This window comes from Cellulosimicrobium cellulans (assembly GCF_016907755.1).
Lineage (GTDB): Bacteria > Actinomycetota > Actinomycetes > Actinomycetales > Cellulomonadaceae > Cellulosimicrobium > Cellulosimicrobium cellulans_D.
Genome location: NZ_JAFBCN010000001.1, coordinates 4,249,394 through 4,480,079, shown reverse-complemented (window position 1 = coordinate 4,480,079; position 230,686 = coordinate 4,249,394). Strand labels below are relative to the sequence as shown.

Below are 230,686 nucleotides of genomic sequence, written 5' to 3'. Positions count from 1 at the left end.
CCGGGCCTCGAACGCGACGGTGTCGCGCGCGCCGAGCACGTAGCCCGCGGCCACGCCGTCGACCTCGACGACGAACGCGAGCGACGGCTCGAGGGCGAGGTACGCCCCGAGGTAGACCTCGCCGAGCAGCCGCGGGTCGGTGTACAGCGCGGTCGCGTCCGCGCCGGACGCGCCGGTCCGCAGGCAGATCTCGTAGAGGCGGTCGACCTCGTCGGGGTCGGTGGTCCGGGCGGGCCGGAGGGGCAGGGTGCTCATGGGTACCGTTCGGCGGTCGTGAGGGCTCGGCGGGCGCCGGGCGAGGGACGTGCTCAGCCCTCCGCGGGCGGCACGGGCAGCGGCTGCGGGGTGATCTCCTCGATCGCGACGCACCCGGCGCGGCTCTCGAGCGGCACGTCGCCGGACAGGCCGACGAGCTCGGGGTCCACGACGTCCTCGAAGTCGGCGCCCACGTAGAGGTCGACGGTGGCGTCCTCGCGCGCGTCGAGCACGAGGCCGGGGTTGTCGTAGTGCGCGGCGAGCGTGTAGGCCTGCGCGAGGCCGGCGGCCCCGAAGTGGATCTGCGTCTGCGCCACCACGTCCGACTTCCCGTCGCCGTCGAGGTCCGGCGCGTTGCCCGTGGAGATCACGGCGAAGCCGCGCGACGTGAGGAGGTCCTGGTTCAGCCGCCCGAGGGGGGCGTCCTTGCCGGACGCGTTGTAGACGTTGACCTGGATGTCGCCGGTCGCGACCGGGAGGGTGCCGTCAGGAAGGCAGGGGACCTTGACGTCAGCGAGGTCGTCGACCGCCTCGGGCGACGACAGCGGCCGGTCGAACGGGGCGTCGATCGCCCCCGTGTAGACGGCCAGCGCACCGAGCCCGACGACGGCGAGCGCGGCGATGAGGAGCCCGAACACGACGGCCTGGCGCTCGTGCATGCGTCGGCGACGCTCGGTGCGCGCGGTGTCGGGGCGGGTGGTCACGCCAGAAACCTACCGGACCTCGCGCTCATCGCACGGTCAGGACGCGGGCGTGCAGGATGGCGCGCTGCTGGAGCGCGGCGCGCACCGCGCGGTGCAGTCCGTCCTCGAGGTAGAGGACGCCCTCGTACTCGACGACGTGCGCGAAGAGGTCGCCGAAGAAGGTGGAGTCCTCGGCGAGGAGCGCGTCGAGGTCGAGCGTGCGCTTGGTGGTGACGAGCTCGTCGAGGCGCACCTGACGCGGGGGCACCTCGGCCCAGTCCCGGGCGGTCACCCGGCCGTGGTCCGGGTAGGGGCGCCCGTCGCCGACGGCCTTGAAGATCATGCGGCACATCCTAGAGGCCCGACGGCGGTCCTCGCCCAGGTCGTCGGGGTGTCGGTCACGCGGTCGTCACGATCTCCCCACGAGGAGCACCCGCGTCCTTCGCGTCAGCGGGGGTGCTGCCCGGCCCGGACCGGCCGCCGGCGTCCCAGCCGGCGTCCCAGGTGGAGCTGGACGAACAGCGTCACGATCCCGGCGACGAGCAGCCCGGCGACGTTCACGAGGAGCTGGACGCCTGCGCCGAGAGCCTCGTCCCAGGCCCCGACGGCGAGCGTCAGGCCGATCGCCCCGACGGCGGGCACGGTCGTGATGGAGATGAAGACGCCGACGAGGGCCGCCGACTTGGCGGTGGTGAGCGAGAGCACACCCGCGACGCCCGCGAGAAGGGCGATGACGAAGGACCACGCGTCGGGCGACACGATGAACTCGGTCTGCGGCCCGGTCGTCGCCTGCTCGAAGGTGATGAGGCCGGCCGCGTAGGCGAGGCTCCACACGACCCACGCGACCGCGGCGCAGCCCGCGAACCCGCCGAGGAGCGTCGCCAGCGCCGACCCGGCGATCCCGCGCCGCCGCCGGACGACCGCGTAGCAGATCGCCGCGATGGGGGCGAACTCCGGGCCGACGACCATGGCCCCGATGATGAGGATGGGCTGGTCCAGCAGCCGCCCGATCCCCGCGATGAGGGTCGCGAGCAGCAGGAACACGAAGAACGTGGCGGAGGGGCGGGAGTCCTCGCGCGACGTGTCCGCGAGCTGCGCCCACAGGACGCCGTCGGCGGGGTGGCCCGGGGCCGCCTTCTCGGCTGCGACCGCCGCGTCCGACACGACCGTCACCGGTTCCGTGACGACGATGGCCCCGTCGGCCGGGACGCCCGCGTGCCGGAGCGTCCGCATGACGTTGTTCGCGTTCTCCCGCGCCATCTCGAACCAGAGGACGTCGCCCCGGCCGTCGAGCGCCGCGCCGGGCACGACCGCGAGGTCGCACACGGTCGGGTCGGCGTCGAGGACGGGACGCAGACGCTCGGCGAGGTCGTGCCCCGCGGTGACCCGCACAGTCAGCATGGCGCCATCGTGCCAGCCGGGCGCGACCCGTCGGGACGACGCCCCGTCAAGGTTCCGGCAGAGGGCGTCAAGGTTCCGTCAGAGCACCGTCCGGGGGCCTCCCGCCGGGCGTAGAACGGCAGTGCGCCCGGGTTCCGGACGCCGGCACGACGCCCCGCCGCGGGCGCTCGCCGACCCTCGTCGAGAAGGCGTTCCCACCATGGCCGACCTGGCCTTCCTCCTCCTCACCGTCGCGTTCTTCGCGACGGTCGCGCTCGTCGCGCGTCGTCACGGCTCCTCGGGAGGTACCCGGTGATGGTCCTCGACTGGATCGCGCTCGGCGCCGTCGTCGCCGTGCTGGGCTACCTCTTCGTCGCGCTGCTCCGCAGCGACCGGGCCCGGTGAGCGCCGTGCCGACGACGGTCGACGCCGCGGTCGTGTGGACGGCCGTCGGCCAGGTCGCGCTCCTCGTCGGGGCGCTCGCGGCGGTGCACGCGCCGCTCGGCGCCTACATGGCGCGCGTCTACACCTCGCCGCGCCACCTGCGCGTGGAGCGCGCGGGCTACCGGCTGGCACGCGTGGACCCCGAGGCGGAGCAGCGGTGGAGCACGTACCTCTTCTCGCTGCTGGGCTTCTCGCTCGCCTCGGTCCTGCTCCTCTACGCCCTGGGCCGCCTCCAGGACCACCTGCCGATGAACCTCGGGTTCACCGGGCTGGACCCGGCGGGCGCGTGGAACACGGCGGTCTCGTTCGTGACGAACACGAACTGGCAGTGGTACTCGGGCGAGGCCGCCGCGGGGCACCTCCTCCAGATGGCCGGTCTGGCTGTGCAGAACTTCGTCTCGGCGGCCGTCGGGATGTCCGTGGCGATCGCGCTCGTGCGCGGGTTCGCCCGCTCGGGGACCGACGCGCGGATCGGCAACTTCTGGACCGACCTCACCCGGTCCGTGGTCCGGATCCTGCTGCCGATCGCGTTCGTCGCGGCGGTCGTGCTCGTGGCGAACGGCGTCATCCAGAACCTGAGCCCGCACACCGCGGTCGAGACGCTAGCGGGCGGCACGCAGCACGTCCTCGGGGGGCCGGTCGCCTCCCAGGAGGCCATCAAGGAGCTCGGGACCAACGGCGGCGGGTTCTTCAACGCGAACTCGGCGCACCCCCTGGAGAACCCGAACCCGTTCACGAACGTCTTCGAGATCTTTCTCATCCTGCTGATCCCGTTCACGCTCCCGCGCACGTTCGGCCTCATGGTCGGCGACCGGCGCCAGGGCTGGGCGGTCCTCGGTGCGATGGCCGGGCTGTTCGCCGTCGCGCTGACGCTGACGACGTGGGCCGAGCTGGCGGGCCCGGGGGCCGCGCCGCAGGCGGCCGGTGCCGCGCTGGAGGGCAAGGAGACCCGGTTCGGCCTCGCTGCGAGCGCCCTGTTCGCGACGGCGACGACCGGCACCTCGACCGGTGCGGTCAACGCGATGCACGACTCGCTCACCGCACCGGGGGGCGGCGTGGTGCTCTTCAACATGCTCCTGGGCGAGATCGCCCCGGGCGGCGTCGGTGCGGGGCTGTACGGGATGCTCGTCCTCGCCGTCGTCGCGGTGTTCGTCGCGGGCCTCATGGTGGGCCGCACGCCCGAGTACCTGGGCAAGAAGATCGGTCGCCAGGAGATCACTCTCGTCGCGCTGTACGTCCTGACGACCCCGGCGGTCGTGCTCGTCGGCACGGCGCTGTCGGTGGTCCTGCCGGACGGGCTCGCGGGCCAGCAGGAGGGCGGCCCGCACGGGCTGACCGAGGTGCTGTACGCCTTCGCGTCCGCCGGGAACAACAACGGCTCGGCGTTCGCCGGGCTGTCGGCGGGGACGCCGTACTACAACACGCTGCTCGGGCTCGCGATGCTCGTCGGCCGCTTCGTCCCCATCGCGCTCGTCCTCGCCCTCGCGGGGCGCCTCGCCTCCCAGCGGTCCGTCCCGCCGTCCGCCGGCACGCTGCCGACCCACCAGCCGCTGTTCGTCGGCCTGCTCGGCACGGTCGCGCTGGTCGTCGTCGGCCTCACCTTCGTCCCCGTCCTGTCCCTCGGTCCTGTCGTGGAGTCCCTGTCATGAGCACGCCGCTCGCTTCCGTCCCTCAGCTGCCCGGCACGCCGACGTCCCCCGTGGGCGCGGCCGACGGCGGCCCGCACCACGACGACCGTCCGGACGGCGGGCGTCGTGCCCCGCGCGCGCTGTCTCTCGCGCAGGTCGGCGCGGCGCTGCCCGCCGCGGTGCGCAAGCTCGACCCACGGGTGCTGTACCGCTCGCCGGTGCTGTTCGTCGTGGAGGTCGGCGCCGTCGCGACGACGGTGCTCGCCGCCCTGGAGCCGGACCTCTTCTCGATCCTGGTCGCGGCGTGGCTGTGGGCCACGGTCCTGTTCGCCACGCTCGCCGAGTCGGTCGCGGAGTCGCGGGGCAAGGCGCAGGCGTCGAGCCTGCGCGCGACGCAGCGCAGCACGACGGCGCGCCGCGTGGACGCCCCGACCGACACGCTCACGGCGGGGTCGAGCCTGCACCTGCTGCCGACGGTCGACGTGCCGTCGTCGAGCCTGCGGGTGGGCGACGTCGTCGTGGTCGTCGCGGGGGAGACCATCCCGGGCGACGGTGACGTGATCGAGGGCGTCGCGTCGGTCGACGAGTCGGCGATCACGGGCGAGTCCGCCCCGGTGATCCGCGAGTCGGGCGGCGACCGCTCGGCCGTGACGGGCGGGACGGTCGTCCTGTCCGACCGCATCGTCGTGCGGATCACGGCGCCGGCCGGGCAGACGTTCGTCGACCGGATGATCGCGCTCGTCGAGGGCAGCGAGCGCCAGCGCACCCCCAACGAGATCGCGCTGAACGTGCTGCTCACGTCGCTGACGATCGTGTTCGTCCTCGCCGTCGCGACGCTCCAGCCGTTCGCCGTGTACTCGGGGGCGCGGCAGTCGCTCGTGGTGCTGGTCGCGCTCCTCGTGTGCCTCATCCCGACGACGATCGGCGCGCTGCTGTCCGCGATCGGCATCGCGGGCATGGACCGCCTGGTCCGGCGCAACGTGCTCGCGATGTCCGGGCGCGCGGTCGAGGCGGCCGGCGACGTCGACGTGCTGCTCCTCGACAAGACGGGCACGATCACGCACGGCAACCGGTTCGCGACCGAGGTGCTGCCCGTCGGCCACGTGAGCGCGGCCGAGCTCGCCGACGCCGCGCGCCTGGCGTCCCTGTCCGACGAGACGCCGGAGGGTCGCAGCATCGTCGACCTCGTGACGTCGATGGACGGGCGTCCCGCGGCGGACCTGGTCCGGGAGACCACGGGCGCGGAGTTCATCCCGTTCACCGCCCAGACCCGGATGTCGGGCGTGGACCTGCCGTCGCCCGACGGCGGCGTGCGGCGCGTGCGCAAGGGCGCGGGCTCCGCGGTCCAGCGCTGGGTGCACTCCACGGGCGGGAGCGTGACGGGTCCGGACACGGACGAGCTCGCGGCCCACGTGGAGACGGTCAGCGGGCAGGGCGGCACGCCGCTCGTGGTCGCCGAGCAGGTGGGCGACGGCCCGGCGCGCGTGCTCGGCGTCGTCCGGCTCAAGGACGTCGTCAAGGACGGGCTGCGCGAGCGGTTCGACCAGCTCCGCGCGATGGGGATCCGCAGCGTCATGGTCACGGGCGACAACGCGATCACGGCGCGGGCCATCGCGGCCGAGGCGGGCGTGGACGACGTGCTCGCCGAGGCCACGCCCGAGGACAAGCTGGCGCTCATCCGGCGCGAGCAGGAGGGCGGACGCCTCGTCGCGATGGCCGGCGACGGCACGAACGACGCGCCCGCGCTCGCCCAGTCCGACGTCGGCGTCGCGATGAACACGGGGACGACCGCCGCGAAGGAGGCGGGGAACATGGTCGACCTCGACTCGAACCCGACGAAGCTCCTGGAGATCGTCGAGATCGGCAAGCAGCTCCTCATCACGCGCGGTGCGCTGACCACGTTCTCCGTCGCGAACGACGTCGCCAAGTACTTCGCGATCCTGCCCGCGATGTTCCTGGGCGCGTTCCCCGCGCTCGAGGTGCTCAACGTCATGCACCTGTCCAGCCCCCAGTCCGCGATCCTCTCCGCGGTGATCTTCAACGCGCTGATCATCGTGGTCCTCGTCCCGCTGGCGCTGCGCGGGGTGCGGTACCGCCCGGCGTCGGCGTCGGCGCTGCTCCGGCGCAACCTGCTGGTCTACGGGCTCGGCGGCCTCGTGGCGCCGTTCGTCGGGATCAAGCTCGTCGACCTCCTCGTCTCCCTCCTCCCGGGCTTCTGATCCCGGTGCCGAAAGGAACTCCCGTGCCCAGCTCCTCGCAGGTCCCGTCCGACGTCCGCCCGTCGACCGCCGGCGGCACCGTCTCCTTCGTCCGGCAGTCGTGGGCGGGTTTGCGCGTCCTGCTCCTGATGACCGTCCTGCTCGGCGGGCTGTATCCCCTCGCGGTGACGGGCGTCGGCCAGGCCGCCTTCGGGTGGCAGGCGAACGGCTCGCTCGTCCGCGCGGACGGCACCCGGGCCTCGTCGGTCGACGACACGGGGGCCGACGGAGCCCCGGTCGTCGGGTCCGTCCTCGTCGGACAGGCGTTCGGCGAGCCGGGGACGGCGCCCGAGTGGTTCCACGGTCGCCCGTCGGCGGCCGGCGACGGCTACGACACCCTCGCCTCTGCGGGGTCGAACCTGGGGCCGAACAACCCCGACCTGGTCGCCGCGATCGAGGCGCGCCGGGCGGCCGTCGCCGCGGAGGACGGCGTCGACCCGGCGAGCGTCCCGCCCGACGCCGTGACGGCGTCGGCCTCGGGCCTCGACCCGCACGTGTCGCCCGCGTACGCGTACCAGCAGGTCGACCGCGTCGCGGCGGCGCGCGGGGTCGACCCCGCGGCGGTGCGCGCGCTGGTCGACGACGCCGCGGCCGGGCGCGTGGCCGGCGTGCTGGGCGACCCGCGCGTGAACGTGCTCGCCCTCAACCTCGCGCTCGAGGGCCTGGCGCCGGCCGGGGCCGGCGGCACGGACGCGTCCTGACGTGCGACGTGATGGACTGCGCACATGAGTGCCGACACGCCTGACGGGCGGCGCCGGGGGAGGCTGACGGTCTACCTCGGCGCCGCGCCGGGCGTCGGCAAGACGTTCGCCATGCTCGACGAGGCGGTGCGCCGCCGGTCCCGCGGGACCGACGTCGTGGTGGGCCTCGTCGAGACGCACGGGCGCCCGGCCACGGCGGCGAAGATCGGCGACCTCGAGGTGGTGCCGCGCCGCGCCGTCGGGCACCGGGGCGTCGAGCTCACCGAGCTCGACGTCGACGCCGTGGTCGCGCGCGACCCGGACGTCGCGCTCGTGGACGAGCTCGCGCACACGAACGCGCCCGGCTCGCGCCACGCCAAGCGGTGGCAGGACGTGCACGACCTGCTGGCGGCCGGGATCGACGTCGTGACGACGGTGAACGTGCAGCACCTGGAGTCGCTCACCGAGGACGTCGAGGCGATCACGGGCGTCCGCCAGCGCGAGACCGTCCCCGACCACGTGGTGCGCGAGGCCGACCAGATCCAGCTCGTCGACCTCTCGCCCCAGGCGCTGCGGCGGCGGCTCGCGCACGGGAACGTGTACCGGGCCGAGCAGATCGACGCGTCCCTGTCCTCCTACTTCCGCGAGGGCAACCTCACGGCGCTGCGCGAGCTCGCGCTCCTGTGGCTCGCGGACCGCGTGGACGACGCCCTCACCCGGTACCGCGCGGACCACGCGATCTCCGGCACGTGGCCGGCGCGCGAGCGCGTCGTCGTGGCCGTGACCGGCGGGCCCGAGAGCGCGACGCTGCTGCGCCGCGGCGCCCGCATCGCCGAGCGGGCGGCGGGGTCGGAGCTGCTCGCCGTGCACGTGCTCGCGACCGACGGGCTGCCCACGGCCTCGCCCGCGGCGATCGCGGCCGACCGCGTGCTCGTCGAGTCCCTCGGCGGAACGTTCCACACGGTCGTCGGGGAGGACGTCGCCTCGGCCGTCGTCGACTTCGCGCACGGCGCCAACGCGACGATGGTGGTCGTCGGCGTCTCGCGGCGCTCGCGGTGGCGCGAGGCCTTCCTCGGCTCGACGAGCGCGGAGATCGCCCGGCTCTCGGGCTCGCTCGACGTGCACCTCGTCACCCACGAGCGGGCCCGCTCGGGGCGGGTCGCGCGGCGCGGGTGGAGCCCGCTGTCGACGCGGCGGCGCGTCGTGGGGTTCGCGCTCGCGGTCGCCGGCCCCGTCGGTCTCACGGCCCTGCTCGACGTCGCCCGGGACGCGGTCGGGCTGTCGACGCAGGTCATGCTCTTCCTCGCGCTGTCGGTCGGTGTGGCGCTCGTCGGCGGCATGTGGCCGGCGCTGGCCTGCGCCGTCGTGTCCTTCGTCTGCCTCAACTGGTTCTTCACGCCGCCCACCGGCCTGCTCACCGTCGCGGACCCGGAGAACCTGCTCGCGCTCCTCGTGTTCGTGCTCGTCGCGGCCGCCGTCGCGTCGGTGGTCGACCTCTCCGCGCGGCGCACCGTGCAGGCCTACCGGGCGCGGGCCGAGGCGTCGACGCTCGCGGCGCTCTCCCGCTCCGTGCTGTCCGGCGAGGACACGGCCGAGGCCGTCGTCGGTCGCCTGGCCCAGACCTTCCAGCTCCGCCGCGTCGCGCTCGAGGAGCGGGCGCGCACGGACGGGCGGGCGGGGGAGTGGTCGACCGTCGCGGTCGCGGACCGTGCCGTCGATGCCGCGGGACCGGGCACCGGGAGCCCGGCGGGCAGTGCCCGGCGCCGCCCCGGGGCCGGTGACGAGACCCGGACCGTGGTGAGCGTCGACGACGACCTCCGGCTCGTGCTCGACGGCCGTCCGCTGCCCGCCGGCGACCGCCAGGTGCTCGAGGCGTTCGGCGCGCAGGCGGGCATCGTGCTGGAGTACCGCCGGCTGCGCGAGGAGGCGGCCCGCGCCGCGGTCCTGGCCGAGGCGGACGCGACCCGCACGGCCCTGCTCGCCGCCGTCTCGCACGACCTGCGCACGCCGCTCGCCGCGATCCGGGCCGCGGTCGACGGGCTGCGCTCGCCCGAGGCCGTCCTGGAGCCGCAGGACCGGACCGCGCTCGTCGAGACCGCGGCCTCCGAGACCGAGCGGCTGGAGCAGCTCATCGACAACCTGCTCGACCTCTCGCGCCTGCAGACGGGCTCCGTCGCCCCGGTCCTGCGGGACGTGTCGCTCGAGGAGATCGTGCCGGTCGCCGTCGAGCCGCACGGCCCGCGCGTCGTGCTCGACGTGCCCGAGGACCTGCCGCTCGTCCGCACGGACCCCGGCCTCCTCGAGCGCGTCGTCGCGAACGTCGTCGCCAACGCCGTCCGGTTCGCGCCCCCGGACGAGCCGGTCCGCGTCCGGGCGTCCGCCTCGGGCGGCATCGTCGAGGTGCGGGTCGTCGACCTCGGGCCGGGCGTGCCCGACGAGGCCAAGGAGCGGATGTTCGAGTCCTTCCAGCGGCTCGGGGACGCCGGCGGGCACGGCGTCGGGCTCGGGCTCGCCGTCGCGCGCGGGTTCTCGCGCGCCGTCGGGGCGACCCTCGTCCCGGAGGACACCCCGGGCGGAGGCCTCACCATGGTCCTGACCGTCCCCGTCGCGCCGCCCCGCGAGCGGGCGGCGGACACCGAGCGGGAGGAGCGCGCGTGAGCGAGAAGCCGGCGACCCACCACGTGCTCGTCGTCGACGACGACCCCGGCCTGCTGCGCGCGATCGCCATCACGCTGCGCACGCACGGCTGGAAGGTCAGCACCGCCACGTCGGGCGGGGCCGGCATCGACCTCGCTGCGACGGACGCGCCCGACGTCATCCTGCTCGACCTCGGCCTGCCGGACCTCAGCGGGTTCGACGTCATCCGCGCCGTCCGGGCGTGGAGCACCGTGCCGATCGTCGTGCTCTCCGCCCGCCACCTCGGCGACGACAAGGTCGACGCGCTCGACGCCGGCGCCGACGACTACGTCACCAAGCCCTTCGCGATGCCCGAGCTCATGGCGCGGCTGCGCGCGGCCGTGCGGCGCTCGGCGGGCACCGCCCGGGACGGGGCCGCCGTGGTCGAGGCGGGCGACCTGCACATCGACCTCGCCCGCCGCCGCCTCCTGCGCCGCGGCGCCGAGGTGCGGCTCAGCCCCACCGAGTGGGCGCTCCTCGAGATCCTCGTCGCGCAGCGGGGCCGCGTCGTCGAGCGCGAGCACCTGCTGCGCGAGGTGTGGGGCCCGACCGCGACCCGCGACACCCACTACCTGCGGGTCTACCTCGCGCAGCTGCGGCGCAAGCTCGAGGACGACCCGGCGGCGCCGCGCCACCTCATCACGAGCCCGGGCATCGGCTACCGGTTCGAGGAGTGACCCGCGTCGTCCACGAGGCGCGCGAGCTCGCGGACGACGGCGCCCGGGAGCGCGGGCGGGAACAGCAGCGCCCGCTGCAGCTCGCCCGCGCGCCAGCCGTCGCACGCGAGCGCGGCGAGCACGAGCGACGACGGCGCGCCCTCCTCGCGCCACGCGCGCAGCACGAGCGCGTGCACCTCGTGCTGCCCCTCCGGGACGTCGTCGCGCGCGACCCCGCCCAGCGCGTACAGGCGCAGGAGCGCGGCGGCCTTGCGCGAGTCGTCCAGCGCCGCGACCGACGCCGCGACCGCCGCGCGCGACGGGTCGAGGCGCAGCGGCGACAGGTCGTCGAACCCGGACTGCAGGACCTCGAGCGCGACGTCGTCGACCAGCGTCTCCGCGTCGCCGAACATCGCCAGCAGCGTCGACTCGCTGCGGTCGCAGCGGCGCGCGACCGCGGCGAGCGTGACGTTCTCGACGCCCTCCTCGAGCGCGACCCGCAGGACGGCGTCCACGAGCGGACGCTCGTCGTCGCGGAACGGGTCCTCGTCGAGGTCCACGTCGTGGAAGACGACGGCGCTCGCCGGCGGCCGCACGTCCGCGTACCGGGAGACGTCGCCGACCAGCGCCTCCCACTCGGCCTCCGTGAGCGCGTACGCGTCCTGGTAGAGGCCGAGCCACGTCCCCTCGAGCGCGAGCGCCGCGACCCACGTGCGCGGATCGGGGACGCCCGGGGCGCCGTCCGGCCCTCGGCCCCGCTCCTGGGTGGGGATCGCGGCGACCCACTCGTGCAGGGTGGCCCTGGCCGAGCGCGTCGCGCTCTGGTCGGGCGTGGACATGTCCGTCACCTCCGTGGTCGGGCACAGTGGACCGAGCCTAGCCGGACGCCCCGACGCTGACGCGAGGTAGAGCCCTGGTCCGCCGAGGCAGAGGAGTGGTCAGGGGCACGAGTCGACCAGACCTCTCCCTCGCGGTACCGGGGTTCTCCCGCGGCGTCAGGGGCGGGGGACGTCGCGGCGGCGGAAGCCCACCAGGCCCAGCGCGACGAGCGCGACGGCGAGGAGCGTGAGCCAGACGAACGGCCACGGCTCGACGTCGGCCCCCGGGAGCTGGGGGACGTGCCAGAACGGCGAGACGCCGCTGGCCCAGGACGGCAGGTCGAGCAGGGCGCCGAACATCGTCACGACGAACGAGTACGCGAGGAGCGCCCAGGCGAGCGACGCGAGGCCGGGCCGCCACCCGAACGCGGCGACCGCGACGCCCGCGACGACCGCGATCGCCGGGAGGTACGCGAACGACGCGGCGAGGTAGTCCCCGAACCCGAAGGCGTCCTCGCCGACGCTCAGCGCGCCGAGCCACAGCCCGACCGCGCTGACGGCGAGCAGCACCGACGTCCCGAGCAGCGTCACGACGAGCTGGCCGCCGAGCCAGCGCACGCGCCCGACCCCGGTCGCGAGCACGGGTTCGAGGCGTCCCGCCGTCTCCTCGCCGCGGGCCCGCTGGGCCGACGCGACGGCGAACCCGCCCGCGCCGAGCCCGAGGAACAGCGCCATGACGGCGACGAACCCGCCGACGAGGTCGGTGGCGTCGCCCAGCATCTGTGCGATCTCGGGGTTGTCGGCGACCATGTCGCCCACGGAGTCGACGAACGTCCCGCACGCGAGCGCGGTGACGCCCACCCCGACGCCCCACGCGAGCACGGACGCGCGCTGCTGGCGCCACGCGAGGGCGAGCGGGCTCGCGAGCCACGCGGCGGCGTCGGGCCGCCCCGCGCGGGGCGGGACCAGGCCGGCACCGAGGTCGCGCCGCGCGGCGAGGGCCGCGCCCAGGGCGAGGAGCAGCACCACGAGGACGGCCGACAGGCCGAGCGGCCACCAGCGCAGGTCGACGAACGCCCGGATCTGCTGCGCCCAGCCGATGGGGGAGAGCCACGAGACCCAGCTCCCGTGCTCCTCCTGGACGTCGCCGACCGCGCGCAGCAGGAACGCGACGCCGAGCACGGCGAGCGCGAGACCGCTCGCGGCGCGCGCGTGCTCGGTCACCTGGCTCGTCACGACCGCGACGGCGGCGAACACGAGCCCCGTGACGCCCACCGCGGCGCCGAGCGCGAACGAGTCGACGGCCTCGAGCCCGGTCGCGACGAGGACGGCCCCCGTCGCGAGCGCGATGGCGGCGTTCGCGACGAGCGCGGCGACGAACGCGGCGGTCGCGGGGGCGTGGCGCCCGACGACCCCGGCCCGGACGAGCTCGGCCCGGCCCGTCTCCTCCTCGGCGCGCGTGTGCCGCACGACGAGGGAGATGCTCATGATCGCGACGGCGACCATGACGGTGAGCGCCATCTCGTTCGCGATCATCGCGCCGAGCGTGTAGTCCTCGATCCCGTACTGGGGACCGGACAGCATGATCCCCGCGGGGCTGGACACGAGCGCGGCGCGCGCCTGGCGGTCGGCCGCGGTGGGGTAGAGCGTGTCGAGCGCGACGGCCGCGTACCCGAAGAGGAGCGCGATCGACGCCGTCCACACGGGGATGCGGACGCGGTCGCGCCGCAGGACGAAGCGCAGCAGCGTGGCCCAGCCGGTGGCCGCGCGTCCGCGCCGGTGCGGCTCGGGCGCGACGGTGGCGCGTCGCCCCCGCGGTGGTGCCGCCGTGCGGGCGGTCCCGGGGGCGCTCACAGCGCGCCCGCCCCGTCGAGCACGGCGAGCTCGTCGCCGTAGTGGCGCAGGAACAGCTCCTCGAGCGACGGCGGGTTGACCGTCACGGACCGCAGCCCGAGGTCGGTGAGCGTGCGCAGGACGGCCTCGACGTGGTCGTTGTCGACGTCGAACCGTGCCCGCGTCCCGTCCGCGCCGGGCTCGACGACGAGGTCGTGCACGCCGTCGTGGGTGTCGAGCGCGGACGGGTCGCGCTCGGTCACGGCGGTGACCGACGAGCGCGTGAGGTGGCGGAGCTCGGCGAGCGTCCCCGACTGCACCGTGCGCCCGGAGCGGATGATCGTCACGGTGTCGCAGAGCTTCTCGACCTCGGCCAGGATGTGGCTGGAGAGCAGGACGGAGCGGCCCTCGGCCGTCACCTCGCGCACGCACTGCGTGAACACGGACTCCATGAGGGGGTCGAGGCCCGACGTCGGCTCGTCGAGGACGAGCAGCTCGACGTCGGACGCGAACGCCGCGACGAGCGCCACCTTCTGCCGGTTCCCCTTGGAGTAGGTGCGCGCCTTCTTGGACGGGTCGAGCTCGAAGCGGTCGAGGAGCAGCTTCTTGCGCTGCGGGTCGACGCTCCCGCGCAGGCGCGTGAGCAGGTCGATCGCCTCGCCGCCGGTGAGGTTGGGCCACAGGTTGACGTCGCCCGGCACGTAGGCGAGGCGTCGGTGGAGGTCGACGGCGTCGTGCCAGGGGTCGCCGCCGAGCAGCCGGGCGCTGCCGGAGTCGGGCCGCAGCAGCCCGAGCAGCACGCGGATGGTGGTCGACTTGCCCGCGCCGTTCGGGCCGAGGAACCCGGCGACCTCGCCCGCGCGGACGGTGAGGTCGAGGCCGTCGAGCGCCTGCACGTGGCCGAAGGCCTTGCGCAGGTCGTGCACCTCGACGGCGGGGGTCGTGCTCGTCATCGCGTCTCCTCCTGGTGGGTGGTGTGCTGCAGGTAGGCGTCGAGCAGGGTCGGCTCGACGAAGAGCCCTTCGGTGAAGACCTCGAGCGCGGGGAGCATCACGCGCTCGACGTACTCGCGCAGGTCGGCCTCGGGGTCGCGCGGCTCGGTCCGCTCGCGCAGCGCGCCGTCGACGAGCAGCGACCCGAGGGAGAGGGAGACGAGGTAGCGCGCGCGGGCCGCCTCGTCGCGGCTCGGGCGGATCACTCCGGAGGCGACGCCGGTCTCCATGTACTCGAGCGTCACCTGCGTGAGGTGCTCGACGAACGACCGCGCGAGGTCCCCGCCGGCCTGGAGGCTGCGCAGCGTGTACTCGAACACGGGCGCGTAGTCCTCGATCCCGGCGAGCTGCGCGAACAGGGCCATCGGGCCGGCCGCGGGGTCCTGCGGCGAGATGGCGTCGGTCTTGGCGGCGCGCACGGCGTCGAACACGTAGTCGTCGCACGCGCGGCGCAGCCCGTCCTTGGAGCCGAAGTGGTGCACGACGAGCGCGGCGCTCACGCCCGCGTCCGCCGCGATGGTCCGCAGCGGCGCGCCGAACCCGTCGCGCGCGAAGCGGGAGATGGCGGCGTCCCGGATGCGGGCACGGGTCGTGAGGTCGTCGGTGCCCGACGGCGCCGGGCGGCCGCGGTCGGGCGGCGGATGCTGGTCTGAACGCACGTTCAATAGACTAAACACTTGTTCAACGGGTGTCCACCCGCGAGGGAGCGCTCTGTCGCCGCGTGGCCCTTGACGCCGATGGCCCGGCCCGGTTGAGTGGAGGTCACGACGCGATGGGAGCGCTTCCATCCGTCGCCCCGCACCCCCGTGTCGATCGAAGGAGATCCGCATGAGACGTCGTGCCGTCCTGTCCACCGTCGCCGCCCTCGCGCTCGCGGCCCCGCTGCTCGGAGCGGGTGCCGCCGTCGCCGACCCCGCACCCACCCTCGCCGCGCCCCGGGCGACGGTCGCCCCCGCGGCGGACGACGCCGTCGGGCCGGAGACCCGCCTCTACGTGGACCCGTTCTCCACGACCCTGCAGGCCGCCGCCGCGCTCACCGGGCAGGCCCGTGCCGACGCCCAGCTCCTCGGGTCGTTCCCGTCGGCCTCGTGGTTCACCGGCGGCACGCCCGACGAGGTGCGCGACGACGTCGCGTCCGTCGTGCAGGCGGCCGCGGCCGACGGCGCGGTGCCGACCGTCGTCGTCTACAACCTGCCGTTCCGCGACTGCGCGCAGTACTCCGCGGGCGGCGCCGCGGACACGGTCGCCTACGCGGCCTGGGTGGACGCCGTCGCCGAGGGGATCGGCGACGACCCGGCGATCGTGATCCTCGAGCCGGACGGGCTCGGGATCATCCCCTGGTACACCGACATCAACGGGAACCCGGAGTGGTGCCGCCCCGCCGAGCTCGACCCGGAGACCGCCGCGGCGGACCGGTTCGTCCAGCTCAACCACGCCGTCGACGTGCTCACCGCGCTGCCCGGGACCTCCGTGTACCTCGACGGGACGCACAGCGGGTGGCTCGGGGTCGGCGACATCACCGACCGCCTGATCACGGCGGGCGTCGAGCGGGCCGACGGCGTGTTCGTCAACGCGTCGAACTACGTCGAGACCGAGCGCCTCGTGAAGTACGGGACGTGGATCAGCGACTGCGTGCACCTGTCGGTGAACAGCTGGTGGGAGCCCGCGTGGTGCGCGAGCCAGTACTACCCGGCGAACCCGGACGACGTCGAGACCTGGGGGCTCACCGACGCCGCGTACGAACAGGCCTACGCGGACACGGGCGTCGTGCGCGACCCGGTGGCGCAGAAGCACGTCGTCGTCGACACGAGCCGCAACGGCCAGGGGCCGTGGACCGCGCCGTCCGGCGCGTTCCCCGACCCGGAGGTGTGGTGCAACCCGCCCGACCGCGGCCTCGGCGAGCGGCCGACGACGGACACCGGCGACCCGTTCGTCGACGCGTACCTGTGGATCAAGGTCCCCGGAGAGTCCGACGGCAAGTGCTACCGCGGCACCGGCGGCCCGCTCGACCCCGCCCGCGGCATCGAGGACCCGGCCGCGGGGCAGTGGTTCGTCGAGCAGGCGGCCGAGCTCCTCGCGCTCGCCGCGCCCCCCGTCGAGCGCCCGACCTGCGAGGTCGCGTACACCGTCCACGGGACGTGGCAGGGCAAGAAGGGCAGCGGCTTCATCGCCCAGGTCGAGCTCCGCAACACCGGCACGGCGCCGCTCGACGGGTGGGAGCTGCGCTGGACCCCCGACGGCGACCAGCGGCTCACGGACGTGTGGGGCGCGCAGGCGGGGCGCGACGGCGCTGCCGTCACCGCGCGCAGCCTGTCGTGGAACGCGACCGTGCGGCCGGGGGCGACCGCGACGTTCGGCTTCGTCGCCTCGGGCTCGCCAGGTGCCGACCCGCAGCTCGTGACTCTCGGGGGGCGCCCGTGCGGCGTCGTCTGAGCCCTCCCACGGTGCACGGAGCGACCCGGGTCGCCGAGATCACCGGCACTGGGGACGAGAGACCCCTGCCGTTCCGGGCCAGACACCCGTAGGCTGGGGGTAGCCGTCGGCGGCACCGCCGGCGCCACGTCCCGGCGCGTCGGACCGTCGGGACGTCGAGAGGCCCGTCGCACTCGTGCGACGGGCCTTTTCGGTGCCCGCGTCCAGGGGCCGTGCGCCGGGGACGACGAAGGGCCCGCCGCGAGTGCGGCGGGCCCTTCGGTCTGCGGAGGATGGGGGATTCGAACCCCCGAGGGCTGTTAACCCAACACGCTTTCCAAGCGTGCGCCATAGGCCACTAGGCGAATCCTCCTGGTGCGACGGCCGACGCGTACGGGACGCACCGACGGCAGCGCAACGAGGATACCGGACCGCGGCGCCCGGGCCGAATCGCCCCGCGCCCGACCGGGTTTCGGGTGGGGCGCCGACCTGGGCTAGGGTGGGCCGCAGACCCCTCGTGCGGCATCATCTCGCCGAACTCCCCCAGGGCCGGAAGGCAGCAAGGGTAGGTGAGCTCTGGTGGGTGTGCGAGGGGTCCTTCATGTCTCCGGCCGGGACGGGTTCGCCGTCGCCGGGCCCGCGCGGGTGTGGCGCAGATCTCCCTGATCGAGAGCGAGGCGGGCGCCGCGACGGCAGCCCAGGCCCGTTTTCTACCGATTTATCACCTCGGATTCCCGGCATGCGACCATTTCGACGTCCACATGATGGACGATCTGGCCCGGGGATTGGCGCGCGGGGCGCCGTCGTGCTCATGATGTCGGCATGACCCGGAACCACGTCGCCACCACGACCCCGCGCGCAGCGTCCTGCGCCGGCACGTCGTGCTGTCGTGGCGTGCGCACCGGGCGAATGTGCGGCTGCTGACGCCGTCGTGACCCGCAGGGAGACCTGCGCCGCACCCGCCGCGTCGTCCTGACGACGCCGCCCCCGCTCGCCGCGTGGCTGATGGCCCGCCGGAAGCACCCCGAACCCCACCCCTCGCAGGGCCGTCCCTGCACCCCGGCCCCGCCGGTCGCCACCCGTGACCGTCGCCGCCGCCACCGGAAGGAACCCCCATGTCGTTCTCGACCACCCGCAAGCGTCTGACCTGGACCGCGATCGCCGCGACGGCCGCCCTCACCCTCACCGCCTGCGGCGGTGGCGACGACACCTCGGGCGGCGCCGCGAGCGGCGACGCCGCGGACCCGATCCGCGTCGGCGTCGTCGGGGCGTCCGACGACAAGTGGGCCGTGTTCCAGGAGCAGGCCGAGGCCGAGGGCATCGAGATCGAGCTCGTCGACCTCCAGGACTACACGCAGGCGAACCCGGCGCTGTCCCAGGGCGAGCTGGACGTGAACCAGTTCCAGCACCTGCAGTTCCTCGCGGGCTACAACGTGGACGCGGGCGACGACCTGCAGCCCATCGGCGCGACCGCCGTCTACCCGCTCGGCCTGTACTCGTCCAAGCACACGTCGCTCGAGGAGATCCCCGACGGCGGCCAGGTCGCCGTGCCGAACGACCCGACCAACCTCGCCCGTGCGCTCCTCGTGCTCCAGGAGGCCGGCCTGGTCGAGCTGAAGGACGGCGGGAGCTCCATCTCCACCGAGGCCGACGTGCTGCCCAGCTCCAAGGTGACGGTCACGCCGGTCGACGCCGCGCAGACCCCGATCCAGCTGCAGTCCGTCGACGCGTCGATCATCAACAACGACTTCGTCGAGGACGCGGGCCTGAAGCCCGAGGACGCCCTCTTCCAGGACGACCCCGACTCCGACGCCGCCAAGCCCTACATCAACGTGTGGGTCGCGCGGGCCGAGGACAAGGACGACGAGACGCTGCTCAAGCTCGCCGAGATCTCCCACTCGCCGGAGGTCGTCGAGGCCGAGAAGAAGGCCTCGGGCGGCACCGCCGTCATCAAGGAGAACTCGCCCGCCGAGCTCCAGGAGATCCTCGCCGGCATCGAGGACGACATCCGCAACTCCTGAGGCCGTCGCCGCGAGGGCGGGCGCGCACGTCGCGTCCGCCCTCGCGCGCCGTCGTGCCCGGGGGAGGACGATGGCAGGCGAGCGGCACACCCCGACACGCGGCCGCGGCGACGCACCTGGCGACCCCAGGCGGTCCCCGCCGGCCCCGGCCCGGAGGCACGGCCTCCGACGAGAGGAACCCGACGTGACCGACGTCCCCCGCGACGAGGGCGGTGACGAGCAGCCCGCGATCGAGCTGCGCCACGTGAGCAAGACGTTCGGCGAGGGCGACGGTGCCGTGCACGCGGTCGACGACGTCTCGCTGAGCATCCGCCGCGGCGAGATCTTCGGCGTCATCGGCTACTCCGGCGCCGGGAAGTCGACGCTCGTGCGGCTGGTCAACGCGCTGGAGACGGTGACGAGCGGCGAGGTCGTCGTCGACGGCCAGGTGATCACCGGGCTGCCCGAGCGCCGCGTGCGCGAGGTGCGCTCGCGCATCGGCATGGTCTTCCAGCAGTTCAACCTGCTGTCGTCGCGGACCGTCGCGGGGAACGTCGCCTACCCGCTCAAGGTGGCGGGCTGGCCGCGCGAGAAGCGCGCCGCGCGCGTCGCGGAGCTCCTCGCGTTCGTCGGCCTCGCGGACAAGGCGAAGGCGTACCCGCGCCAGCTCTCGGGCGGGCAGAAGCAGCGCGTCGGCATCGCCCGCGCGCTCGCCGCGCAGCCGACGATCCTCCTGGCCGACGAGGCGACGTCCGCGCTCGACCCCGAGACGACGCGCGAGGTGCTCGCGCTCCTGCGGCGCGTCAACGCCGAGCTCGGCATCACCATCGTCGTCATCACCCACGAGATGGAGGTCGTGCGCTCGACGTGCCACCGCGTCGCCGTGATGGAGCACGGCAAGGTCGTGGAGACGGGCGACGTGTACGACGTCTTCTCCGCACCCGGCGCGGACGCCGCCCAGCGGTTCGTCGGGACGGCGCTGCACGACCGCCCGTCGCGCGACACGCTCGCCCGGCTGCGCGAGCGGCACCCCGGCCGGCTCGTCACGGTCGGCGTGCGGGAGGGCGCGCACACCGGGTCAGACCTGTTCCGCCTGCTGCGCGAGCACGACGTCGACGGGTCCGTCGTCTACGGCGGCATCTCCGAGGTCGGTGAGCGCCCGTTCGGGTCGCTCACCGTCGAGCTCGACGCGCCCGAGGACCGCATCGCGCCGTTCCTCGTCGCGCTCGCCGAGCGCGCCGACGTCGTGGACCTGGGAACCGCGGCCCAGCCGCTCGACGACCCGCGCGTCGCGCGCCTCGACGCCGACCCGGGCGGCGCGGACGCGCCCGACGACGCCGACGCCGACCCGGGCGACCCCTACGGCACCGCCCGTGACACCCTCTTCCGCCACGGCAACCTCGGAGGCCAGTGATGAACAGCGACTGGTCGCGGCTGTGGCCGATCCTCGTCGAGTCCTTCGGCCAGACCCTCCAGATGGTGTCCGTCGCGCTGCTCACGGGCGGGCTCGCGGGCCTCGCGCTCGGCATCGCGCTCTACGTGACGCGCCGCGGCAACCTGCTCGACAACCGCTGGGTGTTCGGCGTGCTCAACGTGCTCGTCAACATCGTCCGGCCCATCCCGTTCATCATCTTCGTCACGCTGCTCGGACCGGTGACGCTCCAGGTGGTCGGGACGACGCTCGGCACCGAGGCGTTCATCTTCCCGCTGTCCGTGATGACGGCGTTCGGCACGAGCCGCATCGTCGAGCAGAACCTCGTGGGCATCGACCCGGGCGTCATCGAGGCGGCGCGGGCCATGGGCGCGTCGTCGTGGCGCATCATCACCACCGTCCTCGTGCCCGAGGCGCTCGCGCCGCTCATCCTGGGCTACACGTTCCTCTTCATCGCGGTCCTCGACATGTCGGCGATCGCGGGGATCATCGGCGGCGGAGGGCTCGGGAACTTCGCGATCGTCTACGGCTACCAGCGCTACAACTGGGGCGTCGTGGTCGTGACGGTGCTCATCATCATCGGGATCGTGCAGGTCGCGCAGCTCCTCGGCAACTGGCTCGCCCGCAAGGCGCTGCACCGCTGACCAGGCGGCCTCGTGCGTGTGGGTCGTGACGTCTACAGTTGCCGGGGTGAGCACCGCCCTGTACCGCCGCTACCGGCCCGAGACCTTCTCCGAGGTGATCGGTCAGGACCACGTGACCGCGCCGCTCATGCAGGCGCTGCGCAGCGGTCGGGTGAACCACGCCTACCTCTTCTCCGGCCCGCGCGGCTGCGGCAAGACGACGAGCGCGCGCATCCTCGCGCGCACGCTCAACTGCGCGCAGAACACCCCGGACAACCCGCTCGACACCCCGTGCGGCGTCTGCCCCTCCTGCGTCGAGCTCGCGCGCGGCGGCCCGGGCAGCCTCGACGTCGTCGAGATCGACGCGGCGTCGCACAACGGCGTCGACGACGCCCGCGAGCTGCGCGAGCGCGCCGCGTTCGCCCCGGCGCGCGACCGGTACAAGATCTTCATCCTCGACGAGGCGCACATGGTGACGCCGCAGGGCTTCAACGCGCTGCTCAAGCTCGTCGAGGAGCCCCCGGAGCACGTGAAGTTCGTCTTCGCGACGACGGAGCCGGACAAGGTCATCGGCACCATCCGCTCCCGCACGCACCACTACCCGTTCCGCCTCGTCCCGCCGGACGTGCTCGGGCCCTACCTCGAGGAGCTGTGCGCCGCGGAGGGCGTGACGATCGGCGGCGGCGTCGTCCCGCTCGTCACGCGCGCCGGGGGCGGCTCGGTCCGCGACTCGCTGTCCGTCATGGACCAGCTCATCGCGGGCGCCCAGGACGGCGCCGTGGAGTACGAGCGCGCGGTCGCGCTCCTGGGCTTCACGCACGCGACGCTGCTCGACGACGTCGTGGACGCGCTCGCCGCGCGCGACGGTGCGAGCATCTTCCGCGTCGTGGACCACGTCATCGCCACGGGGCACGAGCCCCGGCGCTTCGTCGAGGACGTCCTCGAACGCCTGCGCGACCTCATCGTCATCGCCGTCTCCGGCGACGAGGCGCAGGCCGTGCTGCGCGACCAGCCCGCCGACCAGCTCGCGCGCATGCGAGCCCAGGCGCAGAACCTCGGCGTCGCGGAGCTCTCGCGCGCGGCCGACCTCGTCAACGCGGCGCTCACCGAGATGACGGGCGCCACCTCGCCGCGACTGCACCTGGAGCTCCTCATGGCGCGGCTGCTCCTGCCCGGCGCCGACGACGGCGCGGCCGGGTTCGCGGCGCGCCTCGACCGGCTCGAGCGCGGCGGGCTGAGCGCGGTCGCCGTCGCGCCGGCGGCCGTCCCGTCGGGGGCGGGGACGCCCGCTGGTGTCGGCGCCCCGGTGCCCGACGGCGCGGGGCAGGCGCCTGCCTCGACCGGACCGGCGTCCGGTCTCACGGGTGCCGCCGCCGTCCGTGCCGCGCTGCGGCCCAACCGTTCCACCCCGCCCGCCCCCGCCGCACCGTCGTCGGGCGGGGCCCCCGAGGCCGACCGGGTCGCTGCGGCACCTGGCGCCACGTCGGCACCGGACCAGGGGTCCCCGTCCGTACCCGCACCGTCGCCCACGTCCGAGCCCGCGCGCGAGGACGCCGCACCACCGAGGGCGCCGTCGTCCGAGCAGCGCACGGACGGGCCGTCGCAGCCGGAGGCCACGGTCGAGGAGCCCGAGCCCGCACCGGCGAGCCCGGTCCGGAGGACCGGTCCGGTCGAGCCAGCCGCGCAGGACATGGCAGCGCAGGACGACACGGCACCGCAGAGGCGCGACGAAGGGGCACCGCCCGCAGCGCGCGCCGAGGCGCCCGGAGCCGTCCCCGCGGCGCCCCCGGTGTCGAGCGCTCCGCCCGGAGGGACGAGCCCGGCCCTCACGACCGAGGAGCTCCGGCGGCGCTGGCCCGAGGTGCTGGAGAACCTGCGGGCGAATCCCGTCACGTGGTCGCTGGTCGGCCCGAACGCGCAGGTCGCGGAGCTCGGCCAGGGCGTGCTCTTCCTCGCGTTCCCGTCGCCGGGCCTCGCACGCACCTTCTCGTCCTCGCGGCACATCCATGCGGTGCAGGACGTCGTGTATCAGACCCTCGGGCTCCAGGTGCGGGTCGAGGCGCGGCTCGACGAGGGCGGGGCGGCCGGCGCCGGGCGCCCCTCGGCACAGGACCCTGCGGCCCCCGCACCCGCGGGCCCCGGTCAGGGCCCGGCAGCGCCCGGCCTCGGCGGGACCAGTCGTGAGCCCGGCTCCGGAGGGGGCGGCGCGTCCGCGCCCCTCGCGACGGTCGGCGCGCCGGGCGGGACCGTGGCGTCCGGCACGGCTGCCTCCCCGACCGCGCTCGCGACGGGCGCGTCCGCACCGCGCGGGGCCGTCGCGTTGCAGGAGCGACCGGTCGAGACGGACGTCGCCGACGGCGACGCTGAGCACGGACCGGTGGTCGACGCCGCAGACGAGGCCTGGCTCGCCGGAGCCTCGTCGCCGTCGCCGTCGCCCGAGCCCCGGATCGACACGGCGGACGAGGCGTGGCTCGCGGGGGTGCCCGCCGAGCCACCGGCCGACCTCGACGACGGCCCCGAGCCCGAGCCGGTTCTCGACCGCGCACCGGGCACGCGCGCGGCGCCCGGTGCGCCGAGTCCGGCCGCCCAGGCACCGGTCTCGTCCGTGAGCCCTGCGCCGGCCACGCCCGCGCCGCCGCGTCAAGAGGCACCGGGCCGCACGGCGTCGGTCGCTCCGGTGGACGCGTCGGGAGCCCCGCTGCGCGGGGTCTCCGCTGCACGCGCAGCCATCGCGGCGGCCACGACGGCCCGCGTCGCCCGACCCGCCGAGGCGCCCGCCCGGCGGGACGTGCCGTCGACGGTCGACCCGATGGACGACCTGCCCTCCGCGGACGACCCCGACATCGTCTCGACCGGTCTGGTCGGGACGGCGCTCGTCGTGAGCCTGCTCGACGGCAAGATCATCGAGGAGATCCAGGACCAGGGCTGATCGCCACGGTGGGTGCCCGGCCGTGTGGCCGGGCCGGTCGTGTGGGCCGCGCCCCGTAGGCTGGGGGCGTGTACGAAGGCGCTGTCCAGGACCTGATCGACGAGCTCGGCCGACTTCCCGGCGTCGGGCCCAAGAGCGCGCAGCGCATCGCGTTCCACCTGCTCGCCGCGGACGCCTCGGACGTGCGCCGGCTCGCCGACGCGCTCACCGAGGTGAAGGCGCGCGTGCGCTTCTGCGAGACGTGCGGCAACGTCGCGGAGTCCGAGCAGTGCCGCATCTGCGTGGACCCGCGCCGGTCGCCGGAGGTGATCTGCGTCGTCGAGGAACCCAAGGACGTCGTCGCGATCGAGCGCACGCGCGAGTTCCGTGGGAAGTACCACGTGCTCGGCGGCGCCATCAACCCGATCGAGAACGTCGGGCCGGGCGACCTGCGGATCGCCGAGCTCATGACGCGCCTCGCCGACGGTCAGGTGACCGAGGTGATCCTCGCGACCGACCCGAACGTCGAGGGCGAGGCCACCGCCACGTACCTCGCGCGCATGCTGGGCCCGATGGGCCTGCGCGTGACCCGCCTCGCGTCCGGGCTGCCGGTCGGGGGAGACTTGGAGTACGCGGACGAGGTGACGCTCGGCCGGGCGTTCGAGGGCCGACGTCTCGTCGGCGGCTGACGAGAGGTGACGAGCATGGGGGAGATCGAGAGCGACCCCGCCCTGCGGGAGATCGCCGAGGGCATGGCCGCGCAGGCGCGCGCGTTCCTCACGACGGCGACGCAGGTCGCGTCCGGGGCCGCACCCGGGGCGGTGCTGCCCCTGCTGCTGCTCGCGCTGTCCGACGCGCTCGCCGCGGGCGCGCGCCTCGGGGCGATGGGCGACGTCGTCCCGGTCGAGCGCTTCGAGCCCGACGCCGGCCGCGACACCGACGTGGACCCGCTGCGGACCGCGCTCTCCCAGCTCTTCGACGGGTTCGACGACTATGCCGAGATCACCGACCCGCTCGTGGGCGCCGAGGTCGGGGCCGCGTCCCTCTCGGGAGACCTCGCGTGCGTCGCCGAGTGCCTCGCGAAGGGACTCCAGCACTACGACGGCGCCCGCGAGCTCGAGGGCCTGTGGTGGTGGCAGTTCTCCTACGTGTCGCTCTGGGGGGAGCGCGCCGCGAGCGCGCTGCGCGTGCTGCAGCTCGCGCTCGCGCACCTGCGCCTCGACGTCGAGGACGACGTCGCGGCCGAGGCGGAGTACGACGCCCTCCAGTCCTGAGGCGCACGGGCCGGCGCCGCGGGCCGGCCGGGCCGTCCGTCAGTCCGTCGCGCTCGTCGCGCCGTAGTGCGCCGCGAGGGCGGGGTAGTAGCTGTCCCACTCCACCGCGGCGGGGTCGCGCCCGGCGCGCGCGGCGGCCAGGCGGTCGAGGTAGTACTCCCACCCGGGCCCGATCGACCCGGCGTCCTCGTCCGGGCCCAGCGCCTGCCGGAACGCGAGGGCGGTGGTGCCGCCGTCGTCGGCCAGGTCGATCTCCAGGTGCCACGACGTCTCGCCGACGGCGGTCTCGACCACGAGCCGGTGCGGCGGGTCGCAGCGCAGGACCCGGCACTCGTCGCCCTCCGTCGCGCCCTCGGCGGTCATGACGAAGCGGACGCTGCCCGTGGTCGGGTCACCGTCCCACGTGCCGATCCAGGGCTCGAGCCCTGCCGGCTCGGTGAGGCTCGCCCAGACGTCCGCGACGGGTGCGGCGAAGGTCCGGCGCAGCACGATCCACCGGCCGTCGTCGTCGCGCACGACGGAACCGGTCGGCTGCACCTCGGGGTTCTCGGTCGTCTCGGTCATCACAGCAGCGTAGGCAGGTCCCCGGCCACGGGGAAGGCCGGTGCGCTCCGCGCGACGTCGTCCGCCGACGCCGGTCCGAGCATCCCGGCCCCGTCGTCGCCCAGGGCGAGCCGGGCGCTCGCCCGGAACCGTCGGACGGCGTCGACCCACGCCCGCGCGGGCCGCAGGCCGCACGCGCGCAGCGCCCCCGCATGGTCCACGACCAGGACGGTCGCCGCGCCCAGGGCCACCACGCCCCACGCGGCGCCGACGAGGGCGCGCACCGGACGCAGGGTGCCCGCGAAGCCCTCCCGGAGCCGGTCGATCTGGAAGCGGAGGTGGTGGACCTCGTCGGAGGCGATCCGACGGCCGACACCACGGAGCACCGGGTCGGGTGCTGCGCTCGCCAGGGCCGTGAAGTAGCCCATCGCGACGGACTCGGCCACGAGGAAGAGCGCGATCTCGGTCCGCAGGCCGAGCAGGCGCCGCAGGGCGGTGAACGCCGCGTCCGACCAGTGCGCGTCGAGCCTGGGCGCCCCGAGGTGCGCCAGCCCGCGGCGGAACAGCGCCGAGTGCCGCTGCTCCTCGACGACGAGGCGCTCGAGCGCGTCGACGTACACCGGGTCCCCGGCGCGCCGGGCCTTGGCGAGCAGCCGCGCGCCGTCGCCGTCCTCGCCGAGCTCGAAGCGCTGGAACGACCGGACGAACGCCGCGCGGACGTCCGGGGGGAGGGTGCACGGGGCGTCCCAGTCGATCGTGGCCTCCGTCGCGAGCTGGGTGGCCCGGTTCGAGACGTAGTGGTCGACCCAGACGGTGAACGCCGGGGGCGAGCCCTCTCCGGTGGCCGGGGTGGTGCCGGTACGCGCGTCGTCGCTCGTCATGGCCGGAAACGTAGACCCGTGCCGCGGCCCGCGGGACGACCTGCGCGGAACCTCCTGAACGCTCCACCGGATACCCACAGCCGGGACGCAGGACCGCCGCGACCGAGGCGCTGTGGTACCACTAGGGAGTGCTGCCCGCCTTCTCCCTCCCGGTCTCCGGCGGGCTCGAGATCGACGGCCTGACCGTCCTCCTGCTCGTGCTCGCCGCCCTCACGGCGGGGTGGATCGACGCCGTCGTCGGCGGAGGCGGTCTGGTCCAGCTGCCCGCGCTGCTCCTCGTGCCCGGCATCAGCCCGGTCCAGGCGCTCGCGACGAACAAGCTCGCGAGCATCATGGGCACGTCGGTGAGCGCCGCGACGTACTACCGGCGGGTCGGTCCCGACCTGCGGACGGCGGGGCCGATGGCGCTCGCGGCGCTGGTGGGCGCGATCGGCGGTGCCGCTCTCGCGTCGCGCATCCCCGCCGAGCTGTTCAAGCCGATCATCCTCGTGGTGCTCGTCGGGGTCGCGGCCTACACGATCGCGAAGCCGAAGCTGGGGCACACGACGAACCTGCGCTGGGAGGGCAACGGCCACCGCTGGGCCGCGGCCGGGATCGGCCTCGTCATCGGCACGTACGACGGCCTGCTCGGTCCGGGCACGGGGACGTTCTTCGTCATCGCGCTCGTGAGCATCCTCGGGTACGCGTTCCTGCCGGCGTCGGCGCTCGCGAAGATCGCGAACTTCGCGACGAACGCGGGCGCGCTGATCTTCTTCGTCCCCTACGGCGCGGTGCTGTGGGGGCTGGGCCTGCTCATGGGTGCGGCGAACCTGCTCGGGGCGTACGTCGGGGCGCGCATGGCGGTGGCCAAGGGCAGCGCGTTCGTCCGCGTCGTGTTCGTCGTCGTGGTCGGGGCGCTCATCCTCAAGCTCGGCTACGACGTCATCGCCGACCTGAGCACCTGACGGGGCCCTGACCAGCGCGGAAGCACATCTGGTGTCACGTGGTGTCGAAATGTTGTCACCAGGGGTTGCGATGACACCACGAGTGGTGCCATGATGGCGTCATGGACCTCACCCCGTACGTCGACGACCTCCAGACCCGCCTCGCCGCTGCCGCGGACGCCGCGGGGGACGACGGCCGTCTGCTCGCCGAGCGACTGACCGCGCCCCTCGACGCGGCCGTGCGGCTCGTCCTCCTGGACGCGCTCTCGGCCGCGGCCGGGGAGATCTCCGCAGAGCTCGCCCCCGGGTCGGTCGACGTACGGCTGCGGGGCGGTGCCCCGGAGTTCGTCGTCGCCGCACCCGCCGCCGCGGCCCCGCCCACCGCTCCTGGTGAGCCTGCGTACGGCGTCGCTCCGGCGTCCGCGGCGACACCCGCCGCGCCGCTCGTCGCCGGGTCGACAGACGTCGAGTCCGGCGCCACGACCCGCACGACCCTGCGCCTGCCCGACCACCTCAAGACGCAGGCCGAGACCGCCGCCGCCCGCGACGGCGTCTCCGTCAACACCTGGCTCGTCCGCGCGGTCGCCGCCGCGCTCGAGCAGTCCACCGGACGCCCGGCCGCGCAGGCCCGTCCGCAGCCGCGCGGCTCCGCCCGCGTCACCGGCTGGGTGCGCTGACCCTCTCCGGTCCGCCCGCCCGCCCCTCCCACCACCCGCTGACACCACACCGACACCACCGTTGGAGCTCCGTCATGCCCACTTTCCCCGCCTCCCAGCCCGTCCCGGTCGTCGTGGACGTGCCCTTCGCCAACCTGCACGTCGTCGCCGGAGACCGTGACGACGTCGTCGTCACGGTCCTGCCCACGGACCCCACGAAGTCGGGCAGCGTCCGCGCCGCCCAGGACGTCCGGGTCGACCGCGACGGGGACGCCGTCACGATCTTGTACCCCGGGTCGTGGAAGCAGTTCGTCCTGCCGTTCGCGGCCGGGACCGCCGACATCACCGTCGAGCTCCCCGCCGGCTCCGACCTGCGCGGCAAGGCGGGCACCCTCTACACCGAGGGCTCGCTCGGGGCCGTCGACATGACGCTCTCCGTCGCCGACGTCCGGCTCGAGGACGTCGAGCGGCTGGACCTCAAGGCCTCGGCAGGCTCGGTCGTCGTCGGTCGCGTCGCGGGCACCGCCGACGTCAAGGTCAGCGCGGGCTCCGTGCGGATCGGCGAGATCGCCGGCGACGGCACGATCAAGGCCAGCAACGGCACGACGACGGTCGGCGCCGTCACGGGCACGCTCGCCGTGCAGGGCGCGCACGGCGAGATCGCCGTGACCCGGGTGCTCGGCACCCTCACCGCGAAGTCCGCGCACGGCGGCATCCGGGTCGACCGCCTGGAGTCCGGCAGCGTCACCCTCAGCACGTCGTTCGGCTCGATCGACGTGGGCGTGCCGGAGGGCACGGCCGCGTTCCTCGACGCGAGCTCCGAGCACGGCAGCGTCCGCAACCACCTGACCCCGACCGAGGGGCCCGTCGAGGACGAGGCCACCGCGGAGATCCACGCCAGCACCGGCTTCGGCGACGTCGTCGTCCGCCGGCCCTGAACCACACCTGAGAGAGACGGAGACCTGGACATGTCTGTCGACCAGTCCCTCGCGCCCGCCGTGCGGGTACGAGGCATCGAGAAGTCGTTCGGCGACCTGCGCGTGCTGCGAGGGGTCGACCTGGACGTGACCCCCGGGAGCATCTTCGCGCTGCTGGGGTCCAACGGGGCGGGCAAGACGACGCTCGTGCGGATCCTGTCGACGCTCCTCAAGCCCGACGCGGGGAGCGCGAGCGTCCACGGGCACGACGTCGTCGACGAGCCGGGGCAGGTCCGGGAGTCGATCTCCCTGACCGGGCAGTTCGCCGCGGTCGACGAGGTCCTCACCGGGCGCGAGAACCTCGTGCTCGTCGCGCGCCTGCGTCACCTGAAGAACCCCGCCCAGGTCGCGGACGACCTCCTCGCCCGCTTCTCCCTGACCGACGCGGGCTCGCGCCGGGCGGGGACGTACTCGGGCGGCATGCGCCGTCGTCTCGACATCGCGATGAGCCTGATCGGCGACCCGCCGGTCATCTTCCTCGACGAGCCGACGACCGGCCTGGACCCCCAGGCCCGCATCGAGGTCTGGGCCACGGTGCGCCAGCTCGCCCAGGGCGGCACGACCGTCCTGCTCACGACGCAGTACCTCGACGAGGCCGAGCAGCTCGCGGACCGGATCGCGATCCTGCACCGCGGCACCATCATCCAGAACGGCACCCTGGCCGAGCTCAAGGCGCTCCTGCCGCCCGCGCAGGTCGAGTACGTCGAGAAGCAGCCGTCCCTGGAGGACGTGTTCCTCACCCTCGTCGGCGACACCGGCGAGCACCCCGCGACCCCGACGACCGCCGAGGGCACCCAGCCCGCCGGAGAGGAGCTCCGATGACCACGCACGCCCTGGCCGACACCCGTGTCCTGACCGGCCGCTCGCTGCGCCACATCCTGCGCAGCCCGGACACGATCATCACGACCGCCGTCACCCCGATCGCGCTCATGCTGCTGTTCGTCTACGTCCTCGGCGGCGCGATCGACACCGGCGCCGCCGGGTCGTACATCGACTACATGCTGCCCGGCATCCTGCTCATCACCGTCGCGTCGGGCGTCGCGTACACGTCGTACCGGCTGTTCCTCGACCTGCAGGGCGGTATCTTCGAGCGCTTCCAGTCGATGCCCGTCGCGCGGTCCAGCGTCTTGTGGGCGCACGTGCTCACGTCGCTCGTCGCGAACCTCGTCTCGGTGACGATCGTCGTCGGCGTCGCGCTCCTCATGGGGTTCCGTACCGGGGCGTCGGTGGGTGCGTGGCTCGCCGTGCTCGGCATCCTCGTCCTGTTCACGCTCGCGCTGACGTGGCTCGCGGTCGTCGCGGGTCTCTCGGCGAAGACGGTGGACGGCGCCTCGGCGTTCAGCTACCCCCTGATCTTCCTGCCGTTCATCAGCTCCGCGTTCGTCCCCACGGAGACCATGCCCGCCCCCGTCGCCTGGTTCGCCGAGAACCAGCCCGTCACCGCGATCGTGAACACGCTGCGCGCGCTGTTCGGTGGGCAGCCGGTCGGCTCCGACATCTGGGTCGCGCTCGCGTGGCTCGTCGGCATCCTGGTCGTCGCCTACGCGTGGGCCGTCGCGATCTACCGGCGCAAGCTGAGCTGACCCGGGGACGCGAACGGTCCCGGCACGGTGGAGGTGGGCCGTCCGCGCCAGGGGCGTGGCGCGGACGGCGTCCCGTGCCGGGACCGTCTGCCGGTGAGGGGCCGTGGTACGGCCCCTCACCTGTCTGTGCGGAGACGCTACGCGGAGCGCTCCGGCCGGCCGGCCGGGATCACGTCCGGGCCGCCGGTCGCCTGGTCGGCCTCGGTCACCGCGCCGATGTCGTCACCGTGCACCGGCGCACCCGGGATCTCGACGTGCGGGGAGTCGGGCGGGGGCGGGGTGACGCTCCCCGCGAGCAGGTCGGGGCGGTCGGCGACCGTCGTGATCCCGCTCGAGACCTTGTAGCCCTTCTTGCGCATGGCGCGCGCCCGCTCGCCGGCCGACCGCAGACGCGGGTTCACGTACTCGTCGATGCCGAAGTTGATGAGCGACAGCGCCATGCCGAGCAGCGCGATGCACAGTCCGGCGGGGACGTACCACCACCAGTAGTCGGGGAAGGCGCCGTTCTGCTGGGCCCAGAAGAGGATCGTGCCCCAGTTGAGGTTCGTGATGGGGATGACCCCGATGAAGGCGAGGGTCGTGAGGCCGAGGACCGCGGCGGTCACGGTGCCGACGAAGCTCGAGGCGATGATCGCGGTGAGGTTCGGCAGCATCTCGACGGCGATGATGCGGCGGATCGGCTCGCCGTTCGCCCGCGCCGCCTGGATGAAGTCCCGGTTCCGGAGCGACAGGGTCTGCGCCCGCAGGACGCGCGCGCCCCAGGCCCAGCCGGTGATCGCGAGCACCGTGGAGACGAGCAGGAGGCTCGGGTTCTCCTGCTGCGACGCCACGATGATCATGAGCGGCAGGCCGGGGAGCACGAGGAACACGTTCGTGAGGGCCGAGAGCGACTCGCTGCGCCAGCCCGCGATGTACCCGGCGGTCACCCCGATGATCACCGCGACCAGCGTCGCGATGATGCCGGAGACGAAGCCGACGACCAGCACGCCCCGCGTGCCGTAGATGATCTGGCTGAGGACGTCCTCGCCCATGTGCGTCGTGCCGAGCAGGTGCTGCGCGGACGGCGGCTGCTTGAGCGCGGTGAAGTCCTTCTCGAGCGGGCCGTAGGGCGCGAGGAGGTCGCCGAAGATCGCGACGAGCGTGAACACGCCGAGGATGATCAGACCGGTGAGCGACTTGCCGTTGCGGAACATCGCGAACGACGCCCCGGCGCGGCTCGCGAGGCCGCGGCCGGAGGAGCCGCCCGAGGCGGCCGGCGGGGTCGCGGGCGCGGTGGCCTCGCTCGTCGCGGTCGTGGTGGTGGACGTCATGGCTCAGGCCTCCGTCTGACGCGTGCGCGGGTCGAGGGCGGCGTAGGCGACGTCCGCCAGGATGTTCGCGACGAGGACCGAGAGCGTGATGACGAGGAAGAGTCCCTGCATCAGCGGGTAGTCCTTCGCGTTGGTGGCGTCGAGCAGCAGCTTGCCCACCCCGGGGTAGGAGAAGACGAGCTCCATGACGAGCGTGCCGCCGACGATGAAGCCGAGCGACAGCGCGAAGCTCGACAGCTGCGGCAGCACCGCGTTGCGCGACGCGTAGCGCGTGAGCACCTTGCGGGGCGGGAGGCCCTTGGCCTGCGCGACCGTCACGTAGTCCTCGTCGAGGACGGTGATCATCATGTTCCGCATCCCGAGGACCCAGCCGCCGAGCGACGCGACGACGATGGTCAGCGCGGGCAGCGTCCCGTGCTGGATCACGTCCCAGGCGAACTCCCACGACCACTCGGGCGACGCGCCCTTGCTGTACGCGTGGGACGCCGGGAACCAGCCGAGCATGCTCGAGAAGACCGCGATGGCGATGAGGCCCATCCAGAAGTACGGGACGGTCGAGAAGAACGTCGAGATGGGCACGATCGCGTCGGCCTTGCTCCCGCGGCGCCAGCCGATGACCGCGCCGAGGCCGCTGCCGAGGAAGAAGCTGAGGATCGTGGCGATGCCGACGAGCCCGAGCGTCCACGGCAGGGCGGCGGCGATCACGTCGCCGACGGGGGCGAGGCCCTTGGAGAACGACCGGCCGAGGTCGCCGCTGAGCATGAGGCCCCAGTAGTCGATGTACTGCTGGAAGAGCGACCGGCCGTCGTCGAGCCCGAAGAGGGTGCGCAGCGACTCGGCTGCCTCGGGGCTGATCTTCCCCTGGTTCTTCGCGAGGTACGCGGAGACCGGGTCGCCCTTCATCATGCGGGGCAGGAAGAAGTTGATCGTGATCGCCGCCCAGGCGGTGAACAGGTAGAAGGCGGTGCGTCGGGCGAAGAATCGCAACGGGATCAGCTCCTCGACGATGCGGGGCCGGTGCCGGAGAAGTGGACCTCCGGGTTGGGCGAGGCATCGCGTAGCGCGCGGGTGTAGGGGTGCTGGGGCTCGAGGATCACGTCGTCGGCCGGGCCGTGCTCCACGACCTTGCCGTGGTGCAGGACCATGATCTCGTCGCTGAAGTGGCGCGCGGTCGCCAGGTCGTGCGTGATGTAGAGGACCCCGAGGTTCGCCTCGCGCTGCAGCTCGGCGAGGAGGTTGAGGACGCCGAGGCGGATCGACACGTCGAGCATCGAGACCGGCTCGTCCGCGATGAGCAGCGACGGCCGCGACGCGAGGGCGCGCGCGATCGCGACCCGCTGGCGCTGTCCGCCGGACAGCTCGTGCGGGCGGCGTTCCACGACCCCGCCGTCCAGGTGGACGCGGTCGAGGAGGCGGTGCACCTCGGCGTCGACCTCGTCCTTCGGGACCACGTGGTCGAGGCGCAACGGGCGCTCGAGGTGGTGGCGGATCGTGTGGTACGGGTTGAGCGACGCGAACGGGTCCTGGAAGACCATGCGGACCTGCTGCCGGTAGCGGCGCAGGGCCCGTCCCCGGCGGGGGATGGGGGCGCCGTCGAGCAGGATCTCGCCGGACGTGGCGCGCTCGAGCTGCGTGAGGATCTTCGCGATCGTCGACTTGCCGCTGCCGCTCTGCCCGACGAGCGCGATGGTGCGCCCCGAGGTGAGCGTGAAGCTGACGTCGTCGAGCGCGAGCAGGTCGCCGGAGCCACGGACCCGGTACTTCTTGCTGACGTGGGAGAACTCGAGGGTGGTCATCAGGCCTGGCCTCCTGCGCTGGTCGTGACTGTGCTCGAGGCCGTGGCCGCCGCCTCCGACCGGCCCCGCACGAACCCGCCCCGCTCCCCGGTGAGGCTCGGGAACGAGCCGAGGAGCTTGCGGGTGTACTCGTGCTGGGCGTGGTGGTAGATGTTCGACGCGGTGTCGAGCTCGACGATCCGGCCCTGCCGCATGACGGCGATCCGGTCCGAGATCTCGAGGAGCAGCGGGAGGTCGTGCGTGATGAAGATGACCGAGAAGCCGAACTGCTTCCGCAGGTCCGAGATCTGCTGCAGGATCTCGCGCTGCACGAGGACGTCGAGCGCCGTCGTCGGCTCGTCCATGATCATGAGCTGCGGCTTGAGCGCGAGGGCCATCGCGATCATGACGCGCTGGCGCATGCCGCCGGAGAGCTCGTGGGGGTAGGAGCGCAGCCGGTCGCGTCCGACGCCGACGAGGTCGAGGAGCTGGGCGCTCTCCTCGGTCCGCTCGGCCTTGCTCATGCGGGGCCGGTGCGTCTCGAACACGTCGCCGAGCTGCTTGCCGATGTTGGCGACCGGGTTGAGCGCGTTCATCGCCCCCTGGAACACCATCGACGCCTTGTCCCACCGGAACCGGCGCATCGCGTCGTCGTCGAGCGCGTTGAGGTCGACGTCCTCGCCCGACTCGTCGTGGAAGATCGCCGACCCCGAGGGGATGACGGCCGGCGGCTTGAGCAGCCGCTGGATGCCGTACGCGAGCGACGTCTTGCCGCAGCCGGACTCGCCGGCGAGGCCGAGGATCTCCCCGCGGTGCAGCGTGAGGGAGACGTCGCTGACGGCCTCGACGGGCGGGTCGACGTCGTAGACCACGCTGAAGTTCGAGACGGTCAGCAGAGGTTCGGTGTTCACTCGTCCTACCTGTTTCTGTGCTGGGGGTTCGCGGTGCGTCGTGCTCTCGGGTGCGGGTCATACCGTCGCACCGCGGTGGGTGCGCCGGGAAGGTGTGGGGACCTTCCCGGCGCACCCTGCCGCACCCGGCCCGCGCGCCGTGGCGACGCGCGAGCCTAGGGCCTCACTCGGCCGGCTTGAGCTGGGTGAGGATGAGCACCGAGGTCGGCTGCGTCGGGTCCGCGTTGATGTACGGGTCGTCGTCGCTCGGCCAGCCCACGTAGTTGCGGGTGTTGAACTGCGAGATGAACGGACGCGTGCCGATCGGCATGACGGGGACCTCGTCCACGAAGATCTTCTGCGCCGCGGCGATCGCCGTCGCACGCTCCTCGTCCGACGTGGCGGCGAGGTACGCGTTGAGCGCCGCGGTGGCCTCCGGGCTGTCGAAGCGGCCGAAGTTGTAGTCCGCGGCCTCGCCGATCGGCTTGAGCCAACGAGCGTCCATCGTGTCGCTGTAGATGTCGTACGGCGTCGCGCCGGTCTCGGTCCAGTGCAGGATCGCGTCGAAGTCGCCGGTGCCCTTGGCGGCCCACCACGAGTCGGAGTCGGGCGTGTCGACCGACGCCTCGACGCCGATGGCCTTCACGGACTCGGAGATCAGGCTGATGCCGGTGACGTAGTCGTTCCAGCCCTGGGGGACGCTGAGCTGGAAGGTGACGGGCTCGCCGTCGGGGTCGATCAGGGCGTCGCCCTGGTAGGTGTAGCCCGCGTCGGTGAGCACCTTCTTGGCGCCCTCGACGTCGACCTCGTACTCCTCGCCCGCGAACTCGTCCGAGATGAACGGGTCACCGGCGGGGGTGGGCAGGCCGGTGACCGAGGTGAGCAGCGGGACGCCGCCCTCGCGGGCGATCTGCTGGTGCTGCTCGCGGTCGATGACCATGTTGACGGCCTGGCGGAACGCGACGTCGTCGAACGGCTTCTTGGTCGTGTTGACGAACATCGCGTCGATGCCCAGGCCGGCGGGGGCCCAGTACACGTTGTGCTCCGGGTCCTTGTCCACGAACGCCGACTGCACGTTCGGGAGGGCCGCCTGCGCCCAGTCCGCGTCGCCGTTGGCGAGCGCCGTCGTCAGGGCGCTGTTGTCGTTGTACGACACGTAGTACAGCGTCGGGACCGCGAGCTCGCCGCCCCAGTAGTCGTCGCGCGCGTCGAGCTGCACGCTCTCCGTGCTGAAGCTGGTCAGCGTGTACGGGCCGGTGCCGACGGGCTCGGGGTTCGTCTCCGTGGTCGGGTCGGCGACCTTCTCCCAGACGTGCTTCGGGACGACGAAGCGGTGCAGGACCTTGTCCTGCTTCACGTACATGGGGGTGTTGAAGGTGACGGTGACGACGTCGCCCTCGGTCGCGACGCTCTTGATGCCGAGCGCGGCGGTGTCGAGCGCGGGGTTGTCGACGAGGATCTGGTACGAGTACGCGATGTCGTCGGCGGTGAGGTCCTCGCCGTCGTTCCACTTCACGCCCTCGCGGGCCGTGAGCTGGACCGAGGTGTAGTCCTCCGACCACGTGATCTCGGACGCGAGCCAGGGGCGGACCTCGTCCGACGGGTTGACGACGTTGACGATGCCGACGGGCTCGTAGATCGCGTTGACGTAGCCGAGCTTGAGCGCGGACGAGTCGCCGATCCACGGGTTGTTCGACTCGGTCGCGATCGCGCCGTCCGGCTTCGCGATGGTGAGGGCGGCGCCCGCGCCGGAGCCGGTCGTCTCGTCGTCGTTGTTGCCGCCCGTCGACGAGCAGCCGGTCAGCACGAGTGCTGTCGCGATGCCGAGGGCGATCGCGGAGGCCTTCAACCTCATGAATCTCTCTCCTTCGAGGGAACATCGTCCCCGGCGCGGTGCCGGGGCGGTGGAGCGTGGTGCGTGAAACGAAAGGTGCGTGGGGCGCTGGGTCGCCCCGGCTGGACCGCGGTCCGGGCTACTCCTGTTCGGTGGTGCTGTCCTGCACCCGGACCGCGGTGTCCAGGCGGAGGTCGTGGACGGAACGCCCCGCCCGGAGCCGGTAGGTACCGGCCGGGAGGTGCCAGCGTCCGCTGTCGGTGTCCCACACCTCGAGCTGACGGCGGGGGACGGTCACGGTGACGTCGGCGGTGGCCCCCACGGCGACGTCGACGACGGCGAACCCGCCGAGCCAGCGGACCGGGCGGTCGCGCTCGGCGACCGGGGCCGACGCGGGCGCGACCGGGGGTTCGACGTAGACCTGGACGACCTCGCGGCCGTCGCGGGACCCGGTGTTGGTGACGCGGACCGTGAGGGTCACGTCGCCGTCGGGCGTGCGGGCGGGCAGGTGGTCCGGACCGGAGGACGCGTCGTACGACCACGTCGTCCAGCCCAGCCCGTGCCCGAAGGGCGCGGCAGGGACCGCGCCCGAGCGCTCCCACGCGCGGTAGCCGACGTGGACGCCGTCGGCGTACTCGACGACCCCCTGGTGGGGCACCGCGTGCGGGACGGGGACGTCGGCCTCGGCGGCCGGGAGGGTCCAGGGCAGGCGGCCGGCCGCCTCGACGGCGCCCGCGAGCACGTCCGCGATCGAGTGCCCGGCCTCCTGGCCGGGGAACCAGACCCACAGCACCGTGCGCGCGCGGTCGAGCCAGGGGAGCAGCACGGGCGCGCCCGCGTTCACGACGACGACCGCGTCCGGGTCGACGTCGAGGACCCGCTCGACGAGCTCGTCCTGGCGGCCGGGCAGCGCGAGCGAGCTGCGGTCCCAGCCCTCGGACTCGACCTCCTCGTTCGTCCCGACGACGACGACGGTCAGGTCGGCCGCGCGGGCGGCCTCGACGGCGTCGGCGATCTCCTGCTCGACGCTCGGCGCGGGGACGCGGTGGCGCAGCTCCGCGCGGACGAGGTTCCCGTAGCCCTGGGCGCGGGTGACGAGGAGCGACGCGGTGATCCGCACGCGACGCGGCGCGTCGACGTGCACGGTCGCGGGGGTGCCCGCCGGGTTGTTGATCGACGAGTCGAGGATGACCTCGACGCCGGAGCGGCGGTCGTCCTTCGCGACGACGACGCCGTCGATCTCGATCGTGTGGCCCGGGACCGTGCCGACCTCGAGCACGTGGTCGCCGGGCTCGTCGAGGAGGACGTCGACGTCGAGCACGACGGTGTCGACCTCGGCGGGCAGGTCGCGCAGGAACCCGTCCCAGCGGGGCAGGACGGACTTGCGGAGCGTCGCGCCCTCGGCGTCGAGCCAGGTCACCGCGACGGCGGCGCCGTCCGCGCTGCGTCCTTCCACGTCGAGGCGGGGGGCGAACCGGCGCGCGTCGCCGCCGCGGGCCACGGTGAGCGTGGCGTCGGGCCAGCGGGCGGCCAGGCCCTCGGCGGGGGTGACGACGTGCGCGGGGTTGACGGTCGAGCTGCCGCCGCCGAGCACGTGCGGGCGCACGGCGTTGGGGCCGACGAGCGCGATCGAGCGCGGGGCGGGTCGGTCCCAGACGGGGTTCCGGGCGTCCGAGCGCAGGACGACCGTGCCGGCGGCGGCGGTGCGGCGCACCAGGGCGCGCAGGTCGCCGTCGTGCGTGACCGGACGGGCGGGCTCGTCGAGCGCGCCGACGCGGCGTGCGAGCAGGAGGATGCGCGCGACCTTGTCGTCGATCTCGCTCTCGGGGACGCGGCCGTCCTCGACCGCGCGGACGAGGGCGTCCTCCCACGGGCCGCCCGGGCCGGGCATGACGACGTCGAGCCCGCCGTTCGCGGAGAGCTCGGTCGTGTGCGTCGCGACCCAGTCGGAGACCACGGCGCCGTCGAACCCGAGCTCGTCCTTGAGGACGTCGGTGAGCAGGTGCCGGTGCCCGGTCATGGGGCCGGACTCCACGCCGTCGTCCACCTGGTTGTAGGCCGCCATGACGGACCACGCGCCCGCCGCGACCGCGTCCTCGAACGGGGCGAGGTAGACCTCGCGCAGCACGCGGGGGTCGACGTGCGACACGTACGACGTGCGCTGGGTCTCGGAGTCGTTGGCGACGTAGTGCTTGACGCACGCCGCGACGCCCTGGTCCTGGAGGCCGCGCACGACGCCGGTGCCGATCTGGGCCGTGAGGTACGGGTCCTCGGAGTAGCACTCGAAGTGCCGGCCGCCGACGGGCGTGCGCTGGATGTTGACCTGGGGCGCGAGGACGACGTCGACGCCGTGCGTGCGCGCCTCGCGGGCGAACGCCTGACCGGTCTCGTGCGCGGCGGCCCGGTCCCAGGTCGCGCCGATCGCGCTGGGGGACGGGAAGAGGATCGAGGTCTCGCCCTCGACCTCGCTCGTGCCGCGGACCCCGACGGGCCCGTCGGACATGACGACGGGGCGCAGCCCGAGCTCGTCCAGGGCGTGCAGGCGCCACATGGACTGGCCGGTGAGGAGGCGGACCTTCGCGCGGAGGGTCAGCTCCTGCGCACGGGTGCGCAGGGTGTCGAGCTCCGCGGGGTCGCGCTCTCCTGCGAGGGACTGCGATGTCACGTACGTGCTCCTCGTCGTCGAGTCGTCTGTCGAGCGGAGAACTTACCGTGCAGTCAGTAAGTTGGCAAGAATCTGCGTTTCCGCAGGTCAGATCGATATCTGACCGTGACCTTTGCCGGGAGTGTGGCTCGGAGGCGCCGCCGCGTGCGTAGGATCACCCCCGGACGGCGACGGACCGAGGACGTGCTCGGTGCCGGAACGCCGACGTCGGCGCCGACGGTGGCGCACCGGGCACCACGACGAGGAAGTGACGAGGCGATGACCACGAGCAGGCGGCGCCCCCGCGTGCGGGAGGAGACCCTCCGGCGCCGCGAGGAGATCCTCAAGGCCGCCATGGCGACCTTCGGGAGCAAGGGCTACCACAACGGTCCCCTGGCGGAGATCGCGGAGCAGGTCGACATGACCCACGCCGGGATCCTGCACCACTTCGGGTCCAAGGACCATCTCCTCCTCGAGGTGCTGCGCTACCGCGACGAGAGCGACGTCGCCGGCCTCGACGGGCAGCACATCCCGGGCGGCATCGACATGTTCCGCCACCTGGTCCGCACGGCGTTCCTCAACGCGCAGCGCGCCGGGATCGTGCAGACGTACGCCGTCCTCTCCGCCGAGTCCGTGACCGACGACCACCCCGCGCGCGCCTTCTTCCAGGGCCGGTACCGCACGCTGCGCAGCGAGGCCGTCGAGGCGTTCGAGGCGTTGTGCGCGGAGCGGGGCGTCGCCGTCCCCGCGACCGTCCGGCACGCGTCGGCGTCGATCCTCGCCGTCATGGACGGCCTCCAGGTCCAGTGGCTCCTCGACCCCACGCAGGTCGACCTCGGCGAGGCGAGCGAGTTCGCCATCGAGGCGATCGTCACCGCGGTGCTCGACCCGCGCCCGTCCCCGCTCGGGTCTCTCCCGGTGGCCGCGGAGGAGGGCGGCGCCGCGAGTGTCGCCGACGCCGACGCCGATGCCGATGCCGATGCCGATGCCAAGGCCGCGGCCGCCCGGCCCGTGGAGGCCGCGACGGCCTGACGGCCGCAGGCCGGAGTCCTCGGGGCTGGTCCCGCGGCCTCGGACCTTCGGTCCCGGCGGGTCGCGACCACGGGCCCTGGTCGGGCGCGGGGGACGACGGCGAGGATCGAGGTCGTGCAGACCCTCGCCCAGGCGTTGACCACCCAGTCGGAGGCGGCCCGGAAGAAGGTCGGCTCGGCGAGACACCCGGCGCGCTACCTCGTCGCCGCGATGCTCGCCGGCGCGTACATCGGCGTCGGCGTCGTGCTCATGGTCGCGACGGCCGGGCCGTTCCTCGCGGCCGGGTCGCCGGGGGAGCGGCTGGTCGCCGGGGGCGTGTTCGCCGCGGCCCTGACCCTCGTGGTGTTCGCCGGGGCCGAGCTCGCGACCTCCGCGATGATGATCCTCGCCCAGGGCGTCGCCACGCGCGCCGTCCGGGTGCGCGACGCCGTCGTCACGCTCGGCCTGTGCCTCGTCGGCAACCTCGCCGGCTCGATGCTCTTCGCGTTCGCGGTCACGAAGGCCGGCGTCCTGCACTCCAACGCGGCCGCGGGGGAGATGGTCGCGTCCATGCTGCGCGCGAAGGCCCACGAGACCGGCGGCGAGCTCTTCTTCCGCGGCGTCCTGTGCAACCTCCTCGTGTGCGCCGCGATCTGGGCCTGCGGTCGCCTGCGCTCCGAAGCGGGCAAGGCGATCGTCCTGTTCTGGGCGATCCTCGCGTTCATCGCCTCCGGGTTCGAGCACGTCGTCGCCAACATGACGACCTTCTCGCTCGGCCTCCTCGGCGGCCTGGGTCCGACGACGTGGGCCGACTTCGCCCGCAACCTCACCTGGGTCGGCCTCGGCAACCTCGTCGGCGGCGCCCTCGTCGTCGGCCTCGCGTACGTCGTCGTCGCGGGCCCGGCGCGAGACGCCGGGCGGGGGGCGCCCTCGACGGCCGCGACCTCGAGGCCGGTCGTGCTTCCCGTACCGTCGATCCGGCGGGCGGCCTCGCCCCTCGACCGGAGCCACCGCGCGGGCTGACGCCGCGCCGCCCGGGCCCGCATCGCGGGACGGGCTTGGCCTGACCGCGGGACGCGTGCGTATCATCGATCGACCCACAAGCACCCGGCGGGCCGTTGAGAGAGACGGAGGCCGGCGACAGATGGAGCAGCACGTGGCACTTGTCGTGCAGAAGTACGGCGGTTCGTCGGTCTCGGACGCCGAGAGCATCAAGCGCGTGGCCAAGCGCATCGCGCAGACCAAGCGGGCCGGTCACGACGTCGTCGTCGTGGTCTCGGCGATGGGCGACACGACGGACGAGCTCATCGACCTCGCGCAGCAGGTCACCCCCCTCCCGCCGCAGCGTGAGATGGACATCCTCCTCACCGCGGGCGAGCGCATCTCGATGTCGCTGCTCGCGATGGCGATCAACAGCCTGGGCGTCAAGGCGAAGTCGTTCACGGGCCAGCAGGCCGGCGTGATCACCGACGCCGTGCACGGCAAGGCGCGCATCGTCGACGTCGTCCCGCACCGCATCCGGGAGACGATCGAGCGCGGCCAGGTCGCGATCGTCGCGGGCTTCCAGGGCGTCACGCAGTCGACGAACGACGTGACGACGCTGGGCCGCGGCGGGTCGGACACGACCGCCGTCGCGCTCGCGGCGGGCCTCGACGCCGACGTGTGCGAGATCTACACCGACGTGGACGGCATCTTCACGGCCGACCCGCGCATCGTCCCGAGCGCGCGCAAGATCGACCGCATCACGTACGAGGAGATGCTCGAGATGGCGGCGAGCGGGGCCAAGGTCCTCGCGCTGCGCTGCGTCGAGTACGGCCGCCGGTACGGCGTGCCGATCCACGTCCGCTCGTCGTTCAGCGGCAAGGAGGGCACGTTCGTCAGCGCGGACGCCTACTCCGCGCCCCGGCCCGCCGGCGCCGCTCCCGGCCCCGAAGACCTTCCCGAGGAGACCGTCATGGAAGACCCGATCATCTCCGGCGTCGCGCACGACCGCAGCGAGGCCAAGATCACCGTCGTCGGGGTGCCCGACGTGCCCGGGACGGCCGCGCGCATCTTCGAGGTCGTCGCCGGCTCGGGCGTGAACATCGACATGATCGTGCAGAACGTCTCGGCCGCCCGGACGGGGCTGACCGACATCTCGTTCTCGCTGCCCGAGGGCGACGGCCCGGCCGCGATGTCGGCGCTGTCCGCGCTCCAGGGCGAGATCGGGTTCGACTCGCTGCAGTTCGACGACCAGATCGGCAAGCTGTCGCTCGTCGGCGCGGGCATGAAGTCGCACCCGGGCGTCTCCGCGAAGCTCTTCGGCGCGCTGCGCGACGCGGGCATCAACATCGAGATGATCTCCACCTCGGAGATCCGCATCTCCGTCGTGACCCGCGAGGACTCGCTCGACGACGCGGTGCGCGCCGTGCACACCGCGTTCGAGCTCGACGCCGCCGACGGCGAGGCCGTCGTCTACGCCGGCACCGGCCGCTGAGAGGACTGGACATGACCACCGAGAACCGTCAGGGCCTGAACGTCGCCGTCGTCGGCGCGACCGGCCAGGTGGGCGCCGTCATGCGCCGCCTCCTCGAGGAGCGCGACCTCCCCGTCGCGAGCATCCGCTACTTCGCGTCGGCGCGCTCCGCCGGGTCGACGCTCCCGTGGCGCGGGACCGACGTCGTCGTGGAGGACGTCGCCGCGACCTCGACCGACGACCTGCGCGGGATCGACGTCGCCCTGTTCTCCGCGGGCGGCGCGACCTCGAAGGCGCAGGCGGAGCGCTTCGCCGAGGCGGGCGCCGTCGTCATCGACAACTCGTCCGCGTGGCGCATGGACCCGGACGTCCCGCTCGTCGTCTCCGAGGTCAACCCCGCGGCGCTGCGCGAGGCGCGCAAGGGCATCATCGCCAACCCGAACTGCACGACCATGGCCGCGATGCCCGTGCTCAAGCCGCTCGCGGACGAGGCCGGGCTGGAGCGCCTGATCGTCGCGACGTACCAGGCCGTGTCCGGCGCCGGCCTCGCCGGCGCGGAGGAGCTGCGCGCCCAGGCCGTCGCGGGCGCCGCCGCGGAGGGCACCGGGGCCGGGCTCGTCGGGCTCGTGCACGACGGCGGCGCGGTCGCCTTCCCGGAGCCCGCCGTCTTCCCGCGCAACGTCGCGTTCAACGTCGTCCCGCTCGCCGGGTCGATCGTCGACGACGGGCAGGAGGAGACGGACGAGGAGAAGAAGCTCCGCAACGAGTCGCGCAAGATCCTCGGCCTGCCGTCGCTGGCGGTCGCCGGGACCTGCGTGCGCGTCCCGGTGTTCACCGGTCACTCGCTCGCGATCCACGCGGAGTTCGGCGCCGCGATCACGCCCGACCGCGCGCGCGAGATCCTGGCGTCCGCGCCGGGCGTGGTGCTCGCGGACGTCCCGAACCCGCTCGAGGCGGCCGGCAAGGACCCCTCGTTCGTCGGCCGCGTCCGCACCGACCAGTCCGTCCCCGACGGCCGTGGCCTCGTCCTCTTCGTCTCGAACGACAACCTCCGCAAGGGCGCCGCGCTCAACGCGGTGCAGCTCGCCGAGCTCGTCGCGCAGGACCTCGACGCCGTCCGCGCCGCGTTCGCCGGAGAGTTGGCACAGAACCCGGTCCCCGCCCCGGAGCCGGCCTCCGCCTGACGCTGAGCCGGAACCCTGATCACCCGAGCCAGGGCACTGGTCAACCGAGGTAGAGCCCAGGTCACCCGACCTGGGCTCTACCTCGTTCAGGGACCTACGTGGTGCGGCTCAGCACCTGGGGCACGCGGGGTGCGAAGAAGCGGCGCTTGTACGCGTCCGGGTCGACGACGTCGAGGATGCCCAGCTCGACCAGCTGGCCGACGAGCTTGTTCGCTCTCCCGTACGAGACGCCGAGCTCGGCCTCGACCTTACGCACGGTGAAGGTCGGGTTGGCCACGGCGAGGTCGACGAGCGCGTGCGCTGAGTCGGCGCGCAGCGGCGACGCACGGATCGTGTCCTTCAGCTCCGCCTGGACGGCGACGAGCGCGACCATCTCGTGTCGGGTGGTGTCTGCAGCCTGCCGTAGCCCTTCGGCGAAGAACCGGAGGTAGGAGTCCCAGTCGTTGCGGGTGCTCACCCCGAGCAGGTGGTCGTAGTACCGGCCACGACGCGCCTCGAACCACGGGGAGACGGTGAGCGTCGGCTCTGCGAGGACGTTCGTGCTCTGCAGATGCAGGACGATCAGAAACCGTCCGACACGACCGTTGCCGTCACGGAAGGGGTGGAGCGTCTCGAACTGGTAGTGGGACATGCCGGCTGCCACCACAGGGTCGATCGCGCCGCGGTGGTCCGAGCGCATCCAGTCCACGAGATCGCGCACGCCGGCCTCGAGCTGGTGTCCACCGGGCGCGGGGACGAATCGTGCGGCTTCCACGGGGAATCGGACCGCGACGGCGTCCTCTCGTCGACCGATGACGACCTGCCCGTCGCGGAGTCGGCCGGACTGCGACTCGAACGGCGTATCGGCCATCAGGATTCCCTGGAGCTCGCTGAGCATGGTGACGGAGACGGGCCAACCGTCAGCGATGCGAGCGAACCCGGCGTTCGCCATGCGGACGTAGTTGAGGATCTCGACGAGCTGGGCGGAAGCGGGATCGTCGTCATCCGCGGTGAACACCTCGGCGAGGGGGGCGTACGTCCCTTCCAGCGCGGACGTGCTCTGCGCCTCACGGCGGAGGGTCGGCAGCCGGAGCAGCGTCGGGTTGGGGAGCTGGCGCCCCGTGTTGTCGAGCGCAGCCAGAGCTGCACGAGCCTCCGCGACGGCCAGGTACGTCGAGGGTGTGAGATCCGGCATCGTCGTCGACAGCGGTTCAGGGATGAACGCCTTGTGCTCCCACGAACCCAGCACCGGATCGCTGCCCCGGATCGTGACAAGCTCCCCCGGCGAGCGGTTCACGAACATGCTGAGATCCACAATGTCACTCTAGGGCTCGATGAGTGACATTGCGAGCACCTGTATGTTCCTTGTGGACAACAGGGGAGCGCGGACCGGGCCAAGAGGACCCCGGCCAACCCGCGTCTGTCGACGTTGCTCGACATCGCCAAGGCGCTCGACTGCGACGCCACCGACCTGGTCGCCGGTCTCAACCGCGACCGCACCGGACGTCGAGGCTGATCGCCTGGTGCTGCCTGGACCCAGGTGTCCGCACGGAACTGCGCCACGACGTGCGGACGCCGCCGGGGGTCTTCCCGCGGCGGCGTCGTACCGATCGGCCGGAGATCAGCCCTCGACCAGGCGTGCCATGTTCTCGCCGTCGGCGAGGCCGACGATGTTGCCGGCCGGGTCGGTGAACCAGGCCCCGTCGCCGCCCTCCATGAAGCCGCGCACGATGCCCTTGTCGTCCTGGTCGAACCCTTCGTAGCGCTCGAACGTCACGCCCTTCGCGGTGAGCTCGTCGACGACCTGGTCCACGTCGTCGACGGTGAGGTGCATGACCGTGAAGGCGGCCGGCCGATGGTCCTCCTTCGGGTACACGAACACGTCCGAACCGCCGCCGAGGTGCAGCACCAGACCACCCCCGTCGTCGAGTGCCGTGACGGGGAGCCCGAGGGTTCCTCCGTAGAAATCGCGCGCCGCGTCGAGGTCGTCCGCCGAGAAGCTGGAGAACCCGCGCCGAATGGTGACCATCGTCGTCTCACTCCTTCGTGACCGCCGGCGGCCGGAGGGCGTGACCCGCCGCGGACGCCGGATCCTCCCAGGGTCCCACCGCGCGCCCGCCGTGGGTACCGCCCAGAGCGGGTGATCACGGGGTTGCGAGATCGTCTGCATCTGTGGTTCATTAGTGGAGTAATGAACCACAGAACACGCGAGGCGGGAGAGGATGGGGCCCATGTTCGACGGACCGGAACCCATCTACCTCCAGATCGCGCAGATGGTCCGGGCGCAGGTGCTCGCAGGGGAGCTCGCGGAGGAGGAGCAGGTCATGTCGACCACGCAGTTCGCGACGACGTTCCGCATCAACCCGGCGACCGCGGCCAAGGCGTTCGCCGGCCTCGTCGACGAGGGCGTCCTCTACAAGCGGCGCGGCCTCGGCATGTTCGTCGCCCCCGGGGCGCGTGAGCGGCTGCTCGCCGACCACCGCGCCCGGTTCTTCGACGAGATCCTCGCCCCCGCGCTCGCGCAGGCCGACCTCCTCGACATCCCGACGGCCGAGATCGTGGACTACGTCCTCGGCCGGCCGCGTCCCGCCGGCACGTCCGGCGACCAGAGCACCGGCCCGACCACCGACCCCACCCCGAGGTGAGACCCGTGACCGCCCGGCCCGCCAGCCACCCCACCGACCAGACCCCGGTCGCCCGGAACCCGCCCTCACCTCCGGCGCCGTTCGCCGCCGAGGTGCGGGACGTCGTCGTCCGCTACTCCCGCGGGGACGAGGTCCCCGCGCTCGACGGCGCGACGCTCACGATCCGGCCCGGCGTCATCACCGGCCTGCTCGGCCGCAACGGCGCGGGCAAGACGACGCTCGCCGCCCTGCTCGCGGCGTTCCGTCGGCCCACGTCCGGGACGGTGCGCGTCGGACCGGCGGGCGAGCTCGAGGACCCGTTCGAGAACGTGTGGGCGACCATGCACACGCAGCTCGTCCGCGAGAGCGGCGACGTCTGGGAGACGGACAAGGCGAGCGACACGCTCGAGTACTACGCCGACCTGCGCCCGCACTGGGACGCAGACCTCGCCGCGCGGCTGCTGGACGAGCTCGAGGTCGACGTCCGCAAGAAGCCGACCGAGATGTCGCGCGGCAAGCGCTCCGCGCTCGGCGCGGTGATCGGCCTGGCGGCACGCGCGCCGCTGACGATCTTCGACGAGGTCTACCTCGGCATGGACGCACCGAGCCGGTACGCGTTCTACGACGCGCTCGTCGCCGACTACGCCGAGCACCCGCGCACGGTCCTGCTGTCGAGCCACCTCATCACCGAGGTGGAGCGGCTCTTCGAGGACGTGGTGATCATCGACCGCGGTCGCGTCCTGCTCGCCGAGAACGCCGACGACGTGCGCGCCCGGGGCGTCAGCCTCACCGGCCCCGCCGGGGTGGTCGAGCAGCACGCGGCCGGTCGCGAGGTGCTCGCGCGGCAGCGGCTCGGCGGCACCGCCCAGGTGACGCTCTTCGGCACGTTCGCCGACGACGAGCGGACCGCCGCGGCGGAGGCCGGGATCGAGGTCGGCGCCGTCCCCGTCCAGGACCTGTTCGTCCACCTCACCCGCACCGGGCGGGCCGGGAACGGCGCCGACGCCGAGACCGAGGAGGCACGATGACCGCCGCGACCCAGCGCACCGCCGAGCGCCGCGCCCTCGAGTCCGCCGCCCACCGGCGCGGCGTCAACGCCGTCGCCTGGTACTTCGTCGTCGGGACCTGGTACGTCGGGGTCTGGTTCTGGGCGATCGCGCTCGCCGTCGGGGCGCTCATCCTCTGGATCATGGACCGCAACGACGACGTGAGCATCGAGGCGGTCGGGGGCGTCGCCGGCTCGGCGAAGTTCTTCCTCTTCGTGATGGGCATCATCCTGCCCCTCATGACGATCGCCGTGCACGTCGCCTCGGGCGGCACGCGCCGCTCCTACACGCACGGGCTGTGGATCGGCGCCGCCGTGTCCGGCATGACGTTCGGCGTCGCGAGCGCGCTCGTGAAGTGGGGGGAGTGGACGCTGTTCCGGCGCGCGGGGTGGGCGACCGAGCCCGAGCTCGGGCAGCTCTACGGCGACGGCTCGCAGGTGGGCCTCGTGATCCTCGTCGAGGGCATCTTCTGCGTCGTGTACTACCTGGCCGGGATGGTGGTCGCCGCCGGCTTCTACGGGTTCGGGTTCCTGCGCGGGGTGCTCCTCGTCCTCGCGTCGCTCGTCCCCGTGGTGGTCGCCGAGATCTTCCTCCGCTCCGGCTTCTTCGGCCACGCGCTCGCGCGCGTCGTCGGTCTCGACGGCACCCCTGTCTGGCTCGCCGTCCTCGGCGGGGTCGTCGGGGTGGCGCTCGCCGCACTGCTCCTGCGCGTCGTCCTGCGGGGCGTCGCGATCCAGCCGGTCGAGTTCGCCGCGAGCGCGAGCGGCTGACCGGGCGCACCGCACACCCACCGCACCCACCGTTCACCGAGAGCCCTCCGGACGGCGCCCGCGCCGTGCGTGGGCCTCGCACACCCTCGTGGAGGTCAGCATGAGCCCCGCACCACCGCCCACCCGCGGCGCGACCGTCGCATCGCCCGCCCCGACCGTCGGCCCGCCGACGGGTCCGTCGCCCGTCGTCGAGGTCCGCAACCTGCGCAAGACCTATCCCGGGCCGTCGGGCTCCGAGGCCCGCAAGGTCGCCGTCGAGGACGTGAGCTTCAGCGTCGAGGCGGGCGAGATCTTCGGCATCCTCGGACCCAACGGGGCCGGGAAGACGACGACCGTCGAGTGCCTCGCCGGTCTGCGCGAGGCCGACGGCGGGACGGTCCGCGTGCTCGGCGTCGACCCGCAGACCGACCCCGCCGCGGTGCGCGACGCCGTCGGGGTCCAGCTCCAGGAGGCGGCCCTCAACGAGAAGATCACCGTCGAGGAGGCGATGCGCCTCTTCGCGTCGTTCTACGCGTCGCCCGCGGACGTGGAGGAGCTGCTCGATCTTCTCGACCTCGACGAGCACCGTCGCGTCGCGTTCGCGAAGCTCTCCGGCGGACAGAAGCAGCGTCTCTCGATCGCGCTCGCGCTCGTGGGCAACCCGCGCGTCGCGATCCTCGACGAGCTGACGACGGGCCTCGACCCCGCCGCGCGCCGCGCCACCTGGGAGCTCGTGGAGCGCGTGCGCGACCGCGGCGTGACGATCCTGCTCGTCACGCACTTCATGGACGAGGCCGAGCGGCTGTGCGACCGGCTCGTCATCATCGACCACGGTCGGATCGTCGCGCAGGGCACGCCCGCGGAGCTCGTCGACTCCGTCGACACGTCGCGCACGGTCCGCCTGCGCGTGCCCCCGGCCGACCACGACCTCGCGCTCCACACGCTCGCGGGCCTCGCGGACGTCGAGCGCGTCGAGGTGGTGCCGACGTCCGGCCGCGAGATCGAGGTGACGGGGACGCGGCGGGTCCTGCTCGCCGTCGTGCTCGCGCTCGCCGAGCAGGAGGTGGTGCCCGACGACGTCCGGACCGTCTCCCGGTCCCTCGAGGACGTGTTCGTGGCCGTGACCGGCCGCACCTACGACCCGGACGCACCCGTCGCCCGGCCGACCCGAGGGGAGTCCCGATGACCGCCACGACCTTGCCCACCGCCGTCGCGCCCGCCCGCCGGGGCAGCGGGTGGCGCGGGTTCGGCGTCCTGCTCGCGACGGAGTCACGGCTCTGGCTGCGCGACACGGGCACGGTGTTCTTCGCGCTCGTGTTCCCGACCGTCCTGCTGGTCGGCGTCGGCTTCGCGATCCCGGGGATGCGCACGCCCATCGAGGACGCGCCCGCGCCGTGGCTCGGGCTCGCGCCCGTCGCGCTCTACGTCCCGGTGGTCCTCGCCGCCGCGATCGCGACGCCCGCCCTCACCACGATGCCGGTCTACTTCGCGACGTTCCGCGAGAAGGGCCTGCTGCGGCGGCTGTCCACGACGCCCATGCGGCCGCAGGGGATCGTCGTCGCGCACCTCGTCACCAACCTCGTCGCGGTCGTCGTCGCGTCGGCGGTCGCGCTCGTCGTCGGGCAGCTCGTGTTCGGGCTCGTCGCGCCGCAGAACGCGGCGACGGTCGTGCTCGCGTTCGTCCTCGGCGTCGCGTCGATGTACTCGCTCGGCACGCTCATCGCGGCGCGCGTGCCCAAGGCGAGCACGGCGTCGGCGATCGGGACGCTGGTCTACTTCCCGCTGCTCTTCCTCTCGGGGCTGTGGACGCCCGGCCCGATCATGCCGGAGGCCGTGGCCCAGATCGGGAAGTTCACGCCGCTCGGAGCCGCGTCGCAGGCGATGACCGCGGGCTGGTTCGAGTCCGGGTTCCCGACCGTGCAGGTGGTCGTCATGGCCGCGTGGACGGCCGTCCTGCTGCCTCTCGGCATCCGGCTCTTCCGCTGGAGCTGAGGCTCAGATCGCCCGCGAGCCCAGCTCGCGGGCGATCTCGGCGAAGCCGCGGACCTCGGGGGTCTCGCGGTCCCGCAGCCAGACGAGCACCCACTCGGTGTCGGGGACGTCGACGATCGGTACGTACACGACGCCGGGGTGCGTGTAGTACCGCCGCACGTGCGCGTTGAGCGGGGTGACCGCCCCGCCCGAGGCGACCACGGTCAGCACCTCGTGGAACGTGCGCGCGACCGGACCGCGCAGCACCGGGCGGCCTGACGGCGTGCGGCGGGGCACCATCGCCTCCTCCCAGTACGTGGGGACGCCGGCGCCGAGCTCGAGCACGGCGTGGTCCCCGAGGACCTCGACCGACACCGCGTCCTCGCCCGCGAGCGGGTGCCCCGTCGCGACGGCGAGGACGCGGCCCTCCGTGAGCACGCGGGGGCCCACGACGACGTCGGGCTCCCGGACGGGGGACCACGTCACCTGCAGGTCGGCCTCGCCCTCGCGCAGCGCCCCGAAGGGGTCCGAGAAGTGGAACTCGCGGCGCTCGACCGAGCAGCCCGGGTGCCGTGCCGTGAACTCGTCGACCACCGGACGGAGCTCGTGGCCGACGATGCCCATCGCGGCGACGCGCAGCACGCCGGCGGGGCGCTCGCCGGTACGGCTGGCCGCCGCGATGCCCGACTGGATGAGCTCGTAGCCCTGCCGCAGGTCGTCGCGCAGCCGGGCACCGACGGGCGTCAGCTCGACGCGTCGGCTCGTGCGGTCGAACAGGGTGGTCCCCATCCGCCGCTCCTGCCGGCTGATCGCCTGGCTCACGCGCGCGGGCGAGACGTGGAGCCGTTCCGCGGTCCTCCCGAAGTGCAGCTCGTCGGCGAGCGTCAGGAAGATCTCGATGTCCCTCAGCTCCATGCGGCCACCTCTACGTCTGCCTCCGTCTCCGTGCACCGTTCACGCCGGGTGAACGATCCACCCAGCATGCGTCATTGATGACGAATCGGTGGAATCCGAGGCTGGAGCCATGAGACGACTCACCTACTTCGTGGCCCTGTCCATCGACGGCTTCCTGTCCGGCCCCGACGACGAGGTCGACTTCTACCCGTCCTCCGACGCGTACAGCGTGCGCATGATCGACACGTTCCCGGACGTGCTGCCCACGCACGGACGCCGCCAGCTCGGCGTCGACGACCAGCCCAACCGGACGTTCGACACCGTGGTCATGGGCCGGCGGACCTACGAGCCCGCGCTCGAGCTCGGGATCACGAGCCCGTACGCGCACCTGCGCCAGTACGTCGTCTCGACGTCGCAGCCCGCGCTCGACCCGGCCGTGACGATCGTGCGCGACGACCCGGTCGCGCTCGTGCGCGCGCTCAAGGCCGAGGACTCGCCGCTCGACATCTATCTCGCGGGCGGCGGCGTCCTCGCGGGCGCGCTCCTCGACGAGATCGACCGGCTCGTCGTCAAGCTCTACCCGGTCGTCGCGGGCGCCGGGCGGAACGCGTTCGGCGCGGTCGCGTTCCGACCCACGACCTACGACCTCACCGACGTCGCCACGTTCGAGGGCGGCAACGCCGTCCTCACCTACGACCGTGCCTGAGCGCGTCCCCGCGCGCGTGCTCCGGCGCCGCGCGTCGATCCTCACGGCGCGCGCGGTCGTGACCGTCCGGCTCCTGCGGCCGCACTGCCGCCGTCGTGCGCGCCGACGGCACGGGGCGGGCGACGGCGCCACCGCCCCCGTCGGCGGGCTCGACGACCTGGGCGCGCGGCCCGACGCGGACCCGCGCCCACCGCGGGCGTGGGCGCGCCCACCCACCTAGCCTGACGCGCATGAGGCCGTTCCTGCTGCTCGCGTCGCGCGCGGAGGACCCCGCCGCGGACGGCGAGCACGCGGCCGTGCTCCGGTACTCCGGGCTGGACGCGGGCGCGCTGCACCGCGTGCGGATGGAGTCCGGGCCGCTGCCGGCGATCGACCTCGACGCGTACTCGGGGGTGATCGTCGGCGGCAGCCCGTTCGACTCGTCGTCGCCCGAGGCGGACAAGTCGCCGACCCAGCGCCGGGTCGAGCGCGAGCTCGCGCCGCTCCTGGACGAGATCGTCGAGCGCGACCTCCCGTTCCTCGGCGCGTGCTACGGCGTCGGGACGCTCGGGCTGCACGAGGGCGCCGTCCTCGACGACACCTACGCCGAGCCCATCTCGCCCGTGACGATCCGGCTCACCGCCGAGGGCCGCGCCGACCCGCTGCTCGCCGACCTGCCCGACGCGTTCGAGGCGTACGTCGGGCACAAGGAGGCCGTGACCTGGCTGCCGTCGCACGCGGTGCTGCTCGCGACGTCGGAGGCGTGCCCGGTCCAGATGTTCCGGGTCAAGGAGAACCTCTACGCCACGCAGTTCCACCCCGAGCTGGACCTGGACGGGATCCTCACCCGCATCGGGGTGTACGGCGACTACGGGTACTTCGCGCCCGAGACCGCGGGTGAGGTCGAGGCGGCCGTGCGCCGCGGCGACGTCTGGGCTCCGCACCGGATCCTCGCGGCGTTCGTGCGCCGCTACGCGCGCGACTGACGAGCAGGCGGTCGTGCCTGGCGTGGGACGGGTCAGCGGGCGGCAGGCGCCGGCTGGGCCTCGGGAGCGGGCGTCGCGTCGGCCTCCGCGGCCTCGAGCGCCACGGTGCGGCGGTGCGCCCGGACCGACCAGGCGACGGCCGCGGCCCACACGACGGCGACGAGCCCGAGGACGACGCCCTGGACCGCACCGTTCGCGTCGACCCAGTCGGAGCGCAGCAGCGTCCGGACGTTGGTGAGGACGATGACGCCGCCCACCGCCGATCCCAGGATGCGGGGCGGGAGGAGCCGCACCAGCCAGGCTGCGATCGGTGCCGCGACCAGGCCGCCGAGCAGCAGCGCGCCGACCCACAGCAGGTCGATCCCCTGCGAGCCGAGCGAGAACAGGAAGCCGAGCGACGCGGCGACCGCGACGAGGAACTCGCTCGTGTCGATCGACCCGATGACCTTCCGCGGCTCGATCCGCCCCGACGCGAGCAGTGCCGGCGTCCCCACGGGCCCCCAGCCACCGCCGCCCGTCGCGTCGACGAAGCCCGCGACCAGCCCGAGCGGGGCGAGGAACCGCTTGCGCAGCGGGAGGCCCTGCCGGCCCTTCGGCAGCCCGACGAACGTGAACCGGGACAGCACGTACACGCCGAGCGCCAGGAGGAGCAGCGACATGACCGGCGCGGCGAGCTCGGTCGACAGGTTCGACAGGAACGTGGCACCCGCGAAGGCGCCGATCGCGCCCGGGACGCCGATCCGCACGACGACCTTCCAGTCCACGTTCCCGAACCGCCAGTGCGCCGCGCCCGACGCGAGCGTCGTGCCGATCTCGGCGAGGTGGATCGTCGCCGACGCCGCCGCGGGGTTCGTCCCGATCGCGAGCAGGAGCGTCGTCGACGTCACGCCGTACGCCATCCCGAGGCTGCCGTCGACGAGCTGCGCGCCGAGGCCCACGAGGGCCAGCAGGATGAGGGTCCGCACCGCGTCTCCTTGCTCGGGTGGCCGGGGCGGCCCCGACGTGTCCTGACAAGGTTGACCCGACGAGTCCAGTATGTGAAGCGTCGACCACATCGTGGGCCAGTGTTAACGGGCTCGTCCGCTGACAGGTAGGCCTGTCGCGAGCACAACTCGCACAGAGCCGTGCACGTGAGGACGAGATGCGAGAAACGGCCCCACGGGCGGGGCTCGGAGGGGCCACTTCTCGCATCTCGGCCAGTCCGAGCACACGGTCCGATCCCACCGCGGGCTCAGCAGGTCAGGGGTTCTCCCAGGCGTCGGCGCGAGCGGCGAGGGCGTGGACGTCGTCGGGGAGGTCGCGGCGGACGACGTCGTCGATCGTCACGCGGTCGAGGACGTCGCGGACGCTCGCGCGCAGAGCGACCCACACCTCGAGGAGCGCGGCCGCGGAGCCCTCGTACTCGAGGCTCGGCGGGCGCTCGTCGCGCACGGTGACGAGCGGCCCGTCGACGGCGCGGAAGACGTCGGCGAGGGTCACCTCGGACGCCGGGCGGGCGAGGCGGTGGCCGCCGGAGCGGCCGCGGACGCTCGCGACGATGCCGGCGCGGCGCAGGTCGCCGAGGATCCGTTCGAGGAAGCTCACGGGCAGGCCCTGGCCCGCCGCGAGGTCCTCCGCCCGCACGGGGTCGCCCTGCGGGGACGCCGCGAGCTCGGCGCACGCCCGCACCGCATAGTCAGCCTTCGCCGAGACACGCATGAGGACATTGTGCCGTGCACGGGGTCGCGGACCGCCGTGCCGGGCCCGGTCAGCGTGCGATCTCACCCGCGTGAGCCCTGCTCACCGGTTCGGGTTCCCCCTACGCTGTGACCCGTGGACGTGCGCGAACGCAACAACGTGCGGGTCATGGGACCGCAGGGCGGCCCCACCATGGTCTTCGCGCACGGCTTCGGTTGCGACCAGTCGATGTGGCGCTTCGTCGCGCCCGTGTTCGCGGCGGACCACCGTGTCGTGCTGTTCGACCACTCGGGCTGCGGGGCGTCCCACCCGTCGGCGTTCGACGCCGCGCGGCACTCCGAGCTGCGGGGCTACGTCGCGGACATGGTCGAGGTCGTGGAGGACGTCGCGGACGAGCCGGTGATCCTCGTGGGCCACTCGGTGAGCGCCGTGATCGCGCTCCTCGCGGCGGCGGACCGTCCGGACCTCGTCGACCGCCTGGTGCTCGTCGGGCCGAGCCCCCGGTACATCGACGAGGAGGGGTACCGCGGCGGCTTCTCGGCCGAGGAGATCGACGAGCTGCTCGAGACGATGGACGCGAACTATCTGGGCTGGACGCAGGCGATGGCGCCGGTGATCGTCGGGAACCCGGACCGCCCCGCGCTGGGGGACGAGCTGGCGGAGGTCTTCCGGCGCAACGACCCGGCGATCGCGCGGCAGTTCGCGCGCGTGACGTTCCTCGGCGACAACCGGGCGGACCTGGCGCGCGTGCGCACCCCGGCGCTCGTCGTGCAGAGCCGGGAGGACGTCATCGCCCCGCCCGAGGTGGGGCGGTACGTGCACGAGCACCTGCCGGGGAGCGAGCTGGTCGTCATCGACTCGGTGGGCCACTGCCCGAACCTGTCGCACCCGGCGCTCCTCGTCGGGGCGATGCGTGACTGGCTCGGTGGTCCCTGATGGTGATGTCGCGCGGGGAGCGGTGGGTGCTCGCTCCCGTGGCGCTCCTGCTCCTCGACACGGAGGGGCGGGTGCTGGACGCGAACGACGAGTTCCTGCGGCTGCTGGACGTGCCCGACGTGGAGGCGGTCGCCGGGCGTCGGCTCGCCGACCTGCTCACGGTGGGCGGCCGTATCTACTGGGAGACGCACCTGGGCCCGCGCCTGCACATCGAGGGCCGGGTCGACGAGGTCGCGGTGGAGCTGCGGACGCCGCGGGGACGCGAGCCGGTGCTCCTCACGGCGATCGAGCGGGAGGCTCGGGGCGAGCGGCTCGTCGAGGTGGCGATGCTCGGCGCGCGCGAGCGGTCCCGGTTCGAGCACGAGCTGGTGGGGGCGCGGCGCGCGGCGGAGGACGCGGAGCGGCGCGTGCGGCTGCTGCACGGGATCGCCGCCGACCTGGCGAGCGTCGCCGGTCTCGACGGTGTCGCGTGGGTCCTGCTCCGGGCCGCGGTGACGATGCTCGGTGCGGGCGACGCCGCCCTCTGGACGGCCCAGGAGGGCGGGCCGCTCCGGCGCTGGGGAGGTGCCGCCGGGGTGACCGCCCCGACGATCGACGAGCTGGCCGAGGCGGGCGTGCGCGCGGACGGGACCGTCGTCGTCCCCCTGCGTACCGCGGGGGCGCTGCTGGGCGTCCTCGCCCTGGAGCCGCGCCGGGCGGCGGGCTCGGACCCGGTCGACCTCGGCACGGCCGCCGCGGCCGGGCAGCTCGCGGCGCTCGCGCTGGCCCGGGCGACGACCCACGAGCAGAGCGTGTCCGTCGCGAGCGAGCTCCAGCGCGCGATGCTCTCGGACGGGATCGTCGCCGACCCGCACGTGGAGATCGCGGCGTGCTACCGCCCCGGTGTCCACGAGCTGCAGGTCGGGGGCGACTGGTACGACACGTTCCGCGTCGCCCCGGACGTCGTCGCGCTCTCGGTCGGGGACGTGGTGGGGCGCGGGCTCAAGGCCGCGACCGCGATGGGGCAGCTCCGGACGGCGGTCCGTGCGGCGTCGGACACCGGCCTGCCGCCGGAGGAGGTCGTGGAGCGGCTCGACCGCTTCGTCGACCGGACCGGGACGGGATTCATGGCGAGCCTCGTGTACGGGGAGCTCGAGCTGCTCGAGGGGGTCCTGCGCTACACGTGCGCCGGCCACCTGCCGCCGCTCCTGGTGCGCGCGGACGGGTCGGCGGGCTACCTGTGGGAGGCCCGGTCCACGCCGCTCGGCGTCCGGGGCACGACGCCGCGCGTCGCCGACACGGTCACGCTCGCCCCGGGCGACCTGCTGCTCCTCTTCACCGACGGCGTCGTCGAGCGCCGCGACCGGCCGCTCGCGCTCGCGCTCGACGAGCTCGCGGAGATCGTCACGAACGCGCTCGGGGCCGGGCTGGCCGGTGCGGAGCTGCTGGAGGCGGTCGTCGCGCGCGCCCCGGAGGACGACGACGCGTGCCTCCTCGCGGTGCGCTGGCTCGGCCCGGAGGGGTCGGGCGAGCCCGTCGCGGAGACCTCGCGCGTCGCGTCAGCGGACGAAGAAGGGGCCGGCTGACGGGTCCGCGAGCCGGCCCAGCGCGTGGCCGAGGCGCTCGACCGTGGAGCGCGCGAGGTCGTCGGGCAGGTCGTCGGGGTCGAACCACGCGACGGCGAGCGACTCGTCGTCCGCGACGTGGGCCGCCGCCGCGGCCGCGGGGGACACGGGCCGGCACAGGAACGCGAGGTCGAGGTACTGCGAGCGGTCGCCGTTGGGGTACTCGACCGGCTCGGTGACCGTCACCGCGACGAGCGCGTCCACGACGACCTCGACGCCCGTCTCCTCGCGCACCTCGCGCGCGAGCCCGACCGCGGGGTCCTCGCCGGGCTCGAGGATCCCGCTGATCACGGCCCACTGGCCGGTGTCGGCGCGCTGCCCGAGCAGCAGGCGGCCGTCGTCGTCCACCACGACGGCCGACACCCCCGGCATCCACAGGAGGTCGGTCCCGACGCGGGACCGCAGGGCGGCGACGAACTCAGGGATCGGCATGTCCCGAGCCTAGGCGGGCCCGTCGGCAGCGTCCGACCGGCACGTGAGACGCGCCGTCCGACCCGCGGAGTCCCTGTGCTACGGTCGCCTCGTGACTTCTCAGTGGTATTGGCGCTTTACGCAGGCTCCCGGTGGGGCCGTGCGGGCGTTCGCCTGACCACAGATCACCACCCGGAGCCAGCACAGGGCCTTGGACGCGGACCGCGTCCGGGCCCTTCGTCGTGAGACGGGCCGTTCCGGGACCACGGGCGGCAGCAGGCCGGTGAAGCGCCGCTGGGCACCGCTGGGCACTCCGACTCACGGCGGTCCCAGACCCCCGCCGCACAGACCAGGAGCCTCCCGTGACCAGCACGACCACCCAGCCCGAGACCGCGTCGTCCACCGCGTCGTCCGACCGCGCGACGAGTACCGTCGACCCCGTGGACAGCCCCGAGCTCCAGGCCCGCACGAGCGACCTGCGGGTCCGCGCGCTCGACGCGCTCCCCGCCCCGCGCACGATGCTCGCCGACCTGCCGCTCGGCGCGACGCGCAGCGACCTCGTGACGACGTCGCGCCGCGAGGTCCGCGACGTCCTCGCGGGCGACGACGACCGGCTCCTCGTCATCGTCGGCCCGTGCTCGGTGCACGACCCCGAGGCCGCGCTCGAGTACGCGGGTCGTCTGGCCGCCGTCGCGCACGAGCTCGCCGACGACCTCATGGTCGTCATGCGCGTGTACTTCGAGAAGCCGCGGACCACGGTGGGCTGGAAGGGCCTCATCAACGACCCGCACCTCGACGGGTCGCACGACGTGCACCACGGCCTGCGCCTCGCGCGCCAGGTGCTGCTCGGCGTCCTCGACGCCGGCGTCCCAGCCGCGTGCGAGTTCCTCGAGCCGACGAGCCCGCAGTACATCGCGGACGCCGTGTCGTGGGGCGCGATCGGCGCGCGCAACGCGGAGTCGCAGGTGCACCGCCAGCTCGCGTCGGGCCTGTCGATGCCCGTCGGGTTCAAGAACGCGACCGACGGCGACGTGCAGATCGCGGTCGACGGCTGCATCACGGCGGCGAGCGAGCACACGTTCTTCGGCATGGACTCGCTGGGGCGCGCCGCCGCGGTCGAGACGGCGGGCAACCCGGACTGCCACGTCATCCTGCGCGGCGGCCGCTCCGGCCCCAACTACGGGGCCGACGACGTCGCGGCGGCGCTCGCGGTCGCGCGCACCTCCGGCCGGGGCGGGGTCACGGAGCACGGGCTGGTCGTGGACGCCTCGCACGGCAACTCGGGCAAGAGCCACGTGCGCCAGGCGGAGGTCGTGCGCGAGGTCTCCGCTCGGCTCGCCGAGGGGGAGCAGGGGATCACGGGCCTCATGATGGAGAGCTTCCTCGTGGCGGGCGCGCAGAAGCCCGCGCCGAGCGGCCTCGTGTACGGGCAGTCGGTCACCGACGCGTGCATCGACTGGGACACGACGGCCGACCTGCTGCGCGAGCTGGCCGGCGCGGTGCGCACGCGCCGCGCGCTCTGACAGGACGGAGCCGCGCACCCATCCGCGGGGGCGTCGGCACCGAACCAGGGTCGTCCCGGACGGTCCGGGACGGTGGCGGCGGGAGGTCGGGTGCGGAGAGCGACGGTCGGTGGGCCGCAGCGCGTGAGCACGGCGCAGGTGCTGCAGACTGACCGGGTGCCCCCTCCCGTGTCGACGAACCCGGCGGTCGACGCCGCGCTGTCGGCGTGCGCGGGCGGCGACCCCGAGACGTTCGCGCCCGTCTACGACGCGCTCGCGCCGGTCGCGTACGGCACCTGCCTCGGTGTCCTCCGGGACCCGGACCACGCGGCGGAGGTCGTGCAGGAGGTGATGGTCGAGGTGTGGCAGACGGCGGAGCGGTACGACGCGGCGCGCGGCTCGGCGCGCACCTGGGTCGCGACCCTGGCGCGACGGCGGGCCGTGGACCGCGTGCGCGCCGAGCAGGCGCGCCGCGACCGCGACCAGCGCGACGTGGACGCCTCGACGGCCGCGGCGCCGCGGGACGTCGTGGTCGAGGACGTCGAACGACGTCTCGAGGGTGCGGCCGTGCGGCGGTGCCTGGACTCGCTCACGGCGACGCAGCGGGAGGCGGTCGTGCAGGCGTACTACGGCGGCCTCACCTACCGCGAGGTCGCGGAGCGGCTCGACGCCGCCCTCCCGACCGTGAAGTCCCGCATCCGCGACGGGCTCCTGCGGCTGCGCGACTGCCTGGGGGTGCGCCGTGGCTGACCCGACCACGCCCCGCGGCGGCGGCGCGGACGACCGGCCGGAGGTCCGCGACCTGCTGCCGGCCTACGCTCTCGACGCCCTCGACGACGCCGAGCGCCGCGCCGTCGAGCGCCTGCTCGCGGCCGACGCCGACGCGCGCCGCGAGCTCGACGAGTACCGCGACGTCGTGGCGGCGTTCGCGGTCGAGAGCGCCCCGCCGCCCGGGCTGCGCGACGCCGTGCTGGCCCGCGTGGCCGCGTCCGCCGGGTCGGACGCCGGTCCGGACGGGGCGCTGCGTGCCGCGACGGAGACGTCCGCCAAAGAGGGCACGGGGGACGGCGTCGTCGTCGACCTCGCGGCCGCGCGCCGCGCGCGCCGACGGCGCTGGACCGGGCTCGCGGCGGCGGTGGCCGCGGTGGTCGCGGTGGCCGTCCCGACGACGGTCGCGGTCCGTGCCACGCAGGAGCAGTCGCGCCTGCAGGCGCAGTCCGACGCGATCGCGGAGATGCTCGCCGACCCCGACGCGACGATCCTGCGCGGCGACGTCGCAGGCGGCGGCCAGGCGTCCGTGCTCGCGGCCGGCGACGACATGTACTTCCGAGCGTCCGACCTGCCTGATGCCGGCGACGACCGCGACTACCAGCTCTGGGTGGTCGAGGCCGACGGTGCGGTCGTGTCCGCCGGGGTGCTCGACGTGCACGACGGGCGCACCTCGCGGCTCGTCCAGGACGAGCCGGGCGTCGGCATGGCCGTGACGGTCGAGCCGGTGGGCGGCTCGGAGCAGCCGACGGCGGACCCGGTGGTCGCGCTCGTCGGCTGAGCGCCACGGTCGGGCGGGCGTCACGACGCGGGAGAAACCCGTGCGGATCCGGACCCATCCAGCAGGGGCGGCGCTCCGAACCCTCGGCATGACGCCCCGCACCGGCGGGGCGACGACCCGAGGGAGAGACCGATGAACGTTCGCACCCGCACGTCGTACGCCGTCGCCGGCATCGCCACGCTCGCCGTGCTCGGCCTGTCCGCGTGCAGCTCCGACTCGGACGCGGGGTCCGACTCGACGACGACCGGCTCCCAGGCCGAGGACACCATGACGGACGACCCGACGTCCGACGACGCCATGACCGAGGACTCGACCGAGGGCTCGGACGACATGGCGGCCGACCCCGCCGCGAACCTCGTGGGCCCCGGCTGCGCGGCGTACGCCGAGCAGGTCCCCGACGGCGCCGGGTCGATCACCGGGATGTCGACGGACCCCGTCGCCGTGGCGGCGTCGAACAACCCGCTGCTCACGACGCTCACCGCGGCCGTCTCGGGTGAGCTCAACCCGGACGTCAACCTCGTCGACACGCTCAACGGCGGCGAGTTCACCGTGTTCGCCCCCGTCGACGACGCGTTCGCGAAGATCGACGCCGCGACGCTCGAGTCGCTGAAGACGGACTCCGACACGCTGACGAAGATCCTCACGTACCACGTGGTGCCCGGCCAGCTCACGCCCGACCAGGTCGTCGGCGAGCACGAGACCGTCGAGGGCGGCACGGTCGAGGTCACCGGCTCGGGCGACGAGCTCATGGTGAACGACGCGGCCGTCGTCTGCGGCGGCGTGATGACGCAGAACGCGACCGTGTACCTCGTCGACTCCGTGCTCATGCCGACCATGTGACCCGTTCCGCGCCGAGAGGAGGCGCACCGGACTCCGCAGCCCCGTGCGGAGCGCGACGGCCCCGCCCCACGGTCGGGGCCGTCGTCGTGCGCCGGCGACCCTGCGCCCCGTGGGGGAGACCCATCCGCGGCGGCGACCGGTCCGAACCCCGGGCATGGAGACGCTCATCGTCATCGGTCTGCTCGGGGGCCTCATCACCGGCATCTCGCCGTGCATCCTGCCCATGCTGCCCGTCATCTTCTTCGCGGGCGGCGTGCAGGGCGCCCGGACGGGGGAGGCGCCGTCGGCCACCGCGGAGCCCGGGGCGGGCGGCGTCTCCCCGGGGCTGTTCGCGGGCGTCCCGGACGCGGTCCGCGTCGGCGGCCGCCCGGCCGCGGGGCCGCGCGGCCGGGGTGGCCCGGGCGGCGCGCAGGAGGCCGCCGGGCCGCGGGAGGTCACCGCGCGGCCGACGCGCGGCGGGACGCTCGCCCTCGACCTGTCGACGGGGGACGCGGGCGAGCCCGCCGGCGCGGCCGACAGCGGGACCGGTCGCCGCGCGTCCCGGAGCGCCGTGCGCCCGGCGGGCCGCTCGTGGCGCCCCTACCTCGTCATCGCGGGCCTGGTCCTCAGCTTCAGCGTCTTCACGCTGCTCGGCTCCGTCGTGCTCACCGCGCTCGGGCTCCCGCAGGACCTGCTGCGCTGGGCGGGCATCGTGCTCCTCGTCGCGATCGGCGTGGGGATGATCGTGCCGCGCGTCGAGGAGGTCCTGGAGCGGCCGTTCCGGCGGATCGCGGCGCTCGGGGCGCGGCGCGGGGCCGCCCGCCAGGACCGCGGGGCGTTCGTGCTCGGCCTCGGCCTCGGCGTGCTGTACGTGCCGTGCGCGGGTCCGGTCCTCGCGGCCATCACGGTGGCCGGTGCGACGGGGAACATCGGGCCGGGCACGGTCGCGCTCACCGTCTCGTTCGCCGTCGGCGCCGCGATCCCGCTGCTCGTGTTCGCCCTCGCAGGGCGGCGCGTCGCCGAGCGCGTCCGCGGTTTCCAGCGGCACACGCGCGGCATCCGCGTCACCGGCGGAATCGTCATGATCGCGCTCGCCGGGGCGCTGGCGCTGAACCTCCCGGCCGCACTCCAGCGGGCGCTGCCCGACTACACGGGGGCGCTCCAGCAGCGGGTCGACGAGAACGAGTCGGTGCGGGAGGCGCTCGACCTCGGCGGGCTCGTCACGGACGAGAACCGCGAGCTCTCGAACTGCTCGAACGGCGCGCCCGTGCTCGAGGACTGCGGCACCGCCCCGGAGCTGCGCGGCATCGACACGTGGCTCAACACCCCCGACGGCGAGGCGCTGACGCTCGAGGGGCTGCGGGGCAAGGTCGTGCTCGTCGACTTCTGGACCTACTCGTGCATCAACTGCCAGCGGGCGATCCCGCACGTCAACGCCTGGTACGACCGCTACCGCGACGTCGGCGACGGCTTCGAGGTCGTCGGGGTCCACACGCCCGAGTTCGCCTTCGAGCGCGAGACGCGCAACGTCGTCGCGGGGGCGCGGGACCTCGGCGTCACCTACCCCGTGGCCCAGGACAACTCCTACGCGACCTGGACCGCCTACCGGAACCGCTACTGGCCCGCGCAGTACCTCGTCGACGCCGACGGGACGGTGCGCCACATCCGGTTCGGGGAGGGCGGGTACGAGGACACCGAGCGCCTCGTCCGCGAGCTCCTCGAGGAAGCGAACCCGGGCGTCGCGCTGCCGGAACCGACGGCGGTCGGCGACGCCACGCCGCGGGACGAGACGACGCCGGAGACGTACTTCTCCATCAAGCGGGTGGTCAACTACGACGGCGAGCCGCGCTACGCGGCGGGGGAGCAGGAGTTCACGCTCGCCGAGGACCAGGCGCGCGACACGTTCTCGCTCGGCGGCACGTGGGACGTCGACTTCCAGGGCGCCACGGCGGTGTCCGACGACGCGCGCGTGCGCCTCGCCTACCGCGCGACCGACGTGTTCGCGGTGCTCGGCGGCGAGGGCACCGTGACGGCCCGCGTCTCGACGGACGGCCGGACCACGACCCGCGAGCTCGACGTGTCCGGGAACCCGACGCTCTACCCGGTCCTGGAGGGCGACGGTCCGTCCGAGGGCCGCGTCGACCTCGACGTCCCGCCCGGCGTCCAGGTGTTCACCGCGACGTTCGGGTGAGGCGCGTCAGCTCGCGAGCTCCCGCGCGGGCGCCCACGACCCGATCGTCGCCGTCCCGCCGCCGAGCAGGTCGAGCCCGTCCCCGACGCCGGGGATCCCCGCGAGCCCGACGACGGACTCGGGGTCGCCCGGGTGCGGGGCCACGAGCAGCGTCGTGACGAGCGGCGGGTCGTCGGCCGTCGACCCGCCGCGCCACGAGAGCGCGGCCCAGGCGGTGGCGCCGGGTGCGAGCGTGAGCGGGGCGAGGCCGTCGTCGTCCGGCTCGAGGAGGACGTCCGTCTCCGAGCCGTCGTCGGCGACGAAGCGGACCGCGGGCGCGCCGGCGAGGACGCACTCCGCGGCGCCGTCGTTGCGGGCCGTGACGGTGAGGAACCGGCGCCCCGCCGCGGCGTCGAACCCCAGGGCGCCGAGGGTGAGGTCGGTGGGCGCGCACGCGCCCCCGGGGCGAGGCCCGGCCGTCGGCGCGACCCCCGCGACGAACCCGGAGCGCGTCGCGGACGCGCCGCCGTCGGTCGAGCCGTGGACCTGGTACGCGAGCACCGGGCCGGGGTAGGCCGCGCCGTCGAGCACGCGCGCGACCACGGCCGCGTCGCCCGAGGTGATCACCGTGAGCAGGGGGTCCTGGGGGAACGTGTCGCGCACGGCGTCGTGCACGACCTGCGTCACGCCGGGCTCCGCCGCGACGTCGGCCAGGAGCGTGAGCAGGGCGTCGTCGGGGACGGTCAGCCCGTCGCCGTCGTAGGTGCCGACGCCCGAGCCGTCGACCCCGAGGCTCGTCAGCCCGCGGCCCTCGGCCCGCACGAGCGCGGCGACGGGGACGAGGTCGGTGGCCGAGCGGACGTCGAGGGAGGCGGAGCCCGGGGCGAGGTGCACGCGCCGCACGGAGTCGTGGGCGACGAGGCGCACGGCGTCGGCGACGGCGTCGGCCCCGAGGAGGTCGGGCCGCGGCTCCCCGGTGGCCGGGTCGACGCCGGGGACGGTGGCCGCTCCCGGGCCGTGCTCGACGGCGAGCGTCCCGCCGCCCGTGCCCGTGCCCTCGACCCGGAGCGACCACGCGCCGCCGCCGGGCACCGCGGCGACGATCGCGCTCGCGTCCCGGGCGGTGCGCTGCGCGACCTCGGGGGACGGGAGCGGCGTCACGAGCGTGATCTCGGCCGACGTGCCCGCCCGCCCGTTCGTCTGCACGTCCTCGACGCCCGGCAGGGCGAGCAGGAGCGCGGCCATGTCCTCCGTCCCCTGCTCAGGATCGCCCGGTCCGGACGACGTCGCCGTCGACCCGTCCGGGGGTAACGACGGGAGCGCGGCCGGGCCGTCCGCCACGGCGGCGTCGAGGATCGCGGGGGCGAGGAGCGCGGCGGCGACCGCGAGGCCCACGCCGGCGACCGACGCGACGACGGCGACCGTGCTCCGTGGGGCCCGGGACGCGCGGTCGGGCGGAGCCCCGTCGGTGCCGTCCGTCGTCGGTGCGGTGCGCTCGTCGTCCACGGCCGAGACGCTACCCACGAGGGCGCCCCGACGTGGCGGCGCCGACGCGGTCTGCGCGGGCTCGCCGCCGAGTCTTCACACCCGCCCCGGCGCCGAGGTGCGAGCGGCAGCGGGACGGGCGCAGGGTCCCTTCCGAATCGGTCTTTCAGCCCATCGGGGGACCTGCCGGGCGCCGCTCCATAGCAGGACTCCTGGATACCGGCAACATCTGGCATGATCCGGCCATGACAGTGAGGACGGCAGCGGAGCTGGCGGCGGTCGACGACCCCGCCTGGCCGACGCTCTCCCGCATGCTCGGGCGCGGCGGCGTGGAGGTCGTGCCGCCTCCCGCGTGGTCGCTCGAGGTCCTCTTCCGGCTCCAGGTCACGGTCCGCTCGACGCTGGGCGCGCTCGCGCTGCACACGGGCGGGGTGCTCGTCGACGGCGGGTGGCTGCGGATCATCGGTGGGGGCGGCGCGGGGCTGCCCGACCTCGCGACCGTCAACGGGCTCGACGAGCCCGGGGAGCACAGCGTCGCGCCGTCGGTCCTGGTCGTCGCGTACGACGTGCTCGGCGGCACGTTCGCGATCAACGGCGGCGGGCTCCCGGGCCAGCTCGGCAACGTCAACTACTTCGCGCCCGACTCGCTGACGTGGGTCGACCTCGGGTTCGGCCAGGCGGCGTTCCTCGAGTGGGCGGTGAGCGGCGGGACCACGGAGTTCTACGCGTCGGTCCGCTGGCCCGGCTGGTACGACGAGATCGGGGCGGTCCGGCTCGACGAGGGGCTGAGCCTCTACCCGCCGCTGTGGTCGGAGGAGGGGCGCGACGTCGCGCGGTCGTCGCGCACCCCCGTCCCGCTCGGCGAGCTCGTCGACTGGCACTTCGAGATGGCCGAGCGCATGACGCCGGTCGACGACTACGTCCGCGACGCGGACGAGCACCTCGACGGCTACGGCGGCTGGCCGGCGGAGGGCTACCGGCCGTAGGGCGTCAGGGCCACCAGGGCGCCGCGTCGTCGAGCAGCCCCGGCGGCACCGTGGCGAGCTTGTCCGGGTTCCGCACGATGTCGAGGGCCGCGATGCGCCCGTCGGACACCGTGAACGCCAGGACGGTGAGCACGCCCGAGCCGTCCACGAGCGCGAGCCCGGGGCTGCCGTTGACGTCGACGGCCCCGGCGCCGCGCGGCCGGTTGCGGAGGTAGGAGAGCAGGACCTCCCCGACGGTCTGCGCGCCCTGGACCGGGTGGCGCAGCGCGCGGACCTTGCCGCCGCCGTCGCCGCGGAGCGTCACGTCGGGATCGAGCAGGCCGAGCAGCGTCGGCAGGTCGTCACCCGCGCACGCCGCGACGAACGCCTCGACGACGCGCTCCTGCTCCGCGCGGGTCGTCCGGCCGCGTGGGCGTCCCGCCTCCACGTCCTTGCGGGCGCGCGACGCGAGCTGGCGCACCGCCGCGGGCGAGCGCCCGACGACGTCGCCCACCTCCTCGAACGGCAGCCCGAAGACGTCGTGCAGGACGAACGCGACGCGCTGCGCCGGGGACAGCCGCTCGAGCACGACGAGCAGCGCCATGCTCACCTCCTCGTCGAGCGTGGCGCGGTCGGCGGGATCGGCGGCGTCCCGCGCCGTCGCGGCGGACGACGCGACCGGGGACCGGGCGCCGGGCGCGGTGACGACGGGCTCGGGCAGCCACGTGCCGACGTAGCGCTCGCGCCGCACGCGCGCGCTGCCGAGCACGTCGAGCGCGAGGCGGCCGACCGTCGTCGTGAGCCACGCCGCGAGGTTGCGGATCGACGCCGGGTCCTGGGCGCGCAGGCGCAGCCACGCGTCCTGGACGCAGTCCTCGGCGTCCGACCACGACCCGGTGGTCGCGTAGGCGAGACGAAGGAGGCGCGGACGTTCGGCCTCGAAGGCGTGCGCGAGGTCGTCGGTGCTCACCGCGCGACCGCCGCGGCGTGCTGGGCGACGAGCCAGTCGCGGAAGGTCGTCGTGCCGCGGACGTCGGGGTGCGGGTCGGTGAGGCCGCCCGCGCGCAGCGCCCGCCCGAGCCCCCCGGGCAGCGGGACGCGGACCGGGAGCGCCCGCGAGCCGGTCGCCGCGCGCCAGGCGCGCGCCGCGGCCCGCAGGTCGAGCACCTCGGGCCCGGCGACGGTCGTGGTGCCGCGCAGCGGCTCGCGCTCCGCGGCGTCGGCGACCGCGGAGCCCGCGTCGCTCGCGGCGACGGGCTGGACCGGGGCGCGCAGGAGCGGCACGACGCCGCGCCGCGCGGCCCCGGCGAGCGTCCCGGCGACGAACTCGTGGAACTGCGTCACGGCGACGACGGTCCACGGGACGTCGCCGGCGGCGACCGCCCGCTCCTGCTCGACCTTCACGCCGTAGTAGGCCATCGGCACATCGTGGCATCCCACGATCGAGACGAGCACGTGGTGGCGCACCCCGGCGTCGTGCTCGGCCGCGAGGAGCCGCCGCGTCCCGTCGACGAGCGTGGCACGCGCGTCCGCCGTGGACGACGACGCGTTGCTCGCGTCCACGACGACGTCCACCTCGGCGAGCGCGGCCGAGAGCCCGGCTCCCGTCCGGAGGTCGACGGCGTACCGGTCCGCGTGCCTGCTCAGCACCCGCACCTCGTGCCCGCGCGCGGTCAGCGCCGCGACGACGTGCCGGCCGATCGTCCCTGTCCCACCTGTCACTGCGATCCTCATGCCCGTACGACGCCGCAGCGCCCCGGGTTGTGACATCTCGGCGGAGGACGCCGGGGAGCGCTAGTTGTATACAAGTGCGCAACGCGTGTGGCACGATGGCCGGGTGACGATGACGCCCGACCTGCGCGCCGCCGTCGGGCAGGCCACCACGGCCCCCGGCGACGCGGGCCTCGCGCGCCGCCAGTCCGGCGCCCGCGCGGTCTACGACCTCCTGCGCGGCCGCATCATCGACGGCACGCTCGCGCCCGACGCACGCCTCACCGAGCCCGTGCTGTCCGCCGAGCTCGGCGTCTCCCGGACCCCCGTGCGCGAGGCGCTGCGCCTGCTCCAGGCGGAGGCGCTCGTCGTCGAGCTGCCGACCGGGGGCGTGCGCGTCGCGCCGCTGGACGTCGCGGACGCGCGGCGCGTCTACGACGTGCGCGCGCGCCTCGAGGGCCTGCTCGCCCGGGACGCGTGCGAGCGCGCCACGCCCGACGACGTCGCGCGCCTCGTCCGGCTCGTGACCCTCATGGACGCCGTGCGGGACCACGAGGACGAGGTGCTGCGCGTCGGCGCCCAGTTCCACGGCGAGATCGAGGCGCTCGCCGACAACCGCTGGGGGTCGGCGCTCCTGCGCCAGATCCGCGGCCACGTCGACCGGTACCGCGCGCTCGCCGCGCGCCGCCGCGTCGGCACCACCGACCACGTCGACGAGCACCGCGCCGTCGCCGACGCCCTCGCGAGCCGCGACCCCGCCGCGGCCGAGGCGGCGATGCGCGCCCACATCGAGCGCAGCGCGGCCCTCGCCGAGCAGTCGCTGCGTGCCGTCGGGCCCACGGCCGACGCCCCCTGACCACCGCCCACCGCACGACGGAGACACCGATGCCGTACACCCACCACCTGCGCGTCTACCCCAGCGCGGAACCGCTCGACCGCACCGACCAGCTCGCGTGGAAGCTCGCCGAACTCGCGACCGACCCCGTCGAGGTCACGCCCGAGGTCGTCGACATGGTCGTCAACCGGGTCATCGACAACGCGGCCGTCGCCGCGGCCAGCCTCACGCGCGGCCCCGCGGTCGCGGCGCGCGGCCAGGCGCTCGCGCACCCGTACACCCCGGGGTCGACGGTGTTCGGCTGCGACCTCACGACCCGCACGAGCCCCGAGTGGGCGGCGTGGGCGAACGGCGTCGCGGTGCGCGAGCTCGACTTCCACGACACGTTCCTCGCCGCCGAGTACTCCCACCCGGGCGACAACATCCCGCCGATCCTCGCCGTCGCGCAGCACGCCGGGTCCGACGGCGCCGCGGTCGTGCGGGCGATCGCGACCGGGTACGAGATCCAGGTCGACCTCGTGCGCGCGATCAGCCTGCACCGGCACAAGATCGACCACGTCGCGCACCTCGGGCCGTCGGCCGCCGCGGGCATCGGCACGCTGCTGGGCCTCGACACCGAGACCGTGTTCCAGGCGATCGGGCAGGCCCTGCACACGACGACGGCCACCCGCCAGTCCCGCAAGGGCCAGATCTCCACGTGGAAGGCGCACGCCCCGGCGTTCGCGGGCAAGGTCGCGGTCGAGGCCGTCGACCGGGCGATGCGCGGCCAGACGTCGCCCGAGCCGATCTACGAGGGCGAGGACGGCGTCGTCGCGTGGCTGCTCGACGGCCCGGACGCGGCGTACGACGTCGTGCTCCCGGCCCCCGGGGAGCCCAAGACCGCGATCCTCGACACGTACACCAAGGAGCACTCCGCGGAGTACCAGTCGCAGGCGCTCATCGACCTCGCCCGCGCGCTCCACGACGAGCACCCGTGGCTCGCGGACCCGGACAACGTCGCGAGCATCGTCATCCACACGAGCCACCACACGCACTACGTCATCGGGTCCGGCGCGAACGACCCGCAGAAGTACGACCCGACCGCGTCGCGCGAGACGCTCGACCACTCGATCCCGTACATCTTCGCGGTCGCGCTGCAGGACGGCGGCTGGCACCACGTCGACTCGTACGCTCCCGAGCGGGCCGGTCGGCAGGACACCGTCGCGCTGTGGGCCAAGGTCACCACGGCCGAGGACCCGGAGTGGACGCGCCGCTACCACTCGACCGACCCGGCCGAGAAGGCGTTCGGCGGGCGCGTCGAGATCGAGCTGGCCGACGGCGGCCGCCTCGTCCGCGAGATCGCCGTCGCCGACGCGCACCCGCTCGGGGCGCGGCCGTTCGGCCGCGAGCAGTACGTGAAGAAGTTCCGGACCCTCGCCGCGGGAGTCCTCGAGGACGCGGAGATCGAGCGCTTCCTCGACCTCGCGCAGCGCCTCCCGTCGCTCACGCCGGCCGAGGTGCGCGAGCTGACGATCGTCGGGTGCCCCGGGTTGCTCGACTCCGTCCCCGTGCCGACCGGGCTGTTCGAGCTGGGGCACGACGACGCCGGCGAGACGCCTGCGGAGTTCGAGGGCGAGGGGTTCACCATGCACGAGGCGGACGAGCCTGCGACCGAGGGAGAGGCCCGCTGATGCTGTACAGCCAGGTGACGCCGTCGGACAAGCGGCGCGCGTTCCGCGCGGCGCTCGACACCGCGGCGACCACGGGGGAGCCGCTGCGGCTCCCGGGCGCGTTCAACCCGCTGTCCGCGCGCCTGATCCAGGACAAGGGCTTCGAGGGCGTGTACGTGTCGGGGGCCGTGCTGTCGGCCGACCTCGGCCTGCCCGACATCGGCCTCACGACCCTCACCGAGGTCGCGGGGCGCTCGCAGCAGATCGCACGTGTCACCGACCTGCCCGCGCTCGTCGACGCCGACACCGGGTTCGGCGAGCCGATGAACGTCGCGCGCACGGTCCAGGCGCTCGAGGACGCGGGCGTCGCCGGCGCGCACGTCGAGGACCAGGTCAACCCCAAGCGGTGCGGCCACCTCGACGGCAAGGAGGTCGTCGGGCTCGACGAAGCCGCCAAGCGCGTCCGCGCGGCGGCCGACGCGCGCCGTGACCCCGGCTTCCTGATCATGGCGCGCACCGACGTCCGCGGCACGATCCCCGGCGACGCCGGGCTGCGCGCCGCGATCGACCGCGCCAAGGCGCTCGTCGACGCGGGGGCCGACGCGATCTTCCCCGAGGCGATGAAGGACCTGTCGGAGTTCGAGGCCGTCGCGTCCGCCGTCGACGTGCCCGTGCTCGCCAACATGACCGAGTTCGGCAAGTCCGAGCTCTTCACGCGCCGCCAGCTCGGCGACGCCGGCGTCCGGCTGATCATCTACCCCGTCACGCTCCTGCGGGTCGCGATGGGCGCGACCGAGCGCGCGCTCGACGAGATCGCCGCGACCGGCACCCAGGCGGGCCAGGTCGCGGGCATGCAGACGCGCGCGCGCCTCTACGAGCTCCTCGACTACGCCGCCTACAACACGTTCGACGAGGGCATCTTCACGTACCGGCCCTGACGACCCGCCGGTGCCGCGGGCCCGTCGGCCGCGGCACCGGCATTCTCCCCGCGACCCGTGCTGCACGAAGGAGTGACCGCATGACCACCTCCCCGACCACCACCGAGGGGCCCGAGATCCGCAAGGGGCTCGCGGGCGTCGTCGTCGACGTCACCGCGATCTCCAAGGTCAACCCCGACACGAACTCGCTCCTCTACCGCGGCTACCCGGTGCAGGACCTCGCCGCGCGCCGCAGCTTCGAGGAGGTCGCCTACCTCCTGTGGCACGGCGATCTCCCGACGCCCGAGCAGCTCGCCGAGCAGACTGCCGTCGAACGCGCGCACCGGGCCCTGCCCGGCAACGTGCGCAACGCGATCCTCGAGCTCCCGACGACGTGCCACCCCATGGACGTCGTCCGCACCGCGATCTCGCAGCTCGGCGCGCACGACCCCGACGCCGAGGACTCCTCGCCCGAGGCCGAGCAGGCCAAGGCGGTCCGTCTGTGGGCCGTGCTGCCCGCCGCCGTCGCGCTCGACCAGCGCCGTCGTCGGGGCCAGCAGATCGTCGAGCCGCGCGACGACCTGTCCTACGCCGAGAACTTCCTGTGGATGACGTTCGGCGAGGAGCCCGAGCCCGCCGTCGTGCGGGCCTTCGAGGTGTCGATGGTCCTCTACGCCGAGCACTCGTTCAACGCATCCACGTTCACCGCGCGCGTCATCACGTCGACGTTGTCGGACCTGCACTCGGCGGTGACCGGCGCCGTCGGCGCGCTCAAGGGTCCGCTCCACGGCGGCGCGAACGAGGCCGTCATGGCGACGTTCGCCGAGATCGGGACCGCCGACCGCGCCGCGGCGTGGCTCGACGACGCCCTCGCGCACAAGCGCAAGATCATGGGCTTCGGGCACCGCGTCTACAAGCACGGCGACTCCCGGGTCCCGACCATGCGCGCGACCCTCGACGACCTCGTCGCGCACTACGGTCGCCAGGACCTCCTCGACCTCTACGTCGCGCTCGAGGCCGCGATGACCGAGCGCAAGAACATCCTCCCCAACCTCGACTACCCGGCAGGTCCCGCCTACCACCTCATGGGCTTCGACACCCCCATGTTCACGCCGCTGTTCGTCGCGTCCCGCGTGGTGGGCTGGACGGCGCACGTCATGGAGCAGCGCGCCGCCAACGCCCTCATCCGCCCGCTCAGCGACTACGTCGGCCCGCCGCAGCGCGACCTCCCCTGACGCCGGAAACCCTCCGCCGAACATGCGGTTGCCGCCCGGTCCGGGCACCTGACCGGCGGCAACCGCGTGCTCGCCGCACGAGGGGTCAGCCGACGAAGGACTCCAGCTCGGCGCGGTCGACGGCGTCGCGGTGGATGAGGGTCTTGACGTCGTCCATGCGGTCCCAGACGTTGACGGCCATGCCGGCCTCGACGCGGCCGTCCTTGACCCAGAACGCCACGAGCTCGCGGTCCGGGACGGAGCCGGAGACCACGACCTCGTCGTACGCGTCCGGGCCGGCGACGAAGCCGAGGTACTCCATGCCGACGTCGTACTGGTCGGAGAAGAAGTAGGGCAGCTCGGGGTAGGGGTCCGTCGCGCCGAGCATCGCGCGCGCGGCGTGCGGGCCCTGGTTGAGGGCCGTCGCCCAGTGCTCGACGCGCACCGCCCGCCCGTAGCGCGCGGACGGGACGCTCGCGATGTCGCCCGCGACGAAGACGTCGGGGTCGGTGGTCTGGAGCGTCGCGGAGGCGACGACGCCGCCCGTCGCGGAGTCGAGCGCCAGGCCCGCGTCGCGGGCGAGCGCGACGTTCGGGACCGCGCCGACGGCGACGAGCACGAGGTCGGCGTCGACGTGCGTCCCGTCGGCGAGGTCGACGCCCGTCGCGCGGCCGCCCGCGCCCGAGATGCCCGTGACCTGGGCGCGGCGGTGCAGGTGGACGCCGTGGTCGGTGTGGACCTGCCCGTACAGCTCGCCCATCTCCGGGCCGAGGACGCGCTCGAGCGGGTGGGTGCCGAGCCCGATCACCGTGACGTCCAGGCCGAGCGTGCGGGCGGACGCCGCGACCTCGAGCCCGATCCACCCGTCGCCGACGATCGCGAGCCGCCCCGCGCCGCCGTCGTGGGCGGTGCGCAGCGCGGCGGCGAGGGCGTCGCTGTCGTCGAGCGTGCGCAGCTCGTGGACGCCGTCCAGGTCGAGGCCGGGCAGCGGGATCCGCCGCGGCGCCGAGCCCGTGGCGAGCAGCAGCTTCTCGTACGGCAGGGTCCGGCCGTCGTCGAGGGACACGCTCCGGCCCGCGAGGTCGACGGCGGTCGCGTCGGTCTCGGTGAGCAGCTCGACGTCGTGCTCGGCGTACCAGTCCGCGGAGAGGGGGAACACCGACTCGCGTTCGGCCTCGCCGCGCAGGTAGTCCTTGGAGAGCGGCGGCCGCTCGTACGGGCGGTGCCGCTCGCGCGCGACGACGGTCAGCCCGCCGTCGTAGCCCTCGTCGCGCAGCGTCTCGACGGCCTTCGCCGCGGCGAGCCCTCCTCCGACGACGACGTGACGACCAGCGCTCATGACGACCTCCGCGGTTCGGGCGCCCGGGACGTGGGCGGACGGCCCCAGTCTCGCGCGAACCGGTGCGCGGTGCGAGGTGCGGCGGCAGGTGCCGGCACGTCCCTAGGCTCGGCGCGCGCCAGGTCGCGACGCCACGCCGCGGCGGCGTTCATGCGTTTCGCGTGACGACCCCTGGCGGAGTCCGCGGGCAGGCTGTCCGGGACAGCCCGTCGCGCACCGTGCGGCGGTACCCGCGCGGAGGAGGTGCCGTGAGCATCGTCGTCGGCGCGATCGTGACCGTCGCCGTCGTCGCCGTGGCCGTGGCGGCGATGCTGCTCGTCCGACGGCGGGCGCCGGCCGGGAGCCGGTTCAGCGACGGCGACCGGGCGTCCGGCGTCTTCGGGGTGGTCGCCACGGGCTTCTCCGTGCTCCTGGGATTCATCGTCTTCCTCGCGTTCGAGTCGTACGACGAGGCCAGGAGCGGTGCCGAGGCCGAGGCGCGGATCGTCGTGCAGCAGCTGGAGACCGCGCAGTTCTTCGCCCCCGACGACGCGGCGCGGCTGTCCGGAGAGCTCGTCTGCTACGCCCGGTACGTCGTCGCGGAGGAGTGGGGGCAGATGGCCGACGGCGAGCTCGGCGAGGCGGTGAACCCGTGGGGGGTCGCGCTCTACCAGACCGTGCGCGACGTCGTCCCCGCGTCGGACACCCAGCAGTCCGCCTACGACCGGTGGATGGACCAGACCGCCGCGCGCGAGGACGCCCGCCAGTCCCGCGTGCACGGCGCGGAGGGCCTGATCCCGCTGCCGCTGTGGCTCGTCCTCTTCGTCGTCTCCGCGACCGTCTTCGTCTTCCTGCTCTTCTTCGCCGACTCCGCGGAGCGGGCCGCGACGCAGGGCCTGCTCATGGGCAGCGTCACGCTCGTCATCACGCTCCTGCTGTGCCTGCTCGCCTTCTTCGACCACCCGCACGGGCACCAGGTCGGCAAGCTCCAGCCGACGGCGATGGAGCGCGCCCTCGAACTCCTGGTCGGGGAGGCGGAGGTCGCGGGGGTGGCGGTCGACCCGCCGTGCGACGCAGCCGGGGGGACATGACGAAGGCCCGGAATCATGAAGATTCCGGGCCTTCAGCCTGGTCGGGGTGACAGGATTTGAACCTGCGACCTCTTCGTCCCGAACGAAGCGCGCTACCAAGCTGCGCCACACCCCGGTTGCTCGTCCGCACGGTGGTCGACGAGGAGACCTCGTCTTCCGCGCGGGAAGCCTGCTCAGAATAGCCGACGAAGTGCCGTGCCACGAAACTCGATTCCCGTGACGCCCGCGACACCCGGCGGCGGCTCGCTCCGGACACCTGTGCGCGACGGGATCAGCGTGCCGTCAGCGTGAGCAGCGTCGCCTCGGGGCGGCACGCGAAGCGCACCTGCGCGTACGGCGAGGTGCCCGCTCCGGCGGAGACGTGGAGCCACGTCGAGTCCTCGCCGCCGGGTGCGTCGGGCCGCGCGCCAGGCCAGCCGTGCAGGCCCTTGGCCCGCCGGCGGTCGATGTCGCAGTTCGTCACGAGCGCGCCGAACCCGGGCACGCAGAGCTGCCCGCCGTGGGTGTGGCCCGCGAGGATCAGCTCCGCGGCGTCGTCGTGCATGGCGTCCAGCACACGCCGGTACGGCGCGTGCGTGACCCCGACGCGGAGCACCGGGCCGTCGCTCGACGACTCCGCCGAGCCCGGGCGAGGGGCGGCCGGCGCTGACGGAGCCGGGAAGACGTCCCGGTCGAGGTGGGGGTCGTCCACCCCGACGAGGTCGAGGCGGACGCCGCCGACCTCCAGGACGTCGCGACGGTTCGTGAGGTCCGCCCAGCCCGCGTCGCGCATCGCCGCGGCGAGCTCGCCCGCGGGCAGCAGACGCGCCTCGGACGCGAACGGCAGGCGCGCGTCCGGCAGGAGGTAGCGCGCGGGGTTCTTGGGGACGGGCGCGTAGTAGTCGTTCGACCCCATGACGAAGGCGCCGGGAGTCGAGAGCAGCGGCTCGAGCGCGTGCAGCAGCGGGTCGAGCGAGTCGACGTGCGCGAGGTTGTCGCCGGTGTCGACGACGAGGTCGGGCTCGAGCTCGGCGAGCGAGCGCACCCACTCGATCTTGCGCCGCTGGCTGGGGACCAGGTGGAGGTCCGAGACGTGGAGCACCCGCAGGTCGGGCGTGCCGGCGGGCAGCACGGGCACGGTCACCCGGCGGAGCGTGAAGAGCTTGGTCTCGACGTGCGCGTACGCGACGCCGGCGAGACCGACCGCTGCGAGCGCGCCGAGCCCGCGCACGGCCCGGCGTCGGCCGACGGCGCTCAGCCGTTCCCCCCGCCGCCGAGGTTGCCGAACCACTCGCCGAGGTCGACGTCGTCCCGGCCGGCCCCGTTCCCGCGGTCACCGCGGTCGCCACGTCCGCCACCGGCGTCGGCGTCCGGCTGGTCGCCACCCTGGTCGCCACCGCCGGGGCCGCCACCACCCTGGTCGCCGCCTCCGTCGCCACCCTCGGGGGTCGTCGGCGCCGTGGGGGGCGGTGCGGGGGCGTTGATCCGCTGCCAGTCCGGGTCGGCGAAGCCCGGGGCGGGCTGGCCGGCGAGGATCTGGTTCATGTAGTCGCGCCAGGTCGGGGCGGCCAGGCTCGAGCCGTACCAGTACGGGCGGGTCTTCCCGTTGATCGTGAAGCGCCCGTTCATCGGGACGTCGCTCTCGGCGTTGCCGATCCACACGGCGGTGACGACCTGCGGGGTGTACCCGATGAACCACGTGTGCGTGTTGTTGTTCGCCGTACCGGTCTTGCCGGCGGCCGGACGCCCGTCGGCGAGACCGTTGCCGCGCCCGGAGCCCTGGGTGAGCACCTGCTGCAGGGCGTAGGTCACCGTGTTCGCGACCGTCGGGTCGATGGCGTTGGGCTGGCAGTTCGCGGACGGCACCGGGAGCTCCTGGCCGTCGGAGTCGAGGACCTTGGTGATCGCGACGGGCGAGCAGTACGTGCCGCCGCTCGCGAAGGTCGCGTACGCCGCGGCCATCTGCAGCGGGGAGGAGTTCTGGGTGCCGAGGATCATCGACGCGTTGATGTTGATGTTGCCCTCGTCCTGGAGCATCGACGGCTGGAACCCGGCGGCCTTCGCGGTGGTCGCGATGCCGCACAGGTCGAGCTGGCTGGCCATCGTCGTGTACGCGGTGTTGACCGAGTTGAACGTCGCCTTGAGGACCGACATCGACCCGCTGCCGGGCCCGTCGGAGTTGGCGGGGGTCCACTTCTCGTTCCCGAGCCGCGTGCAGCTCGCGCGGAAGTCGCGGTTGATCGTCCACGTGCGCTTGTTGGCGCTCACCGTCTCGTAGAGCGAGTGCCCCTGGTTGAGCCACTCGGCGAGCACGAACGGCTTCCACGTCGAGCCGGGGGAGAACCCGTTGGACGACCCGTGGGCCTGGTCGACGCTGTAGTTGACCGCGGTCGTGTTCGGCGCGGGCTCCTGGGTGTTGTCGAACGCGCGGTTCTGCGCCATCGCGAGGATGTTCCCGGTCCCCGGCTCGACGGTGACGATCGCGTCCTCGACCTGGCTCGGGTCGTCCGCGGGCACCGCGGCCGACGCGTGCTGCTGCGCCGCCGCCTGCATGCCGGGGTCGAGCGTCGTGTAGATGTCCAGACCGCCGCGGTACAGGCGCGTCTGGCGCTCCTCCTTGGTCTCGCCGAACACCGGGTCGGACATGATGATCTTCGTGACGTAGTCGCAGAAGAACGCGGCGCCGTCCTGCGCCGCCTGGCAGCCCGCCTCGAGCGGCTGGACGGAGAGCGTCTCGGCGATCGGCCGGGCCCGGCCCGTGTCGTACTCCTCCCGGGTGATGTACCCCTGCTGGTACATCTGGTTGAGCACGATGTCGCGGCGGCTCTGGGCGTTCTCCGGCTCGGTGGTCGGGTCGTACGTCGACGGGGCCTTCGTGATCCCCGCGATCGTCGCGGCCTCGACGTAGTCGAGGTCGATCGCGCTCTTGTTGAAGTAGTGCCGCGCCGCCGTCTCCACGCCGTAGACCGAGCGTCCGAACTGCGCGATGTTGAGGTAGCCCTGGAGGATCTCCTCCTTGGTCATCTTCTTCTCGAGCGCGATGGCCAGCTTGGCCTCGCGCGCCTTGCGCCCGAGCGACTTCTCGTTGGCCTCGTAGAGCGCCATGGTGTCGTCCTCGCGGACGGCCTGCTCGATGAGCACGTTCTTCACGTACTGCTGCGTGAGCGTCGAGGCGCCCTGGGTGTCGCCGCCCGTGATGTTGTTGACGACCGCGCGCGGGAGACCCTCGACGTCGACCCCGCCGTGGTCCCAGAAGCGCTTGTCCTCGATCGCGATGACCGCGTTCTTCATGGGCTCCGAGACCTGGTCCAGCGGGACGACGATGCGGTTCTCGGTGTAGAACGTCGCGAGGCGCGTCGTGCCGTCCTTCGCGTAGATGCGCGACTGCTCCGACAGCGGGCCGGGCTCGAGGTCCGCCGGCAGCTCGTCGAAGACCTCGACCGCGGTGTCGGTCGCCGTGTTCGCACCGGCGGCCAGCGGGACGAGCAGCCCGGCGGCGAGGACGCCGCCGACGCCGGAGACCAGCACGAACGCCAGGAAGAGGGCGACGAGCTGGTACGCGTTGATCTGCCGGCCGCGAGGACGCACAGGGGAAGCCATGGTGACAACCCTACGGGAGCGTCCCTGGGAGGGCCCCGGGATCCCGGGGCTCGCGGGTGTGCGGGTTGTGTAAGCATCCCGCGGCGACGTCCTCGGCGGTGCCCGCGGGGGCCGACTACGCTCGCCCCATGGCAACCACGTGGGAGTACGCGACCATCCCCCTCATCATCCACAACACCAAGGCCGTCCTCGACCAGTGGGGCTCCGACGGCTGGGAGCTCGTCCAGGTCGTCACCGGCCCCGACGGCAACGGCCTCGTCGCCTACCTGAAGCGCCCGACCGGGGAGAAGTAGTGGCGGGCTTCCCCGCCGGGACGATCGCCGCGCGCCTGACGGAGCTCGGCCTCACCCTGCCCCCGGTGGCGGCGCCCGTCGCCGCCTACGTGCCCGCCGTGCGCTCGGGCCGGTACGTCCACACCTCGGGCCAGCTCCCGTTCGTGGACGGTGCGCTGCCCGCGACGGGCAAGGTCGGCGACGGCGAGGGGCTCGTCCCGCCCGCCGACGCCGCGGCCCTCGCCCGGCGGTGCGCGCTCAACGCGCTCGCGGCCGTGCACGACGTCGTCGGGAACCTCGACCAGGTCGCCCGCGTCGTGAAGGTGGTCGGGTTCGTCGCGAGCGACCCGTCGTTCACGGGCCAGCCCGGCGTGGTCAACGGTGCGAGCTCCCTGCTCGGGGAGGTCTTCGGCGAGGCGGGCGTCCACGCCCGCAGCGCCGTCGGCGTCGCGGTCCTGCCGCTCGACGCCCCGGTCGAGGTCGAGATCGTCGTGGAGCTCGCGGAGTAGCGCTCCGCCCGCACGGGAACGGGGTCGGCGGCCAGGTCCTCGCGGACCCGGTCGCCGACCCCGTTCTCGTCGGTGGCGGTCGGTCAGCGCGCGCGGCGCTCCAGGCGGTCCAGGTCGAGCAGGACGACGGCCCGGCCCTCGCGGCGCACCCAGCCACGCGTGGCGAAGTCGGCGAGCGCCTTGTTCACGGTCTCGCGCGACGCGCCGACGAGCTGCGCGAGCTCCTCCTGCGTGAGGTCGTGCGCGACGCGGACGCCCTCGTCCGTCTCCTCGCCGAAGCGGGTCGACAGGTCGAGCAGCGCCTTGGCGACGCGGCCGGGGACGTCCGAGAAGACGAGGTCGGCCAGGGTCTCGTTGGTGCGGCGCAGGCGACGAGCGAGGGCGTTGAGCAGGTGCTTGGCGACGCTCGGGTGCTTCTCGATCCACTCGACGAGCTGGTCGTGCCCGAGCTCGTAGATGACGGAGTCGGCGACGGAGCTCGCGGTGGCGGTGCGGGGGCCCGGGTCGAACAGGGAGAGCTCCCCGAACATCTCGCCGGGGCCGAGGATCGACAGGAGGTTCTCGCGGCCGTCGTTGGAGCGGCGCCCCAGCTTGATCTTGCCGCTCGCGATCACGTAGAGGCGGTCGCCCGGCTCGCCCTCGCGGAACAGCACGTCTCCGCGCGAGAGCTCGATCTGCTGCATCGACTCGAAGAGGGTGCGCGTCTCGTCCGCGTCCATCGTCGCGAACAGGGGGGCGGAGAGCACAACGTCGTCGTCCACGCGGGGTGTCCTATCGTCTCGTCCTCGGAAATGTTCCAGGACAAGTCTGCCCTACGGCCGCAACTCGGGTGTCGGGGGCGGCCGCTACCGTGGGTCCGTGACCACCACCGAGCCGGCCCGCGCGCGGGCGCCGAAGCCCGAGTCGCACCTCGCCCTCGTCCGGCGGGCGCGCCGGACCAACCGCGAGCTCGCGGTCACCTATCCGGACGCGCACTGCGAGCTGGACTTCACGACGCCGCTCGAGCTGCTCGTCGCCACGGTCCTGTCGGCGCAGACGACGGACAAGCGCGTGAACCTCACGACCCCGGCGCTGTTCGCGCGGTACCCGGACGCCGCCGCGTACGCCGGCGCGGACCGGGAGGAGCTCGAGGAGCTGCTGCGCCCCACCGGGTTCTTCCGAGCGAAGGCGCAGTCCGTCATCGGCATCGGCCAGGCGCTCGTCGAGCGGTACGACGGCGAGGTGCCCGGTCGCCTGGCGGACCTCGTGACCCTGCCGGGCGTGGGCCGCAAGACGGCGAACGTCGTCCTGGGCAACGCGTTCGGCGTGCCGGGGCTGACGGTCGACACCCACTTCGGACGGCTCGTGCGCCGCCTCGGCTGGACGACCGAGGAGGACCCGGTCAAGGTCGAGCAGGTCGTCGGCGGGCTCGTCGAGAAGTCGGAGTGGACGATGCTCTCGCACCGGCTGATCTTCCACGGCCGCCGGGTGTGCTTCGCGCGGAAGCCCGCGTGCGGCGCGTGCACGATCGCGCGGTGGTGCCCGTCCTTCGGCGTCGGCGAGGTCGACCCGGTCAAGGCGGCGAAGCTCGTCAAGACGAGCTGAGCCCCGGGGCTACGCCGCGCGCGGGAGCCAGTCCAGCAGGAGGTCCGTCACGACGTCGGGCGCCTCCTCGGGGAGGAAGTGGCCGGCCCCGTCCACGACCTCGAAGCGGAAGTCGCGGGCGAGCGCGGCGCCGTCGGCGTCCGCGAGCTCGCGGCGCACGAGGCCGTCCTTCTCGGCGTGGACCTGCAGCGCGGGGACGTCGACCGGACGGCGGAGCGCGGCGAGGAACCGACGGCCGTCGGGGCGAGGGGTGGAGCGCACGGCCCAGCGGAGGGACTCCATGGCGGTGTGCGCCGCGAACGGGATGCGCATGACGGTGCGGTACGTGTCGACGACGTCCGGCTCGAACGGCGTCGCGGCCCCGGCCGCGAGCACCTCGGCCACGAGGTCGCCGCGGACGAGCGCCCGCTCGGGCAGCGTGGGCACCTGGTAGAACGCGAGCTGCCGCAGCGCGGCGGGCGTGAGCAGGCGGCGGGCGGACGTGTGCAGCCGCGCGGGGTGCGGCGCGGAGAACGCGGCGACCCCGGCCGTGACGGCGGGCTGGAGCGCGGCCATCGCCCAGGCGAGGCTGCCGCCCGTGCCGTGGCCCACGACGACGGCGCGCCCGGAGCCGAGCGAGCGCACGACCCCGGCGATGTCGCGCGTGCGGGTCGGCGCGTCGTAGCCGATCGGCGGCTTGTCGGAGGCGCCGACGCCCCGGATGTCCATCGCGGCGACGCGGTAGCCCGCGGCGGCGAGCGGCTCGATCTGGTGGCGCCAGGCCCACCAGAACTGCGGGAAGGAGTGCAGCAGGACGACCAGCGGCGGGCCGGGGTCGCGCACGCCGCGGTCCTCGGGGCCCGCGAGCGCGACGTGGAACCGCGCGCCGTTGGCCGGGACGAACTCGTGCCGCCACGGTCCGTCGGGCAGGGCGGACGTGAAGTCGGAGGGGTCGGGCGTCACCCGGACGAACCTACCGGGGTCCCGGGTCCGCTGTCGGCCGACGACCCGGCCGCGGCCGTCCCGGCGTCGTCGGCGCCCTCGGCGGGACGGCGGTCCTTCGGCGGGTCGAACCGGTACCCGACGTTGCGCACCGTCCCGATGAGCTGCTCGTGCTCGGGGCCGAGCTTGGCGCGCAGGCGTCGGACGTGGACGTCGACGGTCCGCGTGCCGCCGTAGTAGTCGTAGCCCCAGACCTCTTGGAGCAGCTGGGCGCGCGTGAACACGCGGCCCGGGTGCTGCACGAGGTACTTGAGGAGCTCGAACTCCTTGTACGTGAGGTCGATGGGGCGGCCGCGCAGCCGTGCGGTGTAGCCGCTCGCGTCGATCGCGAGCTCGCCGGCCGCGATCTCCTGCGGGCCGTCCTCGGCCGGGCCGCGTGCGGACCGTTCGATGACGAGGCGCAGGCGTGCCTCCACCTCCGCCGGCCCGGCCGCCTCGAGGAGGAGGTCGTCCGCGCCCCACTCCGCCGTGACGACGGTCAGCCCGCCCTCGGTGAGGACGAGCACGAGCGGGACGGTGAGCCCGGTGGCGTGCAGGAGGCGGCACGTGGTGCGCGCCGCGACGAGGTCGCGGCGCGCGTCGAGCAGCACGACGTCGGAGTCCGGGGCGTCGACCAGCGCCGACGGCTCCATGGGCAGGACCCGGATGCGGTGCGAGAGCAGGCCGAGCGCGGGCAGGACCTCGACGGAACCGCCTGTCGCGGGGGTGAGGATGAGCAGGTCCGCCATCCGACACCTCCTTCCGGGTCGCGGGGCGCGGGCGGCGCCCCCGGGCGTCGACGCGTGGCGACCGGGCCGGGACGTACCTCTGCGGGGCTCGCCACGTCATCGGCCACGTTCTCGGTCCGTGGATGGTTACCGTATCGCGTGCCGGGCGCGGAGACGGCGAACGTCTCACGGGCGCGCGTGCCGGGGCCGGTAGGCGGTCCGGCGGGAGACTCTGCGACACTCTGAGGCGTGCTGCACGACCCGACGCCCTCCCGCGACCCCCGAACGGGGCGCTGACCGCGTGGACCTCTCGACCCGGGCCGTCGTCACGGCGTGCCTCGCCGCAGGCATCGCCGTGGCCGCGTTCTTCGGCCCGCTCCCGCTCGCCGCGGCGTCGGGGGCGCTGGCCCTGATCGTCGCGATCGGGTGGCCGCGCCTGCTCGACATCCCCGTCCACGGCGGGACGCGCGTCGTCATCGCGATCGCCGGGCTCGGCGCCGTGGGCGCGACCTACGCGACGCACGGCGAGCCGGCGCTGCGGCACCTGCCCGTGGTGCTCGCGCTCGCCGTGGTGCTCGCGTTCGTCGCCGAGCTCCTGCGGCGCGACGGGCGACCGCGCCTGGTCGAGTCGCTCATCGGGACCGTGAGCGGGATCGTCGTCGCGACGTCGTGCGCGGGCTGGATCGCGACGGGCCGCACGGACGCGGGCGAGTCCCTGGTCGTGACGTGCGCGGTGGCGCTGGCCGTCGCGTCGGCGGTCTCCGCGCTTCCGCTGGGCGGGTGGACCAACGCGGCGCTCACGCTCGGTCTCGCGATCGCCGCGGGCGGGGCCGTCGGGTACGTCATGCCCGACCTCGACCTGCTGAGCGGCGTCTGGTCCGGCGTCGTCGCGGGCCTGCTCGTCGCATCGCTCCACGCGCTCTTCGACCAGCTCCCGGAGCTGCGGGGCCGCCTCGGTGCGTTCTCCGCGACGGCGCTCCCGGTCGCGGTCGGCGGGACGCTGATCTTCGTCGTCGGCCGGGTGATCGTGGGATGACGCCGTCGGTGCTCCCCGGTGTCCTCCTCGGGGCGACGCTGCTCGCGACGCTCGCGCTCGGCGTGTGGTGGCAGCGGCGTCAGGGGGTCGTGCGGGCGGCGCGCACGACGTCGGCCCGAGCCTCTGCGGACCACGGCGCCGCGCCCTTCGACTGGCCCGCCCACGGTGTCGTGCTGGGCGCCCGCGGCACGTTCGTCCAGTTCTCGGCGGAGCTGTGCGCGCCGTGCCGGGCGACCGCGCGCGTCCTGGGCGAGGTGAGCGCGGCGCACGACGACGTGACGCATCGTGAGATGGACGTCGACGACCACCTCGACCTGGTGCGAGCATTCGGCATACTGCGCACGCCGACCGTCCTCGTGCTCGACGCGGAGGGTCGGGAGGTCGCCCGCGCGAGCGGGGGGATGAACCGCGCCCAGGCGCTCGGGGCGCTCGCCGTCGCGGACGCGGGAGCGGCCTCCGCGACCGCGCACGACGCCTGACCCACGCCGTCCCCGACGGCCGGACCGGAGGAGACCGCATGAGCGACCAGGCTGGCCGAGGCGACGCCACGACGGAGCGCGGGCCCGCGCCCGCCGGCATCGACCCGCGCGGCCCGCGCGCGGGGGCCGGCATCACGGCGCTGCTGCTCGCCGTCGTGATCCTCCTGTGGACGTCGCCCGCGGCGCTCGTGCTGCTCGCGGTCGTCGCGGCGAGCTTCCTGCTCGGGGCCCTGCGGGGTGCGCAGGGCACGTGGCAGGCCTGGGTCTACCGGGTGGCCATCCTTCCGCGCATCGGTCCGACGGCGGAGCGCGAGGACCCGAGACCGCCGCGGTTCGCGCAGGTGGTCGGCCTCGTCATCACCGGGGCCGGGGTCGTGCTGGGCCTGCTGGGCGTCGAGGCGGCCGTCCCGGCCGCGGCGGCGCTCGCGCTCGTGGCCGCCGTCCTCAACGCGGCGTTCGGCCTGTGCCTGGGCTGCGAGCTGTACCTGCTGCTGCGGCGGGTCGCGCCGGCGCGCTCCTGACCCGGACGGCGGGCGACCGCGTCAGTAGACGAGGGCCTGCGCGCCCTCGCGCAGCGCCTCCTCGACGAACACCGCCGCGCCCGCGATCCGCACGCCGGGGAGCACGTCGTCGGCCGTGATGCCGCGGCGCGCGGCGCACTGCGTGCACACGGTGAGGGTGCCGGCGGCGAGCACGGCGTCGAGCAGGTCGGGCAGCGGGGCCGCGTGCTCCAGCTCGAGCTCGGCCGCCCGCCCGGGCAGACCGAACCACGCGGCCTCGCCCGTGAGCCACACGCTCACCTCGACGCCCGCGGCGACCGCTGCGGCGGCGACGGTGAACGCCTGGTTGGCGGCCTCGGGCCGGTCGAGCCCGGACGTGGCCTTGACGACGAGCGAGCGCTGGCGGAGGGCCGCGCGGGGCGGCACGGTGTCGGTCACGCGGCCGAGCGTAGCCCCCTCCCGTCGGCGTCTCCCGGGTCGCACCACGGCGCCCTCGCCCGGCCGGTAGGATCGGGCGCATGAGTCCGCACACTCTCGAGCTGATCTTCCTCGGCCTGCTCATCGCGGCGACGGTCACCATCACGTGGTTCGCGGGGTACGTCGTCTACAAGCTCTACCGGGGCCAGCGCTGACGCTGCCGCGCGGGGCGAGCCCCGGCGCGGGCACGTCGCCCCGCCCGACTCCGAGAGGTGGTCGCTGATGCCGTTCGAGTTCCCCGAGGGGCTCGCGCCCGAGGTCTACCCGCTCGCCTGGCTCGTCGGGAGCTGGCGCGGCGAGGGGGTGGTCAAGTACCCGGGCATCGAGGAGACCCCGTTCGTCCACGACGTCGTGTTCGACCACGACGGCGGCCCGTACCTGCGCTACGAGTCGACGCTGCGCGTCCTCGAGGCCGAGGTCCCGGAGACCGTCCCCGACGAGGGGGCGTGGCCCGAGCGTGACGCCGCGACGCTGGACGTCGCGGCGGCCGACGCGCCCGTGTGGTCCACCGAGACGGGCTACTGGCGCGTGTCCACCGACCGCCCCGACGGGCTCGAGGACGACCGGCACCCGCTCGAGGTGCTGGTCGCCGACCCCGCGGGTCGCGTGTCCGTGTACCTCGGCGCGGTCGGCAACGGCCGTGTGGACCTGGCGAGCGACCTCATCGCGCGCACGTCCACGGCGTCGGAGGTCACGGCCTCGAAGCGGCTGTACGGGTTCGTCGAGGGCCAGCTCCTGTGGGTCTGGGAATTGGCGGCCTTCGGTGAGCCGTTGCAGTCGTACGCGTCCGCGAAGCTGACCCGGCGCCCGTCGGCCTGACCGCCCGGCCCTCGGGCGAGCACGCCAGCAGGCCCGGACGCGCCGACCAAGGAGGACCACCCGTGACCACCGGCTACACCAGCCCGCTCCTGTCCCGCCACGGTGCGGTGCCCGCGACCGGCCCCGACGAGGGCGTCGCGTGGCACTACGGCGACCCGACGGGGGAGCAGCGTGCCCTGCGCACGGGCGGCGCCGTCGTCGACCAGTCGCACCTGGGCGTCGTCACCGTCACGGGCCCGGACCGCCTGAGCTGGCTGCACTCCATCACGTCGCAGGACCTCACGGCGCTCGCCCCGCGGACCTCCACCGAGCTGCTCGTGCTCTCGCCGCAGGGCCACGTCGAGCACGCCGCGTCCGTCGTCGACGACGGCGAGACGACGTGGCTCGTCACCGAGCGCTCGCACGCCGCGGACCTCGCCGCGTGGCTCGACCGCATGAAGTTCATGCTCCGCGTCGAGATCGCCGACGCGACCGACGACTGGGCGGCGCTCGGCGAGCCCGTCGACGCCGAGGGCGCGGAGGGCGAGCCGGTCACGTGGCGCGACCCGTGGCCGCGCGTCATCGGCGGCGGCACGCGCTACGGCCCGCCCGCGGACGAGCACCCGGGGCGGGAGCGGCCGTGGCGGCTCGTGCTGGTGCCGCGGACGGAGCTGGCCGACGCCGTCGCGGCGCGCGAGGCGGCGGGCTGGCGGCTCGTGGGTACGTGGGCGAGCGAGGCCGCGCGCGTCGAGGCGTGGCGGCCGCGGCTCGCGACCGAGGTCGACCACCGGTCCATCCCGCACGAGACCGACTGGCTGCGCACCTCCGTCCACATGCACAAGGGCTGCTACCGGGGCCAGGAGACGATCGCGCGCGTGCACAACCTCGGGCGCCCCCCGCGCCGGGTCGTGATGCTGCACCTCGACGGCTCGGGGCACCTGCTGCCCGTGCCGGGCGCCGACGTCACGCTCGACGGGCGGTCCGTCGGCGCCGTGACGTCGGTCGCGCGCCACCACGAGCTCGGCCCGATCGCGCTCGCCGTCCTCAAGCGCAGCGTGCCCGAGGACGCCGAGCTCCTCGTCGACTGCGACGGCGGCGCGATCTCCGCGGCGCAGGAGGTCGTGGTGCCGGGCGAGGGCGTCTCGGTCGACCGCCCCGCCCCGCGCGGCCCCGTCGGCCGGGGGATCACGCCCCGCGGCGAGGGCGCGCCGACGAGCATGCTGTGACCGCGGGGCCGGCGTCGGGCCCCGGTGCGGTCGACGTCGCCCGCACCGCGTGGCGCCGGCTCCTCCTCCGGGCCCGGATCCGCCAGGGCGCCTCGCGCGTCCGCGTGGCGCTGTGGCCCATCCTCCAGGCGTCGGCCGCCGCCGGTCTCGCGTTCGGCATCGCTCGGTACGGGCTGGGCCACACGGCTCCCTTCTTCGCGCCGGTCTCCGCGTGGATCTGCCTCGGGTTCAGCCAGGACCGCCAGCTCCGCCGCGTCCTCGAGCTCGCGGTCGGGGTCGCGATCGGGGTCGGCCTCGGCGACCTCGTGGTCCACGCGATCGGGTCCGGGTGGTGGCAGGTCGCCGTAGTGCTCGCCGTCTCCGCGCTCGCGGCCCGCTTCATCGACCGCGGCGCGATGCTCACGACGCAGGCCGGGGTGCAGGCGATCGTCATCGTCGGGCTCCCGGCCGCGCAGGCGGGCGGCCCGCTCGGACGGTGGACGGACGCGCTCGTGGGCGGCGCCGTCGCGCTCGCGGTCGCCGCCCTCACCCCGGGCGACCCGCGCCGGCGTCCCCGGCTGCTGGGTGCCGAGGCGACGACGGAGCTCGCCGCCGTCCTCGACGTCCTCGCGCGCGGGCTGCGCGGGCGCGACCGCGCCGACCTCGAGGCGGCGCTCGTCAAGGGCCGCGCGTCCGAGGGCGCGCTCGAGGACTGGCAGTCGTCGGCGTCGTCGGCGCGCGAGCTCGCGCGCGTGAGCGCGGCCGGCCTGCGGCACCGGGACGAGCTCGGCGGGCTCGAGCGCCAGGCGGTCCTCGTGGACCGGGCGATGCGCAGCGTGCGCGTCCTGGCGCGGCGCGCGATGCCGGTCGCGGGCGGGCCGGACGAGCGTGCTCTCGACGACGTCGCGGACCTCGTCGCCCGGTTCGGCGCCGGGGTGCACGTGCTCGCCGAGGCGGTCGGCGCCGGTCGTGACCCGGCCGTGGCGCGCGAGGTCCTCCTCGAGGTCGCGCACAGCGCCGACCCGCACGCGCTCGGCGACGGCGACTGGCAGGTGCAGTCCCTCGTCATGCTCGTGCGGTCGCCCATCGTCGACCTCCTGGAGGCGGCCGGGGCGACGCCGCAGCAGGCGCGCGACGCCCTCCCCGAGCTCTGAGCGGGCGAACCCGGCCCCCTCGGGCGAACGGGACGTTCTTCACCCTGCACAGCGGCGCCCCGGGCCGGTACCGTCGGGGCATGGAGGTCCCCGTCAGCGCCCTGCGCGCCGAGCTCAAGTCGTGGATCGAGCGGGCCAGGGAGGGCGAGGAGGTCGTCATCACCGAGCGCGGCGTCCCCGTCGCCCGGCTGACGGGCGTCGCGACGGCGGACCTGGTCACCGAGCTCGTGCGCGACGGCGTGCTGGTCCCGCCGGCGGGCGAGCGCCCGGTCCACGCGGTCCCCGCGGACGCCGGCACGCGGACGGAGGGCGCGGACGGGGTGCGACCGTCCGACGGCGCCCGTGGCGGTCGCGGGGGCGGCGTCGCCGCGCTCGTGCGCCGGATCCGGCGCTGAGGCCCCGATGGCCCTGGTCTACTTCGACGCGAGCGCCCTCGTGAAGCTCTGCGTCCCCGAGGCGGGCTCCGCGCTGGCGAGCCGCCTGTGGAACCGGGCGGACGTCGTCGTGACGAGCCGCCTCGCCGACGTCGAGGTGCGGGCGGCCCTCGCCGCGGGCGCCCGCGGCGGCGTGCTCGACGGCCCGGGCCACGCGCGCGCCCTCGGCGCGTGGGACGAGCTGTACCCCGCGCTGCACGTGGTCGAGGTCTCCGGCGAGGTCGCCGACCGCGCGTCGGCGCTCGTCGCGGCCGGTGCGCTGCGCAGCAACGACGCGGTGCACGTGGCGAGCGCTCTCGCCGTCGCGCACGACGACACGATCGTGGCGGCCTGGGACCCGCACGTGGTGACCGCCGCGCGGTCGGTCGGGCTGCGGGTGGTGCCGTGGCCGCTCGCCAGACCGTAGGCTCGTGCCCGTGGGAATCATCGGGTCGCTCCAGTGGATCGTCTTCTTCGTGCTCATGCTCGTCGTGTTCGTGACGGAGCTCGTCGCGCTCGTCGACGCGATCCGACGTCCCGCGAGCGCGTTCACGGCCGAGGGCAAGCTGACCAAGCCGATCTGGCTCGCGATCCTCGGCGTCGCGGCAGCCCTCGGATTCGTCTCGCTGCCGCCGATGAGCGTCGGGGGCTTCTTCGGGGTCATCGGCGTGGTCGCGGCGATCGTCTACCTCGTGGACGTGCGTCCCCGGCTCCTGCCGTACGGCAACGGCCGCGGCAACGGGTCGTCCGGCCGCCCCGGCGGCTGGTGACGCGCCGGTGACCGGGCACGTCCGGGGCGGGATCGAGCGCGCCGCCGTCCCGCTCGCCGAGGTCGTCCGGGGTGACCTCGTGGAGTCGGTCCACGCCGGGCACCTCGTCCTGCTGGGCGATGACCGCGGGCCGGTCCTGGAGCGTGGCGACGCCGACGCCGTGATCTGGCCGCGGTCGAGCGTCAAGCCGTTCCAGGCCGTCGCGATGCTGCGGCACGGGCTCGTCCTCCCGCCGCGTCTCCTCGCGCTCGCCGCGGCGAGCCACAACGGGGAGCCGGAGCACCTCGCCGGGGTCCGGGAGATCCTCGAGGGCGTCGGGCTCGACGAGTCGGCGCTGCAGAACACGCCCGACATGCCGCTCCACCCGCCCGCCGCGTTCGCGTGGCAGCGCGAGGGCCACGGGCCGTCGTCGATCACGCAGAACTGCTCCGGCAAGCACGCGGCGATGCTCGCGACGTGCGTCGCCGCCGGCTGGGACACCGCCACCTACCTGGACGTCGACCACCCGCTGCAGGTCGCGGTCCGTGAGACCGTCGCCCAGGCGACCAGCGTGCCGGTCGAGCACGTGACCGTCGACGGGTGCGGGGCGCCGCTCTTCTCCACGACCGTGCGCGGCCTCGCGCGCGCGTTCGGGCGGCTCGCGGCCGCCCCGGAGCGCGACCCGCGCTCGCCGGAGGCGCACGTCGCCCGCGCGATGGCGGCGTTCCCGGAGATGGTCGGCGGGACGGGCCGGGACGCGACGCTCGCGATGCGCGCGGTGCCGGGCCTGGTCGCCAAGGACGGCGCGGACGGCGTCTACGGTGCCGGACTGCCCGACGGCAGCGCGCTCGCCTTCAAGGTGCTCGACGGCGGCTCCCGCCCGCGGCCCGCGGTGCTCGCCGCCGCGCTCCGGCGCCTCGGCGCGCTCGGCGTGGCAGGGGCCGACGACGCGGCGCTGACCGCGCTCGGCGACGTGCCCGTGCTCGGCGCGGGTCGCCCGGTGGGGTCGGTGCGCGCGGTGCTCGACACGGAGCGACACGCGTGAGGGCCGTCCTGCAGCGCGTCTCGCGCGCGAGCGTGAGCGTGGTGTCCGAGGACGGCACGACGGAGGTCGTGGGAGCGATCGACCGTCCGGGCGTGCTCGCGCTCGTCGGCGTGACCCACGACGACGGCGACACGCAGGTCGAGACGATCGCGCGCAAGATCGCAGAGCTCCGGATCCTCGCGGGGGAGCGCTCGGTGCAGGACGAGGGCGCTCCCGTGCTGGTCGTCAGCCAGTTCACGCTCTACGCCGACACGAAGAAGGGCCGCCGACCCTCGTGGAACGGCGCGGCGCCCGGTCCCGTCGCGGAGCCCTTGGTCGAGGCGGTCGTGGCGCGGCTGCGCGAGCGCGGGATCGAGGTCGCGACCGGGCGGTTCGGGGCGCACATGGCCGTGGAGCTCGTCAACGACGGCCCGGTCACGCTGATCCTCGAGGCCTGATGCACCTCCCGCAGAGCGTCGCGTGAGACAGAGCCGTGGTTGTTCGAGGTAGAGCCGTGGTTACCGTGTCGACGGCGTGTGGTCGGGTTGGGTGGTCGGGGTGGGTGGTGGTGCCGCGTCTACCATCCGCCGCTCGTTCCTCGCGGCTCCCGCCAGGCCCGCCACGACGCGGCACCACCACCCACCCCGCCCGGCGTCGTCTCGCCCTGGTCGGCGCTCACCTCGGGCGACTGCACGCGGTGTCGGTTCACCGAGCATGTTCCCACTGCCGCATTCGGTCGCCGCGTGGGACGGTCGCACCAGCTCCGCGCCGCGGACCCGACTTGCGGGCTTGAGGCCCGAGCCCGCGCCGCGGGCCCGACCCCGCGGGCTTGAGGCCCGAGCGTGCGCCGTGGACCCGACCCCGCGGGCTTGAGGCCCGAGCGTGCGCCGTGGACCCGACCCCGCGGGCTTGAGACGCGAGCGCGCGCCGCTGAGGTCAGCGGAGCCAGCCGCGGCGCTTGATGTAGGCGAGCGGGATGACGGCTGCCACGAGGGTGAGCAGGACCGTGAGCGTGAAGCCGTACGGGCGGTCGAGCTCGGGCATGTGCGTGAAGTTCATGCCGTAGAACGACGCGATGAGCGTCGGCGGCAGGAAGACGGCCGTGATGATCGTGAAGACCTTGACGATCTGGGCCTGCTTGACGTCGAGCGAGGTCATGATCGCCTGCTGCAGGTACCGCACCTTGTCGTGCTCGAAGCTCGCGTGCTGCTTCACCCCGTCGACGTCCGCGACCAGGGTCTCGACCAGTCCCGCGAGCACGGGGTCCGAGTCGGCGATCTCGCTGCGCAGGTGCCGCGCGGCGCGGGCGAGCGAGAGCTGGGACTCCTGGGCGCGCGAGACGATCTCCTCCGCGCGGTTCATGCGGGTGATGGTGTCCTGCATGTCGCTCACCCCGATCTCCCGGCCGCGGGAGTCGACGCCGCGCGTCGCCTCGTCGATCTCGTCGGACATGTCCTCGAGGAGGTCGCTCGCGTACGACACGACCCGGTCGGCCGCCTCGTTGAGCGCGTACAGCAGCGAGTACGCGACGCCGTAGGAGGAGGCGATGAGCCACGGGGTGCGCCGCATGCGTGCGATCGCCTTGTCGAAGACGCCGTAGTGGCGCTGCGGCTGGGCGGTCACGACGACGTCGGGGGAGAGGGCGAGCACGATCCGCTCGTAGACGACCCGGTCGCCGTCGCGCCGCGTGGCGGTCACGGGGAGGTAGACGTGGGCGTCCGTCTCCCAGACCCGACCCCCGGCGGCGGCGAAGTCGACGCCGTGCTCGGCAGCGCGGGCCGTCGCGTCGGGGTCGCCCACGCCGACCTGGACCCAGCGGGAGCGCAGGACGCGGGGGTCGAACCGGGGGGCGCCGGTGCCGTGCGCGCGGGCGTGCAGGTCCAGCCCGCCGCGCGCGGGCGCGGGGAGGGCGCGGTCGACGCGCGCCGCGGCGGCGAGGCTCGTGGGCTCGGGCAGCGTCGTCGTCATCAGACACCCCCGGCGGTGACGTGGGCGAGCAGCAGCGCGACGCAGATGAACACGTACAGGCCGACGGTGAAGGAGATCGACTGGCGTTCCAGGTTCGGTCGGCGGGCGCGGCGTCGGTCGTCGCGCGCGTCCCGCAGGGGGAGGCGTGCGGGGCGGGTCCGGGTCTCGGTGGCTGGCGAGCGCTGGGTCATGGTGGTCGTCCTTCTCGGCGGGCCGACGACCACGGGCGAGCGCCACCGGGTGGGTGGCGCGTGCGGGTGGGTCGGCGGGTGCGTCAGCGGGTGGTCCTGCGGCGCGCACGACGGCGCGCGCGGTGCGCACTGGCGACCTCCCCGCGCGGGGGCGACGGCCGGTCGAGGGAGTCCTCGAGGGTGCTCGCGGACTCAGGCGACGGGCTGCGGGCCACGGAGGGTGAGCGCGCAGTGCGCGGTTCTATGACTGCTGCCGTCCGGCATGGGGCTCACCTCGCTCTCGTGGCGGCGGCGCCGTGGGCGCCGCACCCGGGTCGGGGCGCACGAGAACCGTGGCCGCGACGGGGATCGAGGCCAGGCTAGCCCTCCCACCCAGGAGGGGCAAGCGCCGTCGGCCCAGGTGGCGGTCGTGTGACGACCGGGAAACGATGTGGTGATCCCTTGTTTACGGAGGGTTGTTAACATTTCATCCGGTCGACGGGCGAAGAAGCCCCCGGACGGAGGGTCCCGACATGTCAGAACAGCACGACTACCTGGTTCCCGAGCCGCACCGTCGCGCGGACACGCGGTCCGCGCGACGGCTCGAGCGGCTCTCCTCCCGCGCGCAGGAGATCGACCGCGCGCTCGCCGCCGTGAGCGAGGGCAAGGGCGGCCTCGTCTGGACGGCGGAGCGCGGCATGGGGGCGAGCGCGACGCTCGAGCTCGTGTGCGAGGCCGTCGCGACGTCCACCTTCGCGCGCCCGACGCTCACCCTGCGGTGTCGCCCGCCCGCGGGTGCTCCCGCGCCGGGCTCCGCGGTCGTGTCGCTGGTGTCGCAGGTGTCGCAGCTCGCAGGCGGCGTCGTCCCCGAGCGCCTCACGCGCGTCCTCGAGCCCGTCGACCCCGGCTTCGGGTACCTCCCCGAGGTCGCGGCGGTCGCGCTCGCCGAGCTCCTCCTGGAGTCGTTCGACGGCGCGACGGTCGTCCTCGTGGCCGACGACCTGCACCTCCAGGACGAGCTCAGCAGGGCGGTCCTCGCGAGCCTCGTCGCGCAGCGGCACGCGCCGGTCGTGCTCCTCGGGACGGCGACCGCGGGCGAGCTCGACCCGTCCTCGGGGCCGTTCGAGCTCCGCGCCGTCCCGCCCCTCGCGGCGGCAGACGCCCTGCACCTGCTGCTCGTCGAGCGTCGGCTCGCCGTCGCGCCGCACGTCGCGGCGCGCCTCGCGGGGCTCCTCGGCGGCAACGCCGCGGCGCTCACGCAGACGGCGGCGCTGCTCACGCCCGAGCAGCTCTCCGGGGGGTCGATCCTCCCGGACCCGTTGCCGGCCGTCCCCGCCGTGCGCTCCCTCTTCGCCGACCGTCTCGCCGCCCTCAGCGAGGGCGAGCGGCACGCGCTCCTCGTCGCGGCCGTGGCCGTCGTCGACCGGACCGAGCTGCTGCTGTCGGCGACCGGCCTCGCGATGGACGAGGTGCTCGACGGTCCGCTCGCCGAGCACCTCGCGCTCGTGGGTGGCCGCTTCGCGTTCGTCGACCCGCGCCTGCGGTCCCTGGTCCACGCGGACGCGCGGCTCGCCGAGCGCACGACGGCGCACGTCGCGCTCGCCGAGGCGCACCGCCGCGCCGGTGAGGACGACGTCTCGGTGTGGCACTCGGCGCTCGCGACGCTCGTCGGCGACCCGGCGCTCGTCCCGGGGCTGCTGCGGATCGCGCGGCGGCACCTGGACCGCGGGGACGTCGTCTGGGCGCACGAGGTCGCCCGGGAGGCGGCGAGCCAGGCCGCGACCGAGCACCGCGCCGAGGCGTTCGCGATCGCGGGTGTCGCCGCGCTGCGGTCGGGCCACGTGCAGGACGCGGCGGACTGGTTGCGCAAGGCGTCGCGCAGCGGCGACGACGCGCTGCGGGCGCGGACGCTCGGGCCGCTCGTCGCCGCGCTGACGCTCGCCGAGGGCCAGGTCCCCGACGACGTGCTCTCGCCCTACCTGCGCGGCGGGCAGCCCGACGACCTGGCGCCGGACGCGGTGGCGGGGGTCGTGTCGGGCGTGCTCAACGCGGCGCGGCTGCACGCGGAGCGGGGCGACGGCGTGAGCACGTCACAGCTCCTCGACACGGCGACGTTCCTCGCGTCCTGGTGCGACGACGACGAGACGGCGGCGGGGCTCGCGCTCGCACGGTCCTGGGCGGCGGTGTTCGGCGTGGGCGAGCGCGGCGTGGTCCCCGACGTCGACCTCGGGCCCGACCACGAGGCGTCGCTGCAGGTGAGCCGTGCGCTCGCCCTCGCCGCCGACGACCGGCTCGACGACGCGGCGCAGACGCTCGCGAGCGTCGTCGCGTCCCTCGCCCCGGTCCGCGACGGCGGCCGGTGGTTCGACGGCCCGGACGCCGCCCTCACACCGCTCGCGGAGGCGCACGTCCGGCTGGCGCAGTCGCTCGTGCACCTGTGGCGTGGCACCCTGACCCGGGCCGCGGACGAGCTCGCGGAGGCAGCGTTCCGGCTCCCGCTCGGGCTGCCGTTCGCCGGGCTCGGCGTGGCGGCGGCCCGTCGTCTCGACATGATGACCCGGGGCGTCGTGGGCCCGGTGGCGACGGCGCTCGAGGAGACGTGCGCGAGCCCGACGTCCCGCCCGGTGCGGCTCGGGCTCCTCGTGGACCGGGCGATGGGTGCCGCGTTCGCCCACCACGTCACCCAGGCGGCCACGCTGCTGGAGCTCGCGGCGGAGCGTGAGCGTCCCGACAGCGCACGCATGCTCCCGCTGCCGGGGCTGGACGACGTCGAGGCGTGGGTCGTCGCGGGACGCCACGACGCGGCGCAGCGCGCGCTGGCGCGACGGAAGGTGGACGCGAAGGAGCTGCCGCCGTCGCTGCGGTCGGCGACGCTCGTCCGGGCCGACGTGTCCCTGGCCGCGCCCGAGGACCTCACCGTGCCGCTCGAGCGGGCGACACGGGTGAACCGGACCACGGCCTCGCCGTACGAGCACGCGCGGACCGACCTCTGCGCCGCGCGCGCCCTCGTGCGCGCGGGCGAGCTGCAGCGCGCGCACGGCCTCTTCCTGTCCGCGATCGAGCTGTTCGACGACGCGGGGGCGGACGCCTGGACGACGATCGCGCGGGACGAGCACGCCGACGTCGTCCGGCTCCTCGGCGGGCCGGTGACCGACGACGCGCTCGGGTCCCCGATACCGGCGGGGGCGTCCGGGACGGTGGTGGGCGGGGCGCCCGCCGGGTCGTGGGCCGCCGCCGCGCGCGCCGCGGGACTGCACGCGCCGCTGCCCGGGGTGCTCGGTGGGCAGCGGCCGGGCGCCGACCCGACGTCGGTGCCCCGCCCCGTGCCGCCGGACGCGTGCCGGCTCGCGGTGCGCGAGAGCGACGTGTCGGACGAGGCGCTCGCCGAGCTCCGGGGGCGGTGGTCCGACGAGCTCACGGAGCGCGAGCTCGACGTCGCGCTGCTCGTCGTCCAGGGCGCGTCCAACCGGGAGGCGGCGGACCAGCTCTACCTGTCGGTCCGCACGGTGGAGGTGCATCTCGGCCGCGTGTTCCGCAAGCTCGGGGTGCGCTCGCGCGTCGAGCTCACCGTGCTCGCGCACCGCGTCGGGCGCTGAGGGGAATCCACGACTCCCGCAGCAGCGGTACGTATCGCGGGTCCTCGACCGAGGGCGATTCGATGGGTTTCGTCCGTTTCTGGGGGCGTCTGTCCTACGGGGTAACCCTTATGGCACGGGTAAGTTCGCACCATGAACAATGTGGGAAGCGCGGATAACGACACGATGCCCGCGTCATTACGTTCGAGGGGACCCGAGGGCGACGGAGACTCCGGAGGACGGCGACGTGGCCCACCGCACCAGCAACGAGGCAGGACCCATGGACGTGTCCCTCTTCACCAGACCACCCCGACCGGGGCGTCGTCGCGGCGCGCGCCTCGCGGCGCTCGCGACCGCAGCGGCGCTCGTCGGCGGGCTCCTCGCGGGAGTCGCGCCGGCCCAGGCTGCCGAGGTCGCACCCGCCGCCGTCTCCCACCCGGGCGACAGCGACGTGAACGGCTACCGCAACGTCGGCTACTTCACGCAGTGGGGCGTGTACGGCCGCAACTTCCAGCTCAAGAAGGTCCAGGACTCCGGCGCCGCCCAGGACCTCACGCACATCAACTACTCGTTCGGCAACATCCACTACCAGAACCTCACGTGCTTCATCGCGAACAAGGCGCAGGGCACGGGGCCCAACGGCTCCGACGGCGCCGGTGACGCGTGGGCCGACTTCGGCATGGGCTACACCGCGGCGAACTCCGTGGCCGGCGTGGCGGACACGTGGGACCAGCCGCTCGCCGGCTCGTTCAACCAGCTCAAGCAGCTCAAGGCGAAGAACCCGCAGCTCCGCGCCCTCATCTCCATCGGTGGCTGGACCTGGTCCAAGAACTTCTCGCGGGCTGCCGCGACGCAGGCGTCGCGCGAGAAGCTCGTGTCGTCGTGCATCGACATCTACATCAAGGGCAACCTCCCCGTGATCGACGGCCGCGGCGGGGCCGGCGCTGCCGCGGGCGTGTTCGACGGCATCGACATCGACTGGGAGTGGCCCGGCTCGAACAACGGCGAGGTGGGCAACTACGTCGACACCGTGAACGACCGCGCGAACTTCAAGCTGCTGCTCGCCGAGTTCCGCAAGCAGCTCGACGCGTACGGCGCGCAGACCGGCAAGCACTACCTGCTCTCGGCGTTCCTCCCGGCCAACCCCGACGACATCGCGGCGGGCGGCTGGAACGACCCGGCGATCTTCGACTCTCTCGACTACGGCAACGTCCAGGGCTACGACCTGCACGGCGCGTGGGACCCCGCGCTCGCCGGCCCCCAGGCCAACCTGTACGACGACCCTGCCGACCCGCGGGCGGCCAACCGCCAGTTCAGCGCCGACAAGGCGGTGCAGGAGTACCTGCGCGGCGGCGTCGACCCGAGCCAGCTCGGCCTCGGCATGGCCATGTACGGCCGCGGCTGGAAGGGCGTCACGTCCTCGGCCCCGTGGTCGGCGGCGACGGGAGCAGCCCCCGGCACCTGGGAGGCGGGCAACGAGGACTACGACAAGCTCCGCACACGGGGCCAGGACTACTACGACCCGGCGACGGTCTCGGCCTGGCGCTACGACGGTGACCAGTGGTGGGGCTACGACAACGCGCGGTCCGTCGCCGCCAAGGCGGAGTACATCGACCGCCTGAACCTCGGTGGCGGCATGTGGTGGGACCTCTCCGGCAACCACGACGGCACGCTGCTCGGCGGATTCACGGACAAGATCCGTGCGCTCCCGGCCGGTCCGGTCGACGGCGTGGCGGACCCGACCGACCCGACGGACCCGACCGACCCGACGGACCCGACCGACCCGACGGACCCGACGGACCCGACGGACCCGACGGACTGCCTGGCCGCGTGGTCGGCGAGCGCGGTGTACACGGGCGGCGCGACGGTGTCGTTCGAGGGGAAGAACTACCGCGCGAAGTGGTGGACCCAGGGTGACCGCCCGAGCGCGGGCGGCCCGTGGGAGGCGACCGGCACGTGCGGTGCGACCGACCCGACGGACCCGACCGACCCGACGGACCCGACCGACCCCACGGACCCGGGCACGTGCACGGCGCCCGCCTGGTCGTCGAGCGCGGTCTACACCGGTGGCGCGACGGTCTCCTACCAGGGCCAGAGCTTCCGCGCGAAGTGGTGGACGCAGAACAACGTCCCGGGCGCGGAGCAGTACGGCCCCTGGGAGTCGTTGGGCGCCTGCTGACACTCGGCCTTCGTCGGCCTTCGTCGGCCTTCGTCGACCCCCTGACGGCGCCGGTCGCCATGAGCGACCGGCGCCGCCGGGCGGGGCCCGTCCACGACGCGGTCGACGGCGGGCCGATGACGAGTCCCGTGCACCCGCCCCGTGCACCCGCCCCTCGCCGCGTCACCGACGCACCCGTCGCCGACCACCGTCGTGACGGGCCCCGCTCGGCACCCCCCAGCGCCTGACGGTCGCCCTCCCCCTGGGCGACCGCGCCCGACGCGACGCCGTCCGGCGTCGTGCGCACCAACCCAGCAGATCGAGGTACCCCCATGCGGTTGTCCCTGACCCCCCGGACGCGCGCCCCCCGCGCTCCCGGACGCCGGCCACAGGTCGTCGCGGCCGTCACGACGCTCGCCGTGCTGGCCACCGGCCTCGCCGGTGCCGCGGCCGCGCAGGCCGCGACCCCCGTCGTCGCCGCCGCGACCACGGCGTGCGCGGACCCCTGGTCCGCGACCCCGGCCTACGGGGGCGGCGCGACCGTCTCGTACGGCGGCCAGAACTACCGGGCGAAGTGGTGGACGCAGAACAACGTCCCGGGCACGGAGCAGTACGGGCCGTGGGAGTCGCTCGGAGCGTGCGGCGGCACCCCGACCGAGGAGCCCACGACCGACCCGACGACGGATCCGACCACGGACCCGACGACCGACCCGACGACCGACCCGACGACCGACCCGACGACCGACCCGACGACGGACCCGACGACGGACCCGACGACGGACCCCGCCGCGAACCCGGACGAGAAGTGCCGTCCTGACGGCATGGCGCAGACGCCGGGCGTCCGGACGCCCTACTGCGACGTGTACGACGAGAGCGGGCGCGAGAAGCTGCCCAACGGCCTGGACCGCCGCGTCATCGGCTACTTCTCGAGCTGGCGGACCGGCGCGAACGGCCAGCCGCGCTACCTCGCGAGCGATATCCCCTGGGACAAGCTCTCCCACATCAACTACGCGTTCGCGCACATCGACGGGAACGACAAGGTCTCGGTGAACGCCGGCGCGGCGGGCAACGCAGCGACGGACATGACGTGGCCGGGCGTCGCGGGCGCGGAGATGGACCCGACGCTCGACTACACGGGCCACTTCAACCTGCTGGCGAAGTACAAGAAAGCCCACCCGGGCGTCAAGGTCATCCCCGCCGTGGGCGGCTGGGCCGAGACGGGCGGCTACTTCGACGCGAGCGGCAACCGCGTCGCGTCGGGCGGCTTCTACACGATGACGGAGTCGCAGGCGCGCATCGACACCTTCGCGGACTCGGTCGTGGACTTCGTCCGCCAGTACGGGTTCGACGGCATCGACATCGACTACGAGTACCCGACGTCCAACAACCAGGCCGGCAACCCGGACGACTTCCAGATCTCCGACAAGCGCCGCGGGCAGCTCTTCCAGGGCTACGTGAACCTCATGAAGACTCTGCGCGAGAAGCTCGACGCGGCGGGCGCCCAGGACGGCGAGTACTACATGCTCACGACCGCGACGCCGTCGTCGGGGTGGCTGCTGCGCGGCATGGAGGTCTACCAGGTCACGCAGTACACGGACTACGTCAACATGATGACGTACGACCTGCACGGCGCCTGGAACGAGTACGTGGGCGGCAACGGCGCCCTGTTCGACGACGGCAAGGACCCCGAGCTCGCGGCCGGCGGCGTCTACAGCGCCTACAAGGGGATCGGCTACCTCAACGGCGACTGGGCCTCGCACTACTTCCGCGGCGCGATGCAGGCCGGCCGCATCAACCTGGGCGTGCCGTTCTACACGCGCGGCTTCCAGGGCGTCCAGGGCGGCACCTACGGCATGGGCGGCACCGCGAAGGCGCCGGCCGGGTTCCTCTGCCCGGCGGGCACCAACAACAAGTGCGGCTACGGCGCGGAGGGCATCGACAACCTCTGGTACGACAGCGACCCGCAGGGCAACGCGGTCCCCGCGGGCGTCAACCCGATGTGGCACGTGCTCAACCTCGAGAAGGGCGTCACCGGCGACTACGTCTCCGCGTACGGCGTCACCGACACGATCCAGGGCACGTACGAGCGCCACTTCGACCCGGTCACCAAGAACGAGTGGTGGTGGAACGCGCAGACGAAGACGTTCCTCTCGGGCGACTCGACCGACGCGATCGCCGCCAAGGCGGACTACGTCGCGGACACCGGCCTCGGCGGCCTGATGATCTGGGAGCTCGCGGGCGACTTCGGCTACGACCAGGCGAAGGGACAGTACGAGATCGGCAGCACGCTCGTCGACCTCATGCACAGCAAGCTCTCGGCCACGACGCCGTACGGCGCGTCGAAGGCGAACGCCGACAGGAAGATGCCGACGCAGGCGCTCGACGTCGACATCCGGTACACGGAGTTCGCGCTCGGTGACAACAACTACCCGATCTCGCCCAAGGTCGTCTTCACCAACAAGGGTGCGAAGGACATCCCGGCCGGCGCGACGATCTCGTTCCAGTACGGCACGACCGACCCGGGCGAGATGAGCGACTGGAGCGGCTTCAAGACCACGGTCACCGCGAAGGGGCACACGGGCGACAACGTCGGCGGCCTCGACGGCGACTTCCACACCGTGCAGTTCACGGTCCCGACCGGGGGCATCCCGGCGGGCGGCTCGATCACGAACCAGCTCAAGTGGTCGATGCCTGCGGCCCAGTTCTCCAACGTGATCGTCACGGTCGACGGCGTGGACTACGCCACGACGTACGACCACCCGCGCGGCGTGACCGTCGTCGACCTCCCGGGCTCCGGGGGCGGCGAGGGTCCGGGCGGACCCGGCACCGGGACGGGCGAGTGCACCGCGGCGGCCTGGGTCGCGGGGACGGCGTACAGCGGCGGCGCGGTCGTGAGCCACGGCGGCCACGTGTGGACGGCGCGGTACTGGACCCAGAACGACACCCCCGGCGCCTCGGCGTGGGGTCCGTGGGCCGACGGCGGCGCGTGCTGACGCACCACCGACGTCCCTGACGAGGCCCCGCCTCGGTGGCTCGCGGGTACGGGGAATCCCGTACCCGCGAGCCGCCACCGTGTGGGTCTCCCGCATCTCTACCGGCGTTCGCGCTCGCTAGCGTGACAAGACCGACGAGGTCTCCGCAGCTCCCCCCAGTGGGCTGCGGGGACCTCCGACCGTGAAAGGCGACCATCGTGCACGTGCACCATCGAACGACTCGTTTCTCCCTCTCCCTGGCGGTCGTCGCGCTCGGCGGCGTGCTCCTGGCCGGGTGCACGGGGGCCTCCGAGCCCGACGCGACCGCCGAAGGAGGCTCGGGCCCGGCCACGGCCGAGGACCACGGCGCGCACGGCGCGCACGCCGACGAGGGCAAGGTCCCGGTCGGCCCCCTGCAGCTCCCGGCCGCCGAGTACTGGTCCGTGCTCCAGCCCGCCGACGGCGTCACGCAGGTCCGCTCGGGCGGGTGCCCCGAGGACGCGGTCTGCCCGAGCTTCGAGATCCTCACCGGTGCGGGTCTCGACGGCGTCGACCCCGCCGCCGCCCACGTGCCCGACGGCGCCACCTGCCCGGGCAGCGACGGGCTCGCCGCCCGCGCGGTCGGGGAGGCCTCCGAGTCGGAGGTCGAGGTCGCCGGCACGCCCGCGACGCTCGCACGCTGGACGCTCTCGTGCGTCGACGGGTCCGGCGCCGAGGTGCGCACCGTCGAGCAGCTCCAGTGGTACGTCCCGGACGCTCCCGGCGGCGCGGTGCTCGTCGTCGACCGCTGGGCCTTCGAGGGCCTGGAGTCGCGCCTGGCGGCCGGCGGCTGGGCGGCCGCCTGACGACCTGACGGTCCGCCCGGACCGGGCGCCGCCCCCACGACCGGCCGACGCCACGAAGGCCTCGCACCCTGCCGGGTGCGAGGCCTTCGTCGTGCGTGGGGTGCCGGTCAGCCCTTGCGGGTCCGGCGCGTCAGGAGGACGATCGCCGCGCCGACCACGGCGAGTCCGGCCGCGATCGCGGCATACAGGCCGACCGTCGCGCCGGTCTCCGCGAGCGTCGGGTTCTGGCTCCCGGCGACGGGGTTGTCGACCGTCGTCACGCCGGGGAAGCAGTTGCTCGTGTCCTGCGGGTACGTCACCGGGACGGTCACCTCGGGGTTCACGGCGAACGTCAGGTCCACGGTGCCCGTGGCCCAGCCGTGGGTCGCGGTGTTGATCCACATGTTGTTCACGAGCTCCCAGCCCTCGTCGGCCGGCAGGTCGACGAAGCGCTCGGGATACGCACCGGGCCACAGGACCCGTCCGCTGAGGGGGAGGTCGGCCATGACCTCGTCCTCGCCGTCCGGGTTGTGCCACGTCAGCGTCGCCGTCGTGTTCGGCGTGCCGGTGACCGAGACCCCGTAGTCGAGGTAGGAGACTCCCTCGACGCAGACGGGCGTGAGCACGTCGACCTTGATCGTCGGCTCCGGGGTGCCGGGCGGGTTCGTCGCGCACTCCGGGGTCGACGGCGGGTAGGCCACGACGGTCTCGGCCGTCGGGTTGACCTCGAAGACCACCGTCACGCCCGCGCGGACCCAGTCGAACTCGTCGCCGACGACCCACTCGCCGTCCACGAGGCTCCAGCCGGGCCAGTCGACGGGGTTGCCCGCACCGTCGACCTCGGCACCGGGCCACAGGACGCGGCCCGAGAGCGGCAGGCCGGACTGGACGACGTCGTCGCCGTCGGGGTTGACCCACGTGATCGTGAGCGGGTTCGCCTCGTCGTTCTCGTAGTTCTCGGGGAGCTCGAAGACGTAGTCGAGATAGGGGACGTCGCCGTCGCAGACCGGCGAGGCCACGGTGATCTCCGGGACGTAGGTCTCGGGGTCGGTGGTGGCCGCGCTCGCGGACGTCGCGACGACGGGGACGGTCAGGAGCGCGGCGACCGCGGAGAGCGCTCCGACGAGCACCGCCCGCCCCGTGCTGCGCAGACCCTTCGAGGTACGCATGGCTTCTTCACCCGTCTCGGTTCAGGGATTGTGGTGTTCCGGTACACAGAGAGCCCCGGAGTGCGGTCCGTGATGCATCGTGCGTCAGGGACCGGTGGCACGGGTCGAGCGACAGGCGCCCAGAATAGCGAGGATCCGGTGCCCAACTGGACGGTCGTCCGGGTGAATTGTGGGCACCAGGACCATCGTTATCGCGCCGTGATCCTGGGCGGGTTCCGGTGAACGAACGGGCGCCTCTCGAGGGCGGTGCCGCCGGCGTCCGGCAGGACGCCGCGACGGTTCACCCGCACGCGGCGACCGGGACCACCTCGAGGCCGGGCGTCGACACCGTCGGGGTCGTCCACACGTCGATCGTGCCGTCGGTGCCGGGACCGTCCTGCGGGTCGGCCGGCGAGGTCACGGTGAAGGAGACCGCGGTGCTCTGGCCGGGGCCGAGCTCGACGGGGAGCGACGCCGCGCGCCGGCCACCCACCTCCGCGACGAGGGCTCCCGTCGGCGCCCCGCCCACGCGGACGGTGCCGACCTCGCCGCCGCGGGGCGGGTAGAGGACGACCACCGTGCGCACGTTCCCCGGAGTGACGCCCGAGATGCCGCCGCCCGTGACGTACCACGGCAGGCTCGACCCGGCGTCGGCCGGCGCGGTGGACGTCAGCGCGGCGCTGAAGGTGTCGACCCGCCCGCCGTCGGTGCACACGCTCCCGGTGAGCCGGACGTCCGTGTCGAGGTAGTAGCCCATCTTGCCGCCGGTGGCGTCGTTGAGGAACACGCCGACGGAGCTCGCCGCGCGGTCGGCGGTGTCGATGTCGCCCGCGACGACCGTGCCCGCCAGGCGGTCCTGCTCGTCGGGGTGCGCGGACCACAGGAGCACGCGGTGCTCGTCCGCGGCGCGCGCGAGGGCGTCGCGCGCGAGCCCCGGGTCGGCGCCCCCGGCGAGGAACGTCCCGAGGACGGAGGTCGCGACGGAGGCGAAGAAGGCGTCCGTCTCCGGCCCCGGCTCGAGCCGGGCGTAGGAGTCCGACAGGAGGGCCTGGACGACGTTGCCCGCGTCGAGCGTCACGGTGTCGTCGCCCGCGGGGACGTCGAGCGGCCCGGTGGCCTCGAGCAGGTACGACAGCGCGACGGGGTCCGTCGCGACCACCCCGTCGAGGGTCTCGCCCTGCGCCTGCTCCCACATGGCCGCCGTGAGCTCCGCGGTCGTGGGGAAGTCGGGCGTGAGCGGGGTGTCCTGCACGTACCGGCCCACGCGGTCGGTGAAGAGCTGCTCGACCCCGGGGTCCAGCGGGAGGACGGGCTCGGCGAACGGCGGGACGTCGGCCGTCGAGGCCTGGCGCTCGAGCGAGACGGCGCCGCCGTCGACCGTCAGGACCGCGAGCGCTCCCGGGATGCCGCCGCCCGCGCGCAGCTCGGCGCTGTTCAGCGCGACCACGAGGTACCGGCGCGGCCCGTCGGCGCCGAGCATGGCGGGGCCGAGCGTGGTGAGGCGGTCCGCGGTGCGCACGACCGGGCGCAGGTCGTCGGTCCGCGCGACGAGCGTCGCGTACGGCTCCGCGATCTCCTGGTGCAGCGCGTCGGGGTCGACGCGGGCGAGCCGGGCGTCGATGTCGTCGAACGCGTCGGCGGCCCGCGCCATGGCCGGGGCCGCCTCGGTGAGCGGGGCGAGGTCGACGCCGTCGCCCGTGAGCGTCAGGCTGTCGCCCTCGACGGCGCCGAGCGCCTGCGTGAGCGACGGCAGCACCACGGCCGCGAGGTCGTCGACGGTCGCGGCGGCGGCGGAGAACGCCCGGACGTCCTGCCCGTACACGGGGAGGTGCGCGGCCAGGGACCACAGCGGGCCGTCCGTGCTCGCGCGCGCCGTCGCGGTGTAGGGCTGGACCCGGTCCAGGGCGGCCTCCGCGGTCTCGACGTCGCCGGCGCGCAGGGCCTCCTCGGCCGCGGGGACCTCGTCGAGCGCGCGCGTCAGCGCGTCGCGCGCGGCGAGGGCGTCGCGGGCCAGCAGCGCCACGCACACCACGAGGAGCACGGCCAGCAGGATCAGGCCCCAGCCCAGCCAGGACGCCCAGTGCCGACGTCGCCGACCGCCCGTGTGGCGCGGCGGCAGGTCGGCCGGCTCCGTCGTCGTCATGTCCCACAGCGTAGGTGCTGGGCGGTGGCAGGATCGGTGCCGTCGCGGGTGAGGTTCGGGTGAAGGACGCGCCGTGCAAGGAACGGGCTCCCCGGGACACAGAGCGGTTGACAGCCCCGACCCGCCGACGAGGAGCCGCTGTGACGACCGACGAGGGCCACGACGTCGATACCGACGCCGCCGTCCACGACGAGGCCTGGTTCGCCGCGCTCTTCGCCGCGCACGCGACGCCGCTCTACCGCTACTTCCGCCGCCGGCTGCCGAGCGCCGCCGGCTCCGTGGGCCCGGACGCCGACGACCTCACGGCCGAGGTCCTCGCGACGGCCTGGCGGCGCCGCGCGGACGTGCCCGACGGCGCCGAGCTCCCGTGGCTGTACCGCACCGCGGGCTTCGTCCTCGCCAACCACCGGCGCAAGGCGCGGGCGCTCCCCGTCGCGGAGGTGCCGGAGCGCGGTGACGACGGCGCGGACGTCGAGCACGTCGTCGTGCAGGACGACGAGGTCCGGCGTGCGCTCGGCGCGCTGTCGGACCGCGACCGGCGCATCCTCCTCCTGCACGCCTGGGAGGGCCTGGGCGGCGACGACCTGGCGGCGGTCCTCGGCACGTCGCGCGGGGGCGCCGACGCCGCGCTCTCGCGGGCGCGGGCGCGGCTGCGCACCGCGTGGGCGGAGCAGGCGGCCCTCGCGCAAGAGTCGGGCGCCTGAGCACACATCCGGGGTAGACCCGACCGGCCGCGGCCCCCGCGGCGCGGCCCCCGCAGTACCTGGAGGGCGACATGACCACCCATACCCCCGACCAGCCCGACGACTCCGGCCTCGAGCGCCTCCGCGCCGCCGACCCGGCGGCGGGCGCCGCACCGGACACCGAAGCCCTGGAGGCTGCGGTCCGAGACCGCGTCCCCGAGGCGCTCGCCGCAGGGACGCCTGCCGGCACGCCTGACGACGCGCCCGACGGAGGCCCGCTCTCCGGGCCCGACGGCCCGACGGCGATCCTCGTCGACGAGCTCGCCGAACGTCGTGCGCGACGCCTTCGCAGGCGGGTCCCCCTCCAGGTCGCCGCGGCGGTGGCGGGCGTGCTCGTCGTCGGGGCGGGCGGCTACGCGCTCGGTGCCGGAGCGGTGGGGGCGTCGTCCGCGGGAGACTCGGCGGCGGAGTCCACCGCGCTCGCGCCGATCCAGCTCGGGGGCGCGACCGCCCAGGAGGAGTCCGGGGCCGCTGCCGACGGCGCTGCGTCCGGGCAGGCGTTCGGGTCCGACGCCCGTGCCTCGGCGGACATGGCCTACCCCGGCTTCTGGGGCGGGCGCACGGTGTTCCACCAGGACGGTCTCTCGACGCAGGGGACCAGCGCGGACGCGTGGGCGTACGACGCCGCGGGCGTGTTCTCGCAGGAGACCGCACAGCGCGTCGCGGACGCGCTCGGCGTCGACGGCGAGGTGCGCGAGGACTACGGCTCCTACGTCGTGGGGTCGACGGACTGGACAGGACCGACCGTCTCGCTGCAGCCCGACGGCCTCGCGAGCGTGAGCTACAACGACCCGACGAACGACCCGTGGGGCTGCGTGGTCGTGACGCCGATGCCGGCCGACGGCGGGGACGACGCGACGAGCCCGTCCGTCGAGCCGGGCACGTGCGAGGAGCCCGACCACGGTGCGCCGCCGAGCGGCGCGGACGCGGTCGAGCGGCTGCGCGACCTGCTCGGGACGCTCGGCCTCGACCCCGCGGGGTACGAGGTCGTCGCGGAGGAGCAGCCCGCCGACCAGGGCGCGCCGCGGGCGACCTCCGTGACCGCGTACGAGGTCGTCGAGGGGCAGCGCACCGGGACGCAGTGGAGCGCGACGTACTCCGGGGGCGGGCTCGCGTCGCTGTACGGGAGCCTCGCGCCGCGCGTCGCGATCGGGTCCTCCGACGTGGTGAGCCCCGCGGAGGCGGTGGACCGCCTGGGCGACCCGCGGTTCGGCGGGGGCGGCATGATCGCGTGGGCGCGCGACGGCGTGCAGGCCGTGCCGGAGATCGCGCCCGTCGAGCCCGAGGTGCCCACCGTGCCGCCCACGGTCGGTGCGGGCGCCCGGTTCGCGTGGCCCGTCACGGAGGTGACGATCACGGACGCGCGCCTCGGCCTCGCGGTGCAGTACCAGCCCGACGGCGCGGCGGTGCTCCTGCCCGCGTACGAGCTCTCCGACGCCGACGGCAACGTGTGGTCGGTCGTGGCCGTCGTGGACGACCAGCTCGACTTCGCACCGGCCGGCTGACCCTTCTCGCCGAGCACGACCTGGCGGTCGTCATCGTCCCCACGACGACCGCCAGGTCGTGTTCGGCGTGCGCTTTTGCATCGTGCAAGCGTCCGGCCTCGCGAAAGTGGGCACGCTTTTGATTGACCATCGACAAAAGTGTGACTAGGGTCGCAGCAGACCGGGCGCCCACCGGGTCGGAGAGCGTTCACACGCCCTCGTCCGGGCGTGCGGTCCGACGATGGCAGGGAGGCCATCGTCGTCGTGCTCGGCGGCGCTCCGGCGCCCGCCGACGGGAACGGGAGCAACGATGCACCACTTCGCTTCTGACGGCTCGTCAGACCGCCCGGCTCCGGACGCGCGCACGGGGCTCTGGCTCGTCGGCGCCCGCGGCTCCGTGGCGACCACCGCAGCCCTCGGCCTCGCCGCCATCGCGGACGGGCGTGCCGCGCCCACGGGGTGCGTCACGGTCTCCGAGCCCTTCGCCTCGGCACCGCTCCCGTCGTTCGGCGACCTCGTCGTCGGCGGCCACGACATCTCCGACGTCTCGATGGTCAAGCGCGCCGAGCTGCTCGTCGAGGCGGGCATGATCGCGCCGCGCCTGCTCACCGCCGCGCACGCCGCGCTGGAGCGGGCCGACGCCGAGGTCCGGCCCGGCTACTCCACCCACCCCGCCGAGGGGGCGCCGCGCGAGTCGCAGCAGGCCGCCGCGGAGCGCCTCGCCGCGGACATCGTCGACTTCCGCGAGCGCCACGGCCTCGCGCGCGTCGTCGTCGTCGACCTCGTGTCGACGGAGCCGCTGCCCGAGCCCGGCCCGGAGCTCTCCGACCGGGAGCTCCTGCTCGCCGCGCTCGCGGACCCGGAGCGCGCCGTGCTCCCGCCGAGCTCCGTGACCGCGTACGCCGCCCTGCTCGCGGGCGCGCCCTTCGCGGAGTTCACGCCGTCGGCGAGCATGCACCTGCCGGTGCTCCTCGAGCTCGCCGCCGAGCGCGGCGTCCCCGTCGCGGGCCAGGACGGCAAGACCGGCCAGACGTGGCTGCGCACGATCCTCGCGCCCGCCTTCGCGGCGCGCGGCCTGCGCGTCCTGTCCTGGGCCGGGGCCAACCTGCTCGGTGGCGGCGACGGCGCGACCCTGGCCGACCCGGAGGCCGTGCAGAGCAAGCTCGCGTCCAAGTCCCGCGGCCTGCAGGACCTCACGGGCAGCCAGGTGACCCCGCTGCACATCGACAACGTGCCGGACCTCGGCGACATCAAGGTCGCGTGGGACCACGTGCACGTCGAGGGCTTCCTCGGCTCGCGCCTCACGCTGCAGACCACGTGGTCGGCCTACGACTCGATGCTCGCCGCGCCGCTCGTGCTCGACCTCGCGCGCCTGCTCGCGCTCGCCGACGCCGCGGGGTACGGGGGACCGGTCGCCGAGCTCGGGTTCTTCTTCAAGGACCCGTGGGGGAGCGACGTGCACGACTTCGCGGCGCAGACCGTCGCCCTCGCGGACTGGGTCCGCGAGGCGGCGGCCCGCGTCGGTGCCGCACCGGCCGACCGGCCGTGACCGGCTCCCTCCACGACCACCTGGACCTCGTCCGCGCCCCCGCGGTCCTCTCGGTGGTCGGTGACACCCTCGCGGGCGCGGCCGCCGCCGGGCACGCGCTCACGCCGCGCCGCGCGCTGCTCCCGCTCGCGTCCGCGTGCCTGTACGCCGGCGGCATGGCGCTCAACGACTACGCGGACCGCCACCTCGACGCGGTCGAGCGCCCCGAGCGCCCGATCCCGTCCGGACGCGTCTCCGAGGCGCGTGCGCTCCAGGTCGCGGTGGGTCTCACGGCCGCGGGCGTCGGCCTCGCCGCCGCGGGCGGGGGACCGCGGGCGCTCGCGGTCGCCGTCCCGCTCGCCGCGAGCGTCTGGACGTACGACACCGTCGCCAAGGAGCACGCGGCAGGTCCCGTCGTCATGGCCGCGTGCCGGGGTCTCGACGTCCTGCTGGGTGCGGGCGTCGGGCACCTGCGTGCCGCGCTGCCCGCCGCGGCGGGGATGGCGGTGCACACCGCGGGCGTGACGTTCGTGTCGCGCGGCGAGGTGCACGGCACGACGTCGTCCCTCGCCGCCGGCGTGGCGGCGGCCACCGCGGTGGGCGGGGCGGTCGTCGGCGTGGGGGCGCTGCGCCGCGGTCGCGGGGCCGGACCGGGCCGTGCGACACGCGTGGCGACGGCGGTCGCCGGGGCCGTGGCAGCAGGCGCGTACCTCGCGACCGCGCTCCCGCGCCAGGTCGACGCCGCGATCACGCCGTCCGCGGGCAACGCGTTCGCGGCGACGAAGGCGGGGATCCGGGCGATGCTCCCGCTCCAGGCGGCCTGGGCGGCGCGGGGCGGCAGCCTCGCGTCCGTGGGCGTGCTCGCGGGCGTCGAGCTCGCCGGCCGGCTCCTGCGCCGGGTCGGGCGCGGCCCCGGGCGCACCGAGATGAGCGAGACGTGAGCGGGTACGACGACCCCGGGCAGGGCATGCCGTTCACGCTCGGGTACGGCACCAACGGCTTCACGGACCACCCGCTCGACGTCACGCTCGACGTGCTCGACCACGAGGGGTACGGCGCCGTCGCGCTCACGCTCGGGTTCCCGCACCTGGACCCGTTCGCGGACGGGTGGCGCGCGGAGGTCGACGCGCTGCGCGAGCGCCTCGCCGCGCTGCGCGGCGGGGCGGGGATGCGGGTCGTCGTCGAGACGGGCACGCGGTTCCTGCTCGACCCGTACCGCAAGCACCGGCCCACGCTCGTGGACGCCGAGGCGGAGGCCCGGCTGCGCTTCCTGCGCCGGGCGGTCGAGATCGCGGCCGTCCTCGACGCCGAGTGCGTGTCCTTCTTCTCCGGCGTCCTGCCCGACGGCGCGTCCCCGGCCGACGGGTGGGCGCTCCTGCGCGACCGCCTGCCCGCGCTCGTCGAGCACGCCCGCGGCCACGGCGTGCGGCTGTCGCTCGAGCCCGAGCCGGGGATGCTCGTCGAGACCGTCGGCGACGCGCTGCGGCTGCGCGACGAGCTCGGCGGCGACGCGGGTGACCTGGCCGACCTCGGCGTGACCGTCGACGTGGGCCACTGCCTCGTCGTGGAGCCCGACGGCGTCGTGGGCGCGCTGCGCGCCGCCGCGCCGTACCTCGCGAACGTGCAGCTCGACGACATGCCGCGCACGCACCACGAGCACAGACCGTTCGGCGAGGGCGAGATCGACCTGCCGCTCGTGCTCGCGACCCTCGCCGACGTCGGCTACACCGGCGTCGCCGCGGTCGAGCTGCCCCGCCACTCGTACGACGCCCCCGGCCTCGCGCACCGCAGCATGACAGCGCTGAAGGAAGCGTGGGACCGACGCTCCGCGGCGCCCGCGCCCGACCAGGAACGACCCGTCTCCGAACACCCCCAGGAGGTGCCATGACCGAGCCAGCCCCCGCCGCCCCCGCGGCCCCGGACGGCGCGACCACCGAGGGCGAGCGCTGGCTCGCCGAGGCGCGCGCCGGCGTCGCGCAGGACCCCGCGGCCGTGTCGCGCGCGTTCGCGCTCGCGGGCCGCAAGGTCGGCCGCGCGCCGGTGCGCCCGGACGCCGACCCCGCCGGCATCGTCCACGGGACGGTCGACGACGAGGCGCGCGCCGCGATCGTCGTCGCGCTCGCCGAGGCGCTCGGGCGCGGAGCCGACGGCGACGCCTCCCTCGCGGCTCGCCTCGCCGACCTCTACCAGCACGGCGACACCGCCGAGCGGCGCGGGGTGCTGCGCGGGCTCGACGCGCTCACCGCGCGCGGGGCGCTCGCGGACGACGCGGCGCCGTCGGTCGTCGCCGTCGGTCGCGACCTCGCCGCCGACGCGCTGCGCACCAACGACCAGAGCCTCGTCGCCGCGGCGGTCGGGCCGTTCGCGGCCGCGCACCTCGACCAGCACGCGTGGCGCCACGCCGTCCTCAAGCTCGTGTTCATGGGCGTGAGCCTCGACGCCGTCGCCGGTCTCGACGACCGCGCGGACGACGAGCTCGCCCGCATGGCGCGCGACTTCGCCGCCGAGCGCCACGCCGCGGGACGCGTCGTGCCCGACGACGTCGCCCGCCTCGCCCCTGACGTCACCACCGGGAGGACCGCCTGATGCGCATCTTCGACCCCCACATCCACATGACCAGCCGCACGACGGACGACTACGAGGCCCTGTACGCGGCGGGCGTGCGCGCGCTCGTGGAGCCGGCGTTCTGGCTCGGGCAGCCGCGCACGAACGTGGGGTCGTTCCTCGACTACTTCGACGCGCTCCTGGGCTGGGAGCGGTTCCGGGCCGCGCAGTTCGGCATCCGCCACCACGCGACGATCGCCCTCAACCCCAAGGAGGCGAACGACGCGCGCTGCCGCGAGGTGCTCGACGAGATCCCGCGCTACCTGCTCAAGGACGGCGTCGTGGCGGTCGGCGAGGTCGGGTACGACTCGATGACGCCCGAGGAGGACGAGGTGTTCTCCCGCCAGCTCCAGATGGCGCGCGACGTCGAGCTTCCGGTCCTCGTGCACACGCCGCACCGCGACAAGCTCGCGGGCACGCGCCGCACGCTCGACGTCGTGCGCGAGTCCGGGGTGCCGTCCGAGCACGTGCTCGTCGACCACCTCAACGAGACCAACGTCGCGCTCGTGCTCGACGCGGGGGCGTGGGCCGGGTTCTCGATCTACCCGGACACCAAGATGGACGAGGACCGCATGGTCGCGATCCTCCAGGAGCACGGCACCGAGCGCATGATCGTGAACTCCGCGGCGGACTGGGGCCGGTCCGACCCGCTCAAGACCCTCAAGACGGGGCGCGCGATGCTCGCCGCCGGGTTCACCGAGGACGACGTGGACAAGGTGCTGTGGCGCAACCCGGTCGAGTTCTACGGCCAGTCCGGCAACCTCGTGCTCGACCCGGTGCCGGGTTTCACGGCCGGTGAGCTCCCGACGCCCGGCGTCGAGTTCGAGGGCTCGTCCGTGCTGCGCGGCGCGCGGGCGTAGCGGGCCGTCTCGGAAGGGCACCACCATGCTGTTGTCGTACTGCACCAACGTCCACCCCGCCGAGGACCTCGACGGGGTCGTCGAGCAGCTCGTGACCTACGCGGGCCCCGTCCGCGCGGCCGCGGGGCTCGACGTTCTCGGGGTCGGGCTCTGGATGCCCGCGACGCTCGCGCACCGGCTCGCCGTGTCGCCGGCGGACCGCGCGTGGCTGCGCGCGGTCCTCGACGAGCAGGGCCTGCAGGTCCACACGCTCAACGCGTTCCCGTACGGCGGGTTCCACGCGGACGTCGTCAAGCTCGACGTGTACACGCCGACGTGGGCGCAGCCCGAGCGGCTCGCGTACACGCTCGAGTGCGCCGAGGTGCTGGCCGACCTCCTGCCCGACGACTCCGACACACTTGCCGGATCGATCTCGACCCTCCCGCTCGCGTGGCGCGAGCCGTGGTCGGACGCCGACGACGAGGCCGCCACCCGCGCGTTCGTCGCCCTGGGCGCGGGGTTGCGCGACCTGCGCGAGCGGACGGGGAAGGTCGTGCGCGTCGCGGTCGAGCCGGAGCCCGGCTGCGTGCTCGACACGGTGGACGACGTCGTGGCCTGGCTCGCGGCGCGCACCGGGTCCGGGGTCCCCGAGGAGGGCCGCATCGACCCCGAGCACGTGGGGGTGTGCCTCGACACGTGCCACCTCGCGGTGTCCTTCGCGGACCGCCGCGCGGGGACGGCGGCCACGGTGCGCCGCATCACGGACGCCGGGCTGCGCGTCGTCAAAGTGCAGGCGTCGGCCGCGCTCCACGTCGACGACCCGTCCGACCCGGCCGCGCGCGCCGCCGTCGGCGCGTTCGCCGAGAAGCGCTACATCCACCAGGTGCGCGAGCTCACGGCGGCGGGCGACGTCCTCGCCGCCGACGACCTGCCCGACGCCCTGGACGACGGGCCTGCGCCCGGGCCGGGGGACGCCGTCGGGCACGCGCTGCCGGGGGAGGGGCCGTGGCGCGTGCACTTCCACGTGCCGCTGCACCACGAGCCCGCCGCCCCGCTCGCCGCGACGACCGACGTCCTGCGCGACGCCGTCGAAGCGGTGCGGGCGGCCCCGCACGGCGACGAGGCCCACCTCGACGTCGAGACGTACACGTGGTCGGTGCTCCCGGAGGGAGCGGCCACGGCCTCGCTCGTCGCCGGCATCGCGGCCGAGCTCCGCTGGGCCACCACCCACCTCACCGCCGAGCACGAGGTTGCTCCCGGAAAGACGCCGATGACGACAGCGACCCCGGGCTCGACCGCGAGCAACCACATCATCAGGAGGACCGCATGAAGCCCGTGCTGCTGCTCGACGTCGTCGGGCTCACCTCGACCGCGCTCGCGCACATGCCGCGCCTGCGCCAGCTCGCCGAGAGCGGCTGGCAGTCCGAGCTCGCGACGGTCCTGCCCGCGGTGACCTGCAGCGTGCAGGCCACGATGACGACGGGGCTCAGCCCGTCGCAGCACGGGATCGTCGGGAACGGCTGGTACTTCCGCGAGCTCGGCGACGTGTACCTGTGGCGTCAGCACGCGCGCCTCGTCGAGGGCGAGAAGCTGTGGGAGGCCGCGCGCCGCGCCCGCCGCGAGTACTCGTCGGCGAACGTGTGCTGGTGGTACGCGATGGGCATGACGACGGACGTCACCGTCACGCCGCGGCCGATCTACCACGCCGACGGGCGCAAGTCCCCGGACGCGTACGTGCGCCCGGCGGCGCTGCACGACGACCTCGTCGGCCGGTTCGGCGAGTTCCCGCTGTTCACCTACTGGGGCCCGACGGCGGACATCTCGTCCTCGCGGTGGATCGTCGACGCGACGCGGCACGTGCTGCGCACGCACGCCCCGGACCTCACGATGGCGTACGTCCCGCACCTCGACTACGACCTCCAGCGGTTCGGGCCGACGTCCCCGCAGGCCGACGCCGCCGCGGCCGAGCTCGACGCGACCCTCGCCCCGCTGCTCGACGACGCCGCGAACCAGGGCGTGACCGTCCTCGTGGTCTCGGAGTACGGCATCGCGGACGCCGACACGCCCGTGCACCTCAACCGCATCCTGCGCCGCGAGGGCCTGCTCGAGGTCTACGTGCAGGACGGCAAGGAGCAGCTCGACCCGTGGGCGTCGCGCGCGTTCGCCGTCGCGGACCACCAGGTCGCGCACGTCTACCTGGGCGACCAGCACGACCTCGCGCTGCAGCGGCGCGTCGCCGACCTGCTGCGCGGCGTCCCGGGCGTCGACGAGGTGCTCGACCGCGAGGCGCAGGCCCGGTACGGGCTCGACCACGAGCGCTCCGGCGACCTCGTCGTCGTCGCGGAGCCGGGGGCCTGGTTCACGTACTACTTCTGGCTCGACGACGCGCGCGCGCCGGAGTACGCGCGCGGCGTCGACATCCACCGCAAGCCCGGCTACGACCCCGCCGAGCTGTTCTTCGACCCGGCGGACAAGCTGGCGAAGGCGAAGGCCGGCCTCAACCTCGTGAAGAAGAAGGTGGGCCTGCGCTACGCCATGAGCACCGTCCCCCTCGACGCGTCGTACGTGAAGGGCTCGCACGGCCGGCTGCCCGACTCCGCGGCCGACACCCCGCTCGTGCTGTGCTCCGACGCCGAGGTGCCGGCGTCGGTCGCGGGGATCGTGGAGAGCGGGTCGGGCCAGGTCCCGGCCGCCGCGATCAAGGGCCTGGTGCTCGAGCTCCAGGGCCTCGGCGTCCGGGTCTGACCACGGAGGAGCTCGGGTCCTACCGGGCGAGCCGCTCGTCGAGCCAGTCGAACATGCGCTGCTCGGTGAGGGCGCGGGCCAGGGGCTGGCAGTGCCCGCTCGCGCCCTCGCCGTCGCTGAACGTGACGACCGTGGCGCCCGGCACGATCGCGGCCAGGCGCTCCGACTGGCCCGGCCAGAACTGCTCGTCCTCGGGGCTCGTGACCAGCAGCGGCGTCGTGACCTGCCCGGCGACGTCCGTGGCGTCGTACCGGCGCACCTCGCGCAGCGTCGCCGCGTACCCGTCGACGCCGTACGGCCGCGCGCGGAAGCGCCACGTCCGCGCGGTGCCCTTCGAGAAGCGCATCCCCAGCTCCATGTCGCGGTCGAACGCGTGGTCGTCGCCCTTGTCGAGCAGCTTGAGCAGGCTCGTGGGCACCTCGCGCTCCCACGACGTCGCGACGTCCACCACCCCCGGGTCGACGACCGCGGCGGCCGGCCGGTGCTCGAACGCGAGCGCGCGCGTGACCCAGTAGCCGGCCTGGCTGATCCCGTAGACGGCGACCCGCTCGGGATCGACGTCGGGCCGTGCCACCACGGTGTCCAGGACGGGCGTGAGGACGGCCTCGAAGTCGGGGCGGAACGGGACGCCGTGCTCGAAGAGCACGGACTGCTGGCCGGGGCCGTCGAACACGAGCGCGTGGTACCCGCGGCGCAGAGCGCCCGACACGCACGCCGACCACAGCGACGTCAGCGAGCCGTCCGAGCCGTTCACGGCGACGACGACGGGTCGTGGCGCCGTGCCCGAGCCCCCGTCACCCGCGGCGCGGAAGAAGTACCCCGGGAGCTCGGTGCCCTCGTAGTCGATCGCCACCCGCTCGACGTCCAGGTCGACGAGGTCGACCCAGCGGTCCCACGCGGCCCGGTGCTTGCGGAACGTCGGCACGAGCGGGGACTCGTCCTCGAGCCCCGCGACCGCGTTCACCGCGACGGCGTAGTAGGCCGACGCGCGCAGGTACGCCGAGGCGGCGCTCACGGGGTGCCCGGCCACGGCGGACGACTCGCCCACGGCGGCCAGCCGGTCGCCCAGCGCGTCCCAGGCGCGGAACCACGCGCGGTGGTCCTTCCCCACGTCGGCGACGGCCGCGAGGACCTCGCCCACGTCGGCGGCGCCGGAGAACGCACCGCCGAGGGTCGTGCGGATCTCGTAGTCCCAGCCGGCGTCCTGGGAGAAGCGTCCGGCGAGCTCGCTCGTGCGCGTGCCGTGTCTGGGCATGGTGGCCCTGCCTTCGTGGGACGGTCCGGGAACGTCACCAGGTTAGGAGCGTCCCGCCCGGGGCGCGCGCGGGCGGGCGCCGGGACGAGGCTCCGGTCAGTCGTCGTCCTCGTCCGGGAGCGCGACGAGGAGGTCGAGGTGCAGGCCCAGCACCGTGCCGTCGGCCGCGACGGTCCGCACGAGCGGGTAGAAGCCGTCGCCCCAGCCCGAGTGCGAGAGCACGACGTTCTCGCCGTCCTGCGCGCCCGGGAGCAGGATGTTCGCCGACCCCTCGCGCAGGTGGTCGGGGGAGTCCGTGAGCGCGAACCAGCTCGTGTCCGTGCCGTCGTCGAACACCTCGTCGTACCAGTCGCCCTGCGGCATGAGCCGCGCGACGGCGTCGGCGTCCGCGAACGCGACGGTCCCGGCGTCGACGGGCACGCCGAACGCGGCGCCGGCCTCGGGCGGCCCGTCGGCGCCCTCGGGCACGACCGGCTCGACGGCCGCCACCTCGCCCTCGGCGAGCACGACGCTCAGGTACGCCTCGCGCAGGTGGGAGCCGTCCTGCTCGTCGGAGACGTCGGCGACGGTGACGCGCACGGGGTAGCGGCCCGGCTCGACGCGCACGACGAGACCCTCGCCGAGCAGCGTGAACGGGTCGGACGCCTCGAGCCGGCCGCTCGGCAGGACGAGCTCGCCCAGGTCGTGCACCGTGAGGCGCAGGCCGGGGCCTCCGGCAGGACCCGTCCCTGCGGCGGGGCCGGGGCGCAGGGCGAAGAACGTGTCAGGGGTGGGGAAGTCGCTCACGCCGCGAGCGTAGCCGCCGCCGTCGGCTCGGGCCCGCTCCGGCCCCTGACGCGGCGAGGGCCGCCACCCGGACGGGTGACGGCCCTCGCGCGGTGCGGTGAGCGGCTCAGGAGCAGCTCAGCGCCTCGTAGTCGGCGTCGTAGGTCGTCGTGACCTCCTCGCCGCCGACCTCGGCGGTGAGGGTCGCGGTGACGGAGCCGGCGTCGAACGACGCCGCGCGCGACGAGAACGACTGGTAGGCGTTCTTGCCGTCCTTGACGTTCGGGAACGTCTTCTCCCCGTACGGCGTGGTGACCACGACGTCGGCCGTCGCGCCCGACTCGTTGAGCACGCGGACCGCCACGTGCGCCTTGCCGCCGAGGCAGCGCGCCTCGGCCGTGACCGTCGCGTCGACAACGGCGGACGTCGAGACGTCCACGGTCTGCCAGCGCTTGGTCGGCGTCGCGTTGTGCAGGTGCAGCAGCAGGAGCTTGCCGCTGCCCGCCTCGACCGCCGACTCCGAGCGGTGCACCGGGATCGACGTGTCGTCCGCCCCGACGTACAGGAGCTGGTCGCCGCCGTCGAACCAGTAGGCCGGGTCGTACGGGTCGCCCGTGAACGTCTCGGTCGCGTCGACGAGCTGGTCGGCGGCCTGCGAGTAGGGCGAGTACGTGAGGACCTGGAAGGTCGGCACGTCGCCCTCCTCGATGCCGAGCGACCCGATGCCCACCGGGATCACGACGACGTTGTTGTCGAACACCGAGGTGTCGACGTTCCCCCACACGGAGTTGATCGGCTGGAGGTCGACGTTGGCGCCCGCCTTGTACTTCTTCCCGTCCGGCGCTGTCCAGTCCTTGAGCGTGAACGTGGCCGCGAGGGTCAGGTCCGTCTCGCTGTTGTACTTGATCGCCGCGACCTCGAAGTCGGCCGTGCCGTCGGAGTCGACGTCCACCTCGACCGCCGGGATCGAGACCGAGCCGAGGCTCGCCCACTGCCCGTCGACCGCGACGCCGATGCCGATGACGCCGTCCGCCGGGTCACCGCCGTCCGCGGCGACCTGCGGGGCGGTCGACGTGAAGCCGACCGCGCGCACGTCGGCCGCCGCGATAGCGGAGGCCGAGGCACCGACCGCCGCGTCCGCCTCGAGGCGCGGGCTCGTCGTCTTGAGCTCGAACGGTGCGACGACCGAGAACCAGCCGCCGGACGCCACGCCCCGGCCGTCGAGGTCGAGGTCGGCGGTGGTGGCCGTGCCCGGGAAGGCGACGGCCTGGCCCGACAGGTCGCTCACGAGCTTCGGCGACGCCTGGACGGGGACCCGCAGCGCGGCGGTGCCGTCCGTCGGGGTCAGGACGACGCGACCGCTGACCGACGACACGAAGTCGCGCGGCACGCCGAGCCCGGAGTCGGCGGACGACGTCGGGTCGAGCTCCTTGGCGAGCGTCGCGGGGTCCGCGGTGAGCGTCACGGTGACGACCGTGCGCTGCCCCGCGGGGACGGTGACCGACGCCGGGGCGACGGACACGGTCGCGCCGCCCGCGGTGCTCGACTGCGCGAAGCTCGTCGCGTACGTCTTCGGGGTGTCGCCCGTGTTCTGCACGGTCACGGTCTTGCGCACCGTCACGGTGTCCTGGCCGACCGGCACGACGCCGAACGCCACGGACACCTGGTCGGAGTCCTGCGAGGCGTAGGCCAGCGTCGTGTTCTCGACGGCGTCGACGGCGTCGACGCGGCCGGAGCCCACCCGCTCGGGACCGTAGGCGGTGCCCGTGCCCGACGGCCCGGTGAAGACGTCGTGCGTCGCGGTGTTCATGACGGACGCCTTGACCTCGGCCGGCGCCCAGCCCGGGTGGGCCTCCTTGACGAGCGCGGCGATGCCGGCGACGTGCGGGGTGGCCATCGAGGTGCCGGACTTGATGCTCGCGCCGTCCAGGTGACCGGACGCGACGGAGGCGATCCCCGTGCCGGGGGCCGCGACGTCGGGCTTGGCGATGCCGAGCGAGCCGTGCACGCCGCGCGACGACCCGCTGTTGAGCGTGTCGCCGATCTCCGGGATGGAGACGAACGACGACAGCGCGAACGACGGGCCGACGGTCATCGTGACCTCGCCGGCCTCGATCGCCGGGCGCAGCGCGTCGTGGCTCGGGCCGGTGAGCTGGGCGCCGGGGATGCCCGCGTTGCCCGCGATGCCGGCGACGAACGACGAGAGCTCGGAGGACAGCAGCACGCCGACCGCACCCGCGGCCTGCGCGTTGTTGAACCGCGCGGCGCTGCCGCACGCGCGCGTCGCGTCGTTGTCGTCCCAGTACAGGAACGCGATCTTGCCCGCGACGGCCGCCGCCTGCTCGGGCGTGAACGCCGCACAGCCGGTGAAGTCGCCCGCGACGAACGCGACCGGGGCGGTCACGTCGGCGCCGCCCGCGTAGTCCTGGGAGTTCTGGGCGGGGTACTCGCCCGCGAGCGCCGCGGGGGCGTCGACCCGCACCGCGTCGAACGTCTGGGTGTCGCCGACCGAGTTCGCCACCGTGAGGGCGGTGCGCGCGTTGCCGGGCGAGCCGCCGACGTCGGTCACGTCGCCCGCGTTGCCCGACGCGATGACGGACAGCGTGCCCAGGCGCGAGAGCTGGTCGATGAAGAGGTTCTCGGGGTCGTCCGCGGGCGAGCCGTCGGAGCCGAGGGAGAGGTTGACGATGTCGAGACGGTCGGACAGGTCGCCGTCGCCGTTCGGGTCGGCCGCCCACTCGAGCGCGTCGACGACGACGCCCGTCGAGCCGCCGAGGTCGCCGAACACCTTGAGCGCGTACAGGCCCGCCTCGGGCGCGGAGCCCGGACCGACCTGCCAGTCGGAGATGTCGGTGAGGGTGGAGTAGTCGCCGTCGAACGTCTCGCCGTCCGCGGTGACGCCGTACGCCGCCGTCGTGCCGGCCACGTGGGAACCGTGCCCGGAGCCGACCGAGTCGAGCGAGTCGATGGGGTTCTCGTCGGGCGTCGGCACGAGCGTCGTGCCGGGGACCGTGCCGCTCGCGTCGTAGTCGTAGCCCGCGAAGTCGTGCCCGCCGAGGAACTTCAGCTCGTCGAACGTGCCGTCGGGGACCGGGCCGGTGCCGCGGTCGCCGTACGCCTCGTCGAACGCCTCCTGCGTGCCGGGGCCGCCGAACGCCTTGTGCGTGTAGTCGAGCCCTGTGTCGATGATGCCGATGCGCACGCCCTCGCCGGTGAGGCCGGTGCTCTGCCACGTCTCGAGCGCCCGCGTGAACACGTCCGTGCCCTTGTTCGCCGGCTTCTTGGGGATGATCCGGTAGACCGTGACGACGGAGGCGTCGCGCGCGAGGTCGCGCACGCGGGCCGCGTCACCCGTGACGACGACGCCCGCGACGAGCGTGCTCGTGACCGACACCTGCTGCGGGTTCCGCGCGCCCGCGCTGCGGGCGGTCGCCTGCTGCGGGACGACGTCGTCCGCGAGCTGGGCGACCTCCTGCGCGTTGGCCTCGACCTCCTGGGGGCTCGCGCCCTGCGCGGCGAGGTCGACGGCCGACGGCGCGTCGAGCTCGACGAACGCCGTGACGGTGCCGCTCGCCTTCGCGAGGGACGGGGCGACCTTGTCGGTCGGGGCGAGGGACGCGCCCGACTGCACGCCGAGGGAGTCCCCGGGGTCGGGCGGCGGGTCCGCGACAGCAGGGGCTGCGGCCGCGGCGACGACGGCGAGGCTCGCGGCGGCGGCGGTCAGCGACACAGGTAGAGAACGGTGCTTCATCGACACTCATCTCCCCGGCAGGGCCGGTTCGGCGAAGGGTTCGTGGATGGGTCCTTCCCAGCGGTCTCGCCCGGGTGGGACGGAGGCCACCCGAGCACGGTAACCAACGAGTGCCTGACCTGCCCAGCGGCAGGTGCTGGTACGGCCCTCGAGCCGGAGACAACGGGGCCGGCACGCTCTACGATGCGGGCGGGGTCACAGGACGTGGCCGTCCTGTGGGAGTCCCCTTCCCGCGGCAGGTCCACGGGGTGCGAACCCGGGGGCGTGGCCCACGCAGAAGGAGAAACCATGACCAGATCCTCGCTCCGCGTCCTGTCCGCCGCGCTCGTCGCCGGACTCGCCCTCAGCGCCGCCGCGGCGACGCCCGCCCTCGCGTCGGAGCCGGACCTGCGGGTCGTGACCTGGGACCGTGGCACCGACCCCGCCGCGGACGCGCAGGTCTCGACCGGCGAGAGCTGTGCGGTCGAGGCGCAGCCTCTCCTGCCCGGCCAGGACCCCGACACGCTCCCGCCCGCGCCCGAGGTGTGCTTCGGCTCGCTCGAGGAGGCGCTCGAGTTCGTCTCGGGCGGCGACGTCGCCCCGTCCCGGCTCGCCGACGCGACGGCGGCGGAGGTGGAGGGCGTGGTCTCGGAGCTCAACGCGTCGGCGTCGTCGGCCTCGGCCGGGCAGCGCCTCGCCGGGACGGAGCGCGTGACCGCCGCCGCCGCCGCCAGCTCGCTCGTCCTGGGCGTGCTGTGGCGGGACGCCAACTACAAGGGCGCGTCGAAGGTGCTCTACGGCTCCGGCACCAACGGCTGCTACGGCGGCTCGACCTACGGCTTCCCGAACCTCGCGAACCTGCTCATGAACAACGTCGTCACGTCCGCCACGACCTACGCGGGCTGCTGGGTGACCCTGTACGACGCGTACAGCTACGCGGGGGCGAAGAAGAACTGCACACCGCACTGCGCGACGCTGGGCACGTTCGACAACAAGGCCTCCTCGGTCGTCTACCGTCCGGTCGGGCAGCTCGGCTGAGGCGTCACGCGGCCCCGCCGGGCACGTCGCTCGACCAGCGGCGGGCCCGGCCGGCCCCGAGCCGGGCCGGGCTCACCTCGCGCACGGTGACGCGACGTCCCACCAGGTGCCCGACGGCGTCCCCCGCGGCGCGCGCGGCCTGCGACCCGGCGTCGCCCGGGGCGTCCGGGACGACGTCGAGCACGACGTTCCCGTCGGCCGCCTGGTGGAGCTGCCACGCGGCCATGCCGTGGGCCTGGAGGTGCTGGGCGGCGTCGACCGACGGCACCCACGCGCCGTCGGGCCGCAGGTAGCGCACGGGCGACCGTCCCTCCAGGTCGTGCAGCTCGACCCGCGCGTCGCGCCGCACGATCCGCGCGCGGTCGCCGGTGCGGTAGCGCAGCAGCGGCAGGTACGGGTTCTCGTCGACCGTGACGACGACCTCGCCGAGGTCGCCGTCGGGGACGGGCGCGCCGTCGTCGTCGAGGGCCTCGACCCAGACGCGTCGGCCCGCGACGACGACGAACGGCCCCGCGTCGGTGCGGGCCGCGACCGCGCCCGTCTCGCGCAGCCCGTAGAGGTCGACGACGGGGACGTCCCACGTGGCGCGCAGGCGCGCGCGAGCGACGTCGGACAGGTGCGCGGCCCCGCTGACGAGCGCGACCGGGTGCAGCGCGAGGCCCTGCTCCTCCACGAGCCGGGCGAGCGCGAGGAGCGGCAGCGGCGAGCTCGACACCACCTGCGGGTCCTGCGCCGCGAGGAACGCCGCGCGGTCGCCGGGGTCCCTCCAGGCGCCGGGGTCGAGGTTGACGCGCGCCATGCTCGGGGCGGCGACTCCCGGTCCGCGGCGGAACCCGGTCATCGCCGACGCGTACGTGAACGCCTCGCGCTGGTCCACGAGGTTCATCAGGCCCAGGCGGCCGGGGGCGGGCTCCCAGGTCGCGCCGGCGCCTGCTGCCGAATCGGTGACGAGGTGCTGCAGGAGCACGAGGTCCGCCGCGACGGCCACGGGGTGCAGCGGCACGCGGACCGCCGCGCCCGTGCTGCCGGAGCTGGTGCCCTCGAGCACGCGCCCCAGCGGCACGTCCACCGGCACGAACGACGCCACGTCGTGCCGCAGGTCGTCGCGCGTGACGGGCCGGACCGCGGTGAGCGGCGACCCGGCCCGGCTCTCCCCGCGGTCGCGCGCCCGGCGGTACCGCGGCACGACGGCGTGCGCCCGGTCGACGAGGGCGCCCACCCACGCGGGCGGGGCGCCGGGCGCGTCCGCGATGCCGGAGGGCACGGCCGGTTCCTCGACGCGGGTGCCGGCACGGGTGTCCGCGCGGCCCGCGGCGAGGCGTGCCGCGACGTCGTCCAGCACGGGGAGGTCGTCGGGGCGCAGCCGGTCGCCCGTGACGTGGACCCAGGCGGGCGCGGCGGGGTGGTTCCGCACCGCGTCGAGCGCGGCGCGGCCGGCGTCGTCGAGCGTGGGCCAGCGCTCGGCGTCGGTGAGCGCGACCGCGGAGCCCGGGGCGTACTCGTCGAGCGTGAGGTCGAGGGCGTCGTCGGGTGTCGTCATGGAGTCCTCGTCAGGAGCTTCGCTAGTAGTTTGCGTACTGCGCCGCGGCTTCCTTGGCGCGCTTCTCCGCGAGCTCGCGCGCGAGCTGCTCGGCCCGCCGTGCCTCCTGCGCCATCTCGCGCGCGATCCGGCGCTGCTCCGCCGTGCTCACCGCCGCCCACCGGTCCTGGGCCACCTCGGGGGTCTCGCCCGCGGGCCGCAGCCCGAGCTCGCGGAGCACGGCGCGGGCCAGCTCCTCGCGCGCCGCCTGCGCGTGCAGCCACTCGTCCGGCGTCCGCAGCAGCGCGAGCGCGGGGACGGTCTGCTCGACGACCCGGACGAGCGCGCCCGGCGTCGCGGCGGCCCGGGACGCGGGCGCGGCGAGCAGGTGCTCGTCGCGCAGGAGCCAGCAGACCGTCCCGGCGAGCGCCGCGTACGGGGCGTGCGTGCACAGCGCCTCGACGGCGGCACGCTGCGGACCGCGCAGCACGCCGACCGCGCCGGACCCGGCGAGCAGGTCCGCGGTGTCGCCGACGAGCGCGGCGGCCGCGACCACGGGGTGGTCCAGCACGTCCGGGGGCGTGTCGGCCAGGCGGTGCACGACGTCGGCGAGCGCGGGGCCCTCGACCGTCGGGCGGGCGAGGTCATCGGTCACGGCGGGCTCCTTCCGGTCGGCTGCTCCCTGGCGTGCTCCTCGACGGTGTGCTCGCCGGGGCGCCGGTCGAGGCGCCCCACAGCTCGCGCGCGAAGGCGTGGGCGAACGCGACGAGGTCGTCCTGGGTCTGCACGGCGTGGACCCGGTAGCCCACCGCGTAGTCCCGCACCGTCTCGGCACCCTTCGCCGAGACGTCCAGCACGAGCGTGCCCCCGCCCCCGGCGGCCGCGACGGCGCGCGCCGCGGCGCCCTCGTGGGGCGCCACGAGCTCGGTGTCGGGGCGCGCGCCCCACCGGATCCGGACGACGTCGTCGAACATCGACACGACGCCGTCGTCGGAGATGACCGCGACGTGGCACGGGCGCGTGCGCGTCGGCGGGGCGCCGGTGGCCGGGTCGCCGAGGTGCGTGCGCTCCAGGAGCGGGACGGGGAACGACGTCGAGCCGCCGAAGTGCGCGACGACCGCGTCGAGCACGCGGTCCTCGTCGCGCACGAACCCGTCCGTGCCCGCGACCTGCCGCGGCCCGCTCCACGTCGTCGCCTGCACGCGCGCCCCGGCGCGCAGGGCCGAGAGCGCGAGCACGGCCCCGGCGAGCGCGATCGGCGCGACGCGGCGCGTCGGGTCGGGCGTCGAGCCGGACGAGTCGAGGTAGAGGTCGAGGTCGACGGGGACGCGGTCGGGCTCGTCGCCCGTGTCCTCGTCGACCGACCGGCGCACGGTCGTGAACCCGGGCACGACGACGGGGGAGCGCAGCAGCGTCCCCGTCCAGTCCACCTCGCCCAGCTCGTCGCCCACGTCCCACTGCTCGTGCGCGCCGAGCAGCGGCTCTGTGGCGCGCACGTGCTCGCGCACGGGGAACGGGACGAGCAGGGGCGCGGCGTGCTCGCGGTACCAGCGCCGGGCCGACGCCGCGGCGTCCGTCGTGAGCCCGAGCAGCCGGAGCGTCGCGTCGTAGTCCGCCGGCGCGAGGGCCTGACCGCTCGCGTCGTGGGCGCCCGCGCCGTCCGTCCCGGGCGCGTGCGGCGCGGCGTCCGTCACGGGATCGTCGGCCGCGCCCAGCCCGAGGTCCCCGACCACGCGCGGGTCGAGCGCGGGGTGGCGCACCGGCTCGACGGCGCGCGGGTCGGTCGCGAGCCCGCCGGGCACCGCCCCGGCCACCTCGTCCTGACCGCACACCACCTGGGGCAGCGTGGACCGCCGCCGCTGCAGGTGCCGCCGGCGGACCTCGCGGTCGCCGCGCCCGGGCCGGGCCTGGCGGCGGGGGTCCTGCGCGGTGGCCAGCGTCCCCGCCTCGGTCGCGAGCAGCGTGCGCAGCAGCGCGGCGAACCCCGCGGCGCCGCCGACGGGGTCGTCGGCGTAGGCGCGCACGAGGCGCGCCACGAGCGTCGCCTCGCGCTCGGCCACCGGGACGTCGGACGCGGTGAGGTCGCCGCGCGGCAGGCCCCAGAGGATCTCGTCCGCGCGCAGCACGGTCTGCATGACCACGCTCGTCCCCGGCCCGAGCGCGCGCCACAGCCCGGCGAGGTCGATCCCGGCGCGGCGCTGCAGCCGGTCGTTGACGAGCAGGTCGCTCCACAGGTTCGCGGTGAGCGGCGCGAGCTGGTCCTGGTCCACGAGCCCGGCGCGCGTGCGCGCGACGAGGAGCGCGCTCGTCGTGAGGTCGCCGGGGGAGAGCACGTGGTGCCCCACCTCGTGCGCGAGGACCGCGACCGCGTGGTCCTCGATCCCCAGCTCCACGACCTCGGCGAGGTTCACGTGCACGCTCACGCGCGTCGTCGAGAACCACGCGAACGACCCGACCCCCTCCGGGACCGTGGCGGGGCCGTGCAGCGTCGGGGCGCCGAGGCGCGTGAACCGCCCCCAGGCCGCGAGCGCCTCGGGCCACGCGGCCTGCCACCGCTGGCGCAGCGCCCCGAGGTCGGCGCGAGGCCGCTCGTCGGGCAGTGCCCCGACGGGTTCCGGCGTCGGCGCGCTCACCGGGGCCACCGCACGAGGAGGACGTCGTAGGAGCCCGTCCGGCTCAGCAGGGCGAGCCGGCCCGACGGCGTCTCGGCCACCGCGGCGCCGCTGACGTCCGTCAGGGCGACGTCGGGGGCCGGGTCGGCCGCGCGTCGGCCGGCGGGACCGTGGTCCGACCCGTGCAGGCTCTGGTCGTCGACGTCGGTCCCCGGCGGGGTGACCGTGCCGGTGGCGTGGTCACCCGCACCCGGGGCGCGCGCGACGAACGCGCCGTGGACGTCGGCGACGAGCGTCCACTCGACCGTCTCGTCGCCGACGGCGGCGGCGCCCACGGCGGTGTCCACCGCGGTCGGCGGGCCGTCGCCGGCGGAGAGCAGCACCCAGCGCAGGCCGGGGCGGCGCGCGTCGGCGCCGACGACGAGCGCGGGCGACAGCCACGGCCCGCCGAATCCGCGGAAGCCTCCGAAGCGCCCCAGGACCTCGGCGGGCCCGGGAGCGCCCGGCAGCCGGACCCACCGCGTCCCGGCGGGCTCGACGCCCTGGCCGACGGCGGGCCACCACCACGGGTCCGCGGCGTGGCGGTCGAGCACGGCCCGCAGGTCCGCGGCGTCGGCTCTCCCATCCGCCCCGGACCCGGGGAGCGACAGCGCGGCCCGCGCGACCTGCTCCGGGAGCGACCGCGCGGCGTCGAGCGCCGCGTCCCGGTAGCGCACGAGCCCGCTGCGCCACGCCGCGACGAGCACCGCGCCCCGGACCAGGTCCGCCGCGGAGGGTCCCGGGCCGACGCTCGCCGGGCTGCGGCCCCCCGCGGCGGCGGCGTCGACCACGCGCGCCGCCCACGCCGTCACGTCCCCGCGCGCACCCGGACCGCCCCCGACGGCCCGTGCGGCGTCGACGACCGCCGCGACCGTGACCGCAGGGGCGAGGGCGAGCCACGGCGCGAGCCGCGGGACGACGTCGAGGAGCGCGCGCCGCTCCGGTGCGCCGGGACGCCAGCGACGCGCGGCGGCGAGCCGCGCGAGCGCGTCGACGAGCGCGTCGCACGTCGCCGCGAACGCGTCGGCACCGAGCTGCCGGGCGAGCGGGTCCGCGGCCGCGGCCACCTCCCGCACCGCGTCGGCCAGGCCGTCGCGGTCCGCGCCGTGCGCGAGGGCCCGCGCGAGGACGGCGTCGTACCGCTCCCGTTCGGCGAGCGCGCGGGCGGCGAAGGGCGAAGGAGCCGCGGGGGCCGCGTCCCCGGCCGACGGCGACCGCACGCCGTCGGGCAGCGTCACGCGCCGCTCCAGCGCAGCCAGGTGAGGTAGTTCGTGTACCGCTGGTGGGCGTACTTGAGCGCGAGCGCGTCCTCGTACACGTGGCCGTGCAGCTTGGCGTGCTGCTCCCACGACGCGAGCACGTGCTCGATCCGGGCGAGCCGGCGCAGCACCTCCGCCTCGGGCAGCCCCTCGAACCCCGCCGCGACGTCCGCGAGGACCGCCCCCACGTCGTCCTGGTCGTCGAGGCCCGCGGCGTCGTACTGCCGGCACGCCGTGTCGAAGAGGTCGCGGATCCACGACACGCGGTCCGAGCGCAGGGGCTCGCGCTCGCGGTCGTCGAACGGGGCCGACTGCAGGTCCGGGAGCAGCTTGTCGTGCAGGACGAACGGGAGCACGGCGCGCAGGTCGGCGAGCTCCACCTCGGCGTCCCCGCGGAAGTACGCCATCGCCTTCGCGTACGCGACGAGCGACTGCAGGGCGCGCACCGACAGGCCGTTGAGCGTCTGCGCGCCCACGTCGCCCAGGCGGTCGCGGCCCGTGTCCGCCGTCGCCACGAGGTGCGGGTCGACGCCCGCGACGCGCGCCGTGTCCTTCGTCCGGTACTCGAACTGCCACCCCGCGCGCTCCAGCACCTCGAGCTGGCTCGCGAAGAACTCGAGGCGTCGGCGCACCGGCTCCGGGAACGGGACGGCGAGGATCGCGGCGTGCAGCGCGTCGTGCTCGGCGGCGTCGAACACGATCTCCGGGGGCACGTTCTCCTCCGGCCGCACGCGCCGCTCCGCCCGGGCCACGAGGTCGCCCAGGAAGCGGTTGTTGAACGGCAGCGCGTGCACGACGACGTCGATGCGGTCCCGCAGCGCGTCCACGACCTGGTACGTGCCGCCGCCCGCGTCGTCGTTCGCCGTGAGGTACCAGGCGGCGTCGCCCGTCTCGTACACCTGGTCGTAGACCTCGACGTACCCGTCCGCGAGCACGGTGAGCAGCGCCGACTGCGTGCGTGTCGGGATGCGGTTGTACTCGTCGACGATCTTCACGCGCATGCCCAGCCACGACCGCCACGCGACGTCCACGTCCGCGAGGCTGTCCGCCTGCACCAGGTCCTTGGGCAGCGGCGTGCCGAACAGGTCCGACACGGTGAGCTGCGGGTGCCCGTGCTGCATCGCGCGGCGCACGTCGCGCACGGGGTAGCCCGCCAGGACGCCCATGAGGACGGCGCTCGCGGTCTTCCCGCGCCCCGGGCCGCCGATCATGAGGCACCGCCCCCGCACGGCGAACGTCAGGAGCGGCAGCAGCACGAAGCTCGAGTACGACTGGTCGCTCGGCAGCGTGAGCAGCGCCTTCGAGTCGCCGAGCCGGAAGCTCGTCTCCCGCGCGCCGGGCGCCGCGAACTCGACGTCGTAGTGCGGGCTGATGATCGCGTGGTTGACGACCCAGAAGTACGCCTGGCGCAGCTTCTCGTCGAGCGGCAGCCCGCCCCGGGCCGCGCCGTCGTCGGAGCCGGCTCCGGTGACGGGCGTGCCGAACAGGTCGTCGACGCCCAGGGCGAACGGGTCGCGCCCGTCGGCCCGCCCCGCGGGCTGCGGCCGGGTCGGCGCGGAGGACACGTGCTCGAGATCGGTCACGGGCCGATCCTGCCACCGTCGTGCGCGGGTCGTGGGGACGTACGTGCCAGGTCCGCGGGGCTCGCCGGAGCGGGCCCGGGGATCAGAAGGCGTCGGTGCCGGCCTGGGGGAGCGGGTCGGCGACGTGGCGCGGGGTGGCGAGCAGCGGCCCGACGGCGGCCAGGGCCTGGGCGAGCCGGCTCGCCCGGTCGCCGCGCACCTCGAACCACGGGACGCCCGGGTGGGCGCCGTCCGGCGTCGGCAGCTCGGCGGGGCCGAGGTGCCGCACGACGTCGGCCGGGTCGTCGAGGCGCGGGCCGGTCGCGGCGAGGACCTCGCGGAACCGGTCCTGCATCGCGTGGCGCACGTGCTCGCCGTCGCGCAGGCCGTCCTGGACGAACGGGATCTCGTCGCCGGTCAGGACGTAGAGGTCGGGGCGCCGGGCGGCGGCGAGCGACTCGACGGTGGGGGAGCGGTGGCCCACGTAGCGCTCGTGCCACAGCGTCGTGGCGAGCACGTCGGTGTCGCACACGACGAGCGGGACGGGCGACACCGCGGCGGCGGCGTCCTCGCGCCGGGCCTGCTCGCGCGCGACGAGGTCGAACTCGGCGGTGTGCCACGGCGCGGCGAGGCCGCCGGGCCGGACCTCGGACCACTCGCGCCCGAACTCCAGCACGGGGTCGAGCCCGAGGTGGGCGGCGAGGTCGGTCGCGAGCGTCGTCGAGCCCGTGGACTCGGCACCGAGGACGACGACGCGCCGCACGTACCAGGAGCGGACCGGCGCGGGCAGCGCCCACCAGTGCGCCGCGGGGTCGGCGCGGACGGCGGACCCGGACACGGGCAGGTGGCGGCGGTCCGGGTCCACCTGGACCCACGTCGCGTCGAACCGCCGGGCGAGCTCGACGCCGTACCGGTCGGAGGTGAGCACCGCGTCGACCGGCGGGTCGTCGGGGTCGAGGAGGGAGCGCATGACCTTGACGTGCTCGTCCCACGCGTGCGGGTCGGCGTAGTCGACGGGAGCGTCGTCGAGCCCGTGCACCACGCGGGCGCCGGGCACCTCGGCGCGCAGCCACGCCGCCCGGGTCTCGGCGGGGATCGACTCGCTCGTCGAGGCGAGCACCTGGACGGTGACGCGCTCGCAGCGCGCGAGCGCGGAGCGGACCAGGTGCACGTGGCCCGCGTGCGGCGGGTAGAACTTGCCGATGACGAGGCCGTGGGCGAGCCGCGTCACCGGGCCGGCTCCGCGTCGTCGGGCACGGGGGCCGGGCCGACGGCTCGCGGGTCCGCCGTGCCCGCGGCCGCCTCGGCGCCGGGGTCGCGCCGGGCCGCCGACCACTCGCGCAGGCCCTGCACGCACAGCGCGACGAACCCGACGTAGAGCGCGGCGGTGAGCCACAGGCCCTGGCTCGCGTACAGCCCGACGAGCACGACGTCCGTGGCGATCCACACCCACCAGTTGCCGATCCACTTGCGCCCGAGCATCGTCTGCGCGAGCAGGCTCGACGACGTCGTCAGCGCGTCCCAGAACGGCACCGCGGAGTCGGTCCAGGTCGTGAGGACGGCGACGAGCGCGGCCGTCGTCGCCGTGGCGGCCACGAGCCCGACCACCCACGCCGCGCGCGGCGTGCGGTGCACGACGAGCCGTCCCCGGTCGGTGCCGCCGCGCAGCCACCAGTACCAGCCGAGCGCGCCGAGCACGAGGTACACGACCTGCAGGCCCGCGTTCGCGTACAGGCCTGCGCCCGTGAACAGCACGAGGAACACGACGTTGTTGGCCAGCCCGACGGGGAACGTCCACACGTTCTGCCGCACCGCGAGCCACACGCACGCGGCCCCCGTGACGAACCCCAGGATCTCCTCGACGCTCACGGGCGCACACTCTACGGGCGCGGCGGCGAGAGCCCGGGCGACGCTCGTGCGAGCGCACCGTGACTTCAGCGCCTGCGGTCGAGATCGGCGACTGCGACCGCTGATCTCGACCGCGACCGCCGATCTCGCGGCACTGTGACGTGCACCGCGCTCGGGGGCAGACGGGCCGTCGGGGCGTTACGGTCGGGACGAGCCCGGTCCCTCCCGGGCACCCCGATGTCGAAGGAGATCTCGCATGCCCACGCGTATCGCTCGTACCGCCTGGAACGGTGGACTGCAGGACGGTCAGGGCCAGGTCGAGCTGTCGAGCTCGAAGGTCGGCACGTACGACGTCTCGTTCCCGCGTCGCGCCGCGGACGACGCGGGCGGCGTCACGAGCCCCGAGGAGCTCATCGCCGCCGCCCACTCGTCGTGCTACGCCATGCAGTTCTCGGCCGTGCTCGCCGAGGCCGGCGCGACGCCCGTCTCGCTCGAGGTGACGGCCGAGGTCACGCTCGCGCCGGACCCCGCGGGCGGCTTCCAGATCCCGACGATCGCGCTCACGGTCCGGGGCGAGGTCGAGGGCATCGACGCGGCCGGGTTCCAGCAGGCGGCCGAGACGGCCAAGGCGACGTGCCCCGTGTCGAAGGCGCTCGCGGGCGTCCCGACGATCACGCTGGACGCGGCTCTCGAGAGCTGACGCGCGCACGATCGCGCCGAGCACGACGTGAGGGTCGTTGTCCGTGGGACAGCGACCCTCACGTCGTGCTCGGTGGAGTCCGGGTGCGGTCGACCGACGCCGCGGCGGGTCAGCGGGGCAGGAGCGGGGGCGACGACGTCCCGGCGCCCGCACGGACGCCGTCGACCAGCTCCGCCAGGGTGTCCTTCGCGCCGTGCGCGGGCGTCCAGCGCAGCAGCTCGTGCGCGAGCCGCGTGTCGAGGACCGGGACCCGCATCGTGAGGTCGAGCCAGTCTGCGCCGACCGGCACGAGGCGTGCTGCGCGGCCCAGGACGACCGCCGTCCGCACCGACCCGTAGGGCACCTGCTCCAGGTGGCCGTCGGCGACGACGTCCGCGACGTCCTGGGGCCCGAGCACCGTGGGGTGGGCGACGTTGAACGGCCCCGGGTGACGTCCCACGACGATCCAGGCGTAGGCCTCGGCGAGGTCGTCGGCGTGGACCACCTGGAACCGCAGGCCCTCGGGGACGCGGACGGACGCCAGCGGGCTCCGTCGCAGCGCGCGCGTGGCGAGGGGCCCGAGCAGGTCCCGGGCGATCTGGGACGCGGCGTCGCGCTGGAGGACGAGGGGTGACCGCACGCGCGAGACGACGATCCCGCCGGTGCGGTCGACGCCGTCGAGCAGGGCCTCGACGGCGGCCTTGTCCTCTGCGTGCGGCGCGCCGGAGGCACCCCGGACCGGCCAGCCCTCGGAGACGGGGGCGTCCCGCGCGTCGCCCGCGTAGGGGGCGGGGGAGTAGGCCGCGACCGAGGACGCGACGACGAGGTGGGCGACGCCGGCCTGCCGCGCGGCCGTGACGACGGCGCGCGCGCCCTCGACGTTCGCCCGGCGGCGTCCGTGGCCGCCCCGGTCCGCCCACGCGAGGTGGACGACGACGTCGGCCCCGGCGAACGCGGTGCCGAGCCGCTCGGCGGCGTCCGTCGCGGCGACGTCGGCGTAGCGCCACGTCGCGGTGTCGTGGGGGAACCGCACGGTGCTCGACCCGTCGGCGCGCGGCACGTGGCGCGCGACCGCGACGACGGACGTCACGACGGGCTCGACCGCGAGCCGGCGCAGCAGCGCGGTGCCGACGTTCCCGCTCGCCCCGACGACCACCACGCGCATGCGCTTCCTCCCGACCTCGTCCGTGCCGCCCTGTGTGCGTGTCTGGCGGGCGCTCTCCCGACGCTAGCCCGCCGGGGACGAGTTCGCCCGGGCGATGGCGAGGACGGCGCCGCGCGCGGGCTCGGGGAGCTCCGGCACGAGGACGACCGCGCTCGCGAGGACGAGCCGCTCGATCTCCGTGCGGGACAGCTCGCTCCCGCCGAGCCACGCCGCCGTGACGTTCTCGACGAGCGCGACCCAGCCCGCGGCGATCAGCCGGAGGCGCGGCGACGTGAGCGGCGCGCCGGACGTCGCGGAGACCGTAGAGGTCAGCCGGGCGACGAGGCCTTCCCGGACGCGTGCGAGAGCCTCCTGCGTCGCGTCGTCCTCGGCGAGCGCGCCGCGCCAGAGGTCCTGCCAGACGAGGCGCCGGGCCTCGACCGCGTCGAGGAACGACGCGACGGCGAGCGCCGGACGCTCTCCGAGGGGACGATCGTCCGGTGCGACGGTCGCCGCCTCGAGCCCCGCCACGGCCTCGAGCGCGACGGCCCGGCGCAGTCCCGCCGTGGACCCGAAGTAGTGGAAGACGAGCGCCTTGGACGCTCCCGACCGCGCGGCGACGACCGCAGGGGTGAGGGAGTCCAGGCCGTGCTCGTCGGCCTGCCGTGCGGCGGCGTCGAGCAGCTCGCGACGGCGGTCGGCGGGCTCACGCCGGCGGCGCGGGCCGTGCGGGGGGCTCGTGGCGTCGGCGAGAGCCGGGGGGTCGGCGGAGGGCGCGGGCGTGCGGGGCATGACCTCCGTTGTACGCCGTTGTTGACCGCGAGTCAACAAGAGGCGTAGCGTTGTTGACCGTGAGTCAACGGCGTCCTCGGGGAGGACCGGGGACCCACGAGAAGGAAGAGCCGGGATGCAGATCACGCTGACGGACGTCCGCGTCGACGGGCGGCGCGAGCCGATGCTCGAGCCGATGGACCTCGTCTGGTCCACGGGCGAGTGCGTGCTCGTCGCGGGCGAGCCCGGCCACGGGCACACCGCCCTCGCCCTCGTCGCCACGGGCCGGTTCGACCCCTCCGGGGGCGAGGTCCGGCTCCTGCCCGCGAGCACGCCGTCACGACGGTCCGGACGGGTCGCGCGCGGCGCCGCCGCCACCCTGCGCGACGTGACCGCCGTCGTCGACGTCCCCGGCATCAGCGAGCCCGACGACGCGCTCACCGTGTCCGACGTCGTCGCCGAGGGCCTCGCGCTCGCCGGACGACGGTCGCTGCCGTCGGACGTCACCCGCTGGCTCGCCGACCACTCGCTCACCACCGACCGCGCGCGGCGCCTCGACCAGGTCCCCGGGGTCGTGCGCACCGCGCTGCTCGCGGCGCTCGCGGCCGAGGACCCCGACGTCCGCTTCCTCGTGCTCACCCTCCCGGACCGTCACGGGGGCGAGCCGTCGGGCTGGTGGGAGGTCGCGCAGTCCCTCGCCGCCGCGGGCTACGGCGTGCTCGTGCAGTGCACGCGCGCCTCGGCCCGCGACCTCGGCGTCGACCTGCCCCCGGCCCGCGGCGCCTCGATCCACGAGCCGCCCGTCGTCGTCCTGCGGACCCGCCCCACCCCACCGCCCGCCTCCGACCCGGACCCGATCGAGCCTCCGGACGTCGCCGGACCCGGGGTCGCTCCCCAGGCTGGCGAAGATCTGAGGAACGATCCCGGGTTCGACGAGCGTGCCGACACCCAGCGCGACCCCGAGGAGGGCCGATGACCGCGATCCGTCTCGGGCTGTCCGAGCTGCGCCGCCTCGCCGCGGGCACGCTGCCGCGCCTCGCCATCCTGGCGATGGCGCTCATCCCCACCCTCTACGCCGGCCTGTACCTCTTCGCCAACCACGACCCGTACGACAAGCTCGACGAGATCCCCGCCGCGCTCGTCGTCCTCGACGAGGGCACCACGACGACGGACGCCCAGACCGGGACGACGACCGAGCGCCACTTCGGCCGCGACGTCGCCGACCAGCTCCTCGACGACGGCGGGTTCGGCTGGGTCGAGACGAGCCAGGTGGACGCCGAGTACGGCGTGCGGTCCGGGCGCTACGACGCCGCGCTCGTCATCGGCCCGACGTTCTCCGCCGACCTCGCGTCGGCGGGCGAGTTCGCACCCCAGCAGGCGAGCCTGACGCTCATCACGAACGACGCGAACAACTACCTCGCGCGCACCATCGCGGACCAGATCGTCGGCAAGGTGCGCGACTCGATCGCCGAGCAGGTGGGCACCGAGGCGGCGGACACGTTCCTGCGCGGCTTCGCGTCCATCCACACCAACCTCGCCGACGCCGTGGACGGCGCGGACCAGCTCCTCGACGGCGCGACGCAGCTCCGCGACGGCCTCGTCACCGCGGACGACGGCGCGCACACCCTCGCCGACGGCGCGGGCCGGGCCGCCGACGGCGCCGAGCGGCTCGACGCGAGCACCGGGACGCTCGCGGACGCCGTCGGGCAGCTCGACGACGGCGCCGAGTCCCTGGCCTCCGGGCTCGGGACGCTCCGGGGCGCGACGTCGTCGCTGCCCGACCAGACGCGCCAGCTCGCCGACGGCGCCGCGCAGGTCGCCGACGGGAACGCGCAGGTGGCGCAGTACGGGCAGCAGGCCGCCGACGCGGCGGGCCAGGTGCTGCCCGCGCTCGACACGGCCCGCGGCGACGTCGACGCCCGGCTCGACCAGCTCGTCGCCGACGGCGTCCTCGACCAGGCGACCGCCGACCAGGTGCGGTCGCAGGTCGCGCCGGTGCTCGACCAGCAGCGCGAGCAGGTTCAGGGCGCCGTCGACCAGGTGACGGCCGCGTCCGGGAAGCTCGACCAGCTCGCCGACGGCTCACGCCAGGTGTCCGACGGCGCGGCCCGCCTCGCCGCCGCGACGCCGCAGCTGACGGCGGGCATCGCGAGCGCCGCCGACGGCGCCGACCGCCTCGCCGACGGCACCGGGCAGCTTGCCGCCGCGACCCCGCAGCTCGTCGACGGCGTCTCCCGGCTCGCCGACGGGACGCGCCAGGTGTCCGACGGCGCGACCTCGCTCGCGGACGGCACGTCGCAGCTCCGCGACGGGTCCGGCGAGCTCGTCGACGGCGTCACCCAGCTCCGCGACGGGCTCGCCGAAGGGCTCGGCCAGGTGCCGGACCTCGACGAGCAGACGCGCCAGGACACCGCCGAGACCATCGGCAACCCGGTGTCCGTGAAGAACGAGGCGCTGTCGTCCGCCGGCACCTACGGGGGCGGCCTCGCGCCCTTCTTCCTGTCGCTCGCGACCTGGATCGGCGCCTACGTGCTCTTCCTGCTCGTGCGCCCGCTGTCCTCGCGGGCGCTCGCCGCGGGCCGTTCCGGCCTGGCCACCGCTCTGGGCGGGTGGCTCACCCCGGCCGCGATCGGCGTCGTGCAGGTCGCGGCGATGTTCACCGTGACCAAGTTCGCGCTCGACATCGACCCCGTGCACGGCGTCGGGACCGCGCTGTTCCTCGTGCTCGTGTCCGCCACGTTCGTCGCGATCCTCCAGGCGCTCAACGTCTGGCTCGGCGCGGCCGGGCAGTTCCTCGGGCTCGTGCTCATGCTCGTCCAGCTCGTCACGGCGGGCGGCACGTTCCCGTGGCAGACGATCCCCGAGCCGCTGCGCTCGATGCACCAGTTCCTGCCCATGACGTACGCCGTCGAGGGCCTGCGCCAGCTCCTGTACGGCGGCAACATGGCGACCGTCACGCGCGACGTCACCGTCCTCCTCGTCGTCCTGGTCGGCGCCCTCGCCGTCACGACCCTCGCGGCCCGCAAGCAGCGCGTCTGGACCATCAAGAAGCTCCAACCGGAGCTCGTCCTCTGACGCCGAGGTAGATCCCTGGTCGGCCGAGGTGAAGCCCTGGTCATGCCCGACGGCGTGTGGTCGCCCTGGGTGGTCGGGGTGGGTGGTGGTGCCGCGTCTACCATCCGCCGCTCGTTCCTCGCGGCTCCCGCCAGGCCCGCCACGACGCGGCACCACCACCCGCCCCGACCCGGCTTCGTCTCGCCGTGGTCTCTGCTCGCCTGGGCGAACTACCCGCGGCGTCGTTCGCTCACGTCGGGCGGCCGCGACCCGTCCGCGGTGGGCGACGGGCCGCCGTCGGGCATCAGGTGCCCATGCCGGCCGCAACCCCGGCCGTGACGGGTGACCACGCGCCGTCTGGCATGACCAGGGCGCTACGCGGCGGACCACGCCTCTACGTCGGCGGACCAGGGCCCATAGGTCGGAGGACCACGCCGCTACCTCGGTGGACCAGGGCCCTAGGTCGGCGGGCCAGGCCTCTACCTCGACCGACCGACGGCTCTGCCTCGGCAGATCGGCTGCCAGGGGTCGGACGGTTCCGGGTCTCCGGGCGCGAGGGTGCGACAATCGCGACGTGTCCGCTGAGATCGACGCCACCCCGACCCCCGCCCCGCAGCACGACGGGAACGGCTCGCGGCGGTCCGGCTCCCGGGCGACGACGTCGCCGGAGGCGGAGCGCGAGGCCGCTCTCCGCGAGGCCGAACGGGCGGCCGACGCCGCCCGCACGGCGCTCGCCGAGGCCCTGCGGACGGTCGTGCGCGGCGCGGTCGACTCCTCCACGCGGCGCCGGGCCGAGTACTCGACGGACGCGTCGAACTACCGCGTCGTGCCCGAGGCCGTGGTGTACCCGCAGGACGCGGACGACGTCGTCGCGGCGCTCGACGTGCTGCGCGAGCTCGAGGTGCCGGTCACGGCGCGCGGCGCCGGGACGTCGGTGGCGGGCAACTCGATCGGTCCGGGCGTGGTCCTCGACTTCACGCGGCACGTGAACCGTGTGCTCGACGTCGACCCGGAGGCCCGCACCGCGCGGATCGAGCCGGGCGTCGTCATGTCGGCGCTGCAGCAGGAGGCCGCGCCGCACGGGCTGCGGTTCGGCCCCGATCCGTCGACGCAGAACCGCGCGACGCTCGGCGGCATGATCGGCAACAACGCGTGCGGTCCCCACGCCGTCGCCTACGGGCGCACGGTCGACAACGTGATCGAGCTCGACGTCGTCGACGGCCGCGGCCGCCGCTTCACCGCGGGCAAGGGCGACCCGACGTTCGCCGACGTCCCGGGGCTCGCGGAGCTCGTCCGGGAGAACCTGGCGCTGATCCGCACGGAGTTCGGGCGGTTCGGGCGCCAGGTGTCGGGCTACTCGCTCGAGCACCTGCTGCCGGAGAACGGGTCGGACCTCGCGAAGGCGCTCGTCGGCACCGAGGGCACCCTCGTGACGATCCTCGAGGCGACGGTCCGCCTCGTCCCGGTGCCGTCCAAGCCGACGCTCGTCGTGCTCGGCTACCCGGACATGCCGTCCGCGGCCGACGACGTCCCGACCTTCCTGAACCTCAGCCCCCTCGCGGTCGAGGGCCTCGACGCGCGGCTCGTCGACGTCGTGCGCCGCGCCAAGGGCGCGCAGTCCGTCCCGCCGCTGCCGCCGGGCGCGGGCTGGCTCATGGTCGAGGTCGGGGGCGCGACCCCCGAGGAGGCGATGGCGAACGCGGAGGCGATCGTCGCGGCGTCGGGCAGCGAGGCCACGATGATCCTGCCCGCGGGACCCGACGCGACCAAGATGTGGCAGATCCGGGCCGACGGCGCCGGGCTCGCCGGGCGCACGCCCGCGGGCGAGCAGGCCTGGCCGGGCTGGGAGGACTCGGCGGTCCCGCCGGAGCGGCTGGGCGACTACCTGCGCGACCTCGACGCGCTCATGGCGCGCTACGGCGTCGACGGCCTGCCGTACGGGCACTTCGGCGACGGGTGCGTGCACCTGCGCATCGACATCCCGCTCGAGGCGTCGGGGTCGGTGCTGCGCACGTTCATGCTCGAGGCGGCCGAGCTCGTCGCGAAGTACGGCGGCTCGCTCTCGGGCGAGCACGGCGACGGGCGCGCGCGCTCGGAGCTGCTCCCGGTCATGTACAGCCCCGAGGCGATCGCGCTCATGGAGCGCTTCAAGGCGCTGTTCGACCCGCAGGACGTCATGAACCCGGGTGTCGTCGTGCGCCCGAGCGCGGTCGACGACGACCTGCGGCGCCCGCACGCGCACCCGCTGCTGTCGAAGGTCGGCGCGCCGGGCACGCCCGGGACGAGCACGGCAGCGCCCGCGAAGGTCACGAAGATCTCGCGCCGCGCCGGCTACCAGGGCTTCTCGTTCGCGCACGACCACGGCGACATGACGCAGGCCGTGCACCGCTGCGTCGGCGTCGGCAAGTGCCGCGCGGACAACACCGCCGCGGGCGGGTTCATGTGCCCGTCGTACCAGGCGACCAAGGACGAGAAGGACGTCACGCGCGCCCGCGCCCGCGTGCTCCAGGAGGCCGTGAACGGCACGCTCGTGGGCGGCCTCGCGGCGCCGGAGGTGCGCGACTCGCTCGACCTGTGCCTGTCCTGCAAGGCGTGCTCGAGCGACTGCCCCGCGGGCGTCGACATGGCGCAGTACAAGTCCGAGGTCCTCTACCGTACGTACCGCGGCAAGCTGCGACCCGTCGACCACTACTCGCTCGGCTGGCTGCCGGTCTGGGCGCGGCTCGCGACGGGGATGCCCCGCCTGGCCAACAAGCTGCTCGGGTTCCGGCCGCTGGCGAAGACGGTCCTCTGGGCGGGCGGCATGGACACGCGCCGCTCGATGACCACGTTCGCCGAGGTGCCCTTCCGCACGTGGTGGAAGCGCGGCGGCGCGACCCAGGGCGTCCCCGGGCTGCACATCGGCGAGCGGCCCGGCCACCCCGTGCGCGACGAGCGCCCCAAGGTCGTGCTGTGGACGGACTCGTTCAGCGACAACATGTCGCCGGGCGTGCCGCAGGCCGCCGTGAAGGTGCTCACCGCGGCGGGGTACGACGTCGTCGTGCCCGACGAGCAGGCGTGCTGCGGCCTCACGTGGATCAGCACGGGCCAGCTCGACGGCGCGCGCAAGCGCCTGGAGAACCTGCTGTCCGTGCTCGGCCCGTACGCCGTGAACGGCATCCCGATCATGGGGCTCGAGCCGTCGTGCACGGCCGTGCTGCGCTCCGACCTCGTGGACCTGTTCCCCGACGACCCGCGCGCCCAGGCCGTGTCCGCCGCGACGCGGACGCTCGCCGAGCTCCTCACGTCGGTCGACACCGCGCCCGGCCGCGAGTCCGGGTGGCGCGTGCCCGACCTGTCGGACGTGACCGCCGTCGTGCAGCCGCACTGCCACCAGCACTCGGTGATGGGCTTCGCCGCGGACGAGCGGCTGCTGCGCGACGCGGGCGCGACGATCAAGGTCCTCGCCGGCTGCTGCGGGCTCGCGGGCAACTTCGGCATGCAGAAGGGCCACTACGAGACGTCGGTCGCGGTCGCGGAGAACGCGCTGCTGCCCGCGCTGCGCGACGCCGCCCCGGGCGACGTCTACCTCGCGGACGGGTTCTCGTGCCGCACCCAGGCCGACGACCTCGCCGGCGTGCAGGGCAAGGCTCTCGTCGAGCTGCTCGCCGAGCGGCTCTGATCGTCGCGGGCGACCGGCGTGCCCGACGGCGCGCGGTCGCCCGGGTGGGCGGCCGTCAGCCGCGCGCGGGGTGCACGTCCGTGATCGCGTAGCACTCCTCGTCGTCGATCGCGCGCGGCATCGGGTCGAGCGTGAGCGACGTCGGGTAGCCCAGCTCGCCGTCGAACGCGACGTCGGTGACGTCGTCGTGGCGCTCGTCGACGAGGTCGAGGAACCCGTCGATCGTGCGGCCACCGCTCTCGACGTACGACTCCGGGGTCGTCTCCAGGTGCGCGAGGCTCGCCGAGACCGCGACCACCTCGCCGCCCACGACCTCGACGTCGAAGTCCCCGATGAGGTTCCGCTCGCCGCACGACGACGTGAGCGTGAACGCGTAGTCGTCGTACCCCGCCGCCGCCCACCGGTCCCGCGCGTCCGACAGCCCGGCGACCGGCGACGCCACGCCCGCGGGCGCGCACGCGGCCGCCCCCGTCGAGACGGCGAGCAGGCCGGCCAGGGCGAACACCGCCGTCGTCCGGGACGGGCGCGGGCGGCGGGGCGACGTCGTCTCCATGCCCTGCTCGTGTCCCGACCCGCCCCGGCCTTGCCCGTGCGCTGCACGTTCGTGCACCGAGGTGCGGTCGCTCGTGCCCGGCGTGAGCATGGCAGGGGAGCGCCACCGTGGGCGGCGCTCCTTTCCTGTCGTCGGCGGTGAGAGGGAGTGGCATGTACTACTCGAGCGGCAACTACGAGGCGTTCGCGCGGCCGCGCAGGCCCGAGCGGACGGACCGGATCGGGTCCGTCCATCTCGTGGGGGCGGGGCTCGCCTCGCTCTCGGCGGCGGGCTTCCTCGTCCGTGACGGGCAGGTCCCCGGGGAGAAGATCACCGTCTACGAGCGGCTCAAGCTCCCCGGTGGTGCGCTCGACGGCATCAAGGAGCCGCGGCGCGGGTTCGTCATCCGCGGCGGGCGCGAGCTCGAGGACCACATGGAGTGCCTGTGGGACCTGTTCCGCTCCGTGCCGTCGATCGAGACCGAGGGGGTCTCGGTCCTCGACGAGTTCTACTGGCTCAACAAGGACGACCCGAACTTCTCTCTCCAGCGCGTCACGGAGGACCGCGGCAAGGACGCGCGGTTCGACAACCTGTTCCGCCTCGACGAGAAGGCGCAGAAGGAGATCACCAAGATCTTCCTCGCGCGGCGCGAGGACATGGAGGGGAAGTCGATCGAGGAGGTGATGTCGAAGCACTTCCTCGACAGCCAGTTCTGGCTGTACTGGCGCACGATGTTCGCGTTCCAGGAGTGGCACAGCGCGCTCGAGTTCAAGCTGTACCTGCACCGGTTCATCCACCACGTCGGCGGCCTGCCCGACCTCTCGGCGCTGAAGTTCACCAAGTACAACCAGTACGAGTCGATGGTGCTGCCGCTGACGCGCTGGCTCATGGACCAGGGCGTGACGTTCCGGTTCCACGTCGAGGTCACCGACGTCGACTTCGAGCTCGCGCCGGACCGCAAGGTCGCGACGCGGCTGCACCTGCTCGACCACGGGGCAGGCCACGAGACCGGCGGGGGCGCTGTCGAGCAGACGGTCGACCTCGGCGAGGACGACCTCGTCATCGCGACCATCGGGTCGCTCACGGAGAACTCCGACAACGGCGACCAGCACACCCCCGCCCGCCTGGACACGGGACCGGCGCCCGCGTGGGACCTGTGGCGGCGCGTCGCCGCCAAGGACCCGGCGTTCGGGCGACCCGACGTGTTCAGCACCGACATCCCGCGCACCAAGTGGCAGTCCGCCACCGTCACGACGCTCGACCGGCGCATCCCGGAGTACATCGAGCGCATCTGCAAGCGCGACCCGTTCAGCGGCAAGGTCGTCACGGGCGGCATCGTCACCGCGCGCGACTCGTCCTGGCTCATGAGCTGGACCGTCAACCGGCAGCCGCACTTCAAGGCGCAGTCGCCGGACGAGATCGTCGTGTGGGTCTACGGGCTGTTCGTGGACACGCCCGGCGACTACGTGAAGAAGCCCCTCCAGGAGTGCACGGGCGAGGAGATCACGCAGGAGTGGCTCTACCACCTCGGTGTGCCCGAGGCCGACATCCCGACCCTCGCCGCCGAGGCCGCGAGCTGCGTGCCCGTGATGATGCCGTACGTCACGGCGTTCTTCATGCCCCGGCACGCGGGCGACCGGCCGCAGGTCGTGCCCGACGGCGCGAAGAACTTCGCGTTCATCGGCCAGTTCGCCGAGACGACGCGGGACACGATCTTCACCACCGAGTACTCCGTGCGCACCGGCATGGAGGCGGCCTACCAGCTCCTCGACCTGGAGCGCGGCGTCCCCGAGGTCTTCAACAGCACCTACGACGTCCGCAAGCTGCTCGCCGCGGTGAGCGCCCTGCGCGACGGCGAGGAGCTCGACATCCCCGGGCCGCGGATCCTGCGCGACCGCCTCCAGAAGAAGGTCGACGCCACCGAGATCGGCGAGCTGCTCGCCGAGTTCAGCCTCCTGTCCCACGACGAGTAGCGGCACGGACCGCGTCGGCGAGGCGGGCGACGGCCTCGCCGACGCGGGCGTCGGCGAGGTTGCCGTACCCGAGCACGAGGGTCGTGGACCGGTCGGCGGGGCGCACCTGGTAGCGGCGCAGGTCGACGACGGTGACCTCGCGCCGCGCGGCCTCGCGCACGACGTGCGCGGCGTCGGGCGCCGGGTCGTCGGGTGAGCCGGGCAGGGTGAGCAGCGCGTGCATCCCCGCCGCGATGCCGCGCACCGCGGCGCCGGGCAGCTCGCGCGAGAGCGCGTCGAGCACGGCGTCGCGACGGCGGCGGTACCGCCCCCGCGCGGCGCGCAGGTGCCGGTCGTACCCGCCTGAGGCGACGAGGCGGGCGAACGTGAGCTGGTCGACCGTGGACGGCGCCGCCGTCGTGCCGTGCGTCGTGGCGGCCGCGCGCATCACGGACTCGCGCCAGCGGGCGGGCACGACCATCCACCCGACGCCGAACGCCGGGCTCATCGTCTTGCTCACCGACCCCAGCAGGACCACGCGGTCGGGGTCGAGCTGCTGGAGCGCGGCGACGGGCCGGCGGTCGTACCGGAACTCGGCGTCGTAGTCGTCCTCGACCACGAGGCCGTCGACGGCGCGGGCCCACGCGAGCACGGCCTCGCGCCGCTCGGGTGCGAGCGCGGCGCCGGTGGGGAACTGGTGGGCGGGCGTCAGCAGCGCTGCGCGCGCCCCGGTCCGTCGCGACGCCGCGACGAGCGCGTCCACGTCCGCGCCCGCGTGGTCCACGGGGACGGGGACGGTGGTGAGACCGACGCGGCCGGCGACGTCGCGCAGCACCGACCAGCTCGGGTCCTCGACGAGCAGGTGCGTGTGGCCCGCCTCGACGAGCGCCGCGGCGACGCGCGCCATCCCGTCGGTCGCGCCGCGCGTGAGCACGACGGCGTCGTCCGGCCCGGCGACGACGCGTGCCCGGCGCAGGTGGTCGGCGACGACGGCCCGCGCGTGCGGGTGTCCGGCGGGCGCGGGCTGGCCGAGATCGTCGTTCGACGACGCGGCGAGGGCCTCGCGAGCGGCCCGCAGCCACGCGTCGCGCGGGACGTGCCGCAGGTCGGGCACGCCCGGCGCGAGGTCGAACCGGGCACGGCCGGGCAACGGCGGGACCTCGCCCACGCGGGCGATCGCCGGTCGTCCGCCCGACCGCGCTCCTCCGGGGCTCGTCGGCCGAGCACCGGCCGCGGCGGAGACGCGGGTCGCGGCGCCGGTCCGCGCCTCGAGGAAACCCTCGGCGACGAGCTGGCCGTAGGCCTCCGTGACGACCCACCGCGAGACCCCGAGCGACTCGGCGAGCTGACGGCTCGGCGGCAGCGCCGCCCCGACCGGGACGCGCCCGGTGTGCACGGCGTCGCGGATCGCGCGCTCGAGCCGCTCGACGCGCGAGCCCGGCCCTGTCCCCAGGTCGAGCAGGGCCTCCCAGGCGAGCTCCGCCGTCGTGCCCGGCCGTGGCTCGGAATTGGTCTGGTCTGTGGCCATGGAATCGGACCGTACACCCGTGCCGATCCCTCCGTAGCGTGGAGCACGTCATCAGGACCACGGGTCCACCACGGACCACCACGAGCTTCGGGAGACCACCATGCGGTACCGCACCATCGGCGACGGGCGCACCTCCTTCGACGTGTCGACCCTCTGCCTCGGCACGATGAACATGGGCACGCTCGTCGACGAGGACACGTCGTTCGCGATCCTCGACCGCTACCGCGAGGCGGGCGGCACGTTCCTCGACACGGCGAACAACTACAGCTTCTGGGCCGGCGGCCACGGCCGCGACAGCGAGGACCTCCTCGGCCGCTGGCTCGCGAGCCGCGGCGTGCGCGACGAGGTGCGCATCGCGACCAAGCTCGGCGCGGCGAAGAAGGACCCGGCCCTGCCGCTGCAGAACGTCGAGCCCACGAACTTCCAGGGCCTCGGCGCCGACGTCGTCGGGTACGAGGCGCACGAGAGCCTGCGCCACCTCGGCGTCGACCACGTGGACGTGCTGTACGGGCACGTCGACGACCACGGCACGGCGATCGCCGAGACCGTCGGCGCGTTCGGCAAGCTCCAGGCCGAGGGCGTCGTCGGCATCACGGGCATCTCGAACGTCGCGCTGTGGCGCGTCGTCGAGGCGCGCGAGGAGGCGCTGCGCCAGGGCGTCGCGCCCTACGGGCTCGTCCAGCAGAACTACACCTACGCCTACCCGACGCCCGAGGTCGGTCGGCACAACTGGGCGTCGTACGAGCTGCTCGACTACGCGGCGTCCACCGGCGTCGACGGCCGCCCACCGCTCGCCGTCACCGCCTACTCGCCGATCCTCCAAGGGGCGTACGTGCGCCGCGACAAGCCGCTGTGGGACGGGTTCGACCACCCGACCACGCGCGAGCGCATCCGCCTCCTCCACGAGGTCGCGGGCGAGCTCGGCGCGACGCCCAACCAGGTCGTGCTCGCATGGCTCCTCGGGGGCGAGCACCCGGTCGTCCCGATCATCGGGCCGAGCACGATCGAGCAGCTCGACGAGCTCCTCGGCGCGGCCGACCTCGAGCTCGACCCGGAGCTGCGCGCCCGCCTCGACGCCGCCTGAGCCCACGTGTCCCGCTCGGCCCGACGCCACGACGTCGGGCCGAGCGGGACACGGCGTCCCGGCGGGTAGGGTGCGGGGACCTGCTGCCGGACCGTGCCGAGGGGGCCACGTGGAGTTCCAGGACGTCGTCCGACGCCGCCGCATGGTGCGCCGGTTCACCGCCGAGCCGGTCGACCCCGACGCGGTAGACCGCCTCGTGCGCAACGCGGTCCGCGCCCCGAGCGCGGGGTTCGCGCAGGGGTGGTCGTTCCTCGTGCTCACCGAGCCCGACGACGTCGCGCGCTTCTGGTCCGCGACCTCGCCCGAGCAGCCCGAGCGGAGCATGAGCGCGTGGCTCGCGGGGATGCGCACCGCACCCGTGCTGGTCGTGGTCCTCACGTCGAAGGACGTCTACCTCGACCGGTACGCCGAGGACGACAAGGGCTGGGCCGACCGCGACGAGAACCGCTGGGCCGTGCCGTACTGGCACGTCGACGCGGGGATGGCCGCGCTGCTCATGCTGCAGACCGCCGTCGACGAGGGGCTCGGCGCGTGCTTCTTCGGCGTCGCGCCGGGCGAGGTCGCGCGGCTGCGCGCGGCGTTCGACATCCCCGACACGTACGCCCCGACCGGGGTCGTCGCCGTCGGGCACCCCGCCGACCGGGCGACCACGGGCTCGCCGCGACGTCGCGAGCGCAAGCCGCTCGACGACGTCGTGCACCGCGGCCGGTGGGGAGCCCGGCCGTGACGCGCGGGCCGCGTCGGGGCAGGGCGCTCGCGGCCGGGGTCGTGCTGGCCGTGGCCGTCGTGAGTGCGTGCACCGGGGGACCGGCGCCCGACCCGACCGACGTCGCGACCACGACGAGCTCGCCGGGCAGCGTCCCTGGTCCGGGCGCGAACGACGGTTCGGCCTCCGCCCCGGACGCTGGACCAGGATCCGGGACGTCTCCGGGCGAGCAGGACGAGGCGACCGGCTCGGACCCCGGCCCAGCCTCGGTCGGCGACGCCCCCGAGGTCATGAGCCTGTCGGGGGCACGGACTGCGGCGCCGCTCGTCGCGCGCGCGGGGTGGCAGGTGGTCGGGTCTGCCGGTGCGTGCGTGCTCTCGTGGCGCGGCGCGAGCGACGCCGCGGCTCCGGCCGCGGGCGCCCGCGAGGTGTCCGCGGCGCTGCTCGCGGAGATGGTCGACGCGGACGGCGGCGACGCGGCGGCCACGCGCGACGTCCTGCTCCCGCTCACCTCCGACGGCGTGGCGATCCAGGGCATGAACGCGGTGGTGCAGGACTGGGACGTCGACACCCCGCGAGGCCCGGTGCAGGTGCGGGGTGCTGCGCGCGTCGCGAGCGTGCCCACGTTCGACGGCGGCGCGTCGACCCAGTCCGTCGTGCTCGCGCTCGACTGCGCGGGCTCGCTCGACGACGGCGCGTGGCAGCAGCTCCTCGCCGACGTGCGCGTCGGCCTCGTCGGCCCCGTGGAAGAGCTCGGCGCCTGGCCCTCGTAGCCGGCGCGCCGGTCAGGCGTCGCGGTCGCGCAGCGCCGGGACGTGCAGCCCGACGACGGCCCGCGCGTCCGCGGGCAGCTCGCCCCAGTCCTCGACGGTGTCGAGGTCGACCGCGGTGCCGGGCCGCTGCACGACGACGGCCCGCAGCCCGAGCCGCTCGGCCTCGGCAACATGGGCGGCACGGCTCCCGACCCCGAACCGAAACCGAAACCGTGCCACCGGCCGAGCACGAGGTTCCTGTCGTTCTGGGCCGCTTTCCGACAGCAACCCCGTGCTCGACGGCGCGGAAGCCGGAGGGTCGAGGGCGAGGAGGTTCGTGCCCGCGCCCCGGCGGTCCGTCGCGACGACGACGGGCGCGTCCTCGGCGAGGAGCGCCGCCACGTCCGCGGGCGTGAGCGCGGGGAGGTCGGCGTGCGCCACGAGGAGCCGCACCGGGCCCTCGGTCGACGCGCCCTCGGCTGCGATCTCCCGGCCGACGTCGACCGCTGCGTTCAGGCCCGGCCGGTCCGCGGGCTGCAGGACGATGCGGAGCCGGTCCGCGTCGTCGGTCAGGAGGGGGAGCCCGTCGGTACCGGCGGCGTCCGCCGCGGCGGTGGACTCGTCCACCACGACGTCGCGCAGCGCGCGCCACGTGAACCGCGGGTCCGACGTCACCACGACCACGCGCTCCACGCCGTCGCTCGCGAGCAGCGTCCCCACGACGTGCCGCGCGAGCACGGCGATCAGCCGGCTGCGCGACGCGGGGTCCAGGACGTGCGCGAGCCGCGACTTCCCCGACGACCCGTCACGCAGCGGCACGACGGCGACCACGCGCCCCGGGCGGGCGGGCCCACCCGGGCGAGCGGCGCCGTCGGGCACCACGAGGTCACCCACGAGCGTCACCCGCCGACGCGAGGAGCGTGCGCGCGAGGCGCTCGCGACCCGCGGCGCCGCCCATGACGGTGTCCGTCACGACGACGTCCATCCCGAGCGCCCGCACGTCGTCGGCGAGGTGCGCGTCGTGGTCGTCGATCACCATGACGTCGACGAGCCCGACGTACAGGCGCGCGACGCCGAGCGCCGAGACCTCGTGCCCGAGCGTCGTGAGGATCTGCGCCGCAGGCCCCTTGATCGCCCGCCCGCCGACGATCGGGCTCACCGCGACGCGGCGCGCGGACGTCCCGCCGAGCGCGTCCCGCACCCCGGCGACGCCCAGCACCGGCTCGACCGACAGGAACGGGTTCGACGGCGCGACCACGACGACGTCGGCGCCGGTCACCGCGTCGAGCACGCCGGGCGCCGGGCGCGCCGCCTCGATGCCGTCGTAGACGAGTCCCAGCACGTCGTCCGCGTGCCGGCGCCCCACGAAGTACTCCTGGAACCCGAGGCGGCCCGCGGGCGTGTCGACGAGCGTCGCGACGCGGTCGTCGGTCACGGGCAGCACGCGCGCCCGGACGCCGAGCGCCGTCGTGAGCCGCGCGGTCACCTCGGTCAGGGACGCCCCCGCGCGCAGGCCGGCCGTCCGGACCACGTGCGTCGCGAGGTCGCGGTCCCCGAGCGTGAACCACGTGTCCTCGCCGAGCCGGCCCATCGCGTCCAGCGCCGCGTACGTCTCGCCGACGACGCCCCAGCCGCGCTCCTCGTCCGCGAGCCCGGCGAGCGTGTACGTCACGGTGTCCAGGTCGGGGGAGATCCACAGGCCGTGCAGCTCGACGTCGTCCGCCACGTTGACGACGACCGTGAGGTCGGCCCCGGCGAGGTCCAGGCCGTGCGCGAGGCGTGCCCCGCCGACCCCGCCCGCGAGCACGGTCACGCGGTCGGTGCGGTGTTCTGCTGTCACGACGACGAGCCTACGTCGGGGCGGTTCGTGGTCCGCCGCCGTGCCACCATGGGCCCATGGCCGTCTTCGCCTTCTCCGTCGCCCCGCTCGGTGCCGGCGAGTCCGTCGCGGACTCCGTCGCCGAGGCCGTCCGCATCGTCCGCGAGTCGGGCCTGCCCAACCGCACCACCGCGATGTTCACCGAGATCGAGGGCGACTGGCACGTCGTCATGCCGGTGATCCAGCGCGCCACCGAGGCCGTCGGCGCCGGCGGTCACCGGGTCTCGCTCGTCATCAAGGCCGACATCCGCCCGGGACGCACCGGGGAGCTCACCGGGAAGGTCGAGCGGGTCGAGGAGCGGCTCGCGGTCGAGTCGGAGGAGACCGGGCACGCCTGACCTGCGGGGTCGCGCGCGGGTGGTTCGACCGGTTCGAGGGACTTGACCGGCGACGTAGGCTATGGCGCAAACGCCCCCGCCCAGGTCGCGTCCCGCTGCAGCAGGAGATCCACCGATGCCCCTCTTCGAGGTGGACGCCGAGCGTCCCGTACTGGTCCAGCCGCCCCAGCCGGCAGGTGCCTTCGGGACGGACGCGCAGCGCGTCGTGGACGGCAACATCGAGGGGCTGCTGGGCGAGCAGATCTTCCCCGTCGCGCAGGGCACGTCCGACGACGAGCCCCACCTCCTCGCGCTCGACGCCGCCGGCCTCCCGGTCGTCATCGAGGTCACCGCGGAGCTCACGGAGGAGGCCCTCACCGCGGCGCTCAACCACGCCGGCCGGGCCGGGCGCCTCACGCGCGCCGAGCTCGCCGCCCGCTACACCGGCGGCGCCTCGCGGTTCCAGCAGGACGTCGCGGCGTTCTACGACAACGTCCCCCTCACGCGCTCGCAGGCGACCGCCCGCGCGACCGGTGCCCGGCTCATCGTCATCTGCTCGAGCGCCGCACCCGGCATCCAGGACGCGCTCGACTTCCTCCGTCAGCCCGGATCGCCGGTCGCGGTCCTGCGCCTCGGCGTCGTCCAGGGCGCCGACGGCCGCCGCTTCGTCGACGTGTCCCCGCTCGCGATGACGCGCGACAACTCCGCGCCGCCCGCGGCACCCGAGCCCCGCCGGGGCCGCGCCGTCGCCCCCGGATCCGACTTCGCGGACGGCGTCGCCGTGGGCCGAGCCCTGACCGGCAAGTTTCCCGTGGTGACGCGGCAGGCCGCGCAGTCCCGGGCCGAGCGTCGTCGTGCCGCCGAGCTCGAGCCGCGCGCCCTCCCCGGGATCGCGCCCACCGCGGCCGACGAGACCGGCCCGCTCGCCGCGCTGGTCCCGGTCACCGCACCGTCGGAGCCGTCGCGCGCCGAGCCGCCGGTCCTGGACTTCGTGCCCCTCGACGACCCGCTCACCGCACGGACCGTGCCCGAGCCCGCGTCCTCCGGCTGGGCCGACCGCCGACCCGTCGAGCCCGGCGACGAGACGCCGACCCCGCGCACGTCGATCCTTACCCGCGAGTCCATCCGCACCCGCGAGTCGATCCGGACGCGCGAGTCGTACCTCACCCACGAGTACGGCGAGCAGCGCAGCCCGTCGCGCGAGCAGCCGTACGACCCGCTGTCCTACCACCCGCCGGTCGACCTCGACCCGGCACCCACGCGCGCGTCCGCGAGCCGGGACGTCGTCCCGGTGCCGCCCCCGCCCCCCGTGGACGTGCCGCTCGGCCCCGACGACGACCCCGACCTCGTCGCGCTCGCCCGCGCGTTCGGCACGCCCCGCGAGCTCGTGTGGTCCCGGCCGCGCCGCGGCCAGCGCTTCGAGGCGGTGCTCCAGCCCGACGGCTTCATCGAGCTGTCCGACGGCGCCCGGTTCCGCCACCCGGACCTCGCCGCCGTCGCCGTGTCGGGCACCCACACCGCCGACGGGTGGAGCGTCTGGCGCCTCGGCGCCGAGGACGGCCCCACCCTCACCGACGCCTTCCGCGAGCACCACGCCTGAGTCGCGTCGTCGCTCGGGGCACGACGACCGGAGGCGCACGTGATCGGGTTCCTGCACACGGCAGACGTGCACGTCGCGACCTTCGGCGCGCTGGTGGACGAGGTCGCGCCGGGGCAGGGGCACGTGCACCGGGTGGACGTGCCGCTCCTGGACGACGCGCGGGCGGGTGCGCCGACGGGTGAGCGGGTCCGGGCACACGTCGACGCGCTCGTCGCGGCGGGGGCGTCGGTGGTGGTGTGCACGTGCTCGACGCTCGGGCCGGTCGCGGAGGAGGTCGGCGGGGCCGGGGTGCCCGTGCTGCGGGTGGACCGGCCGCTCGCCGAGGCGGCGGTGCGCGACGGCGGCCGGGTCGCTGTCGTCGTCGCGCTCGCCTCGACGCTCGGCCCGACGACGGAGCTCCTCGCCGACGCCGCCCGACGCTCGGGGGCGACCGTCGAGCTCGACCCGGTCGTCTGCGCGGACGCGTGGGCGGACTTCGAGGCCGGGGACCTCAGCGCGTACCGGCGCGGAGTCGCGGACGCGGCGCGGGACGCCGTCGGGCGGCGGGGCGCGGACGTCGTCGTGCTCGCGCAGGCCAGCATGGCGCCCGCGGCGGCGTTGCTCGCCGACCTTCGGGTCCCCGTCCTGACGAGCCCGGGCAGCGCGGTGGCCCGGGCCGTGGAACTGGCCCGGGCCTGACGCGAGGGTCGTGCTCAGTCGGTGGTGCGCACCATGGTGCGGATCCCGACGGCGAGGCCGACGGCGGCCGTCACGACGGCGGCGACCCAGCCCCACGCGACGGCGGAGGCGGTGAGGTCGCCGGCGAACAGCGCGCGCTCGGCGTCGACGACGTACCGGAGCGGGTTGACGTCGGACGCGACCTGCATCCAGCGGGGCCCGGTCTCGAGCGGCAGGAGCATGCCGGACAGGATCATGAGCGGGAAGATCAGGGTCTGCTGCACGACCCAGAACATCCAGTCCTGCTTGCGCACCGCGAGCGCGAGCGCGTAGCTGAGCGACCCGATCCCGACGCCGAACACGGCGAGCAGCGCGAGCCCGACGACGGCGCCGGCCGGGTGGAGCTCGAACCCGAACGGGAGCATGACGAGCACGACCACGACCGACTGCGCGACGATCGGGACCATCTCCTTGAGGGCGCGGCCCACGAGCAGCGAGGCCCGTGAGAGCGGGGCGACGAGCATGCGCTCGTGCGCGCCCGTCTGGAGCTCGACGAGCAGGTTCGCGCCGGTCGTGGTGGTCCCGAAGAGCGTGGTCATCACGAGGATGGACGGGACGAACCACTGCCAGACGTTGCCGCCCAGGACCTCCTGCCCGGTCGTCGTGCCGCCGAGCGACCCGACGAGCAGGGGACCGAACAGCGCGAGGAAGACGATCGGCTGGACGAGCCCGAACATCACGGAGAACGGGTCGTGCAGCACGGGCCGCAGCTCGCGGACGAGCACGATCCCGGTGTCGCGCGCGAAGGCGGCGAGCCCGCGGCGAGCGCGGGGACGGGCGGGAGCCGGGTGCGGGGCGACGGTGGTGGGGGCGATGTCGACGGTGCTCATGCTGCGGTCCTCTCGGTGGGGCGGGTGCCCTCGGCGGGGGCGTCGGTCGGGGTCGCGGCGCCGGCCTCGCGCAGGCTGCGCCCGGTGAGCGCGAGGAAGACGTCGTCGAGCGTGGGCCGGTGCACCTGCGCGGTCTCGACGGCGATGCCGTCCGCGTCGGCGGCGCGCAGCAGGCGGGGGAGGTAGGCGTCGCCGCGCTCGGCGCGCACCTCGAGCGTGGGCGCGGCGTCGTGCCCGACGGCGGGGGCGCCGTCGGGCGTGCGGGTCGCCTCGCGGAAGCCCTCGACGCGGCGGGCGAGCGCGACGAGCCGTGCTGCGTCGTCGTGCGCCGGACCCTGCGGGGGCGCCAGCGTGACGACGACGCGGTCCCCGGCGAGGTCGGCCTTGAGGTTCTCCGCGGTGTCGTCGGCGATGACCTGGCCGTGGTCGACGACGACAACGCGCTCGGCCATGGTGTCGGCCTCGTCGAGGTAGTGCGTCGTGAGGACGATCGTCATGGGCTCGCCCGTGGCCGCGAGCGAGTCCTCGCGCATGCGCAGCACGTGGTCCCACAGGTTCGCCCGGTTGTGCGGGTCGAGCCCGGTCGACGGCTCGTCGAGGAACAGCAGCGACGGCGCGTGCACGAGGCCCATCGCGACGTCGAGCCGGCGACGCTGCCCGCCGGAGAGGTCGGACACCTTGCGCGCGCCGTAGGACCCGAGCTCGAGGGAGTCGAGGAGCTCGTCGGCGCGGCGTCGCGCGGTGCGCCGGTCGAGGCCGTGGATGCGGCCCTGGCTGGTGAGCTCGTCGACGGCGCGCTGCGCGTGCCCGGCGCCGTTGCCCTGCCCGACGTAGCCGATGCGGTGCCGGACGGCGTCGGGCTCCGCGACGACGTCGTGCCCCGCGACCGTGGCGGTGCCCGACGTGGGGCGGATGAGCGTGGTGAGCATGCGGAGCGTGGTCGTCTTGCCGGCCCCGTTGGGGCCGAGGACGGCGACGAGCTCGCCGGGTGCGACGTCGAGGTCGATGCCGCGCACGGCGTGCACCGTGGCGCTCGCGTCGCGCCCGACGGGGAAGTCCTTGGTCAGTGCTCTGGTGCGGATCACGGTGGCTCCTCCTGGGTGTGCTTCGTGCGTCAGAACCCACGGTGTCAGGGGTAGAGGACAGGTCCAGTCCTCTACCCCGTGCGAGGCTGGGGACATGCTCGAGACCTCAGGACGACTGCTCCGGCTGCTCTCGCTGCTCCAGGCGCGCCGGGACTGGCCGGGGCCCGCGCTCGCCGAGCGGCTCGACGTGAGCCCGCGCACCGTGCGGCGCGACGTCGACCGGTTGCGCGAGCTGGGCTACCCGGTCCGCGCGACGAAGGGGCCTGACGGCGGGTACCGGCTCGACGCCGGAGCGGACGTCCCACCGCTCCTCTTCGACGACGAGCAGGCGGTCGCGGTCGCGATCGCCCTGCGCACGGGCTCGCTCCCGGGCGTGGAGGACGCCGCGGCGCGCGCGCTCGCGACGATCCGTCAGGTCATGCCCGCGCGCCTGCGCACGCGCATCGACGCCCTGGAGGTCACGGCGGTCCCGGGGCGGCGGGAGCGGTCGCTGCCGGCCGTGCGGCCCGACGTGCTCGTGGCCGTGGGGACCGCCGCCAGCGAACGGCGTGTGCTCCGGTTCGACTACGACGGCGGGACGGGCGAGGTGCTCCGGGCGCCGGGGAGCGGGGCCGGGGAGGGCTTCCGCGCGCCGCGTCGTGTGGAGCCGCACCACGTCGTCACGTGGGGCGGGCGGTGGTACCTCGTCGCGTGGGACCTCGACCGGGACGACTGGAGAACGTTCCGGATCGACCGGATGGCACCGCGCGAGGGTGTCGGAGCACGGTTCGAGCGTCGGGCGCTGCCCGCCCCGGACGTGGCGACCTTCATCGCCGAGAGGTTCACGCAGCCCGTGCTGCCCGTCCGGGGGACGGTCGAGCTCGAGCTGGACGCCGCCGTCGTGGCGGCATGGGCTGGATCGGGCGCACTCGTGGAGGCCGTCGGAGAGGGGCGGTGCCGTCTGACCGCGGGGTCCTGGTCGTGGGGCGGGCTCGCCGGGTGGTTCGGCATCTTCGACGCCCCGTTCACCGTCGTCGGACCGGATGACCTGCGGGCCGCGGTGGCGCGTCTCGCAGCGCGGGCGACGGCAGCGGCCGCGCCCGCTGCGGCAGACCGGCCGCCGCAGCGCAGGGCGCCGGGCGAGGGGATGCGCGCGCCGCGGAGGGACGCCGCGAAGGGGAGTGGTCCGGGTCACGACGGCGCGAGTTGACCTCCTGCCTCCGGACCCCGTAATGTTCTCGAGGTCGCCCGGCAGGGAGGAACAGACACCACGGCACAGCTCCTCGGAGCAGATGCGAAGTGGCTGGTCCCCCGGGTGAAACTCCCACCAGATTCTCGGAGCACAGTGCTGCGCCGCGAGTAAGGTGAGGGTGTCTGGATCAGGTACATTTCTGAACGGAAATCCGGTTTTCACCGGTCCGGGACGAACGGCCGGGTCTGGTAGGATTCAGAACGAAGGAAACGCCCCGCGCAAGGGCCTCGGGAACGAGGTCGGAGGCGGTGTGTGTCGGTTGTTTGAGAACTCAACAGTGTGCTTGTTAGTCAATGCCAATTATTTGTCCCTGTGGCATGGCTGATCGTTCCTGCCCGTCGGGTGGGGTGGTTGGTTGTGTCTGGGATTCCTTTGGTTGATTTCGGAAGATGATGTCATCTTTCGTGTTGATGCCAGTTTTGTGAACCCTGTTGGGGTTCGCTTCGTATGGATTGTTCACTGCTGGGTTTGCCTGGTGGTGGGCGTTGTTCATTTACGGAGAGTTTGATCCTGGCTCAGGACGAACGCTGGCGGCGTGCTTAACACATGCAAGTCGAACGATGAAGCCCAGCTTGCTGGGTGGATTAGTGGCGAACGGGTGAGTAACACGTGAGTAACCTGCCCTTGACTTCGGGATAACTCCGGGAAACCGGGGCTAATACCGGATATGAGCCGCCTTCGCATGGGGGTGGTTGGAAAGTTTTTCGGTCAGGGATGGGCTCGCGGCCTATCAGCTTGTTGGTGGGGTGATGGCCTACCAAGGCGACGACGGGTAGCCGGCCTGAGAGGGCGACCGGCCACACTGGGACTGAGACACGGCCCAGACTCCTACGGGAGGCAGCAGTGGGGAATATTGCACAATGGGCGCAAGCCTGATGCAGCGACGCCGCGTGAGGGATGAAGGCCTTCGGGTTGTAAACCTCTTTCAGCAGGGAAGAAGCGCAAGTGACGGTACCTGCAGAAGAAGCGCCGGCTAACTACGTGCCAGCAGCCGCGGTAATACGTAGGGCGCAAGCGTTGTCCGGAATTATTGGGCGTAAAGAGCTCGTAGGCGGTTTGTCGCGTCTGGTGTGAAAACTCGAGGCTCAACCTCGAGCTTGCATCGGGTACGGGCAGACTAGAGTGCGGTAGGGGAGACTGGAATTCCTGGTGTAGCGGTGGAATGCGCAGATATCAGGAGGAACACCGATGGCGAAGGCAGGTCTCTGGGCCGCAACTGACGCTGAGGAGCGAAAGCATGGGGAGCGAACAGGATTAGATACCCTGGTAGTCCATGCCGTAAACGTTGGGCACTAGGTGTGGGGCTCATTCCACGAGTTCCGTGCCGCAGCAAACGCATTAAGTGCCCCGCCTGGGGAGTACGGCCGCAAGGCTAAAACTCAAAGGAATTGACGGGGGCCCGCACAAGCGGCGGAGCATGCGGATTAATTCGATGCAACGCGAAGAACCTTACCAAGGCTTGACATGCACGGGAAGCCACCAGAGATGGTGGTCTCTTTGGACACTCGTGCACAGGTGGTGCATGGTTGTCGTCAGCTCGTGTCGTGAGATGTTGGGTTAAGTCCCGCAACGAGCGCAACCCTCGTCCCATGTTGCCAGCGGGTTATGCCGGGGACTCATGGGAGACTGCCGGGGTCAACTCGGAGGAAGGTGGGGATGACGTCAAATCATCATGCCCCTTATGTCTTGGGCTTCACGCATGCTACAATGGCCGGTACAAAGGGCTGCGATACCGTAAGGTGGAGCGAATCCCAAAAAGCCGGTCTCAGTTCGGATTGGGGTCTGCAACTCGACCCCATGAAGTCGGAGTCGCTAGTAATCGCAGATCAGCAACGCTGCGGTGAATACGTTCCCGGGCCTTGTACACACCGCCCGTCAAGTCACGAAAGTCGGTAACACCCGAAGCCCATGGCCCAACCGTTCGCGGGGGGAGTGGTCGAAGGTGGGACTGGCGATTGGGACTAAGTCGTAACAAGGTAGCCGTACCGGAAGGTGCGGCTGGATCACCTCCTTTCTAAGGAGCTACCAACCCTCGCCTGGCCGGCTTCGCTGGTGGGTGGGTGGTTCAGGTGCCACGCCATCGCCGTACGTGTGGTGGGTGGTTGCTCATGGGTGGAACATTGACGAAAGAGCGTCCTGGTCTTCGCTGGTGTCAGTACCCGCCGGCCCGCCAGGCTCTGGTCGTCCCTTCGGGGTGGTCGGGGTCGGGTGTGGTGGTGGTGGAACATCGCTGGTGAGGGGTGGGGGGCTTGTCGAGCACACTGTTGGGTCCTCAGGTCACCGGCCACCGGTTGGTGGGGTGCCTGGTACGGGCCGGTCCTCGGGCCACGAACCGCCAGTCTTGTTCCTCTGTGGAGGGGCCAGGGTGGTAGGCGGGTCGGGTGGGGGTCGGGGTCGTTGGTTGTTTGAGAACTGCACAGTGGACGCGAGCATCTTTGTAAAGATCAAGACACACTCGCTGCGCCTTTCGGGGTTGCGTGGGTGTGGTTCTTGGTTCTCTGCAGTTTTGTTGTTTTTGTTGAAGTTTTTAAGGGCACAGGGTGGATGCCTTGGCACTAGGAGCCGAAGAAGGACGTTGTAGCCTGCGATAAGCCTCGGGGAGCTGGCAAACGAGCTGTGATCCGAGGGTTTCCGAATGGGGGAACCCCGCACGAGTCATGTCGTGTGACCCGCACCTGAATATATAGGGTGTGTGGAGGGAACGTCGGGAAGTGAAACATCTCAGTACCGACAGGAAGAGATATTCCGTGAGTAGTGGCGAGCGAAAGCGGATGAGGCCAAACCGGGCGCGTGTTCAAGCTGTCAGGCGTTGCGTGTTCGGGGTTGTGGGACCCTTCTGGTGGATCTGACAGTCCGCCGGGGAGTCAGAAAGTCGTGTCATAGTCGAACCGCATTGAAAGGCGGACCATAGACGGTGCGAGTCCGGTAGACGAAATGGTGCGGCCTCCCGAAGGGGATCCCAAGTAGCACGGGGCCCGAGAAATCTCGTGTGAATCTGGCAAGACCACTTGCTAAGCCTAAATACTACCTAGTGACCGATAGCGGACCAGTACCGTGAGGGAAAGGTGAAAAGTACCCCGGGAGGGGAGTGAAATAGTACCTGAAACCGTGTGCCTACAATCCGTTGGAGCCTCCTTGGCTGGGGTGACAGCGTGCCTTTTGAAGAATGAGCCTGCGAGTTAGTGCTCAGTGGCGAGGTTAACCCGTGTGGGGAAGCCGTAGCGAAAGCGAGTCCGAATAGGGCGCCCATAGTCGCTGGGTCTAGACCCGAAGCGAAGTGATCTAGCCATGGGCAGGTTGAAGCGCGGGTAAGACCGCGTGGAGGACCGAACCCACCAGGGTTGAAAACCTGGGGGATGACCTGTGGTTAGGGGTGAAAGGCCAATCAAACTTCGTGATAGCTGGTTCTCCCCGAAATGCATTTAGGTGCAGCGTCACGTGTTTCTTGCCGGAGGTAGAGCTACTGGATGGCCGATGGGCCCTACAAGGTTACTGACGTCAGCCAAACTCCGAATGCCGGTAAGTGGAAGCGTGGCAGTGAGACTGCGGGGGATAAGCTCCGTAGTCGAGAGGGAAACAGCCCAGACCACCGGCTAAGGCCCCTAAGCGTGTGCTAAGTGGGAAAGGATGTGGAGTTGCACAGACAACCAGGAGGTTGGCTTAGAAGCAGCCACCCTTGAAAGAGTGCGTAATAGCTCACTGGTCAAGTGATTCCGCGCCGACAATGTAGCGGGGCTCAAGTACACCGCCGAAGCCGTGGCATCTGCGCTCAACTCAGGCCTTCGTGGTCCAGAGGCGCAGGTGGGTAGGGGAGCGTCGTGTGGGCAGTGAAGCCGCGGGGGAACCCAGTGGTGGAGCCCACACGAGTGAGAATGCAGGCATGAGTAGCGAAAGACGGGTGAGAAACCCGTCCGCCGAATGACCAAGGGTTCCAGGGCCAGGTTAATCCGCCCTGGGTAAGTCGGGACCTAAGGCGAGGCCGACAGGCGTAGTCGATGGACAAGGAGTTGATATTCTCCTACCGGCGAAGAACCGCCCATACCGAGCCCGGTGATGCTGACCGCCCAAACCTGTCCACCGGCCCTTCGGGGCCACCGGACAGGGGCGCGCGGGACCCAAACCGGTAGTAGGTAAGCGTATTAACAGGGGTGACGCAGGAAGGTAGCCCGGCGTGGCGATGGTAGACCACGTCCAAGGCTGTAGGCCGTCTGGTAGGCAAATCCGCCAGGCATACAGGCTGAGAGCTGACGGTGAGCGCACAAGCGCGAACTGGGTGATCCTATGCTGCCAAGAAAAGCCTCGGCGCGAGGTTCTAGCCGCCCGTACCCCAAACCGACTCAGGTGGTCAGGTAGAGAATACTAAGGCGATCGAGAGAATCGTGGTTAAGGAACTCGGCAAAATGCCCCCGTAACTTCGGGAGAAGGGGGGCCCGAAGCGTGAACACCCTCGCGGTGGGAGCGTGGACGGCCGCAGAGACCAGGGAGAAGCGACTGTTTACTAAAAACACAGGTCCGTGCGAAGTCGCAAGACGATGTATACGGACTGACGCCTGCCCGGTGCTGGAAGGTTAAGAGGACGGGTCAACCCTCGGGTGAAGCTCAGAATTTAAGCCCCAGTAAACGGCGGTGGTAACTATAACCATCCTAAGGTAGCGAAATTCCTTGTCGGGTAAGTTCCGACCTGCACGAATGGCGTAACGACTTCTCCGCTGTCTCAACCGCGAACTCGGCGAAATTGCACTACGAGTAAAGATGCTCGTTACGCGCAGCAGGACGGAAAGACCCCGGGACCTTTACTATAGCTTGGTATTGATGTTCGGTGCGGCTTGTGTAGGATAGGTGGGAGACTGTGAAGCCCGTACGCCAGTGCGGGTGGAGTCAACGTTGAAATACCACTCTGGCCGCTTCGGATGTCTAACCTCGGTCCGTGATCCGGACCAGGGACAGTGCCTGGTGGGTAGTTTAACTGGGGCGGTTGCCTCCTAAAATGTAACGGAGGCGCTCAAAGGTTCCCTCAGCCTGGTTGGCAATCAGGTGTCGAGTGCAAGTGCACAAGGGAGCTTGACTGTGAGACTGACAGGTCGAGCAGGGACGAAAGTCGGAACTAGTGATCCGGCGGTGGCTTGTGGAAGCGCCGTCGCTCAACGGATAAAAGGTACCCCGGGGATAACAGGCTGATCTTGCCCAAGAGTCCATATCGACGGCATGGTTTGGCACCTCGATGTCGGCTCGTCGCATCCTGGGGCTGGAGTAGGTCCCAAGGGTTGGGCTGTTCGCCCATTAAAGCGGTACGCGAGCTGGGTTTAGAACGTCGTGAGACAGTTCGGTCCCTATCCGCTGCGCGCGCAGGAAACTTGAGAAGGGCTGTCCCTAGTACGAGAGGACCGGGACGGACGAACCTCTGGTGTGCCAGTTGTTCCGCCAGGAGCACCGCTGGTTGGCTACGTTCGGAAGGGATAACCGCTGAAAGCATCTAAGCGGGAAGCCTGCTTCAAGATGAGGTTTCCATACCCTACGGGGTGAGAGGCACCCAGCAGAACACTGGGTCGATAGGCCGGACGTGGAAGCGGGGACGAAAGACCCGTGCAGCTGACCGGTACTAATCAGCCGACAACTTCAACACCAACACACTTTGCTACGCGTCCACTGTGCGGTTCCCGAACCACCAACACCACACCCCCTTCCGGGGTGCCCAGTGTTGAGGAGGTTCACAGAGTTACGGCGGTCACAGCGAAGGGGAAACGCCCGGTCCCATACCGAACCCGGAAGCTAAGCCCTTCAGCGCCGATGGTACTGCCCTGGAGACGGGGTGGGAGAGTAGGACGCCGCCGGACAACCCTTCACCGAAGGCCCACCCCACACGGGGTGGGCCTTCGGCATTTCCCCATACCCTCACCCAGACACCTCCTGACGCCGAGGTAGAGCCCTGGTCACGCGAGGGAGAGCCAGGGTTCTTGGGCTGGACGGCGCGTGGTCGTCGACGTCAGGCCCAGCCGTAGGCCGCCGACCAGCGCACGATCTCGGCGAAGAAGCGCGCCCGCGGCTCCGGCGCGGAGAGGGAGAGGTCATGCATCCCGCCAGGGATCCGGACGATGGTGACGACCCGTCCCAGGTGCGCGGCGCGGCGCGCGAGCGGCTCGACGTCGAGCACGATGTCGGCGGAGCGCATGTCCTCGGACCAGCGGGTGCTGAAGAGCGACCTCTCGGCGAGGAGCACGAGCACGGGGCTGTCGACGGCGAGGCCGGCCGCGACGCGGGCGTGGCCCGAGATGATGGCTCGGAGCCAGCCGGCGCGGACGGGGAACGACGGGACGGGTCGCCAGGCGTCGTCGATCACCCAGGAGCCGTCGTCACGGTCGCGTAGCGTCCGCGCGTAGTAACCCGGGTCCACGTTCGGCAGCGGCGCGCGGGGCTGGAAGCGGGCGAGCTGCCGGATCGCGGGTCCGGAGACGGTCCGCGCGACCGACGACCCCTGCAGCTCGAGCCACGGGCTGTTGAGCACCAGGCCGCGCACGACCCCCGGGTGCCGGTGCGCCCAGAGCGCGGCGACGAGGCCTCCGGTGGAGTGACCCATGAGCATGATCGCGACGTGCGCGCCGAGGTCCTCGCGGACGACGTCGAGCGCGGCTGCGATGTCCGGGTCGTAGTCGACGAGATGCTCGACGTACCCGGGTGTCTGGTGCGGCCGGAGGCTGCGCCCGTACTTGCGCAGGTCCAGGGCGTAGAACGCGGCGCCCAGCCCGTGCCAGGTCTCGGCGAGCTCGGTCTGGAAGAAGTAGTCGCTCCAGCCGTGGACGTACAGCACGGCTCGTGCTGGTCGGATCGGTTCCTCGGTGTCGGGGGCGTACCGCACGACGGTGACCACGACGTCGCCCTCGTCGTCGGGCTCCAGCTCGACCGTGCGCTGCTCGTACCCGGCCCCGAGGACGTCCGGTCGCCAGGCGGTCGCCGTCACGGCGTGAGCACCACCTTGCCGAAGTGGTCGCCGTCCGCGAGGCGCGCGAGTCCGTCGCGTGCCTGCGTCAGGGGCAGCACCTGGTCGACGACGGGCCGGACCTTGCTCCGGGCGAGGAACCGCAGCAGCGCGGCGAGGTCGTCGCGCGAGCCCATAGTGACGCCCTGGACGCGGATCTCGTGGAAGAAGACGCGCGAGAGCTCCGCGGGCGACGCGTCGCCGCTGGTCGCCCCGGCGACGACGACGGTCCCGCCCGGACGGACCGACCGCAGCGAGTGTCGCCAGGTCGCCTGGCCGACGGTCTCGACGACGACGTCGACCGGCGCGGGCAGCCGGGTGCCGTGCTCGAAGGTCGCGGCGGCCCCGAGCCGGGCTGCCGCGGCACGCTTGCCGGCGGAGCGGGAGGTCACCCACATCTCGAGCCCGGCGGCCGCGCCGAGGGCGACCGCCGCCGTCGCGACCCCACCGCCCGCGCCCTGGACGAGGACGCGGTCGCCGGGGGCGGCACCGCCGGCGGTGAAGAGCATCCGGTACGCGGTGAGCCAGGCCGTGGGCACGCACGCGGCCTCGACGAAGGTCAGCTCGGGCGGCTTGGGGACGAGGTTGTGGGTCGGGACGGCGACGCGCTCGGCGAGCGTGCCGGGGTAGCGCTCGGAGAGGAGCGACCGCCGTTCGGCCGGCCCGACGCCGTGCCCGTCCGCGCCGACCACCGCGTGCACGACGACCTCGGTGCCGTCCGGCGCGACGCCCGCGGCGTCCGTCCCGAGGATCATGGGGAGCCGGTCGGCAGGCAGCCCGACGCCGCGCAGCGACCAGAGGTCGTGGTGGTTGAGGGACGCGGCGCGCACGTCCACGGTCGTCCAGTGCTCGCGGGCTTCGGGTTCGGGGCGGTCCCCGACGACCAGCCCGGCGAGGGGGTCGTCGGGGTCGAGGTGGTCGGCGTAGGCGGCGAGCATGCCCCCAACCTACGGTCCGGCCCGCGCCGCAACCACGGGAGACTCGCGTGCCGCGCGTCACCCCGCCGGGAGAGCGGTCAGAGGATCGGCAGCATGCGACCGAGGTCCGGGACGGCCTCGGACGTGTGCACGGGCTCCAGGGCGCGCGCGAGATCGTCCACGTCGTAGGGGACGCGGCCGCACGCGAGACGCAGCCAGAGGCGGGCGTCGCGCACCTCGAGCGCCCAGCCACCGCGCGTGACGACGACGCGCAGCAGCTCGGCCGCGACGGCGTCGAGAGCGGCACGGTCCACGGGGTCGGCGTGGACTCCCGGGAACGTGCGGGCGAGGTCGTCGGCGTGCACCACGAGCTCGAGGACGCGCGAGCGCACCATGTCGAGGAGCGTGATCGGTCCGCGTCGCGCCTGCACGACGCGCTCGTCGGCGAGCTCGTCGAGGCGCGCGAGGCCCGCGGCGGCGAACTCCTCGACGTTCCCGAGGCGGTCGGCGGCGATCTGCTCGTCGAGGGCGCGCGTCGCGTGCTCGATCTCCTCCGCGCGCTCCGGGTACGTGCCGAGGTACTCCGCGAGCGTGAGGGGGACGGTTCCGGCCGGCACGGGTCCGCAGAGCGCGAGGGTCTCCATGACGCGGCCGAGGTGGGAGACCAGCTCGCCCACGGTCCACCCGTCGAGCACGCTGGGACGCCCGGCGTCACGGTCGAGCTCGTCACCGAGGTCGCGCAGCCACCGGTCGAGCCGGTCCCACTGGGCGCGCAGGTGCTGGGCTGCCTCGGTCACGTCGCTGTCCATCTCCTCATCGTGCCAGGACGGCGTGGGCACGCCCGCCACGGCACCATCCCGTGGACAGGTCTCAGTCGCGGACGCCGGCGCGTTCCCCGAGGAAGTCCGCGACGATCGGGCCGAGCTGGTCGAACTCGATGAGGAACCCGTCGTGCCCGAAGTCGCTCGTGAGCGTCCGCAGCGGCTCGGCCCCCGGGATCCCGGCCGCGATGCGCGCGCAGTCCGCGGGCAGGAAGAGCCGGTCCGTGTCGACCGCGACGACGAGCGCGTGCGCCGTGACCTGCGCGAGCGCCGCCTCGACGCCGCCGCGGTCCCGCCCCAGGTCGTGCGTGAGCATCGATTCCGTGAGCACGACGTACGAGTTGGCGTCGAAGCGCCGCGCGAGCTTGTCGCCGTGGTGGTCGAGGTACGACTGCACGGCGTAGCGCCCGTCGGTGAAGGGGTCCTCGCCCCCCTGCGGGAGGCGCCCGAACCGGTCGTCGAGCTCGCGCGCGGACCGGTACGTGGCGTGCGCGATCTGCCGGGCGATGCCGAGGCCGACGTGCGGGCCGTCGCCGTCCGCCGCGTCGTAGTAGTCGCCGCCCCGGAAGCCCGGGTCGGCCCGGACGGCCCCGAGCTGGGGGTGCGCCCACGCGATCTGGTCGCCAGTGGTCTGTGCGGTCGTGGCGATCGCGGCGAGGGAGACGACGTCGATCCCCGCCTCGGGGCCGAGGAGGGCCCACTCGAGGACGCGGTGCCCGCCCATCGAGGCGCCGACGACGAACGCCCACGACGCGATGCCGAGGGACCGCGCGAGCTCGATCTCGACCGCGACCTGGTCGCGGGTCGTGACGCGTGGGAAGCGGCTGCCCCAGGGGAGTCCGTCGGGTGCGGTGGACGCCGGGCCCGTGGTGCCCTGGCACCCGCCGAGCACGTTGGGCGCGACGACGAACCAGCGGTCGGTGTCGATCGGCGCGCCGGGGCCGACGAGCGACTCCCACCAGCCCGCGGTGACGTGGCCGTCGCCCGCCGGGCCGCTGACGTGGGAGTCGCCGGTCAGGGCGTGCAGGACGAGGACGGCGTTCGACCCGTCCGGTGCGAGCGTGCCCCACGTCTCGTACGCGACGCGCACGTCGGGCAGGCGGGCGCCGGACTCGAGGTCGAACGTGCCGACGTCGGCGAACCGCCGTCGGCCGGCCGGGTCGCCCTCGCGCCACGCGCCCGTCGCCGGGACCGGAGCCTTCACCCGGGCGCGCGACGGTGCGACGCCGCGCCCCGCCGCGGCGTCCGCGCGGGGGCCGCGGCGGGCGTCGGGGGCGGGGGAGAGGAGGTCGTCGTTCACAGGGCTCACCGTCGGCCACTGTACGGCCGGGGCGCGCAGGGCGCCCCGGCTGTCCAGATCCGTCATCGCTGTCCTCGTCGTGGTTCTGCCGTGCGAGCGGGCGTCGTCGCTCAGGCGCCCAGCGACGACTTGGCAGCCGTGAACCCGAGCTCGAGGTCGGCGAGGATGTCGTCGACGTGCTCGATGCCGACGGAGAGGCGGACGAGGCCGGGCGTGACGCCGGACTGCGCCTGCTCCTCGGGCGTGAGCTGGCTGTGCGTCGTCGACGCGGGGTGGATGACGAGCGAGCGGACGTCGCCGATGTTGGCGACGTTCGAGTGGAGCTGCAGCGCGGAGACGAACGCCTGCCCCGCCTCGCTGCCGCCGTCGAGCTCGAACGCGAGCACCGCACCCGCGCCGCGCGGCAGGTACTTCTGTGCCCGCTCGTGCCACGGGCTCGACGGCAGGCCCGCGTAGTGCACGGTGCGGACGTCGTCGCGGGCCTCGAGCCACTCCGCGACCTTCTGCGCGTTGGCGACGTGGCGCTCGACGCGCAGCGACAGCGTCTCGATGCCCTGCGCGATGAGGAACGCGTTGAACGGCGAGATCGCGGAGCCCAGGTCGCGCAGGAGCTGGACCCGCGCCTTGAGCACGTACGCGAGGTTCGCCCCGAGGATGCCGTCCACGCCGAGGTCGCGGGCGTAGACGAGGCCGTTGTACGACGGGTCGGGCGTGTTGTAGTTCGGGAAACGCTCGGGGTGGGCCGCGTAGTCGAACGTGCCGCCGTCGACGATCACGCCGCCGATCGCCGAGCCGTGCCCGCCCAGGTACTTCGTCGCGGAGTGCACGACGACGTCCGCCCCGTGCTCGAGCGGGCGCAGCAGGTAGGGGGTGGCGACCGTGTTGTCGACGATCAGCGGGACACCCACCTCGTGCGCGACCGCCGCGATGGACTCGATGTCGAGGACGTCGGCCTGCGGGTTGGGGATCGTCTCGCCGAAGAACAGCTTCGTGTTCGGGCGCACCGCGTCGCGCCAGGCCTGCGGGTCGTGCGGGTCGGAGACGAACGTCGTCTCGACGCCGAGCTTGGCGAGCGAGTACTGCAGCAGGTTGTAGGTGCCGCCGTAGAGGCTCGGGGAGGCGACGACGTGGTCGCCCGCCTCGGCGACGTTGAGGATCGCGAACGTCGTCGCGGCCTGCCCGGACGCGAGGAGGAGCGCGCCGACGCCGCCCTCGAGCGACGCGATGCGGTTCTCCACGACCTCCTGGGTCGGGTTGCCGATGCGCGTGTAGATGGGGCCGAGGTCCTTGAGCGCGAAGCGGTCGGCCGCGACCGACGCGTCGGGGAAGACGAACGACGTCGTCTGGTAGATCGGCAGCGCGCGGGCGCCGGTCGTCGGGTCGGCGGTCTGGCCGGCGTGGACCTGGCGCGTCTCGAAGGACCAGGCGGGGGCGTTCTCGGTGCTCATGGTGCTCTCCTGCGGGTGGTGGGGGTGGACGACGGCGCACGGCGCGCCGGGCGGGCGGGTGCCGTGGGGGACGAGAGGGCGGGAGGCCGGCCGTCGACCGCGGCGAGGGGCGCACACGGGACGGGATCGCCACGGCGAGGACGTCGTCGACGACGGCTCGCGGGCAGGCGAACGTGTGCGAGGGTCAGCGACACATTCGACGGGACATGCTCGTGAGGCTAGGCGCGTTCCGCGCCGCCCGACAGGGGCGTCTCGCGATGCGAGACCACATCCTGAGAAGACTGGCGGTGCTCCGATGGCGCATCGCGGACCTTCTGGGCAGACTCGTGCGGGTGCTGTCAACGGGACACGCCGAGCAAGCTGTCGAGGAGGTGCGATGGACGACGTGACGTCGGCGCCTGCTGGCCCGTCGCCGTTCCTCGGAGGAGCGCGGCGTCGGCCGGCCACCCGGCCCCGCCGACTCGCCTCCGCGACCGCGGCGGGCCTGCTCGCGCTCGTGCTCGGTGTCGGTCTCGCACCCTCCGCGTGGTCCGACCCGCCGTCGGACGACGACGTCCGCGCCGCGCGCGAGGCCGCGGACGGCGCGGCCCGGGACGTCGCGACGGTCGAGGGCGAGCTCGCGTCGCTGCGGGACCGGCAGTCCACCGCCGAGGCGGCAGTCGAGACCGCGGCGGAGGAGTACGCGGCCGCGCAGGACGCGCTCGCCGCGGCCGACGCGGAGGTCCGCGACGCGCAGGAGGCGCTCACGACCGCCCGGACGGGCGAGGCGGACGCCCGTGCCGCCGTGGGTGCGCTCTTCCGCGCGTCCCGGCAGGGCTCCACCGACCTCGACGCGCTCCGCGCGGTCCTGGACGCGGACGGCGTGGGCCAGGTCGTCGAGCGGGAGAACGCCGAGCGTGTCGCCGGCCGAACCGCCGGTCGCGCGGTCGACGCACACGCGACGGCGCGCGCCGTGGCCGACACCGCCCGCGCCCGGGCCGACGCGGCGCTCGCGCACCAGGGCGAGGTCGAGGACCGCGCGCGGGACGCGCTCGCCGCCGCCCAGGTCTCGTCCGACGCGCTCGCCGATGCCGTGCAGGAGTCCGCGACCCGCCGCGAGGCGCTCCTCGCCGAGCTCGCCCGCGCGCGGGCCACGAGCGTCGACGTCGAGCGTCAGCGCCAGGACGCCCTCGACGCCCAGGCCGCGAGCGAGCGCGAGACCGCCGCCCGGGCGCGCGTCGAGGCCCCGGCGACGGGGACGCCGTCGGGCACGCCCGCGGCGCCCCCGACGAGCAGCCCCGCACCCGCGAACCCGGCGCCCGACCCTGCACCCGCGCCGCCCCCGGCCCCGGATCCCGCACCTGCACCGAACCCGGCACCCGCACCGACGCCCGCGCCGCCCCCCGACCCGCCGCCGGTCGTCACGCCGCCCCCGGGGACCGGCGTCGGCAGCGCGGCGCAGGGCCAGGCCGCGGTCGCGTGGGCGCGCACCAAGATCGGCGCCCCGTACGTGTTCGGCGGCACCGGGCCGGGCTACGACTGCTCGGGCCTCACGTCGCGCGCCTGGGCCGCTGCGGGCGTCGACATCACGCGGACGTCGCGGTCGCAGTACCAGCGCGTGCAGAAGATCTCCTACGACCAGCTCCGGCCGGGTGACCTCGTCTTCTACGCGAACGACACCTCGAACCCGTCGACCATCCGCCACGTCGCGATGTACACCGGCAACGGCATGATGATCGAGGCTCGCCAGCCCGGCAGCCCCGTGCACGAGGTCGCGATGCGCTGGGCCGACGCCATGCCCTACGCGGGTCGTCCCTGACGAGGAACGATCGGATTGTCTGATCCCGGCGCGTTCCCCTAGATTTCCCTCACCTACACAGAACGGGGGCCTCGTGAGCGCTGCTGCTCGAGAACCTGACGACAGCGTCGCAACAAAGAGGACTTCCGTACGGAGACGCCGACTGGTCGCAGTCGGACTCGGAGTCGCACTCCTTGTCGCGGGGGTGCCCATGCCCGCGACGGCCGTCGCCGTTCCTGCGCTCGCCGAGGTCCTGGGGGTACCTCAGATCTCTGGCGGGAAGATCGTGGTGACGGGCGACCCGACGAAGCTCGAGCACGGGGAGCTCGACGTTCCACCGCTACCCGAAGGGCTCGACTACGTCGACGTCGATGCCGGAGGCCAGTTCGTCCTGGCGCTGCGCAGCGACGGGCAAGCCGTAGCGTGGGGACGCGACGAAGGCGTGCGGGACATCCCCGCGCTTCCGGAGGGGCTGCGCTACGTCGACGTCGCCGCGGGAGCGAACTGGTCTCTCTTCCTCCGATCGGACGGCAACCTCGTCGGTTCCGGGAAGTACCCTGCGGACGTCGAGATCCCGCCGCTGCCAGCCGGGGTCTGGTACACGCAGATCGACGCGCACGGAGTGGGCTCGGTTGCTCTTCGCAGCGATGGTGCCGTCGTCGCCTGGGGTGCGGCCGCGCGGGTCGACGTCCCGGCGCTTCCCGAGGGTGTTCGCTACGTGGACGCCAAGGCAGGCTACTTCCACAACGTCGCGCTGCGGTCCGACGGACGGGTCGTCGGTTGGGGCAGCGGGGCGTGCGGTGAGCTCGACCTGCCGGTCGCGCCGGTCGATGCGCCCTACGTCGAGCTGGCCGCCGGGTGGGACGCGACGGTCGCACTCCGCGCGGACGGCGAGCTCGTGGTCCGCGCGTGCTCGGATCTCATCTCTGCACCGCCGGCCGGCCCGACCGCTACGTCGTTGGCAGTGGGGCAGGATCGAGCCGTCGCCGTGCTCGAGGATGGCACCCTCGCACAGTGGGGCGCTCTAGCCCCCGCCGAGACGCCATCCGTGCTCCCACCGGCGGACCACTTTTACGTGGCAGCAGCCGTGCCCCCGCTCGACTGGGCGATCCCGTCGTTCATCGCCGGACTCGTCGCACCTCACCTCCCCGCGACGCGTGAGCGCGTCCCCAGCGTCCCTCTCAGTCAGGGCGAGGCAGGTGTCTACGTCTGGGGCGAGCAACCCGGTGGTGAGCTGCCGAGGCCGTTGCCGCCCGGCGTGCGCTACACCGACGTCAGCGTCAGCTCGCGCCAGGTCGTACTCGCTCGGTCGGACGGCGGCGCCACGGGCTACGGGGACGACAAGGCGGGCGGAAGCAGCATCAAACCGTGGCGAGGAGGCCGAGTCACCGAGATATCGGCAGGCGAGACGCACGCCGCCTACGTCACGGAGGCCGCCGGCCACGCCGCGACGACGTATCTCTCCGTCCAGAATGTCCGCGGCAACAACCCTCTGTCGATCGGCGACACCAAGGTCGAGGCCGGAGACGGCGTCTCGCTGCTGCTGTCGAGCGAGGGGGCGACGGACAAGGGAGCCGTATTCGTCCACGGCCCGTCGGCGTCCTCGTGGCTACCGCTCCCGGAGCAGCCGGACCGGGTGCCCACCGTCGACGTGTCGCTCGGCGCCCGGCACGCGCTCCTGGCGCGGGCCGACGGGACGGTGGCCGGGTGGGGAGACCCGGCGGACGGCGCCACTGCTGCGCAAGCGCCGCCGACGGGCCAGAAGTTCGTCCGGGTCGCCGCGGGCGACGGGTTCTCCCTCGCGCTGCTGTCGGACGGGACGATCGTGGGCTGGGGCAGGAACACCTACGGGCAGGCCACGCCCCCCGCGCCACCGTCGGGGGAGCGGTTCGTCGCCGTCGACGCCGGGCGCGACCACGCCGTCGCCCTCGTCTCCGACGGCTCGGTCGTCGCCTGGGGCCGTGACGACTCGGGCCAGGCCTCGCTCGAGGGCGTGCCAGCGGGCACTCCGTTCTCTGCGGTGTCCGCGGGCGGGGACACCACGGCCGCCGTCGTCGGGGAGCGCGCGGACGTCGAGCTGTCGGCTCCCTCGCGCTGGCCGGCGGGCGACGCGATCCCGCTGGCCGCGGACGTGCGCACGGGCGGTGCGGCTGCGGAGGGCGACGTGGCGTTCGTCGTCGACGGCCGGACCGTCGCCGTCGTGCCGCTGCGTGACGGGACCGCCGTCGTGCGAGCCTGGCCGGTGGCGCCCGAGGCGCAGGGACGCTCCGTGCAGGCCGTCTATCTCGGGGCGCCCGGGGTCGCGCCGCTCTCGGTGACAGCCGACGTCGCCGTCGGGGCGCGGTCGACGTCGCCGTCGACCACCGCGTCGAGCTCCTCGGTCGACCGCCTGCAGGGCAAGGATCGCTACGCGACGGCGGTCGCGGCGACGAGCGGGCTCGACCCGGACATCCCCGTGCTGTACCTCGCGTCCGGGGAGACGTTCGCCGACGCCCTCTCCGCCGCGCCGGCTGCCGCGGCGGGCGGCGGCGCGCTCTTGCTGACGCGTCGTGACGGGATCCCCGCCGAGGTCGAGGCGGAGATCCGGAGGCTTGCGCCGCGGCGGATCATGATCGTCGGCGGGACCGGGGCCGTGTCCGAGGCGGTCGAGACTCGGGCGAGGACGCTCGCGCCCGTCGTCTGGCGGTCCTCGGGACGGGACCGGTACCAGACGTCGCTACGGGTTGCCGAGCACGCGTTCGGGACGCAGGTCGGTGGTGTGGTCGTCGCGGACGGGAGGTCGTTCCCCGACGCGCTGGCGGCCGGGGCGGCGGCCGGAGCGGCGGGGGTCCCGGTGATCCTCGTCTCGGGGAACGCGACGACCCTCGACCCCCTGGTCGGGCAGGCGCTCCAGACGCACGGTGTCCGGGGAGTGACCGTCGTCGGCGGCTCGGGTGCCGTGAGCCCGTCGCTGGAGCGAGCCCTCCGCCAGGTTCCCGGAGTCGTCGGGACGGAGCGCCTGGGCGGACCGGATCGCTACTCGACGGCGGTGGCGATCAACGACGCGTACTTCGGCGGCTGGCACGACCAGCGTGTCTGGTCGCCCCCGGCCGCCAATCTCGCGACGGGCTCCGACTTCCCCGACGCCCTCGCCGGCGCGGCGGCGGCCGGTCTCCGGCGCGAGCCGCTGTACGTCGTGCCCTCCGCCTGCGTGCCGGGCAGGACGCTGGACGCCCTCCGCGACACCGAGGTGCCGCTCGTGCGCCTGCTCGGCGGGACGGGCGTGCTGTCGCCCGCCGTGGCCGCGCTGGAGCCGTGCGCGTGAGCGGCCGTCGGTCCGGCCCATGGCGGATGGGTGCGGTGCTCACCGTGACGGCGCTTCTCGTGTCGCTGCTCGCTGCGCCGTCGACGGGCACGACGCCGGTCCCCCCGGCGGTCGCGGCCCAGCAGCCCGCGACCGTCGCGGTCGACCGGCTGGCAGGTGCTGACCGCTACGAGACGGCTCTGCGCGTCTCGCAGCAGCACGCCCCGGGCGTGCCGGTCGTCTACGTGGCGAGCGGCCTGTCGTATGCCGACGCGCTCAGCGCGGCGCCGGCCGCGGCCTACCGAGGCGGCCCGCTGCTGCTGACACCTCCTGGGCAGGCGCCCGGCAGCGTCGTGGAGGAGGTGCGCCGGCTTCGCCCAGGACGGATCGTCATCGTGGGGGGGTACGGCGCCGTGACGCAGCGCGTCCAGCTGCAGCTCGACGGGATCGCGCCGATCGACCGGGTGTCCGGCCGGGATCGCTACGAGACGTCTCGAGCCGTCGTCTTCGACGCCTTCGGGGCGGCGATCTCCGATCCTGGCTACTCCCGCGTCGCGTTCCTCGCGACGGGGCGAGGGTTCGCGGACGCGCTCTCTGCCGCTGCGGTCGCAGGGGCGAACGGCGGGTTCGTGCTCCTCGTGGACGGTGAGGCGCCCCTGACCGACGCCGCAGAGGGCGTGCTCGTCGGCAACCACGTGACCAGGGTCGTCCTGGTGGGGGGCACCGGGGTGCTGAGCCAGGCGATCGAGGACGAGCTCTTGCTGAAGCGCTACGGGGCCGTTGGTAGGGTCGGGGGCAAGAACCGCTACGAGACCTCAGCCCTGCTCGGCACGTGGGGCTTTGCCGAGGCCCCGCGCGCCTTCGTCGCGACCGGCACGGAGTTCGCCGACGCGCTGAGCGGCGCGGTGCACGCCGGGGCCGCCGACGCGCCCCTCCTCGTCACGCCGCCTACGTGCCTGAGCGGTCCGGTCGTCGGGTCCCTACGGACGCTCGGCACGTCACGGCTCACACTGCTCGGCGGGAAGGGCGCGCTCGGGCCTCCCGTCGAGCGCCTCGAGCAGTGCGGGAGCGGGCGAGCGGTCCTCGATCCTCGTGCGGGTGCCGTCCCGTCGCCCCGGATCCCCACGATCGTGGAGCGCTACTCCCTCGGCGACCGCTACTCCGACGCCGTCGCGGTCTCCCGTAGGTACTTCCCCCACGGCGCCCGCGTCGTCCACGTGGTCGGAGAGCGACCGACCGCGGCCGCTCTCAGCGCGCCGGCGGCTGCCTCGGCGTACCCGGGCCCGCTCTTCGCCGTCCCGCGCGACTCCCTCCCCGCGGTCGTCCGGGACGAGATCGTGCGGCTCGGCGCGTCGCACGTCGTCGTCGTGGGCGGGACGGACGAGGTCTCCGACGCCGTGCTGAACGAGCTTCGAGCGCTCGTCTGGGGCGCGCGGCGTGTGTCAGGGCCGGACCCGGAGGCTGCGTCTCTCGCGGTGGCCAGCTCGGTGGGGCTCTCCGATCGGGTGGTCCTCGCGTCGGTCGACGCGCCGGGCGACGCTCTGGTGGCCTCTGCCCTCGCCGGGATCGAGGGCCGAGCCCGCTCTTGGTCGGTCCCGGTGATCCTGGTCGACGGGTCCGCACGGACCGCGCGCGGGGAGCTCGTCGATCGTCTGCGCACGGCCACCACGCGCTCGATCGTCGTCGTCGGCGACGAGGAGGCGATCGGGCAGGCCTTCCTCGACGACCTCACGGCGCGCACCAGTGCCACCGTCGAGCGCCGGATCACAGGTCGGGACGTCCACGAGACCTCGTTGACCGCGGTGGAGCCGCACCTGGGAGACATCATCGGGGTGCCGACCGCGTCGGCGGACGCGCTGCCCGCCCTGACCGCGGGCATGCATCTGGGCGCGAGCGTCGTCGTCCTGCCCTCCGACTGCGTCCCTCGTCGTCTGGCCTCCGCCTACGAGACGCTGGGCGACGGGGGCGTGCTCCGGTTGCACGGCGACGAGTCGCTCCTCGGGCCTGGGGTAGCGGCGCTCCTCCCCTGCCCGTGACCGACGACGACGGCCGCCCACCTCGTGCGAGGTGGGCGGCCGTCGTCGTGCTGGGTCCTGCGACCGGGCGTCAGTGGCCCGGCGTGTGGTACCCGGAGTCGATGGCGCGCTGCAGCGAGCGCTCGATCTCGGCCTCGGCGTCCGTGCGGCCGACCCAGTGGGCGCCCTCGACGGACTTGCCCGGCTCGAGGTCCTTGTAGACCTCGAAGAAGTGCTGGATCTCCAGGCGGTGGAAGTCGGAGACGTCGTCGATGTCCTGGCGCCACGCGGCGCGCTGGTCGCCCGTCGGGACGCACAGGACCTTGTCGTCGCCGCCGGCCTCGTCGCGCATGCGGAACATGCCGAGCGCACGGCAGCGGATCAGGCAGCCGGGGAACGTGGGCTCCTCGAGCAGGACGAGCGCGTCTAGCGGGTCGCCGTCCTCGCCGAGCGTCCCCTCGATGAACCCGTAGTCGTCGGGGTAACGCGTCGAGGTGAAGAGCATGCGGTCGAGGCGGATGCGACCGGTCGCGTGGTCCACCTCGTACTTGTTGCGCTGCCCCTTGGGGATCTCGATCGTGACGTCGAACTCCACTGCTTCCTCCAGTCGTACCGGCACCGCGACGCTCGGGCGGTGGCTGGGTCTGTGGACGACGGACCACGCCGTCGTGCGGGAACTAGTGTGACACGTGCGGTCCGCGCGGGAGGGTTTCCACAGGCCTCACGGTCGCCCGGGCTGAGTGATAATGCGCACGTGCCCGCACCCGACGTCCCGGTGGAGGCGCCGGTGCCCGCCGGTGCCGAGCAGGCGCGCGCGGACGCGGCGGACGGACGGATCCGGGGGAGACGCATGGGCTGGGGCGCGCGGGCGGGCGTGGCCGTCGGTGTCGTGCTCGTCCTCGCGGGCGGGTACGTCGTGGCGGACGCGTACGACGCCGTGCCCGGCGTGCTCACCACCGCGGCGCCGTACCCGGAGCCGAACCCGTTCCCCGACGCGCCGGGCGCCGTCGCGGCGCCCCCGCTCGAGGTCGGGCTGCCGCCCCTCGACGCCGCGGCCCCGGTCCCGGCCACGGCGAGCGTGCAGGACCTCGCGGACGCGCTCGCGGCCGACACGCGGCTCGGCCCGCGCGTCGGCGTCCTCGTGACCGACGCCGCCACGGGCGACGTGCTCGGGGCGAGCGGCGACACCGTGGGTCACGTCCCGGCGTCGACCCTCAAGACCCTCACCGCGGCGGCCGCCCTCACGTCGCCCGGCGCGCACGCGACCCTCCCGACCCGCGCCGTCCTCGAGGGTCAGGAGACCGTGTACCTCGTGGGCGGCGGCGACATGATGCTCGCCGCGGGCGCCGGGGACCCGACGGCGGTCAACGGCCGGGCGGGCCTCGGCGACCTCGCCGCGCAGGTCGCGGGCGAGCTCCGTCTGACGGGCCGCACGACGGTCGCGCTCCGCCTCGACGACACGCTCTTCACGGGCGCCGCCGTCGCGCCCACGGTCGACCCGGCGAGCGTGCGCAACGGCTACGTCGCGCCCGTCGCGGCGCTCGCCGTCGACATCGCGCGGCTCGCGGACGAGGAGTACGCGCCGCGCGCCGAGGACCCGGCGATGGCCGCCGCCGACGCGTTCGTCGCCGCGCTCGCCGAGCAGGGGGTCACGGTGGCGGGCGACGTGGTGCGCGCACCGGCACCCGTCGACGGCCGCACGGTCGGCGCGGTGGAGTCCGCGCCGCTGAGCGAGGTCGTCGCGTACCTGCTGCAGCACTCCGACAACACCATCACGGAGGTCGTGGGCCGCGTCGTCGCGATCGACGCGGGGCTGCCCGGCTCCGGAGCGGGCGCGACGCAGGCCGTCCGGTCGGCCGTCGAAGGGCTCGGGGTGGACCTCACGGGCGCGTCCCTCGCCGACCTCTCGGGCCTCGGCGACGGCTCGGTCGTCACGCCCGCGCAGCTCGACGAGGTCGTCGGCCTGCTCGCGGACCCGGCGCACCCCTCGCTGCGGCCCGGCGCGGTCGGGCTGCCGGTCGCGGGGCTGTCCGGGACGCTCGGCGAGCGCTACCTCGAGAACGCGGGCCGCGGCGTCGTGCGCGCCAAGACCGGCAGCCTCCCGAACGTCACCTCCCTCGCGGGCACGGTCGTCACGGCCGACGACCGCCTCCTCGTGTTCTCCCTCATGGCCGACGCCGTCCCCGTCGGCGGCACGTACGGCGCGCGCCTCATCTTCGACGACTTCGTCGCGTCGCTCGCGGAGTGCGGCTGCACCGCCTGAACGGTGTCGCTCACGGTTCGTCTGATGCTCCCGTGAGCCAGTCCTCGACCTCGAGACCGGGGACGCGGGAGAACTCGCGGACGTTGTTCGTCACCATGACGAGACCGAGCGACCGGGCGTGCCCGGCGAGGAGGGCGTCGTAGGGCCCGATGGGCGTGCCGCGGGCGGCGAGGAGGGCGCGGACGCGTCCGGCGTGCATCGCCGCGAGACCGTCGAAGGGGAGCACGTCCACGAGAGACAGCAGCTCGTCGACGGCCTGACGGTTGCGATGCGGGTCGCTAGACCTCTCGATGCCGTACTCGAGCTCCATCTCGCTCACCGTCGAGACCGCGACGCGCCCCTCCGCCTCCCGCAGCCTGGGGCGCGCCGACGAGCCGTTCCCGCGGAGCAGCGCCACGAGGACGTTGGTGTCCAGGAGGTAGAGCGTGCTCACAGCGCGTCGCGCTCCTCGGCGGTCCCCTGGTCACGGTCGGGGAGGAAGTGAGCGGTGGTGCGGAGACCGTGGTCGAACCACTCGTCCCACCCGGATCCTGCCGGGGTGATCACTCGGGACCTGCCGACGGCCCGGACCTCCACCTCCCGGACGTCGTCGGGCAGCGCGACCGCCTTGGGCAGACGGACCGCCTGCGTCCGGTTGCTGCGGAACACCGTCGTGCGAACCATCAGGCCCCTCCTCCGTGCGTATATCCCAGAAGTATATCCCTGCCCCTCACGCGACTCCCGGTCCCGGGATACGGTGAGACGGTGACACTCGTCGAGCAGGACGGCCGTTCGGGCAGCGACCCGTCACGCGGCGACGCGTCGATCGTCGACTGGTCGGCCGCCGCGCAGATCGCCGGGCGGCTCGCGCGCCCGGGCCCGCAGGCGTCGCGCGACGAGCTCGCCGACCTCGTCGAGGGGCTGCGCACCGCGGCGGAGGCCGCCGTGCCCCACGTGCTCGACGTGACGCGCATGAGTCCCGCCGCGGGCGGTCCGTCGACCGGGCCGACGACCGGACTGGGCACGGTGTACGTGGTGGACCGCGCGCGCTGGGCGCGCGCCAACACCGAGATCATGGCGTCGCTCACCGACGGCGTGGCCGACGCGCTCGTCGGCGAGCGCGGGCGCGTCCCGCAGGCGACGGCGCTCGTCGGGGCCGCCCAGGTCGGGTCCGTCCTCGCGGTCCTCTCCAGCCGCGTCCTGGGGCAGTTCGACCCGTACAGCGGGCTGGGCGGCACCGCGCCTGCGGCCGCGACCGGCGTCGTGCCCGACGGCGGTCCGGCGCCCGCGGCCACCGGCTCGCCCGGGCGGCTCGTGCTGGTGGCGCCGAACGTCCTGCAGGTCGAGCGCGCCCTGGACCTCAAGCCGGCCGACTTCCGCCTCTGGGTCTGCCTGCACGAGCAGACCCACGCGCTCCAGTTCGCCGCCGCGCCGTGGCTCGCGGACCACCTGCGCGCGCGGGCGAGCGCGCTGCTCACCGAGCTCTCCGCGTCGTCGCGCCGGCTCGCCGAGGCGCGGCTGCGCGAGAAGCTCGCCACCGTGGGGCGCGCGGTCCTCCACGCCGTGCGTGGCGAGGACGGGACCTTCGTCGACGGCCTCCTCACGCCCGAGGAGCAGGACCGCCTCGCCGACGTCACGGCCGTCATGGCCCTGCTGGAGGGGCACGCCGACGTGGCGATGGACGCCGTCGGGCCGCGCACCGTGCGCACGGTGCGCAGCATCCGTCGCAAGTTCGAGGCCCGGCGCGACGGCGAGGGGCGCTCCGGGTTCGACGTCGTGCTCCGTCGGGTGCTCGGCATGGACGCCAAGATCGCGCAGTACCGCGACGGCGCGGCGTTCGTGCGCGCGGTCGAGAAGGAGGTCGGGCGCGACGGGTTCAACGCCGTGTGGGCGGCGCCCGAGAACCTGCCGACCGCCCGCGAGATCGCCGACGCGCGCGCCTGGGTGCGCCGCGTCCACGGCTGAGCCGGTGGGCGGGCCGGCACCCGTCGTCGCCGCCGTCCGCCGGGGCGTGCGCGGCGCGCTCGAGGACCTGGACCCCGGGTCCCTCGTGCTCGTGGCGTGCTCGGGTGGCGCCGACTCGACGGCGCTCGCGGCCGCCACGGCGTTCGTCGCGCCCCGGCTCGGGCTGCGCGCGGGCGCCGTCGTCGTGGACCACGGTCTCCAGGCGGGCAGCGCGGGCGTCGCGGCGGACGCCGCGGAGCGCTGCCGCGGGCTGGGGCTCGACCCGGTCGAGGTGCGTCGCGTCGTCGTGCCGGCGTCGGGCGACGGCCCGGAGGCTTCGGCGCGCACGGCCCGGTACGCCGCGCTGGACGCGGTGGCGGTCGAGCACGGTGCGGCCGCGGTGCTCCTGGGGCACACGCTCGACGACCAGGCGGAGACGGTGCTGCTCGGGCTCGCCCGCGGGGCCGGTGCCCGCTCGCTCGCCGGGATGGCGCCCCGTCGCGGCTTCCACCGGCGCCCGTTCCTCGCGCTGCGGCGCGCGGACACCGAGGCCGTGTGCCGGACGCTCGGGCTCGCGTGGTGGGACGACCCCACGAACGGACCGGCGCCGTCGGGTGACGCCCCGGGGCCGCCCGGCGCTGCGGCGCTGCCCCTGCGCTCGCAGGTGCGCGCGCGCGTCGTGCCCGCGCTCGTCGACGTGCTCGGGCCCGGGGCGGTGCCGGCGCTCGCGCGGACCGCGGACCTGCTCCGCGACGACGCCGACCTGCTCGACGCGCTCGCCGCGGACACCCTCGCGACGGCCCTCGTGGAGTCCTCGGACGACGGCGGGCGTGGCCCGGTCGGCGGGCCCGCGGCGTCGGGTGCCGAGAGCGTGGTGCTCGACGCCGAGGTGCTCGCGTCCGTGCACCCGGCCCTGCGCCGTCGTGCCCTGCGGGCCGCGGCGCTGCGCGCGGGCTGCCCCGCGAGCGACCTGTTCGCCGTCCACGTCGACGCGCTCGACGCGCTCGTCACGGCGTGGCGGGGCCAGGGGCCCGTGCACCTGCCCGGCGACCTGAGGGCCGCGCGCGCGTGTGGCAGGCTTTCCCTGGGCCGCGAGACGACGCCCCGGCGAAGCATCCCCCCGCAGGCTCTCAGCACCCTCACCACCCTCACCACCCCCAGACCTCAGGAGTGACCCCCGTGGAAGCATCGGACGTCGCAGGCGACCTCGAGAACATCCTGCTCACCGAGGAGCAGCTCGGAGCGCGGCTCGACGAGATCGCGGCGCAGATCGACCGCGACTACGCGGGCAAGGACCTCCTGCTCGTCGGCGTCCTCAAGGGCGCCGTCATGGTCATGGCGGACCTCGCGCGGCGCCTGCACAGCCATGTCGAGATGGACTGGATGGCCGTCTCGTCGTACGGGTCGGGCACCAAGTCCTCGGGCGTCGTGCGCATCCTCAAGGACCTCGACGCGGACCTCACGGGCCGCAACGTGCTGATCGTCGAGGACATCATCGACTCGGGCCTCACGCTCTCGTGGCTCCTGTCGAACCTGCGCTCGCGCGGGCCGGCGTCGGTCGAGATCGCGGCGATGCTGCGCAAGCCCGACGCCGCGAAGACCGACGTCGACGTCCGGTACGTCGGGTTCGACATCCCGAACGAGTTCGTCGTCGGCTACGGCCTCGACTACGCGGAGAAGTACCGCAACCTGCCGTTCGTCGGGACGCTCGCGCCGCACGTGTACTCGAGCTGAGCGGGAGGCGGGCGCACCCCCGGTCACCGGGGGCGCGAGACCGCCCGCGCCCGGGCGGCGTGCCGCCCACGCCCAGGCGACGTGGGCCACGCCCTGGGCGAACAGAGGCGTGATCCCCAGCAGGCGTCAAGGTCCAGAGTGTAGTTTCGAGCCCGAACACTTGCGCGAGCGGAGGGATCCGGGGCGCACGCCCCGTCGCCGATGAACATCAAGAAGATTCTCAGTGGGCCGATCGTCTGGATCGTCCTGGGCCTCGTGATCCTGTGGATCGCGTTCGCGACGTTGTCGCGCCCGACCGTCCAGCGCATCGACACGTCCCAGGGCCTCGAGCTGCTCTCGGGCGACACGGTCGAGCAGGCCCTCATCGTGGACGGCGACCAGCGCGTACGCCTCACGCTGTCCAAGGACTACGTGGTCGACGAGGGCACGGACACCGAGGAGAACAAGGGCAAGAACGTCGAGTTCTACTACGTCCAGCCCCAGGGCGAGGCCGTGGTCGACGCGGTCGTCCAGGCGGAGCCGAAGGACGGGTACAACTCCGAGGTCGCGCAGCCGTCGTTCTGGTCCTCGCTGCTCGGGCTGCTCATCCCGTTCCTCATCATCGGCGTGCTGTTCTGGTTCCTGCTCTCGCGCATGCAGGGCGGCGGCTCGCGCGTCATGGGCTTCGGCAAGTCGCGCGCCAAGCTCGTCTCCAAGGACACCCCGCAGGTGACGTTCGCCGACGTCGCGGGCGCCGACGAGGCCGTCGAGGAGCTCCACGAGATCAAGGAGTTCCTCGCGGAGCCGGACAAGTTCCAGGCGGTCGGGGCCAAGATCCCCAAGGGCGTGCTGCTCTACGGCCCGCCCGGGACGGGCAAGACGCTGCTCGCGCGCGCCGTCGCCGGGGAGGCCGGCGTGCCGTTCTACTCGATCTCCGGTTCCGACTTCGTCGAGATGTTCGTCGGCGTCGGCGCGAGCCGCGTCCGCGACCTGTTCACCCAGGCCAAGGAGAACTCGCCCGCGATCATCTTCGTCGACGAGATCGACGCCGTCGGCCGCCACCGCGGCGCCGGCATGGGCGGCGGGCACGACGAGCGCGAGCAGACGCTCAACCAGCTCCTCGTCGAGATGGACGGCTTCGACGTCAAGACGAACGTCATCCTCATCGCGGCGACGAACCGCCCCGACATCCTCGACCCGGCGCTCCTGCGTCCGGGCCGCTTCGACCGCCAGGTCGCCGTCGAGGCGCCCGACCTCAAGGGCCGCGAGGCGATCCTGCGCGTGCACGCGCAGGGCAAGCCGATCGTCCCCGAGATCGACCTCTCCGCCGTCGCGCGCCGCACGCCGGGCTTCACGGGGGCCGACCTCGCGAACGTGCTCAACGAGGCCGCGCTCCTCACGGCGCGCAGCGGCGCGCAGCTCATCGACGACCGCGCGCTCGACGAGGCGATCGACCGCGTCGTGGCCGGCCCGCAGAAGCGCACCCGCGTCATGAACGTCAAGGAGCAGAAGATCACGGCGTACCACGAGGGCGGCCACGCCCTCGTCGCCGCGGCGATGCGCTACACGGACCCCGTCACCAAGGTGACGATCCTGCCGCGCGGCCGCGCGCTCGGGTACACGATGGTCATGCCGACCGAGGACAAGTACTCCACGACGCGCAACGAGCTGCTCGACCAGCTCGCGTACGCCATGGGCGGGCGCGTCGCCGAGGAGCTCGTCTTCCACGACCCGACGACGGGCGCCTCGAACGACATCGAGAAGGCCACGGCGATCGCCAAGAAGATGGTCACCGAGTACGGCATGAGCGAGCGCGTCGGCGCGATCAAGCTGGGCACCGGCTCGGGCGAGCCCTTCATGGGTCGCGACATGGGCCACACGCGCGACTACTCCGAGTCCGTCGCGGGCACCGTCGACCACGAGGTGCGCAAGCTCGTCGAGGCCGCGCACGACGAGGCGTGGGAGGTGCTCACGCAGTACCGCGACGTGCTCGACGCGCTCGTCCTCGAGCTCCTGGAGAAGGAGACGCTCAACCAGGCGGAGCTCGCTCGGGTCTTCGAGCCCGTCGTCAAGCGCGACGCGCGCGACGTGTGGCTCTCGAGCGAGCAGCGCTCCGTGTCGCAGCGTGGACCCGTCCTCACGGACGCCGAGAAGGCGGTGCAGAACGGCGCCCCGGTGATCCCGCAGGACGAGGCCGCCGCCGCGAACGACGAGCTGCCGCCCGAGCGCATCGGTGAGGTCCCCGCAGACAGCCCGCTCGACCGGGCGCTCGGTCGCGGCGAGGACGGCCTCGAGGTCAGCGACGTGCGCGAGCCGGGGCAGGGCTGATGGGCAGCCCCGCCGGCACGGACGGAGCTCAGGGCGCGATCACGCGCGCCCGCTCGGCGGAGGACCTGCGCGCCCCCGCGGACGTGCCGCCGTACGACCAGGAGCGTGCCGAGGCCGCCGTCCGCGAGCTGCTGCTCGCGGTGGGGGAGGACCCGGACCGCGAGGGGCTGCGCGAGACGCCGGCCCGCGTGGCGCGCGCCTACCGCGAGATCTTCGCGGGCCTGCGGCAGGAGGCGGCGGACGTCCTCACGACGACCTTCGACCTCGGCCACGAGGAGATGGTGCTCGTCAAGGACATCGAGGTGTACTCGACGTGCGAGCACCACCTGGTGCCGTTCCACGGCGTCGCGCACATCGGCTACATCCCCAACGTCGACGGGCGCATCACCGGCCTGTCGAAGCTCGCGCGCCTCGTCGAGGTCTACGCGCGCCGTCCGCAGGTCCAGGAGCGCCTCACGTCGCAGATCGCCGACGCGCTCGTGGAGCACCTCCAGCCGCGCGGAGCGATCGTCGTCGTCGAGTGCGAGCACCTGTGCATGTCGATGCGCGGCGTGCGCAAGCCGGGGTCGCGCACGGTGACGTCGGCGGTGCGCGGCCAGATGCGCGACGGCGCGACGCGCGCCGAGGCGATGAGCCTCATCCTGGGGCGCTAGTCCCGTGGACCGCTTCGTGGTCGCCGGGCTCGAGGACCTGGCCGACGTCGGCCGGACGCTCGTCATGGGCGTCGTCAACGTCACGCCGGACTCGTTCTCCGACGGCGGCGAGTGGTACGAGCCCGCCGCTGCGGTCGCGCACGGGCGCGAGCTGCTGGGCGAGGGCGCGGACGTCCTCGACGTTGGCGGCGAGTCGACCCGGCCCGGCGCGGGCCGCGTCCCGGTCGAGGCGGAGCTCGCCCGTGTGCTGCCCGTGATCTCCGCGCTCGCCGCGGAGGGCGCGGTCGTCAGCGTCGACACGACGCGCGCCGTGGTCGCCGAGCGGGCGGTCGCGGCGGGCGCCCGGATCGTCAACGACGTCTCGGGCGGGCTCGCGGACCCGGCGATGGCCGACGTCGTCGCGCGCACCGGGGTCGCGTACGTGTGCATGCACTGGCGCGGTCACGCCGACGTCATGGACGACCTCGAGGACTACGACGACGTCGTCACGGACGTGCGCGACGAGCTCGCGGCACGCGTCGAGACGCTCATGGCGGCCGGGGTGCGGCGCGACCAGGTCGTCCTCGACCCGGGCCTCGGGTTCTCGAAGGCCGGGTCGTCCAACTGGCCCCTGCTCGCCCGGCTCGGCGAGCTCGAGGAGCTGGGACTGCCGGTGCTCGTCGGCGCGTCCCGCAAGCGGTTCCTGGGGCACCTCCTCGCGCGGTCCGACGGGCAGCCCGTGCCGCCCCTGCTGCGCGACGACGCGACCGCCGCGATCACGACGCTGGCCGCCGCCGCGGGCGCGTGGTGCGTGCGGGTCCACGCCGTCCGCGCGTCGGCCGACGCCGTGCGGGTCGCCGCCGCCTGGTCCCGTGCCGGAGCGGCGGGGTCGGGCCGGCAGGACGGGAGCGTGGGCACGACCGACCGACCGAGGACCGGAAGCGACTCGACGGCGCGGCCCACGACCTAGCAGGATGGGCGACGGGCCCCGCGGCGCGGCCGGCCCGGCGCAGCACGACACACGCAACGAGACACGGTGCCGAGAGGTCCGTCCGCCCGACCGGCGGGCGGCGACGGAGCACCGGACGGGAGCACGACGTGACCACAGCGTTCGCAGGAGCGGTCCTCGACGCGGACGGACGGCCGTTCGACCGGATCCGGCTCACGGGCCTGAGCGCCACGGGGCACCACGGCGTCTTCGACCACGAGAAGGTGGAGGGCCAGCTCTTCCGCGCCGACGTCGTGCTCCACCTGGACACGCGCGCCGCGGCGAGCGGGGACGACCTGGCCCAGACCGTCAGCTACGCGGGCGTCGCCGAGGACGTCGTGGCCGTGCTCGCGGGCTCGCCCGCCGACCTCGTCGAGACGGTGGCCGAGCGCATCGCCGCGACGATCCTCACCCACGACGAGGTCGTCGCGGTCGACGTCGCCGTGCACAAGCCCCAGGCGCCGATCACCGTCCCGTTCGAGGACGTCGAGGTCGTCATCCGCCGCGACCGCGTCGTCGTGCCGGTCGTCGGGCCGCTCGCCCGGCGGTCCGAGCAGCACGGCCTGCGGGACGCGCCGCCCGTCGCGCCGATCCCCGTGGGCTCGGTCGCCCCGGCGCTCATCCACGGCGTCGGGGACTCCCCGGTCCCCGAGGAGCGCGTGGAGCTGGCCCCCGCGCCCGACGTCATGCCGCCGAGCATCCCCCCGGGCACGACGGCCGTCACCGCCGACGCCCTGCCGCCCGTGGACGAGAACCTGCACGAGCCTGCGTACGAGACCGCGCACGAGGCGGTGGGCGCCGGCCCGCTCCTCGACGACGCGTCCGACGCGACCCGCGAGGCTCCCGTGGTGGCCGAGCCGACCGCGCCGGTCCACGGCGATCCGGTGTCCGCCACGCCCGTCGTGCCCGCCCTCGAGGAGCCGACCTCCGCCGCCCCGCCCGCCGAGGAGCCGAGCCCGGCGCCGTACGACGCGCTGCTCGAGGCAGCGACGCCCGCGGCTCCGGAGGCGCCCGCACCGGAGGCGCCCGCACCGGAGGCGCTGCCGGGCGCGTCCGCCGCACCGGAGCCGACCCCGGCCGAGCCTCTCGCACCCGGGCACCCGGGCGCCGGCCCTGCCGCCGGTGCCGCGGCCGCGCCTCTGGCGGCGCGGGACCCGGAGCCCGGCCCTGCGCCGGAAACGGTGCCGCACGACGAGCCCGTGCCGTTCGCCGGGCCGACCGAGTCGTCCGTCGACGCCCCCGCGCCGGTCACGGCGCCGTCGCACGACGCCGGCGTCCCGGCCGCCCCGTCCGGGGAGCCTGCTGCACGGAGTGCCGAGGACGAGGCGACTCCCACGCCGCCGGCCGAGCACGACCGCATGGACGACGTGCCCGCCGGGTTCGTCGAGGTGGTGCTCGCTCTCGGCGCGAACCTCGGCGACGCCCAGCAGACGCTGCGCGACGCGATCACCGACCTCGACCGGATCTCCGGGCTCGAGATCACCGAGGTCTCGCCCCTCGCGCGGACGGCCGCGGTGGGCGGCCCCGACCAGCCCGACTTCCTCAACACGGTCCTGCTCGCGCGCACGCGTCTCTCGGCCCGCGACCTGCTGCACGCGTGCCAGTCCGTCGAGCACGCGCACGGCCGGGTGCGCGACGAGCGCTGGGGGCCGCGCACGCTCGACGTGGACCTCATCGTGTACGGCACGCTCACGGCCGTCGCCGACGACCTGGAGCTGCCGCACCCGCGCGCCCACGAGCGGGCGTTCGTGCTCGAGCCGTGGTCGCAGATCGACCCGGACGCCGTGCTGCCCGGCCTCGGCGGGGGGCCGGTCGCCGCGCTCGCGGCGACCGCACCCGACCGGGGCGGGATCCGGTGGCTCGCGCTCGACTGGCTGACCGACGCCGCGCCCGAGCCCACGGGCGCGGTCCCGGTCGCGGCCGAGGGCTCCGACGCGGCCCCCGCTCCCGCCCCCGCACCGGCAGAGCACGTGGTCGTCGACGACCCGTACCGGCAGCCGCCGACGGACGCAGCACCCGGGCCGCACGACGCACCGTCGACGTCGGGGCCGACTCCCGTCGGTGCGCAGGTGGTCCGGGACGACGTCCCCGCGCCGGTCGCGCCCCAGCATCCGCCCGTCCCGCAGCAGGCACCGCACCCGACGCTGCCCCAGCGACCCCCGGTCCCGCAGCAGCCGTCGCCCGCGCAGCCGGTCCCGCCCCAGGGCCTCCCGGCCTCCGGCGCGGAGCTCCCCGTCGCCCCGCCCCAGGCGGCGATCCCGCCGCAGGCGGTCGTGACTCCGCAGGCGTCCCCGGCGGAGCCCGGCCTGGCCCGGCCCGTCTTCGCCCCGGTGTCCGAGGGCCCGGCGCCCGCGTCCGAGGGGTCGCCCAGCGTCGTCCCGGACGGCGCGTTCGGGGTGCACGACGGCGCTGGTCTGCCGAGCGTCGCGCCCTTCCCCGGCCCCTCGCACCGCCCGTCGGTGCTGCCCGACCCGGAGCCGCCGGCGCAGGACGTCGTGGAGCCCGCGGAGCACGGCGCCCCGGCGTTCCCCGCCTTCGCACCGGTCCACCCGGCAGAGCGGCCGGTCGCGGCACCGCCGGTCGGCGCCCCGCCCGTCCCCGCGCCGACGGTCGGCAGGCCGCACGCGCAGGCACCCGCCGACCCGGCGACCGCGATCGAGGACGGCATCATCCGGTCGGTGCCGTTCGCCCCGGTGGCGGGGCCGGCGCAGGCAGCGTCCCAGCCCTCGGCCCTCCCGTCCACGCAGGCGTCGGCACCGGGGCCGCTCGCTGACGCCTCGCTGCACCCGACGACCGACCCGTGGCCTCCCTTCGGGCCGGTCTCGGGCGGCGCGCACGACGCCCAGCGCTGATGCGGCGCACCTCGGTCCGCACCCTCCTGCTCGTGGCGGTCGCCACGGCGGTCGTGGGCTGGTTCGTCGTGCGGCTCCTCCAGGGCCGCGGCACGCACCTGCCGGCGGTGCCGTGGCTCGTGGACGTGGCGGTCGTCGCGCTCGCCGCGGCGGTGTTCTGGGCAGGCTGGACCGTCCGCGCCTACCAGCGCGGCAAGCGACCCTCGCTCGACGCGATCCGCGCGGCCCGGACGTTCGTGCTCGCCAAGGCCGCCGCGCTCACGGGCGCCCTGCTCGCGGGCTGGTACGGCGCGCAGGTGCTCGTGGCCCTGCCCGACCTCTCGATCGAGGCGCAGCGGGACCGCGCGGTGGCGGCCGGGGTCGCGGTCGTGTGCGCGGTGCTGCTGGCCGTCGTCGGGCTCGTGGCCGAGCGGTTCTGCCAGCTCCCGCCCGACGACCGCGGCGAGGGTCGCGAGGGTTCGACGACGCGCGAGGACCCGGAGACGCCGGGCGCGAGCACGCCCGCCTGACGCTCCGCTCCGTGGCGTGGCCGCGCACCGCGACCCGGTGGCGCCGGGCAGCGTCCCGCCCCGTGCGTGACGCGCGACACGCGGCCCCGGGCGCACCGGGACGGGATGGGAGAATCGAGGCATGACCGACCCTGCACGGGACCTGGACGCCCGCGGCACCGGCCCCTTCGACCCGCCCGGCATCGAGTGGACGCGCGTCTCGCCGCGGCTGATCACCGCCCGCCTGCTGTCGGTGGGCATCACGCTCGCGGTACCGGCCGTCGCGGCGATCGTGCTGGCGATCCTCTTCCCGCACTGGTGGCAGTGGCTCGTGCTCGGGGTGCTCGTGCTCCTCGGGCTGTGGGCCCTCGTGCTCGTCCCGCGCCAGGTGCGCGCGATCGGGTACGCCGAGCGCGACGACGACCTGCTCATCCGGCACGGGATCATGTTCCGCACCCTCGTCGTCGTGCCCTACGGCCGCATGCAGTACGTCGACGTGCAGGCGGGTCCGCTCGCCCGCAAGCTCGGCATCGCGCAGGTGCAGCTCCACACGGCGTCGGCGTCCACCGACGCGACGATCGACGGTCTCGAGCCCGCCGAGGCGGAGCGCCTGCGCGACCGGCTCGCGTCGCGCGGCGAGGCGAGGCTGGCGGGCCTGTGAGCGAAGCACCGGCCACCGAGGACCTCGTGTGGCACCGGGTGCACCCGGTCACCCCGCTCGTGCGCGGCTGGACGGTCATCGCGGTGCTGCTCGTCGTCGTCGGGCAGCAGACGCTCAACGGGTTGCCCGAGGGTCAGAACCTCCTCGAGGGGAACCGCTGGTGGATGATCCTGCTCGGCATCCTCGCGGTGGGGCTCGTGGGACTGGGGTACTCGGCGCTCGCGTGGCGCATGACGAGCTACGCCGTCGACGACGAGTCGGTCCACCTGCGCACGGGCGTGCTGTTCCGGCAGCAGCGCAAGGCACGGCTGGACCGGTTGCAGGCGGTCGACGTCGTGCAGCCGCTGCTCGCGCGCTTCTTCGGCCTCGCGGAGCTCAAGCTCGAGGTCGCCGGGGGCGCGGACTCGGGCGTGAAGCTCGGCTTCCTCAAGGAGGTGGAGGCCAATCGGCTGCGCAACGACCTCCTGGCGCGCGCCGCCGGGCTGCGGGTCGCGCGGGAGCGCCCGGTCGGCGCCCCGCCGGCGGTCGGGGAGGGGAGCACGGCGGGTGCCGGCGCCACGTCCCCGGCGGCCGACCCGGGCGCCCTGTCGACGGTGCGGCCGATCGGCGGAGCGCCCGCCGGCGACGAGGTGCTGGTCGCCCCCGAGGCGCCCGAGCAGCCGGTCACCGCGGTCGGACCGGGGCGGCTCGTCGCCTCGCTCGTCCGGTCGGGCGCGACGGTCGGCCTCGTCCTCGGTGTCCTGGGGATCGCCGGGGTCGTCATCGGCACGCGCGAGATCGGGGTGCTGTTCAGCGCGCTGCCCGCGGTCCTCGGGTTCGGCGGCTTCCTCTTCTCCCGGTTCTCGGGCGAGTTCGGGTTCCGCTCGGCGATCTCGCCGGACGGCATCCGGCTGCGGCACGGCCTCCTGGAGACCCGCTCGCAGACCATCCCGCCCGGCCGCGTCCAGGCGGTGCGGCTGCGGCAGGGCCCGTTCTGGCGCGGGCCGGACTGGTGGCGCGTCGACGTCAACGTCGCGGGCTACGGGGTGAGCTCCGACGGGTCGGACACGACGAGCGTGCTCCTGCCCGTCGGGACGCGCGACGAGGCGCTCGCGGCGCTGTGGCTCGTGCTGCCCGACCTCGGCACGTCCGACCCGCGCGCCCTCCTCGACGAGGGCCTGTCCGGCCTCGACGCCGGCGAGCACTTCACGGTGACCCCGCGCCGCGCGCGCCTGCTCGACCTCGTGTCCTGGCGGCGCAACGGCTACACCGTGACCGACCGCGCGCTCGTGCTGCGCGGCGGGCGGGTGTTCCGCAGCCTCGTGGTCGTGCCGCACGAGCGGACGCAGTCGCTCGGGCTGGAGCAGGGCCCGCTCCAGCGCCGGTTCGACGTCGCGACGTTCGCGGTGCACTCGACGCCCGGCCCGGTCTCGCCGAAGGTCTGGCACCTCGACGCGGGCGACGCCGCGCGCCTCCTCGACACCCAGGCGGAGCGCGCCCGCGAAGCCCGCGCGCACGCGGGGCCGGAGCTGTGGATGCGCCGCGACGACGTGCCTCTGGCACTCGCCCCCGAGCCCACCCCGGGGTCCGCCGGCGAGCAGCCCGACCCCGTGCCCGCGGCAGATCCCGGGCGTGTGCCCGGCCGCGCGCCGGGTGAGGGACCCGTCGACCGCCGGGCCGAGGACGGGGAGCGATCATGAGCGCGGCGGGCTCGCGGCCCGGGCGCCTCGGCGTGGGCGTCGTCGGTGCGGGCCGCGTCGGCGCGGTGCTGGGCAGCGCGCTGCGCGCCACGGGGCACGCCGTCGTCGGCGCGAGCGGCGTGTCCGACGCGTCGCGCGACCGCATCGAGACGCTCCTGCCCGGCGTGCCGGTCCTGGAGGTCCCGCAGGTCGTGGAGCGCGCGGAGCTCGTGCTCCTCGCCGTGCCCGACGACGCGCTGGGCGACCTGGTCCGCGGCCTCGCCGACGTGGGGGCCTGGCAGCCGGGCCAGATCGTCGTGCACACGTCCGGTCGCTACGGCACCGCCGTGCTCGACCCGGCCCGCGCCGCGGGCGCGATCCCGCTCGCGCTGCACCCCGCCATGACCTTCACGGGCACGTCGCTCGACCTCGCACGGCTCGAGGGCACGACGTTCGCCGTCACCGCGCCGGGGCCGGTCCTGCCGATCGGGCAGGCGCTCGTCGTCGAGCTCGGCGGGGAGCCCGTCGTCGTGGCGGAGGAGTCCCGCGGGCTCTACCACGCGGCCCTCGCGCACGGCGCGAACCACCTCGTCGTGCTCGTGGCGCAGGCCGCGCAGGCGCTCGAGGCCGCGGGCGTCGACCAGCCAGGTCGTGCGCTCGCGCCGCTGCTCGCCGCCGCGCTCGACGGGGCGACCCGCGGCGCCGACGCGGGCGCCGAGTCGGGCACCGGCGCAGGAGCGGGCGCGCTCCTGGGCCTCACCGGGCCCGTGGTGCGCGGCGACGTCGGCACGGTCCGCGAGCACCTCGCGGCCCTCGACGCGCTCGCGGCGACGAGCGACGCGGCCGACGTGCCGCCGTCGTACCGGGCGCTGAGCCGCGCCGCGACCCACCGGGCGCTCGCGGGCGGACGCCTCGACGAGCGGACCGCGCGCGCGGTCCTCGACGCGCTCGACGAGGGCGCCGACGTCGGCCACGAGCGTCCCCGCGCCGAGCGCCCGGGACTCCCTGAGCACATCGCGTCCCACGACGAGCGCGACCAGCACGACGACGAAGGAACGGCATGACCACCACGCCCCGCCCGTCCGCCGCGGACGCCCCCGACGGCCGGACCGACGACGCGCGCGACGCCTCGCGCGTCCTGACGACGCGCGCCGACCTGCGCGCGGCGACCGACGCGTGGACCGTTGCCCACCCGGGGGAGCGCCGCGCCGTCGTCATGACGATGGGCGCGCTGCACGCCGGGCACCTCGAGCTCGTGCGCCGCGCTCGCGCGGAGGTCGGCCCGGGCGGGCAGGTCGTCGTCACGGACTTCGTCAACCCGCTGCAGTTCGGCCCGGGCGAGGACTACGAGCGCTACCCGCGCGACGTCGCGGCGGACGTCGCGCTCCTCGCGGCCGCCGGCGCCGACGTCGCCGTGGACCTCGTGTTCGCGCCCGCCGTCGAGGAGCTGTACCCGGACCTCGGGCCGGCGGCGGGAGGAACCGGGCCGATCGTCCGCGTCACCTCGGGCCGGATCGGCACCGTGCTGGAGGGCGCGTCGCGGCCCGGGCACTTCGACGGCGTCCTCACGGTCGTGCTCAAGCTGCTCCACCTCGTGCGTCCGGACGTCGCCGTGTTCGGCGCCAAGGACGCGCAGCAGCTCCTCGCCGTCCGGCGTCTGGTGGCGGACCTCGACCTGGACGTCGAGATCGTCGGCGTGCCCACGGTGCGGGAGGCGGACGGGCTCGCCCGGTCGTCGCGCAACGCGTACCTGTCGCCCGCCGAGCGGGACCGTGCGCTCGCGCTGAGCCGGGCGCTGCGCGCGGGCTCGGACACCGCCGCCTCCGGGGCGGGCGCCGCCGCGGTGCTCGCCGCCGCCCGGGGAATCCTCGACGGGGCGGACGGCGTTGAGGTCGATTACGTGGCGCTCGTCGATCCCGCTACCGTGGAGGACCTGGCGCCCGGCGCCGTCGGCCCCGGGCTCCTCCTGGTCGCGGCACGCGTGGGCACCACCCGTCTCATCGACAACGCGGCCGTCGAGATCGCGCCGCCCGCGACCCGGGCCGCCGACCCCGCCGGCCGTGCCCCCGCACCTGGAGGTACCGCGTGACCGCGCCGACCCCGCCGAGCCCGCACCGTCGTCCGGCGTCCCTGCAGCGCCCCATGATGATCGGCAAGATCCATCGCGCGACGGTGACGCAGGCCGATCTGCACTACGTCGGATCGATCACCGTGGACGCCGACCTGCTCGACGCCGCGGACCTCTACCCGGGCCAGCAGGTCGACGTCGTGGACGTCACCAACGGCGCACGGCTGACGACGTACGTCATCCCGGGCGAGCGCGGCGCCGGGCAGGTGTGCATCAACGGCGCCGCCGCGCACCTCGTGAAGCCGGGCGACGTCGTCATCCTCATCGCCTACGGCATGCTCGACGACGCCGACGCGCGCACCTACCTGCCGAACGTCGTCTTCGTGGACGAGCAGAACCGGATCGTCGAGCTGTCCGACGAGCCCGGCCTCGTCCCGGCGGGCCACGGCCTCGAGGCGAGCGGCCTGCCGTTCGCCCCGTTCCGCGGCGGGGGCGGAGCGGGTGCCGACGGCGACGCGTCCGTGGTGCGCCCCGCGTGAGCGGACGCGGCGTGTCCCCGGCGCCTGAGCTCGCCCGGACGCTCGCCCGCACCCTGGCCGCCCCGGCACCCGGCTGGACGACGACGGCGGACGTCGTCGTCGTCGGCTCCGGCATCGCGGGCCTCACGGCTGCGCTGGAGCTGCGCACGCGCGTGCCGCGCGTCCTGCTCGTGACCAAGGGCGAGCTGTCGTCGGGCTCGACGGTGTGGGCGCAGGGCGGCATCGCCGCGGCGCTCGACCCCGAGGACTCGCCCGAGGCGCACCTCGCGGACACGCTCGTCGCGGGCGGGGGCGTGTGCGACCCGGCGGCGGTCGAGGTGCTCGTCACCGAGGGCCCGGCGCGCGTGCGCGAGCTCGTGGCGCGCGGCGCGAACTTCGACCGGGCCGAGAACGGCGACATCGCCCTGACGCGCGAGGGCGGCCACCACGCGGACCGCATCGCGCACGCGGGCGGCGACGCGACCGGCGCCGAGATCTCGCGCGCGCTCGTCGCGCAGCTCGACGCGGTCCGTGCCGACCCGGGCATCGAGGTGATCGAGAACGCGCTCGTGCTCGACGTCCTCACGGGACCGGTCCCGGGCCAGGACCCGGGCAGCGCCCCGCGCGCCTGCGGGGTCACGCTCCACGTGCGCGGCGAGGGCACGCGGGACGGCGTCGGCGCGGTGCTCGCGCGCGCGGTCGTGCTCGCGACCGGGGGAGTGGGGCAGGTGTTCCGCTCCTCGACCAACCCGCCGCAGGCCACCGGAGACGGCATCGCCGCGGCGCTGCGCGCGGGCGCGACGCTCGGCGACCTCGAGTTCGTGCAGTTCCACCCCACGGTCCTGTGGCTCGGGCTCGGCGCCCGTGGCCAGCTCCCGCTCATCTCCGAGGCGGTGCGCGGCGAGGGCGCCATCCTGCTCGACACCGACGGCCACCGCTTCATGCCCGCGCAGCACCCCATGGCCGAGCTCGCGCCGCGCGACGTCGTCGCCCACGCGATCGTGCGGCAGATGGCCGCCACGGGCTCGGACCACGTGCTGCTCGACGCGCGCCACCTCGGCGCCGACTTCCTGCGCTCGCGCTTCCCCACGATCACGGAGCGCCTCGCGGAGAACGGCCTCGACTGGACCGAGGAGCCGGTCCCGGTGGCGCCCGCCCAGCACTACCACTCGGGCGGGGTCGTGACGGACCTGCACGGGAGGTCCACGCTCGACGGTCTCTACGCGATCGGCGAGGTCGCGTGCACGGGCGTGCACGGCGCCAACCGCCTCGCGTCCAACTCGCTGCTCGAGGGGCTCGTGTTCGCGCACCGCGCGGCGCGTCAGATCACCGAGCGCGTCGCGGCGGGCGAGCTCGAGCAGGTCGAGCCCGTCGGGCGCCCCGGGCCGTCGGCGCTCGTGGCGGCCGCGGCGCGCTCGCGCATCCAGTCGATCGCCTCGGCGGGTCCCGGGGTGATCCGCGACGGCGACGGTCTCGCCGCCGCCGCGGCTCGGCTCGCCGCGGTCCGCACGGACGCGCACGAGGCGAGCGACGTCGTCGCGCAGCCGCAGGCGGCCGAGTGGGAGACCACGAACGTCCACCAGGTCGCGACCGCCCTCACCGCGGCGGCGGCGCTGCGCACGGAGAGCCGCGGCGGCCACTTCCGCACCGACTTCCCGGACACGGACCCGGCATGGGAGCGCCGCGTCCTCGTCTCCCTCGACGCTGACGGGACGCTGCGCGTCCGCTGACCGGTCCGCCGCCGAACACGACGTTGCGGTCGTTATCCGCCGGATAACGACCGCAACCTCGTTCTCGACGGCGCGCAGGGTCGTGCTCGGCGTCGCGCGGGGCCGACTACCGTGGGGGCGTGAGCAGCCCCGCCGAGCCCGTGCCCGCCCCTCCGTCCGACGGCGGAGCGCCGCCCGTCCCGTCACGTGTCGAGCCGGGGCTCGACCCCGCGTGGATCGCCGAGACCGTCTCGCGGGCGCTCGACGAGGACCTGGGCGTCGCGCCAGGGCGCGACGTCACGACGCAGGCGACCGTGCCGCCGTCGGCCACCGGGACCGCGCACCTCGTGGCCCGCGCGGACGGGGTCGTGGCGGGGCTCGTCGTCGTCGAGGAGGTGACGCGGCAGGTCGCGGAGCGGTTCGGCCTCCCGCGCGTCGAGGTGACGTTCGTCGCGTCCGACGGCGAGGCCGTGGGTCGCGGACGCGTCCTCGCCGCGCTCACGGGGCCGGTCCAGGTCCTCCTCACGGCCGAGCGCACGCTGCTCAACCTCGCGAGCCGCGCCTCCGGCGTCGCGACGGCGACGCGCGCGTGGGCGCGCGAGCTCGCCGGCACGGGCGCGCAGGTGCTGGACACCCGCAAGACGACGCCCGGCCTGCGCGCGCTCGAGAAGTACGCCGTGCGCGCCGGGGGCGGGACGAACAAGCGCATGGGGCTCTACGACGTCGCGATGGTCAAGGACAACCACGTGGTGGCCGCCGGGTCGGTGAGCGCCGCGATCGACGCGATCCGCCGCACGTTCCCGGACGTGCTCGTCCAGGTCGAGGCGGACACGACCGCGCAGGCGCTCGAGGCCGTCTCGGCGGGCGCGGACTTCCTGCTGCTCGACAACATGCCGACCCCGGTCCTCGCCGAGACGGTCGCGGCCGTCCGGGCGCGCGAGGGGAGGGACGGCGTGCCGGCGAAGGTCGAGCTCGAGGCGACGGGCAACCTCACGCTGGACCGCGCGCGCGAGGTCGCGGGCACGGGCGTCGACTACCTCTCGGTCGGCGCGCTCACCCACTCGGCCCCGATCCTCGACCTCGCCCTCGACCTCCTGCCCACCCTCCCGCCGAGGTAGAGCCCTGGTAGCGCGAGGTAGAGCCCTGGTCATGACCGCGCCTCGACCTCGCGGCACCACGCCTCTACCTCGACGACGTGCGGGCGTCGGTAGAATCCTCGGGTGACCTCCCCCGCCGGAACCCCCTCTCCTGACGCGCGCGAGCCCGAGGAGCACGTCGACGACGTGCCGGAGCAGATGCAGGTCCGCCGCGAGAAGCGCGAGCGGATCCTCGCGCGCGGCGACCAGCCGTACCCCGTGTCCGTCCCGCGCACGACGACGATCGCCGACGTCCGGGCCGCGTACGCGCACCTGGAGACCGGCGAGGAGACGCAGGACGAGGTCGGCGTCGCCGGCCGCGTCGTGTTCCTGCGCAACACCGGGAAGCTGTGCTTCGCCACGCTCCAGGACGGCGAGGGCAACCGCCTGCAGGTCATGCTGAGCCAGGCCGTCGTGGGCGAGGAGTCGCTCGCGTCGTTCAAGGCGGACGTCGACCTGGGCGACCACCTCTTCGCGCACGGCCGCGTCATCAGCTCGCGCCGCGGCGAGCTGAGCGTGTTCGCCGACGCGTGGCAGATCGCCGCGAAGGCGCTGCGTCCCCTCCCGGTGCTCCACAAGGAGCTCTCGGAGGAGGCGCGCGTGCGCCAGCGCTACGTGGACCTCATCGCGCGCCCGGCCGCTCGGGACACGGTGCGCCTGCGCGCCGCCGTGGTGCGCTCGATCCGCGAGAACTTCTGGGAGCGCGGCTTCGTCGAGGTCGAGACGCCGATGCTGCAGACGCGTCCGGAAGGCGCGGCGGCGCGCCAGTTCGAGACGCACATGAATGCGTTCGACATCGACCTGTTCCTGCGCATCGCGCCCGAGCTGTTCCTCAAGCGCGCGGCGGTCGGTGGCGTCGAGAAGGTGTTCGAGATCAACCGCAACTTCCGCAACGAGGGCGTGGACTCCACGCACTCGCCGGAATTCGCGATGCTCGAGGCGTACGAGGCCTACGGCGACTACGACACGATGGCGGCGCTCACCCAGAACCTGGTGCAGCGGGCCGCGCAGGACGCGCTCGGGAAGACCCTGGTCACGCTCGCCGACGGCACGGAATACGACCTCGGCGGCGAATGGACGCAGCTCAAGATGTACGACTCGCTCTCGGACGCGCTGGGCGAGGCGATCACGCCCGAGACGCCGGTCGAGACGTTGCTGGCGTACGCGGACAAGTTCGAGCTCACCTTCGACCCGAAGAACGTCAACCACGGAAAGCTCGTCGAGGGCCTGTGGGAGCACCTGGTCGGCGACCACCTCGTCGCGCCGACGTTCGTGCGCGACTTCCCCGTCGAGACCTCCCCGCTCACGCGCGACCACCGGGCCGTGCGCGGCCAGGTCGAGAAGTGGGACCTCTACGTGCGCGGCGTGGAGCTCGCGACGGCGTACTCCGAGCTGGTGGACCCGGTGGTCCAGCGCCAGCGCTTCGAGGCGCAGGCGCTGCTCGCGGCCGCCGGCGACGAGGAGGCGATGCGCATCGACGAGGACTTCCTCACCGCGATGGAGTACGCGATGCCCCCGTCGGGCGGCATGGGCCTGGGCATCGACCGCCTGCTCATGGCGCTCACCGGCCTCGGCATCCGCGAGACCATCCTCTTCCCGCTCGTGAAGCCCGCGCAGCAGTAGCGCCCCAGAGAACGAGGACCGACACCATGGACATCTGGCCCACCGTCTCGGCACTGATCCCCTCGATCGGTGTCGGCGTGCTCTTCTACTTCGCGATGCGCGCCATCGTGCGCGCGGACCGCAACGAGCGCGCCGCGCTCGCGCGACTCGACGCGGAACAGGAATCGGCGGCCGACGGGAATGCCGCGCCCGCGCGCGACTCCTGAGCCCGCTCCCGTGCCCGATACGGTGCGTCAATTGCCGGGCGGAATGATGGACTCGCGTCCAGGAATGCGTTACGGCGCGCAGATCGTCGTGCAGCGGTCAACGGCGTGGGTAATTGACGCCCTCGTCTTCTCGGTGGCATCCTGACGAGGACAATCATTCCTGTGAAGCGTGAGGAAACCACAGTGGCCCAGAAAGTCCAGGTAATTCTCGTCGACGACCTCGACGGGGGCGCGGCCGACGAGACCGTCACGTTCGCACTCGACGGCGTCTCCTACGAGATCGACCTCAGCACCAAGAATGCGCAGGAGCTGCGCGACGCCTTCGCGTCGTGGGTCGGCAACGCGCGCAAGGTCTCGTCCCGCACGAGCACGGCCCGCCCCGCGCGCCGCAGCAGCCGGGCCTCCGGCTCGGCCCGCGCGACCGAGGTCCGCGAGTGGGCGCGTTCCAACGGCTACACGGTCAACGACCGTGGCCGGATCTCCCAGGAGATCCAGGCCGCGTACGACGCGGCGCACTGACGCGACGTCGCACCGAGCACCGGGGCGCCCTGCCGACCAGCACCGTCGGCAGGGCGCCCTCGTCGTCGCACCGGGCGGGCGGCAGCGTCCGCGTCGTGGGCCAGCCCGGTGTCTCCCCGGGGCCGGAGGCACCCGTCCGGAGAACTAGGCTCGGGTCATGACCTCCGCGACCCGCGCCCTCTGGATCGGCACCTACCCGCACCCGGCGAACGGCGGCGCGGAGGGCGTGTGGCGCGTCGGGCTCGACGTCGACGCCGTGGCGGGGACCGGGTCGTTCGTGGGCGGCGCGCTGGTCGCCGAGACACCGTCGCCGTCGTTCCTCGCCCTCGACGGTGACACGCTCTACGCGGTGGGGGAGACAGAGGTCGGCTCGGTGTCGGCGTTCGCCGTCGGGGCCGACGGCGGCCTCGCACCCCGGGGCAGGCCCGTCGCCACCGGCGGGGCGTACCCCTGCCACGTCGTCGTGAGCGGTGACGTGCTCGTCGCGAACTACGGTGACGGCGTCCTCACGGCCGTCGCGACCGCGGCGGACGGCTCGCTCGCCGCGGTGGCGGACGACCAGCCCGGCGCCGCCGTGCGTCACCAGGGGCACGCGGGCACGGGGCCGGTCGCCGACCGCCAGGAGGGGCCGCACGCCCACTTCGTCGCCCCGCTCGCCCACCTCGGCTCCGCCGACGACGGCAGCGGCGACGTGCTCGTCGTGGACCTGGGGACCGACGAGCTGCGCCGGCACGACCCCGCTGCCGCGGACGGATCGGCCCCGCGCGTCGTCGCGACCTTCCCTCCGGGGACCGGTCCGCGCCACCTCGCCGCGCTGCCGTCCGGGCACCTCGTCGTGGTCGGCGAGCTCGACCCGGCCCTGTTCGTCCTCGCCCCGGTCGGCGGCCCCGACGGCGCGCGCACCTACGACGTGGCCGCGCGCTACGACGTCACGCACGCCGCGGCCCCCGCGGGCGGCGGGAACTACCCCTCGCACGTGGCGGTCTCGGCGGACGGCACGCGCGTCCTCGCCGCGGTGCGCGGCGCCGACGTGCTCGCCGTGCACGCGGTGGAGCCGACCCCCGACGGCGGTGTCCCCGGCCTGCGCCACCTCGCCGACTCCCCGGTGGGCGGCGCCTGGCCGCGCCACTTCGCCGTCCTGGACGCTCCGGCCACCCCCGAGGAGACCCTGCACGACCTCGTCGTCGTCGCGAACCAGAACGACGACCCGTTGATCGAGCGGCCGGACGCCCCCGCGGGGGAGGAGCCGACGTCGAACCTCGCGCTCCTGCGCGTGCGCCGCTCGGACGGCGCCGCCCACGTGCTCGACGTGCTCGCGCTGCCCGCCCCGGCGTGCGTCGTGGAGGCCTGACCCGCCGTGACCGCGCTCGAGCTGCCCGAAGGCGTCTCCCCGGACCCGGCGACCCCGCTGCGGGTCGCGATGCTCTCGGTGCACACGTCGCCCCTCGACCAGCCGGGCACGGGCGACGCGGGCGGCATGAACGTGTACGTCACGGAGCTCGCGCACGCGCTCGCGCGTCGCGGCACGCAGGTCGAGATCTTCACGCGCGCCACGGCGTCGAGCCAGCCCCGCAAGGTCGAGGTGTCCGACGGCGTGACGGTGCGCCACGTCGTCGCCGGGCCCTTCGAGGGGCTCGACAAGAACGACCTGCCCGGCCAGCTCTGCGCCTTCACGGCGGGGGTGCTGCGCGCGGAGGCGCGGCACCACGAGGGCTGGTACGACGTCGTCCACACCCACTACTGGCTCTCCGGGCAGGTGGGCTGGCTCGCGGCCGACCGCTGGGACGTGCCGCTCGTGCACACCATGCACACGCTCGCGCGCGTGAAGAACGCCGCGCTCGCCCCGGGGGACGCGCCCGAGCCGCTGGGCCGGATCATCGGGGAGGAGCAGGTCGTCGCCGAGGCGGACGCGCTCGTCGCGAGCACGGACGCCGAGGCGGACGACCTCGTGCGCGACTACGCGGCCGACCCCGCGCGCGTGCACGTCGTGCCGCCGGGCGTCGACCTCGACCTGTTCTCCCCGGACCCCGGCGGCGCGTCGGCGGGCGACGGCGCCGCGCGGCGGGAGCGGCGCCGGACGCTGCGCGCCGGGCTGGGGCTGCCCACCGACGGCGGCCTCGTCCTCTTCGCGGGGCGGGTGCAGCCGCTCAAGGGTCCGGACGTGCTCGTCCGGGCGCTCGGCGTCCTCGCCGAGCGCGGGGAGCCGGTGCCGACGCTCGTCGTGCTGGGCGGCCCGAGCGGGCGCCCGACGGCGGTGCGCGAGCTCGAGGCGCTCGCCTACCAGGTCGGGGTGAGCGACCGGCTCGTCGTGCGCCCGCCGGTCCCGCGCGACGAGCTCGCGCGGTGGTACCGCGCGGCGGACGTCGTCGCCGTGCCGTCGCACAACGAGTCGTTCGGGCTCGTCGCGGCCGAGGCCGAGGCGAGCGGCACGCCCGTCGTCGCGGCCGCCGTCGGCGGGCTGCGGACGGTGGTCGAGGACCAGGTCTCCGGCGTCCTCGTGCCCGACCACGACCCGGAGACGTGGGCGCGCGTGCTCCGGGACCTGCTCGCCGACGACGCGCGCCTCGCCGCGCTCGGCGACGGCGCCCGGCGTGCGGGCGAACGGTTCGGCTGGGACACCGCCGCGCTGCGCATGCTCGACGTCTACGCGCAGGCGCGCAAGGTCCGCGCGGCGCGCTGACGCCCCGCGCGACCTCCGTCGCCGCTCAGGCGTCCGGCGCGGAGCGCTCCAGGACCAGGACGGGGATCTCGCGCGACGTCTTCTGCTGGTAGTCCGCGTACGGCGGGTAGGCGGCGACGGCGCGCTCCCACCAGAGCGCCTTCTCCTCGCCGTGGACCTCGCGCGCCACGTAGTCGTGGCGCTCGGCCTCGTCCTGGAGCTCGACCTGCGGGTGCGCGAGGACGTTGTGGTACCAGACCGGGTGCTGCGGCGCGCCGCCGAGCGACGCCACGACGGCGTACGCGCCGTCGTGCTCGACCCGCATGAGCGGCGTCTTGCGGACCTTCCCGCTGCGGCGCCCGAGGGTGGTGAGCACGACCACCGGCATCCCGTTCAGGGTCGTGCTGCGCGTCCCTCCGGACGACTCGTAGGACTCGGCCTGCTTGCGGGACCAGGCGCTCGGGCTGGGGGCGTACTCTCCGTCGATCGGCATGTCCGGGCAACGTGCGCGCCGCCCGTCGGATTCCCGGACCTTCGTCCCACGCCCGACGGCGACGGTCACCACCACGTGGGACGCGGGTGCCCGTGCGCCGGGCCGTGCGGCAGGATGGAACCCATGACCTACACCCTCGTGCTGCTCCGCCACGGCGAGAGCGAATGGAACGCCAAGAACCTGTTCACCGGCTGGGTGGACGTCGCCCTGTCGGAGAAGGGGACCGAGGAGGCGAAGCGCGGCGGTCAGCTCCTCACCGAGGCCGGCGTCCTGCCCGACGTCGTGCACACCTCGCTCCTGCGTCGGGCCATCACGACGGCGAACCTGTCGCTCGACGCCGCGGACCGTCACTGGATCCCCGTGAAGCGGTCGTGGCGCCTCAACGAGCGCCACTACGGCGCGCTGCAGGGCAAGAACAAGAAGCAGACGCTCGACGAGTTCGGCGAGGAGCAGTTCATGCTCTGGCGCCGCTCGTACGATGTCCCGCCGCCGGAGATCGAGCTCGGCTCCGAGTTCTCCCAGGACGCGGACCCGCGCTACGCCGACGCCCCCGTCGTGCGCACCGAGTGCCTCAAGGACGTGCTCGAGCGCGCGCTGCCGTACTGGGACGGCGAGGTCGTCCCGGACCTGAAGGCGGGCAAGACCGTCCTCGTCGCGGCGCACGGCAACTCGCTGCGCGCGATCGTCAAGCACCTCGACGGCATCTCCGACGAGGACATCGCCGCGCTCAACATCCCGACCGGCATCCCGCTGCTCTACGAGCTCGACGAGGACCTGAAGCCGATCACCAAGGGCGGCCGCTACCTCGACCCCGAGGCCGCCGCCGAGGCCGCCGCCGCGGTCGCCAACCAGGGCCGCTGACCGCCCACCCCGCACAGACGGCCGTGGCCCGTCCGGACATCCGGACGGGCCACGGCCGTCTCTGCGTGCGCGCGGTACAACCGCGGTCGCGCGAGGTAGAACCTCCGGTCTCGAGGTAGAACCCGCAGGCCTCTACCTCGAGACCGGAGGTTCTACCTCGCGGGCCAGGGTCCGCCCGGTCGTCAGGCGGTGGCGCGGGCGGAGCCGGCGGGGGTGCCGCGGTCGTCGGCGAAGTCGCCGGTCACGAGGTACGTCACGCGCTTGGCGATGGAGACGCCGTGGTCGCCGAAGCGCTCGTAGTAGCGGCCCACGAGGGTGACGTCGACCGTCTCCTGGGGGGTGCCGGTCCACGTGCCGTCGAGCAGCGCGGTGAAGGTGTCCTGGTGGAGCTTGTCGAGCAGGTCGTCGTCGCGCTCGATGTTCGCGGCGACGGTGAGGTCGCGCGTCGTGAGGAGCGTCGTCGTGCGGCGGGCCACACGCACGGCGGCGTCGTGCATCTGCTCGAACGTGCGGTGCAGCGACGGCTCGATCGCCCGGGCCGGGTACCGGCCGCGCGCGACCTGCGCGATGTGGCGCGCCAGGTCGCCCATGCGCTCCAGGGTGGCGCTCATGCGCAGCGCGCTCACCACGACCCGCAGGTCGGTCGCGACGGGCTGCTGCTGCGCGAGGAGGAGCACGCAGCGCTCGTCGAGCTCGCGCTCGAGGGCGTCGATCGTGTGATCGTCGCCGATGACCGACTGCGCGAGCTGCAGGTCCGCCGTGAGGAGCGCCTGTCCCGCGCGGTTGACGGCCGACTCCACCAGCCGGCTCATCTCGGCCAGGTCGTCGCCGACCTGCTTCAGCTCGGCCTCGAAGATCTCCCGCATCGCTTCCCTCTCGTCGTGACCGGTCCGTCCGGTCCGTGACGGCGTGCGCCCCGGCGCGCCGTGCGGCGCCCGGGCACGCCGTCGGCTCCTGTCACGCTCGCAGGCGCGGTCGACCGGGCGGTGAACTCCAGGGCGCCGCCAGGTGAACTCTTGGCGGCTCGCGCCCGCGGGGCACCGGATCGACCGGTCGGGCGTGCACGCGACCGTAGGCTGGACGTGTGCAAGCCGAGAGTCTCATCGAGGGCGCGACCGTGCTGGCCGCCGGCGTCGTGGGCGTCGTCGTCGGCGTGATCGCGGCCATCGCGTTCCGCGTGAGCGAGCGTCAGCAGCGTGCCGCGCGGGCGGAGCCGGCGCCCGAGCTCGACGAAGGTCTGGTCCGGGTGCTCGCCGTGCTGCGCTCCGCCGCGGTCGTGCTCGACGAGGAGGCCGAGGTCGTGCGCGCCAGCCCGCCTGCGTACGCGCTCGGCGTGGTCCGTGGCGACGCGATCGCGCACGCGGCGATCCGCGACATGATCGACGACGTGCGCCGGGATGGCGTGATCCGTGACGAGGAGCTCGAGCTCCCGCGGGGTCCGGTCGGCCGGGGCACGGTCATGCTCCAGGTCCGGGTCGCCCAGGTGGGCCCGCACCACGTGCTCGTGCTCGCGGAGGACCGGACGGAGGCGCGCCGCGTCGAGGCGATCCGGCGCGACTTCGTCGTGAACGTGTCCCACGAGCTGAAGACGCCGGTCGGGGCGCTCGCGCTGCTTGCCGAGACCGTGCAGGACGCGGCCGACGACCCGGTGGCCGTGCGGCGGTTCTCCGCGCGCATGCAGTCGGAGGCGACGCGCCTGTCCGCGCTCGTGCAGGAGATCATCGAGCTCTCGCGGCTCCAGGTCGCGGGCGCGCTCCAGGAGGTCACGGTGGTCCCGGTGCGGGGCGTGGTCGAGGAGGCGGTGGACCGCGCGCGCACGACGGCGCAGGGCAAGGGCATCACGCTCACGACCGGGGGAGAGCTCGACGCCGCCGTGTACGGGGACCACAACCTGCTCGTCACCGCGGTGCGCAACCTCCTCGACAACGCGGTCGCCTACTCGGGCGAGAACACGCGCGTCGGGGTCGGTGTCTCGCTCGCGGACGACCTGGTCGAGATCGCGGTCGTCGACCAGGGCATCGGGATCTCGGCCGACGAGCAGGCTCGCGTGTTCGAGCGGTTCTACCGGGTGGACCCCGCGCGCTCGCGCGACACCGGCGGGACGGGCCTCGGCCTGAGCATCGTCAAGCACGTCGCGGCCGACCACGGTGGCGAGGTCACCATGTGGTCCGAGCCGGGACGCGGCTCGACCTTCACGCTCCGGATCCCCGCGGCGGACGTGCCGACCGGGCAGGCGCACGCCGCGCCGTCGGGCACGACCCACGACGCGGCGGGGGACGAGGGCACGGCCGGGACGGACCCCGGCACCGTGCAGCACGACGGGCGGCGGGCCGCGCAGGCTTCCGCGCGGGACGAGGACGTACAGAACAAGGAGGTAGGCGCGTGACGCGCATCCTGGTGGTGGAGGACGAGGAGTCGTACCGCGACCCGCTGACGTACCAGCTGCGACGCGAGGGCTTCGACGTCGTCGAGGCGGCGACGGGCACCGAGGCGCTGGAGCGGTTCGACGCGGACGGGGCGGACCTGGTCCTGCTCGACCTCATGCTCCCCGGGCTCAGCGGCACCGAGGTGTGCCGCGAGCTGCGGCAGCGCGGCGACGTGCCCGTCATCATGCTCACGGCGAAGGACTCGGAGATCGACAAGGTCGTGGGCCTCGAGCTGGGCGCCGACGACTACGTGACGAAGCCCTACTCGTTCCGCGAGCTGCTCGCGCGCGTGCGCGCCGTGCTGCGCCGCAAGGGCGGCGAGAACGGGGGCGAGGTCGTCGCGGAGAGCGCGCTGGAGGTCGGTCCGGTGCGCATGGACGTCGAGCGGCACACGGTGAGCGTCGACGGCCAGGTCGTGCCGTTCCCGCTCAAGGAGTTCGAGCTCCTCGAGCTGCTCCTGCGCAACGCCGGGCGCGTGCTCACGCGCGGGCAGCTCATCGACCGGGTCTGGGGCACGGACTACGTGGGCGACACCAAGACGCTCGACGTCCACGTGAAGCGCATCCGGTCGAAGATCGAGCCCGAGCCCGCGAGCCCGCGCTACCTCCTCACGGTCCGTGGTCTCGGCTACAAGATCGCGGACGGCGTCGGCCAGGCCTGACCTCTCCGGCGCAGCGCACGAACGGCTCCGGCGCGTCCCTCACGGACGCGCCGGGGCCGTCGTCGTGCGGCACGGAGGCCCAGCCCGGCACCGGCAGACCCGGCCGGGAACGTGGCACGGAAGGTCTGTGCACTGTTCATCCCTCGTTCACCCGCTCTCGGGGAACGCGTCACCCGACGCTCTTAGCGTCGGGATCGTCACCGGCGCTCGCTGGTGCCACGAGACGCTTGAACAGGATGGAACGAAGAGTGAAGCTCAGCCGATTCTCCCGTGCTGGATCCGCCGTCGCGATCGGTGCGCTCGCGCTGACCCTCGCCGCCTGCGGGTCCGACGACCCCGTCGGCAGCGCCGACGGCGCCACCGACGGTTCCTCCGAGGGCTCGTCCGAGACCGCGAGCGACCTCAGCGGTGAGCTCAACGGTGCGGGCGCCAGCTCGCAGGAGTCCGCCATGGAGGCGTGGCGCGCCGGGTTCCAGAGCGCGAACCCCGACGTCACCGTGAACTACGACCCGGTCGGGTCCGGCGGTGGCCGCACCCAGTTCCTCGAGGGCGGCGTCGCGTTCGCCGGCTCCGACGCGGTGCTCAAGGAGGAGGAGATCACGCAGTCGCAGGCCGTGTGCGGCCCCGACGGCGCGATCGACCTCCCGGTCTACGTCAGCCCGATCGCCATCATCTACAACCTGCCGGACGTCGCGGAGCTCAACCTCGCGCCGGCCACGATCGCGGGCATCTTCAACGGCACCATCACGCAGTGGAACGCCCCGGAGATCGCCGCCGACAACCCCGACGCGACGCTCCCGGACGTCGCGATCACGCCGGTCCACCGCTCCGACGAGTCGGGCACGACCGAGAACTTCACCGAGTACCTCGCCGCGACGGCGGGCGACGCGTGGGGCCACGAGCCGAGCGGCGACTGGCCGACGCAGGGCGGGGAGTCCGCGCAGGGCACCTCCGGCGTCGTGCAGACGGTCCAGGGCGGCGAGGGCACGATCGGCTACGCCGACGCCTCGAAGGCCGGCGACCTCGGCACCGCGAAGATCAAGGTCGGCGAGGAGTGGGTCGCGTACTCGCCCGAGGCCGCGGCCAAGGTCGTCGACGCGTCGCCGCGCGTCGAGGGCCGCCACGACCACGACATCGCGGTCGAGCTCGACCGCACGACGACCGAGGCCGGCGCCTACCCGCTGGTGCTCGTCTCCTACGCGGTCGCGTGCCTGAACTACGAGGACGAGGCGACGGGCGACCTCGTCAAGGCGTTCCTCACGTACATCTCGAGCGAGGAGGGCCAGTCGGCCTCCGCGTCGGCCGCGGGCAACGCGCCGATCTCGGAGGACCTGCGCACGGACGTCCACGCGGCGATCGAGGCCATCACGGTCGGCGCCGCCGGCTGACGACCGCCGGGTTCCAGGGGGCGGCGGGGCCTACGAGCCCCGCCGCCCCTGACCCGCGAGATCGCCCGCGACCCAGACCTCACGCAGCAGGACCGCATGCACCGGGAGCACGAGTGACCACCACAGCCCCACCCACGACGCCGGGCCCCGCGCCGAGCCCGACGCCTCGCGCGGGCGCCCCGCGCCGCCGGGCCCGGAACACCGACCGCGGCGTCAACCGCGCGTTCCGCTGGACCGCGACGGGCGCCGGAGGTCTCATCCTCGCCGTCCTCGCCGCGGTCGCGATCTTCCTCGTGCTGCGCGCGTGGCCTGCGCTCACCGCGGGCGGGGACGTCCTCGGCGAGGAGGTGTCCTGGTTCCCGGAGGGTGCGTCGCTCCTGTCCTTCGTGGGTCCGCTGATCTTCGGCACGCTGCTCGCGGCGGCGCTCTCGCTCCTCCTCGCGATGCCGGTCGCGATGGGCATCGCGCTCTTCATCTCGCACTACGCGCCGCGCCGGCTCGCGTCGACCCTGGGGTACGTCGTCGACCTCCTCGCGGCGATCCCCAGCGTCGTGTACGGACTGTGGGGCTCGCTCGTGCTCCCGCCGATCGTGGTGCCGGTGTGGTCGTGGCTCGCCGACACGCTGGGGTGGTTCCCGCTCTTCGCCGGTCCGGCGTCGCCGACCGGCCGCGTCCTGCTCACCGTCGCGCTCGTGCTCGCCGTGATGATCCTGCCGATCATCACCGCCGTGAGCCGCGAGGTGTTCCTCCAGACGCCGAAGCTCCACGAGGAGGCGGCGCTCGCGCTCGGCGCGACGCGCTGGGAGATGATCCGCACGGCCGTGATCCCGTTCGGCCGGTCGGGCGTCATCTCGGCCGCGATGCTCGGCCTCGGCCGCGCTCTCGGCGAGACGATGGCCGTGCTGATGATCCTCTCGCCGGGGCTCCTCTACTCGTTCAAGATCCTGCAGGCCGGCCAGCAGCAGACCATCGCCGCGAACATCGCGGCCGACTTCCCCGAAGCCAACCCGCTCGGGGTGAGCACCCTCATCGCGACGGGTCTCGCGCTGTTCGTCATCACCCTGCTCGTCAACATGGGCGCCCGCGCGATCGTCGCGCGGCGCAAGGACTTCTCGGGAGCCAACTGATGAGCGCCCTCAGCACCAGCCCCGCGCGCGGGGCCTCCGCCCCCGACCCGGAGCGCACCGCGTCGGTGCGCGCGCTCCTGCGCGGCGCGGACGCCGGCCGCCGCCGCAAGGACCGCACGATGACGGTCCTCATGTGGGGCGCGTTCGCCCTCGCGATGGTGCCGCTCGTGTCCGTCGCGTGGACCGTCGTCGTGCACGGCATGGAGCGGTTCAACGTCTACTTCCTGACCCACTCGATGCGCGGCGTGTTCGGCGGCATGGACGCGGGCGGCATCTACCACGCGATCCTCGGCACGCTGCTCATCACGCTCGGCGCTGCGGTGATCTCGGTCCCGATCGGCCTGCTCGCCGCGATCTACCTCGTCGAGTACGGCCGCGGGCCGCTGGCCCGCGCGGTGACGTTCTTCGTCGACGTCATGACGGGCATCCCGTCGATCGTCGCCGGCCTCTTCGCCTACGCGCTCTTCGCCGTGATCTTCGGTCCTGGGGTGCGCATGGGCATCGTCGGTTCCGTCGCGCTGTCCGTCCTCATGATCCCCGTGGTCGTGCGCTCGTGCGAGGAGATGCTCCGGCTCGTCCCCAACGAGCTGCGCGAGGCGGCCTACGCGCTCGGCGTGCCCAAGTGGCTCACCGTCGTCCGCGTCGTGCTGCGGACGTCGATCGCCGGCATCACGACGGGCGTCATGCTCGCCGTCGCGCGCGTCATCGGCGAGACCGCGCCGCTCCTCATCACCGTGGGCGTCGTCGACTCCATCAACGGCAACCTCTTCGAGGGCCGCATGATGACCCTGCCGGTGTACGTGTACCGGCAGTACAGCCAGGGCCTGGTGCCCTGCAGCAACGTCACCGACGTCGTGTGCATCCCCGACATCAACTACGACCGGGCCTGGGCGGCCGCCCTGACGCTGATCCTCATCGTCATGCTGCTCAACCTCGTCGGGCGACTCGTCACCCGCTGGTTCGCCCCCAAGACCCTCCGCTAGAACAGGACAGCTCCGATGGCACAGCGCATCGACGTCAAGGACCTCAACATCTACTACGGCGACTTCCTCGCCGTGCAGGACGTCGGCATGACGATCGACCCCAAGTCCGTGACGGCCTTCATCGGCCCGTCCGGCTGCGGCAAGTCGACGTTCCTGCGGACCCTCAACCGCATGCACGAGGTCATCCCCGGCGCGCGCGTCGAGGGCACGGTCGCGATGGAGGGCGTCGACCTGTACGGGGACGACGTCGACCCGGTCGCCGTCCGCCGCCAGGTCGGCATGGTCTTCCAGCGGCCCAACCCGTTCCCGACGATGTCCATCAAGGAGAACGTCCTCGCCGGGGTGAAGCTCAACAACAAGCGGATCTCGAAGTCCGCGGCGGAGGAGCTCGTCGAGACCTCGCTGCGCGGCGCGAACCTGTGGAACGAGGTGAAGGACCGCCTCGACCGTCCCGGCTCGGGCCTCTCCGGCGGCCAGCAGCAGCGCCTGTGCATCGCGCGCGCCATCGCGGTCAAGCCGCAGGTGCTCCTCATGGACGAGCCCTGCTCGGCGCTCGACCCGATCTCCACGCTCGCGATCGAGGACCTCATCGCGGAGCTCAAGGACGAGTACACGATCGTCATCGTCACGCACAACATGCAGCAGGCGGCACGTGTGAGCGACCGCACGGCGTTCTTCAACATCGCGGGCACCGGCAAGCCGGGGCGCCTCATCGAGATGGACGACACCGCGACGATGTTCTCCTCGCCCACCCAGCAGGCGACAGAGGACTACATCTCCGGCCGCTTCGGGTGACCTGATCCCCACAGGCCGGGCCGACCCGGCCGGACGACGACGGCGCCCCTCCCGGACCGGGAGGGGCGCCGTCGTGCGCGGGGCGGGAGGGTCAGGACGCCGAGCCCTGGAGCGTGCCCGTGACGTCGGTCCCGTCGGTGTCGAGGACGCACTGGACCACGCGGTCGTCCATCGTGTTCCAGCCGTCCTCGCGCGGGGTGAAGGGCCAGAAGTAGTAGGCGGACTCGTCGTAGGACAGCCCGACGAAGCTCTCGAACTCGCCGAGGCAGAAGTCCTCGGCGCTCGCCTGGAGGGCCTCGTCGCCGGGGTAGTCGCCCTCGGGCAGCTCGGTCTCGGCGTACACCTCGGCGTCGTGCGGCTCGGAGCACGGGACGACGGGCACGGACTCGACGTTCTCGCCGTCGGGCAGCTTCGAGGTGACGATGCAGTCGCCGACCTGGATCGAGAAGACGTCGGCGTCCGACGCCTCGGTCACCTCGCCGCCGGGCTCGTCGCGCTGGGCCTCGGACGGCCCTGTGATCTCGTCGAGGATCGCGCCGCAGCCCGACGCGGTCAGGGCGAGGGCGACGGCGCTCACGACGAGGAGGAGCGGCCGACGGGTGGTACGGGACAGGGTCACCTGGGGTTCCTTCGTGGACGTGCCCCGACCACGACGGCCAGGGCGGGCACGCGAAGGCTAGCGGTCGCCGGTGACACGGCCCGAGCCCATTTCCGGCCCGGGCCGTCGCACGTCACGGCAGCAGGTGGGCGTACTCCTCGAGGGTGCCGTCGAGGACGGGCAGGGACATGGTCTGCTCCTCGCCCGTGGTCACGCTGACCGTCACGGGAAGCACGCCGCCCGGTGCCGCGTCGACGCGGCCGATCTGCGCGTCGAACCCGTCCTCGGTGCCGAGGTAGACGGTCTCGCCGGCGGCGACGGGGATGGTCACCGGGTCGCCGCCCTCGGGCGTGACGTCGAACTCCACGTCCTCGGTCGTGTCGTTCGCGAACGCCCCGACGAGCGCGCCGGCGTCGCCCTCGGCCGCGCTCACGACGAGGAGGTTGAGGCCGCGCAGGTCGTCGGTGAGGTTGACACGCAGGCCGTCCGACGGCGAGTAGGGGCGGTTCGTCTCGATGGGGGAGCAGGCGGAGGCGACGGCCACGCTCGCGACCACGAGGGGGACGGCCCAGTAGCGCGCGCGGCCGGTCGCTCGGGACGCCGCACGGGTCGCTGCTCGGGGGGTCGGGATGCGGGTCACGTGCACTCCAGGGCTGCGAGAGGGGGGACGGGATTCCGCGCCCAGCCTAGTGCGTCGGGCGGGGCGGGGCGGCCGGAACCGGCGCCGCGGGACGGGGGCGTGAGCCGCGTCACGCGGCGTCCTGCGGGCGTCAGGGGCGCTCGGCGACGGCCACCGGGGCCCTGTGGCCCTCCCGCCAGAGTTCGTGAGGCGCGCTGACACGGCTCTGACCTGCGAAGATGCCGTCAGATGCGGGTTGTCAAGGGGCGCAGGGGCTCGGATTTCCGCCCTTCCGCGTGGTAAGGTGGACCACCGCGAAAGGGGACATCTGCAGATGACGTTCACAGTAGGCGAGACCGTTGTCTACCCGCACCACGGAGCCGCACTGATCGAGGAGATCAAGACGCGCACCATCCGCGGAGAGGACAAGATCTACCTCAAGCTCAAGGTCGCGCAGGGCGATCTGACCATCGAAGTCCCAGCCGAGAACGTCGACCTCGTCGGCGTGCGTGACGTCGTCGGCCAGGAGGGTCTCGACCGCGTTTTCGAGGTGCTGCGTGCACCCTACACCGAGGAGCCGACCAACTGGTCGCGTCGGTACAAGGCGAACCTCGAGAAGCTGGCGTCGGGCGACGTGATCAAGGTCGCGGAGGTCGTGCGCGACCTGTCGCGCCGGGACGCCGACCGTGGCCTCTCCGCCGGCGAGAAGCGCATGCTCTCGAAGGCGCGCCAGATCCTCGTCTCGGAGCTCGCGCTGGCCGAGCACACCGAGGAGGAGAAGGCCGAGGCCATCCTCGACGAGGTGCTGGCCTCCTGACGTCCCGGGCCTCGGCCCGAGCGACAGACCTCCGGGGAGGGCGCCGTCCGTGCGGACGGCGCCCTCCCCGTCGTCGTGCCCGGTAGCGTGTGCCCGTGCCGACTCTTGCCGTCCTCACCGCCGCGGGCTCCGGGTCCCGTCTCGGGCTCGACCTGCCCAAGGCGCTCGTCGAGCTCGACGGCCTGCCGCTGGTCGTGCAGGCAGCACGACGTCTGTGCGCGTCCGGCGCGGTCGACGCGATCGTCGTCACGGCGCCGCCCGGCCTGCGGGAGCACGTCGCGGCGCTGCTCCGGGACGATCCTGCTGTGGACCGTCCCGTGCGCGTCGTCGAGGGCGCAGGGACGCGTCAGGCGTCCGTGGCGGCCGGGCTGCGCGCCGGGCTGGTCGAGGGGCGCGACGGAGAGCCGGTCGACGTCGTGCTCGTACACGACGCGGCGCGACCGCTCGCCCCACCCGCGCTGGTCCGCCGCGTCGTCGACGCGGTGCGAGCGGGTCACGGCGCCGTCGTGCCGGGCCTGCCCGTCACGGACACGATCAAGCGCGTGACGCCCGCGCGCGCGGGCGACCCGTCCCGCGCCGAGCCCGTGGCCGAGACGGTGGACCGGGCGGCCCTGCGCGCGGTGCAGACCCCGCAGGGGTTCGACCGGTCGCTCCTCGTCCGGGCGCACCAGGCGGCGGCCCATCGCGCCGACGACGAGGCGTCCGCCGCGACCGACGACGCCGGGCTCGTCGAGGCCCTGGGCCTTCCCGTGCACGTCGTGCCGGGGGACGCCGCGGCGGCCAAGATCACCACCGCACACGACCTGCGCGTCGCGGCGCTGACCCTCCGGGAGGACAGATGACGACCCCCGCCGAGCACGCCGAGGGCACGCCGCGGCGACCCCTCGTGCACCCGCTCCCGCGCACCGGCGTCGGCGTCGACGTGCACGCGTTCGCCCCCGAGGGCGAGGAGCGGGAGCTGTGGCTCGGCGGGCTGCTCTGGCCGGGTGAGCGCGGCCTCGCCGGGCACTCCGACGCGGACGTCGCCGCGCACGCCGCCGCGGACGCGCTGTTCTCGGCGACCGGGCTCGGTGACCTGGGGTCGAACTTCGGCACGAGCGCGCCCGAGTGGGCGGGGGCGAGCGGGTCGCGCCTGCTCGCCGAGGCGGCGCGCCGGGTGCGGGCCGCCGGGTTCGAGATCGGGAACGTGGCCGTCCAGGTCATCGGCAACCGCCCGCGTCTCGGGCCCCGCCGCGCCGAGGCGGAGGCGGCCCTCGGGGCCGCCGCGGGGGCCCCGGTGACGCTCACGGCCACGACGACCGACGGTCTCGGCCTCACGGGCCGCGGGGAGGGCGTCGCGGCCGTCGCGACGGCGCTCGTCGTCGCCGTCGGGACGCCCGCGTGACCTCAGCCCGCCGGGGCGACCTGCACGCTCTCGAGGACGGCGCGCGCCTGCGCGGCGCCGTCGGCGTCACCGTCGGCGTACGAGGCCGTGAGGTCGACGACCCAGGCGTCCGGCCCGTCGCCGGTCCGGACCGCCAGGATCTCCTGCGCGACGACCGCCCCGGCCGTCTCGTACGTGCCCGCGACCCGGAAGGCGGGGAGCTCGCCGAGGGTGGTCGGGCCCTGGCCGTCGACGTCCAGGAGCCAGCCGGGGATCGCGCTGACGGACACCGTGGTCGCGGCGCCGGCCTGCTCGAGGGTCGACGCGGACTGCTTTCCCGTCACGACGACGTTCGCCCGGAAGTCCTCCGCGCCCGACCCGCTCGGCGCGCGCAGCACGAACGCCCCGTCGCGGGTGACACGCTCCCAGCCCCGGGGCGCGGTGACGCGGACGGGGACGTCGGGGACGTCGTACGTGACCGGCTCGTCGCCGCCTCCGGTACCCGCGGGGCCGGCGCAGCCCGCGAGGGCGAGCATCCCGGTCGCGAGGGCCACGACGGGCGCAGCGGTCCGGAGGGTGCGGGGGTGGCGGGGTCGGGGCACTGTCGTCCTTCGTCGGGAGCGGGGGGTGCGAGGGGCTCGGCTCGCCATTCTCGCCTCCGGACGTCCCGGGTGCCAGGCCCACGAGCAGACACTACGATCGCTGAGAGCGCATCGATGTGTTTGACTTTCCCAAGAACGACACATGGGATGAATCGCACATGAACCGAATGTCCGTCGAAGAACGCCGGGCCCAGCTCGTCGACGCGGCGATGACCATCGCCGTCCGCGAGGGCGTCGAGGCCGTCACGATCCGTGGCGTCGCGGCCGAGGCCGGCGTCTCGCTCGGCGTCGTGCACTACTGCTTCGAGGACAAGGACGAGCTCCTCCAGGCGATGGGCAACAGCCTCGCCCTCGTCGCGTCCGAGCCCGTGCGCGCCGCCCTCGACGTCGACGGCGACGTCGTGGAGCTCGCGCACGCCGCGGCCGACGGTCTCTGGAGCGGGCTGACGCCGCGCCGCCACATGCGCCTCCTCACGTTCGAGTTCGCGACGGCGGGCGTGCGCAGCCGCGCGCTGCGGTCCGTCGCGCACACGCACCTGGAGCAGACGTGGGCGATGACCCGCGGCTTCCTCGAGAACGTCGCCGAGCGCGGGAACGTCACCTACTCGATGGACATGGGCTTCCTCTCGCGCATCGTCGCGGGGTACATCGACGGCATCGAGATCGCGTGGCTCGTCGAGCAGGACGACGAGACCGCGGTCCGCAGCTTCCACGCGCTCGCCGAGTACGTGCTGTCGCTCATGGTCCGACCCGACGGCTCGCCGGTGCGCGAGCACGGACCGGAGCCCGTCTCCTGACCCACGGGCCCACGGGCCCGCAGGCCGGACGGGGCGCGGTCAGTCGCGCTCGGCCGCTCCCGGCGCGCGCCCGAGCACCTGGTCCGTGTACGCGTTCGCGAACACCCCGTCGGGGTCCGCCGCGTCGCGGACCGCGACGGCGTCGTCGAACCGGGGGTAGAGCTCGCGGAACCGGTCGGCGTGGAGCCCGTGGAGCTTGCCCCAGTGGGGACGGCCGCCGACCTCGGCGACGATGCGCTCGACGGCGTCGAAGTACCGCTCGTGCGGCAGGCGCGCGTACTGGTGCACCGCGACGTACGCGGTCTCGCGCCCGTGCGCCGTGGAGAGCCAGACGTCGTCGGGCGCCGCGAACCGGACCTCGACCGGGAAGGGCACGTGCTCGCCGGACCGGTCCAGCCAGCCGTCGATGCTCGACAGGACGTCCACCAGGCGCTCGCGCGGCACGGCGTACTCCATCTCGCGGAACCGGACGCGGCGCGAGGTGACGAAGACCTGGTGCGACGGCGCGACGTAGGTCCGGGGTGCGAGCGCGCGAGCCGAGACGGCGTTGAGCCGCGGCGTGACGCGCGGCACCGCGGTCGCGAGCCGGTTGACGAGCTCGAACGCGCCGTTGGACAGCAGCTCCTCGTCGACCCACGTGCGTGCCCGCGCGACCGGCCCGGGACCGGTGGTCCGCAGCCGCTCGAGCTCCACGGCCTCGTCGTCGGGGGAGAGCCGGTTGTTGCGCTTGGTCAGCGCCCGGCGCGTGTGGGGGAACCAGTAGAACTCGAAGTGGTCGTTGCCCCCGACGAGGCCGTCGGGGTCGTCCGGCGTGCCGAGGCCCTCCAGCACGCGGTCCAGCGGCCACGGCTCCTCCTGCGCGCGCAGGAGGAACGCCGGCACGACCTCGAGCGTGACGGCGGACAGGACGCCCGTGACGCCGAGCCCCAGGCGGCTCACCTCGAAGAGGTCGGGGTCCTGCGTCGCCGTCGCCTCGCGGACCTCGCCGTCCGCCCCGACGACGCGGACCCCGCGCACCTGGGTGGCGAGCCCGCCGAGCCCGGCACCGGTCCCGTGCGTGCCCGTCGAGATCGCGCCGGCGATCGACTGCCGGTCGATGTCGCCGAGGTTGCGCATCGCCAGGCCCATGGCCGCGAGCGCCTCGTTGAGCCGGTGCAGGCGGATGCCCGCCCCGACGGTCACGAGGATCGCGTCGGCGTCGGCCTCCCCGGGTACGCCCGTGCCGCGGGCGATGCGCTCCACGAGCCCGATGCGGTCGAGGTCGAGCAGGAGCCCGTCCGTGACGACCGCGGGGGTGAACGAGTGGCCCGCTCCGACGGCGCGCACCGGCATCCTGTCGGCGGCGGCCCGGGCGACGAGCGCGCCCAGCTCCGCCTCGTCGCGCGGGGAGGCCCGACGACGCGGGGTCGCGGAGGCCGTGCGGGCCCAGTTGGTCCAGGAGAGGGCGTCGTCGCTGCTCACAGGTCGTACTGTCTCACGCTCCCCGCGTGGCGTACGTTCTCCCCATGACGACGACCGACGCGGCACCCGGGCCGGACGCGGGGACGAGGACAGGGACGGCCGACCCTGCCGGGGACGAGCGTGGCGCGACGCCGTCGTTGCTCGCCCGGCTGACGCGTGCGACCGCGGACCTCGACGGTCCGCTCGCCGTCGTCGACCTCGACCGGTTCGACGCCAACGCCGACGAGCTCCTCGCGCGTGCCGGGGGCGTCCCCGTGCGCGTCGCGTCGAAGTCGGTGCGCGTGCGCTCGCTCGTGACGCGGGCGGCCGAGCGCGGCTTCCAGGGCGTCATGGCGTTCTCGGTGCGAGAGGCGCTGTGGCTCGTCGACGCGGGCGTGCGCGACGTCCTCGTGGGCTACCCGTCCGTGGACCGCGGCGCGCTCGCCGCCCTCGCGCGGCACGAGGCCGGGCGGCGCGAGATCACGCTCATGGTCGACGACCCCGCGCACCTGGAGCTCGTGCGGCACGCGCTCGCCGAGGCGGGGACGGGCGACGCGCCGCCGGTGCGGGTGTGCCTCGACGTGGACGCCTCGCTCCGCGTCGGCCTCGGGCTCGTGACGGTCCACCTCGGCACGCGGCGCTCGCCGCTGCACGACCCTCCGGACGTCGCGTCGCTCGCCGCCCGGGTCGTCTCGACGCCCGGGCTCGCGCTGCGCGGCCTGATGTTCTACGAGGCGCAGGTCGCCGGCATGCCCGACTCGAGCCTCGCCGTCCGCGCGGTCAAGCGGCTCTCGGTGCTCGAGCTGGGCGAGCGCCGCGGCGAGGTCGTCGCCGCGGTGCGCGACGTCGTCGGGCGCGACCTCGAGCTCGTGAACTCGGGTGGCACCGGCTCGCTCGAGACGTCGTCCGCGGACGGCGTCGTCACGGAGGTCACCGCCGGCTCCGGGCTCTACGTGCCCGGGCTGTTCGACGAGTACCGCTCCTTCCGCCCGCGCCCGTCGGCGTTCTTCGGGCTCGACGTGGTGCGCGTCCCCGCGCCCGGCTGGGCGACGGCGTTCGGCGGCGGCTACGTCGCGTCGGGCCCCGCGTCGCGCAGCCGCCTGCCGCGCGTCGCGACGCCCGGGTGGTCGCTCACGGGCCGCGAGGGCGCGGGCGAGGTCCAGACGCCGCTGCACCGGAACCGGGGTGCCGTCGGTGCCCCCGACCTCGGCGTCGGCGACCGCGTCTGGTTCCGCCACGGGAAGGCCGGCGAGGCGATGGAGCGGTTCGACCGCGTGCACCTCGTGCGCGGGGACGAGGTGGTCGACGTCGTGCCTACGTACCGCGGTGAGGGCAAGAGCTTCGGCTGACCGGGCCGGTCGTGGCCGGACCGGGATCGGCCGTGAGACCTGCCCGTGCCGCTTCGGCCGTGGTGGTACGTCCCCGGTACCCTTGCGGACGTGACTCTTCGCCTGTTCGACACCGCCACGCGGGACGTGCGCGACTTCGTGCCCCTGACTCCGGGCGAGGTCGGCATCTACCTGTGTGGTGCGACCGTCCAGGCGGCCCCCCACATCGGCCACATGCGCTCGGCCGTCGCGTTCGACGTGCTCGTGCGCTGGCTGCGGCGCGGCGGCTCCCGCGTGACGCTCATCCGCAACGTCACCGACATCGACGACAAGATCCTCGTGAAGTCCGCCGACGCCGGCGAGCCGTGGTGGGCCTGGGCCGCGACGTACGAGCGCGCGTTCACCGCCGCGTACGACGCGCTCGGCGTCCTGCCGCCCACGTACGAGCCGCGCGCGACCGGGCACGTGCCGGACATGGTCGAGCTCATGGAGCGGCTCGTGGAGCGCGGGCACGCGTACACGACCGGACCCGGCGACGTGTGGTTCGACGTGCGCTCGTGGTCCGAGTACGGCTCGCTGACCAACCAGCGGCTCGAGGACCTCAACCCCGTGCCCGACGACGTCCCCGCGGACGCGGAAGAGGCCGCCGCGAAGCGGGACCCCCGTGACTTCGCGCTCTGGAAGGCGCCCAAGGACGGCGAGCCGGAGACCGCGTCGTGGCCCACGCCGTTCGGCCGTGGGCGCCCCGGCTGGCACCTGGAGTGCTCCGCGATGGCGCGCCGGTACCTGGGTGACACGTTCGACATCCACGGCGGCGGGCTCGACCTGCGCTTCCCGCACCACGAGAACGAGCAGGCGCAGTCGCGCGCCGCGGGCTACGGGTTCGCCCAGCACTGGCTCCACAGCGCGTGGGTCACGCAGGGCGGCGCCAAGATGAGCAAGTCGCTCGGCAACGGTCTGCTCGTGCGCGAGGTCCTCACGACCACGAGCCCCGCCGTGCTGCGCTACGCGCTCGGGTCCGTGCAGTACCGCTCGATGCTCGAGTGGACGCCCGCGACCGTCACCGAGGCGGAGGCCACGTGGGAGCGGCTCGCCGGGTTCGTCGAGCGTGCGACCGAGCGGGTCGGCGACGTGGGCGACGTGACCGAGGCCGAGCTCCCGACCGCGTTCACCGGGGCGATGGACGACGACCTCAACGTCCCGGCGGCGCTCGCCGTCGTGCACGAGCACCTGCGCGCGGGCAACGCGGCGCTCGCCGACCGCACGACGGCCGCGGACGCCGTCGCGCGCCACCACCTCGTCGCGGTACGGGCCATGCTCGACGTCCTCGGCCTCGACCCGGGCGACGCGCAGTGGGCTGACCGCGGGGACTCGCGCTACGCCTCGGTGCTGGACGCCGTCGTCGGCGCGGAGCTCGCGGCCCGCGCCGAGGCTCGCGCGGCGCGCGACTTCGCGACCGCCGACGCGATCCGGGACCGGCTCGCCGCGGCGGGCGTCGCGGTCGAGGACTCGGCCGACGGCGCGCGCTGGACCCTCGCCTGATCGTCTCCGTGAGGTAGCGGCCTGGTGCGAGGTGGGGGCGTGGTCGTGACCATGTCGCTACCTCGGTGGACCACGGCTCTCCCTCGGCGCGGTGTCTGAGGGACACTGGACTCGGTGGCGCACCGACGCCCGCTCGCACGAACCGACCGACCTGACCGACCGGACCGGTGTCGATCCACCTGACCGACACCGACCGACCTGACCACGACACGACGGGTACACCCATGGCTGGCAACTCACAACGACGCGGCGCGACCCGCAAGCCCGGCAGCAAGAAGGGCGCGACCGTCGGCTCCGGCGGGCAGCGGCGCAAGGGCCTCGAGGGCCGTGGGCCGACGCCGAAGGCCGAGGACCGCGTCTACCACGCGGCGCACAAGCGCAAGGTCGCGGACGAGAAGCGCGCCACGACACCGACCGGCCGCGGGGGCGCCACGCGGAGAGCGCCCGCCCAGGGCAGCGCCTCGCGCGGTGGCGGCCCGAAGGGGCGCGGCTCGGTGCAGGAGATCGTCGCGGGTCGCAACTCCGTGCTCGAGGCGCTGCGGGCGCGCATCCCCGTCGAGGTCGTCTACCTCGCGTCGCGCCTCGACGCCGACGACCGCACGCGCGAGATCGTCGACATCGTCGCGGGCCGCGGCTACGACCTCCTCGAGGTCGGCAAGCCGGAGCTCGACCGCCTCACCGACGGCGCCGTGCACCAGGGTGTCGCGATCAAGGTGCCGCCGTACGAGTACGCCGACGTCGACGACCTGCTCGACGCGGCGGAGGCGACGGGGCGTCCGCCGCTGATCGTCGCGCTCGACGGCGTGACCGACCCCCGCAACCTCGGCGCCGTGCTGCGCTCGGCGGGCGCGTTCGGGGCGCACGGCGTGCTCGTCCCCGAGCGTCGCGCCGCGGGCGTCACGGCGTCCGCGTGGAAGGTCTCGGCCGGGGCGGCCGCCCGCGTGCCCGTCGCGCGCGCGACCAACCTGGTCCGCGCCCTCGGCGAGCTGAAGAAGGCGGGCTGCTTCGTCGTCGGGCTCGACGCCGGCGGGGAGACCGCGATCGGCGACCTCCAGCTCGCGACCGAGCCGCTCGTCGTCGTCGCCGGGTCCGAGGGCAAGGGGCTGTCTCGCCTCGTGCGCGAGGCGTGCGACGTCGTCGCCTCGATCCCCATCGGCTCCGACACCGAGTCGCTCAACGCCGCCGTCGCGACGGGCATCTCGCTCTACGAGGTCGCGCGCCTGCGCCGGGAGGCCTGACGCCCTCCGACGACTCAGCGCCCCACGGGTCCCAGGACCGGTGGGGCGCTGGCAGCCGTCTCGGAGCTAGCCGTAGTACTCGGGGTCCTTCTCGCCCGGCGCGAGGCCGAGGATCGCCTTCTCGTCCGGGCGGTGGCGCAGCACGTTCTCGACGTAGGACTGCGTCGCCTCCGCCATCGGGACGTCGCGGCGGGCGCGCTCGGAGATGAACCAGCGGTGGTCGAGGATCTCGTGGAAGAGCTGCGCCGGCTCGAGCTTGCGGCGCAGGTTGCGCGGGACGGCCTGGATCGTCGGCTCGAACACGCCGCTCAGCCAGTCGTGGGCGACGAACTCCTCGTCGTCGTTCTGGCGCTCGGCCGCCGCGCGGAACGCGTCGAGGTCGTTGAGCAGGCGGCGCGCCTGGTTCTCCTGGACGTCGAGGCCCGTGAGGCGCAGCAGGCGCCGCGAGTGGTGCCCCGCGTCGACGACCTTGGGCTGGATCTGGACGGTCGTGCCGTCGATGTCCGTCGTGATCGCGAGCTCGTCGACGTCGAAGCCGAGGTTGTTGAGGTGCTCGATGCGGGCCGCGACGCGCCACCGCTCGTTCGCGTCGAACGACTCGGACGTCGTCAGGGCGGCCCACAGCTCCTCGTAGCGCGCGACGAGCGCGTCCCCGATCGCGACCTCGTCCACGTCCTCGTCGAGCAGCTCGCCCGCGGTGAGGTCCATGAGCTCGCCGATGATGTTGGTGCGTGCGAGGTCGACGTCGTACGAGCGCTGGCCGGGGGAGAGCTCGCGGTGCAGGTCGCCCGTCTCCGCGTCCACGAGGAACGCCGCGAAGGTCTCGGCGTCGCGCCGGAACAGCGTGTTCGAGAGCGACACGTCGCCCCAGTAGAAGCCGACGAGGTGCAGGCGCACGAGCAGCACGGCGAGCGCGTCGATGAGGCGCGTCGCCGTGTCCGGGCGCAGCGACTGGCTGAACAGCGCACGGTACGGGAGCGAGAACTGCAGGTGCTCCGTGATGAGCACGGCCTCCAGCCGCTCGCCGTTCGCGTCCTGGCGCCCGGTGATGACACCCACCGGGACGACGCTCGGCACCTCGAGCCGGCGGAGCTGGCGCAGCAGCTCGTACTCGCGGTACGCGACCGTCTCGCCGATCTCCTTGATGGCGATGACGCGCCCCGAGAGGCGGACGAACCGCACGATGTGCCGGGAGATGCCGCGCGGCAGCGCCGCGAGGGTCTCGGCCGGCCATTCCTCGAGCGGGATGTCCCAGGGCAGGTCGAGGAGGGCCGGGTCGGGGGCCGACGCGGTGATCTGCAGGTTGTGCACCGTCACGGGGTCCATTGTCCACGGTCCGCGTCCCGCGCCCGACGGGGGGGTACGTCCTCGCACCTCGGAGACGACGACGGCGCCCGCCGGCCTCGGGTCGAGGTCGGCGGGCGCCGGGTCGTGCTCGGGCGGCCCGGGTGCGGGTCCGAGGGCCACGCACCCGGGAGCCGTCAGGCGCAGTCGAGCGCGTCGTGCTCGACGTCGACGGTCGAGGTGACGTCCTCGCCGTCGATCGTCGCGGCGCCCGTGACGGTCACCGAGCCGCTCGCGACCGAGGCCGAGCGCACCGCGAACGACTGGTACGCGTTCTTGCCCGGGGCGACGTCGGCGAACTCGCGGGTGCCGTAGGCGGTCTCGACGGTCACGTCGACCGGCGAGTCCTCGCCGTTCGCCGCGCGGACCGCGAGGTACGCCTGGCCGGCGAGGCACCGCGCCTGCACCTCGACGTCGAGGTCGAGCTGCCCGCTGGGCGTGCCGTAGACCTCGAGCTCGTAGAGCGAGAAGCCCCACTGCGTCGCGCGCTCGGTGAGGTAGAGGCGCACGTACCGGCCCGTGGCGGCGACGTCCAGCTCGTCGTACCCGCCGTCACCGTCGGTGACGGTGTGCACCGTCGTCCAGGTCTCGCCGTCCGGCGAGGTCTGGACCTCGTAGCCCGACCCGTACGCGGTCTCCCAGTCGATCACGACCTGGCTGAGGTCGTAGCTCGCGCCGAGGTCCACCGCGATCCACTCCGGGTCGTTCCACGCGCTGCTCCAGCGGGTGCCGGCGTTGCCGTCGACCGCCATCTCGGGCTCGTGACCGGCCTCGTCGATGCTGGAGGCCGTCACCGGACGGCCCAGGGCGAGCGACTCGTCGCCCTCGTTCCCGCCCCCGCCGTCGGACTCGAAGCAGCGGAGGTACCGGTAGGACTGCGCTGACGTCTCGAACGACGGCGCCCAGTCCCACTCGTAGGTGTAGTACTGCACGTACGGCTCGGCCGCGGCGATGATCGCCGGGAGGTCCAGGTCGCCCCGGCCGAGGGCGACCTGCCGCATGTCGCCGGGCGCGTTGACGTTCACGGCGTCCTTGATGTGCAGCAGCTCGATGCGGTCCCCGTGCTCCTCGATCCACGCGGGGACGTCGAGGCCGGCGTCGGCGGCCCAGCCGACGTCGAGCTCGAACGTGACGTAGCGCGGGTCGGTGTTCTCCTCGATGACCTCCCAGGCGCTGACCATCTCGCCGGTGACCGGGTCGGGGTACCGCGTGGTGAACTCGCTCTGGTGGTTGTGCAGGACGATCTTGTTCGCGCCGTTCTCGTGCGCGTACTGGCCGAGCTGGTTCACGTACCGGGCGGTCGCGACCGCCTCCGCGTAGGTGCCGTAGCCCCCTGCCATCCCGCCGGTCCCGATGTAGTCCTGGCCCAGCGCGACGGCGTACGCGACGGTCTGGGGCCACGAGCCCCAGTCCGTGCTGCCGTGGCTGGACGACACCGCGAGGCCGTGCTTGTCGAGGATCGCCTGGTACTCCTCGACCGGCATCGAGTAGGGCTGGTTGTACGGCTCCACGTTGGTGAACCCGGCGTTGGCCACCTCGCCCAGCACGCGGTCGATCGTCTCGGCGGACGGTGTCCCCGAGCCGCCGAGCTCACCCACGTGCGTGTAGAGCTGGATGGAGATCTTGGAGTCGGGGAGCCCGTCGTCCGGGCCGCACGTCTCGGCCGCGGCGAGGGTGGTCGGTGGGCTGGTCTCGGCTGACGAGGCCGCGACGGCGGGGGCCGCGGCGAACGTCCCCGCGACGAGCGCGCCGCCCGTCAGGGCCGCGCCGAGGCGTCGCGCGCGGGACGAATGGTGCGAGATCTGCATGAGGCTCCAATTGACAGCGTTGTCGATTTGGCTGACGAACATGCGACTTCTGATGTCACGTGTGCAAAAGTAGTCTCGTGGTCGACCATGACACTGTCAAGGGCGAGCCGTGCCACCCGCCACCAGCACCGCCCTCGTGGAACGCTCCACCCGGGAGACGACGAAGGGCGGGCCCTCCCGACCGGGAGGACCCGCCCTGCGGCGGTGCGTGACGGTGTCAGCTGATGCGCAGACCCGACGCCGCACCGAAGACGTGCGAGTGACCCGGACGGATCGTCACGTAGATGCGCTCGCCCTTGGCCGGGACGTTGCGCGGGTCGACGCGGACGATGACCTGGTTGTCGCCGGCGCCCGAGTGGACGTCGGCCTGCGCGGCCAGGTCGCCCTTGAGCGTGCCGTAGACGAACGCGTCGGAGCCGAGCTCCTCGACGATGTTCACCTCGACCGGGAACGCGGCCTCGTTCGCCTGCGACACGACGTCGAGCGACTCGGGGCGGAAGCCGATGGTGACCTTGCCGTTGTCCGCCTCGGTGATCTTCGCGGCCGTCTCGCGCTCGAGCGAGATGCGGGCCGGGCCCACCTCGGCGACGCCGTTCTTGACCACGAACGTGCCGATGTTCATCGCGGGCGAGCCGATGAAGCCCGCGACGAAGACGTTGGCCGGGGTGTCGTACATCTCGCGCGGCGTGCCGACCTGCTGGAGCAGACCGTCCTTGAGGACCGCGATGCGGTCACCCATGGTGAGGGCCTCGGTCTGGTCGTGCGTGACGTAGACCGTCGTGACGCCGAGGCGACGCTGGAGCGACGCGATCTGCGTACGGGTCTGGACGCGGAGCTTGGCGTCGAGGTTCGACAGCGGCTCGTCCATGAGGAACACCTGCGGCTGACGGACGATCGCGCGGCCCATGGCGACACGCTGACGCTGACCACCGGAGAGCGCCTTCGGCTTGCGGTCGAGGTACTCGGTGAGGTCGAGGATCTTCGCGGCCTCCTCGACGCGCTGGCGGATCTCCGCCTTCGGCGTGCCGGCGATCTTCAGCGCGAAGCCCATGTTGTCCGCGACGGACATGTGCGGGTACAGCGCGTAGTTCTGGAACACCATCGCGATGTCGCGGTCCTTCGGCTGGACGTCCGTGACGTCGCGGTCGCCGATGTAGATGTGACCGCCGTTGACGTCCTCGAGGCCCGCGAGCATGCGGAGCGAGGTCGACTTGCCGCAGCCCGAGGGGCCGACGAGGACGAGGAACTCGCCGTCCTCGATGTGCAGGTTGAGCTGGTCCACGGCGGGGCGCTCGGTCCCGGGGTAGACGCGGGTTGCGTGGTCGTAGGTGACCGTAGCCATGACTGGTACATCCCTCCACCGGCAGGTACGTGCCGGACGATCCGTTGTGCAGTGACGTGCCACGTCGACGTAGCTGTTCGCGATGGCGGACGAGCGTGTCTTCGACGACACAGAAGAAGTCGGACCCCCCCTATCCCGAGCAGGGGACCCGACGTCATCGTGGTCCCGATACTACTCCCGGTCCTGAGTGCTTCGTCACAGAGCCGGTCACGATCGGGTAGCGGTTCCGTGGGGCCCCGGGGCTGTGCCCGCCGGCCGCCCGTCAGGAGCGCGGGCGCTCCAGCAGGTCGGCGAGCAGGTCGAGCACCGCGGCCAGCGCGTCCGCGTCCGGCACCCGCTGCGCGGCGAGCGTCGTGCCGTCGCCCACCTTGACCCCGAGGTCGCCCGGGCCGAGCACGGCGAACGCGGTCTCGTCCGTCGTGTCGTCCCCGGCGTACAGCACGCGCGTCCGCGCGGCCGGGAGGCCCGTGTGGTGCCCGACGACGTCCCGCAGCCGGTCGACCGCCTCGCCCTTCGAGGTCTCGACGACGGCGACCTCGACCACGTCCTTGCCGTGCATCGCGTGCAGCCCGAGGCGCTCGGCGACCGCGTCCGCCTCGTCCTCGGCGGCGCGCGTGTCCGCCACGGACGCGAGGCGCGTGTGCAGGACGGCGGCGCTCGGCTTCTCCTGGACCCAGGCTCCCTCGCGCCCCGCCACGGCGTCCGCGAGCCCCGCGCGCAGCGCGTCGAGCCGGTCCGCCTGCTCCGGGGTCAGCTCGAGCGCGACGGCCTCGAGCCCGGCGGGCGTGACGACGCCCGTCTCCGCGCCGTGGCTGCCCACGAGGAACGTCCCGGCGGGCGGCAGGCTGCGCTCCGCCAGGTCCGCGAGGTGGCGCCCGGAGACCAGGGCGAGGCGCGTCGTCGTCCCGGCGCACGCGGCCCCGAGGCGGTCGACGGCCGCCCGCGCCGCCGGCGCCATGCGCGCCGCGTGCGGGTCGTCGACGAGCGGCGCGAGCGTCCCGTCGAAGTCGAGCGCGACGAGCCGCGGGTGCGGGGCGTCGGCGCCGTCCGCCGCGAACGCCCGGACGGCGTCGGCGACGGGCCCGGGCAGGCTCCCCGGCAGCAGGGCGCCGCCGTCGGGCCGGGTCACGCGCCGACCTCCGCGGCGACGTCGGCCTGCGCCCCGTCCTGGCGCGCGTCGCCCGGCCGGCGGTGCGGCACGCGCGACGGCATGGCCGTGAGGACGCCGAGGAACGACTCCGACCACTTCGCGACGTCGTCGTTGAGGACCTTGCGGCGCAGACGGCGCATGCGCTTGCGCTGCTCGCGGTGGTCCATGTGCGCGGCCGCCACGATGATGTCCTTCATCCCGTCGATGTCGTGCGGGTTGACGAGCAGCGCACCGGACGAGAGCTCGTCCGCGGCGCCCGTGAACTCCGAGAGCACGAGCACCCCGCGGTCGTCGGAACGGGCGGCGACGTACTCCTTCGCGACGAGGTTCATGCCGTCGCGCAGCGCGGTCACGAGCATGACGTCCGCCGCCAGGTACAGCGCGGCCATCTCCTCGGCCGGGTAGGAGTGGTGCAGGTAGTGGATCGCGGCGTGCCCGATCTCGGCGTACTCGCCGTTGATCCGACCGACCAGCCCCTCGACGTGCTCGCGCAGCTCCTGGTAGGCGTCCACGTTCTCGCGGCTCGGGCTCGCGACCTGCACGAGGGTCGCGTGCTCGACGTCGAGTCGCCCGTCTTGCAGGAGCTCGCCGTACGCCTTGATGCGGTGCCGGATGCCCTTGGTGTAGTCCAGCCGGTCGACGCCGAGCATCATGATGTCCGGGTCGCCCAGGTCGGCGCGGATCTCGCGCGCCCTCTGCTGCACCTCGGGGGTGCGCGCGAGCTCGTCGAAGCGGCGCGAGTCGATCGAGATGGGGAAGGCGGCGGCGCGCACGTGGCGGTCGTGACCGCCCTCGCCCGGCACCGTGATCATGGGCCCGCGGGTCGTGTGGGCGCGCAGGCGGCGCACCGCGCGGATGAAGTTCGCCGCGTCGCTCGCGCGCTGGAAGCCCACGAGGTCGGCCCCCAGGAGGCCGTCGAGCACCTGCCGGCGCCACGGGAGCTGCTGGAACAGCTCGAGCGGCGGGAAGGGGATGTGGTTGAAGAACCCGATCCGCACGTCGGGGCGCTGGGCGCGGATCATCTGCGGCACGAGCTGGAGCTGGTAGTCGTGCACCCACACGACGCCGCCCGGCGAGACCTGCGCGACGGCAGCGTCGGCGAAGCGCTGGTTGACGCGGCGGTACGCCTCCCACCACGTGCGGTGGTACGTGGGCGGCGAGATGACGTCGTGGTAGAGCGGCCAGAGCGTGTCGTTGGAGAAGCCCTCGTAGTAGCGCTCGATCTCGTCGGCGGAGAGGGTGACGGGCACGAGGCGCATGTCGTCCGCGTCGAACGGCTCGCTCGCGAGGTCGGGCGCGCCGGACCAGCCGACCCACGCGCCGTCGGACGCCTGCATGACGGGCTCGAGAGCCGTGACGAGGCCGCCCGGCGAGCGGTTCCACTCGACGTCGCCGCCGGGTCCGACCGTGAAGTCCACGGGCAGCCGGTTGGCCACCACGACGAGATCGAATCCGTCTTTGCCTGTCAATGGACTTCTCCTTGAGCTTCGATGGATCGCGCCTGGGCAGCCCAGGGTAGTCGCCTCGCCCGCCGTGCGGACGGGACGTCCGTCCCGGGCCGACCCGCCCACCGGGCCCGCAGCGCCCGTCCGGAACGCCCGTCCGGAAGGCGACGACCGGCCCGCTGCCGCTACCTTGTCACCATGGAGGAGCCCACGCAGCGCGTCGACGCGCGGACCGCCCTCGGCGGCCCGGCGCGCGGGCACGCGCTGGGGCCCGCACCGGGCAACGAGGTCGGGGGCTACCTCATCGGCGCGCGGCTCGGGTCGGGCGCCATGGGCACCGTCCACAGCGCGCACGACGGCGGCGGGAACCTCGTCGCGATCAAGCTCCTGCACGCGCACGTCGACCTCGACGCCGCGGCCCAGGGACGTGAGCGGCTGCGCCGCGAGGCGCTCGCCCTCCAGCGGCTGCGGCACCCCGCCGTCGCGCAGATCCTCGACGTCGAGCTCGACGGCCCCGACGCGTTCATCGTCACCGAGCTCGTCGACGGCCCGACCCTCGAGGACGAGGTCGCCGAGGGCGGCCCGCTCGACGCGTGGGACCTCTACGAGCTCGCCGACCAGCTCGCGGCCGCGCTCGAGTCCGTGCACGCGGCGGGCGTCGTGCACCGCGACCTCAAGCCGAGCAACGTCATGGTCTCCTCGCGCGGGCCCGTGCTCATCGACTTCGGCATCGCGCAGGGCCTCGAGGACGCGCGCGTCACGTCCACCGGGCTCGTCATGGGGACGCCGGGCTACCTCGCGCCCGAGCTGCTCGAGGGCGCCGCCCCGAGCGTCGGGAGCGACTGGTGGGGCTGGGCCGCGCTCCTCGCCTACGCCGCGACCGGCCGGGCCCCGTTCGGGGTGCGGCCGACCGACGTCGTCCTGGCCCGTGCCCGCAGCGGGCGGCCCGACCTCGCCGGCCTCGGGCCCGTCACGGCGCGCGTGCTCGCCGGGGCCCTGCACGCCGACCCCGCCCAGCGGCTCGGCCCGACCGAGGTCGTCGCCGCGCTGCGGCACGCGGCCGACACGGGCGACGTCGCCCCCGCGACCCAGGTCGTCGGCCCGCCGACAGGCCCCACGCAGGTCGTGCCGCCCGTCGCCGTCGTGCCGGGAGGCACGGGCGCGCAGGCCTGGGCGGGCCAGGCGCAGGTCGTGCCGCCGCCCCTGCCCACGTCGCAGTCCCAGGTCAACGACGGCCGCACCATGGCCGTCCCGGCGGGGCACGACCTCATGGACGACCTCGGGGCGCCGCCCGTGGGGGAGGACGGCGAACCGCTCTACGTGCGGCCCGCGCCCGCCGCGCGCCGTACCGCGCTGCTCCTCCTCGCGGCCCCGCTCGTCCTGCTCGGCATGCTCCACCCGGGCGTCGCGTTCGTCGTCCTGTCCGTCCTCGTCGTCCTCGCGCGCGTCGTCGGGGTGACGACGGAGTCGCTGCACGCGCGGCGCGAGCGGCGCGGCGTCTCCCCCCGGGACACGGTGCGGGCCGTCGCGGCCTCGCCCTGGTACGTCGTGCGCGCCGCCGTCGGGGCGCTCCCGTCGCTGCTCGTCGCGGCGTGCGCCGGCGTGCTCGTCGTCGTGGCCGGGTGGTGGCTGCTGGAGTCCGACCGCTGGGTCGTCGTCGAGGGCGCGGACGGCGGGAACTCGCCGGTCGTCACGACCGTGATCCTGGGCCTCGCGTCGCTCGCGGCCGTCGTGCTCGCGTGGGCCGGGCCGCTGACCCACCTCACGCGCTACGGGACGCGGACCGCGCTCGCGCGGCTCGCCCCGGGCCGGACCGGGACCCTCGTGCTCGCGGGGGTCGGGCTCGCCCTCACGGTCCTGTGCGTCGTCCTCCTCGCGGGCGACCCCGAGGTCACGTGGTGGCCCTTCCCCGGGCCCCCGTCGCTGCGCTGAGCGTGACGCCCGGCTCCGGCGACCTGCTCGTGGACCTGTCCCGGGGGCGTTCCCAGCCCGCTACCAGCACGCATGCGTAGGATGGGCGCCGTGCCCCGGACGACGGTGCCGCGCGCGTGGTCGCGCGGCGTGACGCGCACGTCCGTCGTGCCCGTGACCGGCCGCCTCCTCGGCCCCGCTCTCCTGCTCCTCACGCTCCTCGCCGCCCTGGTGACGCAGCTCGCCGACCGCGGGTACGCCGTCGTGCACCAGTGCGTCACGGTGCCGGGCGCGTGGGGCGTCGCGGGGATGCACCTCGCGCTCGTCCACGAGACCCCCGACTGCCCGTCCGGCACCGCGCTCGGCGGCGACCCCGCCGCCATGGTCACCGTGGTGGGCGTGCTCGCGCTCCCCGTGGTGGTCGCGCACGCGGTGGCCGCGGCCGTCGCGTGGGGCGTGTCGGCGTGGGCGCGGCGCGCCCACGACCGCTCCCGGGCGGTCGTGACCGGCGCGGCGCGGGCGCTGCGGACGGTCCTGCGGGGCGCGGGCCGCCCGGCGGGCGCGCTCGTGGCGGGTGCCCGGCGGGTCGTCCGCCCGGTGTCCGACGCCGTCCCCGCCGCACTGCACCACCTCGCGGACGCGGTGGTGCGCACGCGGCGCGGGCCGCCGCGGCTCGCGCTCGTCTGACGACGCCGTCGGACGCACGGCCCCGCGCGACCCCTGTCGGCGCGCACCCCGACACATCCCCAGCTCTCGGAACTCCCTCGGAGGACGACCATGCCCAGCAACGAAGCCCAGACCAAGGCCCAGCGCCGCGAGGCCGCGCGCGCGGAGGCCCTCGCGCTGCGCGAGGCGCAGGCCAAGCGCGACAAGCGGAACCGCCTCATCACGATCGGAGCGCTCGTCGCGGGCGTCCTCGTCCTCGTCGGCGTGTTCCTCGCCGTGTGGATCCCGGCCATGAAGGACCAGAACAAGACGGTCGACGCCGTCGCGGCGGGCAACCTCGCCGACGTGACCGGCCCGTCCACCGCGCGCGACGACGGCGGCATCCCCATGGGCGTCGACGGCGCCGCGGGGACGGAGAGCGACGGCGCGGTCGAGGTCGGCGTGTACCTCGACTACATGTGCCCCATCTGCGGCCAGTTCGAGGAGACGAACGGCCCGACGCTCGACCAGCTCCGCGAGTCGGGCGACGTCACCGTCGTGCTGCACCCGGTCGCGATCCTCGACCGCATGGCGAACGCCCAGCAGTTCTCGACCCGCTCCGCGGCGGCCGCGGCGTGGGTCGCGGACCGTGCGCCGGAGCAGATGAACGCGTTCAACGCGATCATGTTCCAGAACCAGCCCGAGGAGAACAAGGAGACGCTCACCGACGAGCAGATCGCGGACCTGGCCGAGCAGGCGGGCGTCCCGGCCGATGTCGCGGCGGGCATCGCCGACGGGACCGCGGTCGAGACGTTCGGCGACTGGGCCGCCACCGCGACGAGCCTCGTCACCCAGGACGAGGCGCTCGCGAACCCGCAGTCGGGCGGCTTCGGGACGCCGACGATCACGATCGACGGCGAGCGCTGGGACGGCAACTGGAGCGACCCGAACGCTCTCTCCGCCGCCGTCACGGCCGCGCAGGGCTGACCTCGCGGGCCGGCGCCGCGAGCGGCGTCGGCCCCGGTCCCTGGCCGTCGGGCGAGCAGGTAGTCTGTTCGCTCGCCCGGCAGCCCGGGCACGCCGCCTTAGCTCAGCTGGTAGAGCACTCGCCTTGTAAGCGAAAGGTCGTCGGTTCGAACCCGACAGGCGGCTCCACGAACGACCGCACGGGCCGACGCCGTGCCGTCGGCGACATCCAGGGGTTGACCGTGGCGGCGTCGTCTGGCAGCGTCGGCGCTGCCAGCGCTGTCATCCGCGAGCACCGTCGCTCGCCCTCCCCGAAGGACATCGATGTCACTTCACCGAACGCACCCACCCCTGCTCCGGGAGACGGCGGGCCGAGGCGTCGCCGCGACCGTCGCGCTGAGCCTGCTGCTCAGCGGCACCACGCTCGTGACCGGCTCGGTCGTCGCCCAGGCCGTGCCCGCGGCGCAGGCCGCTGCCGGCGACTTCGCGACGTCGTTCGAGTCCGACGACCAGCCCCTCGACTGGACGAGCACGCCCGAGGAGACGGCGGGCGGCCCGCGGGTCGACGGCGTCGTCGGCACCGCGGTCCTCGAGCGCAGCCCGAGCACCCCCAGCGGTGACGACGTGCTGGGCGGCCCGACCGACGAGCTCGGGTGGGAGGGCCCGTTCCAGAACGGGGTGGGTTCGGTGCCCGGGACGCTCGAGGCGACCACCACCCCGGGTGGCGACCCCGCCCAGCGCTGGGCGATGGACGCGAAGGGTGAGACGTGGGTGCAGGTGCCGATGCCCGCGCTCGAGCGCGGCGTGACGATGCGCGCCCAGGCGACCCTGTCGGGGTCGGGCAAGGTCTTCCTCAACGTCTACAGCGGGAGCTCCGACGTCGGCGGCACGTACGTGACGCTCTCCGCCGAGCCGCGGACGGTCGTCGTGGACTTCACACGTCCCTCCTCCGGCGGCGGCACGCCGCAGTTCCAGATCCGCACGCACGACACCGCGGCCGTGGACGCCGTGATCTCGGGGACCTCGGTCCGGCGCCTCGTCCCCGGGAGCGTGGACTTCCCGGGCGACGTGACGGACCGCGTCGCGCACGTCACCGCGAGCGCGGAGAACGCGCCGAACGAGACCGCGGACAAGCTGGCGGACGGCGACGTCGCGACGAAGTGGCTCGCCGGCGCCCGGACCGCCCGGGTCACGTACGAGCTCGACGTGGCGACCACGGTCACGGCGTACGCGCTGTCCTCCGCGAACGACGCGCCGGGCCGCGACCCGCGCGCCTGGACGCTCCAGGGCTCTCCGGACGGCACGAGCTGGACCGCGCTGGACGCACGGACGAACCAGACCTTCTCCGAGCGGTTCCAGACGCGTGGCTACACGGTCGCCTCGCCCGGGGAGTACCGGTTCTACCGGCTCGACATCACGTCCAACAGCGGGAGCGACGGCACGCAGCTCGCCGAGCTGCAGCTCGCGACCGAGCCGCTCGCCGCGACGGACATGACCGCCGAGGTCGGGTCCGGCCCGAGCAGCGCGTACACCGCGCCGTCGGAGGTCGGCTGGACCGGTGTCGGTGCGCTCCACTATGGCGGCAGCCAGACGACGGACGGCCGCGGGTACGCGTACGCGAAGGTGCTCGACGTCCACGTCCCCGTCGGCGAGGACACCGAGCTCTCCTACACGATCTTCCCCGAGGCGGCGGAGAACGACCTCGCCTACGCGAGCACGTACGCCGCCGTCGACCTCGCGTTCACCGACGGGACGTACCTCAGCGAGCTCGGCGCCGTCGACCAGCACGGCGGCGGCCTGAGCCCGCAGGGCCAGGGCGCGGCGAAGACGCTGTACGCGAACCAGTGGAACTCCGTGGTCTCCCGGATCGGCGAGGTCGCGGCCGGCCGGACCATCGACCGCGTGCTCGTCGGCTACGACAACCCCGACGGCCCGGGTGACTTCAGCGGCTGGATCGACGACGTCGCCGTGACCGGCGAGCCCGAGCAGCCGAGCGCGGAGCACCCGTCCGACTACGTGGTCACGACCCGCGGGACCAACGCGAACGGCGACTTCTCGCGCGGGAACACGATCCCCGCGACCGCGGTGCCGCACGGGTTCAACTTCTGGACCCCGGTGACGAACGCCGGCACGAACCGCTGGCTGTACGAGTACCAGAACGGCAACGACGACCAGAACCGGACGGCGATCCAGGCGTTCTCGCTGAGCCACGAGCCGAGCCCGTGGATGGGCGACCGGCAGACGTTCCAGGTCATGCCGTCCGGGGCCGCCGGGACGCCCACGGCGAACCGGTCCGAGCGCGCCCTGACGTTCAGCCACGACGACGAGGTCGCGCGCGCCCACTACTACGGCGTGACGTTCGACGACGGCCTGCGCACCGAGATCGCGCCGACCGACCACGCGGCGATGTTCCGGTTCACGTTCACCGGCGACGAGTCGCACCTGGTCTTCGACAACGTGACCAGCGCCGGCGGCCTGACCCTCGACGCCGAGGACGGCGTCGTCTCGGGCTACACGGACGTGAGCACGCCCGGCAGCTCGGCGGGCATGACGCGCATGTTCGTCTACGGCACGGTCGACCGTCCGGTGACCGGCAGC

Annotated in this window: 196 protein-coding genes, 3 tRNA genes, 3 rRNA genes, 1 other RNA gene and 2 pseudogenes (2 of these 205 cut by a window edge); 130 read left to right on the top strand and 75 right to left on the bottom strand. The window is 74.2% G+C overall.

Annotated features, from left to right (window positions below; genetic code table 11):
- From JOE63_RS19360 to JOE63_RS19345, 4 genes are all read right to left on the bottom strand, one after another.
- Positions 1-255: the beginning of a GNAT family N-acetyltransferase gene (locus tag JOE63_RS19360; protein WP_204543086.1), read on the bottom strand. The gene continues 354 nt to the left of window position 1, outside the view; only the first 255 of its 609 coding nucleotides appear in the window; the start codon lies at positions 253-255; the stop codon falls past the left edge of the window.
- A gap of 53 nt (positions 256-308) precedes the next feature.
- A complete protein-coding gene (locus JOE63_RS19355; RefSeq protein ID WP_244286273.1) occupies positions 309-959 on the bottom strand; it encodes a LytR C-terminal domain-containing protein in 651 nt (216 codons plus the stop codon).
- 25 nt (positions 960-984) lie between these two features.
- Positions 985-1,281 (bottom strand): type II toxin-antitoxin system VapB family antitoxin, encoded by a 297-nt coding sequence (locus tag JOE63_RS19350; protein WP_024841670.1) that lies wholly within the window; start codon positions 1,279-1,281, stop codon positions 985-987.
- 104 nt (positions 1,282-1,385) lie between these two features.
- On the bottom strand, positions 1,386-2,339 hold the full coding sequence (locus tag JOE63_RS19345) for a DUF389 domain-containing protein (RefSeq protein WP_204543085.1): 954 nt from the start codon (positions 2,337-2,339) through the stop codon (positions 1,386-1,388).
- A 294-nt stretch (positions 2,340-2,633) separates the two neighbouring features.
- Between JOE63_RS19345 and JOE63_RS19340 the strand changes: the two genes are divergently transcribed.
- The 6 genes from JOE63_RS19340 to JOE63_RS19315 are packed head-to-tail and all read left to right on the top strand — an operon-like array spanning position 2,634 to position 10,681.
- Positions 2,634-2,723, top strand: a complete 90-nt coding sequence (locus JOE63_RS19340; protein ID WP_141389068.1) for a potassium-transporting ATPase subunit F — start codon at positions 2,634-2,636, stop codon at positions 2,721-2,723.
- 32 nt (positions 2,724-2,755) lie between these two features.
- Positions 2,756-4,411: a potassium-transporting ATPase subunit KdpA gene (kdpA, locus tag JOE63_RS19335; RefSeq protein WP_204543854.1), complete on the top strand. Its 1,656-nt coding sequence runs from the start codon at positions 2,756-2,758 to the stop codon at positions 4,409-4,411.
- Positions 4,408-6,609 (top strand): potassium-transporting ATPase subunit KdpB, encoded by a 2,202-nt coding sequence (gene kdpB / locus JOE63_RS19330; RefSeq protein WP_087469977.1) that lies wholly within the window; start codon positions 4,408-4,410, stop codon positions 6,607-6,609. Before kdpA ends, kdpB begins: the two co-directional genes overlap by 4 nt.
- Positions 6,610-6,632: 23 nt before the next feature.
- The gene (kdpC, locus tag JOE63_RS19325; RefSeq protein WP_374059059.1) at positions 6,633-7,349 is read left to right on the top strand and encodes a potassium-transporting ATPase subunit KdpC; all 717 of its coding nucleotides are present in this window, start codon (positions 6,633-6,635) and stop codon (positions 7,347-7,349) included.
- Positions 7,350-7,373: 24 nt separating this feature from the next.
- On the top strand, positions 7,374-9,986 hold the full coding sequence (locus JOE63_RS19320; protein WP_204543084.1) for a DUF4118 domain-containing protein: 2,613 nt from the start codon (positions 7,374-7,376) through the stop codon (positions 9,984-9,986).
- Positions 9,983-10,681: a response regulator transcription factor gene (locus JOE63_RS19315; RefSeq protein WP_307840241.1), complete on the top strand. Its 699-nt coding sequence runs from the start codon at positions 9,983-9,985 to the stop codon at positions 10,679-10,681. The genes JOE63_RS19320 and JOE63_RS19315 overlap by 4 nt, the downstream gene beginning before the upstream one ends.
- Here the strand turns inward: JOE63_RS19315 and JOE63_RS19310 are convergent.
- The 4 genes from JOE63_RS19310 to JOE63_RS19295 form a co-directional block, all read right to left on the bottom strand.
- Positions 10,663-11,499: a hypothetical protein gene (locus tag JOE63_RS19310; protein WP_204543083.1), complete on the bottom strand. Its 837-nt coding sequence runs from the start codon at positions 11,497-11,499 to the stop codon at positions 10,663-10,665. The two genes, JOE63_RS19315 and JOE63_RS19310, sit on opposite strands and share 19 nt — an antisense overlap.
- 156 nt (positions 11,500-11,655) lie before the next feature.
- Positions 11,656-13,332, bottom strand: coding sequence for an ABC transporter permease (locus JOE63_RS19305; RefSeq protein ID WP_204543082.1), 1,677 nt, complete (start codon positions 13,330-13,332; stop codon positions 11,656-11,658).
- Positions 13,329-14,264, bottom strand: coding sequence for an ABC transporter ATP-binding protein (locus tag JOE63_RS19300; RefSeq protein WP_087469973.1), 936 nt, complete (start codon positions 14,262-14,264; stop codon positions 13,329-13,331). Before JOE63_RS19300 ends, JOE63_RS19305 begins: the two co-directional genes overlap by 4 nt.
- A complete protein-coding gene (locus JOE63_RS19295) occupies positions 14,261-14,962 on the bottom strand; it encodes a TetR/AcrR family transcriptional regulator (RefSeq protein WP_307840240.1) in 702 nt (233 codons plus the stop codon). Before JOE63_RS19295 ends, JOE63_RS19300 begins: the two co-directional genes overlap by 4 nt.
- A 169-nt stretch (positions 14,963-15,131) precedes the next feature.
- On the opposite strand from JOE63_RS19295, the gene JOE63_RS19290 reads away from it, so the two are divergent.
- The gene (locus JOE63_RS19290; RefSeq protein ID WP_204543080.1) at positions 15,132-16,736 is read left to right on the top strand and encodes a glycoside hydrolase family 6 protein; all 1,605 of its coding nucleotides are present in this window, start codon (positions 15,132-15,134) and stop codon (positions 16,734-16,736) included.
- 266 nt (positions 16,737-17,002) lie between these two features.
- On the opposite strand, the gene JOE63_RS19285 is transcribed toward JOE63_RS19290, so the two are convergent.
- Positions 17,003-17,088: transfer RNA gene (locus tag JOE63_RS19285), tRNA-Ser, on the bottom strand.
- 133 nt (positions 17,089-17,221) lie between these two features.
- Between JOE63_RS19285 and ffs the strand changes: the two genes are divergently transcribed.
- The 7 genes from ffs (at position 17,222) to JOE63_RS19250 (ending at position 24,952) form a co-directional block, all read left to right on the top strand.
- An RNA gene (gene ffs, locus JOE63_RS19280) (signal recognition particle sRNA small type) lies at positions 17,222-17,318 on the top strand.
- Positions 17,319-17,830: 512 nt separating this feature from the next.
- A complete protein-coding gene (locus tag JOE63_RS19275) occupies positions 17,831-18,736 on the top strand; it encodes a MetQ/NlpA family ABC transporter substrate-binding protein (RefSeq protein WP_087469970.1) in 906 nt (301 codons plus the stop codon).
- Positions 18,737-18,920: 184 nt separating this feature from the next.
- On the top strand, positions 18,921-20,129 hold the full coding sequence (locus JOE63_RS19270; RefSeq protein WP_374059058.1) for a methionine ABC transporter ATP-binding protein: 1,209 nt from the start codon (positions 18,921-18,923) through the stop codon (positions 20,127-20,129).
- The gene (locus JOE63_RS19265) at positions 20,129-20,791 is read left to right on the top strand and encodes a methionine ABC transporter permease (RefSeq protein WP_087469969.1); all 663 of its coding nucleotides are present in this window, start codon (positions 20,129-20,131) and stop codon (positions 20,789-20,791) included. The genes JOE63_RS19270 and JOE63_RS19265 overlap by 1 nt, the downstream gene beginning before the upstream one ends.
- Positions 20,792-20,837: 46 nt before the next feature.
- Entirely contained in the window at positions 20,838-23,699 is a 2,862-nt protein-coding gene (locus tag JOE63_RS19260) for a DNA polymerase III subunit gamma and tau (RefSeq protein ID WP_204543077.1), read from the top strand.
- Between the two features lie 68 nt (positions 23,700-23,767).
- Positions 23,768-24,367: a recombination mediator RecR gene (gene recR, locus JOE63_RS19255; RefSeq protein WP_087469967.1), complete on the top strand. Its 600-nt coding sequence runs from the start codon at positions 23,768-23,770 to the stop codon at positions 24,365-24,367.
- 15 nt (positions 24,368-24,382) lie between these two features.
- A complete protein-coding gene (locus JOE63_RS19250) occupies positions 24,383-24,952 on the top strand; it encodes a DUF5063 domain-containing protein (RefSeq protein WP_204543076.1) in 570 nt (189 codons plus the stop codon).
- A 39-nt stretch (positions 24,953-24,991) separates the two neighbouring features.
- On the opposite strand, the gene JOE63_RS19245 is transcribed toward JOE63_RS19250, so the two are convergent.
- Positions 24,992-25,516: an SRPBCC family protein gene (locus JOE63_RS19245; RefSeq protein ID WP_087469965.1), complete on the bottom strand. Its 525-nt coding sequence runs from the start codon at positions 25,514-25,516 to the stop codon at positions 24,992-24,994.
- Complete coding sequence (locus JOE63_RS19240; RefSeq protein ID WP_204543075.1) at positions 25,516-26,376, bottom strand: ferritin-like domain-containing protein; 861 nt, start codon at positions 26,374-26,376, stop codon at positions 25,516-25,518. The genes JOE63_RS19245 and JOE63_RS19240 overlap by 1 nt, the downstream gene beginning before the upstream one ends.
- A 128-nt stretch (positions 26,377-26,504) precedes the next feature.
- On the opposite strand from JOE63_RS19240, the gene JOE63_RS19235 reads away from it, so the two are divergent.
- The 5 genes from JOE63_RS19235 to JOE63_RS19215 all read left to right on the top strand — a co-directional run bounded on the left by JOE63_RS19235 (position 26,505) and on the right by JOE63_RS19215 (position 30,515).
- Positions 26,505-27,320, top strand: a complete 816-nt coding sequence (locus tag JOE63_RS19235) for a TSUP family transporter (protein WP_244286271.1) — start codon at positions 26,505-26,507, stop codon at positions 27,318-27,320.
- Positions 27,321-27,421: 101 nt separating this feature from the next.
- A complete protein-coding gene (locus JOE63_RS19230; RefSeq protein ID WP_204543074.1) occupies positions 27,422-27,976 on the top strand; it encodes a histidine kinase in 555 nt (184 codons plus the stop codon).
- A gap of 74 nt (positions 27,977-28,050) precedes the next feature.
- Complete coding sequence (locus tag JOE63_RS19225; RefSeq protein ID WP_087469962.1) at positions 28,051-28,893, top strand: DUF4097 family beta strand repeat-containing protein; 843 nt, start codon at positions 28,051-28,053, stop codon at positions 28,891-28,893.
- Between the two features lie 30 nt (positions 28,894-28,923).
- Positions 28,924-29,754, top strand: a complete 831-nt coding sequence (locus tag JOE63_RS19220; protein ID WP_087469961.1) for an ABC transporter ATP-binding protein — start codon at positions 28,924-28,926, stop codon at positions 29,752-29,754.
- A complete protein-coding gene (locus JOE63_RS19215) occupies positions 29,751-30,515 on the top strand; it encodes an ABC transporter permease (RefSeq protein WP_204543073.1) in 765 nt (254 codons plus the stop codon). Before JOE63_RS19220 ends, JOE63_RS19215 begins: the two co-directional genes overlap by 4 nt.
- Before the next feature lie 137 nt (positions 30,516-30,652).
- Here the strand turns inward: JOE63_RS19215 and JOE63_RS19210 are convergent, their stop codons facing one another.
- From JOE63_RS19210 to JOE63_RS19185, 6 genes are all read right to left on the bottom strand, one after another.
- Positions 30,653-31,825: an ABC transporter permease gene (locus JOE63_RS19210; protein ID WP_239576763.1), complete on the bottom strand. Its 1,173-nt coding sequence runs from the start codon at positions 31,823-31,825 to the stop codon at positions 30,653-30,655.
- Between the two features lie 3 nt (positions 31,826-31,828).
- Complete coding sequence (locus JOE63_RS19205; protein ID WP_087469959.1) at positions 31,829-32,812, bottom strand: ABC transporter permease; 984 nt, start codon at positions 32,810-32,812, stop codon at positions 31,829-31,831.
- A gap of 5 nt (positions 32,813-32,817) precedes the next feature.
- Positions 32,818-33,621, bottom strand: coding sequence for an ABC transporter ATP-binding protein (locus JOE63_RS19200; RefSeq protein ID WP_087469958.1), 804 nt, complete (start codon positions 33,619-33,621; stop codon positions 32,818-32,820).
- Entirely contained in the window at positions 33,621-34,511 is an 891-nt protein-coding gene (locus JOE63_RS19195; protein ID WP_087469957.1) for an ABC transporter ATP-binding protein, read from the bottom strand. Before JOE63_RS19195 ends, JOE63_RS19200 begins: the two co-directional genes overlap by 1 nt.
- Positions 34,512-34,674: 163 nt before the next feature.
- Positions 34,675-36,345 carry an ABC transporter substrate-binding protein gene (locus tag JOE63_RS19190; protein ID WP_087469956.1) on the bottom strand — a complete coding sequence of 557 codons (1,671 nt, stop codon included), beginning with the start codon at positions 36,343-36,345 and terminating at the stop codon, positions 34,675-34,677.
- Between the two features lie 118 nt (positions 36,346-36,463).
- Positions 36,464-38,989, bottom strand: a complete 2,526-nt coding sequence (locus JOE63_RS19185; RefSeq protein WP_307840238.1) for a beta-glucosidase family protein — start codon at positions 38,987-38,989, stop codon at positions 36,464-36,466.
- A gap of 258 nt (positions 38,990-39,247) precedes the next feature.
- On the opposite strand from JOE63_RS19185, the pseudogene JOE63_RS19180 reads away from it, so the two are divergent.
- From JOE63_RS19180 to JOE63_RS19165, 4 genes and pseudogenes are all read left to right on the top strand, one after another.
- Positions 39,248-39,874, top strand: a pseudogene (locus tag JOE63_RS19180) (TetR/AcrR family transcriptional regulator); the annotation flags it as partial.
- Positions 39,875-40,114: 240 nt separating this feature from the next.
- A complete protein-coding gene (locus JOE63_RS19175) occupies positions 40,115-41,002 on the top strand; it encodes a formate/nitrite transporter family protein (RefSeq protein WP_204543072.1) in 888 nt (295 codons plus the stop codon).
- Positions 41,003-41,135: 133 nt separating this feature from the next.
- Positions 41,136-42,455, top strand: coding sequence for an aspartate kinase (locus JOE63_RS19170; protein WP_087472549.1), 1,320 nt, complete (start codon positions 41,136-41,138; stop codon positions 42,453-42,455).
- Positions 42,456-42,466: 11 nt separating this feature from the next.
- Positions 42,467-43,618 (top strand): aspartate-semialdehyde dehydrogenase, encoded by a 1,152-nt coding sequence (locus tag JOE63_RS19165; protein ID WP_087469953.1) that lies wholly within the window; start codon positions 42,467-42,469, stop codon positions 43,616-43,618.
- Positions 43,619-43,712: 94 nt separating this feature from the next.
- Here JOE63_RS19165 and JOE63_RS19160 read toward each other — a convergent pair whose 3' ends face one another.
- A complete protein-coding gene (locus tag JOE63_RS19160; protein ID WP_307840237.1) occupies positions 43,713-44,912 on the bottom strand; it encodes a Fic family protein in 1,200 nt (399 codons plus the stop codon).
- Between the two features lie 306 nt (positions 44,913-45,218).
- A complete protein-coding gene (locus tag JOE63_RS19155; RefSeq protein WP_087469951.1) occupies positions 45,219-45,626 on the bottom strand; it encodes a VOC family protein in 408 nt (135 codons plus the stop codon).
- 202 nt (positions 45,627-45,828) lie between these two features.
- Between JOE63_RS19155 and JOE63_RS19150 the strand changes: the two genes are divergently transcribed.
- The 5 genes from JOE63_RS19150 to JOE63_RS19130 all read left to right on the top strand — a co-directional run bounded on the left by JOE63_RS19150 (position 45,829) and on the right by JOE63_RS19130 (position 50,008).
- The gene (locus tag JOE63_RS19150) at positions 45,829-46,242 is read left to right on the top strand and encodes a GntR family transcriptional regulator (protein WP_204543071.1); all 414 of its coding nucleotides are present in this window, start codon (positions 45,829-45,831) and stop codon (positions 46,240-46,242) included.
- Between the two features lie 5 nt (positions 46,243-46,247).
- The gene (locus JOE63_RS19145; RefSeq protein WP_204543069.1) at positions 46,248-47,249 is read left to right on the top strand and encodes an ATP-binding cassette domain-containing protein; all 1,002 of its coding nucleotides are present in this window, start codon (positions 46,248-46,250) and stop codon (positions 47,247-47,249) included.
- Entirely contained in the window at positions 47,246-48,037 is a 792-nt protein-coding gene (locus JOE63_RS19140) for a hypothetical protein (RefSeq protein ID WP_204543067.1), read from the top strand. Before JOE63_RS19145 ends, JOE63_RS19140 begins: the two co-directional genes overlap by 4 nt.
- Before the next feature lie 100 nt (positions 48,038-48,137).
- Entirely contained in the window at positions 48,138-49,202 is a 1,065-nt protein-coding gene (locus tag JOE63_RS19135) for an ABC transporter ATP-binding protein (RefSeq protein ID WP_204543066.1), read from the top strand.
- Positions 49,199-50,008: an ABC transporter permease gene (locus tag JOE63_RS19130; RefSeq protein WP_204543065.1), complete on the top strand. Its 810-nt coding sequence runs from the start codon at positions 49,199-49,201 to the stop codon at positions 50,006-50,008. Before JOE63_RS19135 ends, JOE63_RS19130 begins: the two co-directional genes overlap by 4 nt.
- Positions 50,009-50,011: 3 nt before the next feature.
- Here JOE63_RS19130 and JOE63_RS19125 read toward each other — a convergent pair whose 3' ends face one another.
- Positions 50,012-50,902: a LysR family transcriptional regulator gene (locus JOE63_RS19125; protein WP_087469945.1), complete on the bottom strand. Its 891-nt coding sequence runs from the start codon at positions 50,900-50,902 to the stop codon at positions 50,012-50,014.
- 109 nt (positions 50,903-51,011) lie between these two features.
- Here JOE63_RS19125 and JOE63_RS19120 point away from each other — a divergent pair, with 109 nt between their 5' ends.
- Genes JOE63_RS19120 through JOE63_RS19110 form a run of 3 tightly spaced genes read left to right on the top strand, consistent with a single transcriptional unit; the run spans position 51,012 to position 52,552 of the window.
- The gene (locus tag JOE63_RS19120) at positions 51,012-51,587 is read left to right on the top strand and encodes a dihydrofolate reductase family protein (RefSeq protein ID WP_087469944.1); all 576 of its coding nucleotides are present in this window, start codon (positions 51,012-51,014) and stop codon (positions 51,585-51,587) included.
- On the top strand, positions 51,580-51,807 hold the full coding sequence (locus tag JOE63_RS19115) for a hypothetical protein (RefSeq protein WP_087469943.1): 228 nt from the start codon (positions 51,580-51,582) through the stop codon (positions 51,805-51,807). Before JOE63_RS19120 ends, JOE63_RS19115 begins: the two co-directional genes overlap by 8 nt.
- Positions 51,808-51,817: 10 nt before the next feature.
- Positions 51,818-52,552, top strand: a complete 735-nt coding sequence (locus JOE63_RS19110) for a glutamine amidotransferase (protein ID WP_087469942.1) — start codon at positions 51,818-51,820, stop codon at positions 52,550-52,552.
- 32 nt (positions 52,553-52,584) lie between these two features.
- Here JOE63_RS19110 and JOE63_RS19105 read toward each other — a convergent pair whose 3' ends face one another.
- On the bottom strand, positions 52,585-53,517 hold the full coding sequence (locus JOE63_RS19105; RefSeq protein ID WP_087469941.1) for a sulfite exporter TauE/SafE family protein: 933 nt from the start codon (positions 53,515-53,517) through the stop codon (positions 52,585-52,587).
- 274 nt (positions 53,518-53,791) lie between these two features.
- On the bottom strand, positions 53,792-54,250 hold the full coding sequence (locus JOE63_RS19100) for an RrF2 family transcriptional regulator (protein WP_087469940.1): 459 nt from the start codon (positions 54,248-54,250) through the stop codon (positions 53,792-53,794).
- A gap of 114 nt (positions 54,251-54,364) precedes the next feature.
- On the opposite strand from JOE63_RS19100, the gene JOE63_RS19095 reads away from it, so the two are divergent.
- Together JOE63_RS19095 and JOE63_RS21755 are read left to right on the top strand one after the other, a co-directional pair.
- Positions 54,365-55,165, top strand: a complete 801-nt coding sequence (locus tag JOE63_RS19095; protein ID WP_087469939.1) for an alpha/beta fold hydrolase — start codon at positions 54,365-54,367, stop codon at positions 55,163-55,165.
- A 26-nt stretch (positions 55,166-55,191) separates the two neighbouring features.
- Positions 55,192-56,730, top strand: coding sequence for a SpoIIE family protein phosphatase (locus tag JOE63_RS21755; protein ID WP_204543064.1), 1,539 nt, complete (start codon positions 55,192-55,194; stop codon positions 56,728-56,730).
- Here JOE63_RS21755 and JOE63_RS19085 read toward each other — a convergent pair.
- Entirely contained in the window at positions 56,704-57,201 is a 498-nt protein-coding gene (locus JOE63_RS19085; RefSeq protein ID WP_204543063.1) for an NUDIX hydrolase, read from the bottom strand. The two genes, JOE63_RS21755 and JOE63_RS19085, sit on opposite strands and share 27 nt — an antisense overlap.
- 419 nt (positions 57,202-57,620) lie before the next feature.
- Between JOE63_RS19085 and JOE63_RS19080 the strand changes: the two genes are divergently transcribed.
- The 5 genes from JOE63_RS19080 (at position 57,621) to JOE63_RS19060 (ending at position 63,241) form a co-directional block, all read left to right on the top strand.
- A complete protein-coding gene (locus tag JOE63_RS19080) occupies positions 57,621-58,703 on the top strand; it encodes a 3-deoxy-7-phosphoheptulonate synthase (protein WP_279627901.1) in 1,083 nt (360 codons plus the stop codon).
- Positions 58,704-58,859: 156 nt separating this feature from the next.
- Complete coding sequence (gene sigK / locus JOE63_RS19075) at positions 58,860-59,432, top strand: ECF RNA polymerase sigma factor SigK (protein ID WP_087472548.1); 573 nt, start codon at positions 58,860-58,862, stop codon at positions 59,430-59,432.
- Positions 59,425-60,231, top strand: coding sequence for an anti-sigma factor (locus tag JOE63_RS19070; RefSeq protein WP_204543062.1), 807 nt, complete (start codon positions 59,425-59,427; stop codon positions 60,229-60,231). The genes sigK and JOE63_RS19070 overlap by 8 nt, the downstream gene beginning before the upstream one ends.
- 132 nt (positions 60,232-60,363) lie before the next feature.
- On the top strand, positions 60,364-61,071 hold the full coding sequence (locus tag JOE63_RS19065; RefSeq protein WP_204543061.1) for a fasciclin domain-containing protein: 708 nt from the start codon (positions 60,364-60,366) through the stop codon (positions 61,069-61,071).
- A 154-nt stretch (positions 61,072-61,225) separates the two neighbouring features.
- Complete coding sequence (locus JOE63_RS19060; RefSeq protein WP_204543059.1) at positions 61,226-63,241, top strand: cytochrome c biogenesis protein DipZ; 2,016 nt, start codon at positions 61,226-61,228, stop codon at positions 63,239-63,241.
- A gap of 6 nt (positions 63,242-63,247) precedes the next feature.
- Here the strand turns inward: JOE63_RS19060 and JOE63_RS19055 are convergent, their stop codons facing one another.
- Entirely contained in the window at positions 63,248-64,726 is a 1,479-nt protein-coding gene (locus JOE63_RS19055; RefSeq protein ID WP_204543058.1) for a DUF4232 domain-containing protein, read from the bottom strand.
- A 224-nt stretch (positions 64,727-64,950) separates the two neighbouring features.
- Here JOE63_RS19055 and JOE63_RS19050 point away from each other — a divergent pair, with 224 nt between their 5' ends.
- The gene (locus JOE63_RS19050; RefSeq protein ID WP_204543057.1) at positions 64,951-65,691 is read left to right on the top strand and encodes a DUF2625 family protein; all 741 of its coding nucleotides are present in this window, start codon (positions 64,951-64,953) and stop codon (positions 65,689-65,691) included.
- A gap of 4 nt (positions 65,692-65,695) precedes the next feature.
- Here JOE63_RS19050 and sigJ read toward each other — a convergent pair whose 3' ends face one another.
- Together sigJ and JOE63_RS19040 are read right to left on the bottom strand one after the other, a co-directional pair.
- Entirely contained in the window at positions 65,696-66,640 is a 945-nt protein-coding gene (sigJ, locus tag JOE63_RS19045) for an RNA polymerase sigma factor SigJ (RefSeq protein WP_204543056.1), read from the bottom strand.
- Positions 66,637-67,392, bottom strand: a complete 756-nt coding sequence (locus tag JOE63_RS19040) for an SDR family oxidoreductase (protein ID WP_204543055.1) — start codon at positions 67,390-67,392, stop codon at positions 66,637-66,639. The genes sigJ and JOE63_RS19040 overlap by 4 nt, the downstream gene beginning before the upstream one ends.
- Before the next feature lie 121 nt (positions 67,393-67,513).
- On the opposite strand from JOE63_RS19040, the gene JOE63_RS19035 reads away from it, so the two are divergent.
- The 4 genes and pseudogenes from JOE63_RS19035 to JOE63_RS19020 all read left to right on the top strand — a co-directional run bounded on the left by JOE63_RS19035 (position 67,514) and on the right by JOE63_RS19020 (position 72,016).
- Positions 67,514-68,236, top strand: coding sequence for a GntR family transcriptional regulator (locus JOE63_RS19035; protein ID WP_239578443.1), 723 nt, complete (start codon positions 67,514-67,516; stop codon positions 68,234-68,236).
- A 29-nt stretch (positions 68,237-68,265) separates the two neighbouring features.
- Positions 68,266-69,780, top strand: a pseudogene (locus JOE63_RS19030) (MmgE/PrpD family protein); the annotation flags it as partial.
- 104 nt (positions 69,781-69,884) lie between these two features.
- Positions 69,885-70,802: a methylisocitrate lyase gene (gene prpB / locus JOE63_RS19025; protein ID WP_204543051.1), complete on the top strand. Its 918-nt coding sequence runs from the start codon at positions 69,885-69,887 to the stop codon at positions 70,800-70,802.
- 80 nt (positions 70,803-70,882) lie between these two features.
- Positions 70,883-72,016: a bifunctional 2-methylcitrate synthase/citrate synthase gene (locus JOE63_RS19020; RefSeq protein WP_204543050.1), complete on the top strand. Its 1,134-nt coding sequence runs from the start codon at positions 70,883-70,885 to the stop codon at positions 72,014-72,016.
- An 85-nt stretch (positions 72,017-72,101) separates the two neighbouring features.
- On the opposite strand, the gene JOE63_RS19015 is transcribed toward JOE63_RS19020, so the two are convergent.
- The gene (locus tag JOE63_RS19015; protein ID WP_204543048.1) at positions 72,102-73,334 is read right to left on the bottom strand and encodes an NAD(P)/FAD-dependent oxidoreductase; all 1,233 of its coding nucleotides are present in this window, start codon (positions 73,332-73,334) and stop codon (positions 72,102-72,104) included.
- A 248-nt stretch (positions 73,335-73,582) separates the two neighbouring features.
- Here JOE63_RS19015 and JOE63_RS19010 point away from each other — a divergent pair, with 248 nt between their 5' ends.
- Positions 73,583-74,404: a bestrophin-like domain gene (locus tag JOE63_RS19010; RefSeq protein ID WP_087469924.1), complete on the top strand. Its 822-nt coding sequence runs from the start codon at positions 73,583-73,585 to the stop codon at positions 74,402-74,404.
- Positions 74,405-74,442: 38 nt separating this feature from the next.
- Here the strand turns inward: JOE63_RS19010 and JOE63_RS19005 are convergent.
- The 3 genes from JOE63_RS19005 to JOE63_RS18995 form a co-directional block, all read right to left on the bottom strand.
- A tRNA-Pro gene (locus JOE63_RS19005) sits at positions 74,443-74,519 on the bottom strand.
- A gap of 156 nt (positions 74,520-74,675) precedes the next feature.
- Complete coding sequence (locus JOE63_RS19000; protein WP_087469923.1) at positions 74,676-75,614, bottom strand: metallophosphoesterase; 939 nt, start codon at positions 75,612-75,614, stop codon at positions 74,676-74,678.
- A gap of 23 nt (positions 75,615-75,637) precedes the next feature.
- Entirely contained in the window at positions 75,638-77,983 is a 2,346-nt protein-coding gene (locus JOE63_RS18995; RefSeq protein ID WP_204543047.1) for a transglycosylase domain-containing protein, read from the bottom strand.
- A 128-nt stretch (positions 77,984-78,111) separates the two neighbouring features.
- Here JOE63_RS18995 and JOE63_RS18990 point away from each other — a divergent pair, with 128 nt between their 5' ends.
- A complete protein-coding gene (locus JOE63_RS18990; RefSeq protein ID WP_021481786.1) occupies positions 78,112-78,276 on the top strand; it encodes a hypothetical protein in 165 nt (54 codons plus the stop codon).
- Positions 78,276-78,764 (top strand): RidA family protein, encoded by a 489-nt coding sequence (locus JOE63_RS18985; RefSeq protein ID WP_204543045.1) that lies wholly within the window; start codon positions 78,276-78,278, stop codon positions 78,762-78,764. The genes JOE63_RS18990 and JOE63_RS18985 overlap by 1 nt, the downstream gene beginning before the upstream one ends.
- Before the next feature lie 83 nt (positions 78,765-78,847).
- Here the strand turns inward: JOE63_RS18985 and JOE63_RS18980 are convergent, their stop codons facing one another.
- Positions 78,848-79,525: a Crp/Fnr family transcriptional regulator gene (locus JOE63_RS18980; protein WP_087469921.1), complete on the bottom strand. Its 678-nt coding sequence runs from the start codon at positions 79,523-79,525 to the stop codon at positions 78,848-78,850.
- A 97-nt stretch (positions 79,526-79,622) separates the two neighbouring features.
- On the opposite strand from JOE63_RS18980, the gene nth reads away from it, so the two are divergent.
- Positions 79,623-80,348, top strand: coding sequence for an endonuclease III (gene nth, locus JOE63_RS18975; protein ID WP_204543043.1), 726 nt, complete (start codon positions 79,623-79,625; stop codon positions 80,346-80,348).
- A 9-nt stretch (positions 80,349-80,357) separates the two neighbouring features.
- Here the strand turns inward: nth and JOE63_RS18970 are convergent, their stop codons facing one another.
- On the bottom strand, positions 80,358-81,290 hold the full coding sequence (locus JOE63_RS18970) for an alpha/beta fold hydrolase (protein ID WP_087469920.1): 933 nt from the start codon (positions 81,288-81,290) through the stop codon (positions 80,358-80,360).
- Positions 81,287-82,057 (bottom strand): winged helix-turn-helix transcriptional regulator, encoded by a 771-nt coding sequence (locus tag JOE63_RS18965; protein WP_239576760.1) that lies wholly within the window; start codon positions 82,055-82,057, stop codon positions 81,287-81,289. The genes JOE63_RS18970 and JOE63_RS18965 overlap by 4 nt, the downstream gene beginning before the upstream one ends.
- Positions 82,058-82,337: 280 nt before the next feature.
- Here JOE63_RS18965 and JOE63_RS18960 point away from each other — a divergent pair, with 280 nt between their 5' ends.
- Genes JOE63_RS18960 through JOE63_RS18950 form a run of 3 tightly spaced genes read left to right on the top strand, consistent with a single transcriptional unit; the run spans position 82,338 to position 84,072 of the window.
- Entirely contained in the window at positions 82,338-83,072 is a 735-nt protein-coding gene (locus JOE63_RS18960; RefSeq protein ID WP_087469918.1) for a hypothetical protein, read from the top strand.
- Positions 83,069-83,551, top strand: coding sequence for a thioredoxin family protein (locus JOE63_RS18955; RefSeq protein WP_204543041.1), 483 nt, complete (start codon positions 83,069-83,071; stop codon positions 83,549-83,551). Before JOE63_RS18960 ends, JOE63_RS18955 begins: the two co-directional genes overlap by 4 nt.
- 38 nt (positions 83,552-83,589) lie before the next feature.
- Positions 83,590-84,072: a DUF4395 domain-containing protein gene (locus tag JOE63_RS18950; RefSeq protein WP_087469916.1), complete on the top strand. Its 483-nt coding sequence runs from the start codon at positions 83,590-83,592 to the stop codon at positions 84,070-84,072.
- 21 nt (positions 84,073-84,093) lie between these two features.
- On the opposite strand, the gene JOE63_RS18945 is transcribed toward JOE63_RS18950, so the two are convergent.
- Positions 84,094-84,489 carry a DsrE family protein gene (locus JOE63_RS18945; RefSeq protein ID WP_244286266.1) on the bottom strand — a complete coding sequence of 132 codons (396 nt, stop codon included), beginning with the start codon at positions 84,487-84,489 and terminating at the stop codon, positions 84,094-84,096.
- Between the two features lie 261 nt (positions 84,490-84,750).
- Here JOE63_RS18945 and JOE63_RS18940 point away from each other — a divergent pair, with 261 nt between their 5' ends.
- The 8 genes from JOE63_RS18940 (at position 84,751) to dtd (ending at position 90,329) form a co-directional block, all read left to right on the top strand.
- Positions 84,751-85,347 carry an FABP family protein gene (locus tag JOE63_RS18940; RefSeq protein WP_087469915.1) on the top strand — a complete coding sequence of 199 codons (597 nt, stop codon included), beginning with the start codon at positions 84,751-84,753 and terminating at the stop codon, positions 85,345-85,347.
- A 62-nt stretch (positions 85,348-85,409) separates the two neighbouring features.
- The gene (gene ygfZ, locus JOE63_RS18935) at positions 85,410-86,552 is read left to right on the top strand and encodes a CAF17-like 4Fe-4S cluster assembly/insertion protein YgfZ (RefSeq protein ID WP_307840233.1); all 1,143 of its coding nucleotides are present in this window, start codon (positions 85,410-85,412) and stop codon (positions 86,550-86,552) included.
- Positions 86,549-87,685 (top strand): FUSC family protein, encoded by a 1,137-nt coding sequence (locus tag JOE63_RS18930; protein WP_204543039.1) that lies wholly within the window; start codon positions 86,549-86,551, stop codon positions 87,683-87,685. The genes ygfZ and JOE63_RS18930 overlap by 4 nt, the downstream gene beginning before the upstream one ends.
- Before the next feature lie 80 nt (positions 87,686-87,765).
- Complete coding sequence (locus tag JOE63_RS18925) at positions 87,766-88,080, top strand: type II toxin-antitoxin system Phd/YefM family antitoxin (RefSeq protein ID WP_087469913.1); 315 nt, start codon at positions 87,766-87,768, stop codon at positions 88,078-88,080.
- 7 nt (positions 88,081-88,087) lie between these two features.
- Positions 88,088-88,525 carry a type II toxin-antitoxin system VapC family toxin gene (locus JOE63_RS18920; protein ID WP_087472542.1) on the top strand — a complete coding sequence of 146 codons (438 nt, stop codon included), beginning with the start codon at positions 88,088-88,090 and terminating at the stop codon, positions 88,523-88,525.
- A 10-nt stretch (positions 88,526-88,535) separates the two neighbouring features.
- Entirely contained in the window at positions 88,536-88,868 is a 333-nt protein-coding gene (locus JOE63_RS18915) for a DUF2516 family protein (RefSeq protein ID WP_307840232.1), read from the top strand.
- 7 nt (positions 88,869-88,875) lie between these two features.
- Positions 88,876-89,892, top strand: a complete 1,017-nt coding sequence (locus JOE63_RS18910; RefSeq protein ID WP_204543037.1) for an asparaginase — start codon at positions 88,876-88,878, stop codon at positions 89,890-89,892.
- Entirely contained in the window at positions 89,889-90,329 is a 441-nt protein-coding gene (dtd, locus tag JOE63_RS18905; protein WP_204543035.1) for a D-aminoacyl-tRNA deacylase, read from the top strand. Before JOE63_RS18910 ends, dtd begins: the two co-directional genes overlap by 4 nt.
- Positions 90,330-90,807: 478 nt before the next feature.
- Here the strand turns inward: dtd and JOE63_RS18900 are convergent, their stop codons facing one another.
- Together JOE63_RS18900 and JOE63_RS18895 are read right to left on the bottom strand one after the other, a co-directional pair.
- Positions 90,808-91,839 (bottom strand): CorA family divalent cation transporter, encoded by a 1,032-nt coding sequence (locus tag JOE63_RS18900; RefSeq protein WP_087469911.1) that lies wholly within the window; start codon positions 91,837-91,839, stop codon positions 90,808-90,810.
- Entirely contained in the window at positions 91,839-92,030 is a 192-nt protein-coding gene (locus JOE63_RS18895; protein ID WP_087469910.1) for a hypothetical protein, read from the bottom strand. Before JOE63_RS18895 ends, JOE63_RS18900 begins: the two co-directional genes overlap by 1 nt.
- 512 nt (positions 92,031-92,542) lie before the next feature.
- Between JOE63_RS18895 and JOE63_RS18890 the strand changes: the two genes are divergently transcribed.
- The 4 genes from JOE63_RS18890 (at position 92,543) to JOE63_RS18875 (ending at position 101,559) form a co-directional block, all read left to right on the top strand.
- Positions 92,543-95,605 carry a LuxR C-terminal-related transcriptional regulator gene (locus JOE63_RS18890; RefSeq protein ID WP_204543033.1) on the top strand — a complete coding sequence of 1,021 codons (3,063 nt, stop codon included), beginning with the start codon at positions 92,543-92,545 and terminating at the stop codon, positions 95,603-95,605.
- Positions 95,606-95,831: 226 nt separating this feature from the next.
- Positions 95,832-97,763 (top strand): glycosyl hydrolase family 18 protein, encoded by a 1,932-nt coding sequence (locus tag JOE63_RS18885; protein ID WP_307840230.1) that lies wholly within the window; start codon positions 95,832-95,834, stop codon positions 97,761-97,763.
- Positions 97,764-98,074: 311 nt separating this feature from the next.
- A complete protein-coding gene (locus JOE63_RS18880; RefSeq protein WP_204543032.1) occupies positions 98,075-100,735 on the top strand; it encodes a glycosyl hydrolase family 18 protein in 2,661 nt (886 codons plus the stop codon).
- 203 nt (positions 100,736-100,938) lie between these two features.
- Complete coding sequence (locus JOE63_RS18875) at positions 100,939-101,559, top strand: hypothetical protein (RefSeq protein ID WP_204543030.1); 621 nt, start codon at positions 100,939-100,941, stop codon at positions 101,557-101,559.
- A gap of 107 nt (positions 101,560-101,666) precedes the next feature.
- Here JOE63_RS18875 and JOE63_RS18870 read toward each other — a convergent pair whose 3' ends face one another.
- Positions 101,667-102,707 carry a hypothetical protein gene (locus tag JOE63_RS18870; RefSeq protein ID WP_087469905.1) on the bottom strand — a complete coding sequence of 347 codons (1,041 nt, stop codon included), beginning with the start codon at positions 102,705-102,707 and terminating at the stop codon, positions 101,667-101,669.
- Between the two features lie 280 nt (positions 102,708-102,987).
- On the bottom strand, positions 102,988-104,829 hold the full coding sequence (locus JOE63_RS18865) for a DUF4012 domain-containing protein (protein ID WP_087469904.1): 1,842 nt from the start codon (positions 104,827-104,829) through the stop codon (positions 102,988-102,990).
- Between the two features lie 140 nt (positions 104,830-104,969).
- Here JOE63_RS18865 and JOE63_RS18860 point away from each other — a divergent pair, with 140 nt between their 5' ends.
- The 9 genes from JOE63_RS18860 to JOE63_RS18820 all read left to right on the top strand — a co-directional run bounded on the left by JOE63_RS18860 (position 104,970) and on the right by JOE63_RS18820 (position 114,772).
- Positions 104,970-105,533 (top strand): RNA polymerase sigma factor, encoded by a 564-nt coding sequence (locus tag JOE63_RS18860; RefSeq protein ID WP_087469903.1) that lies wholly within the window; start codon positions 104,970-104,972, stop codon positions 105,531-105,533.
- A 71-nt stretch (positions 105,534-105,604) separates the two neighbouring features.
- A complete protein-coding gene (locus JOE63_RS18855) occupies positions 105,605-107,077 on the top strand; it encodes a hypothetical protein (RefSeq protein ID WP_204543028.1) in 1,473 nt (490 codons plus the stop codon).
- A 289-nt stretch (positions 107,078-107,366) separates the two neighbouring features.
- Entirely contained in the window at positions 107,367-108,605 is a 1,239-nt protein-coding gene (locus tag JOE63_RS18850; protein ID WP_087469901.1) for an inositol-3-phosphate synthase, read from the top strand.
- Entirely contained in the window at positions 108,602-109,525 is a 924-nt protein-coding gene (locus JOE63_RS18845; RefSeq protein WP_204543026.1) for an SCO3242 family prenyltransferase, read from the top strand. The genes JOE63_RS18850 and JOE63_RS18845 overlap by 4 nt, the downstream gene beginning before the upstream one ends.
- On the top strand, positions 109,522-110,472 hold the full coding sequence (locus JOE63_RS18840) for a sugar phosphate isomerase/epimerase family protein (RefSeq protein WP_307840228.1): 951 nt from the start codon (positions 109,522-109,524) through the stop codon (positions 110,470-110,472). Before JOE63_RS18845 ends, JOE63_RS18840 begins: the two co-directional genes overlap by 4 nt.
- Complete coding sequence (locus JOE63_RS18835; protein WP_204543024.1) at positions 110,469-111,170, top strand: EboA domain-containing protein; 702 nt, start codon at positions 110,469-110,471, stop codon at positions 111,168-111,170. Before JOE63_RS18840 ends, JOE63_RS18835 begins: the two co-directional genes overlap by 4 nt.
- The gene (locus JOE63_RS18830; protein ID WP_204543022.1) at positions 111,170-112,048 is read left to right on the top strand and encodes a TatD family hydrolase; all 879 of its coding nucleotides are present in this window, start codon (positions 111,170-111,172) and stop codon (positions 112,046-112,048) included. Before JOE63_RS18835 ends, JOE63_RS18830 begins: the two co-directional genes overlap by 1 nt.
- A 25-nt stretch (positions 112,049-112,073) precedes the next feature.
- Positions 112,074-113,357 carry a metabolite traffic protein EboE gene (gene eboE / locus JOE63_RS18825; RefSeq protein WP_204543020.1) on the top strand — a complete coding sequence of 428 codons (1,284 nt, stop codon included), beginning with the start codon at positions 112,074-112,076 and terminating at the stop codon, positions 113,355-113,357.
- Complete coding sequence (locus tag JOE63_RS18820) at positions 113,354-114,772, top strand: alkaline phosphatase family protein (protein ID WP_087469898.1); 1,419 nt, start codon at positions 113,354-113,356, stop codon at positions 114,770-114,772. Before eboE ends, JOE63_RS18820 begins: the two co-directional genes overlap by 4 nt.
- Positions 114,773-114,791: 19 nt before the next feature.
- On the opposite strand, the gene JOE63_RS18815 is transcribed toward JOE63_RS18820, so the two are convergent.
- The 3 genes from JOE63_RS18815 to JOE63_RS18805 all read right to left on the bottom strand — a co-directional run bounded on the left by JOE63_RS18815 (position 114,792) and on the right by JOE63_RS18805 (position 120,522).
- Positions 114,792-116,027, bottom strand: coding sequence for an alpha/beta hydrolase family protein (locus JOE63_RS18815; protein ID WP_087469897.1), 1,236 nt, complete (start codon positions 116,025-116,027; stop codon positions 114,792-114,794).
- Between the two features lie 96 nt (positions 116,028-116,123).
- Complete coding sequence (locus JOE63_RS18810) at positions 116,124-116,813, bottom strand: DUF4241 domain-containing protein (RefSeq protein ID WP_087469896.1); 690 nt, start codon at positions 116,811-116,813, stop codon at positions 116,124-116,126.
- A gap of 106 nt (positions 116,814-116,919) precedes the next feature.
- On the bottom strand, positions 116,920-120,522 hold the full coding sequence (locus JOE63_RS18805; RefSeq protein WP_204543018.1) for a S8 family peptidase: 3,603 nt from the start codon (positions 120,520-120,522) through the stop codon (positions 116,920-116,922).
- A 309-nt stretch (positions 120,523-120,831) separates the two neighbouring features.
- On the opposite strand from JOE63_RS18805, the gene JOE63_RS18800 reads away from it, so the two are divergent.
- Positions 120,832-121,560 (top strand): hypothetical protein, encoded by a 729-nt coding sequence (locus tag JOE63_RS18800; RefSeq protein ID WP_204543016.1) that lies wholly within the window; start codon positions 120,832-120,834, stop codon positions 121,558-121,560.
- Between the two features lie 4 nt (positions 121,561-121,564).
- On the opposite strand, the gene JOE63_RS21195 is transcribed toward JOE63_RS18800, so the two are convergent.
- From JOE63_RS21195 to pnuC, 7 genes are all read right to left on the bottom strand, one after another.
- Complete coding sequence (locus JOE63_RS21195) at positions 121,565-123,100, bottom strand: AMP-dependent synthetase (protein WP_239576759.1); 1,536 nt, start codon at positions 123,098-123,100, stop codon at positions 121,565-121,567.
- 22 nt (positions 123,101-123,122) lie between these two features.
- Entirely contained in the window at positions 123,123-123,734 is a 612-nt protein-coding gene (locus JOE63_RS18790; RefSeq protein ID WP_204543014.1) for a hypothetical protein, read from the bottom strand.
- Complete coding sequence (locus tag JOE63_RS18785) at positions 123,724-125,712, bottom strand: hypothetical protein (protein ID WP_204543013.1); 1,989 nt, start codon at positions 125,710-125,712, stop codon at positions 123,724-123,726. The genes JOE63_RS18790 and JOE63_RS18785 overlap by 11 nt, the downstream gene beginning before the upstream one ends.
- The gene (locus JOE63_RS18780; RefSeq protein WP_204543011.1) at positions 125,709-126,968 is read right to left on the bottom strand and encodes a hypothetical protein; all 1,260 of its coding nucleotides are present in this window, start codon (positions 126,966-126,968) and stop codon (positions 125,709-125,711) included. The genes JOE63_RS18785 and JOE63_RS18780 overlap by 4 nt, the downstream gene beginning before the upstream one ends.
- Positions 126,965-128,572 carry an AAA family ATPase gene (locus JOE63_RS18775; RefSeq protein WP_087469889.1) on the bottom strand — a complete coding sequence of 536 codons (1,608 nt, stop codon included), beginning with the start codon at positions 128,570-128,572 and terminating at the stop codon, positions 126,965-126,967. The genes JOE63_RS18780 and JOE63_RS18775 overlap by 4 nt, the downstream gene beginning before the upstream one ends.
- Positions 128,573-128,654: 82 nt before the next feature.
- Positions 128,655-129,782 (bottom strand): AAA family ATPase, encoded by a 1,128-nt coding sequence (locus tag JOE63_RS18770; protein ID WP_087469888.1) that lies wholly within the window; start codon positions 129,780-129,782, stop codon positions 128,655-128,657.
- On the bottom strand, positions 129,779-130,420 hold the full coding sequence (gene pnuC, locus JOE63_RS18765; RefSeq protein WP_204543009.1) for a nicotinamide riboside transporter PnuC: 642 nt from the start codon (positions 130,418-130,420) through the stop codon (positions 129,779-129,781). The genes JOE63_RS18770 and pnuC overlap by 4 nt, the downstream gene beginning before the upstream one ends.
- A 235-nt stretch (positions 130,421-130,655) precedes the next feature.
- Here pnuC and JOE63_RS18760 point away from each other — a divergent pair, with 235 nt between their 5' ends.
- Positions 130,656-131,099, top strand: a complete 444-nt coding sequence (locus tag JOE63_RS18760; RefSeq protein WP_087469886.1) for an OsmC family peroxiredoxin — start codon at positions 130,656-130,658, stop codon at positions 131,097-131,099.
- 109 nt (positions 131,100-131,208) lie between these two features.
- Here JOE63_RS18760 and JOE63_RS18755 read toward each other — a convergent pair whose 3' ends face one another.
- Both JOE63_RS18755 and JOE63_RS18750 read right to left on the bottom strand, forming a co-directional pair.
- Positions 131,209-132,243: an NAD-dependent epimerase/dehydratase family protein gene (locus JOE63_RS18755; RefSeq protein ID WP_204543007.1), complete on the bottom strand. Its 1,035-nt coding sequence runs from the start codon at positions 132,241-132,243 to the stop codon at positions 131,209-131,211.
- Positions 132,244-132,306: 63 nt separating this feature from the next.
- Positions 132,307-133,014 (bottom strand): TetR/AcrR family transcriptional regulator, encoded by a 708-nt coding sequence (locus tag JOE63_RS18750; protein ID WP_087469885.1) that lies wholly within the window; start codon positions 133,012-133,014, stop codon positions 132,307-132,309.
- A 115-nt stretch (positions 133,015-133,129) separates the two neighbouring features.
- On the opposite strand from JOE63_RS18750, the gene JOE63_RS18745 reads away from it, so the two are divergent.
- The 3 genes from JOE63_RS18745 (at position 133,130) to JOE63_RS18735 (ending at position 139,708) form a co-directional block, all read left to right on the top strand.
- Positions 133,130-133,969 carry a hypothetical protein gene (locus JOE63_RS18745; protein WP_204543005.1) on the top strand — a complete coding sequence of 280 codons (840 nt, stop codon included), beginning with the start codon at positions 133,130-133,132 and terminating at the stop codon, positions 133,967-133,969.
- Positions 133,966-136,068: a YhgE/Pip domain-containing protein gene (locus tag JOE63_RS18740; protein WP_204543003.1), complete on the top strand. Its 2,103-nt coding sequence runs from the start codon at positions 133,966-133,968 to the stop codon at positions 136,066-136,068. Before JOE63_RS18745 ends, JOE63_RS18740 begins: the two co-directional genes overlap by 4 nt.
- Before the next feature lie 721 nt (positions 136,069-136,789).
- Positions 136,790-139,708 (top strand): FAD-binding and (Fe-S)-binding domain-containing protein, encoded by a 2,919-nt coding sequence (locus JOE63_RS18735; RefSeq protein ID WP_239578411.1) that lies wholly within the window; start codon positions 136,790-136,792, stop codon positions 139,706-139,708.
- A 55-nt stretch (positions 139,709-139,763) separates the two neighbouring features.
- Here JOE63_RS18735 and JOE63_RS18730 read toward each other — a convergent pair whose 3' ends face one another.
- Positions 139,764-140,261 carry a DUF6174 domain-containing protein gene (locus JOE63_RS18730; RefSeq protein WP_087469883.1) on the bottom strand — a complete coding sequence of 166 codons (498 nt, stop codon included), beginning with the start codon at positions 140,259-140,261 and terminating at the stop codon, positions 139,764-139,766.
- A gap of 152 nt (positions 140,262-140,413) precedes the next feature.
- Between JOE63_RS18730 and JOE63_RS18725 the strand changes: the two genes are divergently transcribed.
- Entirely contained in the window at positions 140,414-142,213 is a 1,800-nt protein-coding gene (locus JOE63_RS18725; protein ID WP_204543000.1) for an oleate hydratase, read from the top strand.
- On the opposite strand, the gene pdxR is transcribed toward JOE63_RS18725, so the two are convergent.
- On the bottom strand, positions 142,188-143,720 hold the full coding sequence (pdxR, locus tag JOE63_RS18720; protein ID WP_204542998.1) for a MocR-like pyridoxine biosynthesis transcription factor PdxR: 1,533 nt from the start codon (positions 143,718-143,720) through the stop codon (positions 142,188-142,190). The two genes, JOE63_RS18725 and pdxR, sit on opposite strands and share 26 nt — an antisense overlap.
- A 100-nt stretch (positions 143,721-143,820) precedes the next feature.
- Between pdxR and JOE63_RS18715 the strand changes: the two genes are divergently transcribed.
- From JOE63_RS18715 to JOE63_RS18705, 3 genes are all read left to right on the top strand, one after another.
- A complete protein-coding gene (locus tag JOE63_RS18715; RefSeq protein ID WP_204542996.1) occupies positions 143,821-144,804 on the top strand; it encodes an aldo/keto reductase in 984 nt (327 codons plus the stop codon).
- 109 nt (positions 144,805-144,913) lie between these two features.
- Positions 144,914-145,531, top strand: coding sequence for a nitroreductase family protein (locus JOE63_RS18710; RefSeq protein WP_087469879.1), 618 nt, complete (start codon positions 144,914-144,916; stop codon positions 145,529-145,531).
- On the top strand, positions 145,528-146,283 hold the full coding sequence (locus tag JOE63_RS18705) for a hypothetical protein (RefSeq protein WP_204542994.1): 756 nt from the start codon (positions 145,528-145,530) through the stop codon (positions 146,281-146,283). The genes JOE63_RS18710 and JOE63_RS18705 overlap by 4 nt, the downstream gene beginning before the upstream one ends.
- 12 nt (positions 146,284-146,295) lie before the next feature.
- Here the strand turns inward: JOE63_RS18705 and JOE63_RS18700 are convergent, their stop codons facing one another.
- Positions 146,296-147,165: a 2-phospho-L-lactate guanylyltransferase gene (locus JOE63_RS18700; protein WP_244286260.1), complete on the bottom strand. Its 870-nt coding sequence runs from the start codon at positions 147,163-147,165 to the stop codon at positions 146,296-146,298.
- The gene (gene cofD / locus JOE63_RS18695) at positions 147,149-148,102 is read right to left on the bottom strand and encodes a 2-phospho-L-lactate transferase (protein ID WP_087469877.1); all 954 of its coding nucleotides are present in this window, start codon (positions 148,100-148,102) and stop codon (positions 147,149-147,151) included. The genes JOE63_RS18700 and cofD overlap by 17 nt, the downstream gene beginning before the upstream one ends.
- A 56-nt stretch (positions 148,103-148,158) precedes the next feature.
- Here cofD and JOE63_RS18690 point away from each other — a divergent pair, with 56 nt between their 5' ends.
- The 3 genes from JOE63_RS18690 (at position 148,159) to JOE63_RS18680 (ending at position 150,736) form a co-directional block, all read left to right on the top strand.
- Entirely contained in the window at positions 148,159-148,479 is a 321-nt protein-coding gene (locus tag JOE63_RS18690) for an MTH1187 family thiamine-binding protein (RefSeq protein ID WP_204542992.1), read from the top strand.
- Between the two features lie 115 nt (positions 148,480-148,594).
- Positions 148,595-150,058 carry a restriction system modified-DNA reader domain-containing protein gene (locus JOE63_RS18685; protein ID WP_087469876.1) on the top strand — a complete coding sequence of 488 codons (1,464 nt, stop codon included), beginning with the start codon at positions 148,595-148,597 and terminating at the stop codon, positions 150,056-150,058.
- Positions 150,059-150,097: 39 nt separating this feature from the next.
- Positions 150,098-150,736, top strand: a complete 639-nt coding sequence (locus JOE63_RS18680) for an aspartate/glutamate racemase family protein (RefSeq protein WP_087469875.1) — start codon at positions 150,098-150,100, stop codon at positions 150,734-150,736.
- A gap of 14 nt (positions 150,737-150,750) precedes the next feature.
- Here the strand turns inward: JOE63_RS18680 and JOE63_RS18675 are convergent, their stop codons facing one another.
- Together JOE63_RS18675 and JOE63_RS18670 are read right to left on the bottom strand one after the other, a co-directional pair.
- On the bottom strand, positions 150,751-151,605 hold the full coding sequence (locus JOE63_RS18675) for an ABC transporter permease (protein ID WP_087469874.1): 855 nt from the start codon (positions 151,603-151,605) through the stop codon (positions 150,751-150,753).
- Positions 151,602-152,690, bottom strand: coding sequence for an ATP-binding cassette domain-containing protein (locus JOE63_RS18670; RefSeq protein ID WP_087469873.1), 1,089 nt, complete (start codon positions 152,688-152,690; stop codon positions 151,602-151,604). Before JOE63_RS18670 ends, JOE63_RS18675 begins: the two co-directional genes overlap by 4 nt.
- A gap of 94 nt (positions 152,691-152,784) precedes the next feature.
- Here JOE63_RS18670 and JOE63_RS18665 point away from each other — a divergent pair, with 94 nt between their 5' ends.
- The 4 genes from JOE63_RS18665 (at position 152,785) to rrf (ending at position 159,755) form a co-directional block, all read left to right on the top strand.
- On the top strand, positions 152,785-153,879 hold the full coding sequence (locus JOE63_RS18665; RefSeq protein ID WP_204542990.1) for a helix-turn-helix transcriptional regulator: 1,095 nt from the start codon (positions 152,785-152,787) through the stop codon (positions 153,877-153,879).
- A 534-nt stretch (positions 153,880-154,413) separates the two neighbouring features.
- Positions 154,414-155,935, top strand: a 16S ribosomal RNA gene (locus tag JOE63_RS18660).
- Positions 155,936-156,438: 503 nt separating this feature from the next.
- Positions 156,439-159,544: ribosomal RNA gene (locus tag JOE63_RS18655) — 23S ribosomal RNA — on the top strand.
- A 94-nt stretch (positions 159,545-159,638) separates the two neighbouring features.
- Positions 159,639-159,755 (top strand): 5S ribosomal RNA (gene rrf, locus JOE63_RS18650).
- Together the 16S, 23S and 5S rRNA genes form the textbook arrangement of a ribosomal RNA operon.
- A gap of 149 nt (positions 159,756-159,904) precedes the next feature.
- Here rrf and JOE63_RS18645 read toward each other — a convergent pair.
- The 5 genes from JOE63_RS18645 to JOE63_RS18625 form a co-directional block, all read right to left on the bottom strand.
- Positions 159,905-160,876 carry an alpha/beta hydrolase gene (locus tag JOE63_RS18645; RefSeq protein WP_204542988.1) on the bottom strand — a complete coding sequence of 324 codons (972 nt, stop codon included), beginning with the start codon at positions 160,874-160,876 and terminating at the stop codon, positions 159,905-159,907.
- Entirely contained in the window at positions 160,873-161,832 is a 960-nt protein-coding gene (locus tag JOE63_RS18640) for a zinc-binding dehydrogenase (protein WP_204542986.1), read from the bottom strand. Before JOE63_RS18640 ends, JOE63_RS18645 begins: the two co-directional genes overlap by 4 nt.
- A gap of 77 nt (positions 161,833-161,909) precedes the next feature.
- Positions 161,910-162,620: a maleylpyruvate isomerase N-terminal domain-containing protein gene (locus JOE63_RS18635; protein ID WP_204542984.1), complete on the bottom strand. Its 711-nt coding sequence runs from the start codon at positions 162,618-162,620 to the stop codon at positions 161,910-161,912.
- A 61-nt stretch (positions 162,621-162,681) separates the two neighbouring features.
- Positions 162,682-163,998, bottom strand: coding sequence for a homoserine O-acetyltransferase MetX (gene metX / locus JOE63_RS18630; protein WP_087469868.1), 1,317 nt, complete (start codon positions 163,996-163,998; stop codon positions 162,682-162,684).
- 44 nt (positions 163,999-164,042) lie between these two features.
- Positions 164,043-165,380, bottom strand: a complete 1,338-nt coding sequence (locus JOE63_RS18625; RefSeq protein WP_204542982.1) for a bifunctional o-acetylhomoserine/o-acetylserine sulfhydrylase — start codon at positions 165,378-165,380, stop codon at positions 164,043-164,045.
- A 376-nt stretch (positions 165,381-165,756) separates the two neighbouring features.
- On the opposite strand from JOE63_RS18625, the gene JOE63_RS18620 reads away from it, so the two are divergent.
- From JOE63_RS18620 to JOE63_RS18610, 3 genes are all read left to right on the top strand, one after another.
- Positions 165,757-167,178, top strand: a complete 1,422-nt coding sequence (locus tag JOE63_RS18620; protein ID WP_204542980.1) for a C40 family peptidase — start codon at positions 165,757-165,759, stop codon at positions 167,176-167,178.
- Between the two features lie 190 nt (positions 167,179-167,368).
- A complete protein-coding gene (locus JOE63_RS18615; protein ID WP_204542978.1) occupies positions 167,369-170,461 on the top strand; it encodes a cell wall-binding repeat-containing protein in 3,093 nt (1,030 codons plus the stop codon).
- Between the two features lie 44 nt (positions 170,462-170,505).
- A complete protein-coding gene (locus JOE63_RS18610; protein WP_167551006.1) occupies positions 170,506-172,476 on the top strand; it encodes a cell wall-binding repeat-containing protein in 1,971 nt (656 codons plus the stop codon).
- A 70-nt stretch (positions 172,477-172,546) separates the two neighbouring features.
- Here JOE63_RS18610 and JOE63_RS18605 read toward each other — a convergent pair whose 3' ends face one another.
- Positions 172,547-173,050, bottom strand: a complete 504-nt coding sequence (locus tag JOE63_RS18605; RefSeq protein WP_087469863.1) for an inorganic diphosphatase — start codon at positions 173,048-173,050, stop codon at positions 172,547-172,549.
- A 159-nt stretch (positions 173,051-173,209) separates the two neighbouring features.
- Here JOE63_RS18605 and dacB point away from each other — a divergent pair, with 159 nt between their 5' ends.
- Positions 173,210-174,718 carry a D-alanyl-D-alanine carboxypeptidase/D-alanyl-D-alanine endopeptidase gene (gene dacB, locus JOE63_RS18600; protein WP_307840222.1) on the top strand — a complete coding sequence of 503 codons (1,509 nt, stop codon included), beginning with the start codon at positions 173,210-173,212 and terminating at the stop codon, positions 174,716-174,718.
- A 10-nt stretch (positions 174,719-174,728) separates the two neighbouring features.
- Here dacB and JOE63_RS18595 read toward each other — a convergent pair whose 3' ends face one another.
- Positions 174,729-175,151 (bottom strand): type II toxin-antitoxin system VapC family toxin, encoded by a 423-nt coding sequence (locus tag JOE63_RS18595; protein ID WP_204542968.1) that lies wholly within the window; start codon positions 175,149-175,151, stop codon positions 174,729-174,731.
- Positions 175,148-175,381, bottom strand: coding sequence for a type II toxin-antitoxin system VapB family antitoxin (vapB, locus tag JOE63_RS18590; RefSeq protein ID WP_204542967.1), 234 nt, complete (start codon positions 175,379-175,381; stop codon positions 175,148-175,150). Before vapB ends, JOE63_RS18595 begins: the two co-directional genes overlap by 4 nt.
- Before the next feature lie 81 nt (positions 175,382-175,462).
- Between vapB and JOE63_RS18585 the strand changes: the two genes are divergently transcribed.
- The 20 genes from JOE63_RS18585 (at position 175,463) to mshA (ending at position 198,420) form a co-directional block, all read left to right on the top strand.
- The gene (locus tag JOE63_RS18585; protein WP_307840221.1) at positions 175,463-176,662 is read left to right on the top strand and encodes a zinc-dependent metalloprotease; all 1,200 of its coding nucleotides are present in this window, start codon (positions 175,463-175,465) and stop codon (positions 176,660-176,662) included.
- A gap of 4 nt (positions 176,663-176,666) precedes the next feature.
- Complete coding sequence (gene tilS, locus JOE63_RS18580) at positions 176,667-177,815, top strand: tRNA lysidine(34) synthetase TilS (RefSeq protein WP_204542965.1); 1,149 nt, start codon at positions 176,667-176,669, stop codon at positions 177,813-177,815.
- A 5-nt stretch (positions 177,816-177,820) separates the two neighbouring features.
- On the top strand, positions 177,821-178,375 hold the full coding sequence (gene hpt, locus JOE63_RS18575; protein WP_047233909.1) for a hypoxanthine phosphoribosyltransferase: 555 nt from the start codon (positions 177,821-177,823) through the stop codon (positions 178,373-178,375).
- A 201-nt stretch (positions 178,376-178,576) separates the two neighbouring features.
- Entirely contained in the window at positions 178,577-180,682 is a 2,106-nt protein-coding gene (gene ftsH / locus JOE63_RS18570; RefSeq protein ID WP_204542962.1) for an ATP-dependent zinc metalloprotease FtsH, read from the top strand.
- Entirely contained in the window at positions 180,682-181,335 is a 654-nt protein-coding gene (folE, locus tag JOE63_RS18565; protein WP_239576758.1) for a GTP cyclohydrolase I FolE, read from the top strand. The genes ftsH and folE overlap by 1 nt, the downstream gene beginning before the upstream one ends.
- Before the next feature lie 64 nt (positions 181,336-181,399).
- The gene (gene folP, locus JOE63_RS18560; protein WP_087472530.1) at positions 181,400-182,284 is read left to right on the top strand and encodes a dihydropteroate synthase; all 885 of its coding nucleotides are present in this window, start codon (positions 181,400-181,402) and stop codon (positions 182,282-182,284) included.
- Between the two features lie 128 nt (positions 182,285-182,412).
- Positions 182,413-185,154, top strand: coding sequence for a 2-amino-4-hydroxy-6-hydroxymethyldihydropteridine diphosphokinase (folK, locus tag JOE63_RS21190; protein ID WP_307840220.1), 2,742 nt, complete (start codon positions 182,413-182,415; stop codon positions 185,152-185,154).
- Positions 185,154-185,663: a DUF3180 domain-containing protein gene (locus JOE63_RS18545; RefSeq protein WP_204542960.1), complete on the top strand. Its 510-nt coding sequence runs from the start codon at positions 185,154-185,156 to the stop codon at positions 185,661-185,663. The genes folK and JOE63_RS18545 overlap by 1 nt, the downstream gene beginning before the upstream one ends.
- Positions 185,664-185,784: 121 nt before the next feature.
- Positions 185,785-186,303, top strand: coding sequence for a PH domain-containing protein (locus tag JOE63_RS18540; RefSeq protein ID WP_204542958.1), 519 nt, complete (start codon positions 185,785-185,787; stop codon positions 186,301-186,303).
- Positions 186,300-187,982: a PH domain-containing protein gene (locus JOE63_RS18535; protein ID WP_204542956.1), complete on the top strand. Its 1,683-nt coding sequence runs from the start codon at positions 186,300-186,302 to the stop codon at positions 187,980-187,982. The genes JOE63_RS18540 and JOE63_RS18535 overlap by 4 nt, the downstream gene beginning before the upstream one ends.
- Entirely contained in the window at positions 187,979-189,025 is a 1,047-nt protein-coding gene (locus tag JOE63_RS18530; RefSeq protein ID WP_204542954.1) for a Rossmann-like and DUF2520 domain-containing protein, read from the top strand. The genes JOE63_RS18535 and JOE63_RS18530 overlap by 4 nt, the downstream gene beginning before the upstream one ends.
- A complete protein-coding gene (gene panC, locus JOE63_RS18525) occupies positions 189,022-190,050 on the top strand; it encodes a pantoate--beta-alanine ligase (protein ID WP_204542952.1) in 1,029 nt (342 codons plus the stop codon). Before JOE63_RS18530 ends, panC begins: the two co-directional genes overlap by 4 nt.
- A 53-nt stretch (positions 190,051-190,103) precedes the next feature.
- Entirely contained in the window at positions 190,104-190,568 is a 465-nt protein-coding gene (gene panD, locus JOE63_RS18520; RefSeq protein ID WP_239578393.1) for an aspartate 1-decarboxylase, read from the top strand.
- 11 nt (positions 190,569-190,579) lie between these two features.
- Positions 190,580-192,277: an L-aspartate oxidase gene (locus JOE63_RS18515; RefSeq protein ID WP_204542950.1), complete on the top strand. Its 1,698-nt coding sequence runs from the start codon at positions 190,580-190,582 to the stop codon at positions 192,275-192,277.
- 140 nt (positions 192,278-192,417) lie between these two features.
- Positions 192,418-193,374 (top strand): carboxylating nicotinate-nucleotide diphosphorylase, encoded by a 957-nt coding sequence (gene nadC, locus JOE63_RS18510; RefSeq protein ID WP_204543835.1) that lies wholly within the window; start codon positions 192,418-192,420, stop codon positions 193,372-193,374.
- Positions 193,375-193,551: 177 nt separating this feature from the next.
- A complete protein-coding gene (lysS, locus tag JOE63_RS18505) occupies positions 193,552-195,015 on the top strand; it encodes a lysine--tRNA ligase (protein ID WP_087472526.1) in 1,464 nt (487 codons plus the stop codon).
- Positions 195,016-195,041: 26 nt separating this feature from the next.
- Positions 195,042-195,221, top strand: a complete 180-nt coding sequence (locus tag JOE63_RS18500; RefSeq protein ID WP_087469852.1) for a hypothetical protein — start codon at positions 195,042-195,044, stop codon at positions 195,219-195,221.
- A gap of 183 nt (positions 195,222-195,404) precedes the next feature.
- Positions 195,405-195,740 (top strand): histone-like nucleoid-structuring protein Lsr2, encoded by a 336-nt coding sequence (locus JOE63_RS18495; protein ID WP_087469851.1) that lies wholly within the window; start codon positions 195,405-195,407, stop codon positions 195,738-195,740.
- A 157-nt stretch (positions 195,741-195,897) separates the two neighbouring features.
- Positions 195,898-197,091 carry a lactonase family protein gene (locus JOE63_RS18490; protein ID WP_204542948.1) on the top strand — a complete coding sequence of 398 codons (1,194 nt, stop codon included), beginning with the start codon at positions 195,898-195,900 and terminating at the stop codon, positions 197,089-197,091.
- Between the two features lie 69 nt (positions 197,092-197,160).
- Positions 197,161-198,420 carry a D-inositol-3-phosphate glycosyltransferase gene (gene mshA, locus JOE63_RS18485; protein ID WP_087472525.1) on the top strand — a complete coding sequence of 420 codons (1,260 nt, stop codon included), beginning with the start codon at positions 197,161-197,163 and terminating at the stop codon, positions 198,418-198,420.
- Between the two features lie 25 nt (positions 198,421-198,445).
- Here the strand turns inward: mshA and JOE63_RS18480 are convergent, their stop codons facing one another.
- Positions 198,446-198,892 (bottom strand): nitroreductase family deazaflavin-dependent oxidoreductase, encoded by a 447-nt coding sequence (locus JOE63_RS18480; protein WP_087469850.1) that lies wholly within the window; start codon positions 198,890-198,892, stop codon positions 198,446-198,448.
- A gap of 123 nt (positions 198,893-199,015) precedes the next feature.
- Here JOE63_RS18480 and JOE63_RS18475 point away from each other — a divergent pair, with 123 nt between their 5' ends.
- Positions 199,016-199,753: a phosphoglyceromutase gene (locus JOE63_RS18475; RefSeq protein ID WP_087469849.1), complete on the top strand. Its 738-nt coding sequence runs from the start codon at positions 199,016-199,018 to the stop codon at positions 199,751-199,753.
- A 182-nt stretch (positions 199,754-199,935) separates the two neighbouring features.
- On the opposite strand, the gene phoU is transcribed toward JOE63_RS18475, so the two are convergent.
- A complete protein-coding gene (gene phoU / locus JOE63_RS18470; protein WP_087469848.1) occupies positions 199,936-200,619 on the bottom strand; it encodes a phosphate signaling complex protein PhoU in 684 nt (227 codons plus the stop codon).
- A 218-nt stretch (positions 200,620-200,837) separates the two neighbouring features.
- Here phoU and JOE63_RS18465 point away from each other — a divergent pair, with 218 nt between their 5' ends.
- The 6 genes from JOE63_RS18465 (at position 200,838) to pstB (ending at position 207,133) form a co-directional block, all read left to right on the top strand.
- Positions 200,838-202,139: a sensor histidine kinase gene (locus tag JOE63_RS18465; protein WP_244286257.1), complete on the top strand. Its 1,302-nt coding sequence runs from the start codon at positions 200,838-200,840 to the stop codon at positions 202,137-202,139.
- Positions 202,136-202,840, top strand: coding sequence for a response regulator transcription factor (locus tag JOE63_RS18460; RefSeq protein WP_087469847.1), 705 nt, complete (start codon positions 202,136-202,138; stop codon positions 202,838-202,840). The genes JOE63_RS18465 and JOE63_RS18460 overlap by 4 nt, the downstream gene beginning before the upstream one ends.
- Positions 202,841-203,088: 248 nt before the next feature.
- Positions 203,089-204,228 (top strand): phosphate ABC transporter substrate-binding protein PstS, encoded by a 1,140-nt coding sequence (gene pstS / locus JOE63_RS18455; protein WP_244286256.1) that lies wholly within the window; start codon positions 203,089-203,091, stop codon positions 204,226-204,228.
- A 113-nt stretch (positions 204,229-204,341) separates the two neighbouring features.
- Positions 204,342-205,355: a phosphate ABC transporter permease subunit PstC gene (gene pstC, locus JOE63_RS18450; RefSeq protein WP_204542947.1), complete on the top strand. Its 1,014-nt coding sequence runs from the start codon at positions 204,342-204,344 to the stop codon at positions 205,353-205,355.
- Positions 205,355-206,338, top strand: coding sequence for a phosphate ABC transporter permease PstA (gene pstA, locus JOE63_RS18445; protein WP_204542946.1), 984 nt, complete (start codon positions 205,355-205,357; stop codon positions 206,336-206,338). The genes pstC and pstA overlap by 1 nt, the downstream gene beginning before the upstream one ends.
- 15 nt (positions 206,339-206,353) lie before the next feature.
- Entirely contained in the window at positions 206,354-207,133 is a 780-nt protein-coding gene (pstB, locus tag JOE63_RS18440) for a phosphate ABC transporter ATP-binding protein PstB (RefSeq protein ID WP_087469843.1), read from the top strand.
- 91 nt (positions 207,134-207,224) lie between these two features.
- On the opposite strand, the gene JOE63_RS18435 is transcribed toward pstB, so the two are convergent.
- Together JOE63_RS18435 and JOE63_RS18430 are read right to left on the bottom strand one after the other, a co-directional pair.
- Positions 207,225-207,752: a septum formation family protein gene (locus JOE63_RS18435; protein ID WP_204542945.1), complete on the bottom strand. Its 528-nt coding sequence runs from the start codon at positions 207,750-207,752 to the stop codon at positions 207,225-207,227.
- A 112-nt stretch (positions 207,753-207,864) separates the two neighbouring features.
- Complete coding sequence (locus JOE63_RS18430) at positions 207,865-208,371, bottom strand: hypothetical protein (RefSeq protein ID WP_157759471.1); 507 nt, start codon at positions 208,369-208,371, stop codon at positions 207,865-207,867.
- A gap of 313 nt (positions 208,372-208,684) precedes the next feature.
- On the opposite strand from JOE63_RS18430, the gene JOE63_RS18425 reads away from it, so the two are divergent.
- The 3 genes from JOE63_RS18425 (at position 208,685) to ispF (ending at position 210,551) form a co-directional block, all read left to right on the top strand.
- Positions 208,685-209,167, top strand: a complete 483-nt coding sequence (locus tag JOE63_RS18425) for a CarD family transcriptional regulator (RefSeq protein WP_024841917.1) — start codon at positions 208,685-208,687, stop codon at positions 209,165-209,167.
- Between the two features lie 95 nt (positions 209,168-209,262).
- The gene (gene ispD / locus JOE63_RS18420; protein ID WP_204542944.1) at positions 209,263-210,009 is read left to right on the top strand and encodes a 2-C-methyl-D-erythritol 4-phosphate cytidylyltransferase; all 747 of its coding nucleotides are present in this window, start codon (positions 209,263-209,265) and stop codon (positions 210,007-210,009) included.
- Positions 210,006-210,551 (top strand): 2-C-methyl-D-erythritol 2,4-cyclodiphosphate synthase, encoded by a 546-nt coding sequence (gene ispF, locus JOE63_RS18415; protein WP_087469840.1) that lies wholly within the window; start codon positions 210,006-210,008, stop codon positions 210,549-210,551. Before ispD ends, ispF begins: the two co-directional genes overlap by 4 nt.
- Positions 210,552-210,553: 2 nt before the next feature.
- Here the strand turns inward: ispF and JOE63_RS18410 are convergent, their stop codons facing one another.
- Positions 210,554-211,132 (bottom strand): LpqN/LpqT family lipoprotein, encoded by a 579-nt coding sequence (locus tag JOE63_RS18410; protein WP_204542943.1) that lies wholly within the window; start codon positions 211,130-211,132, stop codon positions 210,554-210,556.
- Between the two features lie 158 nt (positions 211,133-211,290).
- Here JOE63_RS18410 and JOE63_RS18405 point away from each other — a divergent pair, with 158 nt between their 5' ends.
- Positions 211,291-211,929, top strand: coding sequence for a TetR/AcrR family transcriptional regulator (locus JOE63_RS18405; protein WP_087469838.1), 639 nt, complete (start codon positions 211,291-211,293; stop codon positions 211,927-211,929).
- Between the two features lie 39 nt (positions 211,930-211,968).
- Here JOE63_RS18405 and JOE63_RS18400 read toward each other — a convergent pair whose 3' ends face one another.
- Entirely contained in the window at positions 211,969-213,390 is a 1,422-nt protein-coding gene (locus JOE63_RS18400; protein ID WP_204542941.1) for a D-arabinono-1,4-lactone oxidase, read from the bottom strand.
- Positions 213,391-213,434: 44 nt separating this feature from the next.
- Between JOE63_RS18400 and JOE63_RS18395 the strand changes: the two genes are divergently transcribed.
- The 3 genes from JOE63_RS18395 (at position 213,435) to rlmB (ending at position 217,477) form a co-directional block, all read left to right on the top strand.
- Positions 213,435-214,718, top strand: a complete 1,284-nt coding sequence (locus JOE63_RS18395; protein ID WP_204542940.1) for an alanine racemase — start codon at positions 213,435-213,437, stop codon at positions 214,716-214,718.
- A gap of 90 nt (positions 214,719-214,808) precedes the next feature.
- Positions 214,809-216,239 carry a cysteine--tRNA ligase gene (gene cysS / locus JOE63_RS18390; RefSeq protein ID WP_087469835.1) on the top strand — a complete coding sequence of 477 codons (1,431 nt, stop codon included), beginning with the start codon at positions 214,809-214,811 and terminating at the stop codon, positions 216,237-216,239.
- Positions 216,240-216,463: 224 nt separating this feature from the next.
- Positions 216,464-217,477 carry a 23S rRNA (guanosine(2251)-2'-O)-methyltransferase RlmB gene (gene rlmB, locus JOE63_RS18385; protein WP_087472522.1) on the top strand — a complete coding sequence of 338 codons (1,014 nt, stop codon included), beginning with the start codon at positions 216,464-216,466 and terminating at the stop codon, positions 217,475-217,477.
- Between the two features lie 66 nt (positions 217,478-217,543).
- On the opposite strand, the gene JOE63_RS18380 is transcribed toward rlmB, so the two are convergent.
- The 5 genes from JOE63_RS18380 to JOE63_RS18360 form a co-directional block, all read right to left on the bottom strand.
- On the bottom strand, positions 217,544-218,803 hold the full coding sequence (locus JOE63_RS18380) for a DUF4032 domain-containing protein (protein WP_087469834.1): 1,260 nt from the start codon (positions 218,801-218,803) through the stop codon (positions 217,544-217,546).
- 155 nt (positions 218,804-218,958) lie between these two features.
- Entirely contained in the window at positions 218,959-220,671 is a 1,713-nt protein-coding gene (locus tag JOE63_RS18375) for a discoidin domain-containing protein (protein WP_204542939.1), read from the bottom strand.
- Positions 220,672-220,846: 175 nt separating this feature from the next.
- Positions 220,847-221,971 carry an ABC transporter ATP-binding protein gene (locus tag JOE63_RS18370; protein WP_087469832.1) on the bottom strand — a complete coding sequence of 375 codons (1,125 nt, stop codon included), beginning with the start codon at positions 221,969-221,971 and terminating at the stop codon, positions 220,847-220,849.
- Between the two features lie 262 nt (positions 221,972-222,233).
- Entirely contained in the window at positions 222,234-223,100 is an 867-nt protein-coding gene (gene otsB / locus JOE63_RS18365) for a trehalose-phosphatase (RefSeq protein ID WP_307840216.1), read from the bottom strand.
- Positions 223,097-224,560 (bottom strand): alpha,alpha-trehalose-phosphate synthase (UDP-forming), encoded by a 1,464-nt coding sequence (locus JOE63_RS18360; protein WP_307840215.1) that lies wholly within the window; start codon positions 224,558-224,560, stop codon positions 223,097-223,099. Before JOE63_RS18360 ends, otsB begins: the two co-directional genes overlap by 4 nt.
- Before the next feature lie 204 nt (positions 224,561-224,764).
- Here JOE63_RS18360 and JOE63_RS18355 point away from each other — a divergent pair, with 204 nt between their 5' ends.
- From JOE63_RS18355 to JOE63_RS18335, 5 genes are all read left to right on the top strand, one after another.
- Entirely contained in the window at positions 224,765-226,498 is a 1,734-nt protein-coding gene (locus JOE63_RS18355; protein WP_087469830.1) for a serine/threonine-protein kinase, read from the top strand.
- 90 nt (positions 226,499-226,588) lie between these two features.
- Complete coding sequence (locus tag JOE63_RS18350) at positions 226,589-227,164, top strand: hypothetical protein (RefSeq protein ID WP_204542937.1); 576 nt, start codon at positions 226,589-226,591, stop codon at positions 227,162-227,164.
- Positions 227,165-227,254: 90 nt separating this feature from the next.
- Positions 227,255-228,109 carry a DsbA family protein gene (locus JOE63_RS18345; protein WP_087469828.1) on the top strand — a complete coding sequence of 285 codons (855 nt, stop codon included), beginning with the start codon at positions 227,255-227,257 and terminating at the stop codon, positions 228,107-228,109.
- Positions 228,110-228,201: 92 nt separating this feature from the next.
- Positions 228,202-228,277, top strand: a tRNA-Thr gene (locus JOE63_RS18340).
- Between the two features lie 135 nt (positions 228,278-228,412).
- On the top strand, positions 228,413-230,686 hold the 5' portion of the coding sequence (locus JOE63_RS18335; protein WP_204542936.1) for a GH92 family glycosyl hydrolase. 3,942 nt of this gene lie beyond the right edge of the window; only the first 2,274 of its 6,216 coding nucleotides appear in the window; its start codon is at positions 228,413-228,415; the stop codon falls past the right edge of the window.

Bases quoted from the DNA above. Each gene is read 5' to 3' on its own strand.
- JOE63_RS19250 (WP_204543076.1), top strand. From the start codon at position 24,383: ATGGGGGAGATCGAGAGCGACCCCGCCCTGCGGGAGATCGCCGAGGGC.
- JOE63_RS19215 (WP_204543073.1), top strand. From the start codon at position 29,751: ATGACCACGCACGCCCTGGCCGACACCCGTGTCCTGACCGGCCGCTCG.
- eboE (WP_204543020.1), top strand. From the start codon at position 112,074: ATGCTGTTGTCGTACTGCACCAACGTCCACCCCGCCGAGGACCTCGAC.
- JOE63_RS19275 (WP_087469970.1), top strand. From the start codon at position 17,831: ATGTCGTTCTCGACCACCCGCAAGCGTCTGACCTGGACCGCGATCGCC.
- JOE63_RS19240 (WP_204543075.1), bottom strand. From the start codon at position 26,376: ATGACGAGCGACGACGCGCGTACCGGCACCACCCCGGCCACCGGAGAG.
- JOE63_RS18755 (WP_204543007.1), bottom strand. From the start codon at position 132,243: ATGCGCGTGGTGGTCGTCGGGGCGAGCGGGAACGTCGGCACCGCGCTG.
- JOE63_RS19350 (WP_024841670.1), bottom strand. From the start codon at position 1,281: ATGATCTTCAAGGCCGTCGGCGACGGGCGCCCCTACCCGGACCACGGC.
- JOE63_RS19290 (WP_204543080.1), top strand. From the start codon at position 15,132: ATGAGACGTCGTGCCGTCCTGTCCACCGTCGCCGCCCTCGCGCTCGCG.
- JOE63_RS19015 (WP_204543048.1), bottom strand. From the start codon at position 73,334: ATGAGCGCTGGTCGTCACGTCGTCGTCGGAGGAGGGCTCGCCGCGGCG.
- kdpB (WP_087469977.1), top strand. From the start codon at position 4,408: ATGAGCACGCCGCTCGCTTCCGTCCCTCAGCTGCCCGGCACGCCGACG.
- JOE63_RS19190 (WP_087469956.1), bottom strand. From the start codon at position 36,345: ATGAGGTTGAAGGCCTCCGCGATCGCCCTCGGCATCGCGACAGCACTC.
- JOE63_RS19135 (WP_204543066.1), top strand. From the start codon at position 48,138: ATGAGCCCCGCACCACCGCCCACCCGCGGCGCGACCGTCGCATCGCCC.
- JOE63_RS18900 (WP_087469911.1), bottom strand. From the start codon at position 91,839: ATGACGACGACGCTGCCCGAGCCCACGAGCCTCGCCGCCGCGGCGCGC.
- JOE63_RS18475 (WP_087469849.1), top strand. From the start codon at position 199,016: ATGACCTACACCCTCGTGCTGCTCCGCCACGGCGAGAGCGAATGGAAC.
- JOE63_RS19130 (WP_204543065.1), top strand. From the start codon at position 49,199: ATGACCGCCACGACCTTGCCCACCGCCGTCGCGCCCGCCCGCCGGGGC.
- JOE63_RS19155 (WP_087469951.1), bottom strand. From the start codon at position 45,626: ATGGTCACCATTCGGCGCGGGTTCTCCAGCTTCTCGGCGGACGACCTC.
- JOE63_RS19085 (WP_204543063.1), bottom strand. From the start codon at position 57,201: ATGCCGATCCCTGAGTTCGTCGCCGCCCTGCGGTCCCGCGTCGGGACC.
- JOE63_RS18545 (WP_204542960.1), top strand. From the start codon at position 185,154: ATGCGGCGCACCTCGGTCCGCACCCTCCTGCTCGTGGCGGTCGCCACG.
- JOE63_RS19210 (WP_239576763.1), bottom strand. From the start codon at position 31,825: ATGACGTCCACCACCACGACCGCGACGAGCGAGGCCACCGCGCCCGCG.
- JOE63_RS19200 (WP_087469958.1), bottom strand. From the start codon at position 33,621: ATGACCACCCTCGAGTTCTCCCACGTCAGCAAGAAGTACCGGGTCCGT.
- JOE63_RS18830 (WP_204543022.1), top strand. From the start codon at position 111,170: ATGCGCATCTTCGACCCCCACATCCACATGACCAGCCGCACGACGGAC.
- JOE63_RS18425 (WP_024841917.1), top strand. From the start codon at position 208,685: ATGACGTTCACAGTAGGCGAGACCGTTGTCTACCCGCACCACGGAGCC.
- JOE63_RS18345 (WP_087469828.1), top strand. From the start codon at position 227,255: ATGCCCAGCAACGAAGCCCAGACCAAGGCCCAGCGCCGCGAGGCCGCG.
- JOE63_RS18635 (WP_204542984.1), bottom strand. From the start codon at position 162,620: ATGGACAGCGACGTGACCGAGGCAGCCCAGCACCTGCGCGCCCAGTGG.
- phoU (WP_087469848.1), bottom strand. From the start codon at position 200,619: ATGCGGGAGATCTTCGAGGCCGAGCTGAAGCAGGTCGGCGACGACCTG.
- JOE63_RS18995 (WP_204543047.1), bottom strand. From the start codon at position 77,983: ATGGCTTCCCCTGTGCGTCCTCGCGGCCGGCAGATCAACGCGTACCAG.
- pdxR (WP_204542998.1), bottom strand. From the start codon at position 143,720: ATGGCCACAGACCAGACCAATTCCGAGCCACGGCCGGGCACGACGGCG.
- JOE63_RS18355 (WP_087469830.1), top strand. From the start codon at position 224,765: ATGGAGGAGCCCACGCAGCGCGTCGACGCGCGGACCGCCCTCGGCGGC.
- panD (WP_239578393.1), top strand. From the start codon at position 190,104: ATGATGATCGGCAAGATCCATCGCGCGACGGTGACGCAGGCCGATCTG.
- JOE63_RS18665 (WP_204542990.1), top strand. From the start codon at position 152,785: ATGCTCGAGACCTCAGGACGACTGCTCCGGCTGCTCTCGCTGCTCCAG.
- JOE63_RS18620 (WP_204542980.1), top strand. From the start codon at position 165,757: ATGGACGACGTGACGTCGGCGCCTGCTGGCCCGTCGCCGTTCCTCGGA.
- JOE63_RS18540 (WP_204542958.1), top strand. From the start codon at position 185,785: ATGACCGACCCTGCACGGGACCTGGACGCCCGCGGCACCGGCCCCTTC.
- JOE63_RS19120 (WP_087469944.1), top strand. From the start codon at position 51,012: ATGAGACGACTCACCTACTTCGTGGCCCTGTCCATCGACGGCTTCCTG.
- JOE63_RS18675 (WP_087469874.1), bottom strand. From the start codon at position 151,605: ATGAGCACCGTCGACATCGCCCCCACCACCGTCGCCCCGCACCCGGCT.
- JOE63_RS19060 (WP_204543059.1), top strand. From the start codon at position 61,226: ATGGAGACGCTCATCGTCATCGGTCTGCTCGGGGGCCTCATCACCGGC.
- folP (WP_087472530.1), top strand. From the start codon at position 181,400: ATGGGCGTCGTCAACGTCACGCCGGACTCGTTCTCCGACGGCGGCGAG.
- JOE63_RS19050 (WP_204543057.1), top strand. From the start codon at position 64,951: ATGACAGTGAGGACGGCAGCGGAGCTGGCGGCGGTCGACGACCCCGCC.
- mshA (WP_087472525.1), top strand. From the start codon at position 197,161: ATGCTCTCGGTGCACACGTCGCCCCTCGACCAGCCGGGCACGGGCGAC.
- JOE63_RS18730 (WP_087469883.1), bottom strand. From the start codon at position 140,261: ATGGAGACGACGTCGCCCCGCCGCCCGCGCCCGTCCCGGACGACGGCG.
- JOE63_RS18850 (WP_087469901.1), top strand. From the start codon at position 107,367: ATGCACCACTTCGCTTCTGACGGCTCGTCAGACCGCCCGGCTCCGGAC.
- JOE63_RS18865 (WP_087469904.1), bottom strand. From the start codon at position 104,829: ATGACGACGACGGAGCCGGCCGACCTGCCGCCGCGCCACACGGGCGGT.
- prpB (WP_204543051.1), top strand. From the start codon at position 69,885: ATGCTGTACAGCCAGGTGACGCCGTCGGACAAGCGGCGCGCGTTCCGC.
- JOE63_RS19140 (WP_204543067.1), top strand. From the start codon at position 47,246: ATGACCGCCGCGACCCAGCGCACCGCCGAGCGCCGCGCCCTCGAGTCC.
- JOE63_RS18855 (WP_204543028.1), top strand. From the start codon at position 105,605: ATGACCACCCATACCCCCGACCAGCCCGACGACTCCGGCCTCGAGCGC.
- JOE63_RS18615 (WP_204542978.1), top strand. From the start codon at position 167,369: ATGCCCGCGACGGCCGTCGCCGTTCCTGCGCTCGCCGAGGTCCTGGGG.
- JOE63_RS18725 (WP_204543000.1), top strand. From the start codon at position 140,414: ATGTACTACTCGAGCGGCAACTACGAGGCGTTCGCGCGGCCGCGCAGG.
- lysS (WP_087472526.1), top strand. From the start codon at position 193,552: ATGCAGGTCCGCCGCGAGAAGCGCGAGCGGATCCTCGCGCGCGGCGAC.
- JOE63_RS18925 (WP_087469913.1), top strand. From the start codon at position 87,766: ATGGAGGTCCCCGTCAGCGCCCTGCGCGCCGAGCTCAAGTCGTGGATC.
- JOE63_RS18800 (WP_204543016.1), top strand. From the start codon at position 120,832: ATGACCAGATCCTCGCTCCGCGTCCTGTCCGCCGCGCTCGTCGCCGGA.
- JOE63_RS18530 (WP_204542954.1), top strand. From the start codon at position 187,979: ATGAGCGCGGCGGGCTCGCGGCCCGGGCGCCTCGGCGTGGGCGTCGTC.
- ispF (WP_087469840.1), top strand. From the start codon at position 210,006: ATGACGACCCCCGCCGAGCACGCCGAGGGCACGCCGCGGCGACCCCTC.
- JOE63_RS18685 (WP_087469876.1), top strand. From the start codon at position 148,595: ATGCCCCTCTTCGAGGTGGACGCCGAGCGTCCCGTACTGGTCCAGCCG.
- JOE63_RS18955 (WP_204543041.1), top strand. From the start codon at position 83,069: ATGACGCCGTCGGTGCTCCCCGGTGTCCTCCTCGGGGCGACGCTGCTC.
- JOE63_RS18480 (WP_087469850.1), bottom strand. From the start codon at position 198,892: ATGCCGATCGACGGAGAGTACGCCCCCAGCCCGAGCGCCTGGTCCCGC.
- JOE63_RS19225 (WP_087469962.1), top strand. From the start codon at position 28,051: ATGCCCACTTTCCCCGCCTCCCAGCCCGTCCCGGTCGTCGTGGACGTG.
- metX (WP_087469868.1), bottom strand. From the start codon at position 163,998: ATGACGGATCTGGACAGCCGGGGCGCCCTGCGCGCCCCGGCCGTACAG.
- JOE63_RS18880 (WP_204543032.1), top strand. From the start codon at position 98,075: ATGCGGTTGTCCCTGACCCCCCGGACGCGCGCCCCCCGCGCTCCCGGA.
- JOE63_RS19165 (WP_087469953.1), top strand. From the start codon at position 42,467: ATGACCACCGAGAACCGTCAGGGCCTGAACGTCGCCGTCGTCGGCGCG.
- JOE63_RS18625 (WP_204542982.1), bottom strand. From the start codon at position 165,380: ATGAGCACCGAGAACGCCCCCGCCTGGTCCTTCGAGACGCGCCAGGTC.
- JOE63_RS18690 (WP_204542992.1), top strand. From the start codon at position 148,159: ATGGCCGTCTTCGCCTTCTCCGTCGCCCCGCTCGGTGCCGGCGAGTCC.
- JOE63_RS18820 (WP_087469898.1), top strand. From the start codon at position 113,354: ATGAAGCCCGTGCTGCTGCTCGACGTCGTCGGGCTCACCTCGACCGCG.
- pstA (WP_204542946.1), top strand. From the start codon at position 205,355: ATGAGCGCCCTCAGCACCAGCCCCGCGCGCGGGGCCTCCGCCCCCGAC.
- JOE63_RS18950 (WP_087469916.1), top strand. From the start codon at position 83,590: ATGAGCGACCAGGCTGGCCGAGGCGACGCCACGACGGAGCGCGGGCCC.
- JOE63_RS19150 (WP_204543071.1), top strand. From the start codon at position 45,829: ATGTTCGACGGACCGGAACCCATCTACCTCCAGATCGCGCAGATGGTC.
- JOE63_RS18965 (WP_239576760.1), bottom strand. From the start codon at position 82,057: ATGGCGGACCTGCTCATCCTCACCCCCGCGACAGGCGGTTCCGTCGAG.
- JOE63_RS18895 (WP_087469910.1), bottom strand. From the start codon at position 92,030: ATGACCCAGCGCTCGCCAGCCACCGAGACCCGGACCCGCCCCGCACGC.
- JOE63_RS19100 (WP_087469940.1), bottom strand. From the start codon at position 54,250: ATGCGTGTCTCGGCGAAGGCTGACTATGCGGTGCGGGCGTGCGCCGAG.
- JOE63_RS19320 (WP_204543084.1), top strand. From the start codon at position 7,374: ATGAGTGCCGACACGCCTGACGGGCGGCGCCGGGGGAGGCTGACGGTC.
- JOE63_RS18375 (WP_204542939.1), bottom strand. From the start codon at position 220,671: ATGTTCGTCAGCCAAATCGACAACGCTGTCAATTGGAGCCTCATGCAG.
- JOE63_RS18395 (WP_204542940.1), top strand. From the start codon at position 213,435: ATGACGACGACCGACGCGGCACCCGGGCCGGACGCGGGGACGAGGACA.
- JOE63_RS18920 (WP_087472542.1), top strand. From the start codon at position 88,088: ATGGCCCTGGTCTACTTCGACGCGAGCGCCCTCGTGAAGCTCTGCGTC.
- JOE63_RS19300 (WP_087469973.1), bottom strand. From the start codon at position 14,264: ATGACGAGCACGACCCCCGCCGTCGAGGTGCACGACCTGCGCAAGGCC.
- pstB (WP_087469843.1), top strand. From the start codon at position 206,354: ATGGCACAGCGCATCGACGTCAAGGACCTCAACATCTACTACGGCGAC.
- JOE63_RS19125 (WP_087469945.1), bottom strand. From the start codon at position 50,902: ATGGAGCTGAGGGACATCGAGATCTTCCTGACGCTCGCCGACGAGCTG.
- JOE63_RS18815 (WP_087469897.1), bottom strand. From the start codon at position 116,027: ATGCCCAGACACGGCACGCGCACGAGCGAGCTCGCCGGACGCTTCTCC.
- JOE63_RS19345 (WP_204543085.1), bottom strand. From the start codon at position 2,339: ATGCTGACTGTGCGGGTCACCGCGGGGCACGACCTCGCCGAGCGTCTG.
- JOE63_RS19230 (WP_204543074.1), top strand. From the start codon at position 27,422: ATGGACCTCACCCCGTACGTCGACGACCTCCAGACCCGCCTCGCCGCT.
- JOE63_RS19020 (WP_204543050.1), top strand. From the start codon at position 70,883: ATGACCACCTCCCCGACCACCACCGAGGGGCCCGAGATCCGCAAGGGG.
- JOE63_RS18745 (WP_204543005.1), top strand. From the start codon at position 133,130: ATGCAGATCACGCTGACGGACGTCCGCGTCGACGGGCGGCGCGAGCCG.
- JOE63_RS19340 (WP_141389068.1), top strand. From the start codon at position 2,634: ATGGTCCTCGACTGGATCGCGCTCGGCGCCGTCGTCGCCGTGCTGGGC.
- panC (WP_204542952.1), top strand. From the start codon at position 189,022: ATGACCACCACGCCCCGCCCGTCCGCCGCGGACGCCCCCGACGGCCGG.
- JOE63_RS19220 (WP_087469961.1), top strand. From the start codon at position 28,924: ATGTCTGTCGACCAGTCCCTCGCGCCCGCCGTGCGGGTACGAGGCATC.
- JOE63_RS18870 (WP_087469905.1), bottom strand. From the start codon at position 102,707: ATGCGTACCTCGAAGGGTCTGCGCAGCACGGGGCGGGCGGTGCTCGTC.
- JOE63_RS18490 (WP_204542948.1), top strand. From the start codon at position 195,898: ATGACCTCCGCGACCCGCGCCCTCTGGATCGGCACCTACCCGCACCCG.
- JOE63_RS19265 (WP_087469969.1), top strand. From the start codon at position 20,129: ATGAACAGCGACTGGTCGCGGCTGTGGCCGATCCTCGTCGAGTCCTTC.
- JOE63_RS18990 (WP_021481786.1), top strand. From the start codon at position 78,112: ATGGCAACCACGTGGGAGTACGCGACCATCCCCCTCATCATCCACAAC.
- JOE63_RS19110 (WP_087469942.1), top strand. From the start codon at position 51,818: ATGAGGCCGTTCCTGCTGCTCGCGTCGCGCGCGGAGGACCCCGCCGCG.
- JOE63_RS18500 (WP_087469852.1), top strand. From the start codon at position 195,042: ATGGACATCTGGCCCACCGTCTCGGCACTGATCCCCTCGATCGGTGTC.
- JOE63_RS19065 (WP_204543061.1), top strand. From the start codon at position 60,364: ATGAACGTTCGCACCCGCACGTCGTACGCCGTCGCCGGCATCGCCACG.
- vapB (WP_204542967.1), bottom strand. From the start codon at position 175,381: ATGGTTCGCACGACGGTGTTCCGCAGCAACCGGACGCAGGCGGTCCGT.
- JOE63_RS18405 (WP_087469838.1), top strand. From the start codon at position 211,291: ATGAACCGAATGTCCGTCGAAGAACGCCGGGCCCAGCTCGTCGACGCG.
- JOE63_RS18370 (WP_087469832.1), bottom strand. From the start codon at position 221,971: ATGGCTACGGTCACCTACGACCACGCAACCCGCGTCTACCCCGGGACC.
- JOE63_RS19035 (WP_239578443.1), top strand. From the start codon at position 67,514: ATGACGCCCGACCTGCGCGCCGCCGTCGGGCAGGCCACCACGGCCCCC.
- ftsH (WP_204542962.1), top strand. From the start codon at position 178,577: ATGAACATCAAGAAGATTCTCAGTGGGCCGATCGTCTGGATCGTCCTG.
- JOE63_RS18890 (WP_204543033.1), top strand. From the start codon at position 92,543: ATGTCAGAACAGCACGACTACCTGGTTCCCGAGCCGCACCGTCGCGCG.
- JOE63_RS18715 (WP_204542996.1), top strand. From the start codon at position 143,821: ATGCGGTACCGCACCATCGGCGACGGGCGCACCTCCTTCGACGTGTCG.
- JOE63_RS18940 (WP_087469915.1), top strand. From the start codon at position 84,751: ATGCCGTTCGAGTTCCCCGAGGGGCTCGCGCCCGAGGTCTACCCGCTC.
- JOE63_RS18760 (WP_087469886.1), top strand. From the start codon at position 130,656: ATGCCCACGCGTATCGCTCGTACCGCCTGGAACGGTGGACTGCAGGAC.
- JOE63_RS19310 (WP_204543083.1), bottom strand. From the start codon at position 11,499: ATGTCCACGCCCGACCAGAGCGCGACGCGCTCGGCCAGGGCCACCCTG.
- JOE63_RS19245 (WP_087469965.1), bottom strand. From the start codon at position 25,516: ATGACCGAGACGACCGAGAACCCCGAGGTGCAGCCGACCGGTTCCGTC.
- rlmB (WP_087472522.1), top strand. From the start codon at position 216,464: ATGGCTGGCAACTCACAACGACGCGGCGCGACCCGCAAGCCCGGCAGC.
- JOE63_RS18740 (WP_204543003.1), top strand. From the start codon at position 133,966: ATGACCGCGATCCGTCTCGGGCTGTCCGAGCTGCGCCGCCTCGCCGCG.
- JOE63_RS18380 (WP_087469834.1), bottom strand. From the start codon at position 218,803: ATGGACCCCGTGACGGTGCACAACCTGCAGATCACCGCGTCGGCCCCC.
- JOE63_RS18835 (WP_204543024.1), top strand. From the start codon at position 110,469: ATGACCGAGCCAGCCCCCGCCGCCCCCGCGGCCCCGGACGGCGCGACC.
- JOE63_RS18640 (WP_204542986.1), bottom strand. From the start codon at position 161,832: ATGCTCGCCGCCTACGCCGACCACCTCGACCCCGACGACCCCCTCGCC.
- folE (WP_239576758.1), top strand. From the start codon at position 180,682: ATGGGCAGCCCCGCCGGCACGGACGGAGCTCAGGGCGCGATCACGCGC.
- JOE63_RS18750 (WP_087469885.1), bottom strand. From the start codon at position 133,014: ATGCCCCGCACGCCCGCGCCCTCCGCCGACCCCCCGGCTCTCGCCGAC.
- JOE63_RS21195 (WP_239576759.1), bottom strand. From the start codon at position 123,100: ATGACGACACCCGACGACGCCCTCGACCTCACGCTCGACGAGTACGCC.